The sequence below is a fragment of the Dietzia sp. ANT_WB102 genome (genome assembly GCF_008369165.1).
Taxonomy (GTDB): domain Bacteria; phylum Actinomycetota; class Actinomycetes; order Mycobacteriales; family Mycobacteriaceae; genus Dietzia.
The window spans coordinates 1,368,854-1,597,745 of record NZ_VOBA01000001.1 but is presented as its reverse complement, the minus strand read 5'-3'; the positions used below and the strand labels follow the sequence as shown (position 1 = coordinate 1,597,745).

The 228,892-nt window shown below is 67.9% G+C and carries 217 protein-coding genes, 5 tRNA genes, 6 pseudogenes and 2 riboswitches (1 of these 230 only partly in view); of the genes and pseudogenes, 91 read left to right on the top strand and 137 right to left on the bottom strand.

All coding sequences use genetic code 11. The annotated features are described in order from the left end of the window. The 4 genes in view from FQ137_RS07335 to FQ137_RS07320 are tightly spaced (each overlapping or abutting the next) and all read right to left on the bottom strand, a layout consistent with a single transcriptional unit that may run on beyond the window. A protein-coding gene (locus tag FQ137_RS07335; RefSeq protein ID WP_149291810.1) for an acyl-CoA carboxylase subunit beta crosses the window boundary here: on the bottom strand, positions 1–869 show its 5' portion. The gene continues 730 nt to the left of window position 1, outside the view; the window shows 869 of its 1,599 coding nt (coding positions 1–869); it begins with the start codon at positions 867–869; its stop codon lies off the left edge, out of view. Next, the gene (locus FQ137_RS07330; protein WP_188064826.1) at positions 866–2,068 is read right to left on the bottom strand and encodes an acyl-CoA dehydrogenase family protein; all 1,203 of its coding nucleotides are present in this window, start codon (positions 2,066–2,068) and stop codon (positions 866–868) included. Before FQ137_RS07330 ends, FQ137_RS07335 begins: the two co-directional genes overlap by 4 nt. Beyond that, on the bottom strand, positions 2,065–3,855 hold the full coding sequence (locus FQ137_RS07325) for an acyclic terpene utilization AtuA family protein (RefSeq protein WP_149291809.1): 1,791 nt from the start codon (positions 3,853–3,855) through the stop codon (positions 2,065–2,067). The genes FQ137_RS07330 and FQ137_RS07325 overlap by 4 nt, the downstream gene beginning before the upstream one ends. After that, the gene (locus FQ137_RS07320) at positions 3,852–4,670 is read right to left on the bottom strand and encodes a TIGR03084 family metal-binding protein (protein ID WP_149291808.1); all 819 of its coding nucleotides are present in this window, start codon (positions 4,668–4,670) and stop codon (positions 3,852–3,854) included. Before FQ137_RS07320 ends, FQ137_RS07325 begins: the two co-directional genes overlap by 4 nt. A gap of 133 nt (positions 4,671–4,803) precedes the next feature. Here FQ137_RS07320 and FQ137_RS07315 point away from each other — a divergent pair, with 133 nt between their 5' ends. After that, positions 4,804–6,411, top strand: coding sequence for a class I adenylate-forming enzyme family protein (locus FQ137_RS07315; protein ID WP_149291807.1), 1,608 nt, complete (start codon positions 4,804–4,806; stop codon positions 6,409–6,411). Between the two features lie 12 nt (positions 6,412–6,423). Here the strand turns inward: FQ137_RS07315 and FQ137_RS07310 are convergent, their stop codons facing one another. Beyond that, positions 6,424–7,833 carry an acyclic terpene utilization AtuA family protein gene (locus FQ137_RS07310; RefSeq protein ID WP_149291806.1) on the bottom strand — a complete coding sequence of 470 codons (1,410 nt, stop codon included), beginning with the start codon at positions 7,831–7,833 and terminating at the stop codon, positions 6,424–6,426. Between the two features lie 36 nt (positions 7,834–7,869). Next, the gene (locus FQ137_RS07305) at positions 7,870–9,420 is read right to left on the bottom strand and encodes a succinate CoA transferase (protein WP_149291805.1); all 1,551 of its coding nucleotides are present in this window, start codon (positions 9,418–9,420) and stop codon (positions 7,870–7,872) included. A 160-nt stretch (positions 9,421–9,580) separates the two neighbouring features. Here FQ137_RS07305 and FQ137_RS07300 point away from each other — a divergent pair, with 160 nt between their 5' ends. Beyond that, entirely contained in the window at positions 9,581–10,087 is a 507-nt protein-coding gene (locus FQ137_RS07300; protein WP_149291804.1) for a MarR family winged helix-turn-helix transcriptional regulator, read from the top strand. A 165-nt stretch (positions 10,088–10,252) separates the two neighbouring features. Here FQ137_RS07300 and FQ137_RS07295 read toward each other — a convergent pair whose 3' ends face one another. The 5 genes from FQ137_RS07295 to FQ137_RS07275 all read right to left on the bottom strand — a co-directional run bounded on the left by FQ137_RS07295 (position 10,253) and on the right by FQ137_RS07275 (position 16,442). Then, positions 10,253–11,689, bottom strand: coding sequence for an MFS transporter (locus FQ137_RS07295; RefSeq protein WP_149291803.1), 1,437 nt, complete (start codon positions 11,687–11,689; stop codon positions 10,253–10,255). 248 nt (positions 11,690–11,937) lie between these two features. Continuing rightward, entirely contained in the window at positions 11,938–12,801 is an 864-nt protein-coding gene (locus FQ137_RS07290; RefSeq protein ID WP_149291802.1) for a LuxR C-terminal-related transcriptional regulator, read from the bottom strand. A 25-nt stretch (positions 12,802–12,826) separates the two neighbouring features. Continuing rightward, positions 12,827–13,711 carry a 3-hydroxyisobutyrate dehydrogenase gene (gene mmsB / locus FQ137_RS07285; protein ID WP_149292704.1) on the bottom strand — a complete coding sequence of 295 codons (885 nt, stop codon included), beginning with the start codon at positions 13,709–13,711 and terminating at the stop codon, positions 12,827–12,829. Between the two features lie 14 nt (positions 13,712–13,725). Beyond that, positions 13,726–14,889: an acyl-CoA dehydrogenase family protein gene (locus tag FQ137_RS07280; protein WP_149291801.1), complete on the bottom strand. Its 1,164-nt coding sequence runs from the start codon at positions 14,887–14,889 to the stop codon at positions 13,726–13,728. Between the two features lie 26 nt (positions 14,890–14,915). After that, a complete protein-coding gene (locus FQ137_RS07275; RefSeq protein ID WP_149291800.1) occupies positions 14,916–16,442 on the bottom strand; it encodes a CoA-acylating methylmalonate-semialdehyde dehydrogenase in 1,527 nt (508 codons plus the stop codon). A gap of 206 nt (positions 16,443–16,648) precedes the next feature. On the opposite strand from FQ137_RS07275, the gene FQ137_RS07270 reads away from it, so the two are divergent. Further along, positions 16,649–18,370, top strand: coding sequence for an AMP-binding protein (locus tag FQ137_RS07270; RefSeq protein WP_149291799.1), 1,722 nt, complete (start codon positions 16,649–16,651; stop codon positions 18,368–18,370). Between the two features lie 151 nt (positions 18,371–18,521). Here the strand turns inward: FQ137_RS07270 and FQ137_RS07265 are convergent, their stop codons facing one another. The 9 genes from FQ137_RS07265 to FQ137_RS07225 all read right to left on the bottom strand — a co-directional run bounded on the left by FQ137_RS07265 (position 18,522) and on the right by FQ137_RS07225 (position 27,167). Next, a complete protein-coding gene (locus FQ137_RS07265; RefSeq protein WP_149291798.1) occupies positions 18,522–19,397 on the bottom strand; it encodes an SDR family NAD(P)-dependent oxidoreductase in 876 nt (291 codons plus the stop codon). After that, a complete protein-coding gene (locus tag FQ137_RS07260; RefSeq protein ID WP_149291797.1) occupies positions 19,394–21,034 on the bottom strand; it encodes an AMP-binding protein in 1,641 nt (546 codons plus the stop codon). Before FQ137_RS07260 ends, FQ137_RS07265 begins: the two co-directional genes overlap by 4 nt. 58 nt (positions 21,035–21,092) lie before the next feature. Beyond that, positions 21,093–22,367 (bottom strand): hypothetical protein, encoded by a 1,275-nt coding sequence (locus FQ137_RS07255; protein ID WP_149291796.1) that lies wholly within the window; start codon positions 22,365–22,367, stop codon positions 21,093–21,095. Positions 22,368–22,372: 5 nt separating this feature from the next. Continuing rightward, complete coding sequence (locus tag FQ137_RS07250; protein WP_149291795.1) at positions 22,373–22,948, bottom strand: nuclear transport factor 2 family protein; 576 nt, start codon at positions 22,946–22,948, stop codon at positions 22,373–22,375. Positions 22,949–22,953: 5 nt separating this feature from the next. Next, on the bottom strand, positions 22,954–23,187 hold the full coding sequence (locus FQ137_RS07245; RefSeq protein ID WP_255583783.1) for a ferredoxin: 234 nt from the start codon (positions 23,185–23,187) through the stop codon (positions 22,954–22,956). Further along, on the bottom strand, positions 23,187–24,485 hold the full coding sequence (locus tag FQ137_RS07240; RefSeq protein WP_149292702.1) for a cytochrome P450: 1,299 nt from the start codon (positions 24,483–24,485) through the stop codon (positions 23,187–23,189). The genes FQ137_RS07245 and FQ137_RS07240 overlap by 1 nt, the downstream gene beginning before the upstream one ends. A gap of 92 nt (positions 24,486–24,577) precedes the next feature. Continuing rightward, entirely contained in the window at positions 24,578–25,372 is a 795-nt protein-coding gene (locus tag FQ137_RS07235; RefSeq protein WP_149291794.1) for an SDR family oxidoreductase, read from the bottom strand. Then, positions 25,372–26,586 carry a cytochrome P450 gene (locus FQ137_RS07230; protein WP_149291793.1) on the bottom strand — a complete coding sequence of 405 codons (1,215 nt, stop codon included), beginning with the start codon at positions 26,584–26,586 and terminating at the stop codon, positions 25,372–25,374. Before FQ137_RS07230 ends, FQ137_RS07235 begins: the two co-directional genes overlap by 1 nt. Positions 26,587–26,594: 8 nt before the next feature. Continuing rightward, positions 26,595–27,167 (bottom strand): TetR/AcrR family transcriptional regulator, encoded by a 573-nt coding sequence (locus FQ137_RS07225; RefSeq protein WP_149291792.1) that lies wholly within the window; start codon positions 27,165–27,167, stop codon positions 26,595–26,597. 73 nt (positions 27,168–27,240) lie between these two features. Here FQ137_RS07225 and FQ137_RS07220 point away from each other — a divergent pair, with 73 nt between their 5' ends. The 5 genes from FQ137_RS07220 (at position 27,241) to FQ137_RS07200 (ending at position 31,611) form a co-directional block, all read left to right on the top strand. After that, on the top strand, positions 27,241–28,716 hold the full coding sequence (locus FQ137_RS07220) for an aldehyde dehydrogenase (protein WP_255583782.1): 1,476 nt from the start codon (positions 27,241–27,243) through the stop codon (positions 28,714–28,716). A gap of 77 nt (positions 28,717–28,793) precedes the next feature. Then, entirely contained in the window at positions 28,794–29,546 is a 753-nt protein-coding gene (locus FQ137_RS07215) for an SDR family oxidoreductase (protein WP_149291790.1), read from the top strand. Beyond that, complete coding sequence (locus FQ137_RS07210; RefSeq protein WP_149291789.1) at positions 29,543–30,532, top strand: NAD(P)-dependent oxidoreductase; 990 nt, start codon at positions 29,543–29,545, stop codon at positions 30,530–30,532. The genes FQ137_RS07215 and FQ137_RS07210 overlap by 4 nt, the downstream gene beginning before the upstream one ends. Next, complete coding sequence (locus FQ137_RS07205; RefSeq protein ID WP_149291788.1) at positions 30,529–30,927, top strand: carboxymuconolactone decarboxylase family protein; 399 nt, start codon at positions 30,529–30,531, stop codon at positions 30,925–30,927. The genes FQ137_RS07210 and FQ137_RS07205 overlap by 4 nt, the downstream gene beginning before the upstream one ends. 24 nt (positions 30,928–30,951) lie before the next feature. Continuing rightward, positions 30,952–31,611: a class I SAM-dependent methyltransferase gene (locus FQ137_RS07200; protein ID WP_149291787.1), complete on the top strand. Its 660-nt coding sequence runs from the start codon at positions 30,952–30,954 to the stop codon at positions 31,609–31,611. Between the two features lie 19 nt (positions 31,612–31,630). Here FQ137_RS07200 and FQ137_RS07195 read toward each other — a convergent pair whose 3' ends face one another. The 24 genes from FQ137_RS07195 to rplJ all read right to left on the bottom strand — a co-directional run bounded on the left by FQ137_RS07195 (position 31,631) and on the right by rplJ (position 62,784). Beyond that, positions 31,631–33,649 carry a VWA domain-containing protein gene (locus FQ137_RS07195; protein ID WP_149291786.1) on the bottom strand — a complete coding sequence of 673 codons (2,019 nt, stop codon included), beginning with the start codon at positions 33,647–33,649 and terminating at the stop codon, positions 31,631–31,633. A 43-nt stretch (positions 33,650–33,692) separates the two neighbouring features. Then, the gene (locus FQ137_RS07190; RefSeq protein ID WP_223146493.1) at positions 33,693–35,099 is read right to left on the bottom strand and encodes a sigma 54-interacting transcriptional regulator; all 1,407 of its coding nucleotides are present in this window, start codon (positions 35,097–35,099) and stop codon (positions 33,693–33,695) included. A gap of 71 nt (positions 35,100–35,170) precedes the next feature. Then, positions 35,171–35,626 carry a carboxymuconolactone decarboxylase family protein gene (locus FQ137_RS07185; protein ID WP_149291784.1) on the bottom strand — a complete coding sequence of 152 codons (456 nt, stop codon included), beginning with the start codon at positions 35,624–35,626 and terminating at the stop codon, positions 35,171–35,173. 110 nt (positions 35,627–35,736) lie between these two features. After that, the gene (locus FQ137_RS07180) at positions 35,737–36,783 is read right to left on the bottom strand and encodes a pirin family protein (RefSeq protein ID WP_149291783.1); all 1,047 of its coding nucleotides are present in this window, start codon (positions 36,781–36,783) and stop codon (positions 35,737–35,739) included. Continuing rightward, positions 36,780–37,673: an SDR family NAD(P)-dependent oxidoreductase gene (locus tag FQ137_RS07175; protein WP_149291782.1), complete on the bottom strand. Its 894-nt coding sequence runs from the start codon at positions 37,671–37,673 to the stop codon at positions 36,780–36,782. The genes FQ137_RS07180 and FQ137_RS07175 overlap by 4 nt, the downstream gene beginning before the upstream one ends. A 58-nt stretch (positions 37,674–37,731) precedes the next feature. Further along, a complete protein-coding gene (locus tag FQ137_RS07170; protein ID WP_149291781.1) occupies positions 37,732–38,589 on the bottom strand; it encodes an LLM class F420-dependent oxidoreductase in 858 nt (285 codons plus the stop codon). 75 nt (positions 38,590–38,664) lie between these two features. After that, positions 38,665–39,795, bottom strand: coding sequence for a prenyltransferase (locus FQ137_RS07165; protein WP_149291780.1), 1,131 nt, complete (start codon positions 39,793–39,795; stop codon positions 38,665–38,667). Between the two features lie 6 nt (positions 39,796–39,801). Next, entirely contained in the window at positions 39,802–40,521 is a 720-nt protein-coding gene (locus FQ137_RS07160; RefSeq protein ID WP_149291779.1) for a class I SAM-dependent methyltransferase, read from the bottom strand. After that, entirely contained in the window at positions 40,515–41,885 is a 1,371-nt protein-coding gene (locus FQ137_RS07155; RefSeq protein ID WP_149291778.1) for a glycosyltransferase family 4 protein, read from the bottom strand. The genes FQ137_RS07160 and FQ137_RS07155 overlap by 7 nt, the downstream gene beginning before the upstream one ends. Before the next feature lie 199 nt (positions 41,886–42,084). Next, positions 42,085–46,044, bottom strand: a complete 3,960-nt coding sequence (locus FQ137_RS07150) for a DNA-directed RNA polymerase subunit beta' (protein ID WP_149291777.1) — start codon at positions 46,042–46,044, stop codon at positions 42,085–42,087. 126 nt (positions 46,045–46,170) lie between these two features. After that, positions 46,171–49,677: a DNA-directed RNA polymerase subunit beta gene (locus FQ137_RS07145; protein ID WP_149291776.1), complete on the bottom strand. Its 3,507-nt coding sequence runs from the start codon at positions 49,675–49,677 to the stop codon at positions 46,171–46,173. A 420-nt stretch (positions 49,678–50,097) separates the two neighbouring features. Further along, positions 50,098–50,769 carry a hypothetical protein gene (locus tag FQ137_RS07140; protein WP_149291775.1) on the bottom strand — a complete coding sequence of 224 codons (672 nt, stop codon included), beginning with the start codon at positions 50,767–50,769 and terminating at the stop codon, positions 50,098–50,100. A 19-nt stretch (positions 50,770–50,788) separates the two neighbouring features. Beyond that, a complete protein-coding gene (locus tag FQ137_RS07135; protein ID WP_149291774.1) occupies positions 50,789–51,454 on the bottom strand; it encodes a hypothetical protein in 666 nt (221 codons plus the stop codon). Between the two features lie 53 nt (positions 51,455–51,507). Then, positions 51,508–52,752, bottom strand: coding sequence for an MCE family protein (locus FQ137_RS07130; protein WP_149291773.1), 1,245 nt, complete (start codon positions 52,750–52,752; stop codon positions 51,508–51,510). Further along, complete coding sequence (locus FQ137_RS07125) at positions 52,749–54,002, bottom strand: MCE family protein (RefSeq protein ID WP_149291772.1); 1,254 nt, start codon at positions 54,000–54,002, stop codon at positions 52,749–52,751. Before FQ137_RS07125 ends, FQ137_RS07130 begins: the two co-directional genes overlap by 4 nt. Continuing rightward, entirely contained in the window at positions 53,999–55,228 is a 1,230-nt protein-coding gene (locus FQ137_RS07120) for an MCE family protein (protein ID WP_149292701.1), read from the bottom strand. The genes FQ137_RS07125 and FQ137_RS07120 overlap by 4 nt, the downstream gene beginning before the upstream one ends. Next, a complete protein-coding gene (locus FQ137_RS07115) occupies positions 55,228–56,250 on the bottom strand; it encodes an MCE family protein (RefSeq protein WP_149291771.1) in 1,023 nt (340 codons plus the stop codon). The genes FQ137_RS07120 and FQ137_RS07115 overlap by 1 nt, the downstream gene beginning before the upstream one ends. Then, positions 56,247–57,338, bottom strand: a complete 1,092-nt coding sequence (locus FQ137_RS07110; protein WP_149291770.1) for an MCE family protein — start codon at positions 57,336–57,338, stop codon at positions 56,247–56,249. Before FQ137_RS07110 ends, FQ137_RS07115 begins: the two co-directional genes overlap by 4 nt. Continuing rightward, on the bottom strand, positions 57,335–58,771 hold the full coding sequence (locus FQ137_RS07105) for an MCE family protein (protein WP_149291769.1): 1,437 nt from the start codon (positions 58,769–58,771) through the stop codon (positions 57,335–57,337). The genes FQ137_RS07110 and FQ137_RS07105 overlap by 4 nt, the downstream gene beginning before the upstream one ends. Further along, a complete protein-coding gene (locus FQ137_RS07100) occupies positions 58,768–59,577 on the bottom strand; it encodes an ABC transporter permease (RefSeq protein ID WP_188064974.1) in 810 nt (269 codons plus the stop codon). Before FQ137_RS07100 ends, FQ137_RS07105 begins: the two co-directional genes overlap by 4 nt. Positions 59,578–59,625: 48 nt before the next feature. Further along, positions 59,626–60,456: an ABC transporter permease gene (locus FQ137_RS07095; protein ID WP_149291767.1), complete on the bottom strand. Its 831-nt coding sequence runs from the start codon at positions 60,454–60,456 to the stop codon at positions 59,626–59,628. A gap of 28 nt (positions 60,457–60,484) precedes the next feature. Continuing rightward, positions 60,485–61,621: an ABC transporter ATP-binding protein gene (locus tag FQ137_RS07090; protein ID WP_149291766.1), complete on the bottom strand. Its 1,137-nt coding sequence runs from the start codon at positions 61,619–61,621 to the stop codon at positions 60,485–60,487. 203 nt (positions 61,622–61,824) lie between these two features. After that, positions 61,825–62,211 carry a 50S ribosomal protein L7/L12 gene (gene rplL / locus FQ137_RS07085; protein WP_149291765.1) on the bottom strand — a complete coding sequence of 129 codons (387 nt, stop codon included), beginning with the start codon at positions 62,209–62,211 and terminating at the stop codon, positions 61,825–61,827. Positions 62,212–62,271: 60 nt separating this feature from the next. Then, a complete protein-coding gene (gene rplJ, locus FQ137_RS07080; RefSeq protein WP_149291764.1) occupies positions 62,272–62,784 on the bottom strand; it encodes a 50S ribosomal protein L10 in 513 nt (170 codons plus the stop codon). A 342-nt stretch (positions 62,785–63,126) separates the two neighbouring features. Here rplJ and FQ137_RS07075 point away from each other — a divergent pair, with 342 nt between their 5' ends. Together FQ137_RS07075 and FQ137_RS07070 are read left to right on the top strand one after the other, a co-directional pair. Then, a complete protein-coding gene (locus tag FQ137_RS07075) occupies positions 63,127–64,110 on the top strand; it encodes a diacylglycerol kinase family protein (RefSeq protein WP_149291763.1) in 984 nt (327 codons plus the stop codon). Between the two features lie 193 nt (positions 64,111–64,303). Beyond that, positions 64,304–65,482 carry a CaiB/BaiF CoA-transferase family protein gene (locus FQ137_RS07070; RefSeq protein WP_149292700.1) on the top strand — a complete coding sequence of 393 codons (1,179 nt, stop codon included), beginning with the start codon at positions 64,304–64,306 and terminating at the stop codon, positions 65,480–65,482. 70 nt (positions 65,483–65,552) lie between these two features. Here FQ137_RS07070 and FQ137_RS07065 read toward each other — a convergent pair whose 3' ends face one another. The 10 genes from FQ137_RS07065 to FQ137_RS07020 all read right to left on the bottom strand — a co-directional run bounded on the left by FQ137_RS07065 (position 65,553) and on the right by FQ137_RS07020 (position 70,827). Then, entirely contained in the window at positions 65,553–66,488 is a 936-nt protein-coding gene (locus FQ137_RS07065; protein ID WP_149291762.1) for a hydroxymethylglutaryl-CoA lyase, read from the bottom strand. Between the two features lie 114 nt (positions 66,489–66,602). Further along, positions 66,603–67,322, bottom strand: a complete 720-nt coding sequence (rplA, locus tag FQ137_RS07060) for a 50S ribosomal protein L1 (RefSeq protein WP_149291761.1) — start codon at positions 67,320–67,322, stop codon at positions 66,603–66,605. 91 nt (positions 67,323–67,413) lie between these two features. Next, on the bottom strand, positions 67,414–67,848 hold the full coding sequence (gene rplK, locus FQ137_RS07055; RefSeq protein WP_149291760.1) for a 50S ribosomal protein L11: 435 nt from the start codon (positions 67,846–67,848) through the stop codon (positions 67,414–67,416). A gap of 240 nt (positions 67,849–68,088) precedes the next feature. Further along, positions 68,089–68,988 carry a transcription termination/antitermination protein NusG gene (nusG, locus tag FQ137_RS07050; RefSeq protein WP_149291759.1) on the bottom strand — a complete coding sequence of 300 codons (900 nt, stop codon included), beginning with the start codon at positions 68,986–68,988 and terminating at the stop codon, positions 68,089–68,091. A 63-nt stretch (positions 68,989–69,051) separates the two neighbouring features. After that, positions 69,052–69,393, bottom strand: a complete 342-nt coding sequence (secE, locus tag FQ137_RS07045; protein ID WP_149291758.1) for a preprotein translocase subunit SecE — start codon at positions 69,391–69,393, stop codon at positions 69,052–69,054. A 36-nt stretch (positions 69,394–69,429) separates the two neighbouring features. Next, positions 69,430–69,502: transfer RNA gene (locus FQ137_RS07040), tRNA-Trp, on the bottom strand. Positions 69,503–69,665: 163 nt separating this feature from the next. After that, the gene (locus tag FQ137_RS07035) at positions 69,666–70,106 is read right to left on the bottom strand and encodes a MaoC/PaaZ C-terminal domain-containing protein (protein ID WP_255583766.1); all 441 of its coding nucleotides are present in this window, start codon (positions 70,104–70,106) and stop codon (positions 69,666–69,668) included. After that, positions 70,103–70,498: a (3R)-hydroxyacyl-ACP dehydratase subunit HadA gene (gene hadA, locus FQ137_RS07030; protein WP_188064822.1), complete on the bottom strand. Its 396-nt coding sequence runs from the start codon at positions 70,496–70,498 to the stop codon at positions 70,103–70,105. The genes FQ137_RS07035 and hadA overlap by 4 nt, the downstream gene beginning before the upstream one ends. Positions 70,499–70,638: 140 nt before the next feature. Then, positions 70,639–70,712, bottom strand: a tRNA-Met gene (locus FQ137_RS07025). Between the two features lie 42 nt (positions 70,713–70,754). Next, positions 70,755–70,827: transfer RNA gene (locus FQ137_RS07020), tRNA-Thr, on the bottom strand. Between the two features lie 128 nt (positions 70,828–70,955). Between FQ137_RS07020 and FQ137_RS07015 the strand changes: the two genes are divergently transcribed. Then, a complete protein-coding gene (locus FQ137_RS07015; protein ID WP_149291756.1) occupies positions 70,956–71,678 on the top strand; it encodes a glycosyltransferase family 2 protein in 723 nt (240 codons plus the stop codon). Between the two features lie 210 nt (positions 71,679–71,888). Here the strand turns inward: FQ137_RS07015 and FQ137_RS07010 are convergent, their stop codons facing one another. The 6 genes from FQ137_RS07010 to FQ137_RS06985 form a co-directional block, all read right to left on the bottom strand. Further along, complete coding sequence (locus FQ137_RS07010; protein ID WP_223146492.1) at positions 71,889–73,169, bottom strand: prenyltransferase; 1,281 nt, start codon at positions 73,167–73,169, stop codon at positions 71,889–71,891. Further along, on the bottom strand, positions 73,166–73,519 hold the full coding sequence (locus tag FQ137_RS07005) for a lycopene cyclase domain-containing protein (protein ID WP_149291755.1): 354 nt from the start codon (positions 73,517–73,519) through the stop codon (positions 73,166–73,168). The genes FQ137_RS07010 and FQ137_RS07005 overlap by 4 nt, the downstream gene beginning before the upstream one ends. Then, positions 73,516–75,201: a phytoene desaturase family protein gene (gene crtI / locus FQ137_RS07000; protein WP_149291754.1), complete on the bottom strand. Its 1,686-nt coding sequence runs from the start codon at positions 75,199–75,201 to the stop codon at positions 73,516–73,518. Before crtI ends, FQ137_RS07005 begins: the two co-directional genes overlap by 4 nt. Continuing rightward, positions 75,198–76,106 (bottom strand): squalene/phytoene synthase family protein, encoded by a 909-nt coding sequence (locus FQ137_RS06995; protein ID WP_149291753.1) that lies wholly within the window; start codon positions 76,104–76,106, stop codon positions 75,198–75,200. The genes crtI and FQ137_RS06995 overlap by 4 nt, the downstream gene beginning before the upstream one ends. After that, complete coding sequence (locus FQ137_RS06990; protein ID WP_255583760.1) at positions 76,103–77,092, bottom strand: polyprenyl synthetase family protein; 990 nt, start codon at positions 77,090–77,092, stop codon at positions 76,103–76,105. Before FQ137_RS06990 ends, FQ137_RS06995 begins: the two co-directional genes overlap by 4 nt. Before the next feature lie 197 nt (positions 77,093–77,289). Next, a tRNA-Tyr gene (locus tag FQ137_RS06985) sits at positions 77,290–77,371 on the bottom strand. 149 nt (positions 77,372–77,520) lie between these two features. Between FQ137_RS06985 and FQ137_RS06980 the strand changes: the two genes are divergently transcribed. The 4 genes from FQ137_RS06980 to FQ137_RS06965 are packed head-to-tail and all read left to right on the top strand — an operon-like array spanning position 77,521 to position 80,782. Further along, positions 77,521–78,015, top strand: a complete 495-nt coding sequence (locus tag FQ137_RS06980) for a YajQ family cyclic di-GMP-binding protein (RefSeq protein WP_149291751.1) — start codon at positions 77,521–77,523, stop codon at positions 78,013–78,015. Between the two features lie 10 nt (positions 78,016–78,025). Further along, positions 78,026–78,832: a molybdate ABC transporter substrate-binding protein gene (gene modA / locus FQ137_RS06975; protein ID WP_149291750.1), complete on the top strand. Its 807-nt coding sequence runs from the start codon at positions 78,026–78,028 to the stop codon at positions 78,830–78,832. Next, positions 78,829–79,623, top strand: coding sequence for an ABC transporter permease (locus FQ137_RS06970; protein WP_255583757.1), 795 nt, complete (start codon positions 78,829–78,831; stop codon positions 79,621–79,623). Before modA ends, FQ137_RS06970 begins: the two co-directional genes overlap by 4 nt. Next, positions 79,616–80,782, top strand: coding sequence for a sulfate/molybdate ABC transporter ATP-binding protein (locus FQ137_RS06965; protein WP_149291749.1), 1,167 nt, complete (start codon positions 79,616–79,618; stop codon positions 80,780–80,782). The genes FQ137_RS06970 and FQ137_RS06965 overlap by 8 nt, the downstream gene beginning before the upstream one ends. Positions 80,783–80,843: 61 nt before the next feature. Here the strand turns inward: FQ137_RS06965 and FQ137_RS06960 are convergent, their stop codons facing one another. After that, positions 80,844–81,890, bottom strand: coding sequence for a polyprenyl synthetase family protein (locus FQ137_RS06960; RefSeq protein ID WP_149291748.1), 1,047 nt, complete (start codon positions 81,888–81,890; stop codon positions 80,844–80,846). A gap of 136 nt (positions 81,891–82,026) precedes the next feature. Here FQ137_RS06960 and FQ137_RS06955 point away from each other — a divergent pair, with 136 nt between their 5' ends. Further along, on the top strand, positions 82,027–83,280 hold the full coding sequence (locus FQ137_RS06955) for a geranylgeranyl reductase family protein (protein ID WP_149291747.1): 1,254 nt from the start codon (positions 82,027–82,029) through the stop codon (positions 83,278–83,280). Positions 83,281–83,415: 135 nt separating this feature from the next. On the opposite strand, the gene FQ137_RS06950 is transcribed toward FQ137_RS06955, so the two are convergent. The 4 genes from FQ137_RS06950 to FQ137_RS06935 form a co-directional block, all read right to left on the bottom strand. Further along, entirely contained in the window at positions 83,416–84,105 is a 690-nt protein-coding gene (locus tag FQ137_RS06950) for a demethylmenaquinone methyltransferase (protein ID WP_149291746.1), read from the bottom strand. 70 nt (positions 84,106–84,175) lie between these two features. After that, a complete protein-coding gene (locus FQ137_RS06945) occupies positions 84,176–84,658 on the bottom strand; it encodes a DUF3592 domain-containing protein (protein ID WP_149291745.1) in 483 nt (160 codons plus the stop codon). Then, positions 84,655–86,403 carry a 2-succinyl-5-enolpyruvyl-6-hydroxy-3-cyclohexene-1-carboxylic-acid synthase gene (gene menD, locus FQ137_RS06940; protein WP_149291744.1) on the bottom strand — a complete coding sequence of 583 codons (1,749 nt, stop codon included), beginning with the start codon at positions 86,401–86,403 and terminating at the stop codon, positions 84,655–84,657. Before menD ends, FQ137_RS06945 begins: the two co-directional genes overlap by 4 nt. A 10-nt stretch (positions 86,404–86,413) precedes the next feature. Beyond that, the gene (locus FQ137_RS06935; RefSeq protein ID WP_370452384.1) at positions 86,414–87,412 is read right to left on the bottom strand and encodes a helix-turn-helix transcriptional regulator; all 999 of its coding nucleotides are present in this window, start codon (positions 87,410–87,412) and stop codon (positions 86,414–86,416) included. Between the two features lie 99 nt (positions 87,413–87,511). Here FQ137_RS06935 and FQ137_RS06930 point away from each other — a divergent pair, with 99 nt between their 5' ends. Then, positions 87,512–87,745 carry a hypothetical protein gene (locus FQ137_RS06930; protein ID WP_370452331.1) on the top strand — a complete coding sequence of 78 codons (234 nt, stop codon included), beginning with the start codon at positions 87,512–87,514 and terminating at the stop codon, positions 87,743–87,745. Between the two features lie 30 nt (positions 87,746–87,775). Further along, on the top strand, positions 87,776–88,393 hold the full coding sequence (locus FQ137_RS06925; protein ID WP_149291742.1) for a DUF664 domain-containing protein: 618 nt from the start codon (positions 87,776–87,778) through the stop codon (positions 88,391–88,393). Positions 88,394–88,475: 82 nt separating this feature from the next. On the opposite strand, the gene FQ137_RS06920 is transcribed toward FQ137_RS06925, so the two are convergent. Then, entirely contained in the window at positions 88,476–89,975 is a 1,500-nt protein-coding gene (locus FQ137_RS06920; protein WP_149291741.1) for a WS/DGAT domain-containing protein, read from the bottom strand. Between the two features lie 268 nt (positions 89,976–90,243). Then, positions 90,244–91,347, bottom strand: coding sequence for an o-succinylbenzoate synthase (locus tag FQ137_RS06915; RefSeq protein WP_149291740.1), 1,104 nt, complete (start codon positions 91,345–91,347; stop codon positions 90,244–90,246). 23 nt (positions 91,348–91,370) lie between these two features. On the opposite strand from FQ137_RS06915, the gene FQ137_RS06910 reads away from it, so the two are divergent. From FQ137_RS06910 to FQ137_RS06900, 3 genes are read left to right on the top strand one after another with little or no spacing between them, the layout of a single operon-like run. After that, complete coding sequence (locus tag FQ137_RS06910) at positions 91,371–92,357, top strand: 1,4-dihydroxy-2-naphthoyl-CoA synthase (protein ID WP_149291739.1); 987 nt, start codon at positions 91,371–91,373, stop codon at positions 92,355–92,357. Positions 92,358–92,377: 20 nt separating this feature from the next. Further along, the gene (gene menE, locus FQ137_RS06905; RefSeq protein ID WP_149291738.1) at positions 92,378–93,565 is read left to right on the top strand and encodes an o-succinylbenzoate--CoA ligase; all 1,188 of its coding nucleotides are present in this window, start codon (positions 92,378–92,380) and stop codon (positions 93,563–93,565) included. Continuing rightward, positions 93,562–94,500 carry a 1,4-dihydroxy-2-naphthoate polyprenyltransferase gene (locus tag FQ137_RS06900; RefSeq protein WP_149291737.1) on the top strand — a complete coding sequence of 313 codons (939 nt, stop codon included), beginning with the start codon at positions 93,562–93,564 and terminating at the stop codon, positions 94,498–94,500. Before menE ends, FQ137_RS06900 begins: the two co-directional genes overlap by 4 nt. A gap of 72 nt (positions 94,501–94,572) precedes the next feature. Here FQ137_RS06900 and FQ137_RS15365 read toward each other — a convergent pair whose 3' ends face one another. The 4 genes from FQ137_RS15365 to FQ137_RS06885 form a co-directional block, all read right to left on the bottom strand. Further along, positions 94,573–95,178 (bottom strand): hypothetical protein, encoded by a 606-nt coding sequence (locus tag FQ137_RS15365; RefSeq protein ID WP_188064993.1) that lies wholly within the window; start codon positions 95,176–95,178, stop codon positions 94,573–94,575. A 150-nt stretch (positions 95,179–95,328) separates the two neighbouring features. Beyond that, the gene (locus FQ137_RS06895; RefSeq protein WP_149291736.1) at positions 95,329–96,654 is read right to left on the bottom strand and encodes a hypothetical protein; all 1,326 of its coding nucleotides are present in this window, start codon (positions 96,652–96,654) and stop codon (positions 95,329–95,331) included. Positions 96,655–96,953: 299 nt separating this feature from the next. Next, positions 96,954–97,652, bottom strand: coding sequence for a hypothetical protein (locus FQ137_RS06890; protein ID WP_149291735.1), 699 nt, complete (start codon positions 97,650–97,652; stop codon positions 96,954–96,956). Between the two features lie 132 nt (positions 97,653–97,784). Next, positions 97,785–98,834, bottom strand: a complete 1,050-nt coding sequence (locus FQ137_RS06885; RefSeq protein ID WP_149291734.1) for a hypothetical protein — start codon at positions 98,832–98,834, stop codon at positions 97,785–97,787. 158 nt (positions 98,835–98,992) lie between these two features. Between FQ137_RS06885 and FQ137_RS06880 the strand changes: the two genes are divergently transcribed. From FQ137_RS06880 to FQ137_RS06870, 3 genes are all read left to right on the top strand, one after another. Beyond that, positions 98,993–99,748: an ABC transporter ATP-binding protein gene (locus FQ137_RS06880; RefSeq protein ID WP_149291733.1), complete on the top strand. Its 756-nt coding sequence runs from the start codon at positions 98,993–98,995 to the stop codon at positions 99,746–99,748. Beyond that, positions 99,745–102,348 (top strand): ABC transporter permease, encoded by a 2,604-nt coding sequence (locus FQ137_RS06875; protein ID WP_149291732.1) that lies wholly within the window; start codon positions 99,745–99,747, stop codon positions 102,346–102,348. Before FQ137_RS06880 ends, FQ137_RS06875 begins: the two co-directional genes overlap by 4 nt. 94 nt (positions 102,349–102,442) lie before the next feature. After that, positions 102,443–103,312: a hypothetical protein gene (locus FQ137_RS06870; RefSeq protein ID WP_149291731.1), complete on the top strand. Its 870-nt coding sequence runs from the start codon at positions 102,443–102,445 to the stop codon at positions 103,310–103,312. Positions 103,313–103,333: 21 nt separating this feature from the next. Here FQ137_RS06870 and FQ137_RS06865 read toward each other — a convergent pair whose 3' ends face one another. After that, complete coding sequence (locus tag FQ137_RS06865) at positions 103,334–103,696, bottom strand: DUF4229 domain-containing protein (protein WP_188064820.1); 363 nt, start codon at positions 103,694–103,696, stop codon at positions 103,334–103,336. Positions 103,697–103,735: 39 nt separating this feature from the next. Here FQ137_RS06865 and FQ137_RS15360 point away from each other — a divergent pair, with 39 nt between their 5' ends. Then, entirely contained in the window at positions 103,736–103,897 is a 162-nt protein-coding gene (locus FQ137_RS15360; protein WP_165001057.1) for a hypothetical protein, read from the top strand. Between the two features lie 61 nt (positions 103,898–103,958). On the opposite strand, the gene FQ137_RS06860 is transcribed toward FQ137_RS15360, so the two are convergent. The 6 genes from FQ137_RS06860 to FQ137_RS06840 form a co-directional block, all read right to left on the bottom strand. Beyond that, entirely contained in the window at positions 103,959–104,483 is a 525-nt protein-coding gene (locus FQ137_RS06860) for a protein-tyrosine-phosphatase (RefSeq protein ID WP_149291730.1), read from the bottom strand. Positions 104,484–104,547: 64 nt separating this feature from the next. Next, entirely contained in the window at positions 104,548–105,324 is a 777-nt protein-coding gene (locus tag FQ137_RS06855; protein WP_149291729.1) for an enoyl-CoA hydratase, read from the bottom strand. Between the two features lie 142 nt (positions 105,325–105,466). Further along, positions 105,467–105,634: a hypothetical protein gene (locus FQ137_RS15355; RefSeq protein ID WP_188064990.1), complete on the bottom strand. Its 168-nt coding sequence runs from the start codon at positions 105,632–105,634 to the stop codon at positions 105,467–105,469. A 22-nt stretch (positions 105,635–105,656) separates the two neighbouring features. Further along, a complete protein-coding gene (gene rfbC, locus FQ137_RS06850) occupies positions 105,657–106,316 on the bottom strand; it encodes a dTDP-4-dehydrorhamnose 3,5-epimerase (protein ID WP_149291728.1) in 660 nt (219 codons plus the stop codon). 71 nt (positions 106,317–106,387) lie between these two features. Then, entirely contained in the window at positions 106,388–106,939 is a 552-nt protein-coding gene (locus FQ137_RS06845; RefSeq protein WP_149291727.1) for an LpqN/LpqT family lipoprotein, read from the bottom strand. A gap of 14 nt (positions 106,940–106,953) precedes the next feature. Beyond that, a complete protein-coding gene (locus FQ137_RS06840; RefSeq protein WP_149291726.1) occupies positions 106,954–107,760 on the bottom strand; it encodes an SDR family oxidoreductase in 807 nt (268 codons plus the stop codon). A gap of 211 nt (positions 107,761–107,971) precedes the next feature. On the opposite strand from FQ137_RS06840, the gene FQ137_RS06835 reads away from it, so the two are divergent. Further along, positions 107,972–108,838, top strand: a complete 867-nt coding sequence (locus FQ137_RS06835; RefSeq protein ID WP_149291725.1) for an oxygenase MpaB family protein — start codon at positions 107,972–107,974, stop codon at positions 108,836–108,838. A 34-nt stretch (positions 108,839–108,872) separates the two neighbouring features. On the opposite strand, the gene FQ137_RS06830 is transcribed toward FQ137_RS06835, so the two are convergent. The 6 genes from FQ137_RS06830 to FQ137_RS06805 are packed head-to-tail and all read right to left on the bottom strand — an operon-like array spanning position 108,873 to position 114,539. Then, complete coding sequence (locus FQ137_RS06830) at positions 108,873–109,430, bottom strand: YdcF family protein (protein ID WP_149291724.1); 558 nt, start codon at positions 109,428–109,430, stop codon at positions 108,873–108,875. Beyond that, complete coding sequence (gene rfbD / locus FQ137_RS06825; protein WP_370452383.1) at positions 109,427–110,344, bottom strand: dTDP-4-dehydrorhamnose reductase; 918 nt, start codon at positions 110,342–110,344, stop codon at positions 109,427–109,429. The genes FQ137_RS06830 and rfbD overlap by 4 nt, the downstream gene beginning before the upstream one ends. Positions 110,345–110,367: 23 nt before the next feature. Further along, positions 110,368–111,249 carry a glucose-1-phosphate thymidylyltransferase RfbA gene (rfbA, locus tag FQ137_RS06820; protein ID WP_149291723.1) on the bottom strand — a complete coding sequence of 294 codons (882 nt, stop codon included), beginning with the start codon at positions 111,247–111,249 and terminating at the stop codon, positions 110,368–110,370. After that, positions 111,246–112,256: a dTDP-glucose 4,6-dehydratase gene (gene rfbB, locus FQ137_RS06815; protein ID WP_149291722.1), complete on the bottom strand. Its 1,011-nt coding sequence runs from the start codon at positions 112,254–112,256 to the stop codon at positions 111,246–111,248. Before rfbB ends, rfbA begins: the two co-directional genes overlap by 4 nt. A gap of 10 nt (positions 112,257–112,266) precedes the next feature. Further along, complete coding sequence (locus tag FQ137_RS06810) at positions 112,267–113,418, bottom strand: YihY/virulence factor BrkB family protein (RefSeq protein WP_149291721.1); 1,152 nt, start codon at positions 113,416–113,418, stop codon at positions 112,267–112,269. A 47-nt stretch (positions 113,419–113,465) separates the two neighbouring features. Further along, a complete protein-coding gene (locus FQ137_RS06805) occupies positions 113,466–114,539 on the bottom strand; it encodes a YihY/virulence factor BrkB family protein (protein WP_149291720.1) in 1,074 nt (357 codons plus the stop codon). A 164-nt stretch (positions 114,540–114,703) separates the two neighbouring features. Here FQ137_RS06805 and FQ137_RS06800 point away from each other — a divergent pair, with 164 nt between their 5' ends. Beyond that, positions 114,704–115,099: a hypothetical protein gene (locus tag FQ137_RS06800; RefSeq protein ID WP_149291719.1), complete on the top strand. Its 396-nt coding sequence runs from the start codon at positions 114,704–114,706 to the stop codon at positions 115,097–115,099. Positions 115,100–115,149: 50 nt separating this feature from the next. Here the strand turns inward: FQ137_RS06800 and FQ137_RS06795 are convergent, their stop codons facing one another. From FQ137_RS06795 to cysD, 5 genes are all read right to left on the bottom strand, one after another. Next, positions 115,150–115,998: a 3'(2'),5'-bisphosphate nucleotidase CysQ gene (locus FQ137_RS06795; RefSeq protein WP_149291718.1), complete on the bottom strand. Its 849-nt coding sequence runs from the start codon at positions 115,996–115,998 to the stop codon at positions 115,150–115,152. Between the two features lie 422 nt (positions 115,999–116,420). Beyond that, complete coding sequence (locus tag FQ137_RS06790) at positions 116,421–117,677, bottom strand: sodium:proton antiporter (RefSeq protein ID WP_149291717.1); 1,257 nt, start codon at positions 117,675–117,677, stop codon at positions 116,421–116,423. Positions 117,678–117,773: 96 nt separating this feature from the next. Continuing rightward, the gene (locus FQ137_RS06785) at positions 117,774–118,685 is read right to left on the bottom strand and encodes a sulfite exporter TauE/SafE family protein (RefSeq protein ID WP_149291716.1); all 912 of its coding nucleotides are present in this window, start codon (positions 118,683–118,685) and stop codon (positions 117,774–117,776) included. A 4-nt stretch (positions 118,686–118,689) separates the two neighbouring features. After that, entirely contained in the window at positions 118,690–120,621 is a 1,932-nt protein-coding gene (gene cysN / locus FQ137_RS06780; RefSeq protein ID WP_149291715.1) for a sulfate adenylyltransferase subunit CysN, read from the bottom strand. Then, positions 120,621–121,538 (bottom strand): sulfate adenylyltransferase subunit CysD, encoded by a 918-nt coding sequence (gene cysD / locus FQ137_RS06775; RefSeq protein ID WP_149291714.1) that lies wholly within the window; start codon positions 121,536–121,538, stop codon positions 120,621–120,623. The genes cysN and cysD overlap by 1 nt, the downstream gene beginning before the upstream one ends. 164 nt (positions 121,539–121,702) lie before the next feature. Between cysD and FQ137_RS06770 the strand changes: the two genes are divergently transcribed. The 6 genes from FQ137_RS06770 (at position 121,703) to FQ137_RS06745 (ending at position 128,538) form a co-directional block, all read left to right on the top strand. After that, positions 121,703–122,650, top strand: coding sequence for a helix-turn-helix domain-containing protein (locus FQ137_RS06770; protein ID WP_149291713.1), 948 nt, complete (start codon positions 121,703–121,705; stop codon positions 122,648–122,650). Between the two features lie 74 nt (positions 122,651–122,724). After that, positions 122,725–124,431 carry a helix-turn-helix domain-containing protein gene (locus tag FQ137_RS06765; protein WP_149291712.1) on the top strand — a complete coding sequence of 569 codons (1,707 nt, stop codon included), beginning with the start codon at positions 122,725–122,727 and terminating at the stop codon, positions 124,429–124,431. 109 nt (positions 124,432–124,540) lie between these two features. Further along, a complete protein-coding gene (locus FQ137_RS06760; protein WP_149291711.1) occupies positions 124,541–126,070 on the top strand; it encodes an aldehyde dehydrogenase family protein in 1,530 nt (509 codons plus the stop codon). A gap of 152 nt (positions 126,071–126,222) precedes the next feature. Then, positions 126,223–127,335 carry an NDMA-dependent alcohol dehydrogenase gene (locus FQ137_RS06755; protein WP_149291710.1) on the top strand — a complete coding sequence of 371 codons (1,113 nt, stop codon included), beginning with the start codon at positions 126,223–126,225 and terminating at the stop codon, positions 127,333–127,335. Positions 127,336–127,599: 264 nt separating this feature from the next. After that, on the top strand, positions 127,600–128,259 hold the full coding sequence (locus FQ137_RS06750; RefSeq protein WP_149291709.1) for a type IV toxin-antitoxin system AbiEi family antitoxin domain-containing protein: 660 nt from the start codon (positions 127,600–127,602) through the stop codon (positions 128,257–128,259). 66 nt (positions 128,260–128,325) lie between these two features. Beyond that, complete coding sequence (locus FQ137_RS06745; protein ID WP_149291708.1) at positions 128,326–128,538, top strand: hypothetical protein; 213 nt, start codon at positions 128,326–128,328, stop codon at positions 128,536–128,538. Between the two features lie 252 nt (positions 128,539–128,790). Here the strand turns inward: FQ137_RS06745 and FQ137_RS06735 are convergent, their stop codons facing one another. Next, positions 128,791–129,714, bottom strand: coding sequence for an SDR family oxidoreductase (locus FQ137_RS06735; RefSeq protein WP_149291707.1), 924 nt, complete (start codon positions 129,712–129,714; stop codon positions 128,791–128,793). Positions 129,715–129,846: 132 nt separating this feature from the next. Between FQ137_RS06735 and FQ137_RS06730 the strand changes: the two genes are divergently transcribed. Continuing rightward, a complete protein-coding gene (locus FQ137_RS06730; RefSeq protein WP_149291706.1) occupies positions 129,847–130,071 on the top strand; it encodes a hypothetical protein in 225 nt (74 codons plus the stop codon). Between the two features lie 120 nt (positions 130,072–130,191). Here the strand turns inward: FQ137_RS06730 and FQ137_RS06725 are convergent, their stop codons facing one another. The 5 genes from FQ137_RS06725 to FQ137_RS06705 form a co-directional block, all read right to left on the bottom strand. Further along, positions 130,192–130,683 carry a hypothetical protein gene (locus tag FQ137_RS06725; RefSeq protein ID WP_149291705.1) on the bottom strand — a complete coding sequence of 164 codons (492 nt, stop codon included), beginning with the start codon at positions 130,681–130,683 and terminating at the stop codon, positions 130,192–130,194. An 84-nt stretch (positions 130,684–130,767) separates the two neighbouring features. Further along, a complete protein-coding gene (locus FQ137_RS06720; protein WP_149291704.1) occupies positions 130,768–131,133 on the bottom strand; it encodes a hypothetical protein in 366 nt (121 codons plus the stop codon). Between the two features lie 132 nt (positions 131,134–131,265). Continuing rightward, positions 131,266–131,742 (bottom strand): SRPBCC family protein, encoded by a 477-nt coding sequence (locus tag FQ137_RS06715; RefSeq protein WP_149291703.1) that lies wholly within the window; start codon positions 131,740–131,742, stop codon positions 131,266–131,268. Between the two features lie 196 nt (positions 131,743–131,938). Continuing rightward, entirely contained in the window at positions 131,939–132,592 is a 654-nt protein-coding gene (locus tag FQ137_RS06710) for a TetR/AcrR family transcriptional regulator (protein ID WP_149291702.1), read from the bottom strand. Positions 132,593–132,727: 135 nt separating this feature from the next. Beyond that, positions 132,728–134,566, bottom strand: a complete 1,839-nt coding sequence (locus FQ137_RS06705; protein WP_149291701.1) for an NAD(P)/FAD-dependent oxidoreductase — start codon at positions 134,564–134,566, stop codon at positions 132,728–132,730. Between the two features lie 212 nt (positions 134,567–134,778). Here FQ137_RS06705 and FQ137_RS06700 point away from each other — a divergent pair, with 212 nt between their 5' ends. From FQ137_RS06700 to FQ137_RS06690, 3 genes are all read left to right on the top strand, one after another. Continuing rightward, on the top strand, positions 134,779–135,612 hold the full coding sequence (locus tag FQ137_RS06700; RefSeq protein WP_255583732.1) for an aspartate dehydrogenase domain-containing protein: 834 nt from the start codon (positions 134,779–134,781) through the stop codon (positions 135,610–135,612). 156 nt (positions 135,613–135,768) lie between these two features. Beyond that, positions 135,769–135,930 (top strand): hypothetical protein, encoded by a 162-nt coding sequence (locus FQ137_RS15560; RefSeq protein ID WP_255583730.1) that lies wholly within the window; start codon positions 135,769–135,771, stop codon positions 135,928–135,930. Positions 135,931–135,934: 4 nt separating this feature from the next. Next, positions 135,935–137,119 (top strand): FAD-dependent oxidoreductase, encoded by a 1,185-nt coding sequence (locus FQ137_RS06690; protein ID WP_149291699.1) that lies wholly within the window; start codon positions 135,935–135,937, stop codon positions 137,117–137,119. A 51-nt stretch (positions 137,120–137,170) separates the two neighbouring features. Here the strand turns inward: FQ137_RS06690 and FQ137_RS06685 are convergent, their stop codons facing one another. The 3 genes from FQ137_RS06685 to FQ137_RS06675 are packed head-to-tail and all read right to left on the bottom strand — an operon-like array spanning position 137,171 to position 139,959. Next, positions 137,171–137,932 carry a TetR/AcrR family transcriptional regulator gene (locus FQ137_RS06685; protein ID WP_255583728.1) on the bottom strand — a complete coding sequence of 254 codons (762 nt, stop codon included), beginning with the start codon at positions 137,930–137,932 and terminating at the stop codon, positions 137,171–137,173. Next, positions 137,916–138,848 carry an ABC transporter permease gene (locus tag FQ137_RS06680; protein WP_255583726.1) on the bottom strand — a complete coding sequence of 311 codons (933 nt, stop codon included), beginning with the start codon at positions 138,846–138,848 and terminating at the stop codon, positions 137,916–137,918. Before FQ137_RS06680 ends, FQ137_RS06685 begins: the two co-directional genes overlap by 17 nt. Further along, positions 138,841–139,959 carry an ABC transporter permease gene (locus FQ137_RS06675; protein WP_149291698.1) on the bottom strand — a complete coding sequence of 373 codons (1,119 nt, stop codon included), beginning with the start codon at positions 139,957–139,959 and terminating at the stop codon, positions 138,841–138,843. Before FQ137_RS06675 ends, FQ137_RS06680 begins: the two co-directional genes overlap by 8 nt. A 225-nt stretch (positions 139,960–140,184) precedes the next feature. On the opposite strand from FQ137_RS06675, the gene FQ137_RS06670 reads away from it, so the two are divergent. From FQ137_RS06670 to FQ137_RS06655, 4 genes are all read left to right on the top strand, one after another. Then, positions 140,185–141,165, top strand: a complete 981-nt coding sequence (locus FQ137_RS06670) for an ABC transporter ATP-binding protein (protein WP_149291697.1) — start codon at positions 140,185–140,187, stop codon at positions 141,163–141,165. After that, positions 141,162–142,199 (top strand): ABC transporter ATP-binding protein, encoded by a 1,038-nt coding sequence (locus FQ137_RS06665; protein WP_149291696.1) that lies wholly within the window; start codon positions 141,162–141,164, stop codon positions 142,197–142,199. The genes FQ137_RS06670 and FQ137_RS06665 overlap by 4 nt, the downstream gene beginning before the upstream one ends. Next, on the top strand, positions 142,196–143,800 hold the full coding sequence (locus tag FQ137_RS06660; RefSeq protein WP_149291695.1) for an ABC transporter substrate-binding protein: 1,605 nt from the start codon (positions 142,196–142,198) through the stop codon (positions 143,798–143,800). Before FQ137_RS06665 ends, FQ137_RS06660 begins: the two co-directional genes overlap by 4 nt. 171 nt (positions 143,801–143,971) lie before the next feature. Next, a complete protein-coding gene (locus tag FQ137_RS06655) occupies positions 143,972–145,570 on the top strand; it encodes an ABC transporter substrate-binding protein (RefSeq protein WP_149291694.1) in 1,599 nt (532 codons plus the stop codon). 73 nt (positions 145,571–145,643) lie between these two features. Here FQ137_RS06655 and FQ137_RS06650 read toward each other — a convergent pair whose 3' ends face one another. The 5 genes from FQ137_RS06650 to FQ137_RS06630 form a co-directional block, all read right to left on the bottom strand. After that, positions 145,644–147,008, bottom strand: a complete 1,365-nt coding sequence (locus FQ137_RS06650; protein WP_149291693.1) for an NAD-dependent succinate-semialdehyde dehydrogenase — start codon at positions 147,006–147,008, stop codon at positions 145,644–145,646. Between the two features lie 167 nt (positions 147,009–147,175). Continuing rightward, complete coding sequence (locus tag FQ137_RS06645) at positions 147,176–148,612, bottom strand: amidase (protein ID WP_149291692.1); 1,437 nt, start codon at positions 148,610–148,612, stop codon at positions 147,176–147,178. Between the two features lie 52 nt (positions 148,613–148,664). Next, on the bottom strand, positions 148,665–149,468 hold the full coding sequence (locus FQ137_RS06640; RefSeq protein ID WP_149291691.1) for an SDR family NAD(P)-dependent oxidoreductase: 804 nt from the start codon (positions 149,466–149,468) through the stop codon (positions 148,665–148,667). Between the two features lie 79 nt (positions 149,469–149,547). Beyond that, positions 149,548–150,276 carry a sulfite exporter TauE/SafE family protein gene (locus FQ137_RS06635; protein ID WP_149291690.1) on the bottom strand — a complete coding sequence of 243 codons (729 nt, stop codon included), beginning with the start codon at positions 150,274–150,276 and terminating at the stop codon, positions 149,548–149,550. An 82-nt stretch (positions 150,277–150,358) separates the two neighbouring features. Continuing rightward, positions 150,359–150,835: a nuclear transport factor 2 family protein gene (locus FQ137_RS06630; RefSeq protein ID WP_149291689.1), complete on the bottom strand. Its 477-nt coding sequence runs from the start codon at positions 150,833–150,835 to the stop codon at positions 150,359–150,361. 78 nt (positions 150,836–150,913) lie between these two features. Here FQ137_RS06630 and FQ137_RS06625 point away from each other — a divergent pair, with 78 nt between their 5' ends. From FQ137_RS06625 to arfB, 3 genes are all read left to right on the top strand, one after another. Further along, complete coding sequence (locus FQ137_RS06625; protein WP_255583722.1) at positions 150,914–151,561, top strand: TetR/AcrR family transcriptional regulator; 648 nt, start codon at positions 150,914–150,916, stop codon at positions 151,559–151,561. A 69-nt stretch (positions 151,562–151,630) separates the two neighbouring features. Next, entirely contained in the window at positions 151,631–152,245 is a 615-nt protein-coding gene (locus FQ137_RS06620) for a 1-acyl-sn-glycerol-3-phosphate acyltransferase (protein WP_149291688.1), read from the top strand. Positions 152,246–152,283: 38 nt separating this feature from the next. Beyond that, the gene (gene arfB / locus FQ137_RS06615) at positions 152,284–152,724 is read left to right on the top strand and encodes an alternative ribosome rescue aminoacyl-tRNA hydrolase ArfB (RefSeq protein ID WP_149291687.1); all 441 of its coding nucleotides are present in this window, start codon (positions 152,284–152,286) and stop codon (positions 152,722–152,724) included. A gap of 30 nt (positions 152,725–152,754) precedes the next feature. On the opposite strand, the gene FQ137_RS06610 is transcribed toward arfB, so the two are convergent. Further along, positions 152,755–153,999, bottom strand: a complete 1,245-nt coding sequence (locus FQ137_RS06610) for a cytochrome P450 (RefSeq protein WP_149291686.1) — start codon at positions 153,997–153,999, stop codon at positions 152,755–152,757. Positions 154,000–154,055: 56 nt separating this feature from the next. Between FQ137_RS06610 and FQ137_RS06605 the strand changes: the two genes are divergently transcribed. Next, positions 154,056–154,703 carry a TetR/AcrR family transcriptional regulator gene (locus FQ137_RS06605; protein ID WP_149291685.1) on the top strand — a complete coding sequence of 216 codons (648 nt, stop codon included), beginning with the start codon at positions 154,056–154,058 and terminating at the stop codon, positions 154,701–154,703. Between the two features lie 222 nt (positions 154,704–154,925). Further along, the gene (locus tag FQ137_RS06600) at positions 154,926–155,555 is read left to right on the top strand and encodes a hypothetical protein (protein WP_149291684.1); all 630 of its coding nucleotides are present in this window, start codon (positions 154,926–154,928) and stop codon (positions 155,553–155,555) included. Between the two features lie 7 nt (positions 155,556–155,562). Here the strand turns inward: FQ137_RS06600 and FQ137_RS06595 are convergent, their stop codons facing one another. After that, positions 155,563–155,751 carry a DUF6440 family protein gene (locus FQ137_RS06595; RefSeq protein WP_149291683.1) on the bottom strand — a complete coding sequence of 63 codons (189 nt, stop codon included), beginning with the start codon at positions 155,749–155,751 and terminating at the stop codon, positions 155,563–155,565. Positions 155,752–155,827: 76 nt separating this feature from the next. Next, a complete protein-coding gene (locus FQ137_RS06590; protein ID WP_149291682.1) occupies positions 155,828–156,220 on the bottom strand; it encodes a hypothetical protein in 393 nt (130 codons plus the stop codon). A 207-nt stretch (positions 156,221–156,427) separates the two neighbouring features. On the opposite strand from FQ137_RS06590, the gene FQ137_RS15440 reads away from it, so the two are divergent. The 4 genes from FQ137_RS15440 to FQ137_RS06570 all read left to right on the top strand — a co-directional run bounded on the left by FQ137_RS15440 (position 156,428) and on the right by FQ137_RS06570 (position 161,289). Next, positions 156,428–156,892, top strand: a complete 465-nt coding sequence (locus tag FQ137_RS15440; RefSeq protein ID WP_223146491.1) for a hypothetical protein — start codon at positions 156,428–156,430, stop codon at positions 156,890–156,892. A gap of 119 nt (positions 156,893–157,011) precedes the next feature. Beyond that, positions 157,012–157,206 (top strand): hypothetical protein, encoded by a 195-nt coding sequence (locus FQ137_RS06580; RefSeq protein WP_255583716.1) that lies wholly within the window; start codon positions 157,012–157,014, stop codon positions 157,204–157,206. A 202-nt stretch (positions 157,207–157,408) separates the two neighbouring features. Continuing rightward, complete coding sequence (locus FQ137_RS06575) at positions 157,409–160,216, top strand: aconitate hydratase (protein WP_149291681.1); 2,808 nt, start codon at positions 157,409–157,411, stop codon at positions 160,214–160,216. A 206-nt stretch (positions 160,217–160,422) separates the two neighbouring features. After that, a complete protein-coding gene (locus tag FQ137_RS06570) occupies positions 160,423–161,289 on the top strand; it encodes an enoyl-CoA hydratase-related protein (RefSeq protein WP_149291680.1) in 867 nt (288 codons plus the stop codon). Positions 161,290–161,310: 21 nt separating this feature from the next. On the opposite strand, the gene FQ137_RS06565 is transcribed toward FQ137_RS06570, so the two are convergent. The 5 genes from FQ137_RS06565 to FQ137_RS06545 form a co-directional block, all read right to left on the bottom strand. After that, positions 161,311–161,832 carry a cupin domain-containing protein gene (locus FQ137_RS06565; protein WP_188064818.1) on the bottom strand — a complete coding sequence of 174 codons (522 nt, stop codon included), beginning with the start codon at positions 161,830–161,832 and terminating at the stop codon, positions 161,311–161,313. Positions 161,833–162,009: 177 nt separating this feature from the next. Continuing rightward, positions 162,010–162,435, bottom strand: coding sequence for an organic hydroperoxide resistance protein (locus FQ137_RS06560; RefSeq protein ID WP_149291678.1), 426 nt, complete (start codon positions 162,433–162,435; stop codon positions 162,010–162,012). A gap of 84 nt (positions 162,436–162,519) precedes the next feature. Beyond that, positions 162,520–163,125: a hypothetical protein gene (locus FQ137_RS06555; RefSeq protein ID WP_149291677.1), complete on the bottom strand. Its 606-nt coding sequence runs from the start codon at positions 163,123–163,125 to the stop codon at positions 162,520–162,522. A gap of 118 nt (positions 163,126–163,243) precedes the next feature. Beyond that, positions 163,244–164,431 carry an RNA polymerase sigma factor gene (locus tag FQ137_RS06550; protein WP_149291676.1) on the bottom strand — a complete coding sequence of 396 codons (1,188 nt, stop codon included), beginning with the start codon at positions 164,429–164,431 and terminating at the stop codon, positions 163,244–163,246. A gap of 37 nt (positions 164,432–164,468) precedes the next feature. Further along, positions 164,469–164,876, bottom strand: coding sequence for a YciI family protein (locus FQ137_RS06545; RefSeq protein ID WP_149291675.1), 408 nt, complete (start codon positions 164,874–164,876; stop codon positions 164,469–164,471). Positions 164,877–165,048: 172 nt separating this feature from the next. Here FQ137_RS06545 and FQ137_RS06540 point away from each other — a divergent pair. The 4 genes and pseudogenes from FQ137_RS06540 to FQ137_RS06525 all read left to right on the top strand — a co-directional run. Then, positions 165,049–165,315 (top strand): annotated as a pseudogene (locus FQ137_RS06540) (SDR family NAD(P)-dependent oxidoreductase); the annotation flags it as partial. A 47-nt stretch (positions 165,316–165,362) separates the two neighbouring features. Continuing rightward, positions 165,363–165,435, top strand: a tRNA-Gly gene (locus FQ137_RS06535). Between the two features lie 191 nt (positions 165,436–165,626). Further along, positions 165,627–166,241 (top strand): dihydrofolate reductase family protein, encoded by a 615-nt coding sequence (locus FQ137_RS06530; RefSeq protein WP_149291674.1) that lies wholly within the window; start codon positions 165,627–165,629, stop codon positions 166,239–166,241. Next, a complete protein-coding gene (locus FQ137_RS06525; protein WP_149291673.1) occupies positions 166,238–166,903 on the top strand; it encodes a LysE family translocator in 666 nt (221 codons plus the stop codon). Before FQ137_RS06530 ends, FQ137_RS06525 begins: the two co-directional genes overlap by 4 nt. Positions 166,904–166,933: 30 nt before the next feature. Here the strand turns inward: FQ137_RS06525 and FQ137_RS06520 are convergent, their stop codons facing one another. Then, positions 166,934–167,620 (bottom strand): hypothetical protein, encoded by a 687-nt coding sequence (locus FQ137_RS06520; RefSeq protein WP_255583711.1) that lies wholly within the window; start codon positions 167,618–167,620, stop codon positions 166,934–166,936. A 125-nt stretch (positions 167,621–167,745) separates the two neighbouring features. Beyond that, on the bottom strand, positions 167,746–168,516 hold the full coding sequence (locus FQ137_RS06515) for an alpha/beta fold hydrolase (protein WP_149291671.1): 771 nt from the start codon (positions 168,514–168,516) through the stop codon (positions 167,746–167,748). 298 nt (positions 168,517–168,814) lie between these two features. On the opposite strand from FQ137_RS06515, the gene FQ137_RS06510 reads away from it, so the two are divergent. From FQ137_RS06510 to FQ137_RS06450, 14 genes and pseudogenes are all read left to right on the top strand, one after another. Beyond that, positions 168,815–169,708 carry a DUF1295 domain-containing protein gene (locus FQ137_RS06510; RefSeq protein WP_149291670.1) on the top strand — a complete coding sequence of 298 codons (894 nt, stop codon included), beginning with the start codon at positions 168,815–168,817 and terminating at the stop codon, positions 169,706–169,708. Continuing rightward, positions 169,705–170,823 carry an FAD-dependent oxidoreductase gene (locus FQ137_RS06505; protein WP_149291669.1) on the top strand — a complete coding sequence of 373 codons (1,119 nt, stop codon included), beginning with the start codon at positions 169,705–169,707 and terminating at the stop codon, positions 170,821–170,823. Before FQ137_RS06510 ends, FQ137_RS06505 begins: the two co-directional genes overlap by 4 nt. Before the next feature lie 211 nt (positions 170,824–171,034). After that, positions 171,035–172,285, top strand: coding sequence for an EAL domain-containing protein (locus FQ137_RS06500; protein WP_255583708.1), 1,251 nt, complete (start codon positions 171,035–171,037; stop codon positions 172,283–172,285). A 309-nt stretch (positions 172,286–172,594) separates the two neighbouring features. Then, a complete protein-coding gene (locus FQ137_RS06495) occupies positions 172,595–173,959 on the top strand; it encodes a sugar transferase (RefSeq protein ID WP_149291667.1) in 1,365 nt (454 codons plus the stop codon). After that, positions 173,956–175,134 (top strand): diguanylate cyclase, encoded by a 1,179-nt coding sequence (locus tag FQ137_RS06490; RefSeq protein WP_255583706.1) that lies wholly within the window; start codon positions 173,956–173,958, stop codon positions 175,132–175,134. Before FQ137_RS06495 ends, FQ137_RS06490 begins: the two co-directional genes overlap by 4 nt. 47 nt (positions 175,135–175,181) lie before the next feature. Further along, positions 175,182–175,413: riboswitch (cobalamin riboswitch) on the top strand. Positions 175,414–175,447: 34 nt separating this feature from the next. After that, positions 175,448–176,218: an energy-coupling factor ABC transporter permease gene (locus FQ137_RS06485; protein WP_255583704.1), complete on the top strand. Its 771-nt coding sequence runs from the start codon at positions 175,448–175,450 to the stop codon at positions 176,216–176,218. Further along, positions 176,215–176,577: an energy-coupling factor ABC transporter substrate-binding protein gene (locus tag FQ137_RS06480; protein ID WP_149291666.1), complete on the top strand. Its 363-nt coding sequence runs from the start codon at positions 176,215–176,217 to the stop codon at positions 176,575–176,577. Before FQ137_RS06485 ends, FQ137_RS06480 begins: the two co-directional genes overlap by 4 nt. Continuing rightward, positions 176,578–177,306 (top strand): energy-coupling factor transporter transmembrane protein EcfT, encoded by a 729-nt coding sequence (locus tag FQ137_RS06475; RefSeq protein WP_149291665.1) that lies wholly within the window; start codon positions 176,578–176,580, stop codon positions 177,304–177,306. Further along, a complete protein-coding gene (locus tag FQ137_RS06470) occupies positions 177,303–178,103 on the top strand; it encodes an energy-coupling factor ABC transporter ATP-binding protein (protein WP_149291664.1) in 801 nt (266 codons plus the stop codon). Before FQ137_RS06475 ends, FQ137_RS06470 begins: the two co-directional genes overlap by 4 nt. A 283-nt stretch (positions 178,104–178,386) precedes the next feature. Beyond that, positions 178,387–180,021, top strand: a complete 1,635-nt coding sequence (locus FQ137_RS06465) for a GMC oxidoreductase (RefSeq protein ID WP_149291663.1) — start codon at positions 178,387–178,389, stop codon at positions 180,019–180,021. Positions 180,022–180,259: 238 nt separating this feature from the next. Beyond that, positions 180,260–180,796 (top strand): annotated as a pseudogene (locus tag FQ137_RS15700) (alpha/beta fold hydrolase); the annotation flags it as partial. Then, the gene (locus FQ137_RS15550; protein ID WP_255583703.1) at positions 180,793–181,128 is read left to right on the top strand and encodes an alpha/beta fold hydrolase; all 336 of its coding nucleotides are present in this window, start codon (positions 180,793–180,795) and stop codon (positions 181,126–181,128) included. The pseudogene FQ137_RS15700 and the gene FQ137_RS15550, both read left to right, overlap by 4 nt. Positions 181,129–181,253: 125 nt before the next feature. Continuing rightward, positions 181,254–182,099 carry an SDR family oxidoreductase gene (locus FQ137_RS06455; RefSeq protein WP_149291662.1) on the top strand — a complete coding sequence of 282 codons (846 nt, stop codon included), beginning with the start codon at positions 181,254–181,256 and terminating at the stop codon, positions 182,097–182,099. A 168-nt stretch (positions 182,100–182,267) separates the two neighbouring features. Then, entirely contained in the window at positions 182,268–183,194 is a 927-nt protein-coding gene (locus tag FQ137_RS06450; RefSeq protein WP_149291661.1) for an MOSC domain-containing protein, read from the top strand. Positions 183,195–183,242: 48 nt separating this feature from the next. On the opposite strand, the gene FQ137_RS06445 is transcribed toward FQ137_RS06450, so the two are convergent. From FQ137_RS06445 to fdxA, 4 genes are all read right to left on the bottom strand, one after another. Then, positions 183,243–184,274: an MsnO8 family LLM class oxidoreductase gene (locus FQ137_RS06445; RefSeq protein ID WP_149291660.1), complete on the bottom strand. Its 1,032-nt coding sequence runs from the start codon at positions 184,272–184,274 to the stop codon at positions 183,243–183,245. A 93-nt stretch (positions 184,275–184,367) separates the two neighbouring features. Then, a complete protein-coding gene (locus FQ137_RS06440; protein ID WP_149291659.1) occupies positions 184,368–185,294 on the bottom strand; it encodes an NAD(P)-dependent oxidoreductase in 927 nt (308 codons plus the stop codon). A 145-nt stretch (positions 185,295–185,439) separates the two neighbouring features. Next, a complete protein-coding gene (locus FQ137_RS06435; protein ID WP_188064816.1) occupies positions 185,440–186,096 on the bottom strand; it encodes a metalloregulator ArsR/SmtB family transcription factor in 657 nt (218 codons plus the stop codon). Positions 186,097–186,146: 50 nt separating this feature from the next. After that, the gene (gene fdxA, locus FQ137_RS06430) at positions 186,147–186,488 is read right to left on the bottom strand and encodes a ferredoxin (RefSeq protein WP_149291657.1); all 342 of its coding nucleotides are present in this window, start codon (positions 186,486–186,488) and stop codon (positions 186,147–186,149) included. 129 nt (positions 186,489–186,617) lie between these two features. On the opposite strand from fdxA, the gene FQ137_RS06425 reads away from it, so the two are divergent. Continuing rightward, entirely contained in the window at positions 186,618–186,812 is a 195-nt protein-coding gene (locus tag FQ137_RS06425) for a ferredoxin (RefSeq protein ID WP_149291656.1), read from the top strand. Between the two features lie 168 nt (positions 186,813–186,980). On the opposite strand, the gene FQ137_RS06420 is transcribed toward FQ137_RS06425, so the two are convergent. From FQ137_RS06420 to FQ137_RS06400, 5 genes are all read right to left on the bottom strand, one after another. Continuing rightward, on the bottom strand, positions 186,981–187,178 hold the full coding sequence (locus FQ137_RS06420) for a hypothetical protein (RefSeq protein ID WP_149291655.1): 198 nt from the start codon (positions 187,176–187,178) through the stop codon (positions 186,981–186,983). A 73-nt stretch (positions 187,179–187,251) separates the two neighbouring features. Then, on the bottom strand, positions 187,252–187,689 hold the full coding sequence (locus FQ137_RS06415) for a hypothetical protein (protein ID WP_188064814.1): 438 nt from the start codon (positions 187,687–187,689) through the stop codon (positions 187,252–187,254). A 64-nt stretch (positions 187,690–187,753) separates the two neighbouring features. Further along, on the bottom strand, positions 187,754–189,184 hold the full coding sequence (locus FQ137_RS06410; RefSeq protein ID WP_149291654.1) for an aldehyde dehydrogenase family protein: 1,431 nt from the start codon (positions 189,182–189,184) through the stop codon (positions 187,754–187,756). Between the two features lie 15 nt (positions 189,185–189,199). Further along, the gene (locus tag FQ137_RS06405) at positions 189,200–190,132 is read right to left on the bottom strand and encodes an ABC transporter ATP-binding protein (RefSeq protein WP_149291653.1); all 933 of its coding nucleotides are present in this window, start codon (positions 190,130–190,132) and stop codon (positions 189,200–189,202) included. Further along, entirely contained in the window at positions 190,132–191,067 is a 936-nt protein-coding gene (locus tag FQ137_RS06400) for an ABC transporter substrate-binding protein (RefSeq protein WP_188064812.1), read from the bottom strand. The genes FQ137_RS06405 and FQ137_RS06400 overlap by 1 nt, the downstream gene beginning before the upstream one ends. A 63-nt stretch (positions 191,068–191,130) precedes the next feature. Here FQ137_RS06400 and FQ137_RS06395 point away from each other — a divergent pair, with 63 nt between their 5' ends. The 6 genes and pseudogenes from FQ137_RS06395 to FQ137_RS06370 form a co-directional block, all read left to right on the top strand. Next, entirely contained in the window at positions 191,131–192,222 is a 1,092-nt protein-coding gene (locus FQ137_RS06395) for an iron ABC transporter permease (protein WP_255583702.1), read from the top strand. Beyond that, positions 192,219–193,277 (top strand): iron chelate uptake ABC transporter family permease subunit, encoded by a 1,059-nt coding sequence (locus FQ137_RS06390; RefSeq protein WP_149291652.1) that lies wholly within the window; start codon positions 192,219–192,221, stop codon positions 193,275–193,277. Before FQ137_RS06395 ends, FQ137_RS06390 begins: the two co-directional genes overlap by 4 nt. Next, positions 193,270–194,145 carry a siderophore-interacting protein gene (locus FQ137_RS06385; protein WP_149291651.1) on the top strand — a complete coding sequence of 292 codons (876 nt, stop codon included), beginning with the start codon at positions 193,270–193,272 and terminating at the stop codon, positions 194,143–194,145. Before FQ137_RS06390 ends, FQ137_RS06385 begins: the two co-directional genes overlap by 8 nt. 539 nt (positions 194,146–194,684) lie before the next feature. Next, entirely contained in the window at positions 194,685–195,446 is a 762-nt protein-coding gene (locus FQ137_RS06380) for an alpha/beta fold hydrolase (protein ID WP_149291650.1), read from the top strand. Between the two features lie 7 nt (positions 195,447–195,453). Then, positions 195,454–196,233, top strand: a complete 780-nt coding sequence (locus FQ137_RS06375; RefSeq protein WP_149291649.1) for an acetoacetate decarboxylase family protein — start codon at positions 195,454–195,456, stop codon at positions 196,231–196,233. A gap of 137 nt (positions 196,234–196,370) precedes the next feature. Continuing rightward, a pseudogene (locus FQ137_RS06370) lies at positions 196,371–196,565 on the top strand (IS110 family transposase); the annotation flags it as partial. 147 nt (positions 196,566–196,712) lie between these two features. On the opposite strand, the gene FQ137_RS06365 reads toward FQ137_RS06370, so the two are convergent. Both FQ137_RS06365 and FQ137_RS06360 read right to left on the bottom strand, forming a co-directional pair. Continuing rightward, positions 196,713–196,937 (bottom strand): hypothetical protein, encoded by a 225-nt coding sequence (locus FQ137_RS06365; RefSeq protein WP_149291648.1) that lies wholly within the window; start codon positions 196,935–196,937, stop codon positions 196,713–196,715. A gap of 127 nt (positions 196,938–197,064) precedes the next feature. Next, on the bottom strand, positions 197,065–197,412 hold the full coding sequence (locus FQ137_RS06360) for a heme-binding protein (RefSeq protein ID WP_255584113.1): 348 nt from the start codon (positions 197,410–197,412) through the stop codon (positions 197,065–197,067). 478 nt (positions 197,413–197,890) lie between these two features. On the opposite strand from FQ137_RS06360, the gene FQ137_RS06355 reads away from it, so the two are divergent. Further along, complete coding sequence (locus tag FQ137_RS06355) at positions 197,891–198,934, top strand: alcohol dehydrogenase catalytic domain-containing protein (protein ID WP_149291646.1); 1,044 nt, start codon at positions 197,891–197,893, stop codon at positions 198,932–198,934. Between the two features lie 105 nt (positions 198,935–199,039). On the opposite strand, the gene FQ137_RS06350 is transcribed toward FQ137_RS06355, so the two are convergent. From FQ137_RS06350 to FQ137_RS06330, 5 genes and pseudogenes are all read right to left on the bottom strand, one after another. Further along, complete coding sequence (locus FQ137_RS06350; RefSeq protein WP_149291645.1) at positions 199,040–199,543, bottom strand: OsmC family protein; 504 nt, start codon at positions 199,541–199,543, stop codon at positions 199,040–199,042. 337 nt (positions 199,544–199,880) lie between these two features. After that, positions 199,881–199,975: riboswitch (SAM riboswitch) on the bottom strand. 73 nt (positions 199,976–200,048) lie between these two features. Then, a complete protein-coding gene (locus FQ137_RS06345; RefSeq protein ID WP_149291644.1) occupies positions 200,049–201,053 on the bottom strand; it encodes a hypothetical protein in 1,005 nt (334 codons plus the stop codon). Between the two features lie 144 nt (positions 201,054–201,197). Continuing rightward, positions 201,198–201,782: a hypothetical protein gene (locus tag FQ137_RS06340; RefSeq protein WP_149291643.1), complete on the bottom strand. Its 585-nt coding sequence runs from the start codon at positions 201,780–201,782 to the stop codon at positions 201,198–201,200. Between the two features lie 397 nt (positions 201,783–202,179). Beyond that, positions 202,180–202,245 (bottom strand): annotated as a pseudogene (locus FQ137_RS15695) (excalibur calcium-binding domain-containing protein); the annotation flags it as partial. Beyond that, positions 202,246–203,814 carry a DUF4389 domain-containing protein gene (locus tag FQ137_RS06330; protein WP_149291642.1) on the bottom strand — a complete coding sequence of 523 codons (1,569 nt, stop codon included), beginning with the start codon at positions 203,812–203,814 and terminating at the stop codon, positions 202,246–202,248. A gap of 275 nt (positions 203,815–204,089) precedes the next feature. On the opposite strand from FQ137_RS06330, the gene FQ137_RS06325 reads away from it, so the two are divergent. Then, complete coding sequence (locus FQ137_RS06325) at positions 204,090–204,287, top strand: helix-turn-helix domain-containing protein (protein ID WP_149291641.1); 198 nt, start codon at positions 204,090–204,092, stop codon at positions 204,285–204,287. A 451-nt stretch (positions 204,288–204,738) separates the two neighbouring features. Continuing rightward, positions 204,739–205,119, top strand: a complete 381-nt coding sequence (locus FQ137_RS06320; RefSeq protein ID WP_149291640.1) for a hypothetical protein — start codon at positions 204,739–204,741, stop codon at positions 205,117–205,119. Between the two features lie 6 nt (positions 205,120–205,125). Here the strand turns inward: FQ137_RS06320 and FQ137_RS15350 are convergent, their stop codons facing one another. From FQ137_RS15350 to FQ137_RS06305, 3 genes are all read right to left on the bottom strand, one after another. Next, positions 205,126–205,293: a hypothetical protein gene (locus FQ137_RS15350; RefSeq protein WP_188064808.1), complete on the bottom strand. Its 168-nt coding sequence runs from the start codon at positions 205,291–205,293 to the stop codon at positions 205,126–205,128. Positions 205,294–205,862: 569 nt separating this feature from the next. Continuing rightward, positions 205,863–206,435, bottom strand: coding sequence for a heme-binding protein (locus tag FQ137_RS06315; protein WP_149291639.1), 573 nt, complete (start codon positions 206,433–206,435; stop codon positions 205,863–205,865). Positions 206,436–206,942: 507 nt separating this feature from the next. Further along, a complete protein-coding gene (locus FQ137_RS06305; RefSeq protein ID WP_149291638.1) occupies positions 206,943–207,503 on the bottom strand; it encodes a hypothetical protein in 561 nt (186 codons plus the stop codon). A gap of 372 nt (positions 207,504–207,875) precedes the next feature. Here FQ137_RS06305 and FQ137_RS15690 point away from each other — a divergent pair, with 372 nt between their 5' ends. The 4 genes from FQ137_RS15690 to FQ137_RS06285 all read left to right on the top strand — a co-directional run bounded on the left by FQ137_RS15690 (position 207,876) and on the right by FQ137_RS06285 (position 211,725). Next, positions 207,876–208,079: a transposase gene (locus FQ137_RS15690; RefSeq protein WP_149291637.1), complete on the top strand. Its 204-nt coding sequence runs from the start codon at positions 207,876–207,878 to the stop codon at positions 208,077–208,079. A gap of 135 nt (positions 208,080–208,214) precedes the next feature. Next, positions 208,215–209,816 carry an IS21 family transposase gene (istA, locus tag FQ137_RS06295; protein WP_149291636.1) on the top strand — a complete coding sequence of 534 codons (1,602 nt, stop codon included), beginning with the start codon at positions 208,215–208,217 and terminating at the stop codon, positions 209,814–209,816. After that, a complete protein-coding gene (locus FQ137_RS06290; protein ID WP_149291635.1) occupies positions 209,816–210,583 on the top strand; it encodes an ATP-binding protein in 768 nt (255 codons plus the stop codon). Before istA (FQ137_RS06295) ends, FQ137_RS06290 begins: the two co-directional genes overlap by 1 nt. Before the next feature lie 173 nt (positions 210,584–210,756). Next, a complete protein-coding gene (locus tag FQ137_RS06285; RefSeq protein ID WP_149291634.1) occupies positions 210,757–211,725 on the top strand; it encodes an IS3 family transposase in 969 nt (322 codons plus the stop codon). A gap of 295 nt (positions 211,726–212,020) precedes the next feature. Here FQ137_RS06285 and FQ137_RS15685 read toward each other — a convergent pair whose 3' ends face one another. Genes FQ137_RS15685 through FQ137_RS15680 form a run of 3 tightly spaced genes read right to left on the bottom strand, consistent with a single transcriptional unit; the run spans position 212,021 to position 215,153 of the window. After that, a complete protein-coding gene (locus FQ137_RS15685) occupies positions 212,021–212,941 on the bottom strand; it encodes an NAD(P)-dependent oxidoreductase (protein ID WP_149291633.1) in 921 nt (306 codons plus the stop codon). Next, positions 212,938–214,188, bottom strand: a complete 1,251-nt coding sequence (locus FQ137_RS06275; protein WP_149291632.1) for a glycosyltransferase family 4 protein — start codon at positions 214,186–214,188, stop codon at positions 212,938–212,940. The genes FQ137_RS15685 and FQ137_RS06275 overlap by 4 nt, the downstream gene beginning before the upstream one ends. Continuing rightward, on the bottom strand, positions 214,185–215,153 hold the full coding sequence (locus FQ137_RS15680) for a glycosyltransferase family 4 protein (protein ID WP_370452382.1): 969 nt from the start codon (positions 215,151–215,153) through the stop codon (positions 214,185–214,187). The genes FQ137_RS06275 and FQ137_RS15680 overlap by 4 nt, the downstream gene beginning before the upstream one ends. Positions 215,154–215,369: 216 nt before the next feature. Here FQ137_RS15680 and FQ137_RS06265 point away from each other — a divergent pair, with 216 nt between their 5' ends. Genes FQ137_RS06265 through FQ137_RS06250 form a run of 4 tightly spaced genes read left to right on the top strand, consistent with a single transcriptional unit; the run spans position 215,370 to position 219,533 of the window. Next, a complete protein-coding gene (locus tag FQ137_RS06265) occupies positions 215,370–216,389 on the top strand; it encodes a polysaccharide biosynthesis protein (RefSeq protein ID WP_255583689.1) in 1,020 nt (339 codons plus the stop codon). Continuing rightward, on the top strand, positions 216,386–217,504 hold the full coding sequence (locus FQ137_RS06260; RefSeq protein WP_149291630.1) for an NAD-dependent epimerase/dehydratase family protein: 1,119 nt from the start codon (positions 216,386–216,388) through the stop codon (positions 217,502–217,504). Before FQ137_RS06265 ends, FQ137_RS06260 begins: the two co-directional genes overlap by 4 nt. Before the next feature lie 5 nt (positions 217,505–217,509). Beyond that, positions 217,510–218,634 carry a non-hydrolyzing UDP-N-acetylglucosamine 2-epimerase gene (gene wecB, locus FQ137_RS06255; RefSeq protein ID WP_255584110.1) on the top strand — a complete coding sequence of 375 codons (1,125 nt, stop codon included), beginning with the start codon at positions 217,510–217,512 and terminating at the stop codon, positions 218,632–218,634. After that, positions 218,631–219,533: a glycosyltransferase gene (locus FQ137_RS06250; RefSeq protein WP_188064805.1), complete on the top strand. Its 903-nt coding sequence runs from the start codon at positions 218,631–218,633 to the stop codon at positions 219,531–219,533. The genes wecB and FQ137_RS06250 overlap by 4 nt, the downstream gene beginning before the upstream one ends. Before the next feature lie 84 nt (positions 219,534–219,617). Here FQ137_RS06250 and FQ137_RS06245 read toward each other — a convergent pair whose 3' ends face one another. Beyond that, entirely contained in the window at positions 219,618–220,199 is a 582-nt protein-coding gene (locus tag FQ137_RS06245) for an acyltransferase (protein WP_149291627.1), read from the bottom strand. Positions 220,200–220,535: 336 nt separating this feature from the next. Here FQ137_RS06245 and FQ137_RS06240 point away from each other — a divergent pair, with 336 nt between their 5' ends. From FQ137_RS06240 to FQ137_RS06220, 5 genes and pseudogenes are all read left to right on the top strand, one after another. Next, the gene (locus tag FQ137_RS06240) at positions 220,536–221,888 is read left to right on the top strand and encodes an O-antigen polymerase (RefSeq protein ID WP_149291626.1); all 1,353 of its coding nucleotides are present in this window, start codon (positions 220,536–220,538) and stop codon (positions 221,886–221,888) included. 265 nt (positions 221,889–222,153) lie between these two features. Then, positions 222,154–222,339 (top strand): annotated as a pseudogene (locus tag FQ137_RS15540) (transposase); the annotation flags it as partial. Between the two features lie 171 nt (positions 222,340–222,510). After that, positions 222,511–224,085: pseudogene (gene istA / locus FQ137_RS06230) on the top strand (IS21 family transposase). Then, positions 224,082–224,825, top strand: a complete 744-nt coding sequence (locus tag FQ137_RS06225; protein ID WP_149291625.1) for an ATP-binding protein — start codon at positions 224,082–224,084, stop codon at positions 224,823–224,825. The pseudogene istA (FQ137_RS06230) and the gene FQ137_RS06225 overlap by 4 nt, the downstream one beginning before the upstream one ends. Before the next feature lie 72 nt (positions 224,826–224,897). Next, entirely contained in the window at positions 224,898–225,776 is an 879-nt protein-coding gene (locus tag FQ137_RS06220) for an IS1380 family transposase (protein ID WP_370452327.1), read from the top strand. Positions 225,777–228,068: 2,292 nt separating this feature from the next. Here the strand turns inward: FQ137_RS06220 and FQ137_RS06215 are convergent. After that, complete coding sequence (locus FQ137_RS06215; protein ID WP_149291623.1) at positions 228,069–228,830, bottom strand: hypothetical protein; 762 nt, start codon at positions 228,828–228,830, stop codon at positions 228,069–228,071. Positions 228,831–228,892 lie beyond the last annotated feature (62 nt).

The following is a 228,892-nucleotide window of genomic DNA, read 5'->3' as shown; positions in this document are numbered from 1 at the left end:
TCCGGGACGATGCCGAGCAGCTCCTCGTCGTCGTAGAGCGGTTCGAGGACCTCGGCGCGGGGGGCACGCCCCTTCTTGGACCAGTTGAGTCGGCGCACGATGCCGCGCGCGACGCGGGCGGCATCGGCCTCGTCAACTGCGAGGTAGTCGGCGAGCCCGGAGACCCGGGCGTGCATGTCGGCACCGCCGAGAGTCTCCTCGTCGGCGATCTCTCCGGTGGCCGCCTTGACCAGCGGCGGGCCGGCGAGGAACACCTTGGAGCGCTCCTCGATCATCACCACGTGGTCGCTCATGCCCGGTACGTAGGCGCCGCCGGCGGTGGAGTTTCCGTAGACCACGGCGATGGTGGGGATGCCGGCCTTGGACAGTCGGGTGAGGTCGCGGAAGAGCGCGCCACCGGGGACGAACACCTCCTTCTGCGTGGGCAGATCTGCGCCACCGGACTCGACGAGGCTGATGACCGGGAGCCGGTTCTTCATGGCGACGTCGTTGAGCCGGAGGATCTTGCGCAGGGTCCACGGGTTGGACGTGCCGCCCTTGACCGTGGGGTCGTTGGCGATGAGCAGGCACTCGACGCCCTCGACGACGCCGATCCCGGCCACCACGGAGGCGCCGGTCTGGAAGTCTGACCCCCAGGCGGCGAGTGCGCATAGCTCGAGGAACGGGGACTCGCGATCGAGGATCATGTCGATCCGCATCCGGGCGGTGAACTTGCCGCGGTCGCGGTGGCGGGCGACTTTGCGCTCGCCGCCGCCGGCCAGCGCCGGTTCGAGGTCCGCGGCGAGTTGGTCGAGCTTGCCCTCCATCGCCTCTCTCGCGGCGCTGAACTCTGGGCTGGTGGTGTCGAGCGTGGAACGCAGGATGGTCATGCGGTGTACCCCAAACGTCGTCCGGCGAGGGTGGTCAGGATTTCGGTGGTGCCTCCGCCGATGCCCAGGAGTCTGACATCGCGGTACTGGCGGCTCACTTCCGATTCGGCCATGAAGCCGAGCCCGCCGAAGAGCTGAACCGCCTGGTTGGCAACCCATTCAGCGCATTCGACGGCCGTGTTCTTGGCAAAGCAGACCTCGGCGATCGCGTCGTGCCCCGACACTGCCAGGTTCACGCAATGGTGCGTGTAGGTACGGGCGAGGTCGATTCGACGGGCCATCTCGGTGACCGTGTTCTGCACCGCCTGCCGCGACAGCAGTGGTTGGCCGAAGGTCTCACGCTCGCGCACCCAGTCCAGGGTGATGTCGAGGCAGCGCTGAGCGTGGGAGTACCCCTGGCAGGCCAGCGCCGCACGTTCGCTGACGAAGCCGATCGCGATCTGGGCGAATCCGTCGTTCTCCGCGCCGACGATGTTCTCCACCGGCACGCGACAGTCGGTGAACGTGAGTTCAGCGGTGTCCGATGCGCGCCAGCCGAGCTTGTCCAGCGGGGCCGAGACGTGGAAGCCGGGGGTGTCGGTCGGGATCACCAGGAGGCTGACCCCGGCGGCGCCCTTGAGGTCGTCTCCACCGGTGCGGACCGCGGTGACGACGAAGTCGGCGCGGGTCGCGGAGGTGATGTACGTTTTGGCGCCGTTGACCACGAAGTGGTCCCCGTCGCGCCGAGCGGTGGTGATCAGGTGCCCGACGTCCGATCCCCCACCGGGCTCGGTGATGGCCAGGGAGCCGATCATCTCACCGGCGAGGGTGGGCCTGACCCAGCGGTCGATCTGCTCCCGCGTACCCGACTGCGCCAGGTGCGGAACGGCGATGCCGCAGGTGAACAGCGATGCAAACACGCCGCCGGACACCCCGGCCTCGTGCAGGGCCTCGCACACCACCAGTGAGTCGATCGCGTTGCCGCCACCACCGCCGACCTCTTCGGAGAACGGGACCCCGAGCAGGCCCAGCTCGCCGGCCTTGCGGTGCAGTTCGCGCGGAATCGCGCCCGCGGCCTCCCACTCGTCCAGGTAGGGCAGGATGTCGCGCTCGGCGAAGCGGGTGGCGGTCTCACGCAGCGCGAGACGCTCTTCGGAGTACCAAGGATCGCCCGGTACGTGCGGGGGGATGGCGGGGGCCGTACTGCGAGGGATGGTCACAGGTCCTCCTTCGCCCGGTCCGGTGCTGGCGGGACGGGGGCCGTGATGCGGTCGGGGATGTCGACGACGCGGGAGCGGAGCCACTCCGCCAGCCCCTTGGCTTGCGGGTCCCAGCGATACCCGTGGGCCACACCCTTGCCCAGCAGTCCGTCGATCACGAAGTTGACCGCGCCCAGTTTGGGAAGTTCATAGCGCTCGATAGGCAGATCCGCCGTCTCGGGCAGGAGGCGGCGGAGTTCGTCGACGGTGAGGGTGTCGCGCATCCAGGAGTAGGCCTCGGCGTCGCCGGCCCACAACCCGATGTTGGCGGTGTCTCCCTTGTCTCCGGAGCGCGCCCCGAGGACGTCACCCAGGGGGCGACGAGTGGCAGGTCCGGTCACCGGGGTGAACTCCGGCAACGCTTCGCCCTCTGCGTCGAGACCGTCGGAGGCGTGCCCGTCGCCCATCTCCGCCATCGCCACCGGGGGGTCGATGTCCACCCGGGTGCCGTCGGGCAGCACGGCGATGTGCGGCACGGTCTCCTGTGAGAGGTAGGCGGGGATGTAGACGCCGTAGGGCGCGCCGCGTCCGGGCGGGCCGCTGGGGGTGGCGCCCGGGTAGCTGGAGAGGGTCATGGCGACGGCTGCATCCGAGAACGCGCGGCCCACGATGTCCTTGTCCGTGTCCCAGCCGACGATGGTGAGCATCGCGGTGGCGGCGGCCTGGGTGTCAGCGTCGGGGTGGTCGGTTCGCTGGAGACGGAACTGCAGCTCGGCTGGTTCGCGTTCCAGACCGGCGCGGAACTGGCGCTCGACCAACGCGGCCTTGTCCTCGATGTCCAGACCCGTGAGCAGGAAGGTGATCTCGTTGCGATGGCCACCGAGGCACGTGACGGACACCTTGGTGGTGGGCGGTGCGGTCTCGCCGCGGACGCCGGAGACCCGGACCCGGTCCGGCCCCTCCTGCTCGACGCGGGCGGTGTCAAGGCGGGTGACGACATCGGGTCCGCCATAGCGGGCGCCGGTGACTTCATAGAGCAACTGAGAGGTGACAGTGCCTACCGTGACGGCGCCGCCGGTCCCGGGGTGTTTGGTGATGACCGAGGTGCCGTCGGCGGAGATTTCCGCGATCGGGAAACCCGGGGTGACGGGGTCGGCGATCTCGCCACGGTTGAAGAACGCGTAGTTGCCGCCTGTGGCCTGTGTTCCACACTCGATGATGTGCCCGGCAGCGGTGGCGCCGGCGAGTGCGTCGAGGTCGTCGCGCCCCCAGCCGAAGTGGCTGATGGCGGGCCCGACGATCACCGAGGCGTCGGTGACCCGCCCGGTGACGACGATGTCGGCGCCCGCGTCCAGGCAGCGGGCGATGCCGAACGCACCGAGGTAGGCGTTGGCGGTCACGGGGAGACCGGCATCGGCCGGAATGTCGAGTTCGTCGACCCTGTCGATCAGGTCGTCCCCCTCGACGTGCGCGACCTTCGGCTCCAGCCCGTGCCTCGCGCCGAGTTCGCGGATCGCGTCGGCCAGTCCGGCAGGGTTGAGGCCGCCGGCGTTGGCGACGATCTTGACCTTCTTCTCGAGCGCCAGCCCGAGACAGTCCTCGAGCTGGCGGAGAAACGTCTTGGCGTAGCCGAGTTCGGGGCTCTTCATCCGGTCGCGACCGAGGATCAGCATGGTCAGCTCTGCCAGGTAGTCCCCGGTGAGCACATCCAACTCGCCACCCTCAAGCATCTCGCGCATGGCGGAGATGCGGTCGCCGTAGAAGCCGGACATATTTCCGACCCGCAGTGGGGTGCTGTTCACGGTCATGCTCGTGTTCCCTTCTCGCGGCCGTCTCCGGCGACCCCGGCGAAGGCCTGGGCGATGTCGAGCCAGTGGGATGCGTCCTCGCCCTGCGCCTCGAGAGCGGTGTCGTCGCGGTGGATGCGCTGGGTGACCAGGAGGCAGAAGTCGAGAAGCGGGCCGGTGACCCGCTGCTGGGCGTCTGCGGGCCCGAATTCGATGACGGTGCCGTCATCTCGGGTGAGGGCGACGTGGATCTCGGACGTGGGGGCCTCGAGCCCGTTCATGGCGTACGAGAAGGCACGGGTCTTGAACCCGAGCTTGGCCACGTGGGGCAGAGCTCCGACGAAGGCCGGGTCAGAGCTCACGGAGACGCCGAGTCCGTCCGCCACGTCGAATCCATGGGCCCAGGTCTCCATGATTCGTGCGGCGGCCATCGATCCGGGGCGCATGGGCGGACCGAACCATGGGATCTTCTCCCCCGGGTCGGCCGCCTTGAGCGCATCGCCGAGTTCACCGCGGGCCAGGCGCCAGCGGGCCAGGACCTCCTCGCGACCGGTGGCTGCGATCTCAGCGGCACCCACGTCGACGAAGCCGGTGGGGTCCTCCATGGCCTTCTCGACAACAGCCTGGAATGCTCCGGCGTCGCGGATGGCGGTGAGGGACACCTCGTCCGTCCAGGCCAGGTGGGCGATCTGCATGGCGACGTCCCAGCCCTCGGCCGGGGTACCAGTGTTCCAACGATCGGCACCCGCGGTCTCGACGAGTTCGTCCACTCGGGCATTCAGCGCCACGAGGGCCGCATGAGGGTCCTCCGTCGCGGAGGGCTGGGAGTTGGTCATGACGAGAACAATCCCACCCCTGCCGAAATAAAGCAAGCATGAATGCTTGCTTTATTGGGTGGCCCCTGGCAGTGTGAATGTTGGTGATCCCCGTCACTCCCGGCGTGGGACACCCGACGCTTCTGGAGACACCGTGCGACTAGATCTGACCGGGATCGATCCCGTCGACCACGCCCTGGCCCGCCGCTGCTCGGTGGGCGACATCCCCACACGCGCGGCAGCAACCTTCTCGGGCCGGACCGCCGTCAGCGATGACACTGGATCGTGGACATACGCCGAACTCGAGGCGATCGCCAACCGGTTCGCCCACGGGCTGGTCGCGCACGGGATCGAGGAGGAGGAGCCGGTCGCGATCCTGTCGACGAACTGTCGTGAGTTCGTCGCCACCTACTTCGGGACGGCCAAGGCAGGGATGGTCTCACTGCCCATCAATCTCTTGTCCGGGCTGGACAACATCACGCATGCCCTCACCGACTCCGGAACCCGCATCCTCGTGGTTCACGGCTCACTCGCGGAATTGGTGATGGGGGCGGTGGCCGCCATTCCCGCGATCCGCACCGTCGTCGTCATCGGGGGCGTCCCCGATAGCCTGGAGGCACCCGCCGGCGGTCCCGCCGTGCTCGGCTGGGACGACCTGCTCGCCGGGGACGACTCCAACCCGGACACGGTGATCGCCGACCGCCAGATCGTTCAGTGCCTGTACTCCTCCGGCACCACGTCACGCCCCAAGGGCGTGCTCACTTCGCACCTCGCGGTGACGATGGCCGGCCTGTCCAACGGCGCGGTCTTCGGCCTGGCGTGGGGGGCGCAGGCCTCGATCACAGTGCTCCCCCTCCCCCTGTTCCACACCGCCGCGCTCAACGGCGTATTGGTCCCCGGGATCACCATGGGCGCCACGGTGCACCTGCTCCCCGGATTCGAGCCGGTGACGTACGTCGACACCGTGGCGCGGGTCCGCGCCACCCACCTGGTCGCGCTGCCCCTCATGCTCGAGGCCCTCGCCGAGGGGGCCGACCGGGGCCTCGATCTGTCGTCGGTCGAGGTGGCCCTCTACGCGATGGCGCAGATGCCGGAGCAGGTGCGCCGCCGACTCGAGACCGCGATGCCCGACGCGAAGATCGTCCTGGGCTCCGGGATGAGCGAATGCACCCCGGCGACCGTCATGCAATGGCCGGAACTGGGCTCCACTAAACCCGACTCATGGGGTTACCCCACCCCCGTCGCCGAGAACCGCATCTGCGAACCCGGCGGGGACGAACTGCTGCCGCCCGACACCGACGGCGAGATCGCCTACCGCGGCCCGACCGTGATGGAGGGCTACTGGAACAACCCGGAGGCCAACGCCGGGGTTTTCGCGGGCGGGCACCTGCACTCCGGGGACCTGGGCCGGATTGATCCGGAAGGGGTGGTGTGGTTCGCGGACCGGGTAAAGGACATCGTGAAGTCCGGCGGCGAGAACGTTTCCTCACTGCACGTGGAGCAGGTGCTGCTCGATCACCCACACGTCGCGGAGGTCGCGTGCGTAGGGCGCCCCGATCCCAAGTGGGGCGAACTCGTGATCGCGGTGGTGGTGCCCGCCGAGGGAGCGCCAGCAGAGGAACACCTCAAGGCCTCCGTGATGGAGTTCGGCGCCGAACGGCTCTCGCACTCGCACCGGCCGCGAGACGTCGTGGTGGTCGACGCCATCCCCCGCACCGCCACGGGCAAGATCCGCAAGGTCGAGCTACGCGCGATGCACTGACCGGGGTCGGAACTAGGGACCGACCTCGAGCAGCTCGCCGGGGATTTCCAGGTGGGCGGCGGCGAGGTCGGCCCCGAGCCCAGGGCGCAACACCTCGCCCCGCGGCGGCCGGGCGACGAGGTTGACCGCTCGGAGATTGGGCAACAGGTACCGACGGACGTCCATGCCGTCCAGCGCCGGGATCAACTCACGGAACCGCTCAACGGTGAGCTCCCCGACCAGCCAGGCGAATGCCGAGTCGTCCCACGTCCACACCGCGATGTTGACCCCGCGGCCGATGACCCCGCGGCGCACGCTCGCCACCGAACCCAGCACCGCGGTCACGGGCTCCCCGCCCGGAACCGAGCCAGGGGCCCACGGGGAGGGCAACTGTCCCGACCCGATGGGAGCGGTCTCCGCGGGGACTGGGACCGCGACGCGTGTGCCGTCGGGCAAAACGACCGAGTGGCCCGCGTCCTCCTGGGCCAGGGGCCGGGCGACCCGGGCGGGGCTCCCCTCGTCCGGCGTCCCCCGGGTCATGGCGACCACCGCGACGACGGGGGGCGCCGCCTCACCGCGTGCGCCGCTGATGCGGACCCGGTCCGTGCCCTCCTGCGCCAACCGGAGTGAGTCGAGCCGGAGGACCACGTCCGGGGCCGCGTACCGCACCCCGGCGACACCATCGAGGAGCTGATCGGTGACGGTCCCGACCGTGACCGATCCGAAGGCCGACGGATGCCGTGTGATGACCGCGCACCCGTCGTCGGAGATCTCGGCGATGGGGTACCCGCCGGTGACCGGATCGGTGGTGCGGGTGACGTCGGTAGTGGAGTCCACGACGCCGGTCGCGCCGGGGCCACCGGAGATCACGTGCCCCACTGCGACAGATCCGGCCAGGGCGTCTAGTGCGGACGGCGTCCAGCCGTGGTGGGCTGCTGCGGCGCCGACGACGAGCGCCTCGCGACTAACACGCCCGGTGACGACGACGACGGCGCCGGCCGCCAGCGCCCTTGAGATGCCGAATGCACCGTGACGCACCGTCGCGACGTCGGCCTCCCCGAGCCCCAGTTCGACTGCCCGGTCCGTGACGTCGCCGGAGTCAACGCAGGCCACGGCGAGATCCATGCCCGCCGCCCTGGCCGATTCACGCAGTTCCGCAGCAAGCCCCTCGGGGTCGAGGGCGCCGGCGTTGGTGACGATCCGCACTCCCCCGGCTCCGAGCGTGTCGAGGCACTCACCGATCTGGACCAGCGCCGCACCCTCGTAGCCAGGTCCGCCGGCCGCACGCTGCTCGGCGAGCTCGAGCATCGCCTCGTCAGACAGCATGTCGAGCGCGAGGACGTCCAGAGCCGCCGCAGCGAGGAACTCGGCCGTCGCCGTGGCGCGGTCGGCCCGCGATGCCGAGACGTTGCCGATACGCAGGGGACTCTGTGTGCTCGTCATCAGTCCTCGGACTCCTTGTCGATCAGGGGTGGGCGCCTACCCCAGCATGCTCCCCGTCGCGGCGAGACGCGTGTGGAAGGAGAAGGCGTCCTCGAGGATATGCGGAGTGTTGCCTGCGTCGGGACGTGCCTCGGCCCGGTCGAGGTAGTCGTGCAAGAGGGGCCGATAGGCGGGATCGGCGCAGTGACCGACGATGAGACGCGCCCGCTTGCGCGGGCTGAGGCCGCGCAAGTCGGCGAGTCCGTGCTCGGTGACGATCACCTGGACGTCGTGCTCGGTGTGGTCGACGTGCGGGACCATCGGCACGATCGCCGACACCGAACCGTTCTTCGCGGTGGACGGGCTGAGGAACATCGACACGTACCCGTTGCGGGTGAAGTCGCCTGATCCTCCGATGCCGTTCATGATCCGAGTCCCTCCCACGTGGGTGGAATTGACGTTTCCGTACACGTCGGCCTCGAGCATGCCGTTCATCCCGATGATTCCGAGCCGCCGCACGATTTCGGGGTGGTTGCTGATCTCCTGCGGACGCAGCGTGATGTGCTCCCGGTACAGATCGAAGTTGTCGACCAACTCCTCAAGCCCCGCCCGTGACAGGGCGAGCGCGGTCGCCGAGGCGTGCGAGACCTTACCCTCGCGGATAAGCCCGAGCATGGAGTCCTGGATGACCTCCGAGTAGCAGGTGAGGTCCGAGAAAGGCCCTGCCGCGAGACCGGCGAGCACCGCGTTGGCGACGTTCCCGATCCCCGCCTGCAGCGGGAGGAGGCTACCCGCGGGCATCCGGCCGCGCGCGACCTCGTGCTCGAAAAATTCAACCACGTGACCAGCGATGGCCTCGCTGACAATATCCGGTGCAGTGAGTGCACTCTCGGAGTCTTTCGCGGAGGTCGGGACCACGGCGATGACCTTGGCCGGGTCCACCTCCAGGTGGAACTGTCCGATCCGGTCATCCGGACGGGTGAGCATGATCGGACGTCGATCAGGAGGCAGCGCGGTGCCGTAATAGACGTCGTGCATACCCTCCACACCGAGCGGGACCCATGAGTTCACCTCGAGGATCACCTTGTCAGCGACCTCGAGCCACGTCTTGTTGTTGCCCACGGACATCGACGGCACCAGCTTGCCGTCGTCGGTTATGGCCGCCACCTCGACCACGGCGACGTCCACGTTCCCGTAGTACCCCTCCCACACCTGCTGGGCGACGTGCGACAGGTGGATATCGACGTAATCCATACGGCCAGCGTTGATCGCGCGACGTGCCGTGGGCTCGCTCTGGTACGGCATACGAAGCGCGATGCCGTCGACCTCGGCGAGGGCCGCTTCGGTCTCGTTGGCCACGGACGCCCCGGTGAGAAGGTTGACGCTGAAGTTGCCGCCGCGCGCTCGCACCGTGCGGATCCGCTCCGCGAGCGCCGCGGCGAACGCCTTTGGGGTGCCGGCGCTGGCGAACCCGCTGATCGCCACGGTGTCTCCGTTGGCAATCCGGGAGACCGCGGACGTCGCGTCGGTGACCAGGCCCTGGAAATGCGGGTGGCGGATTCGTGACGGGTCGTACGCGGTTCCCGAATGGTGGACGGCGTTGCTCATGATCCGGAGCTTATCGTCAGGACCCACGTAACCACGCCTCGCGAACACGCGGGTACCCCTCATGTGGTGAGCCCGGCGATCCCGCAGGTCTAGCGGGTGAGTGCGGGGCGGGCGGATAGACTCACCGCACCGTCCCCGTCCTGCCATCCAGGAGTGAGCCTTGCCCCCCAGGACCGCCCCGATCCCAGATCGCATCGACCAGGCGCGCGCCAACTGGGAGCGCGAGGGCTGGATCGACGCCGCCCAGGGGATGACGGTGGTGACCTCCGTGATGCGGGCCCACCAGATCCTTCTGGCCAGGGTCGAGGAGACCCTGCGCCCGTGGAACCTGTCCTTTCCCCGCTACGAGCTGCTGCGACTGTTGGCTTTCTCGCGCTCTGGCGCATTGCCGATCACCAAGGCCTCCGAGCGTCTCCAGGTGCACGTCACCAGCGTCACCAGCGCCATGAAGCGCCTGCTGGACGCGGGCCTCGTGGAGCGCCGGCCGCACCCGACTGACGGTCGAACGACGCTGGTGGAGATCACCGCCGAGGGCCGCCGAGTGGTTGCCGAGGCGACCACCGCGCTCAACACCGGCGTGTTCGCCGATCCGGGGATGGAACAGGACGAGCAGGTGGCGCTCATCGAGGCCATCGCGTCGCTGCGCCGGTCCGCTGGAGATTTCTGACGGGGCGCCCCTCCAGCGCCGCAGGTCAGCGACGCGGCGGCGTCGTGGATGCTCGCGTGACTCGACACAGCACCGCGCCCGGCCCCCTCTCGGGTGGGGCCGGGCGCGGCTGCTCTGAGGGCGGATCCCGTCAGGACCTCGGTCCGCGGTGGCCGCAGGTGCGGGTCACGGCACCTCGGTGGCGAGGGCGCGGTCCTGGGTGATCTCCGCATCGGCGTGCATCACGTTCTTGCTCGACTCGGTCATGGCCACCACACACAGCATGGACATGGCGGACAGTATCGAGAGCATGATCCCGACCCCGAGCGTGTTGCCCGCGGCGACCATCGCGGCGGCGGCGAGAGGCGGAAGTGCGCCACCGAGGATGCCGGCGAGGTTGTAGCCGAGGCCGGCACCGGTGTAGCGGTACCGGGCCTGGAACAGCTCGGGAAGCAGGGCACCGGCCGGACCGTAGGCGATGCCGAAGATGATCAGGGTGACCAGGAGGACCACCGCGAAGGCTATCGGCGACCCGGTATCCAGGATCGGGAACACGAACAGGGCCCAGACCATGGCCAGCGCGACCGAGGTGCCGATGACCTTCTTCCGACCGATCCGGTCCGAGTACATGGCCGAGACGGCGATTGCACAGCCGAAGACCAGGGCGGCGACCATGCCCATGCCGAGGACGAACGGGCGTGAATGGTCGAGGTTCTTGGTGGCGTAGTTCGTCAGGAACGAGGTGCCCATGTAGAACAGGGAGAACAACGAGGTGAGGGCGCCTCCGGCGATGAGGATCTCCCTCCATTGGTGCCGAACGGCATCAGCGAAGGGCAGGGTTCTCTTGACCACGGCCCCGGTCTCCGTGCGAGCCTGGTCCTGCTTGAAGACGGGAGTCTCCTCGATGGAGATACGGATCCACAGTCCGACCAGGACGAGCACGGCGGAAAGCAGGAACGGGATACGCCAGCCGTACTGCATGAACGGGCTGTTGACGTCCGCACCGTCACCGGCGATCAACGAGAACAGCAGGAAGGTTCCGGAGGAGAGGAAGAACGCGAAGGCGACTCCGAGCTGCGGCCACATTCCCATCATCCCGCGCTTGCCCACGGGCGCGTACTCGGCGGTGAGCAGAGTCGCGCCCGCCCACTCACCACCCACGGCGAAGCCCTGGAAGAAGCGGCACGCGACGAGCAGGATCGGCGCCATGATGCCGATGCCGTTCTCGAATGCCCCGAACGCGCCGGTTTCGTAGCCCGGGAGGAGTCCGATGAACACCGTGGCGACGCCCATGATCATCAGCGTCCAGACCAGCGCGCGCTTACGGCCGATCCGGTCACCGAAGTGTCCGAACACGCCCGCGCCGACCGGACGGGCGAAGAACGCCACGGCGAAGGTCGCGAACGACGACAGCGTCGCCGCGGCCGGATCCTGACCCGGGAAGAACAGGGTCGGGAAAACCAGTGCGGCCGCGGTGCCGTAGATGAAGAAGTCGTACCACTCGATGGTCGTGCCGATCGAGGACGCGGCGGCGACCTTCGCGAGTGAGGTCTTCTGCGGGACCGGGGGGAGGTTCGGCGACAGTGGTGCCGAATCACCCGCCGGGAGGTTTGTGGCTGTCAAGACAACTCCAGTGTTATGAAGGGGCGCCGAGCAGGTGTTCGCCGGCGTGGTCGTTATCTCCCGACGCAGGTACGTCGATCAGTCATGAAGGTATGTGATTGTCGCCACACCCGATACACCCGAAAGTGGATGGAAGGTGATCCGTGCCACATCCAGGTCCCGTTTACCCGCAAAAGAGACGGGCGCCCCAGCTCCCGCCACTGGGGCGGAGCACGGGGCGCCCGTTTCGGTTTCCTACGCGGGTCGGCTCAGGGCAGGACTCCGAGGAGCCGGGCGTGAGCGACCGATTCCATCCGCGAATGGGTCCCGAGCTTGGTGCCGATATTGCGTAGGTACGCCTTGATCGTCTCGGGAGAGAGCGACAATCGCGCCCCCACCTCGGCGTTGGAGCAGCCAAGAGCAACCTGCGCCAGTACGTCGATCTCCCGAGGAGAGAGCACCGACTTGGCTGACGCCGGGAGATCGCCGACGTCGGGGGCCCGCCCGACGCCCGCCAGCTGCGAGCCTGCCGCCAGCAGTCGCTCCCTCAGTGCGGGATCGCCCATTTCGGCGGCGATGGCCCGCAGCTCGCCGTGCAGGACCCGGAGCTGCTCCCGGTCCGCCACCTCGAAGCCGACCGAGTGCTCGGCGGCGGCGAGGTCTGCCATCCGCAGCCGGCGGTCGACCTCATCCCTGATGTGGAACTCGGAAGCCAGATCCGAGGCGACCGAGCCGAAAGTCCTGGCGACATGGTCGCCGAACTGCGTAGCCACCCGCGCCGACCCGTACAGAACCGTCCGGGCGACACCTGAGACCATCACCGGCACCGAGATGATGGCCCGCAGGCCCTCCTGACCCACAGCGTCGGCGTAGTCACGCGTGATGTTCGAGCAGTCCTCGTAGTCGCGGACCGTGGCGGGGCGTCCGGAGGCCATGACGTGTCCCCCGAGCCCACGCCCCTTGGCCACAGCCAGGCCCTGCATGGAGGTTGTGCGGACACCGATGAAGCGGGTGAGCTTCGCGGTCTCCCCGTCCACCTGCCCCGCGAACACGATCGGCAGACCGGACTCCTGTCGCGCGCGGCGCAGGGCGCCGAGGACGGCGTCCGAATCACTGGGTCGAAGGATGGGCATGGTCGACTCCCGAGAGTGGCGGCGGTCAGCCCCGCGCGGAGTCGCGGATGCTGGTGATGATCGCACTGAAGTCCTTGGCGCCGTTCTCCTGTGCGAACTCGTCGTACAGGGCGGCCGCCGCCGCACCCAGTGGCGCGACCGTGCCCGTGCTCTCCAGGGCCGCCAGGGCGAGCCCGAGGTCCTTGTTCATGAGAGCCGTCGCGAAGCCGGGAGCGAAGTCGTTGTTCGCCGGCGACGTGGGCACCGGGCCGGGCACGGGACAATTGGTATGCAGCGCCCAGCTGTTTCCGGTCGCGCCGGTGACGACGTCATACAGCGCCTGGTGTTCCAGCCCCAATCGCTCGGCCAGGACGAAGGCCTCGCCGATCGCGATCTGGTGGACGGCGAGCACCATGTTGTTGCAGACCTTGGCGGCCTGGCCAGCGCCCGCCGCACCGCAGTGGATGACCTTGCCGGCCATCGGCTCGAGGACCGGCTGCGCGGCGGCGAACGCCTCGTCCTCGCCGCCGACCATGAACGCGAGTGTGCCGGCGGTCGCGCCCTTGACGCCTCCGGAGACCGGTGCGTCCACCTGCACCATCCCCGCCTCCACAGCCTTTGCGTGTACCGCGCGGGCGTCGTCGACGGAGATGGTGGACGAGTCGATGAACAGTGTGCCCGTTCCGGCCTCACCCAGGACGTCGTCATAGGTCGAATGCACCAGGGCCCCGTTGGGCAGCATCGTGATGACAACCGAGGCCCCGTGGACCGCCTCGGCCGGCGTGTCACACACGCTGACACCCGCCGCGCGCGCGGACTCCTGCGCGGCCGGCACGGGATCGAACCCGCGGACCTCGTGCCCGGCGCCGACCAGGTTGGCGGCCATGGGCCCGCCCATGTTGCCGAGACCGAGAAAAGCGACAGTAAGCACTTCGTTCGACACCTCTACGCTCCCAGTCCGCGCGCGGCGACGGCCCTGCCGACGACAACGCGCATAATCTCGTTCGTACCCTCAAGGATGCGGTGCACCCTCAGATCCCGCACGATCTTCTCGATTCCGTATTCGGATAGATACCCATAGCCGCCGAACAGCTGCAGCGCCCGGTCGGCGATGTCGAAGCACCGGTCGGTGACAAAGAGCTTGGCCATGGCGCACAGTTCGACGTGGTCCGGCTCCTTGGCGTCCAACGCCGCGGCCGCCCTCCACAACAGGAGCCGACTGGCCTCCAGCTCCGTGGCCATCTCTGCCAGAGTGAACCGGATTGTCGGCTCGTCGATGAGCGCACCGCCGAATGCCTCGCGGTCCCGCACGTGCGCCACCGCCCGCGAATACGCTTCCTGTGCCCCGCCCAGCGAGCACGCGGCGATGTTGATGCGCCCGCCGTTGAGCCCCCGCATCGCGATGGTGAAGCCCAGGCCCTCCCCGCCGGTGTCCGCTCCGCCGATGAGGTTGGCGGCCGGCACCCGGACGCCCTCCATGATCACCTGCGCCGTGGGCTGGGCGTTCCATCCCATCTTCCGTTCGTCCGGGCCGAAACTCAGCCCGTCGGAGTCCGCAGGGACCAGGAACGCCGAGATCCCCTTGGGTCCGGCGTCCCCGGTCCGGGCCATCACCAGATAGACGTCTGACTGGCCGCCCCCGGAGATGAACTGCTTGGTGCCGGTGAGCACGTAATGGTCGCCGTCGCGGACAGCCTTGGTGCGCAGCGCCGCGGCGTCCGACCCGGCGCCCGGCTCGGTGAGGCAGTAGCTCGCGAACTTGTCGAGCGAGGCCAACTCGGGGATCCACTGCTGGCGCTGCTCGTCGGTGCCGAACTCGTCGATCATCCACACGCACATGTTGTGGATCGACAGGTAGGCCGCCACCGACGGGCACCCGCGGGCGAGCTGCTCAAAGATCCGCACACCGTCCAGGCGACGCATCCCGCTGCCCCCGACGTCCTCGGAGACATAGATCGCGCCCATGCCCATCCCGGCGGCCTCGCGGAGGACGTCCTTGGGGAAGTGGTGGGTCTCGTCCCACTCCTGCGCCATGGGACCGATCCGCTTATCCGAGAAGTCGCGTGCGGCGTCGACGATGACCTTGTCGTCGTCATCAAGGGTGAACATGGGTTCCTCTCCTGGGGGCGAGCCGGTCAGTCCATCGTGGGGATGACGAACTCGGCGCCATCCTTGATGCCCGACGGCCAGCGCTGTGTGACGGTCTTGACCTTGGAGTAGAACTTGATCGACTCCGGGCCGTGCTGGTTGAGATCTCCGAATCCGGACTTCTTCCAGCCACCGAAGGTGTGGTACGCGATCGGGACCGGGATCGGCACGTTGACGCCGACCATGCCGACCTCGACGCGGGAGACGAACTCGCGGGCGGCGTCGCCGTCGCGCGTGAAGATGGCCACGCCGTTGCCGTACTCGTGGTCGTTCGGCAAGCTGAGGGCCTCCTCGAAGTCCTTGGCGTGGACAACCACGAGGACGGGGCCGAAGATCTCGTCGGTGTAGACGCTCATGTCCGGGGTGACCTTGTCCATGAGCGTCGGCCCGACGTAGTAGCCCCCGGAGATGTCCTCCCCGTTGAACTCGCCGGTGTAGGCACCCACGCCGCGACCGTCGACGAGGAGTTCCGCACCGGCCTTCTCACCCTGCTCGATGTAGTCGAGGACCCGGGCCTTGGACTCGGGGGTTACCAGCGGGCCGTAGTCGGACTGCGGATCGTGGCTGTGGCCGACCTTGAGCGCCTTGACCTTGGGCAGCAGCTTCTCGAGGAGCGCCTCGGCCGTGCCCTCGCCGACCGGGACGGCTACCGAGATGGCCATGCAGCGCTCGCCGGCGGAGCCGAAACCGGCTCCGACCAGGGCGTCCGCGACCTGGTCCATGTCGGCGTCCGGCATAATGATCGCGTGGTTCTTGGCGCCGCCGAAGCACTGGGCGCGCTTGCCCGTGCGGGCGGCGTTCTCGTAGATGTACTGCGCGATCGGGGTGGAACCGACAAAGCCGACGGCCTGGATCGTGTCGTTGTTCAGTATCGCGTCCACTGCCTCCTTGTCGCCGTGCACGACCTGGAAGATGCCGTCCGGCAGGCCCGCCTCGGTGAACAACTCGGCCAGGCGCACGGGCACGGAGGGGTCCCGCTCGGAGGGCTTGAGAACGAAGGCGTTACCGCAGGCGATGGCCGGTCCGGCCTTCCACAGCGGGATCATCGCGGGGAAGTTGAACGGGGTGATCCCGGCGACCACGCCGAGCGGCTGCCGCATGGAGTAGACGTCCACGCCCGTGCCGGCATTCTCGGTGAACTCGCCCTTGAGCAGGTGCGGGATACCGATCGCGAATTCCACTACCTCGAGGCCGCGCTGGATGTCACCCTTGGCGTCCGGGGTGGTCTTGCCGTGCTCGATCGCCAGCAGCTCGGCCAGCTCGTCCATGTTCTGGTTGACCAGATCCACGAAACGCATGAGCACGCGAGCACGCTTCTGCGGGTTCTGCGCAGCCCACGCCTTCTGCGCGGCGGCAGCCTTGGCGATGACGTCATCGACCTCGGCCGTAGTGGCCAGCGGTACGACCGCCTGTGGCTTGCCGGTGCTGGGGTTGAGCACCTCCTGGGTGCGCCCCCCGGTGGCCGCGACCCGCGCGCCGTTGATGTAGTGCTCGACCTGCCTGAGATCCGACATGGACGTCCCTTCCTCAGTGGGGCGGCGGGCACTGCGGCCCGCACACCCCTGTCCCGTGATGCTCATCACCCTATACTTGCAACTCCTAGTAATCCAGGGGCGCGCCCCGACCAGCCCGTGACCCTCCCCTTTCGGGTGTACCGCCACCTCCGAAGCGGGCCATACTGTGAGCTGACTCACCCCCAGGCTCGTCGAACGGAGCTTTCATGTCCCCGCTGCCCACCGAGGCCACCGCCCGGTTCCGCGCCTCCCGCGACTTCCTCCAAGCGCACGCGCAGGACTACGACGCCGCGCGGAACGGCTTCGCGTGGCCCGAACTCGACGAGTGGAACTGGGCGCTGAACTGGTTCGACGTGCAGGCAGAGGGGAACGACGACCCCGCATTGTGGATCGTCGAGGAGCACGACGGCGGCGGCGCCCCGACCGAGGCGAAATACTCGTTCGATGAGATGCGGATCCGCTCGGACCGCACCGCGAACTGGCTGCGCGAGCGAGGTGTCGAACCCGGCGACCGAATCCTGCTCATGCTCGCCAACCAGGTCGAACTGTGGGACGTGATGCTGGCGGCGATCAAACTCGGCGCGGTGGTCATTCCCGCCACCACCCTGCTGGCAGAGGGCGATCTGCGGGATCGCATCGCGCGCGGCGGGATCAAGCATGTCATCGCCCGCGACGAGCTCGCCGAGCGGTTCACTGACATTTCCGGGGATTACCAGCGCATCTCGGCGGGTGGCGCACCCGAGGGGTGGACCGACCTCGCGGCCGCGATGGACGCATCAGCTGACTTCGAACCCAGCCACACCACCCACGCCGACGACACCCTGCTGCTGTACTTCACCTCCGGCACCACCAGCAAGCCCAAGCTCGTCGAGCACACCCACGCCTCCTACCCTGCCGGTCACCTGTCGACCATGTACTGGATCGGCCTGCAGCCCGGTGACGTCCACCTCAACGTCTCCTCCCCCGGCTGGGCCAAGCACGCCTGGTCGAATGTCTTCACGCCGTGGATCGCCGGCTCGTGCGTGTTCATCTACAACTACTCACGCTTCGACGCGACGGCGATGATGCGCGAAATGGACCGGTGCGGCGTGACGAGCCTGTGCTGCCCGCCGACGGTCTGGCGGATGCTCATCCAGGCCGACCTCACCCAGCTTCGAGTCCCGCCCCGGCTTGCCGTGGGCGCCGGGGAACCGCTCAACCCCGAGGTCATCGGCCGGGTTCGTGACGCGTGGGGCGTGACGATCCGCGACGGCTTCGGTCAGACCGAGACCACCGTGCAGATCGCCAACACCCCGGGCCAGCCCATCAAGGACGGCTCAATGGGGCGCCCCTGCCCGGGCTTCGACGTGGCCCTGGTCGACCCGGCCACCGGGGAGGAGGTCGCCGGCGACGGTGCGGAGGGCGAGATCTGCCTGCGACTGGATCCCCGACCGCTCGGCCTGATGGTCGGATACCACGGTGACCCCGAGCGCACGGCCGCCGCCTACGAAGACGGCTTCTATCACACCGGTGATGTGGGTTCGCGGGACGCGGACGGCTACATCACCTACGTCGGCCGCACCGACGATGTGTTCAAGTCCTCCGACTACCGGATCTCGCCGTTCGAGTTGGAGTCGGTTCTCCTCGAGCATCCGGCGGTCGCCGAGGCCGCGGTCGTTCCCTCACCCGATCCGGTGCGGTTGAGCGTGCCCAAGGCGTTCGTCGTCCTCGCGGGAGGCTGGGAGCCCAACGAGGAAACGGCGCGCGAGATCTTTGAGTATTCGCGCACACACCTGGCTGGATACAAGCGGGTCCGGCGTCTGCAGTTCACCGATCTACCCAAGACGATCTCGGGCAAGATCCGACGGGTCGAACTCCGCAGAGGTGAGGTACACAACGGTCCGGCGGTGGATTTTCCCGGCGAGTTCCGCGAGGAAGCTCTGCGCTGAACACGCGGCGGCGGCTCGGCACCGCAGGCCCCCCGGTTCGGCGAGTGGTCGCAAACGTGCCCATCGAGCGAGTCCCAACTGGGACTTCGTGAACGGGATCGACCACTCGGCGACGCAGGCGGCTTCGGTGCGGCCGAGGTCACGACTCGGGTCACGTCCGGACGATGCCGTCGATCTCCTCGGGCGTCCACGGCGGATGCGAGTGGAAGTCGCGGTACGCCAGGATCTGCGCCTCCGGCGTGGGGAATTGGCCGACGAAGCCTCCCGATCCGGCGAAGACGCCGCCGGTGATCCCCTCGGAGAGGTCGGAGGCTAGATAGGTGTAGAGGGGCGCGACGTACTCTGGCCCCGCCGGATCCAGTGCTCCGGCCACGCTCAGCTCGTCGAGCATGCCCCGCCGGCCCAGGTCCCGGATCTGCTCCTCGTAGGCCTCGCCACTGGACAGACGGGTGCGCGCGCCGGGGCACACGACGTTCGCCCGGACCCCGTGTTCGGCCAGTTCCGCGGCGATCGCCATCGTCAGTGACGTCACGGCGCCCTTGCCTGCCGGGTAGCCGGTCCCGCCGTAGTCGCCCTTCCAGGCGAACGACGATGTCGTGACGATCGCACCCGATCCCGTCTCCACCAGGTGCGGCGCAAAGACCCGACAGGGGGCGAACACCGAGCCCAGGTGGGCGTCGATGAGGTCGGCGAAGTCGGCGTGGGACACCGTGAGGATCGACGACCCCGCCGGTTCGGGCACCCCGGCGCAGGTGATGAGCCCGCCTACGATCGAGTTCCCCTCCCTCGCCCGGGCGAGCAGTTCTTCGGCCACGGCGGGCTCGTGCGCCGATCCGATGACGCCGCGGATCCGGCCCGTCGACCGTGCCGCGAGATCGTCGACGTGCTCGGCCAACGCCCGTGGATCCCGGCCGTTGAGTACGACGTCGGCGCCCCGGGCCGCCAGGTCCTCGGCCACCGCGGCCCCGATCCCGCGGGAGGACCCCGTGACGACGTAGGCGCGCCCGCCCAGGTGGAGCGCGGTCACTGCCGGCGGTCGTGGTCGGGCTCGCGGTCGGCGAGGGTCCGCTTGGCCCACCCGTAGTCCGTCTTGCTGCTGGGGTGCCGCTCCACCTTGTCGACGACCCAGAACGCGACCGGGATCTTGAACCCCGCCAGGGTCGTGCGCAGCGCCTCCTCCAGGGCAGCGAAGTCGCCGGTGTGGCCGTCATCCCACTGGAGAACGGCCCCGACCCGGTGGACGAATCGCTCGTCCGGCACGCCCAGCGCCACGGCGTCCTGCACGCCCTCGGCGGCCTTGAGCGCCGACTCGACCTCCTCGGCGAATATCTTCTCGCCACCGGAGTTGATCACCTGGCTTCCCCGGCCGAGCATGATGATCGTGTCTGGGCCGTCGTACCTTCCACGGTCACCGGTGAAGACCCGCCGGGTCCCGGCGATCTCGCGGAACGTCTCGGCCGACTTGGCGGCGTCCTTGTAGTAGCCACTGGGCTGGTAGCCGGCCTTGACGATCCATCCGATCTCGGTGGAGTCGTCGGGTAGCGGTTCGTCGAAGTCGTCCACCAGCTGCAGGCCGCTGCCCCGGGGGATGCGGGGGCCGTGGTCGGCGAACAGCGATCCGTCGTCGACGTTGGCCCTGGTCACCACTCCCAACCCGCCGAAGCCGCTCTCGGAGGACCCGAACGCGTCCATGATCATGAGATCGGGGCGCAGCTCGAGGAGTTCGGCCTTGACCGACGGCGAGAACAGGGCCGCGCCGGAGCTGACCATGAACACGGTCGAGGTGTCGGTACCGGTGCCGCGCATCCGTTCGAGCATCGGCCGCACCATGGCGTCGCCGGCGAGGACGACGATCTGGATCTTCTCGCTCTCGATCTCCTCCAGCACGTCGTCCGCCCGGAAGTGCGGCAGGTAGTGGCACGTGCCCCCGGAGAACAGCGCGGTGAACGAGGGCATGAGCCCGGAAGTGTGGATGAGCGGGAGCAGCACGAGGTAGCGCGCGGGTTCCCCGCCCAGGCCGGCACGGGACTGGTGGTACTCGTCGGGGACCGGCTCCCCGGTGTAGTAGTCGCTGCCACCACCCAGGCTGCGCCACAGGTCTTCCTGGCGCCACATCACGCCCTTCGGCTTGCCGGTGGTACCGCCCGTGAAGACGAGGAAAAGGTCGTCGGCGCTGCGTTCCACCGGCGCACGGTCCGGCGAGGCGGCGGCGAGCAGCTCCCGGGCGTCGAGCGTGCCGGGAGGCAGCTCCCCCGCCTCGGACCCGTCCTCGACCACGATGCGGTGACGCAGCCGCTCCGGGTCCCCGACCGCCCCCGCCACCGCCGGGGTGAACTCGCGGTGGAAGACCAGGGCGCACGAGTCGGAGTAGTCGTACAAGTACCTCAGCTCGGATCCCGTGTAGCGGTAGTTGATGCTGATGGCCACGGCGCGGAGCTTGAGGATGCCGAAGAACAGCGCGATGCAGTCCACCCCGTTGCGCAGGTGGACCGCCACGTGATCGCCGGGCCCCACCCCCCGGGAGGCCAGCGCGTCTGCCCAACGGTTGGCCTCCGCCTCCAGGTCCGCGTAGGTGAGCCGGCGCTCGTCCTCCACCACGGCGAGCCGGTCGCTTCCGTACGCGTCGACCGCGTGCTCGAGGAGGTCTGCCAGGTTGTGTGCCACTACGGGGTCCTCCGGGGCGGGTTACTCGAATGGAGCGGGGTCTTCGGGTTGGGTCGGCTCAGACGGGCGTGATGGGGAGCGGAGTGCGGGTGGGTCCGAAGGTGAACGCCGCGCCGGTGCTGAGCCGGGTGACGGCGACCTCCTCGCTCTCCTCGACGGGCCGGCCCCCCAGTTTCAGGACCGCCGCCACGTGCGAGCCGTCCGAGGGGAGTCGCTCCACGATCCAGTGCGGGTCGACGGCCTGGGCGGCGGCGGCGAGAGGACGGAGGTCGTCCCGCGCGAGCAGGGGTAGCCAGGTGTCGTCGGCGAACCCGTCGGCCGTGGTGTCCCAGCGGACCATCACCTCGGCACCGTCCGCGGACACCCCCGACGAGAAGCCGGTGTAGGCGGTCGGACCGGCCAACGGGTGCAGGTCGAGCACGGCGGCCAACCCACGGGCGTCCGCTGCGGCCCCCAGGACGTCGCGGATCCGGCCCGCTGCGACACCGGCGATGCCGGTGGCCTGATAGGCCAGGAGCCGGTCGGCGGTCTCGGTATCCGACCGACGCCGCACCGACTGGTGGAAACCCACGGCGAGCAGGTGCATCTGCAGGTAGACCTCGCGGATGACCCGGATGAGCGCGGCGGAGGTGAACTCCGTGAAGACCAGGTCGGTCAGCAATGGCCCCGCATAGTCGTCGCGCGGCCCCTCGTCGGAGGAGTCCCGGGGCGCCGGGGGGTCGAACCGGAAATTGATGATCCGGCTGGACGCCGACTCCAAAGCTGGTTCCGGCACCGGGAACGGTTCGCCATCCGGGTCGATCCGCACCCGCCAGTGGCAGTGCGGGGTGCGCCCCGCAGGGGCGCGGGGCGGGCGGTGGATGGGTTCGACGACCGCGAGTGGGTTAGTGGCCAGCGCGGTGGCGGGGAAGGTGGGGTCCTCGATGTCGTGGCACATGGTCGTGACCAACCGGTCCCCCATCGGTTCGACGTCCATGAGGGCGCCGCAATGATCCAGCCAGAACTCACCGTTGTCGTGGTCGGTCACGGAGTACCGGAAGTCCATGAACTCCGGCGGAGCGCCCACGTCCAGTTGGAATCCCTTGAAGATCTCGGCGACCCCGTCGCCGGTGATCGACAGCGCGTCTTTCATCCGGCGGGCGTAGTGGGGACTGGCTGCCTGCCATTCCTCGATCGCCACGTCCCTCATGCCATTGACGCCGAACTCGCCGAGCAGGGCGGGCATGCCGGCCCGATCGATGAGCTGGCCGATGAGCAGCAGGTCGGGCAGGAGCCGGGCGAGCGTGGCGTGGTCCAGCGCCTCGAGGGGATCGGGCGGCGAGGACGGGCGCACGGGACTCAGACCTCGTCTGGGGAGGAGACCGGCCACAGCGGGGCCGGGCTCTCCTCGATGCGGTACCAGCCCGCCGGCTTGTCCCCGGCCGCCTCGAACCGCTGCTTCATGGAATCGCTGAGTGCGTCGGCCTCGTGCATGCGCATGAACAGGTCGACGACGTTGCCGAAGTCGAAGAAGTCGCGGTGCCACGCCCACTGCTGGTTCCCGTTGTAGAGGAACCACGACCCGCCCAACCCGTGGACCTCGTACGGCTCGCCCGTCTTCGGGTCCACCGTGTCGCGCGCGATCTGCTTCCACAGGCACAACACGTCCCCGGTCTCCGAGTCGATGATCGTGCGGATGTACGGGTATTCCCAGCCTTCGAGTCCGGCCATTTCCTGCCCGAGCGCGATGTCGCGGATCTCGTCCCGGCCGACCGCCATGAAGTCGTCCTTGGTGCCGTAGTTCCACCCATAGGTGGCGTCCTCGGCGTAGAAGTCGGCCAGCGGCGTCCAGTCCTTGTTCCGCTCGCACTCCGCGTTGGCCTCGAGCCAGCGCTGCACGAACTGGGCGATTTCGGCACGGTCGTATCGGGTCACGATTCTCACTCCTGGGGCTCTGGGTAGTCGACCAGGCGCAGTGCCTGTGTCGGGCAGTACTTGACGGCGGCCTTGACGGCCTCGAGTTGACTGTCGGGGATTCGGCCCCGTTTGGCCCGCACCTTCGCCTCGGGCCCCTTGGGCACGGTGAACCACTCGGGCGCCTCGGCTTGACACTCCGCGTGGGCCTGGCACAGGTCGAAGTCGACCTCGACCTGCATCGGCGACTCCCCGCCCATCAGCGCTGCCTCCTTCGGTAGCGGACGGTGCACGGCTGGGCCAGCTGGACGACCATCTTCGAGTGGTCGTTGTGGTAACTCCCCGCCGGCTGGGCGAGCTCGAACTCGAATTCCCGCAACAGGACGGAGAAGATGGCCTTGATCTGCAGCTGGGCGAACGCCGCCCCCACGCAGCGGTGCCGACCGGCACCGAAGGGGATCCAGGTCCAGCGGTTGACGATGTCCTCCTGCCGCGGTTCCGCGTAGCGGTCCGGGTCGAACGCATCCGCATCGGGGAAGTCCTCCGGCAGCCGGTTCGACACCGCCGGCGAGGCAGCGACGGTCTGGCCGGCGTGGACGACGAAGTCCCCGATCCGCACATCCTCCTGGGCGACGCGCATGAGGATGATGAGCGGCGGATGCAGCCGCAGCGTCTCCTTGAGGGCGTTTTCCACCTTGGGCATCTGCCGCAGTGCGCCGAAGCTGTACTCGGCTCCGTCCGCGTAGACCTCGTCGAGTTCCGCCACGACCTGCGAGAGGTACTCGGGATGCTTGAGCAGCTCGATCAGCATCCAGGCGCTCGTCCCCGAGGTCGTGTGGTGCCCGGCGAACATCATCGAGATGAAGATGCCGGTGACCTCGTCCGGGGTGAACCGGTGCGTGCCGTCGTCGTCCTTCACCGAGACCAGCACGTCGAGTAGGTCCCGGTCCTCCTTGTCCGTGGGCGGGTTGGCGACGCGATCGTCCATGATTGCCGAGACGAGCTCGACCAGCCCGGCGCGAGCCGCGTCGCGCTTGCGGAACGCAGGGATGTCGGCGTAGGCGTCGATGTAGGCGTGGGGGTCGGTCCCCTGCTCCAGGTCGTGGTACAGGTGCGCGAACCGGGAATCGAGCTGCTCGCGAAACTTGGGACCGATGAGGCACGCCGACGAGGTGTAGATCGTGAGCTCGGAGAACCACTCGAGCAGGTCGATTTCGCCCTCGTCGCCCCACTCGGCCACCATGCGCTGGACCTCGTGCGGGATGGTGACGGCGTGTTGGCGCATGTGGTCACCGCGCAGGGCGGTGTTGTGCAGCATCTCCGAGCGGCGCTCGGGGCTGGCGTCGAAGACCACGCCCTCACCGAACACCGGGGTCATGAACGGGTAGGCGGCCGCCTGGTCCAGCGCCTCGTCGGGCGCCCGGAAGAACGCCTCGTTCGCGGCCGCGCCGGAGGCCAGACAGATGTCGCGGTCGGCGATCCGGAACACACCCAGGTCGCCGCATTCCTCCCGGACCCGCCAGAACAGGCTGATCGGGTCGGTACGCAGCTCGTCCATGTGGCCGAGCTCGCCCTCGCCGCCGGACACGCGCTGCGGCTCGGCCAGTCCCGAGAAGTCGGTGGACTCGCCAGTGGAACTGTCGATGCTGCTCACGAGTAGTCCTCCTCGATGGGGGCCTCCGGCTGGATCTCCAGCTCGGTGATCTGGGCGCCGCGGGGCATAGACACCATGGCGGTGACCCCCCTGGCGAGGTCGGCGGGTTTGCACATCCGGGGATGACGACCGAATCCGTGCCTGACCCATTCGTTGATGATGGCCTCGGCGGTGTCCTGGTCGAAGTCCGTGCCCATCTCGGTCATCACCGGACCGGGCCGGACCACGCCGAGCCGGACCCCTGTGCCCTCGAGCTCCCGGCGGGCCTGTGTGGCCATGGTCTCGAGTCCGGCCTTGGCCGCCACGTACGCGCCGGAGCGCGGCCGGGCCGTGTAGGACACGTCGGAGCCGATGAGCACCACGTCCCCGCGGCGGCGGTCGATCATCCCGGGCAAGACCGCGTGCAGCAGGCGGTGAACGGCGAGCAGGTGGATGTCGAGCTGGGCGGCGAAGTCGTCCGGGTCCATCTCCCAGACCCGCGCCATCTTCAGGCTCCCCGCACTGGAGACCAGCACCTCCGCGGGGCCGTACGCATCCGCGGCCGCGGAGACGAACGCTGCGACGGAGTCGGCGTTGGTGACGTCGACTGCCCGGGCCGTGGCCTCGCCACCGGCGTCGCGGATGGTGCGCACCAGGTCGTCGAGCCGATCCTCGCGGCGTGCGCCCACCACGACCGGGTGACCGAGTGCCGCGAGCGACTCGGCACTCGCCCGGCCGATGCCCGAGGAGGCCCCGGTGACCAGGGCGGGACGCTCGGAAGCGTCCGGGTGGGAAGGGAACCGTAGGCTCATCAGCGCGCCACCTCGACTCGCATGGGCAGATGGGCGAAGCCGCGGACGTTGGAGGAGTGGACACGCTCCGCGCCGGGCACCAGTTCGTAGCCGGTGATCGTGCGGGCGATCATGTCGAGCGCGATGCGGCCCTCGAGCCGGGCGAGATGCGCCCCCAGGCAAAAGTGGGGCCCCTGGCCGAAGCTCAGGCTCGCCGTGGTATCCCGCCCCAGGTCAAACGTGTCACCGTGGCCGAAGACCTCCTCGTCGCGATTGGCGGACCCGATGAGCAGCAGAACCTTCTGATCGGCGGGGATGGTGACGCCCCGGGTCGTCACCTCCTGCGTGGTGGTGCGCAGGAGCATCTGGCTCGAGGTGTCGAAGCGCAGGGTTTCCTCCACCCACGCCGGTACCAGGGCGGGATCGTCGAGCACGGCCTGCGACTGCTCGGGATTCTCGTGGCCCCAGTACAGCGCGTTGGCCAGCAACTTGGTCGTCGTCTCGTTACCCGCCACCACCATGAGGAAGAGGAACGACAGGATCTCGTCCTCGTCGAGCTTCTCGCCGTCGATCTCGGCGTCGAGCAGCGCGGAGGTGAGATCCTCGGTCCGTGCCCGCCGGCGGTCGGCGACCATGCCCTGGTAGTAGGTGATGAGGTCGAGCGCGGCCACCATGGAATCATGTGGGACGTCCTGCACGCCCTCCTCGCGGTGCATGACGAGGTCGGCCAACCGGCGCAGCTCTTCCCGGTCCGAGTCCGGCACCCCCATGAGGTCGGAGATGACGTCCATCGGCAACTTGCCTGCGTAGTCGTCGACGAAGTCGATGGTCTCCCCGTCCCGGGACCGTGCCAGGCACTCGTCCCAGTACTGTCGCGAGATCCTCGCGATCCCCTCGGACAGGGCATCTACGCGCCTGGAGGTGAACCCCTTGCTCACCAGCCTCCGCAGGCGGGCGTGGCGGGGATCGTCCATCGCGAGGAAGGACATCGTCTTGTAGGCGTGCGGCCCGTACGCGGCGGGGTCCAGCGAGACCCCCATGGCGTTGGAGAACACGTCTGGTGCGCGGAACGCCTCGCGGACGTCCGCGTGCCTGCTCAGCGCCCAGAAGTCGAGGTCCGGGTTGTGGTAGACCGGCGCCTCCGCGCGGAGACGGGCGTAGAGCGGGTAGGGATCCTCGTGTACCGCGTAGTCGTAAGGGCTGAACACGAGCGGACCGGGCGTCGCAGTGGTCATGGTGCGTGTCACCTCAAGATGAGTAGTGCAGCGGATTCGATGGCGTCTGCCATGTCCGAGTAGGAGCCGTAGCCCATCCCTGCTCGGACGAGGGCGCCGGCATAGACCATCTCCAGCGCGTTGACCACGTCGTCGTCGCTCTCCTCCCCCAGCGCCGCCACGAGGCGACGTCGGATGTCGGTGCCGATCCGGACCCGCAGGTGGGAGACCTCGGGGTCGTCGCCCAGCAGGGCAGCGGTGACTGCCGAGGACAGTTCCGGCTCGTCGGCGACCAGGAGTGCGACGTCGCGGAGAACCGCGACCGCCCGGTCAGCGGTCGAGCCGCCGTCGGGCATCTCGGTGACGTGGTCGTCCAGGCGTCGCCAGAACACCTCCGCGATGAGGTGCCCCTTGGAGGAGAAGTACGTGTAGGCGGTCGCTGGTGCGACGCCGGCCCTGGCTGCCACGGCGCGGACGGCGAGGCCCCCGGGCCCCTTCTCCCGCAGCACCTCGACCGCGGCGCTGGTGAGACGGTCGACGGTCTCGGCCTGCTGGCCGTTGAGCCTGCGCCGCGTCGATTCAAACCGGAGATCACTGGACATGTGTCTGGACAGTACACCACCCGTCGGACTACCGTCTAGACAGTTGTCCACCCATCCCGACGGAAGGCTCCCCGTGACGACGAGCATCAACTACACCGCCCCCCTGCTGATCGGCGGCGACCTGCGTCCAGCGGCAGGACGCGCCACGTTCGACGTCCTCAACCCCGCCACCGAGGAGATCATCGGCCAGGCTGCCGACGCCGGGCGCGAGGACATGGACGCGGCCATCGCCGCCGCTCGCGACGCGTTCGACACCACCGACTGGTCCACAGACCACGCCTTCCGCGCGCGGTGCCTGCGGCAATTGCGCGATGCGCTGCAATCCCACATCGAGGAACTGCGCGCACTGACCATCGCCGAGGTCGGGGCGCCGTACCTGTTCACCACCGGACCCCAGCTGGAGGGCCCCGTGGCGGACCTGGGCTGGCTCGCCGACCTGGCCGAGACCTACAACTGGGTCACCGAGCTCGGCGAGTCCGAGGTCATGGGCGTGCGCTCAACACGCACCACTCGTCGAGAGGCGATCGGCGTTGTCGGCGCCATCACCCCGTGGAACTTCCCCAACCAGATCAACTTCGCCAAGATCGGCCCCGCGCTGGCCGCCGGCTGCACCGTGGTCCTCAAGCCCGCCCCCGACACCCCGCTCATCGCCGCCGCGGTGGCCCGTATCGCCGCCGAGGAAACCGACATCCCCGCCGGTGTGCTCAATGTGGTCTCCTCGTCCGACCACGGGCTCGGCGAGCAGCTGACCACCGATCCACGCGTCGACCTCGTCTCGTTCACGGGGTCCACCGCGACCGGCAAGAAGATCATGGCCGCCGCCGCCGAGACGCTGAAGAAGGTCTTCCTCGAACTCGGCGGCAAATCCGCCGCGGTGGTGCTCGACGACGCCGACCTGAACTCTGCTTGCTTCATGACCGCCCTCAACGCGTGCACGCACGCGGGCCAGGGATGTGCGCTGACCACCCGGCTGGTCGTGCCGCGGGAGAGGTACGACGAGGCCGTCGAGGCGGCCAAGGGCGCCATGGCCTCGTTCGCGCCAACGGATCCACGCGACCCCGGCGCCTTCTGCGGGCCGGTGATCTCCGCCGTCCAGCGCGAGCGGATCGAGAGCTACATCGCGCTGGCCGTCGCCGAGGGCGGGACCATCGAGATCGGGGGCGTTCGCCCCACCGGCGAGGGCAAGGAGCGCGGGTTCTGGGTGGAGCCGACCCTCATCTCCGGCCTGGACAACTCCGCGCGCGTGGCGCAGGAGGAGATCTTCGGGCCCGTCCTCGTCGTCATCCCCCACGACGGGGACGAGGACGCCATCCGGATCGCCAACGACTCCCCCTACGGCCTGTCCGGCGCGGTGTGGGGCACCGACCCCGAGCGGATCGAGAGGGTCGTGTCCGGTATCCGGACCGGGACCCTCGGCGTCAACGGCGGCGTCTGGTACGGCGCAGACGTTCCCTTTGGTGGCTACAAGCAGTCCGGGATCGGCCGTGAGATGGGCCGCGAGGGCTTCGAGGAGTACCTCGAGATCAAGTCCGTGGCCACCCCGGCCTGAGGCCGCAGCACCCGCGCGACCACCCACTCGCGCGACCACCTCACACCATCCCACCGACAGGAAGAGATACACACGACATGGGACGCTTCGACGGCAAGACCGCCATCGTGACCGGAGCCGCCGGCGGCATCGGCGAGGAGTATGCCAAGGCGCTGGCCACCGAGGGGGCGAACGTCGTTGTCGCCGACGTCTCGGCCGAGGGCGGCGAACGCGTCGCCTCCGAGATCGTCGCTGCCGGCGGGCAGGCGTTCTTCCAGCACACGGACGTCTCCGACCCGGACTCGGCGAATGCCTGCGCCGAGGCGGCGGTGGAGAAGTTCGGGCGGCTGGACATCCTCGTCAACAACGCCGCGATCTTCGGCGGCATGAAGCTCGACTTCCTCATCACCGTCCCGTGGGAGTACTACGAGAAGTTCATGTCGGTGAACCTGAACGGCCAACTGCTCATGGTTCGGGCCTGCTGGGAGAAGATGGCCGCCGGCGGCGGGGGTGCGATCGTCAACCAGTCCTCCACCGCGGCGTGGCTCTACTCGGGCTTCTATGGCCTGGCCAAGGTAGGCGTCAACGGCCTCACCCAGCAGTTGGCCACCGAGCTGGGCGGCTCGAACATCCGCATCAACGCGATCGCTCCCGGCCCTATCGACACCGAGGCCAATCGCACCACCACCCCCCAATCCATCGTCAAGGACATGGTCGACAAGCTGCCACTGAAACGGATGGGCCAGCCAGAGGACCTGGTGGGCATGCTGCTCTTCCTGCTGTCGGACGAGGCATCGTGGATCACCGGCCAGATCTTCAACGTCGACGGCGGACAGGTCATCCGATCATGAGCGATCCGGTCCCGGGGGGACAGATCCCCACGGCGGGCATCGGCCCCGGCGGGCCTGAAGACTCCCCCGCCCCGGTGGGGTTCATCGGTCTCGGCAACATGGGGGCACCCATCGCGAAACGCCTCCTGGCCTGGCCGGGCGGACTCGTGGTGTGCGACGTGCGTCCCGAGGCCACGGAGCCGTTCGTGGCCGAGGGTGCCACTGCCGCCGCGACCGGTGCCGACGTCGCCCGCACGGCACGACTGATCTCGGTAACGGTGCTCGACGACTCGCAGGTGCGCGAGGTCGTCGACGGTCCGGACGGGATTCTGCGAACCGCTGTTCCGGGGACCATCATCGCCGTGCACTCCACCATCTCCGACTCCACGGCCGTAGAGCTGGCAGAGGTGTGTGCGGCCTCCGGTGTCCACCTCGTGGACGCACCAGTCTCCGGCGGCGCGCAGGGCGCGAAGTCGGGTCAGCTCGCCGTGATGGTCGGAGGTTCGCGCGAGGTCTACGAGGCATGCACGCCGGTCTTCGGACTGTGGGCGGGCATGCCGGTCCACGCCGGTGACGTGGGCGCAGGGACCCGGATGAAGCTGGCCCGTAACCTCCTGCACTTCATCTCCTTCACCGCGACCACGGAGGCCTCCCGACTGGCCGAGGCCGCGGGCATCAACATTGCCGAGTTGGGCCGCGTGGTCCGCCACACCGACACGATCACCGGGGGCGCCGGAGCCGTGATGCTCCGCGACACCACCGCACCCATCCCCCGCGACGACTTCTGGCACGGCGTGTTCACCCACGTCCGCGGGCTGGGCGAGAAGGACCTGTCCCTTGCGCTGGGCCTCGCCGCTCGGCTGGGCGTGGATCTGCCCCTGGGGACGATCGCCCTGCGCGACCTGGGCGCCGGGTTCGGCGTGGGACCGGGTGAACTCGCGCGCGCAGCAGACGTCGACGACGCCGGCGGGAACAGACACGACCACGACGACGAGGAGAACCGATGAGCGACACTGCGGACGCCGGGATGAGCCCGGAGCGCGAGCACGGACTGGCCATGATGACCGAGGTGTACGGCTTCGAGATGTCCGACGGGCCCGGTGATTACTTCGCCGAGACGGCGGACCACCTGTTCGGCAGGATCTGGTCCCGCCCGGGCCTGAGCCACCGCGATCGCCGCCTCCTGCTCCTGGGGGCGCTGACCGCCCAGGGCAACACCGACATCGCGGACATCCAGGTGGGCGCGGCGCTGGGCAATGGCGAATTGACGCCGGAGGAACTGGAAGAGATCGTGCTGTTCCTCTGCTACTACGTGGGGTGGCCCAACGGGACCTCACTCGGCAACGTCGTGGGCCCGCACGTGGCGCGGGCCCGCAAGTCCGCCCACCGCGCCGAGAGCTGAGAGACGGACGCTAGGTTGAAACCCATGACCGCACCCGAGATCGAGCCTTCGCTGCTCGCCGTAGCGCTCGCCGCCCCCGGCTTCATGCCGCTGGAGGAGGGCACCACCCTGTACGACATCGCCTGCGAGTTCCTGGGCGACGGCGTGGGTGTGGAGATCGGCACCTACTGTGGCCGCTCCACGGTGTTCCTCGGTGCCGCCGCCCGCGTGACCGGCGGCAGCATCGTCACCGTGGACCACCACCGGGGGTCCGAGGAACATCAGCCAGGCTGGGACTACCACGACACGACGCTCGTGGACCCGCACACCGGCCGCCTCGAGACCCTCGGTGCGTTCCGACACACCATGTGGGATGCGGGGCTCGACGAGGTGGTAACCGCCGCCGTGGGCACTTCCCAGCAGGTGGCCCGCGTCTGGGGCACGCCCGCGTCGTTCGTCTTCATCGACGGAGGCCACTCCTCCGAGGCCGCTCAGGCCGACTACGAGGGCTGGGCCCCGTGGGTGAAGATCGGCGGGGCGCTGCTCATCCATGACGTGTTCCCGAATCCGGAGGACGGCGGCCGTCCCCCGTACGAGATCTACTGCCGCGCCCTGGAATCTGGCCAGTTCACCGAGGTCCGCTCCGTCGACTCGCTGCGCGTGCTGCGCCGGGATTCGGGCGAGGTCGGCGCGCCCATGCCCTGAGCCCGGTGAGCGGCCGCTCTCACATGGCCCAGCGACCTCCGGCGCTCCACGGGTCGCCGGGCGAGGAGCGGCCGCGCCGCGAGTGCAGGAACCGGCCCACCACCGCCGCTCCGAGGTCGTCGACGTCCGGCGCGACCACCGTGCCATCGACTCGCCGGGCCAGCGCGTCGAGGAACCGGGACAGCCCCGGGTCGTCGCCGAGCCGGAAGAAGGTCGTCGTGGCTCCGAAGCGTGCGACGCGGTCCAACTCGTCCACCGTGGTGCGGATGGTCTCCGGGTCCGGCGGGTAGGCGAACCACGGCTCGCCCCCACTGAGCAGGTGGGCGGTGGGTTCACCGTCGGTGACGATGAGCAGCACAGGCTGCATCGTCGGGTGCTCGCGGAAGTACCGCCCGGCGAGCAGCAGCGCGTGGTGCAGGTTCGTGCCGGCCTCGTACTGGGCGTCCAGGGCCAGCAGGTCTTCCACCGTCCGGGTCTGGGCGAAGCGACCGAACGAGATGAGTTGCAGCCGGTCCTGCCGGAAGCGGGTACTCACCAGGTGGTGCAACGCCAGGGCCGTGCGCTTCATCGGCACCCATCGGCCCTCCATCGCCATGGAGAACGACGTGTCCACCAGCAGGGCCACCGCGGCCTGGGTGCGCGCCTCGGTCTCGCGGACCTCGATATCTTCGGGGAGCAACCGGATCCCGGCGCCCGGCTCTCCCCCTTCGGCGGCGATGCGAGAGATCGCGTTGCCGACGGTCCTCGGCACGTCCCAGGACTCGACGTCGCCGAACTCCCAGGCCCGACTCGACCCCGTCTGCTCCCCCGCAGCCCCCGACAGTCTGGTCTCACGCGCGCCGGTCCGGCCGGACAGCCGCTGGGCCGCGTCGTGGAGCAGTGACCGTCCGAGTTTGCGCAACGCGGCCGGGGAGAGCCTGAGGTCACCGTTCTGCCGGCGGGTGAGGTATCCCGAATCGCGCATCTGCTGTTCGAGTCGCGCGAGGGTCTGCACGGACACCGCGGCCTCGCGCCCGAGGTGCCGGGACACCGCCTCCAGGTCGAGTTCGGACAGCGGGGACCTGTCGCTTCGGGACAGCTGCTCGGCAAGCCGGTCTAGGTCTCCGAGCTCGGCCATCGCCGCGGTCCCCTCGGACATCCCCAGCCCCTCGGAGCCCTCGAAGTCCTCGGAGCCATCCCAGTCCTCGCCCGGCCGCAAGGACTGCAACAACCCGTCGAGTCGGCCGAGCTGCTCCATGAGCTCAGGCGAGCCGAACGCCTGCTGCGACAGGGCCATGAGCTCCTCCCGCTGCTCCGGGGTCATCGAGCGCATCATCCGTTGCGCGGCGGCCGCGCGCTTCGCGAGCGTGTCGATCAGCTCGTCGACGTCTCGCGGCTGCTCCGGGAACGCGTCGGAGTGCTTGTCCATGAAGTCGCGGAAGTCTTCCGGGGTGTCCTCCCCTCGAGCGTGCTTGTCGAGCAAGTCGGTGAGATCGGAGAGCATCTCGGATACCGCGGCGCGGTCGGCGTCGGTCGCGTTCTCCAGCGCCTGCTTCATCCCGGCGAAGCGGGCATCGAGCGCCTCGGCTCCCATGAGGTCCTGGATCCGGCGGTAGGCCTCGCGTGCGTCTGTCGAGGCCCAGTCGTAGTCCTTGAGCTCCCCGACCGCGGCGGCCGGGGAGTCCGGCAGGTTCTCGATGGTCATCTCCCGCAGGGTGCGGTCCATCGGGTCCATGCCGGTGTCGCGTGCGAGCTGTCCACGCTCGGCGAGGAGCGCCTCATCGAGCAGTGCCGAGATCTCTTCGAGCGTGCCGCCCAGGCGGTGCCGTTGCAGTAGTTCGCGTCGGCGACGCTGGACCCGTCCGGCCATCTCGTCGAGGCCCGGCTGGTCGCGCCCGCCGGTGCGCAGGAACTCGCGCAGCGATTGCTCCGGGGAGTACCCGGCCATGACGCCCTCGGAGACCGCGTCGAGCGCCTCGGACAGGTCGAGCGGGGGCGCGAGCGGGTCCGGCCCGCCCACATAGCGCCCGTAGCGGGCGCGGGGCTCTGGTCGCGACATCGCGCACCTCCTGTTCCAGGCGGCCAGCGGCCACCAGGCGTTGTCAGCCGTAGACGGCGGCGCCGTCCCCGGTCTCCTTGGACAGGCGCCGCGAGAGGTAGAGCCCCTCCAGCGCCAGCTCGATGCCGCCGGCCCGCTGGCCGGCGTTGGTCGCCCCCACCCGCTCGGCGATCTCGTCGTAGAGCCCTGGTTCGGACAACTCCGGCAGTGCGTCGAGGAACTCCGCGGCGGTGACGCTCGCGCCGGTCGTCAAGGTCACCGACCCGTCGAATGCCTCGACGAGCGGGGCCATGTCGACCCCACGGAACAGCTCGCGCACCACGTCGACCGTGGCGGTGCGCAGCAGGTACCGCAGGATCTCGGTCTCTCGCCCCTCCTCGCCGGGTTCGAACTCGATCTTGCCGCGCAGGACCTCCACCGCAGCATCCACATCGACGAGCCGCGCCACGGCCTCGCCGGGGTCGTCGACACCCCGCACGGCCGCTCGCCGCCGCGCCGCCGCCGCGACCGTCTCGGCTCCGGCGATCGCGAACCGCGCGGAGACGCCGGAGGCCTGGTTGATCGAGTCGGAGGTCCGTAGCTCGCGGGTGAACCGAGCGAGCAACTCCAGCAGGGGATCCGGTACCTCGGCGGTGAGTTCGGCTTCCTGCCGCACTACCCGGATCTCGTCGGCCAGGTCCAGTGGGTAGTGGGTGCGGATCTCGGCGCCGAACCGGTCTTTGAGCGGAGTGATGATCCGACCGCGGTTGGTGTAATCCTCCGGGTTGGCCGATGCCACCACCAGGACGTCCAGTGGCAGGCGAAGAACGTAGCCGCGGATCTGGACGTCCCGTTCCTCCATGACGTTGAGCAACGCCACCTGGATCCGCTCGGCCAGGTCGGGAAGTTCGTTGAGGGCCACGATCCCGCGGTTCGCGCGCGGCACCAGCCCGTAATGGATGGTCTCCGGGTCGCCCAGTCGCCGGCCCTCGGCGACCCGCATGGGGTCGACGTCGCCGATCATGTCGGCTACGGAGGTGTCCGGGGTGGACAGCTTCTCCACGTAGCGCTCGGTGCGGTGCCGCCACTCGACGGGCAGCGCGTCCCCCTCGCGGGCGATCCGCTCGCGGGTGGGCTCGGTGATCGGCATCAGCGGGTCTTCACCCAGTTCGGACCCGGCCACGACGGGTGACCACTCGTCAAGCAATCCGACGAGTGTGCGCAGCAGGCGGGTCTTGCCCTGTCCGCGCTCACCGAGCAGCACGATGTCGTGTCCGGCGATGATCGCGCGCTCGACCTGAGGGATCACCGTCGTGTCAAAGCCGTGCATGCCCGGCCACGGGTTGCGCCCGGCGGCCAACGCCGCAAGCAGATTCCCGCGTAGCTCCTCACGGAGGGTGCGGCTGATGTATCCGGCGGCGCGTAGCTCGCCGAGGGTCCTGACGTCCGGCTTATCGCTCACACCGCCCACCGTAGCCCTGGGACGCCGCTTGCGCTTCCGGCCGCGAGGAGGCCCGTGCGTGCGCGTTGGTCAGCGGCTACTCAGTCGTCGATTCGGGGCTGGTGGTGACTGGCGATCGACACCCTGTTGAACGCGTTGATCAGCACGATCGTCCACTGCAGCGCCGAGAGTTGCTCATCCGAGAAATACTCGGCCGCGTCCGCTGTCGCCTCAGCGCGCTCATCGACGTCGTCCAGGTTGGTGAGTGTCTCGGCCAGGCGTAGCGCGGCCTGCTCGGGTCCGCCGAACTCGTCGAGCTCCCGCCAGGCCGGGAGAAGGTCGAGCCTTCTCTCCGAGACGCCCGCCTTCCGCGCTGCCGGCACGTGGGTGGCCAGGCAGGCGGCGCACCCGTTGAGCTGCGATACGCGCACGTTGACCAGCTCGAGCAGCGCCTCGTCGAGCCCGGCGTCCATGGCTGACTCCCGCGAGGCGACTGCGGTGCGCACGAGCTGCTTGTAGACCTCTCGCTGTACCCGGTCCAGTTGCGGAACACCCACGTCAGGCCTCCCCGCTGCGCAGCCGCTCGCTGCCGTGGTCGGGGAAGTGGACACGCCCGTCTGTGGACTCGGTCATCTCTACTCTCCTCTGCGTTGTGGCCGGCTCGTTCCTAATCAGCTTCCTGGTGGTACGGCTGGGTCTGCGCGCGCGGATGCGGGTTGACACGCGGTCTGAGGGTGGTGTTTGGCAGTGTCGGGGCGGGCAGCCGGGTCAGGCCTTGCGGGTCGTGGCCGATGTACCCGTCCACACGACCGAACCGTTCTGATTCGGCCTCCCACTGCTCACGGTAGTGCGCTATCTCGTCATGGGTCCGGCCGATGAAGTTCCACCACATGATGATCTCCTCCTCGAACGGCGTCCCGCCGATGAGGACCGCGCGACCGGTCGTTGTTCCGCTGTTGCGGATGGTCAGCGTGGTCTCGCCGACGCCGGTGTACGCGAGATGGGCCGGAGCCACGGTCACGCCCTCGAGGGTGAGGTCGCCGGTGTCGACCAGCAGACCGTGCTCGAACTCCGGGTCCACGTCCAAGCGCAGTTCGGCGCCGGGATCAAGAAGGATCTCGGCGGCCACGAGAGGGCTGAAGGTCGCCACCGACGACGACGAGCCCAGCAGGGATCCCATGAAGACCCGCACGGATCCGCCGTCGACACGGACGGGCTCGGGCACGTAGTGGTCGAACCTGCGGCCACTGCTCTCGCGGTGCTCGTCGGGGAGCACGGCCCACAGCTGCACTCCGTGCAGCACGGTGGTGTCCTGGGTCGACACCTCGGTGTGACAGATGCCCGCGCCCGAGGTCATGAGGTTGAGCTCTCCCGGGCGCACCACGGCGTGGTTGTCACCGGAGTCGTGATGTGTGACATTGCCTTCGAAGAGCCAGCTCACGGTCTGCAGTCCGGTATGTGGGTGCGACGGGATGTCCATGCCGCCGCTGAGCGAGACGTCGTCGGGCCCGTAGTGGTCTACGAAGCAGAAGGCGCCGATGAGCGAGCGCTGGCGTTGCGGCAGGGTCCGCCTGACCGTCATCGCCCGCGGCCCGCCGAGTGGGACGTCGCGGGAGGTGATGATTTCCACGGAGGCCCCACCCCGTTGCGGGCCGTTGGGTGCCCCGCCTGGCTCGCATTCGATCTCGGTCGGGCGGGGGTCCAGGTTGCTCATTCCGCCACCTCAATCGTCTCAGCTCGGGCATCGACCGCCTCGCGGCGCAACTCGAGCTTCTTGGCGTCGATCTTGCCACTCAGCGCAAGGGTGAGCGCCTTGTCCACCACCGACACCGGCAGGTGGTCCAGCAGGCGCCGGCCGATATCCCACCGCACGGCGTAGCGGTGGCGGGGCCGGGCGGTGGTGCCGGCCGTCCACACGGCCTCGGCGAGCACGGAAGGGTCGGTGGCCTTGTCGTCCTCTCCGGCGGCCATCTCGCCCATCACAGCGGCCATCGCGGCGAACGGTGAACCGGGGACGGTGGATTCCTGGAAGCGGCGTCGGATCGAGGCGGTCATTCCGGTACGGAACGGGCCCGGCTGCACTATGACCACCTCCACCCCGAGGAACATCAGCTCGCGACGCAGCGCGTCACCGTAGGCTTCGATCGCATGCTTGCTCATGGCGTAGGCGCCGTTCATCGGCATGCTGTGCTGCGGGCCCGTCTCAGAGCTGATGAGCACCACCCGGCCCCGGGTCTGACGGAGCAGGTCCCAGAGTGCGTGGACGGTGCGCACGGTGCCCATGACGTTGACGTCCAGGACCCGTTGCACTTTTGCAGGATCCGTCTCGGCCACCGGTCCGATCCCCAGGATGCCGGCGAAGGTGATGACCGCGTCGAGGCGACCGTGCTCGGTGCGGACCCGGTCGGCCAGTGCGGTGAGGGACGCGGTGTCGGAGACGTCCGTGGCGACGGGGGTGATGTGGTCCCCGCCGGGCGGCGCCTCGAGATCGGCGGCCACGACGTGCCAACCGCGGGCGGCGTAGAGGGCGGCGGTGGCCGCCCCGAGGCCGCCTCCGGCTCCGGTGATGACGACGACGGGGCCGACGGGGGCGCTGGTATCCATACCCCGACCGTACCGTCGGACCCGGCCTTGATGGGGCGTGCAGGAGAGCCCGGCCGGCTCAGACCGAGGCGCTGAGGCCGAGTTTTCCGGCGAGGCGGTCGATGTACGCCAGCACCTCGTCCTCGGATCGGTCCGGGGTGCCGTAGACGAGTTCGTGGACGCCGAGGTCGCGGTAGCCCTCGATCTTGTCGGGGTCCGGCTTGCCGTCGAGGACCACGATGTACGGTTCGCCGTCGCGGCCCGCCTCCGCCCACAGTTCGCGCAATCGGCGCACGCTGTCGGCGATGTCCCGTGAGATCGGGGTGGTCATCCAGCCGTCGGCGCTGCGGCAGATCCACTTGAAATTCTTCTCGGTGCCCGCCGCACCGACGAGCGTGAGAGGGCCAGGCTTCCGGACAGTCTTGGGCCACGCCCAACTGGGGCCGAAGTCCACGAACTCGCCGTGGTACTCGGCCTCGTCGTGCGTCCACAGCTCACGCATCGCCTCGAGATACTCGCGCAACATGGTGCGACGGCGCCCGGGCGGCACATTGTGGTCGGCCAACTCGTCGAGATTCCAGCCGTATCCCACGCCGAGCACCGTGCGGCCGTCGGAAAGATGGTCAACCGACGCGATGGTTTTGGCCAGCGTGAGGGGATCGCTTTCCACCGGGAGCGCCACAGCCGTCCCGAGCCGGATGGTCGACGTCACGGCCGCGGCGGCACCCAGCGCGACCCACGGGTCCAGGGTGCGGCTGTACCGCTCGTCGGGCAGTTCCGCTCCGCCGGTGCCCGGGTGCGCGGCCTCGCGGCGCACCGGGATGTGGGTGTGCTCAGGAACGTAGAACGCCGAAAACCCGGCCCGCTCGGCAGCCACGGCAGCCGTGGTCGGGCGGATGCCCCGGTCACTGGTGAACAGGGTCAGTCCGAATTCCATGCGATCTCCCTCGTGCACTACCCCCGTCTCCCGACATCTGACCAGACAGGTGTCCAGCGGGGGTTTGGGAGAAGGTTAGCGCACGACGACCTCGGGTGGGCAGACCTCGCCCGGTACGCAATCGGCCGGGTCTCCCGGCTGCGATTGCAGTCGCTGCATGGTGTGATTCGTGACGTAACGGAAGATTTCGTTGCCCGGTGTGGTGCGCGAGAGGGCGTCCGCGGCCAGCAGCATGACCGCCGCGGTCCATGTGCTCAGCTCGACCGGCCACCGCTTGCCGTCGGCAAATACTAGGCCGGTCCAGTAGGAACCGTCGACGTCGCGCAGGTGCTGCATATTGGTGAACTGCTGCAGGGCCTGTTCGTGCCGCCCAGCCGCCTCGAGTGCGAGCACCAACTCGCACGTCTCGGCCCCGGTGACCCAGGGCCGGTGGTCGACGCAGCGGATACCCAGGCCGTCCACCACGAAATCGTCCCACCGGGAGTCGAGGCGCGCCTGGGCCTGCTCCCCCACCATCACGCCCGCCAGGACCGGGTAATACCAGTCCATCGAGAACTCATCCTTCGGCGTGAAGAGTTCCGGGTGTGCGCGCAGAGCGTGGCCCAGCCTGTCGGCGGCGGCGTCCCAGTCCGGGGCACTTCCGCCGAGCTCCTCAGCGATCGCGACCCCACACCGCAGCGCGTGGTGAATACTGGACGAGCCGGTGATCAGGGCTTCGTCGCAGAACCCCTCCGGTCCCGCGCCCCACCACATCTGCCCCTCGGGCCCCTGAAACGTCAGAACCAGGTCGAGCGCCCGGCGCACGGTCGGCCACATAGATTCGAGGAACCCCGGCGTCGCGGCGACCAAATGGTGGTGCCACACGCCCACCGCGACGTACGCGCAGAAGTTGGAGTCGATGTCACCATCGGCGATGTGACCGTCCTGCCACTTCATCGGCCAGGAGCCGTCGGTCCGCTGGGTGTCGCGGAGGAATCCGTACGCCCGCTCGGCGGCCTCCCACTGGCCAGCGACGGACAGTCCCATCGCGGACTCCACGTGATCCCACGGATCGGTGTGCCCACCGGTGAACCACGGGATCTCGCCGCTGGATTTCTGCACAGAGGCGATCCACTCGCCGGTAGCGCGGACCGCGTCGGCGGCGAGGACTCCCGGCACCGCGGGGACCGGACGGTTGTCGGAGACGTCGTTGTTGGGCGTCTGCACGGGCGATCAGGCCTCCACGGGCTTACGCAGATAGAAGACGATGGACTTACCCATCACCGGGTTGAGCATCTTCTCTGCGGTGCGGGTGATCCAGGGACCCTTCATCAGATCCCATACGAGGAGCTTGTGGTAGGCCTTGGGCAGCGGGTGGTCGTCGTTCTCCGTACCCACCGCGCACTTGAGCCACCAGTACGGGGCGTGCAGCGCGTGGGCGAATCCGGTACCCGTGACCTCCAGGCCGGCGGCGCGGAGCTTGTACCCCAGTTCCTCGGCGGTGTAGATCCGGCAGTGCCCGCCCGGGTTGGAATGGTACGCGTCGGACAGCTTCCAGCAGAGTTTCTCGGGCCACTCGCGGGGCACGGTCACCGCGGCGACGCCGCCCGGCTTGAGGATTCGCACCAGCTCGGCGATCGCTGTGGTGTCCTCGGGCACGTGCTCGAGGACTTCGGAGATCAGCACCAGGTCGAAGGTGGCGTCCTCGTACGGCATGTTCAGCGCGTCTCCGGTCACTGCCTCGCCCTTCGAGGTGGGCAGCCCCTCGCCCTCGGCCTCCATGGCGGCGAGCATGTCGGAGACCTGCTGCATCTCGTCGGCGTTCTGGTCGAACGCCGTGACATTTGCGCCACGCCGGTAGAGCTCGAAGGTGTGGCGACCTAGTCCGGCCCCCACGTCGATCGCCCGCATACCTGGGGTGACCCCCAGACGGTCGAAATCAGCGGTCAACATGCGGCGTCCTCCTGCTCACGGATGTCGTACTCTCCGGACTCCGGGAGCACCTCGGACACGTCGGTGACGTGCTCGTCGATCTCTGCCTGATCCGGCCCGAGGACCGGTCCCGCCGTCAGGTCCGGCAGGACCACGCCGCGGACCCGGGCGATCGCCGCCTCGTAAACCTCGACGGTACGACGGGCCACGGCGGCCCAGCTGTAGCGTTCCATGACCCGCGCGCGGCCCCCCTCGGAGAGCCGGGCGCGCTCGGCCGGGTCAGACAGTAGCGCACTGATCTCGCGGGCAAGGGCGTCTACATCGCCCGGTTCGACCAGGCGAGCCGCCGAGTCGTCGGTGCCGACGACCTCCGGCAGCGCGCCGGCACGGGTCGCGACGAGTGCACACCCACTGGACATGGCCTCCACCGCCGGCAGGGAGAATCCCTCGTACATGCTCGGCACGACCGCGATCTCGGCCGATCCGACGAGATCGGCGAGCTCGTCATCGTCGACCCCGGACACCAGGTCCACCGCGTCGCGCAGGTCCAGCTTGTCCAGCAGCCGCGCAGCCTCACCCTTGCGCTTGAGCTTGGACACCAGCGTCAGACGCACACCGGGATGCTCCTCGCGGACCTTGGCCAGCGCGCGAAGCAGGACCGGCACACCCTTGAGTGGTTGGTCGGCACTGGCCACGCACACCAGGCGGCCGGGCTCGCGCACCCGGCGATGGTGGAAGCGGTCGGTGTCCACACCCAGTGGGATGGTCACGATGCGGTCCGGGTCCACACCGAAGTCGGTGGCGATGTCCTCCGCGGAATTGCTGGAGACGGTGATGATCTCCTGCAGTCGGCGCGAGACGCGCTTCTGCATGCCGAGGAACCCGAACCAACGCCACGTGGTGATCTTCTTGCGGAGGGGAGCTTCTTTCATCGCGAGCGCGCGGTCCCGCGTGATGGGGTGGTGCACCGTTGCCACCACGGGGAAGCCCGCCTTCTCGAGGTCCAGCAGGCCGGAGCCCAGGCACTGATTGTCGTGCACCACGTCGAAGTCGTCCAGACGCTCACGGAGCGTGCGCGCCGCCCGCAGGCTGAAGGTCCGCGGCTCCGGGAACCCGGCGGTCCACATGGTGACCACCTCGAGAACGTCGATCATGTCGCGGATCTCCCGCGGATGCGGCGTACGGAACGGGTCGGCGTCGTTGTACAGGTCCAGGCTCGGGACCTCGGTGAGCACGGGGCCCGGGTCGAGTTGCGGGTAGGGCTGCCCCGAGAACACCTCGACCGTGTGTCCGAGTGCTGCCAGCTCACGGCTGAGGTGTCGGACGTAGACGCCCTGGCCTCCGCCGTGGGGCTTGCTCCGGTAAGAGAGCAGCGCGATCCGCACGGTCGATCGCCTCCTTCATGGTCGTCGGCCCACCGTCGGCGATGTCGCGGGCGGCGACGGGCACATCGGGAAAGTCTAGAACACGTTCGCCACAGTGGCGCACACGGCCGGAGAAGCGCACCGGACCCCCGGCGCGCAATGCGCTCGGGGGTCCGGTGGTGGCGGTGACGCGCGACCGTCAGACGGTCACGCGGGCCGATCAGTAACCCAGGTCGTCCAGGCGGACGGCGGCGCCGGTGGCGTCACCGAAGCCGTCCTCCGGGCCGTAGAAGCCGTCGCCGTAGTCCGGGATGGAGTACGCGGCGGCGCGGGCCTCCTCGGTGGGCTCGACCGTCGAGTTGCGGTACCGGTTGATACCGGTACCCGCCGGGATGAGCTTACCGATGATGACGTTCTCCTTGAGGCCCACGAGCTTGTCCGACCGCTTGTTGATGGCGGCGTCGGTGAGCACGCGGGTGGTCTCCTGGAAGGACGCCGCGGAGAGCCACGAGTCCGTGGCCAGCGAGGCCTTGGTGATGCCCATGAGGACCGGCCGCGCCGAGGCCGGCGAACCGCCCTCGGTGAGCACGCGACGGTTCTCCGCCGTGAGCTCGGCACGCTCGACCAGCGCACCGGGCAGGAACTCGGTGCTGTTGGACTCGTTGATTGCGACGCGGCGCATCATCTGTCGGACGATGACCTCGATGTGCTTGTCGTGGATGGACACGCCCTGTGAGCGGTACACCTTCTGAACCTCGTCAACGAGGTGACTCTGCACACCGTTCGGTCCCAGGATGGCCAGCACCTCGTGCGGATCGGCCGGGCCCTCGAGGAGGGCCTGCCCGCGCTCGAGGTGGTCGCCGTCCGCGATCGGGCGGGAAGAGCCGTCCTCCAGCTCGATGTGGGCCAGGCCCTGACGCTTGGAGAGCTTCTCGTAGACGATCTCGTCCGCACCGTTGTCCGGAACGATCGTGATCGTGTAGAAGCGCTCCTCCTCCTCCATGCGGATCCGTCCGGCCTCCTCGGCGATCGGAGCCTTGCCCTTGGGCACGCGGGCCTCGAAGAGCTCCTGGACACGCGGCAGACCACCCGTGATGTCGTCACCGACGCCACCCTGGTGGAACGTACGCATCGTGAGCTGGGTACCCGGCTCACCGATCGACTGGGCGGCGACGATGCCGACCGCCTCGCCGATGTCCACCAGCTGACCCGTGGCCATCGAGCGGCCGTAGCACGTCGCGCACACGCCGGTGCCCGTGGTGCAGGTGAGGACCGAACGGACCTTCACCCTCTCCACGCCGGCGTTGATGAGCGCCTCGATGGTCGGGTCGCCGAGGTCGGTACCGGCGGCGACGATGACCGTGCCGTCGGCGTCGGTCGCGTCCTCCGCCAGCGTCCGGGCGAACGTCGAGGTCTCTACGTGCTCATCGCGCTCGAGGGCACCGGTCGGGTTGCCCTGGACGTCCATGGCCGGACGCGCGATGGTCGTCTCCACGCCCTTCGTGGTGCCACAGTCGGTCTCGCGCACGATGACGTCCTGCGAGACGTCGACGAGACGACGGGTGAGGTAACCCGAGTCGGCGGTACGCAGGGCGGTGTCGGCCAGACCCTTACGTGCGCCGTGCGTGTTCATGAAGTACTCGAGCACGGTCAGGCCCTCACGGAACGAGGACTTGATCGGCTGCGGGATGAACTCGCCGTTCGGCCGCGTGACAAGACCCTTCATACCCGCGAGTGCGCGGATCTGGGTCATGTTGCCCGCCGCACCCGACTTCACGATCGTGGGGATCGGGTTGTCGTCCGGGTAGTTGGCCTCCATGGCCTGGCCGATCTCGTCAGTGGCCTCCTGCCAGAGCTTGACCAGGTCGGACTTGCGTTCCTCGTCGGTGATCTTGCCGAGGTCGTACTGCGACTCCAGGCGCTCGGCCTTGGCGTCGTACGAGGCCAGGATCTCCTTCTTCGCCGGCGGGACCAGCACGTCGGACATGGCGATGGTGACACCCGAGCGGGTGGCCCAGTAGAAGCCCGTGTCCTTGAGCTTGTCCACCGTCTGCGCCACGACGATCATCGGGTAGCGCTCGGCCAGGTCGTTGATGATCACGGCCTGACGCTTCTTGGGCATCTGCTCGTTGACGAACGGGTAGTCCGCCGGGAGCAACTCGTTGAACATGACGCGACCGAGCGTGGTCACGGTCAGCCACTCCTGCCCCGGTGTCCAGCCCTCGGGGAACTGCTCCGCCTCGATCTCGGCGCTGGGGCGCTGGTGCGTCATGCGGACCTGGATCGGGGCGTGGATGTCGAGCACTCCCAGATCGACGGCCATGATGGCCTCGGACGGGGTCGAGTACACGCCGGTGGCCGGCGAGTCCTCGGCGGCCGGGGTGAACGAGCCGGTCGCGCCCTCATCCAGACGGGTCAGGTAGTACAGGCCGGTCACCATGTCCAGACGCGGCATGGCGAGCGGGCGCCCCGACGCCGGCGACAGGATGTTGTTCGAGGCGAGCATGAGGATGCGCGCCTCGGCCTGGGCCTCCGCGGACAGAGGGAGGTGCACGGCCATCTGGTCACCGTCGAAGTCGGCGTTGAACGCCTCACACACGAGCGGGTGCAGCTGGATGGCCTTACCCTCTACGAGCTGTGGCTCGAACGCCTGGATGCCGAGGCGGTGCAGTGTGGGCGCACGGTTGAGCATCACCGGGTGCTCGGCGATGACCTCTTCGAGCACGTCCCACACCTGGTCGCGCTGGCGCTCGACCATGCGCTTGGCGGACTTGATGTTCTGCGCGTGGTTGAGATCCACCAGCCGCTTCATGACGAACGGCTTGAACAGCTCGAGGGCCATGAGCTTGGGCAGACCGCACTGATGCAGCTGCAGCTGCGGGCCGACGACGATGACCGAACGGCCGGAGTAGTCGACGCGCTTGCCGAGCAGGTTCTGGCGGAACCGGCCCTGCTTGCCCTTGAGGAGATCCGACAAGGACTTGAGCGGGCGGTTGCCCGGACCCGTGACGGGACGGCCACGACGGCCGTTGTCGAACAGCGCGTCGACGGACTCCTGGAGCATCCGCTTCTCGTTGTTGACGATGATCTCGGGGGCACCGAGGTCCATCAGTCGCTTGAGGCGGTTGTTGCGGTTGATCACGCGACGGTAGAGGTCGTTGAGGTCCGAGGTGGCGAAGCGGCCACCGTCCAGCTGGACCATCGGACGCAGCTCCGGCGGGATCACCGGGACGGCACCGAGCACCATCGCGGCCGGGTGGTTCCCCGACTGCAGGAACGCGGAGACGACCTTGAGCCGCTTGAGGGCCCGGATCTTCTTCTGCCCCTTGCCGTTGCGGATGATCTCCCGCAGCGACTCGGCCTCGGCCGCGAGGTCGAAGTTCAGCAGCAGCGACTGGATCGCCTCGGCGCCCATGCCACCCTCGAAGTACTCGCCGAAGCGGTCCTCGAGCTCGCGGTAGATGCCCTCGTCGACGATGATCTGGTTGACGTCGAGCTTGGTGAAGGTGGTCCAGATCTCGTCGAGGCGGTCCAGCTCACGCTGGGCCGACTCCCGGATCTTCTTCATCTCCTTCTCGCCGCCGTCCTTGACCTTGCGGCGCTGGTCGGCCTTGGCGCCCTCGGCCTCGAGCTCAGCGAGATCGGCCTCCAGCTTCTTGGCACGAGCCTCGATGTCGGAGTCGCGCTCGTCCTCGATGATCTTGCGCTCCTCGAGGACCTGGGCTTCGAGGGTGCTCAACTCGTTATGACGCAGCTCGGTGTCGACGCTGGTGATGACGTAGGCGGCGAAGTAGATGATCTTGTCGAGATCCTTCGGCGCCAGGTCAAGCAGGTAGCCGAGTCGCGACGGGACACCCTTGAAGTACCAGATGTGGGTGACCGGCGCGGCCAGCTCGATGTGCCCCATGCGCTCGCGACGCACCTTGGCGCGGGTTACCTCGACGCCACAACGCTCACAGATAATGCCCTTGAAGCGCACGCGCTTGTACTTGCCGCAGTAGCACTCCCAGTCCCGGGTGGGACCGAAGATCTTCTCGCAGAACAGGCCCTCCTTCTCCGGCTTGAGGGTGCGGTAGTTGATGGTCTCCGGCTTCTTGACCTCGCCGTAGGACCAGTTACGAATGTCGTCGGCAGTCGCGAGACTGATGACCAATTCGTCGAAGTAGTTGACGTCCTGCACGTAGGCGTCCTTTCCCGGGTGGGATGATGGCGGGCCCCTTCCGGGGTGGGGCCGGTATGGGGCCCGCCGAGGTGGAACTCGAATCTGTCGGGTGCGGGGCTGGGGCGGCGTGGGCCGCCCTCCCGCCTACTGGGCCAGCTCGTCGGCCGCCGAGGACTCATCGCGCGAGAGGTTGATCCCCAGGTTCGCGGCGGTGCGGTCGAGGTCGTCGTCGTCTCCATCACCCAGGGAGACTGCCTGGCCGTCGCTGGAGAGCACCTCGACGTTGAGGCACAGCGACTGCAACTCCTTGAGAAGCACCTTGAAGGACTCGGGAATACCCGGCTCCGGGATGTTCTCGCCCTTGACGATCGCCTCGTAGACCTTCACGCGGCCCACGACGTCGTCGGACTTGATGGTGAGCAGCTCCTGCAGCGTGTACGCGGCGCCGTAGGCCTGCATCGCCCAGCACTCCATCTCACCGAAGCGCTGGCCACCGAACTGGGCCTTACCGCCGAGCGGCTGCTGGGTGATCATCGAGTACGGACCGGTCGAGCGGGCGTGGATCTTGTCATCCACGAGGTGGTGCAGCTTGAGGATGTACATGTAGCCCACGGCCACCGGGTACGGGAAGGGCTCGCCGGAGCGACCGTCGAAGAGGGTCGCCTTGCCGTCGGCCTGGACCATGCGCTCACCGTCACGGTTCGGCAGGGTGCAGCCGAGCAGTCCGGTGATCTCCGTGTCCGCCGCGCCGTCAAAGACGGGGGTGGCCGTATTGGTGCCGGCCTCGACGCTGTGGATCTCCTCCGGCAGCTTGGCCGCCCACTCGGGCAGGGAGCCGTCCGCCTCACGCGGCACCTCCCAGCCGGCCTTGGCCAGCCAACCGAGGTGGGTCTCCATGATCTGACCGATGTTCATACGACGAGGGACACCGTGCGTATTGAGGACGATGTCCACCGGCGTGCCGTCGGGCATGAACGGCATGTCCTCCGCGGGGAGGATCTTGCCGATGACGCCCTTGTTACCGTGGCGGCCGGCGAGCTTGTCGCCGTCCTGGATCTTGCGCTTCTGCGCCACGTACACGCGCACCAGCTCGTTGACGCCGGGGGGCAGATCGTCGTCGTCGTCCCGCGAGAACACGCGGACGCCGATGACCTTGCCGGACTCGCCGTGGGGCACCTTGAGCGAGGTGTCGCGCACCTCGCGCGCCTTCTCACCGAAGATGGCGCGCAGCAGGCGCTCCTCCGGCGTCAGCTCGGTCTCGCCCTTGGGCGTGACCTTGCCGACGAGCACGTCACCGTCACGGACCTCGGCGCCGATGCGCACGATCCCGCGGTCGTCGAGATCCGCCAGGACCTCGTCGGAGACGTTCGGGATATCCCGCGTGATCTCCTCGGCGCCCAGCTTGGTGTCGCGGGCATCGATCTCGTGCTCCTCGATGTGGATGGACGTGAGCACGTCCTCCTCCACCAGGCGCTGCGAGAGGATGATCGCGTCCTCGTAGTTGTGGCCCTCCCACGGCATGATCGCGACGAGCAGGTTCTTGCCCAGCGCCATCTCGCCGTTCTCGGTGCAGGGGCCGTCCGCCAAGACCTGTCCGGCCTCGACCCGGTCACCCTCGTCCACGATCGGCCGCTGGTTGGAACACGTGCCCTGGTTCGAGCGGGCGAACTTGGCCAGGCGGTAGGTCTGGCGACCACCGTCGTCGTCCATCACGGTGATGAAGTCGGCCGAGACCTCCTCCACCATGCCCGGGCTGGTGTTGACGACCACGTCGCCGGCGTCCACGGCCGCACGCAGCTCCATACCGGTACCGACGAGCGGCGCCTCGGAACGCACGAGCGGGACGGACTGCCGCTGCATGTTCGCCCCCATGAGGGCTCGGTTGGCGTCGTCATGCTCGAGGAACGGGATCATCGCGGTGGCCACGGAGACCATCTGGCGCGGCGAAACGTCCATGTAGTTCACATCGCCGGGCTGGACCATCTCGACATCGCCGTGCTTCTTGCGTACGAGGATCCGGTCCTCGACGAAGTTGCCCTCTGCGTCGATCTCAGAGTTGGCCTGCGCGACGACGTAACGGTCCTCCTCGTCCGCAGTCAGGTAGTCCACCTGGTCGGTGACGACCCCGTCGATGACCCGGCGGTACGGGGTCTCGATGAACCCGAACGGGTTGACCCGGGCATAGACCGAGAGTGAACCGATCAGACCGATGTTCGGACCCTCGGGGGTCTCGATCGGACACATGCGGCCGTAGTGCGAGGCGTGGACGTCGCGCACCTCAAGGCCGGCGCGCTCACGCGACAGGCCACCGGGCCCCAGCGCGGAGAGACGACGCTTGTGGGTCAGGCCCGACAGCGGGTTGTTCTGGTCCATGAACTGCGACATCTGGGAGGTTCCGAAGAACTCCTTCAGCGCCGCGGTGATGGGCCTGATGTTGATGAGCGACTGCGGGGTGATCGCCTCGGAGTCCTGCGTGGTCATGCGCTCGCGGACGACACGCTCCATGCGGGACAGGCCCACGCGGACCTGGTTCTGGATGAGCTCACCCACGGTACGCAGGCGACGGTTACCGAAGTGGTCGATATCGTCGACCTCGACCGGCACCTCTCGGCCCCCGGACACCTGCATCGAGTTCTCGCCCGCGTGGAGACGGACCAGGTACTCGATGGTGGCGGCGATGTCCTCACGCGTGAGCGTGGTGGTGGCATCCCCCTCGGGGTCGGGCAGGCCGAGCTTGCGGTTGACCTTGTAGCGGCCGACCCGGGCCAGGTCGTAACGCTTCTCCTTGAAAAACAGGTTCTCCAGGAGCGCCTCGGCGGACTCGCGGGTCGGCGGCTCACCCGGGCGCAGTTTGCGGTAGATCTCGAGCAGGGCCTGGTCGGTGTCCTCGACCGTGTCCTTCTCGAGCGTGGACATCATGATCTCGGAGAAACCGTAGCGCTCCTTGATCTCGGTGGTGGTCCACCCGAGAGCCTTGAGTAGCACGGTGACCGACTGGCGACGCTTACGGTCAATGCGGACGCCGACGGTGTCGCGCTTGTCCACGTCGAACTCGAGCCACGCACCACGTGACGGGATGACCTTGACGGAGTGGACGTCCCTCTCCGTGGACTTGTCGCGCGAGCGGTCGAAGTACACGCCCGGCGACCGGACGAGCTGGGAGACGACGACCCGCTCGGTGCCGTTGATGATGAACGTGCCCTTGTCGGTCATCATGGGGAAATCACCCATGAAGACGGTCTGGGACTTGATCTCGCCGGTCTCAGTGTTCTCGAACTCGGCCGTGACGAACAGCGGGGCCTCGTAGGTCCGGTCCTTCTCACGGCAATCCTCAAGGGATGCCTTGACCTCTTCGAAATAGGGCTCCGAGAACGAGAGCGACATGGATCCGGAGAAGTCCTCGATCGGGGAGATCTCCTTGAGGATGGACTCCAGGCCTCCCTCGAGGTTCGTGGTGCCGCGCGAGGCGGCCCTCTCTTGCCACTCCTCCGAACCGATGAACCACTCGAACGACTCCGTCTGGAGGTCGAGCAGTCCCGGCACCGGCAACGGCTCGGTGAGCTTCGCGAACGAAACTCTCCGGGGCGCACCGGGAACGGTGGAGACTGACGTGGTCTGGCGGGAGACTGCCAAGATGGGTCCTTCCAGCACCTCACGTGATCACCACGGGCGGTGATCACAGATATATCTGCGAGCGGTCCGCCGACGGGTATCCACCCTGGTCCGCCGCGGTACGTACAGGCTCGGAAATCACCCGGTGAAACCGGGAGTGAGCCGTCACGGACGGACGGGAGGGCAAATAGCAGCCAGCGCAACGACCTAATCTATCGGAAGGCGGCGACAAAGTCCAGCCTTCTACGGAGTTGCCCCCGGAGGCTGTTCGCGTGCGTGGCGCGGCGTCCGTCTCTGCGCTGGTTGCCCTCGTGGCTTTCGCCTCATCGGCCCCCGGTCGGGACGTCGCACCCGGACTGTCTGGAACCAGCCCGATGCCCCTAAAGGGTGACGGGTGAAAGCCCGTTCGTCAAGGAACCGGCGCGGTCGGTTGCGGGATCGGCTGCAAGTCGCCCCTCATCAGGAGGGCAGATCCGGAATTCGCGACAGTTTCCACACGCCGTCGACCTTGTCGAGACCGACCAGATACGTGCCGCTGGTGCTCCCTGCGGCTACACCGTCCCGTGACATCGACACGTCCTGGACCAGCAGGACCTCGGCCTTGTCGTCCTGCAGGTAGGACAGTCCGGCCTCACGCACCTCCGCATCCACGGTGGTGGCGGTCTGCTCGTAGCTGTCGCGCAGGGCCGGCCAGTTCTTGTCGAGTTCCTCCACGAGCGCTGGGGTCAGGAACTCGCCGAGGGAGTCGTGGTAGTCGTCGAGTTTCTCGTGGTCGATCGCCACGAGCCGTTGGACGTTGGTCGTCGCGGCGGCGAGAACCTCGTCGGTGGCTGCCCGGTCGACAAATGCCCGGTTCTCGACCGAGACGCCTGGCTCGGTCGCCAGGAACGCCCCCGTGACTCCGGCCACGACCCCCACCGTTAGAGCGGCGTAGGTGAGCGTCCGGGCCTGGGGACGACGACGAACTGCCGCTTCCCTGGATCCGTCGCGTGTCGTGCGCGCGCGCACCTCGTCGTCTCCGGTCTGCCCAACCCGCGGGGTGGTCTCCGGACGGGTCGGTCCGCCGTGGCCAGCCAGTCGTCGCCGGGCCGGCGGGGTGACAGATTTCGGGGTCCTCTTGATGGGTGGCATCAGTTTGTCCCGTTCCTTCTCATCGCCCGGCGGAAGTGGTCGGCGCCGGGGTGGACGACTCCTTCTCCCCGGCCGGGTCCTGTGGTGCGCGGTCGGTCCCGGGCGTCCGCAGTTCCTGCACTGACTGGCTGGACTGTCCGACCGGGACGGTCACACCCACCTGGTTGACCGCGTCGGCCTTCCACTGCCCGTCCTCCAACGTGAGGTCCACACGCATCGCCTGACGGCCGGTGATGTCCTCCTGGCCTTCGCGCTCGGAGTGCGCGGTGAATACAACCAACACCGCCGCGTCCCCGGCTTCGCGGTCGAGCTCCTCGACCGCAGTGTGCGAGACCGTCGCCGTGGTGACCGCCTTCTGCTCCGTGACACGCGTGCGTACGTCCCCGGCCCACTGTTCCTGCTCGGCGAGGAAATCCCCCGTCGACGACGCGGCTAGCTGCTCGAGAGAATCGTCCACGCTGCGGTGATCGAAACTGAAGGCGTTGATGATGACCTGGGCGGCGACATCCGCGACCGCCTCACGCTCCTGCGCGACCTCCTGGTCCGACCTCGCCTGGAGGTACCGGACGCCGAACACCCCCAGCGTGGCCAGGCCGGCGACCAGGACCACGATGGACACGATCGTCAGCCACCTCGGGACACTGCCCCCGGCGTCGGCTCCCGCGCTCGTCTCCTCAGATCTCATGGCGGCGACGGTACCGGAACCCCCTCGTGCCCGATCATCGCCCGGTCGCGGCGTCACCGCGGGATCAACCCCTGGAGGACTGCGAGCTGCTCGGCGGCCACGGACAGGTTCAACCGATCCGGATCGATCTTGGGCTTGGCGTCCCATGGCTGAGTGACGTCCGGGTGGGCGTATTCGACCCGGTCGGCGCCGCGGACCGCGGTGGGACTGCCGAACGGCACCGTGCACCGCGCGTCGTAGTTGGGCGGGAAGCTCTGCTCCTGCGGGTCGAACGCCGGGTCCTGAGCCTTCATCTGCTCGATGATCTCGTACGTTCCCTCGTACCCCTGGGTACAGGGTGTCGGGTTATCCATCTCCAGCACCAGACCGAAGTGGATAGTGCCATCCCCCGGCGCGACGGAGAGGCCACCTCCGGACAGCGCTGGCAGCAATTGCAACAACACCACGAAAGACGGAGCGAGCGGGTCGATCGTCTTCATCGTGGTGGACAGATTGCCCACCGTCCGGGAGAGCGGCTCGCCCGAGTTCTCCACGAGATACCGGGTCTCGTCGGCGAACTCGGGGGCGGTGGTGATGAGCCGTTCGAGGTCGGAGTCAGAATCACGTAGCGCTTCCGTCACGGTCCGGAGGTCGCGCGAGAAGTTGATGATCTCCCCCGACTGGTCTGCCTGGGTGTTCAGGACGGTTGCCCCGTCACGGATCAGCGCCTGCAGCTGGGGCATGGTGCGCACGCCCTCGTCGGAGAGTCGGATCAAGGAGTCGGACAGTCGTTGGAGCTGAGGACCGCGGCCCTCGACCGCCTTGCCGAGTTCGTCGACCACCACCTTGAGGTCGTCCAGCGGCACCGAGCGTGAGAGGTCGTCGACCGAGGCGAGCAGGTCCTCCACCCGGACCGGAAGCGCCTCACGACCGGCGGAGACCACGTCCCCGTCCTGAAGGTATGGCTCCGAGTAGCTGTTGGGCCGCAAGTCGACGTATTGCTCGCCGATCGCCGAACGGTTGGCGACCACGGCTACCGTGTCTGCGGGGATGTCGGGGGCACTGGAGTCCAGGTCCAGTTCGATCCGCACACCGTCGTTGGTCAGCTTCAGCTCCCCCACACGCCCGACGGGCGTACCGCGGTAATTGACGGCCGCGTTAGTGAACACACCGCCGGTGTCGGGCAGGTCGAGGTGGACCGTGTATTGCCCGATGCCCAACAGGGAGGGCAGGCGAACGTATTTGGCGCCGACGTAGGTCACGCCGAGCGCGGCGATAACACAGAAGGCGATGAGCTGGGCTCTCAGTGTCTTGCTCATCGGTATCCGGGCTCCCCTGGCTCGGGCAGGTACGTCTCAGAGAACTCCGAGGTACCCGGTGCGGGTCTGGGCACGACGGCCCGGTCCATGACTGGGGGGACCGGCAGCAGCGGCAGCACGATGGTCGTCCGCCGGTCCGGGCCGTTGGTCCCCTCCCACGGGTTACCGGGGTCCACGTTGTAGGGACCGCGGGTGGTGGTCGGCCGCACGGGCACCGGGTCACCTTGGTTGGCACCGAGATTGCGGAGCGTCTCGGAAATGGTCGCGTCAATGGACAGGAACACGTTGGCGGACCCGCCGACGGTCGAGGGGATCGACGAGTCCGGGAACGGGAAGGTGGGCACAAAGCCAGCGAGCTCGATGAGGTCGGGCGTGGACTCCCCGAGGTACTGCAGTACCGGGCGCAGCGCGCGCAGGTCGGCGATCAGGTCCTCACGGCTGGTCAATAGAATGTTGGACCCCACTTCTCCGAGGGCGTCGATCCGGCGCAACATCTCCACGAACTGGGGGCGTTGCTCCTCCAGGACGGCCACGCCGGCGGGGAGTTCGTCGAGAGCGGCCTGGATCTGCTGGCGTTGGTCGTTGGCCCGCGAGGTCATCAGGTTCACGCCGTCGAGCGCGGCCGTGATGCTGTCGCGCTGACGGTTGAGCCCGGAGATGAGCTCGTCTGCGGAGCGGAGGGTCTCGGTGAGGCCCTCCTCGCGGCCGTCCGTCACCTTCAGCAACTCCGACACGATCGGCTGCAACTGATCGACGCCACCGCCGTTGAGTAGAAGCGACAGGGCGCCGAGGACCTGCTCGATATCGGTCGCCGTGCGGGTGTTGGAGGTGGAGATGACGTCCCCGTCCGTCAGCCGCCCGTGCGGTGCCTCATCCTTCGGCGGCGTGAGCTGAACGAACTTCTCCCCCAGCAGGTTGGTCTGCTGAATTGAGGCCTCGGTGTTGGCCGGCAGCTCGAGACCATTCCGCAGAACGATGTCGACCTGCGCGGTCCACCCGTCTTCAGCGAGCGAGATTCCGGTGACCCGTCCGGCGTCCAGCCCGTTGACCTTCACCGATGACTGCAGCACCAGGTCGAGCACGTCGTCGAACTGGACGGCGACCTCCATGGGATCGTCGCCGACGTCCGCGCCGCCCGGCAGGGTGTAGTCCTCCAGGTTCAGGGAGCATCCGGCTGCTAGCGCCGCGACGAGGGCGGCGGCGCCCAGCGCGCGGCCGGCGCGGACAAACGTGGCCGTGAAGTAGGTCATCCACGTCCCCCTTCAGAGGCGGGGGTCATCGGCCACCCGCGATTGCCCTCGACGGTGCCGGGCACCGGGATGGACTGCTTCATCTCGCCCGCCAGGACTCCGAGCGGCAGGTCCGGGTTGGCGGCCCGCAGCTCCTGGTTGCGCTGCGGGGCCAGCGCCTCACACGCCTGGATGTCGGCGCGCCTCAAGTTGTCGAGTTCCCGGAACATCTCGTTACCTGGATCGAGGCGCCCGAGCTTCATGAGCGAGCAGAGGATGCCGGCCGGATTCTGTGTCTCCGGGATATTGGGCCGCATCGACAGGGTCCCCGACTCTGCGTCGTAGGCGCCGATGAGGTTGGACAGCGCGAGGGGCGCCACCTTGAGGATCTCCTCCAGGTCGCCGCGCTGATCGGCGGTGATCTGGCTGATGGTGACCAGGCGGTCCGCGTTACTGCGGATGATGTCCTGATTGTCCCGTACCAGTCGCGCGACGTCGGCAAGCGCGTAGCTCAGCTCGCCGAGCGCCCCCTGAAGGTCCTCCCGTTGCCCGGCCACGGTCTGGTTGAACGTCGCCATCTGGGAGTTGAACTCGCGAACCTGTGCGTCGTTCTGGGCGAGCATCGTGACGAAGGACTGCAGGTTGACCACGGTCTCACTGATGTCCTGGCTCGAGTCCGCGAGGGTGGTGGCGGCCTTGGACAGTTCATCGATCGAGCGCCCGAGTGCAGCGCCGTTGTCCGCGAGGGTGTCGGCCGACGTGGCGACGAACCGGTCGAGCGCTCCCTCGCGGTTGGCACCGTCCGGGCCGAGGGCCTCCGTGAGGTCCTCGATTGACGCGTAGAGCTTGTCGACCTCAACCGGTGTCGCGGTCCGCTCCAGCGGGATGTGCGCGCCGGACTCCATCGTCGGGCCACCCGCGTAGGCCGGTACCAATTGGACATTGCGGTCTGGGATCACCGACGGGGTCACCTGGACAGCCTTGGCATCCGCCGGGACGTCGATCCCGCGCTTCACGTGGAGGCGAACCTCCACGGTGTCGCCCATCGGCGTCACCTCGTCCACAGACCCGACGGTTACGCCGAGGATCCGGACGTCCGTGCCCTTGGAGATGCCCACCGCCGACGGGAACGTGGCAGTGATGGTGGTCCGACCCAACCGCGTGACGGCAAAATAGGTGACAGCCACGATGGCGACGACGACGACGAGGAGCAGCGCGACCAACCAGTACGGCAGCTTCTTGTGCATCATTTGATCCCACTCTGTCGGGCCGGTGTGCGGGCACCCGGGTAGAAGGGCGGCTCAGGTATCCCGGGCGGGATGAGGTTGGTGACTACGGAGTCGAACCACCGTCCAGTGCCCAGCAGATTGGCGTACAGCCGGTAGAAGGGTGCCAGGTTGTGGATGGACTTCTTGAGGTCCTCCTCGTGGTCGGTGAGGATCTTCAGGGCGGAGTCGAGGCTGTCCAGGGTCGGGCCGAACTTCGCCTCGTTGTCTCCTACGAGCCGCCGGAGCTCAGTCGACAGTCCGCGTGTCGAGGCGAGGACCAGCTTGAGGCTCTCGGACCGTTGGTTGAGTTCACCGAGGAGTTGGCCGGTGCCGATGATGAGGCGTCGGAAGTCGTCGTTGCGTTCGGCCAGGATCCCTGAACTCGTTTTGGTTGCCTCGAGCAGCTGCCGCAGTTCCTCATCGCGGCTGGAGATGGTCTGGGACAGGCGCGCGACCCCGTCGACCGCGCCCCGGAACTCCTCCGGTGAGGCCTGCATGGCATCGGTGAGCGTGTCGAGGCTCTCGGCCAACTTGGCATCGTCGATCTCGTCGAGGGTCTCGGCGGCCGAGGAGAAGGCCGTGACGACGTCGTACGGGGCCACCGTCCGCTCGAGCGGGATCGGCTGGGACCGGTCGAGGTCGCCGGTGCCCGCCGGATTGAGCGCGAGGTACTTCTGCCCCAGCACGGTCTTGATCTGGATGCTCGCCCTGGTGTCGTCTCCCAGCCACGCGTCCTTGGCGCGGAACCCGACGAGGACCTTGTCCCCGTCCAGTTTCACATCGGTCACCACTCCCACCTTGACACCGGCCACGCGTACCTCGTTGCCATCTGTCAGGCCGGCAGCCTCGGAGAAGTACGCCTCGTACTTGGGGCCCGCGCCGACAAAAGGCAGGGAGTCAAGTTGAAACGAGCCGAGGGTGAGCACGAGGATCGCGATCACTCCGATGGCGCCGAAGGTGGCGTTTCCGACCCTGGGCTGGTCCGGCCTGCGTTTGGTCACGAGATGCCCCCTTCATGGCACCGCGGTGCGACGTTGGTGTACAGCGTGTGGTTGAGTGCCGGCCCTCCGGACGGAAGGAGGTTGGGAACGTCGTTTCCGGGCCCGTGGACGATGTCGGCACCACACAGGTAGAACTGGAACCAGGAGCCGAACGACCCCATTCGGATGAGGTTGTCGGTCTTGATCGGCAAGTTGTGCAGGACCTCACCCAGCTTGTCCTCCTTGTCTGCCAGGTTGTCGCTGACGAGCTTGAGATGGTCGAGTGACTCCGTGACGGCAGGCCGCGTAGCGGCGACGACGTTTTCCGCAGACGAGGTCAGGTCCGCCACCGAGTCGAGCGAACTACCGATAGCGTCTCGTTCGTCGGCCAGCCCTTCGACGAGTTGCCGGGTCGTCACGACGAGTTGCTGGAATTGCACGTCCCGCTCGTTGATCGTCTCCAGTACCCGGGTCAGGTTGTCGATCACTTCGCCGATCACGCGGTCGCGGTCGGCCAGGTGGTTGGTGAGCTGCCCGGTTTGTTGCACCAGGCTGGTCACGGTGCCGCCCTCCCCTTGAAGGACCCGGACGAGCGAATCCGCGAGTGCGTTGACATCGTCGGGTTGCAGCGTCGTGAAAAGTGGACGGAATCCGTTGAACAACGCCGTGAGATCAACGGCCGGTGAGGTTTTCTCGATCGGGATGGTGGTGCCCTCGGGCAGGGTCGGCTGGACCGGACCCGGCTCTCGCGCGATGTTCATGTAGCGCTGACCGATCATATTGCGGAACCTGAGCGTCAGGTGGACATTGGCGGGCAGGGTCCGGTCGCCGGCCATCGTGAAGTACACCTTGGCCTTGTCGCGGTCATGAACCTCGAAGTCGGTGACGTGCCCCACCACCACGCCGGCGATGCGCACGTCGTCGCCCTTCTCGACCATCGTGACATCCGAGAAGATCGCCGAATACTCGATGCCGTCTTCGCGTGTGCCACCTCGGATCGTGTTGGCGAGAACCATGCTTAACAAGCCGGTCACCACGATAAACACCAGCAGCTTGATGAAGGACGACAGGAGCCCGCCGCGGAACAGCGCCTTGAGTTTGGTGGTCACCGGAAGGCCACCTCCGTCCCTCGCAGCGCCGGGGCACCGATCACACCGATCCAGTCGGGGATCTCGGCGGCGTCACGGGACGTCGCGACGCCGTACACCGTACGGACCGTGTCGGTCTCCACCGGCGACCCCGCGTACGCCATGGCCATCACCTCGGGGTCCCGCCCAGCCGTCACCGTAGACGGGAACGGGAGGTTTGGCTGTTCCGGCACGGCCCGACCGGGCGCGGCGGGGACCGTGCCGCGACTACGCATGGCGGGAACGGGACCGTCCAGATCGAGCGGGTTGGGCAGGGTAGGAATGTACTGCGGGCCGGGGTTGCGCGACGGCGGCTGGAACGAGCCGTCGGCGATCGCCCCGCCCGGCGCCGCGGGGAAGTTCTCGGGCTCCCGGACCGGTTCGTAGCAGCGCGGTCCCCGGGTGTCGAAGAATCGGGGCTCGTCCTGGTTCGGTACATACCGACCCTTGGGGTTGACCACCTCGATCGTCACCCGGATTCCCGGGTGCGGGTCCCCGACCCCGAGGATCGCATCGGATCGGTCCAACGCGACCATGAAGTTCTCGACAGTGCAGGGCAGGGCCGGGGCGTACTCGGCCAGGTACTCCAGTGAGGTACGGGAGTCCGCCGCCAATGCGATGAGGTCCGAGCGGTTGTCCGCAAGGAATCCGGTGAGGGTTTCCGCCGACCGGGTAATGCGACCGAGACCGTCGGCGATGTCGGTGCGTCGCTGAACCACGGTGTCCCCTGTGGTGCGAAGCGCATCGAGGGCGTGGATGAGGTCCGGGAGCGCCTCGGAGTAGGTCTGCGAGAAGGTTGCCAGGTCGGCGAGGCCGGATTCCAGGGCGGGCATCTCCTGGGTGATGCCCTGGAAGACCTGGCCGATCTCCACCAGGCTCGCGCCGATCTCGTCACCGCGACCGGCCAGGGCCTGGTTGAGCGCGCCGAGGGTCCCGGCTAGTTTCTGCGGCGGGACCGCCTCGAGCACCGGGAGCAGTCCGTCCAGGACGCGGCCCAATTCAATCGCGTTTCCGCGAGTGTCCTGCTCGATGGTGCTGCCGGGTTCGATCGTGCCGACGGGCTGTTCGGGAAAACCCAGGTCCACGTACCGCTCGCCGAACAGGGTCTTGGGTAGTAACCGACCGCTGATATTGGCCGGGAGCTGGTCCATGAAGGCGGGGTCGAACTCCATGTCGACGCGGACGCGGTCACCGTCGGGTTGTACGCCCGCGACGCGGCCGACGAGGACCCCGCGGGCCTTGACGTCGGCGTCATTGGGCAGCGAGTAGGCCATGTCGTCTGTGATCATCGCGACGCTGTCGGAGGAGGTGAACGAGCGATTGTAGATTGCGATGGTCGTTCCGACGAACGCCACCGCCAGCACGATGAACAGCGCGGCCAGAAGCCGGGTGCGGGCCGGGGACAGCTGGTTCATCCGGCCACCCGAACGGTCGTGGTGGTACCCCAGAGGGCGAGTCCGACGAAGAAGTTGAGTATGGCGACGACGACGATCGTCGTCCGGACCGCGCGGCCCACTGCGACGCCGACACCGGCGGGTCCGCCGGTCGCGGTGAAGCCGTAGTAGCAGTGGATCATCACCAGCACGAACGCGAAAATGATCACCTTGACGAAGGAGTAGATCACGTCTTCCGGTGGCAGGAAGAGGTGGAAATAGTGGTCGAACGAGCCCGTCGACTGCCCCTGGATAATCGTGTTGACGCCTCGGGTGGCGAGGTAGGACGACAGCAGGCCCACCACGTAGAGCGGAATGACGGCGACGAACCCGGCGATGATCCTCGTGGTGACCAGGTACGGCACGCTCGGGATCGCCATTACCTCTAGCGCATCGATCTCCTCGGAGATGCGCATGGCGCCGAGTTGGGCGGTGAAGCCGCACCCGACGGTGGCGGAGAGCGCCAACGACGCCACGAGCGGAGCGACCTCACGGGTGTTGACGTACGCGGACAGGAACCCGGTGAGCACCGAGCTGCCGATCTGGTCGAGGGCTGCGTAACCCTGTAGACCCACGACCACACCAGTGAATCCACTCATCATCACGATGACGCCGATCGTCCCGCCGAGGACGGCGAGCACGCCCACGCCGAACGTCACCTCCGCGATGAGCCGCAGCACCTCCTTGCGGTAATGGATGATCGTCTGCGGGATCCACCGGATTGCACGCAGGTGGAAGGCGAGCTGGTCGCCGAGGGAGTCGAATGAAGCTACTGGGCCGCGGACCATGGCGCGGAGCCGGGCCCGGGTGGGTCCGACATCTGTGTGGATCGCCATCTATGACCCCTTCGGCGGAACGATCTGCAGATACATCGCCGTGAGGATGAGATTGGCGAAGAACAGCAGGAGGAAGGTGAGGACGACACCCAGGTTGACGGCGTCGCCGACCCCCTTGGGCCCACCCTTGGGGTTCATGCCGCAGTACGAGGACACGACTCCCGCGATGAGTCCGAAAACCAGGGCCTTGATCGAGGACATGATGAAGTCCGGTAGTTGGGCGAGCGCACCGAAAGACATGAGGTAGGCACCGGGGGTGCCACCCTGCAGGAGGATGTTGAACACGTACCCGCCGGCGATACCGACGATCGAGACTAACCCGTTGAGCAGCACCGCGACCAGCATCATCCCCAACACCCGGGGCACGACGAGGCGTTGGACCGGGTCGATGCCCAGGACCCGCATGGCGTCAAGCTCCTCGCGGATGCTGCGGGCGCCCAGATCGGCCGCCACCGCGGACCCGGCCGCCCCGGCGATGAGCAGAGAGGTCACCAGCGGCGCACCCTGCTGGACGACCGCGAGGACGCCGGTCGCACCGGTATACGCCTCCGCCCCGAGCTGCTGGACCAGAGAACCTGTTTGCATCGCGACCACCGCGCCGAAGGGGATCGCCACCAGTGCCGACGGCAGAATCGTCACCGACGCAATGAACCACGACTGCCCGATGAACTCACGGAACTGGAACGGCCTCCTGAATATGCCCCGCAGCACCTCGAGGAACAGCCGGAACACCTTGCCGGCTTCGCCGACGGCCTTACGGACTCCGTTGCCGACGTCCGCAGGTGCCACCCCGGTCGTACCTTCAGGCTGCTGAGCTGCGCCCTCCGCCATCTGTCTCCCCCCGCCGGATTCCGCCGCCTTAGTTCTCTGCGGAACCGTAGTGGTCGTCGACTCCCGCACTTGGTGCCGCGACTCCGGCGGGCGCCGCTGACGTTGCCGGAGCCGCGGACTCGCTGGAGGGTTTGGACGACGCTTGGGGTGCCTCGGCCGAGGCCTTACTGTTGCCGTGGCCCCGGGCGGTCCACTCTGCCCGGATGGCGTCCTGCGCCTCGGGCGGCAGCGTGTCCATCATCTCGGCCACGCGCTTCTCGCGTCGCGTCTCACCCTTGCGCTCGGGGCTACCCGGGGTGGGCTGCATCTGCGGCGGGACACCCTTGACCTCGTCTTCGCCCGGCGACCCGTCGTTGTGACCGGCATCGGCCTCCGCCTGCTCCGCACGCATCTGTGCGTCGTCCTTTTCCTCGGACATCCCGATCGGGCCGAGCTTGGACCCACGCAGGAACTGGCGCACCGATGGTTCCTCGCTCGTGAGCAGGACCTCTCGCGGACCGAACATGACGAGGTTCTTGCGGTAGAGCATGCCCAGGTTGTCCGGGACCGTGCGGGCGAGGTTGATGTTATGGGTCACGATGAGGATCGTGGCGTCGATCTGGGCGTTGATGTCGATCAACAGTTGCGCCAGGTAGGTCGTACGCACGGGGTCGAGACCAGAGTCCGGCTCATCGACCAGGATGATCTCCGGGTCCAACACCAGCGCACGCGCAAGGCCGGCCCGCTTGCGCATACCGCCCGAGATCTCGCCGGGCAGCTTTCCCTCGGCGCCGGTCAGACCGGTCAGTTCGAGCTTCTCCATGACGATGTCACGGATTTCGGACTCCGACTTGCGGGTGTGCTCTCGCAGCGGGAACGCCACGTTGTCGTAGAGGTCCATCGACCCGAACAGCGCACCGTCCTGGAACAGGACCCCGAACAGCTTCCGGATCTCGTAGAGCTCTTTGGCGGTGCACTGCAGGATATCCGTGCCGTCGATGATGATCTTGCCGCGCTCCGGGCGCAGGAGCCCGATGAGCGACTTGAGGAACACCGACTTGCCGGTGCCCGACGGACCGAGCAGAGCGCTGACCTCACCCTCGGGAAGCGTGAACGTGACGTCCTCCCAGATCTTCTGTGAACCGAAGGACTTGGTCAGACCCTCAACGGAAACCTCGACACCCACGTCAACCACTCCTCACTGCAGCCCTGATCTGTGGCCACGGTCACTGTAAACTACCGCTCCGACGCCGTGCTTTGTTACATGCCCCCGATAAGTGTCCCGTTATCGACGGCTGCTGTCTGGCGAGCGCACGGACACCAGACAGATGCCAGGGGCGGCCCGACGTTGTCGCCGGGCCGCCCCTGGTGAAGCAGTGGTACGTCAGATCACTTGAGGGTGACCGTCGCGCCAGCCTCTTCGAGCTTGGTCTTGGCGGCCTCGGCGGCCTCCTTGTCGGCCTTCTCGATGATCGCCTTGGGGGCGGACTCGACGAGATCCTTGGCCTCCTTGAGGCCCAGGCCGGACACGAGCTCGCGCACGACCTTGATCACGCCGATCTTCTTGTCGCCGGCCGACTCGAGGACGACGTCGAACTCGTCCTGCTCGGCGGCGGCCTCGCCACCGGCAGCCGGGGCACCGGCGGCCGCGACGGCGACCGGAGCGGCTGCGGTGACCTCGAAGGTGTCCTCGAACAGCTTCACGAACTCGGAGAGCTCGAGAAGAGTCATCTCCTTGAAGGCCTCGAGCAGCTCGTCGTTGCTGAGCTTCGCCATGGTGGCGTCCTTTCTGTTGGTCCCGGTGCCGTCAGACGGCCCGGAAACATGTGGGGTGTGTCAGTTCTTCTTGTCCTGGAGCGCCGCGAACAGACGTGCCAGCTGCGAAGCAGGCGCGTTGAACAGGCCGGCGGCCTTGGTCTGGTTACCCTTGAGGGCACCAGCCATCTTCGCGAGCAGGACCTCACGGGACTCGAGCTCGGCGATCTTGTCGAGTTCGGTGGCGGACAGCGGGGAGCCGTCCATGACACCGCCCTTGATGACGAGCGCCTTGTTGTCCTTGGCGAAGTTCTTGAGCGCCTTGGCGGCGTCCACGACCTCACCGGTGACGAACGCGATGGCGGTGGGGCCGGACAGGAGGTCGTCGAGACCCTCGACTCCGGCTTCCTCAGCCGCACGCTTGACCAGGGTGTTCTTCGCCACGGTGTACGTGGCCCCGTCACCCAGTATCTTGCGCAGTTCGGTGACCTGCGGAACGGAGAGTCCGCGGTACTCGGTGACCACGGCGGTCGAGGAGTTCTGGAAGTGCTGCTTGATCTCCTCGACGGCCTGGACCTTTGCGGGCTTTGCCATGTTTCGCCTCCTTTCTGCATCATCTCGCCCGAGAAAACACGAACGCCCCGTGCGCAGGCGGCACGGGGCGTGGAGGGGATGGCGCGGGCCCGGGGACCCACGGCACTTCCGACGCTGACCGGTGTTCTCCTGCGCGGGCCGTCCGGGCGCTCCCGGACCCTTCGACCACCCCCGGCGGGAGCGGCGACCTGCGGTCTTCGGTGAAACTTGATCAGGTGCCCGAGAGCAGGACCCTCGGGCGTTCAAACTTCGGATTCAGACTATAGGTGGCCCACCGCGCGGACCAAATCGTCCCGGTAGCTGCGAATGGCGGCCCGTTCGGCTTTCTGACACATTGGTGCAGTGTCCCGAACCCCGTCCCGCCTCGCCGTCGTCTATAACCCCACTAAAGTCGGCTTCGACGAGGTGCGCCGCCGCGCCGAGGCGAGGGCGTCCAAGCACGGCTGGACGGACCCCGTCTTCTACGCGACCACCGAGGAGGACCCCGGCACCGGCCAAGCGGCACGAGCGGCCGCCGACGGTGTCGGGCTGGTGATCGCATGCGGCGGCGACGGCACCGTCCGGTCGGTGGCCCAGGGCCTGCTCGGCACCTCGGTACCCATGGGCTTGGTCCCACTCGGCACCGGCAACCTGCTCGCCCGCAACCTCGACATTCCGCTGGACGATATCGACCGCGCGCTGCACGTCGCCATGAGCGGCCGGAGCCGGGCGATCGATCTCGGCGAGGTCCGGTACACCGATGGGGACGGTGAGTCCCACGACGACGTGTTCCTAGTGATGCTCGGAGCAGGGATGGACGCCGACATGATCGCGGGCACCGACGCCGATCTCAAGGCTAGGGTGGGCTGGCTGGCATACGTCGGGTCATTCGCGAACACACTGGTGCGCGGACACCGAATCAAACTGGAGTATTCGCTGGATGACGGACCTCCCGTCCAGACCCGTGCGCGGATGTTGCTCGTCGCGAATTGCGGGATGCTGCAGGGCGGGATGGTCCTGCTCCCTGCCGCCGTGATCGACGACGGACTGCTCGACGTCATGGCGCTGCGCGCAAAGGGCGTTATCGAATGGGCGCAGGCCGGCACCGTCCTGGCCCAGCACACCGTCCGTCACCGCCTCACCGCGCTACGGCGGAAGGCACCGCCCGCTGGCGAGCAGGACGAGCGCCGGACTCTCCCCGTGGATTTCCGCCAGGGCGTCGAGGTGACCGCCCGGGTTCTGGAGAAACCGGGGGCGTTCCAGATCGACGGCGAGGACTGCGGCACAGTGACCGAATTCTCGGCGCGGATCAAGCGCAGGGCGCTCACGGTCCGGGTGGCCGTCTGACCCGCACCGAGGAGAAGACTGTGCACCTATGGTTCTGCCAGGCGTGGGTCTTGACGTCATCGATCCCGCGCGATGAGGAGGCACCGGCATGACAGAGGGTGAATCGACGCACGTGGGAGTGTCACGGGGACGCGCAGGTCAGGACGTCTTACGGCAGGATCTCGCGCAGGATCGCAGCGGCCCCTTGGCCGGGATGCTCGTATTGGAACTCGGCACCCTCATCGCCGGGCCGTTCGCCGGCCGTCTCCTCGGCGACATGGGTGCCCGGGTAATCAAGATCGAGGACCCTGGTCGCCCGGACCCACTGCGCACATGGGGCCAGGGCGAGCGCGACGGACGTCGCCATTTCTGGACAGTGCACGCGCGCAACAAGGAGTCCATCACCCTCGACCTCCGCTCGGACGACGGCGCTGCGATCTTTCTCGACCTGGTCGCCCGCGCCGACGTCGTGGTGGAGAACTTCCGCCCCGGCACCCTGGAGAAATGGGGGCTCGGGCCCGAACGACTCCACGAGATCAATCCGGGCCTGGTACTCGGTCGAGTGTCGGGTTACGGCCAGACCGGCCCGCAGGCCGCCCGCGCCGGCTACGCCTCGGTCGCCGAGGGGGTGTCGGGCCTGCGACACCTCAATGGTTTCCCGGGCATGCCACCGCCGCGCATGGCCTTGTCAATCGGAGACACCCTCGGCGGGATGTTCGCCGTGCAGGGGATCCTCGCGGCGCTCTTGGCCCGCACCACCACCGGCCGGGGCCAGGTGGTGGACGTCGCGCTCACAGAGTCGTGCCTGGCGGTGCAGGAGTCTGTCATCCCGGACTACGACGCGGCCGGGGTCGTGCGCGGCCCCTCCGGCACCCGACTCGAGGGCATCGCCCCGTCGAACCTGTACCGGTCCGCAGACGGATTGTGGGTGATTATTGCCGCAAACCAGGACACCGTCTTCCGCCGGTTGTGCGGGGCGATGGCGCGTCCAGAACTGGCCGAGGATCCGCGGTTCGTGGACCACTCTGCGCGAGGGATGCACCAGGACGAGATCGACGCGATCATCGCCGACTGGGCGGCCGAACGGACCGCCGAGCAGATCCGTGAGATTCTCGAGTCCGCCGGAGTGGTGGTGGGTCCGGTCAACACCGTCGCGGACGTTGTTCGCGACGAGCAGTTCCTCGCCCGCGACATGATCATCCCGCACACCGTGCCGGGCGTGGAGGACACCGTGCTCGGCCCCGGCATCGTGCCCGTCCTCGGCGGCACACCCGGGACGGTATGGCGCGGTGGTGCGCCGGAGCCGGGCTTCGACAACGAGGCCGTCTATCGCGATCTGCTCGGCTTCGACGAACCGCGCCTGTCCGATCTGACCGCCCGCGGGGTCATCTGACCCGCCGCGCGGCGACCGGATGGCCTGGTGCCGGCCGGGACCGGTCTTTGTCATGCGGCCGGTACCAGCGTCAGCCCACGGGCAGGGTCCACTCGAACAGTCGGCCGTTACCGTGAGCTCCGGACGATGTCCGAGACCGTGACCCCTCACCGAGCTCGGCGAGCATTCGACCGGAGGCTGCCACGATTTCGTGGAATCGACCGGGGTCGAGCCAGTCGGGCCGGAGCGCGAACAGCACGTCCTCGGTCGCCGTATTCCCGGACGCGCCCGGGGCGAACGGGCAGCCCCCGAGTCCACCGAGCGCGGCGTCCACCATCCGCGCCCCCGCGCCCACCGCCGCGAGCGTGTTTGCGACGCCCATCCCCCACGTGTCGTGACCGTGGAAGACGATCCGGCGCTCCCCGGCTGGCCCGACTGCGGCGGCAACGAGGTCGCCCACCTGCTGCGGATGCGCCTGGCCGAGCGTGTCGGCCAACACCACATCGACGGTGCCCTCCCCACGCGGGTCGGCGACCAGCTCCAGAACCCGCTCTGGATCGACCGGCCCGCTGATCGGACAGGTGAAGGAGGTCGCCAGACAGAGTTGGACGGCGCCACCGGCCGCCGCCGCAGTCTCGATGGCCTCGGGCAGCGCGTCCATGCTGGTAGCAGTGTCGCGGCCGATGTTGGCCATATTGTGCTCGTCAGTCACCGACAAGCAGTACTGGAAGCGGCGGACCCCCGCGTCCGCCGCGCGGCGCACGTGCCCCGGCGTCGCGACCCACACCCAACAGCGGTCGCGCTCGGCCTCATCGAGGGCTGCGACCACCTCGAGTGTGTCCGCCAGCGCAGGCACGAGGTCCGGACGCGCCATGGACCCCACCTCGAGCTCCGGGATCCCGATTGCGAGCAGAGTCCGGACCAGAGCGATCTTGGACTCCGTGGACAGCCTGCCATCGGTGAGCTGGAGCCCGTCGCGCAGTGCGACGTCGCGGATGGTGACGGAACTCGTCGAGCGGGTGGTCATGGGGTCATCCTCCCGTATCCGGGTGCTCCCGCGGGGGCGCCGGCCCCGAAATGCGGGAAGGCCCCGCGGCCGGTTGTCCGGTCGCGGGGCCTTCAGCCGAGCTGGTCAGCTCACTTATGCGTCGCTGTCCGCCTCGAGAAGCTTGGAGATCGCCGACGAGTCGACCGGGATGCCGGGTCCGGTCGTCGTGGAGATGGTGACCTTCTGGAGGTAGCGGCCCTTCGAGGAGGACGGCTTAAGGCGCATGATCTCGTCTATCGCGGCCTGGTAGTTCTCCGTGAGCTGTTCGGCGGTGAAGGACGCCTTGCCCACGATGAAGTGCAGGTTGTTGGCCTTGTCGGTGCGGAAGGTGATCTTGCCGCCCTTGATGTCGTTGACGGCCTTGGTGACGTCCATCGTGACGGTGCCCGTCTTGGGGTTGGGCATGAGGCCACGCGGGCCGAGCACGCGGGCCACACGGCCGACCTTGGCCATCTGATCCGGGGTGGCGATCGCGGCGTCGAAGTCGAGCCAGCCGCCCTGGATGCGCTCGATGAGCTCCTCGGAGCCCACGACGTCTGCGCCGGCCGCCTCTGCTTCGGTGGCCTTCTCGCCGGCCGCGAAGACGATGACGCGGGCGGTCTTACCGGTACCGTGCGGAAGGTTCACGGTGCCGCGGACCATCTGGTCCGCCTTGCGGGAGTCGACGCCAAGTCGCATGGCGACCTCGACGGTGGAGTCCATCTTCGTCGAGCCGGTCTCCTTGGCCAGTGCCAGGGCGTCCAGAGGCGAGTACAGCTTGGTGCGGTCGACCTTGTCAGCTGCGGCCTTGAAGGCCTTGCTGTTCTTGCTCATGTGAATTCCATTCCTGCCGCGTCGATCACGCGACGGTCGGGTGTGGTGCGGGCCTGAGCTGCCCTCCCACAGTTGTTTTCGGTGGTGGAGATCAGCCCTCGACCGTGATGCCCATCGAGCGGGCGGTGCCGGCGACGATCTTCGCGGCCTGGTCGACGTCGTTGGCGTTGAGGTCCTCCAGCTTGGTCTGGGCGATCTCACGGACCTGGTCCATGGAGACCTTGCCGACCTTGGCGGAGTGCGGGGTGCCGGAGCCCTTCTGCAGGCCAGCGGCCTTGAGCAGGAGCTTGGCGGCCGGCGGCGTCTTCAGCTTGAAGTCGAAAGAACGGTCCTCGTAGACCGTGATCTCGACCGGCACGACGTTTCCGCGCTGGTTTTCGGTGGCTGCGTTGTAGGCCTTGCAGAACTCCATGATGTTGACACCATGGGCACCCAGAGCCGGACCGACCGGCGGAGCCGGATTGGCGGCACCGGCGTTGATCTGGAGCTTGATGAGCCCTGAGACCTTCTTCTTCTTCGGAGGCATCGTCTTCCTGATTCTTCGACTGGATCTCGGCTCCGCGCTGTACACGCGGGAGGCCGACTGTCGTGTGCACCACGCCCCCACACGGCCCCCCTCGGAGGGCACGCGGGAAGACAGGCGCAACCTTGGAGAGTGTACGCGCGCCGCGTGTCGGAACCCTAATCGCCGGGGCGGGCCATGCTCACAGACGAGCGACCCGCCCCACGCCGGGCGCGGGACGGGTCGTCGTGGGAGTTCTGAATGTCAGTCGATCTTCTCGACCTGCGTGAAGCCGAGCTCGACCGGGGTCTCGCGCCCGAAGATCGACACGAGGACCTTGAGCTTCTGGGCGGCCGGGTCCACCTCGGAGATGGAGGCGGGGAGAGTAGCGAACGGACCGTCCATGACGGTGACCGACTCGCCGACCGTGAACTCCACCTCAACGTTCTGCGGGGCGAAGCCCGAGTCGTCGGCGGTGCCAGCAGCGACCGACTTCTTCTCGGGCTTGGGCGCCAGGAACTTGGCCACGTCGCTCAAGGAGAGCGGAGTGGGGCTGCCGGAAGCGCCGCCCGTCGCACTGACGAACCCGGTGACGCCGGGGGTGTTGCGCACGACGCCCCACGACTCGTCGTCGAGCTCCATGCGCACGAGCACGTAGCCCGGCAGGACCTTGCGGTTGGCGACCTTCTTCTGGCCGTTCTTGACCTCGGTGAACTCCTCGACCGGGACCTCGACCTGGAAGATCTTGTCCTCTGCGCCCAGGGTCACGGCGCGGGTCTCGAGGTTGGCCTTCACCTTGTTCTCGTACCCGGCGTACGAATGGATGACGAACCAGTCACCGGGAAGTTTGCGCAGCTGACGCTTGAACGCGATGACCGGATCGATCGTGGGAGCAGCCTCCACAGCGGGGGCCTCGTCCGTCGATTCGTCGGGGGTCTCGAGGGCCGACTCGGCCAGCTCCTTCTCCGCCTCGGTCTCGTCCCCCTCGGGGATGGTCTCGCCCTCGACGTCCTCGTCGAGGGCCGTCTCGAGATCGTCTGTGGCGCCAGGGGCGCCGGCGTCGGACTCGGTGGGATCCGCGGCCGTGTCACCGAGCACCGCGTCCGCCTCGGTCGCGGCCTGCTCGGCGCCCTCGGCCTCGGGGCTCTGATCGATGTCGCTCACGGAAATGCGGTCCTCTCGAAGTTCGGCGGTCCGGATCTCGCCCCGGACCCCAGCGGCAGGTCTCTAGCGGTCGAAGACGAGCTCGACGAGCTTGCCCGCGCCGAAGTCGACGCCCGAGACCAGCGCGGTCATGAAGATGAGGAAGAGGAACACCACGATGGTGTAGGTGACCATCTGGTTTCGCGTAGGCCAGATGACCTTGCGGAGCTCCTCGACCACCTGCTTGATGTACTGGATGGGATTCGTGCGGGCGGTCCGCGTGTCCTCCGGCTTGTCCGCGTCCGTACGGACCCGGCCCGCCACAGCAGTGTCGCCGCGGCCCGCCTTGCCGGTCGGGACGGCAGCGGCGGCGTCGGAATCGCGGGCGCCGCTGATGTCGACGTCGTCGTCGCGATCCTGGCTCACGCGGCTACCTCCGGGTCGTCTGGCTTGCGGGAAGTGCAGGGGCGACAGGACTTGAACCTGCAACCTGCGGTTTTGGAGACCGCTGCTCTGCCAATTGAGCTACGCCCCTTCGGCCGGTCACCCGGCCACCCGTGCCATCCCGCGCTGCGGGCCGCACGAACGCCTCGACTCTACAGTGTCGGCGACTGCCTCGGGCAGCGCGGTCCGCGACCGCGTTCGGTCGGGCGTCCCAGTGTACGACAGCGCAGCCGGTGGCCCGAAATCGTCGCGGGTCACCCCTCGAGCGAGACCGTGACGATCGCCTTTCCGAACACCTTCGCCCCACCGCAGGTCACCGCGAGCGCAACGTCGGCGGTTGAGGAGTCCTCGGCTACCTTGCGCACCGCCCCCGTCACCTCCAGCCGGGCCGGGACGTCGGCGGGGACCACCACGGGCCCGGCGAAGCGGAACGCGGTCGCCACCACACGATCCGCTCCCCCTGCCCACTCGGCCACGACCCCGATAGCTAGGGCCGAGGTCAGCATCCCGTGGGCCACCACACCGGGCAGACCGAGCGCGCGGGCCGCTTCGTCGTCGAGGTGGATGGGATTGTGATCCCCTGACGCCTCGGCGTATCGGCGCAGGTCATCCCGCGTGAGCGGCAGAATCCGCGACGGCAGGACGTCCCCGGCGGCGGGAGTCCCCGTCGTCGTCGTTCTCATCCGGTCGGTCATGCCTGCACCTCCGCGGTGAGCAGTGCGCTACTCAGGGTCTGGACGGGGTCGCCGGCGGCGTCGCGCAACACCGTGTCGAACCCGATCATCCGTCCACCGCGCGCCGAGCGGACGCCGGTGACGGTGGCAGTGGCGGTGAGGACGTCACCCACGCGGATCGGACGGTGGTGCTCGCTGGACTGTGCGGTGTGGAGGGTGCGGGCCAGGTCGATGCGCAGCGCCGAGTGCTCCATCACCGCGCGTTGGACCGGTGCCGTCAGCGAGGCCGCGAGGGTGACCGGGACCTGCCCGGCAGGTGCGCCCACAGCCTCGGCGAAGCGTGCCACCACCTCGTCGGTGACGGTGACCGGATCTCCGACGACGACGAGGTCATCAGCGTTGTCTGTGCTCACAGGCGCCGACGTTACCGGAGGGCGTAGGCGGGTGAGCGCGGGTGCACCGCGGCCGCGGACGCCGAACGGAGCCGGCGAGGACACCCCGAGAAAAACGAAGGCCGCCCGCGCATACGCGGGCGACCTTCGTGGTGTTGTCGTACCGGTGGGGGGACTCGATCCCCCGACCTCACGATTATGAGTCGTGCGCTCTAACCAGCTGAGCTACACCGGCATGCCCTGCCAGTCGGACGATCGAGCCGCCCCGCACAGTGCGAGCCCCCTGTCGGAATCGAACCGACGACCTTTTCCTTACCATGGAAACGCTCTGCCGACTGAGCTAAGGGGGCGGGCCGCGCTTCACCATTGGAGTCCCAACCGCTCGGCGCGTAAGCCTCTAGCAGATTACACACACGGTCGAACGCGACACAAATCGCCTTGTCGGGCGCGGTTCACGGGCCCCTGGCAGGATGGTCCGGTGCGCATCTCCGTGGTGATCCCCGTCCTAGACGACGCCCGCGAACTCGAGGGGTGTCTGGCCGCTCTCGCCGAACAGACGCGCCTGCCCGACGAGGTGGTCGTGGTGGACAACGGGTGCTCGGACGACAGTGTCGCGGTGGCTCTCGGCGCAGCCGCCCGGGTTGTCGCCGAACCACGTCGCGGCATCCCCGCTGCGGCCGCGACCGGCTACGACTCGGCGACCGGCGACATCATCGCCAGGCTCGATGCCGACTCCCGGCCCGGACCGGAGTGGCTTGCGCGGGTCGAGGCGGCGTTCGCGGCCGATTCCCAGCTCGACGCGGTCTCCGGCCCGGGTGAGTTCATCGGGCTGACGGGCTGGCGGGCCCGCGCCGCGAAGCTTCTCTACATGGATGCGTTCTTCGTCTCCGTTGGCGCAGCCATGGCCCACCCGGTCCTTTTCGGCTCCAACCTGGCGATGCGCCGGAGCGCGTGGGAGCGGGTGCGTGGCGGGGTCAACAGGATTGACCCGGAGCTGCACGACGACATCGACCTGTCGTTCCAGTTCGGCGCCGACGACCGACTACTGGTGGACCGATCTCTGACCGTGGGGATCTCGGCGCGGCCCTTCGACGACCCGGCGGCCATGCGGCGACGCTTCTCCCGGGCGTTCCGGACGATCTTCCGCAACTGGCGCACGAGCCCGCCGTCGCAGCGCTGGAGAGAGCGCGTCCAGCGCTGAGCTCGGCAGCCTGCGGGTCTCGCGCTGTGACCTGCGATGCCGGAATGTACGCGCACCTCCGGGGTGCGCTCGCCGAATGGACCACAAACAGCGCGTATGCCGAAGTGCCAGCGGACCGTCGGCAGGTGCGCTGCTTGTCTGCCCGCCCCGACCCCGGCCCCTGCCGCGGCCCGCGCCCCGGCCCCCTGCCCCGCCGTCCCTCCACCGGGCTCAGGCCCAGACGAGCACCGCCCACAGGATGAGTTGCGTGACGCAGAACCCGGCCAGCATGTTGAGCACGAGAAAGCGCTTCCAGCCCTCGTTGGTCGCCTCGGCGGTAGCGTCGGTGACCCGACCGTAGGCGGCCACCGTGGCCAGGTACGGCAGGATGGCGAACGCCGCGCCCGATGCAGGCCACGGCGCCGCGATGAGCAACACCAGCACCGCGGCGGCGTAACAAGCCAGCGCGAACCACACCGCGGCCCGCGCACCGAGGACGGTCGCGACAGAGGAGAGGCCGGCCTCGCGGTCGAAGCGCACATCCTGCACGGCGCCGAACGCCTGTGATGCCGCGCCCCACAGCATGAACGCCACCAGGCACGCCCACACTCCGCCGCTGAGGTCCGCCCCGGCGATGGTCCATCCGACGATCGCCGGCGAGACGAAGTGGAACGCGGAGGTGACCGAGTCCAGGAACGCGATCTCCTTGAACCGCAGCCCCCTGGCGCTGTAGGCAATCACCGCGAACGCGCTCGCCGCCAACCACAGGGACGACTCCAGCGTGCCGACCACCACGAGGTACACGAGGAACGGCACGGTCGTCACGGCCGAGGCCACGAGCGTCGCCGTGTGCCGGGACCGCTCCAGCACCGCCCCCTCCACCCCGCCCTTGCGCGGGTTGCGCAGGTCCGACTCGTAGTCGAAGACATCGTTGATCCCGTACATCGCGAGGTTGTACGGCACCAGGAAGAAGATCGTGCCGATCACCCCGACAAGGTCGAACCCACCCGTGGCCAAGAAGTACGCCAGCGCAAACGGGGCGGCGGTGTTCACCCACGACACCGGGCGGGACGACCAGAACAGTGTCGTGAGCAGCCCCGGTGTGGCAGGGCGCTCGGGGGTGCGGATCAGGACGTCGTCGACGCTCCCCGCCGCGTGGCCAGCTTCTTCGTTGTCGGCCCCTGTGCCTCGGTCGCCGGTGCGCGGCCCCGCGGTGAGCACGAACCACACCGACGGCACGAACACGGCTACCGCGACGGCGTAGGCGAAGTCCTCTATCGGGGCCACGCCCAGGCGAACGCCGCTGGTCACCGCGTCGTCGTAGGCCACGAGCCCGGCCGAAATCATGATGTTGTCGAAGATCGCGGTGAGGATCAACAGCACCACGAGTGAGCCGCCGACCCCGACCAGCCAGCGGCGACGCTCGGCCCCACGCAGGCGCCACAACGCGATGAGTGCGGCGACCACGACGGGGATGGTCATGGTGAAGTTGATGGTCGAGTAGATACTCACGAACGCTCCCCCGCGTTGCCGGGCCGTCGCGACGAGGCGTGCTCGACTGCCCGGACCACGCCCGTCGCGCACACCAGCGCGAGATGAGACAGGAACGCTAGGAACACGACCTCCTCGAGCGGGATCTCGGGCGCCACCAGTAGCCCGGTCATGAAGTCGGTCTGCCCGCGGAAGAACACCCCGCTGCGCACCCCGAGGACGTCCCATGTGAGCAGCAGTGCCACCGACGCGGTCACGGCGAGCGCGGTCGCGGCCGGCGCGCGGAACGCCGCGAGCTTCCATCGGTGGTCGATGACGAGGATGCCGGTGATCGAGATGACCTGGACCGCCAGGTAGGCCAGCCCGATCACCTCGCCGACACCGGGCCCCCGCCTTCGGCGGGCCGTTCGAAGGCGGGCCGATCGAAAACAGTGCCCCCGCCCGGCTCGGCCACGGGCGCGGTACTCGTGTCACCGCGCACGTGCTTGAGCACCAACTCGGCGCTGATCAAACACATTGGTAGCCCGATCCCGGGGATCGTCGAGGCGCCTGCGTAGTACAGCCCGTCGACGTACTTGCTGACGTTGCGGGTGCGGAAGAACGCGCTCTGCGCCAACGTATGCGCGGGGCCGAGGGCGGTGCCGCGCCATGCGCCGAGGTCGGCCTCGAGGTCGGCGGGCGCGATGGTGCGGCGCACGACGATTCGCTCGGCCAGGTCTGGGATGCCGGTCCAGTCGGCGATCTGGGCGATGGCCTGGTCGGCCGCCGCCTCGATCGTCGCGTCGCCCGCGCCGTCCACACCGCCGTGGCCCAGCGACGGATCCGCGGGGATGGGGACCAGGACGAAAAGGTTTTCGTGCCCCTCCGGTGCGATGCCGGCGTCCTGGTCCGTATCGGTGGCGCTGGGTCGACACACGTAGAGCGACGCCGGGTCGGGGATATGGGGCGAGTCGCCGAAGATGGCGTCGAAGCCCTCCTCCCAGCGGTCGGTGAACAACAACGTGTGGTGCGCGAGTTCCGGCAAGTCTCCGCGCACGCCGAGCAGCATCAGCAGCGCGCCGGGCCCGGGGGTCTTGGAGTCCCAGTACGACTGCGGGTAGGTGCGGAGGTTCTCTGGGAGCCACCGGGTCTCGAGGTGGTGGAGGTCCGCGGCGCCGACGACGAGGGCGGCCGGCTGCGTCCGCTCCCGCCCCTCGCGGTCGCGCACCCGGACTCCCCTCACCCGGGCCCTGTTCCGACCGGACCAGCGACCGCCCGGGGCGTCGGAGGTGGTGACCAGTTCGATCGCCTCGGTGCCCGTGTGGATGTGCACGCCCTGCTGCTCGGCCACCCGCCGAACCGCGGTGATCACCTCGGTGAACCCTCCACGCGGATAGAGGACTCCGTCGGTGAGGTCGAGGTGGCTCATGAGGTGGTAGATCGACGGCGCCAGATACGGCGAGGACCCGAGGAACACCGCCGGGTAGCCGAGAATCTGCTGGATACGTCGGTCGGAGAACCGGCGGGCGACGAACGAGTGCAGTGGCTGCACCAGGCGGGCCACCAGCGCACCCGCGCGAGCCAGGACATCGGGACGCACCAGCGCCGGATACGAGGTGAAGTTGGTGTAGAGGAACCTCTTCAGCGCGAGGTCGTAGGTGGCCCGCGCCGAGTCGAGGTACCTGCCCAGGACGCGTCCGGCGCCCGGCTCGAGAGACTCGAACAGCGCGGTCGAGGCGGCCCGGTCGGAACGGATGTCGACCGACTCTGGGCGGTTCTCGAAGTACACGCGGTACCCGGGGTCCAGGCGCACCAGGTCCAACTGCTCGTCGGCGGAGGTACCGCAGAGGCGGAAGAAGTGATCGAAGACCTCCGGCATGAGATACCAGGAGGGGCCGGTGTCGAAGCGGAACCCGGCGGAAGACCAACTCCCCGCGCGCCCGCCGACCTCGTCGGACGCCTCGACCAGCGTGACGTGGCGTCCTTCGCGGGCCAGCAGCGCGGCGGTCGCCAGACCGGCGATGCCGCCGCCCACCACTACGACGGGCCCGTCCGGGGCGGGCCGGGGGCTCATTTTGTCACCGTCCTGCCGCGGGCACGCCCGCCGCGCTCGGCGCCGGGACGCGCACCGGACCGGCCACGCCCGGCGGCAGCCCGGCCGATCACCGCGAGTTTGACGGGATCGGGAACCCGCACCCGGCCCGCGCTCACCCCGGCCGCGCCGGCCGCCCGCAGGCGGTCATTGAGTTCGGCGAACAGGTCGTGGGCGGCGGCCACCGCCAGGCGGTCGCGACCCGGGATCCGATTGATCGCCGCACGGGCGACGAGCAGATCCGCGTCCACATCGTCGGCCAATTCGAGCACGTCCTTCTCTGTCAGTGCCCGCGGGTCACGGCCCGGCAGGTAGTTGCGACCGAGGTCCATGAAATCTTCCCGGATGTCCCGGAGGAAGTTCACTTTCTGGAACGCCGCACCTAGTGCACGCGCTCCGGCGGCCATCTCGTCGTCGTCACCCAGTCCCCCACCGGCGAACGTGCGCAGACACATCTCGCCGATAACCTCTGCGGAACCGTGGATGTACCGGCGGAGCGACTCCTCGGTGTGCTCCGTGACGTCGATGTCCACCTCCATCGAGTCATAGAACGGGTCCACCAGGCGCGCGTCGATGCCGAACCGACGCGCGGTGTCGGCGAACGCGTGCGTCACCGGATCCGGGTCCAGTCCGCGTTCGATCGCACGGTGGGTGCGGCGGCGCGCCTCGGCGATGAGCTCGCGCGCGGCAACCGGGTCCTCCATCGCGCCGTCGACGACCTCGTCCCCGACCCGCGCCCACGCGTAGATCGCGGCGACGTGCGGTCGGGTGGCGGGCGCGAGCAGCCGACAGGCCAGCGCGAACGACGTCGAGTACCGACGCAGGATCACCTCACTGCACCGGCGGGCGGCGTCGGTGAATTCCGCGTGGGGGCTCTGCTGGGTCATCGGGTCCTCTCCAGGGCGGCGGCCAGGTGGGGGCCGAGGGCGGCTCGGACATCGTGGGGCACTGCCGGCGAATCCAACGTGGCGCGGGCGGCGGTGACCAGATCCTCGGCGATGCCCACCGCGTGCTCACGGGCACCAATCTCACGCAGCAACTCGCGGGCGGTCCCGGGGTCCGGTTCGGCGGCGATACGAGGCCACGCCCCCGTGGTGGCCGCGTAGGCGAGCAGAACCGTCGGCGCGCGTCGGATCAGGTCTCCCTCGTTGGACTTGCCGGTCACCGCCGGGTCACCGAACACGCCCAGTACATCATCGATCACCTGGTACGCGGTCCCCAGGTGGTGGCCGGCCTCACGAAGCGTGGAGATGACCTCGTCGGACGCGCCGGCGAGCACCGCACCCGCCACCAGGGGCAGGCAGACGGAGTAGGCGGCGGTCTTTGCGCCACCTATCGCCAGTGCCCGTTCACGGTCGGGGGGCACGCGCTCGACTGTGCCGTGGACGTCGGCGTACTCCCCCGCGATCGACGCCACGACCGCGCTCTGCACCTCGTCCAGAACGCGGTGCAGCACGGGGGTCGGCACAGGAATGCGGGCGAACTCGGCCATCGCCGACACGAGCAGTAGGTCGCCGCCGAGCAGTCCGGCGACCTGACCGAGGTGTCCGGCTGGCCCGACCCCGATCCCGTGGGCGATGGCCCGCGCGGTGGTGCGCCCCTGCAGGTTGGGCTCGCCGCGGCGCTCGCTGTCCCCGTCCGCCAGGTCGTCGTGGACGAGGAACGCCTCGTGCAGGAGCTCCAACGCCCGGCACGCGACAGCGCGCACCGTCTCGTCGTCACCCCCGGCGGCTGTGTACACGGCATCGAAGAGCGCGGAGCGCATCCCCTTGCCGGAGCGGGTGGTCAGCTCCAGGTCACCGGCCCACTCATCTACTGCGGGACCCAGTCCGGTCGGTAGGTCCCGAGTGGTCATCCGATGGGCAGCATTCATCGAAAGGAGTGTCATGTCCTGTTGTTCGGAGCCGGGGCCATCGTGGATACGTCTCACCTCGATTCTCGTCGACGAGATGCGGCGGGCAGGTCGTGTGAACGTGACGCGGGCGCCCGCGCCTATCCACATTTTCACGGATCACCGGCATCGATGCCCGAAATGCACGAAGACCCCCGCTTGTGGCGGGGGTCTCCGAGTGCCAGATGATGGATTCGAACCAACGAAGGCTAAGCCGACGGATTTACAATCCGCTCCCTTTGGCCGCTCGGGCAATCTGGCGTGCACCCTTGTGGGCGCTACGACACGATACAACGGCGGTGCCCGCTGGTACCAAATCGGGGTGCCCAGGGGTGGTGCTCCGCCTGCCTCCGGCCCGGCCCGGGGCGGGTAGCCTGGCCGGGACATCCCCCAATGACAGGAGTGCGTCCATGGCTTCGGAGTCCTCGTTCGACATCGTTTCGGAGTTCGACCGCCAGGAGGTGGACAACGCCCTCAACCAGGCGGCCAAAGAGCTGAGCACCCGCTACGACTTCCGCGGGACCGATGCGAGCATCGAATGGAAGGGCGAGGACGCGGTGGAGATCGTTGCGAACTCCGAGGACCGGGTGCTGGCCGCGAAGGACGTCTTCGTGGAGAAGTTGGTGCGCCGCGGGCTGAGCATGAAGGCACTCGAGGTGGGCGACCCCATGCCGTCCGGCAAGACCTTCCGCCTGGTCGGCTCACTCAAGCAGGGCATCGACAAGGACAACGCCAAGAAGATCACCAAGCTGCTGCGGGATGAAGGCCCCAAGGGGGTCAAGGCGCAGATCCAGGGCGAGGAGATCCGCGTGTCCTCCAAGAAGCGCGACGACCTGCAGGAGTGCATCGCGTTGCTCAAGGGCGCGGACTTCGAGGTGGCGCTGCAGTTCACCAACTACCGTTAGCCCGCCAGTGATGCCGTTCCGCATCGGCGGGGGTGGGCGCGGACCGGGTGGTCTGGCGGGACGACACCTCCGCACCACCGCACTGGTCGCCGCCGTCGGGCTGTCCGCGCTCGCGGGGTGCGCGACCGGTGACGACGACGCGGACCGCCGACAGTTGACCGTCTTCGCCGCCGCGTCGCTGACTGACGCCTTCACCGACCTGGCGGAGGAGTTCGAGCGGACCAACCCGGGCGTGGACGTTCGACTCTCCTTCGACGGCTCCTCCGGTCTGGTCGACCAGATCGCCGGTGGCGCGCCGGCGGACGTGTTCGCCTCCGCCGACACTCGCACCATGGAGCGCGCCGTCGCCGACGGGCTGGTCGCGGGCGAACCGACGCCCCTGGCCACCAACGTGCTCACGCTCATCACCCCGCCGGGCAATCCCGCGGGGATCACCGGGCTCGACGAGTCGCTGGATGGCGCTCGGCTCGTCGTGTGCGCGGCCGTCGTGCCCTGCGGGAACGCGACCCGAGAACTGGCTGCTCGGGCCGGGATCACCCTTCGCCCGGTAAGCGAGGAGTCGAAGGTCACGGACGTCCGTGGCAAGGTCGAGTCAGGTGAGGCCGATGCAGGGATCGTCTACGTCACCGACGCCCGCGCCGTCGCGGACCGGGTCGAGCAGGTCCCGATCGTCGGCGCAGATGGTCTGCCGAACGTCTACCCGGTGGCCGCGCTCGATCGCGCCACGGACCCCGGACTGGCCCGTCGGTTCGTCGACGCCGTCACCGGCCCGGAAGGTCGCGCGGTCCTCGCCGAGCACGGTTTCGGACCGCCGTGACCCGTCCGCCGCTCCCCCGGTGGTTGCTCATGGTCGCAGCCCTCACCGTCCTACTCGCGGCGCTGCCCCTGGCCGGCATGGCGATCCGTGTGCCCTGGGCGCGGATTCCCGAACTCCTGTCCTCAGAGGCCGCCCGCGACGCAGTGTGGTTGAGCGTGCGCACGTGCGCGGTCTCCACCGTGCTATGCGTCCTGCTCGGGGCCCCGCTCGCGGTGCTGCTCTCGCGCAGTCGCGGTCCGCTGGCGGCGCTCGCCCGCGCGATCACCGCGCTGCCGATGGTCCTGCCCCCGGTCGTGGCCGGCCTGGCGCTGCTCATCACGTTCGGCCGCACCGGCGTCGTGGGCCGGCACCTGTCCGTGTGGGGGATAGAAATCGGGTTCACCACCGCAGCCGTGGTGATCGCTCAGACATTCGTGGCGATGCCGTTCCTGGTGCTGGCGCTCGAGGGCGCGCTCCGCTCGGTGGACTCCGGCCTCGAGCGAACCGCCGCGTCGCTCGGCGCCTCCCCCTCCCGCGTCCTGACGACCGTGACGCTGCCACTGGTCCTGCCCGCCCTCGTCGCGGGCGCCACCATGTCATTCGCCCGCGCACTCGGGGAATTCGGTGCCACCCTCACCTTCGCCGGCTCCCTCCAGGGCACCACGCGCACACTGCCGCTGGAGATCTATCTCAGCCGCGAGGCCGACACCGAGACCGCCCTCGCTCTGGCAGTGGTGCTCATCGCGGTGGCGGCCGTGCTCATGACTGTCTCTGCACTCGTCGCCCGCCGGGCAGTGATGGACCGTGGCTGACCGCCCCGCGGCCGAGCTGGCCTGCCGGGTCGCCGACCGCGACGTCGACCTCCACCTCACCCTCCCCGCGGGCCGCCGGCTGGCACTCGTCGGCCCCAACGGTGCGGGCAAGTCCACAGCCCTGTCACTGCTCGCGGGGCACCTGCGACCCGACTCCGGCGAGGTCCGGCTCGATGGTCGCCTCGCCAGCTCCCCCGGCACACATTTGCCCGCGCACCGCCGCCGCGTGGTCGCGCTCGAGCAGCGGCCCGGGCTGCTTCCCCACCTGACCGCCCTGGACAACGTCGCCTACGGCCCGCGTGCTCGTGGGCTCCGGGGGCGGGCGGCGCTCGACCGCGCCCGCGCCGAGCTCGACGCCGTGGGGTGCGCTGATCTCGCCGACCGCCGGCCGCATGAACTGTCCGGAGGGCAGGCTCAACGCGTCGCCCTTGCGCGGGCCCTCGCAGTGGATCCTGCACTCGTCCTGCTCGACGAGCCACTGGCCGCCCTCGACGTGGAGGTCGCCCCCGCGATCCGGAGCCTTCTGGCCGATCGGCTCACCGGACGGGCCGTGGTCCTGGTGACCCATGATCCACTGGACCTGTGGTCGCTGGCCGACGATGTCGTCGTCATCATCTCCGGCCGCGTCACCCAATCCGGCACAGTCGAGGAGGTCCTCGCGCGACCAGCGTCCGATTTCGCCGCGCGCCTCGCCGGGGTCTCGCTGGTAGAGGGTGCGGTCGAGAACGACGGGCTGCGCACGCCCGGCGGCGACGTCATCTCGGGAGTCCGCACGACTACGGGAGAGGAGTGGCGCCCGGGCGTGCGGGCGGTGGCTACGGTCGATCCGCGGGCAGTGGCGGTCTACGTCGACCCCGGCCTTACCGCGTCCTCGGCACTCGGTGGCGACCACCCTGTGCCGGCTGGTTCGCACGTCGCGTCCACGGCCCGACCGCCGGCCGCGAGCCCGCGGAACTCCTGGCCCGCTCGAGTGGTCTCCCTCTCCCCCGCCGGTGCGCTGACGCGGGTGACCGCCGAACTCCGGGACGGCCAGCGGGTCGACGCCGAGATCACCAGCCGATCGGCCGCCGAACTCACGCTTGCGCCTGGGGTGCCCGTGACGCTGGTGGTCAAGGCGGCCCAGGTCGCTCTCTACCCGCGCCGCACACGCATTACCTGACGTCCACACTCCCGATAGTGACACTCACATCGATCGAGCTGACCGGAATAGCCCCGGCAGGTCAGCCGACGCGGTCCACGGTGAAGCGCACCAGCCGGCGCAACGCCTCGTTGGCGGGGCCACCCGGAAGTGCGTCGAGCTCGGTCATGGCGTCATCCACGTACTTCTCCAGCGTCGCGCGTGCACGCCGCATGCCATCGGACGCGCGCAGCAACTCGAGCGCCTCCGCGACCTCGGCGTCGTCGGTCAGCGGCTCGGCGAGCAATTCGCGCAACCGTGCGCTGTCCGCGGAGCCGGCCTCCATCGCGTAGATCATCGGCAGGGTGTGCACACCCTCCCGCAGGTCCGTGCCCGGGGTCTTCCCCGACTCGCTGGTCGGCGAAACGATGTCAATGATGTCGTCGGCGATCTGGAACGCGATCCCCACGGCGTCGCCGAGGCGGCGCAGCCGCTGGATCTGCTCGGCGGTCGCCCCCGAGTACTCCCCGCCGAACTGGGCGGCCGCGGCGATGAGCGAGCCGGTCTTCTCCCAGATCACGCGCAGGTAGTGGCCGGCGGCGTCGTCGTCGCGGCTCCCGACGCCAGGTCCGACGGTCTCGCGCATCTGCCCGGTCACCAGCTCAGCGAAGGTCTGGGCGATGAGCTGGACGGCCTCGGGGCCGAGATCGGCGAGAAGCATCGAGGAGTGAGCGAAGAGGAAGTCGCCGGCGAGGATCGCGGTGGAATTATCCCAGCGACTGTTGGCCGACTCGACTCCGCGGCGCATGGCTGCCTCGTCCATGACGTCGTCGTGGTAGAGCGTCGCCAGGTGGATCATCTCGCACACGACGGCGGCCTTGACGAGCCGTTCTCGGTCGGGCGTGGGCCCTAGGGCGCCGGCCAGCAGGGTGACTAGGGGCCGGAACCGCTTGCCGCCGGCGGTAACGAGGTGCAGGGCGACTTCGGAGAGGAAGTCCTCGCCGGTCTGGAGCCGACCGACGAGCAGCTTCTCGACCTCGTCGAGCCGCTCACGCAACACGGCCGCGAGGTCGGCATCACCGACGTCCACGCCCGCTACCGTGTGGTCGGTCGCCATCTCCGCAGTGCGGGTCACTGAATCGCTCGACATCCCCACTCGTCCTCGTCGCCGGGTTCGGGTCGGCGTCGACCGCCCCTGCCCGACAGACTACGGTCCCCTCTCGGGGGCTGCGGCACCCCACCCCGCCCGAGGTCCCGGCGACCGCCGCTCCCGCGGACCTGCAACCATGGAGCGCATGGAGTCACGTATGGGTCTTCCCGCGTCGACCGAGGTCCTGGTGGTGGGCTGCGGCCCGGCCGGTTCGGCGACCGCCACGTGGTTGGCGCGTGCCGGGCGCGAGGTCACGGTGCTGGACGCGGCGCAGTTCCCGCGCGACAAGACCTGCGGCGACGGGCTGACGCCGCGGGCGATGTTGGAGGTCGACCGGCTCGGGCTGGGCGGGTGGGCGCGGGATCGGATCACCATCCGCGGTCTCGAACTGCGGGGTTTCGGTCACGAACGTGTGGTGCCGTGGCCGGCTGGTGAGCACGGTGGGACCGGGTCAGCGGTGCGGCGGACGGTGTTCGACGACCGGCTGCGGCAATCGGCCGTCGAGGCGGGCGCCGCGGTGCATGACGGCGTGCGCGTCACGGGTGTGGAGACGGGCGACGACGGCGAGGTGACTGCAGTCCGGACCGAGGGCGGTCGCATCGAGTGCCGAACTCTCGTGGTGGCCGATGGCGTGAGGTCGCCGGTGGGTCGTCTGCTCGGCCGGACCTGGCATCGCGACACCGTGTACGCGGTGGCGGCACGCTCATATGTCCGGTCCGGGCGGCATGATCATCCGTGGATCGGGTCCGATCTCGAGCTGCGCGACGAGGCGGGGGCCATCCAGCCGGGCTACGGCTGGGTGTTCCCACTCGGTGATGGCGAGGTCAACCTCGGTGTGGGCGCGCTGGCGACGTCGGCGCGGCCGGCGAACGTGGCGGTCAAGGACCTACTGCAGCACTACGCCCGCAGCGTCCGCGGCGACTGGGCGCTGGAGGACGAGCCGCGAGCCGTCACGTCCGCGCTGTTGCCGATGGGCGGGGCCGTCTCGAAGGTGGCCGGCCCCAACTGGGCGGCAGTCGGTGACGCTGCGGCGTGCGTGAATCCGCTTAACGGTGAGGGCATCGACTACGCGCTCGAGGGGGGCCGCCTGCTCGCCGAGCTCATCGTCGCTGGCGACGGCAGTCTCACGCGGGCGTGGCCGGAAGTGCTGCGGCAGACGTACGGCGAGTCGTTCGCGATCGCCCGGGATGCCGCCCGCCTTCTCACCTACCCCAAGTTCCTGCCGGTGGCCGGGCCCGTCGGGATGCGCTCGCAGGCGTTGATGACCGCGGCGGTGCGGTGCATGTCCAACACGGTGGCCGATTCGGACCGCGACGTGGTGGCCCGGGGCTGGCGGGCGGCGGGCTCGATCGCCCGGCGGCTGGACCGGCGGCCGCTCTTCGCCGACTGAGATCCCGGCTCCTCTCATCCGGCTTACGCGTCGGGAATGGACCAGACCGGCAGCACATCCGGCCGGAAAGGGTGCACAGCGACAGCGCACCCCGAGAGGGCGGGGAATTGCACAGCGGGTGTCGCAGCGGGCGGGTCAGGCGGGGCGGCGGGCCAGGTGGATCGCTGCGATCCCGCCGGTGAGGTTGGTGACGCTGCACCGCTCCCAGCCACTCGCCTCGACCAACTCGAGCAGTGCCTGCTGGTCCGGCCAGTCCCGGATCGACTCGGCCAGGTATACGTATGCATCCGGGTTGGACGACACGCTCGTGGCGATCTTCGGCAGTGCCCGCATCAGGTAGTTCATGTAGAGCGCGCGGAAGGGCGGGAAGACGGGTGTGGAGAACTCCACCACCGCAAGCCGCCCACCGGGCTTGACCACGCGCGCCATCTCCCGTAGCCCGGCGGCGGTGTCCTGGACGTTCCGCAATCCGAAGCTGATGGTGGCGGCGTCGAACGCGTCGTCGGCGAAGGGCAGCGCCATCGCGTCCCCCGCGACCTTGGGCACATCCCGACCCGAGCCCGCGCGCAGCATCCCGAGTGAGAAGTCTGCGGCCACGCACCAGGCGCCGGACTTGGCGAGCTCGACGGTCGACACGGCGGTGCCGGCGGCCAAGTCGAGGATCCGCTCCCCGGGCCGTGGTGCGAGCAGCGAGCGGGCCCGCCGACGCCACACGTGATCCATACCGCCGGAGAGGATGGTGTTGGTCAGGTCGTAGCGCTTGGCTACACCGTCGAACATCGACGCGACGTCGCTGGGCTGCTTGTCGAGATTGGCGCGGGACACGCCGTCGACGCTACCCGCCCCGGGTGAGCGGGGCGGACCGGGCTGCCCGGCCGAGCCACCGACCGCCAGGTCAGCGCCGGACCATGCGGGGAACTCGAGGAGGCGACGGGTGACCCCGCCGGGACGCGGTGGCGTACATGAGCACCGCCAGAGGGACGACCACCGCGGGAACGGACAGGGCGGGAACCACGGCGACGGTCCAACTGCGGCCGGACACCCGCACGAGGTCCGGGTTGGCACGGCGGAATTCGACCTGCACCTGCTGCCCCTCGATGAGCCCGGTCGGGTAGAACACTCCGGTCACCGGACGCACGGTACGGCCGCCGCCGGTATCGAACTCCACGGCGGCCCGCCGGTCGGTGACCTCGGTGACGGTGGCGGTGGCGCTGCCCATGTCCCGGTCGATGCGCTGGTCGTCGATGAAGCACGCCAGCACAATGAGCACGGCGGTAAGCAGCGAGAACACCCCTGCGATCACCGCGACCACCCGCACACCCCGCCGGGTGCGGACGGCGCGGCGGGCCCGGCCCGTCGAGAACGTCGTCGCGGTCACCCGTCCGCCACGGCTTCCGAGCGTAGGGCGGCGTGGAGGTCGCGCAGGCCCTGCCGGTCGGTCGCCACCCGCACCACGCGCAGGCCCTCGGGGACGATGTCGCGGTGCCCGTGCGGGACGGACGGAAGCGAGAGCAGCGCCTCGAGTCCGGCGGGGTCGGTGTCGGTGAAGGGCACCCCGGCGCCCGCGCACAGTGCCCCCAGGTCCGCGCCGTGCGGGGTGCCGAATACGCGCTCGAAGTCAGCGGCCAGGCGCGGCTCTCCCTGCTCGAGCAGGGAGAAGATGCCGCCGCCGTCGTCGTCGGCCACCACGATCGTCAGGTCGTCGGGGTGCCGCTCTCGCGGGCCGAGCAACAGTCCGGAGACATCGTGTAGGAAGGTCAGGTCGCCCAGCAGCGCGACGGTCCGTCCCGGCGCGGAGAGCGCGACCCCGATGGCGGTGGAGATCGTGCCGTCGATGCCGGATGCCCCCCGGTTGGCGTACACCGACACGTCGGGATCGAGCGGCCCCACGAACGACAAGTCGCGCACGGCGTTGGAGGCGCCCACCACGAGGTTGTCCCCGGCCCGGATCCCGCGGGCCACGGCACGGGCCACGTGCATTCCCGTCGGCGCGCCGGTCTTCAGATGCTGGTCCAGCAGCCGGTCGACGGCGGCGCGGGCATGAGCGTCGGCACGGGCGGTGGTCTCGGTCCACTCGGGATCCACGCCCCACCCGGTGAGGACTGAGTCGGCGAGCTCTGCGGCACTGCCGGTGGGGTTGGGCGAGCGCGGTCCGGCGTCGAGGATCACCAGGTCGACGTCCGGGTCGGCCAGCAACCGGGTGACGGCGCGGTGCAGCGTCGGCCGGCCGGTGACCACCACCTGTTCGGGCCGCAGCGCCGGGATCGCCAAGGGGTGTACCGGGTGCAGCGGGACGGGCGCGCCGGGCTCGGCGACCGTCGGCACGCCCACCAGCCCGGAGACTGGAGCCGCCCCGACCCCCGACACCACCAAGGTGGGCCGTGTGAGATCCACCGCCACAGCCGACGCGGCCGGAGCCGAGTCGACCCCCGCCCCGGCACGCTGCACCCACGGACGTCCGCCCGGACGCCCCTCCGGCAGACGACCGATCTCCGGTCCGGGGCCGACCTCGTCGTCGTGTCCCGGGGTACCGGGCCCGACCGAGAAGCCCTCGTCACCCTCGGCCGGCACGAGTGGTTCGCGGAACGCGATGTCGACCTGCACCGGTCCGGGATCGCCGGCCGCGGTGGCGGTGAGGATGGCCCGGCCGATCGCGGAACGCCAGTGACGGTGCTCGAGCTCGGGATCCCCGGCCGCGCCCAGCTCGACGACCGCGCGGGCGTGCGGCCCGAACAACCCCACCTGGTCGATGGTCTGGTTGGCGCCGGTGCCGCGTAGCTCGGGCGGCCGATTGGCGGTGAGCGCGAGGACCGGTACGCCCGAGTGGGCGGCCTCGACCATCGCCGGGTGAAGGTTGGCCACCGCGGTGCCGGAGGTGACGACGACGGGGACCGGCCGCTTCGAGCCCAGCGCGAGCCCCAGCGCAGTGAACCCGGCCGCACGCTCGTCGATCCGCACGTGCAGGACGAGCCGACCGGCCCGCTCGGCGGCGGCCAGCGCCAGTGCCAGCGGAGCGCTCCGCGAACCCGGGCACAGTACAGCGTCGGTGATCCCGTGGCGGATCAGCTCGTCGACCAGGACACGGGCCTGCGCGGTACTCGGGTTGCTCGCTGTGGGATTCATCGCCCCCAGCCTAGTCGGGGCCGGGCGACGCACCGGCCGCATGTGCGAGCCGCTCGGCCACCTCTGCCAACCGATCACGCAGGCCGTCCGGTGACTCCACAGCGAACGGGCCCGGCAACCGCGCGAGGTACCAGGCCAACACGTCGAGGTCGGCGGCCCCCGTCTCCAGACGGCAGGCCGGGCCGTCCGGGTGGTCGTTGGCGCGCAGTTCGGTGACCGTCCCGTAGGTGGGCGGGAACTGTTCGGCCACCTTGTCCGCAGGCGCGAACACCAGCACCCGGGCCAGGTGCTGGTACGGCGCCGCGGTCACGGCGTGCTGCACATGCGCAGCCGGATCGGGCACGTCGGGGCGCGGCGTGAACCGCCAACGGCTGCGGTGCACGGCCCGGATGCGGTCCAGTCGGAAGGTGCGCCAATCCGCGCGCTCGAGATCGTAGGACAGCAGGTACCAACGCCGGCCCAGCACCACGATCCGGTACGGCTCCACCCGCCGCTCGGTCTCGCGGCCCGCCCGGTCCCGGTACTCCAGTCGCACCTGCTCGGTGCCGCGGACCGCGTGCCCCAGGTCGATGAGCAACTCCGGCTCCACCGGGGCGTCCGACCCCGGCAGTGCGACCATCGATTCGCTGACGGCGGCGACCCGTTCGCGCAGCCGGCTCGGCATCACCTGGTCCAGCTTGGTCAGGGCCCTCAGTGCGTGCTCGCCGACGCCCGCCACCGCCCCACCGGCGGCCAACCGGAGGGCGATCGCCACGGCCACGGCCTCGCGGTCGTCGAGCAACAGCGGCGGAAGCCGCCGACCAGCTCCCAGCCGGTACCCGCCGCCGGCCCCGCGCTCCGACTCCACCGGATAGCCCAGGTCGCGGAGCCGGCCAACGTCCCTGCGGATCGAGCGGGTGGTCACGCCGAGCTCGTCCGCCAGTTCCGCGCCCGTCCACACCGACCGCCGCTGCAGCAGATCGAGCAGGCCCAGCACCCGTTGGGTGGTGGGAGTCCTCGCCTCGCCCATGCGGTCCCCGGTCATGGCAGCAGTGTCCCACCCTCAGCGGACCGGTCCTGTCCGGTTCGCCTGACACGCTGTGCGGACACCGCGACCGAGGAGACCCCCATGACCGCCGCCCGTCCGATCGACTGGACCGCCCAACTCGACCTCACCTACGCCGGCTGGAGCGACGGCGTGAAGGGGCTCGACGACGACGCACTCGCCACCCCGATCGGCCCGGCCGAGGGCCCGTGGGCCGACCACCCCACGGCCGCACTGGTCCTGCACATCGACCGCGAGGTCATCCACCACGGGGCCGAAATGTGCCTGCTGCGCTACCTCTACTCCACCACCCGCTGACCCACACCCACTTTCGACCTAGGAGTCGTCATGCCCCTGTTCCCCGCCACCCACGACACCGAGCGCGACACCCTGCTCGAGTGGACCAACACCGCGCTCATCAACGCCAGGTCGACCGTCCACGGACTCACCGCCGACCAGCTCCGCGCCCGGCCGATCCCCTCCAGCGAACTGACGCTGGGCTGGCTCCTCCTGCACATCGGCGAGGTCGCGGCGACCTGGCTGGGTCGCGCTGCGGCAGCCCCCGACGTACCGGACACCGGGCGGTCAATCACGGAGGCGTTCGCCTGGGCCGAGGCCGTCAACCGGGTCGATCCCGACGCCACCGCCGTGAAGATCCTGGCCGAATACGACCGACGGCACGCCGTCGCGCTCGCGCACTTGCGCACTGCCGACCTGGACGCCGTGGTCCCAATCCCGACCGAGATGCCCTGGTTTCCCCCGGACCTGCCGCCGTTCAACGGACGCTGGGCCGCACTGCACGCGCTCAACGAGATCTCTCGCCATTCCGGGCACGCCGACATTCTCCGCGAAGCCATCGACAGCCGGACGATGTACGAATTGATCGCCGAGGACCAGGCGATCGACATGTCCTATATCGGCGCGTGGTTCGCCGCTCACCCCGAAGTGCCCGCACCTCGGTGGTGACGGGGCCCGCGGCGCCGCCGATTCGCGCCTGATCGATTCAGGTGCGGTCGGTTCAGGCGTGGTCGGTTCAGGCGTGGTCCGCTCAGGTTTGGTCGTCCCAGCCATCGAAGGTGGCGAAATGCGCCTCGATCCGGCGCGCGACCTCGCCGGGGTCGGGAATGAGTTCGGCGTCGGTCGCGATCCCCACAGTGACGACGCCGTCGTAGCTGAATATGCAGATCCCCAGTGCCTGGTTGCCGCTCATCGGCACCCAGCCCAGCATGCCGTCGACCGTGACTCCGCCCAGGGAGACCGGCCCGACGGGCCCCGGGACGGAGGTGAGTTGGCCGACCGTCTTGTTGGCGAACAGGTCGATCGCCGCGTGGGCGATCGGGTCGGGTGCCGCGGCCACCGTGAGGATCGTCGCGAAGGTCACGTGCGGTTCGAGCGAGTACCGTACCCGCGTCATGGACGTGGTGATGGCGTCCAGTAGTTCTTCCGCGTCCTCGATGCCCAGCGGCAGTCGCATGAGCACCAGCGTGATGTGGTTGCCCAGCTCCCCCGATTCCTCCTGCCCGCCTGACCCCACCGAGACCGGCACCATCAGGTTGATGTCCGAGACGCGACGGTCGCCATGGGCGTCGAGATATTCGGTAAGAGCCTTGGACACCGCGGCGATCATCACGGAGGTCACAGTGCTGTCGTGCGCCTGTGCGACCCGCTTCACCGCCGCCAAGTCGAGGCCCGAGACCCACGAGACCTTCTTGCGGCGGCGGGCCTTCCCACTCCACGGCAACGCGGGCGACCGCGGCTCGAACAGCAGGCGGAAAACCGAGCGATACGTGTTCATGGTGACGTTGGTGGGACTGATGCCCTCGGTCAGGGACTCGACGGCCCGGGTCGGCACCCGCGAGAGTTCGCGTCCCGGCGCCAGTACATCCCTGGTCAGCCGACTCAGTGTTCTGGGCAGTCTCAGCGCCGAGCCCGTCAGCCCCCGAGCGATTCCGAACGAGTCCTTGACCACCCCGGCCCCCACCCCGGGGACGGCACCGACCGCGCCGAGGATCCCGCTCGACCCGGCCGACAGGTCGCGACCGACCTTGGGCAGCGGCGCATCGTCCTCGCGATCGCACAGGTCCAGAACGAGTTCGGTGAGCCGGATGCCGTCGACCACCCCGTGTTGGACACAGAACAGGAGCAGCGCGCCCTCCTCCTCCGCCCCGTCACTGTGATAGCCCTCGATGAACTCGACGCGCCACAGCGGACGATCGTCCGGCAGTGACACCCCCATCTGCTCGGCGACGTGCTCCTCCGCCTCGGCACGTCCACCGGGTGCGGGTAGGCGGCGGCGGGCGATGTGGTTCGTAAGGTCGAAGTCGGGGTCGTCGACCCAATACCAGTGTCGACCCCGACGCTTCGGTACCCGGCGGAATACCGGGAAGGGCTGGACCATCCTGGACTCAATCGCCTCGGCAACGGCATCCCAGTCGGGAATACGCGAGAACCACATCAGCGAGTTGATGTACATGAGGTTGTCAGGGCGGTCCATGCGTAGCCACAGCTGATCCCGAAGCGGGATCCTCGCCCCGTCCGTCGCCGCCATCGCCCCACCCCTCGCTCACTGACCACCTGCGCGATCAGGTTAGAACAACGTGGACATCCGGCACGAGGCAATGACCGCAACCGGCTGGACGGACCCGGGTACTTACGAGTTGGCACACGACGGTGTGGTGACCGCGACCGTCCTCAGCGATTTGCCGACCGGCAGACACAACGGGCACATACACGCGTAACCGCTGCAAACGCTGAGATTATTTCGCGCGCGTATGCAGTGATTGCGCGCTGTTGGGGGGCGTGCGGCTGCCGACGGTTCAAAGGAGGTCGTGACAGCGCCGGATCCGGTCCAGCCACCAGTCACGCCGATCGCCGACCGCGCGCAGACTCTCCAACCGCGCCGGGTCCGGGGTCACCGGGCGAACCGGGAGATGGCCGTCCTCCAGAGCGAATGTGCCCGGTTCGACCACGTCCTCGACGAAGAACCCGCCGGTGCCCAGTCCGGCGGCGGGGATCTCGTCGTCGTATCCGTCGCCGGACGCACCGCACCCTCCGGCCCCGACCCCACCGGGGAGAGCCGCAGCAGCGGCGACCCCCGCAGCCACCCCCACCGCCGTGTCGAGCGCGCTGGACACCGTGACCGGCACCCCCAGCTCGGCGGCCACGGCCAGCAGTCGCCGCGGCCCGCCCAGCGGCGCGACTTTGACCACCGCCCGGTCGGCGCCACCCGCCCGCACGACGCGCAGGGGATCCTCCGCGCGGCGGATGGACTCGTCAGCCGCCACGTCCACCACCACGCCGTCGGCGGCCAGGCGGGCCCGCAGCTGCACCAGCTCGTCGACGCTGGCGCAGGGCTGCTCGGCGTATTCCAGCCCCGGCCCGTCCAGTGACACCGGGCCGGTGCCGGGCGCACGACTGGCATCTGCGGCGCGTACCGCCTGGTCCAGTACCCGGATCGCGTGGGCGGCTTCGGCGACCGACCACGCCCCGTTGGCGTCCACCCGCACGCGGGCGCCCGGCCTGGCCTGGAGGACGGCGGCAACGCGGGCGACGTCGTCGACGAGGTGCTGGCCCCTCTCTGCCACCTTGACCTTGACCGTCATACATCCCGGGAACCGATCGAGGACGTCCGCGACCTCACCAGCCGCGACCGCCGGCACCGTGGCGTTGACCGCAACCCGCGTCCGCCGGGGCGCCGGCGGCCCCTGCCACGCCATCTCCAGCGCCGAGGCGAGCCAGGGTGCGGCCTCGGGATCGTCGTATTCGGGGAACGGTCCGAACTCGCCCCACCCCGCCGGGCCCTCGACCAGCGCGACCTCGCGCTCGGTGATGCCGCGAAATCGCACCCGCATCGGCAACGCCACCACACGCACACGGGCGAGCAGATCGTCGATCGACTCGGGGCCCGGTACGGATGTCATAGCACCACGCTAACGTCGAACCCATGACTGAGCAGACCGCCGCAGCACGGGACCAGGCCGCCAACCCCTTCGATCCGTCGCAGTGGCGGGAGGTGGAGGGCTTCCGGAGCGGCGTCGACCTGACGGACCTGACCTACCACCGGCACGTCGGCGAGGGCCGGGTCAACGGGATCGTGCGGATCGCGTTCGACCGACCCGAGGTGCGCAACGCGTTCCGCCCACACACCGTGGACGAGCTGTACCGGGTGTTCGACCACGCGCGCCGCTCCCCGGACGTGGGCACCATCCTGTTCACCGGCAACGGACCCAGCTCCAAGGACGGCGGCTGGGCGTTCTGCTCGGGGGGCGACCAGCGCATCCGCGGCCGGTCCGGGTACCAGTACTCGACCGAGCACGACTCGGACGTCGCCGGCGCCACGGCCGACAAGGTCGATGAGGCGCGGGTAAAGGCCGAGGGCGGTCGGCTGCACATCCTCGAGGTGCAGCGGCTCATCCGCACCATGCCCAAGGTGGTGATTTGCCTGGTGAGCGGGTGGGCCGCCGGCGGAGGACACTCGCTGCACGTGGTGAGCGATCTGACGCTGGCCTCCCGCGAACACGCCCGGTTCAAGCAGACCGACGCCGACGTCGGCTCCTTCGACGCCGGCTACGGCAGCGCCTATCTGGCCAAGCAGGTGGGCCAGAAATTCGCGCGCGAGATCTTTTTCCTGGGCGAGGCGTACACGGCCGAGGAGATGTTCCAGATGGGCGCGGTCAACAGGGTGGTGGACCACGCTGACCTGGAGAACACCGCGATCGAGTGGGCGCGCAAGATCAACGGCAAGTCGCCCACCGCGCAGCGGATGCTCAAGTTCGCGTTCAACCTCACCGACGACGGGCTCATGGGACAGCAGGTCTTCGCCGGCGAGGCCACGCGGCTGGCGTACATGACCGACGAAGCCGTCGAAGGGCGGGACGCTTTCCTGGAGAAGCGCGAGCCCAACTGGGACGACTACCCCTACTACTACTGACGATCAAGGACTGCACGGCGATGGCCGATTCCCGCGAACTGCGCACCTTGACCGTGCCCGGTGGTCCGGCGGTCGCCGAGGTGTTTCCAGCGCTGGAGGAGATGCTCGCCGACCGCGGGCCTGCTCTCCTCCCGGTCCCGGCCGACGATCCGGCGCGCACGCGCGTCCTCACTGACAGCCAGCGCCCCGGTGACCTGATCGACGACCGCGCCGTGTTGGTGGTGAGCACGTCCGGGTCGACCGGGACGCCCAAGGGGGCGATGCTCTCGGCCGCCGCGCTGGCCGCCTCCGCCGCGGCGACCGACACCGTCCTGGGCGGCCCGGGCCGCTGGCTGCTCGCCCTGCCCGCCCACCATATCGCCGGCGTGCAGGTGATCCTTCGATCGTTGCGCGCCGGGAATGAGCCCCTCGTGATGGACGTGACGCGCGGGTTCGACCCCGCCGAGCTGCCCGATGCGGTCGCCGCGTGCCGCACGGGTACGGCGTCCCGCGCGTACACCTCCCTGATCCCGAGCCAGCTCACCAAGGTGCTCGATGAGGGCTCGTCCGATGCGGTCGCGGCGCTCGCTGATCTCGACGCCGTACTGCTCGGCGGGGCCGCGGCCGCACCGCAGCTGCTCGCCCGCGCCGCCGACGCCGGTATCCGCGTGGTCCGGACGTACGGCATGAGCGAGACCGCGGGTGGATGTGTGTACGACGGCCGCCCGCTCCCCGGGGCACGGATCGAGGTCGACGACGACGAGGGCCGCGTCTGGCTGGCCGGCCCGCAGCTCGCACTGGGGTACCGGAATGCACCTGACCATCCCGCGTTCGCCCGGTCGGGATGGTTCCGCACCGACGATGCGGGGCAGCTCGGCCCCGATGGCAGACTGCAGATCCTCGGCAGGCTCGACGAGGCGTTGAGCGTCGGTGGGCTCACGCTTCTCCCGCAAGCCGTGGAGGACGTACTCCGACAGCATTCGGCGGTGGTCGATGTCGTCGTCGTCGGGATCCCGGACGACCGTCTCGGTTCCCGGCCCGTCGCGGCCGTGACACTGCGATCCACCGCGTCTGCGGACGAGCTGCGTGAACATGTGACCGCATCGCTGGGAGGACACTCCGCCCCGGCCGCCATCGCCGTTCTGGAGCGGTTCCCCAAGCTGCCGGGCGGCAAAGTTGACCGACGCGCAGTCGCCTCAAGGTTCGTCGATGGGACAATCGGGCCATGAGCCGCGAGACCGATCCCGCCACTGACTCCTACGGCACCCACACCGCCGAGCCCGGGGGCGCCACTCTCTCCCACTGGCTCGAGGGCGCACGCCCCAGGACCTGGCCCAATGCGTTCGCACCGGTGCTGGTCGGCTCGGCGGCAGCAGCGCTCGGGGGCGGGTTCGTGTGGTGGCAGGCGCTGCTGGCGTTGGTGGTGGCGTGGTCGTTCATCGTGGGCGTCAACTACGCGAACGACTACTCCGACGGCATCCGTGGCACTGACGACGACCGCGTCGGCCCACTGCGGCTGGTGGGTTCCGGGCTGGCTCGGCCTGCGGCGGTGAAGCGGGCGGCGTTCGGGTTCCTCGGCCTCGGTGGGCTCGCCGGGCTGGTGCTTAGTGCGACGTCGGCGCCGTGGCTGATCCTGGTGGGAGTGGCGTGCATCCTCGCCGCCTGGTTCTACACGGGGGGCAGGGCCCCATACGGGTATCGCGGGCTCGGCGAGGTGGCGGTGTTCGTGTTCTTCGGCCTGGTTGCGGTGATCGGCACGCAGTTCACTCAGCTCGGGTCTGTGACCTGGTACGCGGTGGTCGCAGCCGTCGCGGTGGGCAGCTTCTCGTGCGCAGTGAACCTCACCAACAACCTGCGCGACATCCCCTCGGACACGGAGTCGGGCAAGATCACGTTGGCCGTGCGCCTGGGCGACTCCAACACCCGCGGCCTGCATGCGGTACTGGAACTGCTGGTGCCGCTGCTGGCGACGCTGGCGCTGATCCCGGCGACGCCCTGGGCTCTCCTGGGACTGCTGGCGCTGCCAGGGGCGTGGAAGGCGAACGGCCCTGTGCGGGCACGCGCCACCGGCGCTGGGCTCATCCCCGCGCTCGGACTGGCCGGCATGGCGATGCTGGCCTGGAGTGTGCTGGTCAGCGTCGGCTTCGTGATCGCCGCGCTCTAACGTCCGGATAAGAGAAGACGGCGGCCGCCTCCCTCAATGTCAGGAGACGGCCGCCGTCAGACGTCGCACGGACTACTTTCCGAGCGAGCCCTCGGGAACCGCGGTCCAGGCGGACTGGATGCCGTCATTGATGGCCAGCGCCGCACCCTTGAGTGCGTCCTTGACCTCGTTCGGCACGGGCAGGGCGTCGATGTCGGCGATGTTGATCGTGCCCGGCGCCGGCTGCGCCACGGGCGCGGGAGCCGGGGCGGGTGCGGGTGCGGGTGCGGGTGCGGGTGCCGGAGCGGGCGCAGCACCGCCGCCGGTGACGGTGACCGTGGTCGACTCGGTACGGACCGGAACCCCAAAAATGTAGGCGGTCGCGACCGGCTTGTAGACGCCCGCGACTGTGGGCGTGCCCCGGATCGCGGTGGTGGCCGGGTCGTAGGTCAACCCGGGCGGCAAGCCCTGGAATTGGATCGAGGCGCCCGGCGGCGGAGTGACGTAGTCGCTGACCCGCCGCTCCATGTACTCACCGACCCGCAGCGTCAGCGACGGCAGTGCGGCGGGCGCGACGTCTGTCGCCTCGACGACCACGGGCGCGTGGTGGGGCGCCTCAGCCTGTCCTGAGGCGGCCCCGACCGCGGCCATGGCGGCGAGTGCTACAGCGGAAGCGGTGACAGGACGGGAGATACGCATGCAGGCCTTTCGACGGTTACCGCCGCGAGATCGCGACCGTTTCACCGTATCCCACGGATACACCACACCCCGGGGCCGTCTCACCAAGTGAGACGGCCCCGGGGTGGAGGTGGTCACCGGCGACCTGTGCGGCCGCCGGGAGTCTGCAGGTCAGCCGCGTCCGTTGGCCACGGTCGGACCGGGGGCCTGGACCGTGCTCGGGGCGCCGGCGGCCACTGTCGGGGCGACCGACCCGGACGAGCCACCGTTGCCGGTGTCGCTCGACCCGCCGGTGGTGGTGCCACCCGTGGTGGTCGAGCCGGGAAGGGCCGGCAGGATCGCGGTGGAACCCGGCATGGAGGAGCCTCCGTTCAGCGCGAGGCTGAGCCCTGCGATTCCCAGGAGGGCGGCGCCGGTCAGTGCCAGCCCGGGGGCCAGGGCACCGAGGGAGCCGGTGTCCGCAGGGAAGGACGACCCGGGGACGGTGATCTCGCCACCGCCGGTGAGGTCCCCACCAGCGCCGGTTTCGACACCGGTCTGGGTCCCGCCGGTGGTGGTGGAACCGGTGGTCCCGGTGTCGCCGCCGGGGGTCGAGCCGGTCTGGGCCTCTGAATCGATCAGGGAGCCGAGCGGGGCCAGCGGGCCCAGGCTCTGCGTGTCCAGGCCGCCGGTGGCCTCACCGGTCGCCTCGCCGCCGCCGGTGGAGCCGGTGGTCCCGAGGGAGCCGTTGTCCGGGTTGTCGGGGTTACTGGGGTTCTCGGTGTCCAGGACGTCTGGAGTTTCCGGGGCGCCGTTCGACAGGCTGCCGAGGCCGAGCTCACCGTTGGTCACGCTCCCGAGCGGACCGGTCGGAGCTGCCGGGCTGTCCTGGTCCTCGGGGGTGACCCCACCCTGACCTGTCGAGCCGGCGGCGAATTCGGCCGCCGAGCCAGCGTCGCCACCGAGGGCGGTCACGATGCTGGACACGGCGCCGAGGATCGCATCCGTGCCGTCGGAGCCCGTGGTGAGCTGGCCACCGGCCTTGGCCTCGCCACCGGCCCGGGCCTCGCCGTCGACGCCGAGCGTCGCGTCACCCGTGGCCCCGCTCGGGGCGGAGCCGTCAGTGTTGTTGACCGTCAGTGTGACGGGGATAGTGATGACTCCCCCGATGCCCCGCCCGGTCACCTGAATGGTGTACACGCCCGGAGTGGTGACGGTGCCGGAGACGCCGCCATTGCCGTCGTACGTCAGCCCATCCGGGAGCCCGGTGACGTCCTCCACGACGAACCCAGCCGACTGGCTGGACTGGACCAGGGTCCCGGCGTCGAAGGAGAACTCCGCCCCGGCGTTGAAAGACGGCCCAGCCACGGCGACTGTCTGGATCTCACTACGGACGGTCGGCGCGTCGGGAGTGGCGACGACGACGCCACCCACGAGCGCGACAGCGGCAGCGGCTGCGACGGGGGCGACAAGGCGACCCCGGGCGATACGACGAGGACGGGCGAGGCGAGCACGCATCGGCTGGTTCCTTCCGGAGGGGTTCAGATCGCTCACTCCTCGGAACGGGAGCGCAGACCATTACAGAAGTCACTCTAACCACTTGCACATCCACTGTCTACTTCTGTCACATAAGTCACTTCATTCCCGTTAGTCACAGTGGTAACACACCCCTCGGGGTATTTATGTGCACGTAGAGGCTTGCTTAACGAGCGCTCGAACGCAGCCCGGCCACGGGTCGGCGTGCAGAAGTAGACACGGGACACGTGTGCGGCCCGGCCCCTGATGGGGACCGGGCCGCGGGCGAGCGGGAGACGGGGTCAGGCGCCAGGCACCGGGACCGAGGTCGCCAACGGAGGGTCATCGGCACCCACCTCGGTGGCGCCATCCTCGCTATCGATACCGGCCCCTCCCCGGGAGGAACCGTCGGCGGAGGCCTCGGACGACGCGGCGGTCGAACTGTCCGCACTGGAGCTGCCGGTGACCGCGCCGGTGATGGTGGTGACCGGAGTGCCGTCACCGTCGACGATGACCGTGACCGGCGGCACGACCATCTCGCCACCGAAGATCGAGGTGCACAGACCCTCGCTGAGCGAGCCGGCCGCTCCGATGAGGGCCGATCCACGCCCCCCTCCCGTGACGACGTCGAGCAGGTTCGGGAAGGAATCCAGCGCCGAGGTGATGAGATCGAACACGCCGGTGGGCACGCCGTCTACCCCGAACAGCGGGTAGAACTTGGCGACCGAGCCGCCGAGCGCGGGCAGCTCGCACACCTCGTCGGTCTCGGGGGCCAGGTCGCCGAGGCTCGTGTCGTCTGCCCTGGTGGAATCGAGACCGCCGAGCGAGCCGTCGTCGACGGAGCCCGACAGACTGCCGAGCGCAGGACTGTCCGCCCCGGAAGTGGAAGCGGCGGCGGTGGTGGCGACTCCCTCGTCCTGAGCACTGACGACCGGGACGGACAGGGCGACCAGCGCTAGTGCGGCGGCGGCGGAGGAGGTGACGACTTTACGGGTGAGCATGTGTGGTTAACCCTCTTCGACGGCGACGGACGTGATCGAGCCACCCGCCCCATCGGGCCGCCTGACGTCGACAGGGGGACTCTATCGCGGCGACCCGCGCCCGGGGCCGTCTTGCCCCGGACACCGCGGAGGCTACTGACCGAGGCTGCCTGCACCCGTCGTGAGCAGTCCCAGGAGGGCGGCGGGACCGCCGTCGAGAGCAGCTGCACCCGTGGTCGCCCCGCCGGGGGCAGTCGCGTTCCCACCCGGGGCCGCGGGCGTGGTGCCCTTGTCCGTGGTCGCGGCGCCGCCGGCGGTGCCGCCTCCGGCCGGGCCACCGAGCAGCGACGGGGAGATCGTGCACAGGAGCTTGCCGGCCGAACCGAGGTCCTCGACCGATCCCCCCTCCCCGAGCACGGAGGGGAGCAGGTTGACGACCGTGTTGATGAGGACCATCGCGAGGCCCGACGACTCGGACTCGTCACCGCCGACCAGCATCGGCAACAACTGCGCCAGGGAGGCGCCGTCCATCTGCCCGTCCCCGAGGGCCGCACACAGGTCCGGGGTTGCGCCGACCTCGGCGCCGTCTTCGGTCGCGCCTCCGCCCTCGGTTCCGACACCCTCGCCGGCTCCGAGGGTGTCAGCCTCGGTCGTCATGGTGCCGGGCCTCGCAGACAGCGTGGGCTCGGACTGTGCCGTCGTGGCGGTAGTGGGGTTCGTCGTGGTGGTAGAGGGGCTCGCGGTAGTGGCGGAGGGGTTCGTCGTCGCTTCCTCCGGTTCGACCGCGCCGTCGGTGACGGTGATGGCGACCTTCTCCGACCGCGAGACCCCCGAGTTGGAGACGGTGACGAGTACCTCGTACTCGCCGGCCCGGGTGGGTGTGCCGGAGATGATCCACCCGTCCTGGGTGAGGCCGTCGGGCAGCCCGGTCACCTGCACCGTCGTGCCGGCCGGGATGGTGCCGCCAGCGGCCTGGGCGACGACGGGTTCGAGGTCGAGGTTGATGGCGGTGCCCAGCGGGAGCTCCTGCGGGCCGGCCTGATCGGCAGCGTTCTGGGCCAGGCGGATATCGCCGGCGTCGAGTGCGGAGGGCGCGTTGACGGCCGCAACGGTGCCGCCGACGACGGCGAGTGCGGCCAGGGCTCCCCCCACGGCGAGCGAGCGGGAACGGGGGGCGGTGCGGTGCGAGCGTCGCTGGATCATGAAGTCACCTTGTCGTCCGAGATCTGGGCACGACCGGGTCCATCCCAGTCACACATGCACCATACGTCACTCCAGTCGCACCAGTCACAGATCTGTGCCGTGTCGGATGAGGAACCTACACTCACCTCCGGACTCCACGCCGCGACGGAAGGACCCCCGTGACCCCACCCCCCGAGATTGCGATCCGGGCCCACGACCTACGCAAGACCTACTCGCACGGACGCGTGCAGGTGCGCGCGCTAGATGGCGTGGACGTGGCGATCGACAAAGGGCGCTGGACCGCGGTAATGGGTCCGTCCGGCAGCGGCAAATCCACCCTCATGCACTGCCTGGCCGGACTGGACACCCCCGACCACGGCACGGTGACGATCGGCTCGACCGAGATCACCCGCCTGGGCGACGCCGGGCGGACCCGGCTTCGACGCACCCGCGTGGGTTTCGTGTTCCAGTCCTTCAATCTCGTCCCGGCGCTCTCGGTCCGCGAGAACATCGTGCTGCCGGTACGGATGGCGTTCCGCCGCCCGAATCGGGCGCGCCTCGACTCCCTGGTCGGCGAGCTTGGGATCGGGGACCTGCTCAAGCGACGCCCCCACGAACTGTCCGGTGGCCAGCAGCAGCGCGTGGCCATCGCCCGAGCCCTGTTGCCGCGGCCGGACGTGGTGTTCGCCGACGAGCCGACCGGCAACCTCGACTCCGAGTCCGGCGAGACCGTACTGGGACTGCTCGGAGCGTGCGTCCGCGAGGCCGGCCAGACGGTCGTCATGATCACCCACGACGCCCACGCCGCCGCGCATACCGACACGGTGTTGGTGCTGGCGGACGGACGGATCGCCGACGAGGTCACCTCCCCCACGCCCGAGGCCGTCCACGCCGCCATGCGCTCGCTCACCGGCCGCCGGCCGGCCACCACGTGAGCCCCCACCTGGTGCTGGGCCAGCTGCGCGCGCACGCCGGTCGCTACCTGGGCACCGTCCTGGCGATCGCCGTGGCGGTCGGTTTCGTCCTGGCCTCGGTGGGCGTCCTGCGCACCATGACGGCCAGCGCTGACGCGACCTTCGGTATGCGGTACGCCGACACCGACGTGCTCGTACAGAACCTCGGCGACCGCACCTCCGCCGGCAGCGACGCCGCGCGCGAGGAGGCCGCCGAGGCCCAGCGGCTCGGCCTCGAGACCATCGCCGCCACCCCGGGCGTGCGGGCCGCGACCGTGGACGCGCAGACCTACGTGCGGGTCCGCGTGGAGGGACGCGCGCAACAGGTGACGACGTCGACGACGCTCGCCTCCGACGAGGGCCTGCGCTGGCAGCCGTTGTCCGAGGGGCGGGTCCCCGCGACTCCCGGAGAGGTGGCGATCCGAAGTGACGCCGATCTTCCGTTGGGCGCGACGTTCGAGGTGCAGCCGACCGGCGAGGGCGATCCCGCCGTGGTCACGGTGGTGGGACTGTTCGACCTCTCGGGGCAGCCGGACATGAAGTCGTCGTTCCCGCTCTACACCGTCGACGAGCAGGTCCAGCAGTGGGCGCCGAACGGGGCGGCCGGGGACATCAGGGTGGCCGGGGACGGCACCGTGCCGGACGAGGCGTTGGCGGCGGAGATCGAGCAACGCCTGGGCGGAATCCCCGGCACGTCCGCAGTCGAGGTTTCCACGGGTGCGGCGGAGGCTGACGCGCTCGCGGAGGCGTTCATCGGCAGCCGCGACGTCTACAGCCGGGCGCTGCTGGCGTTCACGATATTGGCAGTGGCGGTGGCCGCCCTGGTGATTGGTACGACCTTCGCGGTGGTGTTCGCCGCTCGCGTACGGGAGACCGCACTGCTGCGCTGCCTGGGCGCCTCACGGCTGCAGCTGCGACTATCCGGAATGGCCGAGGCCCTGCTCGTGGGCACACTGGCCACCGCGGTCGGTTTGATACTGGGCCGCGCTGCAGTCTCGCTGGCGGCCCAGGAGGCACCCAGACTCGGTGTGACGATCCCCCTGCAGGAGGTGAGCGTCCCCGGCTCCGCCTTCCTCCTCGCCGCCGCGGTGGGTGTCGGAGTCACTCTCGCCACCGCCATTCCCTCGCTGTGGCGGGCCACCTCCGGCAGTCCACTGGCGGCGTTGCGCCCGGCGGATGTGCGGCCCGACCCGTGGTGGCTGCGACTCGCGATGGTCGCGGTGGGCGGCGCGGTGGCGATGTTCGGCTGGCATTCCATGTCCGCGGCGGTGGCTGCGCGTGACGTCGTCGAGGCCGGAGCGTGGGGCGTCCTCGCCTTCTTGGGGGTGCTGGCCGTGGCTGCTGGGGCCCTGCCGACCCTGCTCGGGGCGCTCGGCAGTGTCGTGGGAGTGTTGCTCGGTCCGGTCGGTCTGATCGGCGCGCGGAACACGGCGCGTAGCCCGCGGCGCACCGCCGCCACCTCGGCGGCCGTGGTGGTGGGCGTGACGCTGACCTCGACGATGGTGACCGGGATCGCCCTGCTGGGACCGGCGATCCAGGCGCGGCTCGTCGACAGGGTCCCGCTGGACATCGCTGTCACCGCCCCCGGCGGCGACCTTCTGCCCGAGAACCTACCGAGGACGTTGGCGGAGCTGCCAGGCGTAATTGAGTCATCGGTCGTGACGGACATGTATGCCGAAGATCCGCAGGGCAAACGAACGGTCCTGCGGGTGGCCGAGCCGGAGCGGATCGGCAACGTGATGCGCCGCGAGGTCGTCCTGCCAGGCCCCGGGGAGATAGTGCTCCCCGAGTCCTCCCCTGTCGCCGCCCGAGCCCGCGACGGCGACACCGTCCGGTTCACTTTCTTCTCCGACGACGACGCCCGCGACTTGGTAGTGCGTCGGACCAGCGACCAGTGGGCGCTGGCCGCACCCGGAAGCGTGCCCGCTTGGCCCGTGGCACAGTTGCCGGACGGTTCGCCGTGGCCAGATGAGGTAGAGTTGCCTGCCCGGTTCGTACCCCGCACCGAGATGTGGCTGCGCATGGACGATTCCCTGGACCACGAGCAACTCGAGGCGGCGCTGCAGGGCGTGCGCTCCGCCGTGGTCGAGGCCGCCCCCGACCTGGCGGTGACTGAGAGCTTCGCCTCCCGCGAACAGATCGCCACCTCGGTCCGGACCGTGCTCACCTCCAGCTCACTCCTACTCGCGGTGGCGGTCGCGCTCGCGCTGGTGGGGGTCGCCAACACACTCACTCTGGCGGTTCGCGAACGGACTCGGGAGATTGCACTGCTCCGCGGAGTGGGCGTCACTCGTACTGGTGTGTGGCTCATGCTCGTCCTTGAGACCTTGCTGGTGGCGGCCTGCGCCGCGGCCCTCGGCGTGGCCTTGGGGGCGGCCTTCGGTACGGCCGGAGCGACCGCCCTGGCCGGGGCCGGAACAGGGCTGGGCAGCGGTGTGTTCAGCGGCCTCACCGGGATCGGTAACGAGGGCGTGCCAGTCGTCGATCTGGTGAAGGTGGGGGTCGGAGGTGTTCTCGCGGCGGTCGTCGCCGCTGCGGTCGCCGCTCTCGGCGCAGTCCGATCCCGTGTCGGCACGGGGTGACACAGTCCGCCCTCGAGCCGTCGTCCGCTCGTGAGAATGCTTAAACTCCGCCCGACCGGTAGCCATCCTTTGACAGAACTGAGACACTATCGTTATGCGAAATCGGGTTCTCTTTGCCGTCAGCGCAACAGCGCTGGTGGCCGCGTCGTGCGCGCAGCCGGACCCACAGGTGCTCTCCGAGGCGCCGCTCTCTGTTACGGCGTCGGAGATTGCGTCACCGGCCGCCACCACGGAACGTGACGAGCAACCCGGGCGGTTCATCGCACGTTGTGCAACCGAGGCCGACGGGGGGACCCCGGGCCTGACCATCTTCACCGATGGGTCGCGGAACGTCACCGATCACTGCCTGAGCAGGTACTACATCGGCGTCCAACCGGCCCCCGGGGCGCTGTACGTGCCCGACGAGGAGGCCGGAACCTACGCGCCGCCCAGCACCGTCACGCCCGGCGGAACCACGAGCGAGAAGTGGACGCCGGCCCAGCCGCGGACCGACATCGGGTTCGACGATGACCGCGACATGCTCGACGAGGGAGAATCGACCGCGCAGCCGGACGATCCAGAGACCTCTGCCCCTGGCACGGAGAACCCGGTCACCCCGGTGACCTCGCCGGATGAGGCCTCACCCACCACGCCGCCGGTCACGAGCCCCGGCGGAACCGAGCCGACCACCCCCGGCACGACTACCCCCGGAGCCACCACCCCGGGGACGACGACCCCCGGCGCCACGGCGCCCGGCGACGACGGCCCCGCGGGGCCCGAATCGTCCGAACCAACCGCGGTACCTACGGTCACCGAGGCGCCGCAGGTCCAGCAGCCGGGTCCGCTGACATCAGTGCTGTCCACCAGTCCGTCCGCCGGGTTGGGAACTGCAGGACCGGAGGCCCCTATCGGGGGCGAGGCCTCCGTCAGGTTCCCCGCGTTCCGCTGGCCGGGGTCGTTCTGGCCGGGCGGCCCGCAGAACTGACCGCCCGGGCGGTCGGTCGTCTCAGGCCTCGTTCATCCGCCGACGGAGATCGTCGCGCTTCTCGCGGCGCCCGGCGTCGACTGCAGCAATATCAGAGTTGATCTCTGCTCGCATCCGGCTGAACAGCACCATCGACAGTGGCAGCGCGATCAGCACGGCGATAATCGCAGCGACCAGCACGGGCACCTGCACCCCCGCTAGATTGCCGACCCCGATGATGAGCAGGGTCAACGCAACCACTAGCAGGAGGCGGACAATCGTGTAGAAGACCATGTTGCGGGCCAGTCGCGCGCCAGGCGAGGACACCTCCGGGGTGCTTGCCGGGGTGGCCACCGGGTCGGCTGCCCCGTCGGCGGGGTGTGTTGACTCGTCTCGCTCGCTCATGGTCCCCAGGATACGTATCGTGGTGGGAAGGAGGTTCGAGTGATCTGGCTCTTTGCACTCATCGGAGTGGTGACCGTGGCGATCCTGCTGTGGCGGGCCTTCGGGCCCGGCTCACGACCGGCTCCCCCGCGCGTGATCGCCCCCGACGACGATCCGGAATTCCTACGGGATCTGGATCGCCGTAAACCGCTGGACCCCTGACGCCTCTGGTGCACGGGTCCCGGCAGAGCCCTGGCCGCTCGGCCACGCCGTGACTACCTGCTCAACCGCGGCCCAACAGGCGGACGATGGAGTCCACCGCATCGCTGATCTGCGCTCCGGTCCGGTCGAACACCTCGGGGTCCCGACCGATCGGATCCTCCACGTCGAGCGCGGGATCGTCAGTGGTGATGCTCAACCTCGCCCGAGCCAGACCCTCCACCGTGACGGTCTCGTCGGCATCTGCGAGGCGGGCTGCCTCGAGGATCGTGTAGGTCTTCTTCCAGAGCATCGGCGCCAGTTCCTGCACGGCGTCGCGATGTGCGCGCGTCGCGGTGAGCACGAGGTCGCGTCCGCTCAGCAGCCGGGCGGTGAGCAGTCGCGAGGCGAAGCCGCCCCCGTCCCCCCCGTAGCCCCGTAGCACCCGCCGGGTCTCGCGGTGGATCTCCATGCCATTGGCCGCCCGCGTCCCGGCAGAGTCGACCACCACGTCCAGCCCGACCGCCGCGGCGCGTATGGCGAGGAGACGTTCGGCCAACGGCGAGCGGCACATGTTGCCCGTACATACCGTCATCACCGAGATCGTCATGTCGCCGATCCTAGTGGGCGCTATCCGCCGCCTGCACCCACGCGTCTGCCCCAGCCCGGGCGGGTCACTCCCCGCGCCACTTCGGGGTGCGCTTCTCCAGGAACGCGGACATGCCCTCCTGCGCGTCGCAGGTGACGGCGTTGGTGGCCATTGTCTCGGCCATCTCGCGGTACGCCTCGTCTTGTGGCAGGTCGATCTGCCGATAGAAGGCCTGCTTGCCGATCGCCACCGTCAGCGGACTGGCGTCGGCGATCTGCAGTGCCAGCTCGTCGACCCGGGCCCGCAGCCGGTCGGCGGGCACCGCCTCGTTGATCAGGCCCCAGTCCACGGCGACGGCGGCGTCGATCGTCTCGCCGGTCAGCAACATCTGCATGGCGCGCTTGCGACCGATAGTGCGGGAGACCGCCACCATGGGGGTCGAACAGAACAGTCCGATCTTCACGCCCGGGGTCCCGAAGCGCGCGGTGTCGACCGCCACGGCCAGGTCGCAGGTGGCGACGAGCTGGCACCCGGCCGCTATCGCGTGACCCTGCACCTCGGCGATGACCGGCTGCCTGATCGCCTGGATGCTCTCCATGAGGTCGACGCAGGTGGTGAACACTTCGCGCTCCTGCTCGAGCGTGCGGTCGACCATCTCCCCGATCTCGTGGCCGGCCGATAGTGCGGGACCGGAGCCGGTGAGGACCACGACGCTGCAGTCGGGGTCATTGCCGAGATCGCGGATCGCCGCGGTGGCCTCGCGCATCATCTGCAGCGAAAGCGGGTTACGGCGCTCGGGTCGGTCGAGGGTGACGCGAGCGATCGGGCTGCTGCGCTCGACGAGGACATACGGCGTGCTCATGGGGCCTCCGGAGGGGATGAGGGATTAGCCTTCCCCCGGTTCTACCCCGTGTGCCACGCCGTCGGGCCCGGACCGGCGCTGGTCGCCCCCGCCGGGCTACAGGCGAACCACTGATGTCGCCGGGTCGCGTCCCGTCCAGGAGTCAGTTCGCGGCTGCCTCGTGCTGTCCGTCGCACCACTGCTCGGCGGGCACGGTGGCCTTGACCTGGTCGACGTGCTCACCACAGCCGTCCCAGGTGGTCTTGCCGCAGACGGGGCAGGTGACCGGGTAACACATGATGATCTCCTCACAATAGACTCGATACCCCATGGGGTATACAAAAGAGGGTAGATCAGCTCCCGCCTGGGCGCCACTCCGCATCGACTCTGGACGACACAGTCCGCAGTCGCTCGACGTGCGTCCGGCAGGCCTCCCACTGTGGCAGACGGCCGTCGGCAGCGACGTCGAGCAGGCTCGGGGCATCGCGGTCGCGCTCGCTCATCACGTGCTCGATGGCCGTACCGTCGAGGGCCGTTCGGGGCCAGTCGATCGCGATCTTGGGATCGAATGCGTCGATCACATGCTCGGCTCCGGGCCGCCACCCCTCAGAGCAGAAGTACATCACGGTGGACTGCGGCTCGAGCGCCAGGAACCCGTGCGCGACGCCCTCGGGGATGTAGATCGCCCGCTGTTCGACGGAATCCAGGATGACCCCGGCCCACTCGCCGAAGGTCGGCGAGCCCACGCGGACGTCCACGATCACGTCGAACACGGTGCCGGACGGGCACAGCACGTACTTGGCCTGACCGGGCGGGACGTCGGCGAAGTGCAGACCTCGCAGCACCCCCTCCCCGGAGACCGACACGTTGACCTGAGCGAGGTCGAAGCGGTGACCGGTCATACGACGGAAGGCCTCGTCGGTGAACGCCTCGTGGAACATCCCCCGATCGTCGGAGATCTGCCTGGGGGTGATCTCCCACGCCCCCGACACGCTGAGCTCACGTAGCTGCACGTCGGTCCCGCCTTCCCACCGTCTGCCGGTTCTCGTCTCCTGTGGCGCCCCGCTGACGGGCGTCGCCCACCTTAGCCGCGCATGGCGTCCACGATCTGCGCAGCCGTCCACTCCCCGATCAGCAAGCAGCCCATGGCGTCGTCGTGGACGGAAACGTCCTCGCGCCACCCGGTGACGACGAACTGAAACACATATGTGGCCTCGTCGTCGCTCCATCCCACGATCAGACTCGAGGTGGCCATCTGGCCCGGTTCGGCCGAGTACGTGCCTCGCAGGTAGCGATAGGCGCTCCGCACGGCACCGGCGGACACGTCTCCCTCGCCCGCCACCTGGTCGAGCAGCACCCAGTCGGTCAACGAGTCGGCGGTGGCGACGATCATGTCGACCGCCTGCTCAGTGCCCATCGCGGGGGTGACGCGGGCACAGGTGGCCACCGCGTTGGGTGAGAACCCGTCGCGGTGGGCCGCCGGGTCCACGTAGATCACCGCGGACGGCTCGGGAGAGTCGATCCGCTGCCACGGCGGGTTGTCCACCCAGGTCAGCGGCTGCGCGGCGACGGCCATGGGCGGGCTCGCCTCGAGGCTTCGACCAGTCGAGGCGCAGTATTCCTGGATCGAGGTCACAGCTGTCGCCCCCGTCAGCCCTGCAGGCCCGCGCCGACGATGTGCGCGCCACCGTCGACGACCAGGGTCTGGCCGGTCATCCAGTGGGCGTCGTCGGACAACAGGAACGCAACGGGTCCGGCGATGTCGTCGGGTACCCCCAACCGGCCGGCCGGCAGCGCCGCACTCATGGCCTCCTCGCGGCCTTCGTACAGCGCCTCGGCGAATCTGGTCTTGACCACACCCGGGGCCACCGCGTTGACGCGCACTGCCGGCCCGACCTCCACCGCGAGCTCCTGCGTCAGCCGCATCACCAGCGCCTTGGTGGCGCCGTACCAGCCGATCCCGGGAGACGGGGCCAGGCCGGCGATCGAGGCGATATTGACGACCGCGCCGCCACGCTCGCCAAGGCCCGAATGGTAGACCTTCTGCGTCCAGGACAGGGTGCCGAGCGCGTTGACCTCGGTGATCTTGCGGGCGGCCGCGAGATCGAGGTCCACCGTCCGTCCGTACACCGGATTGATACCGGTGTTGTTGACCAGCAGGTCGATGGGCCCGAATGCCTCCTCGGCGCGGGCGACGACCTCACTCTGGTGGCCCTCGTCGTCGCTCTTGCCGGCCACGGCCAGCACCCGCTGCGGCGCGCCGAGGTCCGCGACGGCCTGGTCGAGCCCCTCCTGACCGCGCGCGGTGATGACCACCGACGCCCCCTCGGCGAGCAGGCGGCGGGCGATCCCCAAGCCGATCCCGCGGCTCGCGCCGGTGACGAGCGCGGTGCGGCCGGCGAAGCGGTCCGGGACGACGGGGCCGGTGCGGGGGTCGGGAAGAGGGGTAGCGGTCACGGCCGTCTCCTTGCGGGTTCTGAAACGCGTCTGGCATGCACCGTCCACCCTAGAGCCCCCACGCCTTCGGCCCCGCCATGCCGGGGTCTCTCGTGATTTCCTCAGCGACCACAGCCGGATTCCTTCACTAGCGCGCAGCCGGACGATAGAGTCTGTGACAGGTCCTATCCGGCCGCCCGCTCAGGCGGCGCCACAACCCCGGGGTGTGTGCATGTCAGCACTAGTTCCACGCGCTGCCGCGGGCGCACCGGCGTGCTCGATTCTCGACATCCCCGGACCCCGCTGGTTCCATCAGGGTGAGCCCATCTGGCGTATCCACGGCGACGCGTCCACCCCGATCGGCATCACGACCGGCCTACTCATGCTGATCTCCGACCCCACTTACGCCGCCGTGCTGGCGACCTGCGGAGCCGACGAGAACCCGTGGACGGTGGACGACTACTTGCACGATCTCGTGGAGATCTCGACGTTCGGCACCGTGGACGACGCCATGGTGACCATCGAGCACGCCCACCGCGACCACAGCTCGTTCTCCGGCACCACCGAACACGGCGACTACTTCTACGGCTCGGATCCGGGGCTCGTCGAGTGGGCGCAGGCCGCCATGGCATGGGCCCTGCTCGCCGCCTTCCAACGCTTCTCGGGTCAGCCGCTCTCCCCAGCCGACTCCGACAAGTACGTGCACCAGTGGTCGGGTCTGGCACACCTCCAGGGCGCCCGGGGCTTCCCGTCAACCGTCCGCGAACTCGAGCAGCTCCTGCGCCGCTCCCGCGCTCGAGCCCGGACCACCGTTGCCGGACGCCGCGCCGCCAGGCGACTGCGTGAGGCCGCCCGCGCCTGTCCCGGAGTCACTGAGAACTCAGCGATCGCCCACCGATCGTGCACCACGGTCGTGGACGCCGCCACGAGTCTGGTGCCGTCGGAGGTGCGTCGCGCATTGGATCTCCCGCACCGGCCGATGGACCGCGCCGCGGTGTTCGGGCGGATCACCAAGGCGCACGAGGGACTGCCCTCACCGCGGGTCACGACCCGCGCGCCGATCGCGGCCCCGTCCGCGATGCGGGCTGGGACCGCCTGAGCTCACAGGTGTCTGAGCTCACAGGGTCCTGAGCTCACCAATAGCCGTTGATGCGGCCCTTGACCCAGCCGGCGATCTCCCAGACCAGGTGAACCGGCAACATCGTGCGGTCGACGCGCTCGATGGGCGTCATCCGCACATCCAGCCCCGTGGCGTTCCGCATCCACGTGCCCGCCCTCAGCGTGTGGGGTCGATTGGTCACCACCAGGATTCGTTCCCAGCCGCGCGTCCTCGCGATCGCCGCGATCGTCTGAGCCTCGCCCCACGTGGTGCGCGGGTCGGGCGAGAAGCAGACGACCTCCGCATCGGCCGGGCGGGAGACACCGGTGCACAGTCGCCGTGCCACCGTCTCGGAATTGCCCCCGGGGTTGCTCACCAGCAACGTCTCGGCATACCCCGCCTCCACCAGGTCGCGGGCGTAGAGGTGCCGGCCATCATCGGCGCCGGCGAGCATCACCACGGCGTCTGCACGCACCGGCTCATCCGCGCGAGGTTGCAGCAGGAACGCACCCCAGGCCGTGAGCGTGAGCGCGCCCGCGATCAGCACCGCGGTGGCGGACAGGACGGTGCGGTGCAGGGGCGTGTGAGTCACCGACCGCCCCGGGCCTGCCACGCGTCCTCGGCGATCGCGGAGGTGAGGTCGGCCCGCCAGTCCGGCAGCGGCGAGAGACCGGCATCGCGCCACGCGGCGTCAGAGAGCACGGAGAACGCTGGGCGCGGGGCGGGCCTGGGGAATTCCTCCGTGGTGCACGGTCGCACCCGCTCGGGGTCGGCACCGTAGGCCTCGAACACCGCGCGGGCGAGATCGCACCAGGTGGCGCGACCACCGCCCGTGGCGTGCAGGGTGAGGCCCCGGGTGTCGTGGGTTCCGGCATTCTCGACTGCCAGCATCTCGAGTAGGAGATTTGCGAGCGCCTGGGCGTAGGTCGGCGAGCCCCACTGGTCGTCGACCACGGTGATCTCTTCGCGTTCGCGCTCCAACCGGACCATCGTCGCAACGAAGTCGCCCCCGGGGATCCCTCGCCGCTCGCGCGCGGGCCCGGTATACAGCCAGGCGGTGCGGATGATCGTCGTCTCCGGGTACACGGCCAGCGCGGCCCGTTCCCCCGCGAGTTTGGTGCGGCCGTACGCAGTCGCCGGCGCAGTGGGGTCGTACGGCTCCAGGGCAGGTGCCGTGGCGGGATCGCCACCACCGGGGACCTCGCCCGAGAAGACGTAGTCGGTGCTGATGTGGATGAGCCTCGTCCCCCTGTCCCGGCACGCGACCGCCAACGACTCCACGCCATCCGAGTTGATTGCTCGCGCGGTGGCCTCGTCGGATTCCGCGCCGTCGACATCGGTGTATGCGGCCGCGTTGATCACCACCTCCGGGGCGTGCCGGTCCAGCGCCGCCGCGATGGAGTCCGGCCGGGTGAGGTCGAGTTCGTCGCGGCCAGGGGTGTCGGCCACGCCGGACAGTGCGCTGCCGAGCTGGCCGCGACCGCCGGTCACGAGGATCCGGGGCAGGCCGGTCGGTCGGAATGGCTCCGTCACCTCAGGGCCCCCTTCTCGCGGCGCAGGACGTCGAGGAGGTACGCGCCGTAACCCGACTTGTGCAGGTCCCGCGCGCGGTCAACGAGCTCGTCGTCGTCGAGATACCCCATCCGCCACGCCACCTCCTCCGGGCAACCGATCTTCAGGCCCTGGCGATCCTCTATCGTGCGGATGTAGTTGCCGGCGTCGAGCAGCGAATCGTGTGTGCCGGTGTCGAGCCACGCCGTACCGCGCGGGAGGACCTCGACCTGCAGTCGGCCGGCCTCGAGGTAGTGGCGGTTGATGTCGGTGATCTCGTATTCGCCGCGGGGCGACTTCTCCAGTCGGCGGGCCACGTCCACGACATCGGCACTATAGAAGTAGAGACCCGGGACGGCGAAGTCGGAGACCGGGTCCTTCGGCTTCTCCTCGAGGCTGATCGCGCGGCCGTTGGCGTCGAAGTCGATCACCCCGTACTCGCCCGGGTTGGAGACGCGGTAGGCGAAGACCGCACCGCCGTCGGGGTCGGCGAACCTGCGCAGCTGTGTGCCCATCCCGGGGCCGTAGAAGATGTTGTCGCCCAGAATCAGCGCCACCGGCTCGTCGCCGATGTGGTTCGCACCCAGCACCAACGCCTGCGCCAGGCCCTCCGGAGCCGCTTGCTCGATGTAGGTGAGCGTGATGCCGAACTGGCCGCCGTCGCCGAGGAGCCGGCGGAACTGCGGGGCGTCCTGCGGCGTGGTGATGAGCAGGATGTCACGGATGCCCGCCAACATGAGCGTGGTCAGCGGGTAGTAGATCATCGGCTTGTCGTACACCGGCATGAGCTGCTTGCTCGTGGCCAACGTGAGTGGCTGCAACCGGGTTCCGCTGCCGCCGGCCAGGACGATGCCCTTCACAGGACCCGCTCCGTTCGCGCGTACTGTGCCTCGACGCGCTCCTTGACCGGCTCCCACCAGGCGCGGTTCTCGCGGTACCAGTCGATGGTCTGCCGCAGGCCCTCGCGCAGGTCCGTGTGCTGCGGCCGCCAGCCCAACTCGTCGCGGGTGGCCGTGGCGTCGATGGCGTAGCGCAGGTCGTGGCCGGGTCGGTCGGTGACGTGGTCAAACCCGTCGTGATCCATCAGTTCGCACAGCAGCTGCATCACGTCCAGGTTCGAACGCTCCCCGTCCGCCCCGATGAGGTAGGTGCGCCCCGGTTCGCCGCGGTCGAGGATCGCCAGGACCGCCGCGTTGTGATCGTCCACATGGATCCAGTCGCGCACATTGGCGCCACTGCCGTAGAGGCGGGGCCGACCGCCGGTGAGGATGGTGGTGATCTGCCGGGGGATGAACTTCTCCACGTGTTGGCGTGGACCGTAATTGTTCGAACAATTGCTCAGGGTGGCGCGCACGCCGAAGCTGCGCACCCATGCCCGCACCAGCATGTCGGCGCCCGCCTTGGTGGCCGAGTAGGGGCTCGACGGGTTGTACGCGGTGGCCGGGGTGAACTTGGCCGGGTCGTCGAGTTGAAGGTCGCCGTACACCTCGTCGGTCGAGACGTGGTGCAGCCGCACATCGTGGCGGCGGCAGGCCTCAAGCACGGCGTAGGTGCCGATGATGTTGGAGTGCACGAAGGGCCAGGGGGTGGCCAGCGAGTTGTCGTTGTGGCTCTCGGCCGCGAAGTGCACTACGGCGTCCCGCGGCCCGGTCAGCTCGCCTACCAGCCGGCCGGTGCTCTCCGGATTCGCGCAGTCCGCCTCGACCAGGTCCACCCGGTCTGCGGGCAGGCCGTCCAGGCTGGCGCGGTTGGCGGCGTAAGTCATCGAATCCAGCACCGTGACGTGGGCGTCCGGGTGCTCGCGGATCACGGTGTGGACGAAGTTGGCGCCGATGAACCCGGCTCCCCCGGTGACGACGAGGCGCATGCGCCCAACCCTACCGCCAGGCTCGGTCATCGCCCGAGGGCTCGTCGCGCGCCGGTTCTTCGCCCGCCCGATCCTCGCCCTGACGCGACTTCCCGGCTGCGGACACGCTGTCGGCGGCGGCTGGGGCGTCGGCGGCGGCCAGGGCGTCCGCACGGTCGGCGGCGGGCGGGTCACGGCGCAGTTCACGGTAGGCCGCGATCATCTTGGCGCGATGCCGGTGCTGCCAGTCCGAGGCCCGGGTGTCTCTGGGTGTCACCAGGAGCTCCTCCTCGGCGGGGATGCCCGCCCGCAACTGCCGGACGCGCAGGACCTCCGCGTCCAGATGCGCGCCAAACACCACGGCCATGTTGACCAGCCACAACCAGAAGAGAAAGACGATGACACCCGCCAGCGAACCGTAGACGCGGTTGAAGCTCCCGACGTTGGAGACGAAGAACCCGAACCCCACCGTCGCGGCTCCGATGATCACCAATGCCGCCGCGGCCCCGAGCGACACCCAGCTGATCCGACGACCGGAGACATTGGGGGCGAAGCGATACAGGACAGCCAGGGCGATGACGGCCGACACCAGAGCGGCGGGCCACTTGGCGGCGGACCACACGGCCAGTGCGGTGCCGCCGAGACCGATCCATCCGCCGACGGTCTCAGCGACCGGGCCGGAGAACACCAGCGCCAGCCCACCGATCGTCACCAGCCCGATGAGGAGCGCCGTCAGTAGCAGCCCCGCCGGCAGTAACCGCCACACGGGCCGCCCCTCTTCGATCCCGAGCACAGCGTTCATCGCCCGCCCCAGGGCCCACACGTATCTCGAGGCCGACCACAGTGCCACCACGGTGCCGATGATCAACGCCGTCCCGGCCGCCGGCGTGGTCACCAGGGCCTCGATCGGCCCGCGGATCGGGTCCAGGAGCTCGGGCTGGGCCACATCGGAGAGCATGTCCATCACTGCGTCCACAGTCCTCGAACCCTGGCCGAACACACCGAGCAGCGAGATCACCACGAGGAGCGCCGGGAACAGTGACAAGACCCCGTAGAAAGTCAGGGAACCCGCGAGATCGGGCCCGCGGTCACGGAGGAACTCCGACACCGAACGCGTGAGCACCAACCGGACGGTGTGCAGCCCTCGCCGGGCCCGCGCCGGAGCCGTCTGGGATCTGGTCATGAGCTGATTGTGTCCGCTGCCGTCGGGGGGCGCCTCAGCCGCGCCGGTCAGGTCCGGTCGCGGGCCTGCTCCACCTGGGCCTCGCGGCGGACATCGGCGGCATCATCGATCGCCTGCTGGCGCTTCTCCGCGGCCTTGTCACTGGCTGTGGTGTCACGGGGCGGGAGCTGGATGTTCTCCTCCGCATGCATTCCGGCTTGGAGCTGGCGGGCACGCTCCATCTCCGCGTCGACCTCGGCGCCGAACAGGAAGGCGTTGTTCGTGATCCAGAGCCACAGCAGGAAGACGATCACGCCGGCCAACGAGCCGTAGGTGGCGTTGTAGCTACTGAAGTTCGAGACGTAGAAGAAGAAGCCGACGGTGGCGACGCCCCAGACGATCAGAGCGACCACCGCCCCGAGTGAGATCCACCGGAACTTCGGCTGCTTGACGTTGGGCGCGAACCCGTACAGGACCGCCAGGATGATGACGACGACGAGGACCAGCACCGGCCACTTCGCGATGCCCCACACGGTGACGGCGGTCGAGCCGAGCCCGATGAGGTCACCGACCCATTGGGCGATGGGCCCGCTGACGACCAGCATGAGCCCGGCCAGCGCCACCAGGAGCAGCAGGACGGCGGTGAGCAGGACCATCATGGGCTTGAGCTTCCAGAAGGGCCGCCCTTCCTCGACCTCGTAGATGCGGTTCATGGCCCGACCGAAACCGCCCACGTATCCGGAGGCCGTCCAGAGTGCGCCGACGACACCGGTGACCAGGGCGAACCCGGCCGCCGGCGTGTTGATCAGCCCCTCGATCGGCCCGCGCAGCGCTGCGAGGGTCTCCTCGGGGACCGACCCATCGAGGATGTCCATCACGGCATCGACTGTGGCTTGGCCTTGGCCGAACACGCCGAGCAGAGAGACCACGGCGAGCAGCGCCGGGAAGAGCGAGAGGACCGCGAAGTAGGTCAGCGAGGCGGCGAGGTCGGTGCAGTTGTCCTTGCTGAACTCCACCGCCGCGCGTTTGAGTCCGAGCTTCCAGGTGCCTCTTTTCAAGGAGGTGGGCGAGTCCGGCTTCCCGGCGTCCGGGTCTGCGTCAGGGTGCGGTTTGTCGGTGATGTCGGGGCTAAGTGAACTCATGCCTAGGACTTTCCCATCACTGCGCCTCGACCGCACCCGACCCCGCCGTCTCGCGCGGGATTACAACCGGGGCCGGATGCGTTACCCTGATTGATGCCACGTCACCAAAGTGTCGTATCAGCTAGTTGCCACCCACTACACCGTTACCGAACAAGGGGAACGCCGTGAGCCTGTCCAACGCCATCCTCCGCGGAGTCACCGGAGCCTTCATTCTCAACTCCGGCCTCGGCAAGCGCGGAATGCCGACCGAAGCCGCCCAGGGACTGCAGGGCTTCGCCGCGACCGGAGTGCCCGCCGTGAACAAGATGGACCCGGATTCGTTCGGCAAGTTCGTCGCCTACTCCGAGATCGGGATCGGCGCCGCCCTGCTCACCCCGATCGTGCCCCGCAAGATCGCCGGCGCCGCCCTCGGCGCGTTCTCCGCCGGCCTGCTCGCGATGTACTTCCGCAACCCCACCATGACCGAGGCCGACGGCATTCGCCCCAGCCAGGAGGGCATCCCCCTGTCCAAGGACGCGTTCATGGCCGCCATCGCCGGCGCGCTGATCACCGCCAAGTAAACGATCCGCCGGCGGGACGCCAACCCGACGGCACCCGGCAACAGCCGGAACTAACGGCCCGGTCCCGCTCTATGCGGGGCCGGGCCGTCGTGGTCCGCGATCGCGCCCAGGATCGCGTCGGCAAGGTCGGACCGGCAGACGAGCAGGTCCGGAAGGTAAGTGTCCGCCACGTTGTACTCCAGCGGCGAGCCGTCGATTCGCACTGCGACGAACCCGCGGGCCAACGCCACCCCGGCCGGCGCCGCCGAGTCCCACTGATACTGCCCGCCGGCGTGAATATAGGCGTCCGCCTCACCGCGGACGACAGCTGCCGCTTTGGCGCCGGCCGACCCCAGCGGCACGAGCTCGCCACCTACCGCCTCCGCCACCGCGTCCGCGAATCGCGGCGGCCGGGAGGCCGAGAGGACGATCCGCGGACGGGAGCCCGATCGCGGAGGAAGAAGGCCGCCCCCGTGAACCCCGCCGTTGCCTACGGGTGCGGCGTAGATCTCGTCGTCGTCAACCCCCGCCACCACGCCGAGGGCCGGCAGACCGACTGCTGCGGCGGTGAGCCGTGACAACGCCGGGTCTCCGTCGCGTTCCCATAGGGCCACGTGAACGGCCCAGTCCGGTCGGTCGCCGAGTCCGTACTCGCGCGTGCCGTCCACGGGGTCGATGATCCACACTCGATCGGAGTCCACTCGCGCGAGGTCGTCGGCGGACTCCTCGGACAGGACCGCGTCATCGGGGCGATCGGCGGCGAGCCGCTCGAGCAGCACGGTGTTGGCGCGCCGGTCGCCGAGGTCACCGAGCTCTCGCCCGGACGGACCGGAGGACCGCAGGTCCACCAGCAGGCGCCCCGCCTCCATTGCGAGGTCGACGGCGAGCTGTTGATCCGGGGTACGCGTGGCGGCGGTCATGACCACCAGCCTAGAAGGCACGCCAGCAACACGGACACGGGATGCCTAACGCCAGCGTGAGCGCAAGCCCCGGCGCCGACCATGCCCGTATTCGCGCACGACGCGGGCGGGCTCGTCCGGGCAGCGGTGCGCGTCGGCCGCCACGCGGGCTGCCCCGCGCGATGGCAGGACACCACTACGCGAGTCGCAGCGACGACACCCCCAGACCGCGCCGTCAGCCGTCTCCTCGACGTAACAGTGACGCTCTCCGCCCTCGTTCATCGTTCCCCTCGGGGCAATGGCGTCCGCCCATAGCCGACGCACAGAAGGGAAGCATGTCATAAATTTTTACTGCATGACAGTGTTGCCATCGACACCCGCCGGACGCCGTCACAATTGCCGATCCACCAGCCGGCCCACCCCCCGGCTGATCCCGGCTGGCCTCAGGTGGACCGCCCGCGGAGACGGTCGAGCGCCTTCACGGCTGGCGACGACGCCGCCCCGTGCAGGACGATGGAAGAGACGATCACCAGCGACACCGCTGGCCAGAGTGACCAACCGTCATCCTTCGAGAAGTACCCCATCGCGTAGCAGAGGTAGAACAGCGAGCCGACGCCCCTGACCCCGAACGCCGAGACGAACACACGTTCCACGGGCTGGAGCCGGCCGTCGCCGAGCAGTGCGATCCACGCGGACAGCGGCCTGATGACAAACAGCACCCCGGCCGCTACCAGGACGTGCGACCATTCCAGCCGGGAGACGGCGTCCGAGATGAACGATGCCCCGATCACCAGCAGGACGAGCAGGGTGAGCAGATGCTCGGTGTATTCGATGAACTCGTGGGCCCGGGCGTGCTTCTCGTCGTGACGCTCGGCCGCCCGGACGCCGAGGGCCGCGCAGAACACGGAGAGGAACCCCCATCCGCCCACCAGCTCGCCGACGCCGTACGCCAGCGTCAGGGTGGCCACCGCGGCGGCGGGGTCGGCATACCCGATCAGGCGGTGGTCGCCGATGCGGACGCGGTAGAGGGCCGCGCCCACGAGCCGACCGATCAGCCAGCCGGCCACGGCCCCGATGACGGTCTTGCCGATGAGGTCCCATGCCAGCCAGGACCACACCCACTCCGTCGGCACGCCCTTGGTCGCCAAGTAGATCGCCAGGTACACGAACGGGAACGCGAGAGCGTCGTTGAGACCCGCCTCGGAGGTGAGGGCGAACCGCGCCTCGTCTGCCTCGTCGGTCACCCCCTCCGCCGTGCCCGGCCCCTCGACCTGCACATCGGAGGCGAGGACCGGGTCGGTCGGGGCGAGCACCGCGCCGAGCAGCACCGCGACCGCCGGGGTGACGCCCAGGGCCCACCACCCGAGGAACGCGACACCTGCGATGGACAGCGGCATCCCGATTGCGAGCAGGCGCCAGGTGGTGCTCCAACCCCGGAAGGACAGGGGACGGTCGAGTGCGAGTCCAACGCCGAACAGCGCGACGATCACGGTGATCTCGGCCATCCGCTCGGCGAGCTCCGCGTGCTCGATGACGTCGACGAGCTGTGACTCGGTGGGCATGAGCCATCCGATGAGCATGCCCACGCCCACGACGACGATCGGCGCGGACAGGACCCGGTCGCGCAGCAGTCGCGGCAGGAGCGACCCGACGAGCAGCGCCGCTCCGATGACCGCGTACATGAGGTCGGTGTTCACCACTGCTGGAGTGTGGGCGCCCCAGGGCCCACTGCGCCACCGGTGACGCCCGGGCGGCGTCGCCGGCGGCGGGAACCGGGCCCCGCGACCTCAGCCGGATCAGACGACTACGGCCCCCGCCGGCTCCTCTGTGTGCACCGAGTACCGGCGCACCAGCCGTCGCCACACCAGCGGGCCGACGGTCACGAGCACCAGCGCGATCAGCCCGATGAACAGTGGCGACGCGCCCAGCATCGCCGAGGCGGTCACCGCCAGCACGATCGTGATCCCCCGCCGGATCAGCCCCCCCGGGACGCGACTCGCGAACTTCGAACCAAAGTACGTCCCGATCGCACCACCGATCAGCAGCGGGACCAACAGGTTCCAGTCGACGCCGGTGACCATCACGTGCCCGACCGCTGCCGCGATGACCAGCGGGACCGCCTGCACCAGGTCGGTGCCGACGAGACGTAACGCTGCCAAGGTCGGGTACAGCAGCATGATGCACATCATGATGACGGTGCCAGATCCCACCGAGGTGATGCCGACCATGAGTCCGCCGATCACGCCGACCAGCAGTGTCAGGACCGGCTTGACCGGGGGGTTCGGATCATTTCCGGTGCTGATCCTGCCGGACATCTCGAAGAACGCCCGCAGGAAGTAGGCGGTGGACGCCACGATCAGCGTCGCGCCGATGGCTTTCTTGAGCAGCCCCTGCACGTCGTCCGCGCCGATCGCGTGGACCAGCCACGCCCCGAAGTATGCCGTCGGCACGGAGCCCAGGATCAGCCAGAACGCGATTGCGAGGTTGGGTTTGCCGTGCCGCCAGTGCACGCCGGCGCCGACGACCTTGTTGACCGCGTTGACCACCAGGTCGTTGGCGACCGCCGCCGTCGGCGGGATGCCCACGAGGATGAGCGCCGGCGTCATCAGTGCGCCGCCGCCCATCCCCGTCAGACCGATCACCACGCCGATGACGGCGCTGACGACCAGGAGGCCGAGCGACTCGTAGGTCCAGAGGGCCTCGGGCACCGGCTCAGATTCCCAGGACCGAGCTGAGGATCCGCTGTGCGACCTCTTCCGCCGTCCCGTCCTCGGGGCGCACGTGCAGGTCGGGGGTCAGCGGCGGCTCGTACGGTGCGGAGACTCCGGTGAACTCGGGGATCTCACCGGCGCGGGCCTTGGCGTACAGGCCCTTCGGATCGCGGGCCTCGCACTCGGCCAGCGGGGTGTCCACGAACACCTCGGTGAACGGCAGGTCCGCCGCGGTGTGGACCGCCCGCGCCGCGTCGCGGTCGGCGCGCATGGGCGAGATGAGAGAACAGATGACGACGACGCCGGCGTCCGCGAACAGTGCCGCCACCTCCGCGGTGCGGCGGATGTTCTCCGCACGGTCGTCGGCCGAGAACCCGAGGTCGGCGTTGAGTCCGTGCCGCAGATTGTCTCCGTCGAGGATGTAGGCGGGATGCCCGGCCTCGACGAGCAGTCGCTCGATCTCCGAGGCGACGGTGGACTTGCCCGAGCCCGAGAGCCCGGTGAGCCACAGCGTGCGGCCCTGCCCCCGGTCCCCACGCTGGACGGCACCGGCGTGCCAGACCACGTTGGAGCCCGTCGCTGCCGGCCCGATGATCATGCCCGCGCCCACGGTGTTGCCGGTGATCTCGTCGACCAGGATGAACGCACCCGTGTCGCGGTTGCGCCGGTAAGGGTCGTACATCAGCGGGGTCTGCGTGCGCAGGCCGATGCGGCCGATCTCGTTGAGCTCGAGCTCGGTCGAGTCCGGATCCCGGTGCAGGGTGTTGATGTCGAGTCGGTACTCCATCCCGGTGACGATCGCCTTGGTCTCGCGGGTGGTGTGCTTGACGACGTAGCGCTTGTTGGTCTGCAGGGTGGTGTCGTCGGCGAACCAGCAGACCATCGCCTCGAGTTCGGTGCCCTGGTGCGGGCGGTTGCCGGGACGCGCGATCATCTCCCCGCGGACGATGTCGATCTCGTCGTTCAGGGCGATCGTCACCGCGGCGGGCGCCGCGGCCTCGTCCAGCTCCGCCCCGCCCGGACCCCAGATCGCCTTGACCGTGGACTGCCGACCGGACGGCATGACCACCACATCGTCGCCCGTCTTGATGATGCCGCCGGCGACGGTGCCGGCGAACGAGCGGTGATCCAGCCCGTCGGCACGCTGGGGGCGGATCACGTACTGCACCGGGAACCGGACGTCGGTGAGGTTGCGGTCCGAGGCGATGTGCACGTTCTCGAGGTGGTCCAGCAGTGCCGGGCCGGTATACCAGGGCATGGCCTCGGAGCGGTCTACCACGTTGTCGCCCTTGAGCGCGGACAGCGGGACGAAGGTGACGTCGTGGACCTCGAGCTTGGCGGCGAAGTCGGTGAACTCGGAGCGGATCGCCTCGAAGGTGGCCTCGTCGTAGTCGATGAGGTCCATCTTGTTCACCGCGACCACCAGACGCGGGATGCCCAGCAGCGCCGACAGGAAGGCGTGGCGGCGGGTCTGCTCGAGGACTCCCTTGCGGGCGTCGACGAGGATGATCGCCACGTCGGCCGTGGAGGCGCCGGTGACCATGTTGCGCGTGTACTGCACGTGGCCCGGGGTATCGGCGATGATGAACTTGCGCCGCGGGGTCGAGAAGTAGCGGTAGGCCACGTCGATCGTGATGCCCTGCTCGCGCTCGGACCGCAGCCCGTCGGTGAGCAGTGCGAGGTCGGTGTACTCGTCGCCGCGCTTGGCCGAGGTGGCTTCGATCGAGGCGAGCTGGTCCTCGAAGATGCCCTTGGAGTCGAACAGCAGGCGCCCGATGAGGGTGGACTTGCCGTCGTCGACCGACCCGGCGGTGGCGATGCGCAGCAGCTGGGCCTGGTCGGACATGGTCTGCAGCTGCTCGGCAGAGCCCTGGCCGGCGGACGGCACGGACACGGTCGCCGACGCCGTGGTTGCGGTGGTCGGGGTGCTCATCAGAAGTAGCCCTCCTTCTTGCGGTCTTCCATGCCTGCCTCGGAAATCCGGTCGTCGGCGCGGGTGGCGCCGCGCTCGGTGACGCGGGTGCCCGCGACCTCGGCGACGACGGCGGCGTTGTCGGCGGCATCGGACTCCACGCAGCCGGTGCAGGTCGCGTCGCCGACGGTGCGGAAGCGGACCAGCTCTGTGCGGGACTCCTCGCCGGGCAGCGTCTCGAGGAACCGGGTCTTGGCCAGGAGCATGCCGTCGCGCTCGATGACCTCGCGCTCGTGGGCGTAGTAGATCGGGGGCAGGTCGATGTCCTCGCGCTCGATGTACTGCCAGATGTCCAGCTCGGTCCAGTTGGACAGCGGGAACACGCGGATGTGCTCACCCTTGCGGTGCTTACCGTTGTAGAGCTTCCACAGCTCTGGGCGCTGCGCGCGGGGATCCCAGGCGCCGAACGCGTCGCGGAACGAGAAAACACGTTCCTTGGCGCGGGCCTTTTCCTCGTCGCGCCGGGCGCCACCGAAGACCGCGTCGAAGCGGTTCTCCTGGATGCCGCGCAGGAGTGCGGTGGTCTGGAGCCGGTTGCGGCTCGAGCCGGGACCGGTCTCCTCGACCACGCGGCCGGCATCGATGTCGTCCTGCACGTGGGAGACGAGAAGTTGGACGCCGGTCTCGGCCACGATCCGATCGCGGTAGGAGATGACCTCATCGAAGTTGTGCCCCGTGTCCACGTGCATGAGCGGGAACGGCATCGGCGCGGGCCAGAAGGCCTTGCGGGCGAGGTGGAACATCACCACCGAGTCCTTGCCGCCGGAGAAGAGCATCCCCGGGCGTTCGAACTGCGCGGCTACCTCGCGGAAGATGTGGACGGACTCCGCCTCGAGCGCGTCGAGATGCGAGAGCGTCACCGCCGACCTTGTCGTCATGCGACCTCCAGTGTCGTGGGCCGTCCAGGTCTCCGGACGGCAGGTGGCAGACAGGTCTGTCTGCCCCGGGCATCTGGACCATCGTGCGCCCGCCCGACGGTTTTTCCCTCTCCCCCGACGCAAATGCCGGCTGGTTGACGATTAGTCGACATAGGATGACGACTATGCGACACGAACCGACCCATCGGGTGCTCGCGGTGGTCGAGGCACTGTCGGTCGACGGCCCTCCCCTCCCGCTGGCCGAGATCGCCCGCCTCACCGGTGCCAGCCGGACCACGCTCCACGCGGTACTCGCCGAGATGGACTCTCAGGGCTGGGCCGAGAAGGCCGCCGGGGGGTGGCGAGCGGGGCCGAGGCTGCACGAGGTGGGCATGGCACTGGCCGCGGAGGTCGATCTGGTCCGGGCGGCCCGGGAGCCCCTCGAGGCACTGGTCGATGCCACCGGGATCGCGGCGGTCGTATTCGAGGTCCGGGACGGGATGGCCGAGGTCGTCGACTCGGTCGGGGCCGGGCCGCGGACCGCGGCGCGGGACATCATTCCCGTCGGACACGTGATCCCGGTGCGCGCTCCCTTCGCCCGCGAACTGGCAGCCCGCCTCCCGGTGGTCGACCAGCGCCACTGGCTCGCCGACTCCGCGCGACTCACCTCGACTGCCCGGGACCGGCTCGACATCGTCCTGCCACAGATCGCACGTCGCGGCTGGTCGATCGAGCGGCTCACCCCCTCCCGCCGCGAACTGCTGCGAATGGCCGACTCCCTGGAGGCCTCCGGCATCGGCGCGCTGGTCCGCGACCGCGTGTCGGAGTTGTTCGTGGAACTGTCCGAGATCGACGTGACCGATGCCGAGCTGAGCGCAGCCTCCGACCTCGCGGTGGCGTCAGTGGCTGCCCCCGTCGTGCGCGGGGACGGCCGGGCGATCGGCTCAGTGGCCGTGGCTCCAGGCCGCCGCATGACCGGCCGCGCAGTCGCCCGGGCCGTCGAGGCGGTGACCGAGTGCGCGGACGCCGTCTCCGCCCGCGTCGCCTCGCGGTCGCGCAGCCGACGCCCGGCTGGCCTGCCTCCGCACCCCGTACACCCTGCGCACGCGTCCCGCCACGCACCAGCGACCTGACCGCTCCGTTCTCGACCCCGCCCCCGCTGCGCGTATGGTGTAGATCACACCCCTCGCCCGCCCGGAGGTGCCCGTTGCCCCAGACCGTCCGCACACCCATTGAGCTCAGCCCAGACCAGCTGGGTCAGGCGTGGCGCCGGTCTGAACTGAGCGGACTCACCCCGCAGAGCGCTCGCCCCGGTGCCCCGGACCCGGGCGGGTCACGTTCGCATCGCCTCGCCGAGGCCGCGCGCCCCGTGATGGACGGCCTCGACGCCGTCCTCCGTGACACCGGTGCGACCTTCCTGCTGGCCGACCGTGAGGGCCGGGTCATCCGCACCGTTCGCGACAACGCGCGGATTTCCCGCATGCTCCTCCGGCGAGGGGTCGACGACGGCGCGACGCTCACAGAAGAGGCGGTGGGCAATAACGGCATCGGCACGGCGTTGGAGACGCGGGCCGGGGTGTTCATCCACGGCGAGCAACACTTCGCCGAGGTCCTGCGCGACTTCGTCTGCTACGGCCACCCCATCGTCGACCCGCTCACCCACCGACTCGTGGGCGCCGTCGACCTGACGGGGATGGACGCCGACGCCTCCCGCATGTTCGCCCCGTTCGTCCGGAAGATCGTGGCGGACATCGAAGCCCGCTACATCGACACCGCCCGCGCCGACGACCGTGAGTTGTGGCGTCGCTTCGTCGAGCGCACCCGCTCCTCGGACACGGCCACCTGCGCGTTCGGGGACGAGGTGGTGCTGGCATCGCACTCCAGCCTCGAACGTCTCGACTCCAGTGACCTCGCCACGCTCCGGCGCCTGGTCGAACGTGACGAGATCGGCGAGGCCGTGGAGCTCTCTGTGGGCACCGTGGGCGTGCTCGCGAGCCGGGTAGGTCGCCGCGCACACCTGCTGGACCTGACGTTCCCGGACCCGGGCCCCCCGATCGCCCCCGGCGTCCACGTGGTCGCCCGCGGACCCTGGCGCACAGTCGAGCCGAGCGGAGCCTCCGCGGCAGCGGGAGCGGCCCCGGGCGGTGGCGACATGCCCCCCGTGGTGGGCGCCCCGACCGTGGTGCGGAGCCACGCCGTCCAGGGCCCCTCCGGGTCAGGGAGGACGACGACGGCGAGAACGATCGCCGGCCCGGAGGCGAGCCATGTCCGGCTGGCCGAAGCCGATCACGCCGCCGCCGCGTGGCGGGAACTGGCCGCTCCCGCCCTGCGCGAACGGGGCGGGTCGCTGATCCTCGACGACATCGACTTACTGGACGACGCGGACCTGCGCCGGTTGGCGGCACGCCTGGAGTCCGCCGTGGCCGAGCTCGTCGTCGTCACCAGTCGCGACGACCCGCGCCCCGCGGTTGCGGCCGTCCTCGACTCGTGTGACCGACGGACGACGGTCCGACCCCTGCACGAGCGCGGCGCCGAGGGCGAGGAGATCGTCCGCCGGATGGTTGCCGACCTGGCCGCGCGGCGCGGGGCGCGACCCCCCACGGTGACGCCACGGTTCGTCGACGCGGCCTGCACCCTCGATCTACCCAACGGCCTCGCGACCCTGCGCTCGGTACTCGCCGAATGCCTGGAGACGCTGTCACAGAAAGGCTCGGGGACACTCGACGTCGACGCCCTGCCCTCCCGCTCCCGGTCGGCCCGACCACCCAGGCCCGGCGAATTGGCCCGCGGGGAGTACGACGCGATCGTCGCCGCGCTGTCCGAGTGTGGCGGGGTGCGCTCCCGGGCGGCCCGTCGCCTGGGCATCAGCAGGACCACCCTGTACGCGCGGATGCGGGAGTTCGGACTGTCCTGACCGTGTCCATCACGGTGTCCAGAAATTGGACACTTCGCTCTGTCGACCCGACCCCATGATGGGTTGTGACCGGCCTCACACCGAGGCGGTCGGTTCTTCGGAGGTATTCATGACCGGCACACTCTCCCGCGACACCGGCGCCACCAGCCGGGTCGACGAGCGGCTCAGCAGCGAGGCCCGCGAGTTCCTCGCGCGACCGCACCAGTTGTTCATCGACGGCCAGTGGGTCGACGCCGCCGACGGCCGCACCTTCGGCACCTTCGACCCCGCCACCGGCGCTGAGATCACACAGGTCGCCCACGGTGGGCCCGAGGATGTCGACCGCGCCGTCGCCGCCGCCCGTCGCGCATTCGACGACGGCGCGTGGGCAAACATGAAGCCCAACAAGCGCGAGCAGATCCTGTGGCGGATCGGCGACCTGCTCGATGCCAAGGCCGAGATGCTCGGACAAATCGAGGCACTCGACAACGGCAAATCCGTGGCCATCGCCACCGCGGTGGACGTGGCCTGGGCCGCCGACGTGTTCCGCTACTACGCGGGCTGGGCCACCAAGATCGAGGGCTCCACCGTCAACGTGTCCATGCCCTTCGCCGGCGACAAGCAGTTCCACGCCTACACCCAGCGCGTCCCCGTAGGCGTGTGCGGCCAGATCATCCCGTGGAACTTCCCGCTCCTCATGGCCTCGTGGAAGCTCGCACCCGCACTGGCCACCGGCAACACGCTCGTCCTCAAGCCCGCCGAGCAGACCCCCCTCACCGCGCTCCTCCTGGGCGAGATCATCGCCGAGGCCGGGGTCCCGGACGGCGTGGTCAACATCATCACCGGTTTCGGCGACGCCGGCGCCGCCATCTCCGCCCACGACGACGTCGACAAGGTGGCTTTCACCGGGTCCACCGAGGTGGGCAAGCTCATCGTGGACGCGGCCAAGGGCAACCTCAAGAAGGTCTCCCTCGAACTGGGTGGCAAGAGCGCCAACATCGTCTTTGCCGACTGCGACATGGAGGCCGCCGTCGCCGGGTCCGTGGCCGCGTGGATGTTCAACCACGGCCAGGCCTGCACCGCGGGCACCCGCCTCTACGTGGAGGACTCCATCTACGAAGAGTTCACGCAGGCCGTGGCCGACGCCGCAGCCAAGGCCACCATCGGCCACGGGCTCGACCCGGCGACCGAACTCGGCCCGCTGGTCGACCAGGACCAGTTCGACAAGGTGTCCTACTACCTACGCGCCGGGATCGAGGACGGCGGCCGCGCCCTGACCGGCGGCAACCGCCACGGTGACACCGGCTTCTTCGTCGAACCCACCGTGTTCGTCGACGTGGAGCCGGACCACCGGGTGGTCAAGGAGGAGATCTTCGGCCCCGTCGTGGCGGCCCTGCGATTCACCGACATCGACGACGCAGTCCGCCAGGCCAACGACTCGATGTACGGCCTGGCCGCCGGCGTGTGGACCCAGGACATCTCCAAGGCCCACAAGGTCGCCAGTCGCCTGCACGCCGGCTCGGTGTGGGTCAACCAGTACAACGGCTTCGACACCGCGATGCCCTTCGGCGGTTTCAAGCAGTCCGGATGGGGCCGCGAGCTAGGCCAGGGTGCGCTCGACCTCTACACCCAGACCCGCTCGGTCAACATCCAGCTCTAAGACCGGGACCCGGCGTCCCCGTGCCCCCCCTCCGGGGACGTCGGCGACTCCCTATGACACGAGCCTGTCCCCGCTTCCCCTCCGCTCTCCGCTCGCTTCCCTCAACCCTCCGCTCGCTTCTGCGCTGTGAGCTCTCCCCGAAAGGACCACCTGTGAAGACCAAGGCAGCAGTACTGTTCGACCTCCACAAGCCGTTCGAGATCATCGAGCTCGACCTGGACGATCCCGGCCCCGGCGAGGTCCTCATCAAGTACACGGCCGCGGGCCTGTGCCACTCCGACCTCCACCTGTCCGACGGTTCACTCCCACCCCGCTTCCCGATCGTCGGTGGCCACGAGGGAGCGGGCGTGATCGAGGCAGTCGGAGTCGGCGTCACCAAGGTCAAGCCCGGCGACCACGTCGTGTGCTCGTTCATCCCCAACTGCGGCACATGCCGGTACTGCTCCACCGGCCGCCAGAACCTATGTGACATGGGCGCGACGATCCTCGAGGGCCACATGCCCGACGGCACGTTCCGCTTCCACTCGGGAGGCAAGGACTTCGGCGCCATGTGCATGCTCGGCACCTTCTCCGAGCGTTCGGTCATCTCCCAGCACTCGGTGGTCAAGGTCGACGACTGGCTGCCGCTGGACAAGGCCGTGCTCGTGGGCTGCGGTGTCCCGTCGGGTTGGGGCACCGCCACCTACGCCGGCAACGTCCGCCAGGGCGACACCGTGGTCATCTACGGCATCGGCGGGCTCGGCATCAACGCCGTCCAAGGCGCCGTCCACTCGGGTGCCCGGCACGTCGTCGTGGTCGATCCCGTGCAGTTCAAGCGGGACGAGGCGCTGAAATTCGGCGCCACCCACGCATTCGCCGACGCGGCCGAGGCCCACGCCGAGGTCGAGAAGCTCACCTGGGGTCAGATGGCCGACCAGGCCCTCATCCTGGTGGGCACGGTCGAGGAGGAGGTCGTCTCGAGCGCGTTCGACGTGATCGGCAAGGGCGGCACGGTGGTCATCACCGGCCTGGGGAACATGACCGACAAGACCGTGCAGGTCAGTGGCACGATGATGGCCCTGTTCGGCAAGACCATCAAGGGCTCGCTGTTCGGTTCGGCCAACCCGCAGTACGACATCGTCAAGCTGCTGCGCCTGTACGACGAGGGCAAGCTCAAGCTCGACGAACTCATCACCACGACGTACACGCTCGACGAGGTCAACCAGGGCTACCAGGACCTGAAGGACGGGAAGATCATGCGTGGAGTGATCATTCACGACTCCTGACGCTCCGCCCTGCGCGGCACACCCGCGGCCCCTCCCGCATCCGCCCCTCCCGCATCCCGCATCCGCCCCTCCCGCATCCCGCATCCGCGCGCAAGTACTGCAGCCGCTCACGAAATTTCTTCAGCGGCTGCAGTACTTGCGCGCGTTTGCGATGGGAAGGCTGGACCTGGACGAAATTTCACAGGCTGGCCCCCTCCACAGCATGTGCCAGCGAGCCCGTTCTAGGACCGGATCAAGCTCGGCGGCCCTGGCACCGTGGCCGGCATGACGCCACAGATCCCGTTCATCCCGGGCCAGCCGTTCACCACCGCAGAGGCCATCAGGGCGGGACTGTCGCACCGCACTCTCGCCGCGGCGACTGCCGCCGGACAGCTGGTTAAGAGCAGGCACGGATGGTTCCACTTGCCCGCACCTGGCGAGAGCGGAATACAAGCCGCCGTGCGGGCATCGAAGATCGCGCTCGCGGAGGGGCCGGCCGATGCAGTGATCAGCCACCACACTGCGGCAGAGCTGCACGGCCTACCTCTGGTACGAGCCAGAGCTAACCGGGCTCACCTCACTGTCGACCGACCTACCGGTGGGCGTAACGCTGCCCACGTTCAGATCCATACCTCCCCCGCGAACTCCTTGTCCATTACCGAAGTCGAGGGCATTCCCGTCACCAGTATCGACAGAACGATTGTCGACCTAGCCCGCTCGGCGGGTTTCGATGCAGGCGTATGCGCAGCGGACCACGCGCTGAGAAGTGAGCTGGCAACCCGCCGGTCTCTCATGGACGAACTCGAATTACACCGCGGCCGCACAGGGGTCGCGATCGCGCGGGATGCCATAAACTTCGCCGACCCGCTAGCGGAGAGTCCAGGCGAGTCGCTCTCTCGTTGCGTCATGAGATCCCTGGGCACAATCCCGATTCCTCGGCTGTAACACCAGTACCTGTCCGCTGAAGGTCACGCTGTCGCGCGCACGGACTTTTCCTGGGGCGACGGCGCGTTGGCCGGAGAGTTCGATGGCCGGATCAAGTACTCAGGGCGTGCGGTCGACGGTGCAGACCCCGGTGAGGTCGTGTGGCGGGAGAAGTTACGCGAGGACCGACTGCGGGATCTCGGCGTGGTGGTGATCCGTTGGGTCTGGAACGACCTGTTCATGCCGAAGAGATTCGAGCAGCTATTGCTCGGTGGGCTCCGGCGAGCGCAGCTCCGCTGACCATGCCTAACCGACCCATCGCCATGCGCGCGTAATTACTGCAGCCGCTCACGGAATTTCACGAGCGGCTGCAGTAATTGCGCGCGGCTGCGGCGAGGGCGGAAGCGGCGAAGGCAGCGGAAGCGGCGAAGGCAGCGGGAGCGGCGGGGACTGGCGGGGGCGGTCGCGGCTGCGGGGGGCGGGTTTCAGCGAAAGGCCCGCGGGAGCGTCCGACCCGAAAGCAGACATCCTGCCGGCGATGCGCGACTCGTCTCAGGGAGTAGGTGCGCCGCCCGTCACCGACAGCGTGTTGCCGGTGGTGTACGACGACTCCTCGGAGCCGAGGTACACGTACGCACCGGCCATCTCCACCGGCTGGCCGGGCCGGCCAAGCGGATTCTTCTGCCCAAAGTACGGAAGCTTCTCCGGCTTCTGTCCACCGGTGACCTGCAGCGCGGTCCAGAACGGTCCCGGAGCCACGGCGTTGACGCGGATCCCCCGCGGCGCGAGCTGCTGCGCCAGCGCCTTGGACATCGTGTTGACCGCCGCGCGCGAGGTCGCGTAGTCAACGAGCCCCGGCGACGGCGTGTAGGCCTGCACCGACGAGGTGAATATGACGCTCGCCCCGGGCTGCAGGTGACCCAGTGCTTCCTGCATCATCCAGAACGGGGCCGAGATGTTGACGTTCATCGTCTCGGCCCATTGTTCGGAGGTCAGGTCCTCGAGGTTCTCCACGTACGTCTGCCGGGCCGCGTTGAGCACCAGCACGTCGATCCCGCCAAGCCCGGCGACTGCATCGCGGACGATCCCCCGCGCCACCTCCTCGTCACCCACATCGCCGGGCAGCAGCACACACGTCCGTCCGGCCTCGCGGACCAACCCCGCGACCTCGTCGGCGTCCGACTGCTCTGACGGCAGGTAGCCGATAGCGATGTCGGCGCCTTCTCGGGCGTACGCGATCGCGACGGCCCGTCCGATTCCCGAATCGCCGCCGGTGATGAGTGCTCGTCGGCCGGTGAGCCGGCCGTGGCCGACGTAGGACGTCTCCCCGTGATCGGCAGGCGGCACGAGCTCTGACGCGAGCCCGGGAACGGGCTGCGCTTGCATCGGGATCTCCACCTCGTACTTGGAGGTGGGGTCGACGAGCATCGCGTCGTCGGGCTGGCCGGAGGGCGAGGCGGTCGGATCGGTGCTCATTGGTGGCCTCCTGGGTCGAGTTTCCGGGTCGACGGTACGCGTTTCTGCCGGGCGCCCGTCCGGATGCACGTTCGCGCCGAATCCCCCACACTTCGGAAGACGACAGACTTCCCCCGAGACGAAGGAGCGAGCATGCCCCGCTACCGCGTGATTGACCCCGAGCAGAACGTGATCGAGGAGAAGGAGTTTGCTGACGACACCAAGGCCTACGACTGGTTCAAGACGGTCGAGGTCCCGGACGATGCGCTCGGCTACGCCATGGAGGTCGACATGGACGGGAAGTGGACGCGCTTCGAGATCAACGACGGTGGCACCAATACCTCGCCTGCGGCCGATGAGGGCACCGGGATTGCCTGAGCCCGGCCAGCCGACAGCGCTGTTGCCTCTTCTGCGCCGCCAACCCCTGTAGTGGGGCGAGGCGGCGTAGCGACTTTGTCTGGAACCTCCGGCACGCCCACCGCCTCTGAGCGCACTGGTTTACCCGTCCCCGGGCCCTGTCTCCGGCGAGCGCCCGGCGTGGTGGATGCGGGCGCGGAGGGCGAGCATCAGTGAGTCCATGCGCGCGGTCTCCGCGAGCAGTTCTGCGACGGTCGCTGGCGGGTTCGCACGGTTGGCGAGGCTCGCGGAGTTCGCCCTCTCGACGAGCTCGACGAACCCGGGGTCGGCATCGGTGCGGTCCCTCAGATCGGGGTAAGTGCGCTCGAGCGGAGTGCCGATGCCCAAGGTGGGCCGGAGCGCGTACCAGCCGTCGAGGGTCTCGGTCAGCGATTCCAGCGCCATGAGGTACGAGCGCCTCGCCGCATCCACTGCCCGCTCGGCGGTGAGCTGGACCGGGTCGGCCCCTCTCCGGAGCCGGCGTCGTCGGGACAAGTCCTCCAGCCCGGAGCGCACCAGCCACCCGGTCAGCGCGACCCAGGCCACAACCCCGGCGATGATCGTGAGCAGCAGCAACGCGAGGATCAGGGGCACGACGTCACCACCGCGGGACCTCGCCGCCGCTGGTCACAACACAGCAGCCCGCGTCGCCATCTCCGACGTGAAGCGGCGGGGCGGTCATGATCCTCCCAGCGCGTGCAGGACGAGCGTCAGCGGAACCGACAGCAGAACTACTGCCGATATGCCGGCGCCGACCAGTTTCCCCAGTCCCGCCCATCGGAGCTCCGAACACTCCGCCTCGAGAGCAGTGGGCGACAGCGGAGCCGCGAGACGACCGGCCGCGGACGCCCGCGCCTCGGCAACGGACGGCCAGGTTGCGGGTACATGCCGGCGGGGGTCGCCCCCGAGTTCGTCTGCGACAATGAGCGCTCGCTGCTCGTCCCATTCGGCCAGGCGTTGATCAAGCTCGTACACAGCAGCCTCTGCCTCCGCGATTCGCCGACCCATGGCAGTTCGCGGGGAGGTGGCCGGGGGGAGCTGCATGCCACCAGCCTCCCCCACCTGGGCAGCGCCGGGCAAGGGTCGCAAGCGCCGGTGATCCGCGGTTCGGACCCGACTTCGGCCGCGGCGTGTCGCTGCGCGCGGCTGCACTCCCCCGGGACTGCGTGAGTGGGCCTAACCCGCAGTCTCGTACTTGGCGGCCAACTGCGAGAGCGTCTTGGTGATCCCGGCGGCGTTCTGGTTCGCCATACCGACGATCTCGAAGAGCTTCCCGAGCTTCGAGCGTCGGTTGTCGAAACTCTCGGTGACCTCGGTTCGCCCTTCCGCGGTCGGAGTGAACTCCCAGCGCCAGCGGTGCCCGGCGGGGTGCGCCCACTCGATCACCTTGTGTTCTGGAGTATCTATGTGCTCGGTGACTGTGCAGGTGATGCGGTAAGGGACCCCGTACATGCGCATCGCGGTGGTGAACTTTGCGCCCTCGGACAACGCCGACGGCCCCTTGACGTTGTCGTGGACGGTCCCCGAACCGTCAACGAGGCCGTGCTTGCGCGGGTCGTTGACGAGCGCGAAAAGCTCCTCCGCGGGGGCGTTGACGGCGACCCTGCGGGCGACGACCCGGGGGCCGCGATCGACGGTGGTGATTGTGGTCATCGTGAGATCTCCTCGAAATGGGCGGTGGCGGGAAGCCGGCTTCAGCGTTGGACTCGGTTCACCCCACGGTACGACCACCCGCTGGAGCAGCACAGTGACGACCGACATCGGCTCGGTGAGTGTGGCCATCACATGGAACACGGTGATCTAGGCACCGATGCTGATCCACACCGCTTGTGCCGCGCCCTCGGCCGAACTACTGGGTCACTCCCCACGCCCCCAGCGAGATCGCCTTGAGCGCTGCCAGCATCCGAGCCGACTCGGCCTCGGCCGGCTTGAGCGAGCGGTCCTGGTAGAAGGCCATGACGATCATGTCCGTGAGTCTCTCGACGATCGCCGTGTAGTCGTCGGACACTGGGTTGATCAGTCCGGCCTCCGCGTCGCGCCCCATCTGCTCCGAGAGGTGACTGTTCAACCCGTCCACCAGTTCGGTCCAGCGTGACCTCACCTTGTCGTCGTACCCTGTTGCCTGGACACCCGCGACCATCACCTGGTCGTGTTCCACCCACGCGGTGTAAGACTGGCCGAACAGCCGGTCGAAATAGCCGGAGTGCGATTCGCCGGCCCTCCGGTGATAGCTCCCGATGGTCTCGGCCCAGTCGTCCCACGCCCCGCCGACCAACTCGCCCAGGACATCGCTTTTGGATTCGAAGTAGAAGTAGAAATTGGGTCGCTTGATCCCTGCGGCGTCGGTGATGTCCTTGACCGAGATGTCCGCCACCGGCATCCGGCCGAGAAGGCTCTCGAAGCCGTCGAGGATGACCTGGCGCTGGACCTCACCTCGCGGGATACGTCTCCGACGGCCACCAATCGCGTCGGAGGCTTCTGTTGCTGACGGGCCGGGAACCATGGGCGGAATTGTAGTGCCGTGTGTCGCAGGGGTCACTTGTTCACCGACATGCGGACCAGCGTCGTATCTCGCGATCTGAATGTGGCCGTCGCCCGACCACAGGGTCAGGCGACGGCCAGTTCCGGGGAGGTTCGCTCACGAGTGAGCGACGGCGGTGCGGGAGGGCTCGAAGGCCAGTCCCTCGAAGCGACCCGAGTTCCACCATTCCTCGATCATGTTCCAGAAGTCGATCTCTGACGAGTTGTACACGTCGCGGAACACTGCCTTCGACACCTCGCCCTGGCCGTTGTAGTACCCCGGGGTGCACGCACCCCAGTAGGCCTCACGCGGCTCGTTGGACCGGCGCACCTCCGCGACCCAGTCGGCCTCGGCCTCGGCCGTCGGCTCGAAGGTTGCCAGGTCGTTATCCAGCATGTGGCGAACGAGTCGCGCGGCGTGGCGGGCCTTGCGGTCGAGCATGTAGACGAAGTTGACGTAGTAGGCGGTCTGCGACATCCCCAGCTCGACGAAATTCGGGAAACCGTGGGTAAAGAAGCCGTGGAAGGTCCGCGCCCCCTCGGAGAAATACTCCTGCATCGAATGACCGCCGCGCCCGATCACGTCGTAGCCGTAGATGCCAGCCGGCCCGGAACCGGTCTCGAAGCCGGTAGCAAAGACAATGCAGTCGACCTCGTAGTGGGTGCCCGCCACGACGATCCCCGTGGAAGTGATGCCGTCGATCCCGGTCGGTGACGCGGCGAGGGTGACGTTGGGACGGTTGAATGTCTGCAGGTACTCGTCGTTGAAGCACGGCCGCTTGCACATGTAGCCGAACCACGGCTTGAGCTTGTCGGCGGTCGCGGGATCCGTCACGATCGAGTCGACCCGCTGATGGGCGCCCATGAGCAGCTTCATGTCCGCGAGCTCGGCGACCAGTGCCTGGTCCGCCTCCGGGAGCTCACCGACGGGCGTGTCCACCAGGGGCTGGCCGGTCAACTGCGGGAACAGGTGGGTCCAGCCGTCGTCGACCAGGTTCCCGTCCACCTCGTGCCCGGAGATGATCCCGTTGAAGTTGTCGTGCCGCTCGTACTGCCAACCGGGCCGGAGCGACTCGGCCCACTGCGGGTCGGTCTTGCGGTTGTTGCGCGGTTGCACGACACTCGGCGTGCGCTGCACCACGACCAACTCCTTGGCGTCCCGCCCCAGGTACGGCACGACCTGCACGCCGGTGGCACCCGTGCCCACCACGGCGACACGCTTGTCGCGGAGATTCTCTAGGTCACCGGCCGCGGAGCCCCCCGTGTAGTCGTAGTCCCAACGGCTGGTGTGGAAGATTTTGCCGTCGAAGTCCCCGATTCCGGGCACCTTCGGCAGTTGCGGCTTGGTCAGTGCGCCGTTTGATCGCATGAGGACCCGCGCGAGGAACCGATCGCCGCGATCCGTGGTGACCTCCCAGCGCTGGGACTGCTCGTCCCACCTCGCGTGGGTGGCGCGGGTCTGGAAATACGTCTTGCCGTAGAGGTCGTAATGCCGCCCGATGCGCTGTGCGTGCTCGAAGATCTCGGAGCCGTCCGCGTAACGCTGGCTGGGGACGTACCCGGTCTCCTCGAGCAGTGGCATGTAGATGTGGGACTCGATGTCGCACTGCACACCCGGGTAGCGGTTCCAGTACCAGGTCCCTCCGAAGTCCCCGCCGTATTCAACGATCCGGAAGTTCTCGACGCCGTTCTGCGTGAGGTACGCACCGGCGGTCAAACCACCGAACCCGCCACCCAGGACCAGCGTGTCGAGCTCCTCGGTGACCGGCTCGCGGGTGATCGGCTCGGAGAACGGGTCGTGGTCATCGACCTCGAGCACATCCTCCAACCCTTGGAACTGGGCGAGTTGGTCTGTGCGGAGCCGAGCCTGCTTGTCCGCCTCGAAACGCTGGCGAAGGTGGTCGGGGTCGAAGTCGATGTCGAGGGCGAGCTTCGACTCGGGGAGGGTGAAGGCCATGCTGGTGTGTCCTTTGGTGAAGGGGCGTCCGCGGAAAGGGGGCCACGGACGAGCCGTTGAATAAACTTGACGCTCCGTCAAGTTGTGATGGAGATTACACGCTACGTGTGACGCGGGCAACACTTTTGAGCGGCGGTGACGAGGAACCGCTCCCGCGGGGGTTTTCGTGCTCACGAGTCAGGGCTGCTCACTGTGGGTACGGTGGCCTCATCATGACCCCTGCCCAGTCTTCTTCACCCGAACCGGCGACCGACCAGCCCGCGCGTACCCGACCCCTGGTCGTGGCCATGATCGGCGCCGGCGCGATCGGTGGCGCTGTGATCGAGGCGCTCGAGCAGGGCGCGGTCCCCGGCGTCCGGCTCGGCGCGGTGCTCCGCTCCCGCAGTACGGACGAGGAGATCACCGACGCCATCGGAGCGGCCGACGTCGTGGTCGAAGCCAGCAGCGTCGAGGCTGCCGAGGAGTACATCCCGCGCGTCACGGCGGCCGGCAAGGACATGATCGTGTGCTCGTGCGGCGTGTTTGCCCGTCATAAGGACCCCCGCGAACTCCTCGCGCGCGGGCCAAGCGCCGGCCGCGTGCTCGTGCCCGCCGGGGCGATCGGGGGGCTCGACGTGCTCTCGGCGGCAGCGCGCGCGGGCACCGACGACGCTCACCTCCGCCACTACACCATCAAGAGCCCGGCCGCCTTGAACGTCGAAGAGCACCTCACCCAGCGTCGCGAGGTCTTTCGCGGCTCGGCCCGCCAGGCGGCGCTCGAGTTTCCGCTCACGTCCAACGCTTCGGTCGCACTCGCGCTGGCCACCCTCGGATTGGACCGGACCGAGGTGATAGTGGTCGCCGACCCGGAGGTGCAGCGCACCCGCCACGTGGTGGAGTGGGAATCACCGGTGGGCGACTACGAGCTGCAGTTCGAGAACTCCGTCGATCCCGACTCCGGCGGCCGCACCTCGGCGATCACCGCGTGGTCGGTCGCGGAGGTCCTCGTCTCGCTCGCGGCGGGCGCAGGGCCGGGCGTCGTCGTGCTCGGCGCCGACCGGTGGTAGACCGGACGACGACGTTCTAACGTATGGGTCCACTCGATCACGAGGTGCAATATGACCAACGCTCGACCGTCAGACCCAGATCCCGGCCAGAGTCCGGACGTCGACAGCACGGGCTCCGCACCTGCAGGTGTGATCCCTGACTTCGACTCGACATCCATGACGTCAGACAGCGCCAGCCGCGCACTGGCGCCCACCGAACGACAGAGCCCGCCCCCCACGAACTCCCGAAAGGGTGCTTATGTGTGGATCGGCGTCATCGCCGTCGTCGTCCTCATCCTGGTGATCGGGCTCGTGGGCTACGCGATCGAAGCGTTCTAGCGCCATGCCCGCCGCGTTCGACACCGTGATCATCGGGGGCGGCAATGCCGGGGTTTCCTTGGCTGCCCGCCTCAAGCGTGACGGCGTGCGCAGCGTCGCGCTCGTCGATCCCAGTCCGCTGCACCGGTACCGACCGATGCTCAACTATGCCGCGGCCGGGCACGCGCGAATGTCCCGCTACGAGCGCCCCATGGCGACCGTTGTCCCGGACGGGGTCGAACTCGTGCCGCACGCGGCCACCCGCATCGACCCCGACGCCCAGACCGTCACCCTCGACAACGGCCCCTCCGTCAGCTACCGCGACCTCGTGCTGTGCCCGGGACTGACCCCCCACTGGGAGGAGACCCCGGGGCTGCACGACGCCTACATCGACGGTTGGGCAGTGTCCGCCCATGTGCCTGAATACGCCGGTCGCGCATGCGCCGCCCTGGTCCGGGAACGCGAGGGGACCGTGGTGTTCTCGATACCGCCCGAGCCCGCGTCCTGCGGCGGAACCGTCCTCAAGGCGATGTTCCTGGCGTGCGACCGATGGCAGCGCGAGGATGTGCTCGGCCGGATCGACGTGCACCTGGTGACCCCGTTCCGTGGTCTGCTCGGCCTGGAGCCTGTGGACTCGCGACTGCGGCCGTTCATAGGCGAGTACGGCATCACCGTGCACGATCAGACTCGAGTCGACGCCGTCGACCACCACGCGCGCAGCATCTCCCTCGACGGCCAGGGTCCCGCGACCATCGAGCAGGTCAACCTGGCCTACGTGACCCCGCACAGCCGCGCCCCGCGGTTCGTTGCCGACTCGGGTTTGGGGGACGGCGGCGACGCTGGGCTCGCTGCGGTGGACCCCCGCACCCTGCGGCACGTAGACGCGGCCTCGGTGTGGGGCCTGGGAGACGCGGCCACGGTCGGCACCCGCCCCTCCGGCGGGGCCCTCCGCGCCCAGGTGTCCGTGGTGGCCGACAATATGCGCGCCGACCAGCACGGAGGGAGAGAGGCTCACTACGACGGCTATACCGTCATCCCCGTAGCGGTGAGCCGCGACCGGCTGGTATTGGCGGAGGTCGACCGGGACGGTCGACCCGCACCGTCGATCAGCGCCGTCGACCTGACCAAGCCCCGACGGCTGACGTACGCCTTTGACCGCTATGTCCAGCCGGTCGTCTATTTCCGCAAATTGCTCCGCGGGCGGGTGTGACCCGCCCGCGGAGCACGACCGCCGGTTGGTCGGACAACGACCTCTACGGACTCAGCGAACGTCGGCGCGGGTTTCCGCGTCGCCATCGACCTCGGACGACGGCGACGCTGACTCTGAGGGCGAACTGATCCCGGCACGCAGAGCAGCCTCAACCATGTCGTACAGGTGCGCTACGACTTTCTCGAAGTCGGCGTTGACCACGGTATTGCGGACGTCGCGCCGGTCCTCGAATACGGCCAACGCCCCGGTGAACATCTGGGTGGCCAGGTCGATCCGTTCGAATGCCACCCGACGGGGCAGGTGGGACATCGCATCGATCAGCCGCACCACGGCGTCGTCGGTGGCCGTGCGCAGATCTGTCTCCGGCACGCCGGGAGCCATCACCGGCCCGACCCGCTGGAGAAAGCGTGCGTAGTGGGTCGCTTCTGGTCGCCGACGGACGAGGTCGACGATCGGCCCCAGGAGCACGTGGACGAGCGACGGCAGGTCAGTGCCCAGGCCCGCCTCGTCGATCTCCGCGAGCCGCTGTTGCCGGTCGATGACGATCTCCGAGAGCCTGCGACGCAGGACTTCGATGATCAGCCCGTCGCGGCTACCGAAGTGGTACTGCACCGCCGAGTTGTTCCGCTGACCGGCGAGCGAGGCCACGTCGCGCATGGACACGTTGTCCAGGCCCCGCTCGCCGATGAGCTTCTCGGCGATTTCTATCATCGCCGACTTGGCGTCCGGGCTCTGCGAGTCGACGTCGCCACTTCCCTGAAGACGGGCCGGGCTCACCGGGATGCCGTGGCCCGCATCAGATCTTCGCCGCACCGGGGCTCCACTTCCGACCGGCTGCCTCGCCCAACTGATTGAAGCTCAGGACCGTAAGGAACAGCACCGTGGCCGGGACTCCGACGAGGTAGGGGTACTTCTGGAAGTCGGACTGGCCAGCGCTGATCATGTTGCCCCAGGTCGGCTCGGGGCGCGGGATGCTCAGGCCCAGGTAGCTCAACGACGCCTCGGCGACGATGAGAACGGCGATCAGCATGAAGCTGTACGAGAACACCGGCGCGACGATATTCGGCGCTACTTCGCGCAACATGATGCGGATCTCTCCGGCTCCCAGCGATCTCGCGGCGGTGACGAATTCCCGTCCCGCGTAGCTCATGGCGTTGGCCCGGACGAGTCGGGCGAACGCCGGGATCACCATGATCCCGAGGGCGAGCGTGACGTTGGGCAGCGTCGGGTCGAGCACCGTGATGATCGCGATGAGCAGGATGAGGGACGGGAACGCCAACAGCGTGTCGATGAGGATGGAGACGACTCTGTCGGTCCAGCCGCCTCGATAGCCGGCGAGAAGTCCGAGGGCGCCGCCGATCAGCGCGCCGATGAGCACGCCTCCGATCCCCACGACGAGTGAGACGCGAGCGCCGTAGAGCAGGCCGCCGAGGATGTCCAGGCCCTGACTGTCGGTGCCGAGCGGGTGTGCGGTGAACAGGTCGGGTGCGAGGTTCGACCCCGTCGTCAGCGCCTTTGACGGGTCGCGGGACTCCGCGACCGGTAGGAAGTCCACGACCAGCGCGCCGAGCACGATCAGGGTTGTCCAGACCAGGGCGAACCCCGTGCTGAAACCGGACATCTTCGGCAACCGGGGTCGACGGCGGGCCGGGGCTGCCGGGGCCGGCGGGGCTGTCGAAGTCGCCGGGGCCATGGAGACGTCGGTTCGGACAGGAGCGATATCAGCCACGGCGGATCCTCGGGTCGATAAGTGCGTAGGTGACGTCGACGGCCATGTTGACCAGGACGTAGAAGACGGCGATCACGATCACGCCGCCGAGGACGACGGGGAGGTTGTCGTTCTGGACGGCGTCGACGATCATCGAGCCCATCCCGGGGAGGTTGAACAGTCGCTCGACGACGACCGTTCCCCCGATGAGCCTGCCGAGGCTGATGCCGGCGAGCGTGATCACCGAGACGGTCGACGGGCGCAGTGCCTCGGCGACCAGGACATGCCCGGTCGGCATGCCTTTGGCGCGCGATGAGAGTACGAAGTCCTGCTGCAGCGTGGAGATCATGTCGGTGCGGAGGACTCGCGTGAAGATCGCGACCTCCATCAGGGCCAGGGTGATGGCCGGCAAGGCGATGCTGCGCAGGTTCTCCCCCAGCCCGTCAGCCAATGGGGCGTACCCCTGACGCGGGAATTCCGGCAGGAACAGCGCGACGAGCGCCAACACACCACCCACCACGAGACCGCCGAGCATCGCGCGGCCCCACATCACGCCCGGCTCCCGGCGGCCGCCGCGGCGACCGATCGGGGACAGCGCCACGAGGAGGCCGATGATGACGGCCGCCCCCAGGATGAGCTGTTGTGCCAACGAATGGTTGAAGACGAACAGGTAGATGAGCAGCAGGCCGCCCACGAAGCTGGGCACGGAGATGAACGCGAATGCGACCACGGAGGAGACCTGGTCGAACACGCTGCCACGCCGGTAGGCCGACCACACCGCAACCGGGACAGCGGTCGCCAGCGAGAGGACGATCGCCAGGAAGGCGAGCTGCATGGTGACGGGCAGCGCATTGCCGATCATCTCGACGACCGGCTGGTTGGGCGGGATGAGCGAATTGCCCAGGTCACCGCGGACGATCCCGCCGGCCCATTCGGAGAACCGGACCATGACGGGGTCGTCGAGACCGAGCTCTTCTCGAGCTTGCTGATATTGCTCGGCGGTAGCGCCTGAGCCGACGGCGGAACCGGCGGCATCGCCTGGCACCGCCTCCATGAGGAAGAACGCGCCGACCGCCGCGAGGACGACGACGATGACCGCGTGGAGAGCGCGTTCACCAATGAACCTGAGCACGTAGGGGACCCTTCGATTGAGGCACCGCATGAAGCGGTTTCTTAATTGCCTTGACGTAGACACACTATGCCGTGATACTCGTCACATCAAGACGGATTAAGTAGTTGACTTAAACCGGGTCCAACACACAAGGAGGCAGTCATCGCCGCCGTACCACCCCGCGGGTCGGGTTCCCCTTCCGACCCCGACGACCTACTCCTCGAGGTCCGGGGTCTCCGCACCCACATCGACACTCCTTCCGGACGGATCACTCCGGTCGACGGGGTCGACATCTCGCTGCGTCGTGGCGAGACGATCGGCATCGTGGGCGAGTCCGGCTCGGGCAAATCGATGCTCGTCCGGTCGATCATGGGCATCGCCCCCAGCGCCGCGACAGTCGACCCGACGTCGACGGTCCGCTTCGACGGTCGCGACGTTCTGAGCCTGTCGCAGCGGCAGGCCCAGAAATTCTGGGGGCGTGAGATCGCCATGGTCTTCCAGGACCCGCTCACCTCACTCAACCCCATTCGCACGATCGGTCGACAGATCACCGACCCGCTGCGGCACCACCTCAAGCTGAGCCGGCGAGAGGCCGAAGACCGTGCGGTCGAGCTCCTGGAGCGGGTTCGTATTCCCTCGGCCCGCTCGCGCCTCTCCGAATACCCCCACCAGCTCTCCGGCGGCATGCGCCAGCGGGTCGGCATCGCGATCGCGCTGTCCTGCTCACCCAAACTGCTCATCGCCGACGAGCCCACCACCGCGCTCGACGTGACGGTCCAGCACGAGATCCTGGACCTCCTGCACGGCCTACAAGCCGATAGCGACATGGCGATGATCCTCGTCAGCCACGACCTCGCGGTGGTCTCCCAGCACACCGACCGGATTGGTGTGATGTACGCAGGTCGATTCCTCGAGGTGGGCGACACCCGCGTGCTGCTGGATGAGCCCGCGCACCCGTACACGGGGGCGTTGCTCAGTTCGATCCCCCGGCCTGACCTGCCTCCCCACACTGTGTTGACGGTGATCGAGGGTCGTCCGCCGAATCTGCGGGAGATGCCGACGGGGTGCCGGTTCGCCCCGCGGTGCCCGCGCGTGCAGGACGACTGTCTGGCGGTCGATCCCCCGCTCGAGGACCTCCCCACCGCGACGGGCGCCGTCCACCGCGTCGGCTGCCTGCACCCGCTCATCCCCGCTTACTCCGCCGGCACCAGCAGCGAGGCATCATGACCAGCTCTCCCTTGAACACCGCCGATGTGCCCGATACGCAGGAGTCAGGTGGGTCGCCCGAGGCCAAACTGGTCATCGACGCCGTTACCGTCGAGTACGCCACCCGCAAGGGAACGGTCCACGCCGTCACGGATGTCTCGCTGGAGGTCGCCCGCGGCACCACCCTCGCGCTCGTCGGCGAGTCCGGCTGCGGCAAGTCGAGTCTCGGCCGCGCACTGCTTCAGCTGCCCCGGCCCACGGCCGGCCGCGTGAGCGTTGACGACACCGACCTGTGCTCACTTTCCGGCGCCTCTCTCAAGCGGGCCCGGAAGATGATCCAGATGGTCTTCCAGGACCCCGTGTCCTCGCTCAACCCGCGCCGCAAGGTGCGTGACATCGTGGCCGAGGGTCTGGAGATCCAGGGCACCGATGGAGGCCGGGAGGAGGTCCGGCGCCGGGTCGATGCCGCGATGGAGGCGGTGGGGCTGGACCCCGAGCACGCGGGCGACAGACGCCCGTCGGAGTTCTCCGGCGGGCAGTGCCAGCGCATCGCTCTGGCCCGCGCGCTCGTGCTCGAGCCCGAGGTGCTGGTGTGCGACGAGCCGGTCTCGGCGCTCGATGTCTCCGTGCAGGCCCAGATCCTCAACCTGCTCGAGGAGATGAAGGAGCGCTACCACCTGACGATGGTGTTCATCTCGCATGACCTGTCGGTCGTGCACAACATCGCCGACCAGGTCGCCGTGATGTATCTGGGCCAGGTGTGCGAGGTCGCTGACACCTCTGCCCTCTACCGTGCGCCCGCGCATCCGTACACGATGCTGCTCATCTCCTCGGCCCCCACTCTCGGCGGAACCCTTGCCGACTCCCTGGGCGAGGCGCCCATCGAAGCCACGAGCTCCGAGCTTCCCTCGCCCCTCAACCCACCGTCCGGATGCAGATTCCGAACCCGGTGCCCCCGGGCAACCGAGATCTGCGCCACCGAACGACCACAGCTGACCGACATCGCACCCGGCCATAAGGTCGCGTGCCACCACCCCCTTACGGAGTCCCGATGAAACGCACCACCACCGCCGCCGCGATCTTTGCGGCCGCCGCCCTCACTCTCACCGCCTGCGGCGGGGGCGGGGAGTCCTCAAACGACGCTGCCGGTGATCCCGGCAACACCCCGGCCGAGTCCGGCCGCTGCACCGAGGACAAGGTCGGGGGCACCATCACGATGGGTGAGTACTCCATGCTGCCGACCTTCGCCCCGGGCCAGGGACAGTACGGCGTCCGCGGAGCCGCGGAGTCCGCTGCGGTCTTCGACCGCCTTATGCGCTGGAACAACGCAACCGAGGAGTTCGAGCCGAAGCTCGCCGAGTCGTTGGAGTCCAATGACGACAACTCGGTGTGGACCCTCAAGCTCCGCGATGGCGTGAAGTTCTCCAACGGCGATCCCCTCACCGCCGAGGACGTAGCCTTCACGATCGACCAGCACAAGGACCCGGCGACCCGCGCGGTCACCCTGACCGACGCCATCCAGGTCAAGGACACCCGCGTGGTCGATCCTCTGACCGTCGAGTTCACGCTGACCGAGCCGTGGACGGGCTTCCCCATCCTCCTGGCCGGTGCGGCCGGAGAGGTCCTCCCGCAGAAGGCGTACACGGAGGCCGGGCCGGAGAAGTGGGCGCAGAACCCGATCGGGGCGGGTGCCTACCTCGTTGACACCTACACCCCCAACCAGGAGGTCGTGCTCAAGCCCAACCCGGACTACTACGGTGGACCGGTCTGCCCCACGCTCCGGTTCATCCGGATCCCGGGCGGGCAGGGCACCCTCGAGTCGTTCCAGAACGGTGAGATCCAGGCCGGGTTCCTCCGCGGTGCGAAGTTCGTCTCGGCCGCCCGTGACGCCGATGAGCAGGGGTTCTACGAGATCACCAGCTCCGGTTCGGTGGTCAACATGAACTCCGGCGCCGCCGGGTACGACGGGGTGCTCACGGACGCCCGGGCTCGTCAGGCTGTGGGCTTCGCGCTGGATCGCGATCTCATGAACCAGCGACTGACCGGCGGCAAGGGCCAGGCCACCTCGGCTCTGCTGGCCGAGTCCTCGCGCTTCTTCGACGGCGAGCAGGGGCCGCAGTATGACGTGGAGAAGGCCAAGCAGCTGGTGGAGGAGCTCAAGGCCGAAAGGCCCGACTGGAACGGCAAGCTGACGCTGCTCGCGGCGGACTCCCCCGAGAGCGTCGAGTCGGGCGTGGTGCTCAAGGCCCTCCTTGACGCCGCCGGTTTTGATGTCACCATCGAGAACGCGCCGGTCTCCCAGGTGACGGCGCGTCAGTTCACCGGTGACTACGAAATCGTCATCGGCGGTCTGGCCACGTCGGAGGCCGACCCGTCCTCGGCGTTCGCCAGCAACCTGCTGCCCGAGGGCATGAGCAACATCACTGGGATCAACGATCCGCGGTTCGTCAAGGCGATCTCCGACATCAAGGCCTCCCAGTCGATCGATGACCAGAAGGCCGCGTACAAGAAGTTCCAGGAGATCCACAATGAGATCCTGCCGTTCACGGTGATCGCGAACGCGGAGGAGTACGTGGTGATCGACGAGTCGCTCAAGGGCGTCGTCCCGTCGCTGTCGTCCACCATGCTCTTCGACGGCGCGTACCTGGAGAAGTGACCCCACCCGGGTTCTGACCTGCTCAGGTCGCCCACTCTGTGCCTCCGGGCCCCGGATTGCCTCGCCCTCACCTGCGAGGCGATCCGGGGCCCGACCCCTGTCGACACCTCCCGTCGCTCCCCTGTTCCCCGGCCGCCCGGCCGGTACCGCCCCCATCCCTCAGGAGAACCGATGTCCCGCGCTACCCGCGCCCTGACCGTCCTGGCCACCGCCACCCTCACCCTCACCGCATGCGGTGGAGGCCAGGATTCCGACCGTTCCGCCTCCGGGGCCTCGGCACCCGACCAGTCCGAACGCTGCACTGCCGAGCGGGCAGGCGGCACCATCACCGCCGGTGAATACGCGATGCTTCCGTCCTTCGCCCCCGGGCAGAGCATGTATGGGGTGCGGGGCGGTGCCGAGGCAGCGGCCGTCTACGACCGGCTCATGCGCTGGAACCCGGAGACCACCGCGTTCGAACCCAAGCTCGCCAAATCCCTCGAAGCCAACGATGACAACACGGTCTGGACTCTGACGCTCCGCGACGGCGTCACCTTCTCCAACGGCGACCCCCTCACCGCCGAGGATGTCGCCTTCACGATCGGCCTACACAAGGACCCCGCCACGCGCTCGAGCGCCATGACGGATGCCATGCAGGTCACCGATGCCAAGGTCCTCGACCCCACCACCGTGGAGTTCACCCTCACCGAACCCTGGGCCGGCTTTCCGATCCTGCTCGCGGGCACTGTCGGTGAGGTCATCCCCGAGAAGGCCTACACGGCTTCCACCCCGCAGGACTGGGCACGCAACCCCATCGGCGCCGGTGCCTTCACCCTCTCCAAGTACACCCCTGACCAGGAAGTCGTTCTCGAACCCAACCCGAATTACTACGGCGGCCCCGTCTGCCCCACCCTGCGCTTCATCCGCATTCCGGGCTCCCAGGGCACGTACGAAGCGTTCCAGACCGGTGAACTGCAGACCGGCTTCCTCCGGGGCGCCAAGACGGTGACTGCGGCCCAGGACGCGGGCGAGCGGGGCTTCGAGGTGGTCACCAGTTCGGGGTCGATCGTCAATCTCAACTCCGGAGCCGCCGGGTACAGCGGCGTACTCACCGACGAGCGGGTCCGGCTGGCCATCGCCCATGCGCTTGACCGTGACCTCATCGACCAGCGACTCACCGGCGGGGTCGGCTTGCCGACGTCTGCCCTGATCGCCGAGTCGTCGCGCTTCTACGACGGGCAGGAGGGACCGGCCTTCGATCCAGAACGGGCCAAGGCGCTCGTCGAGGAGGTGAAGGCGGACCAGCCCGGGTGGAACGGCGCCTTGAGCCTCCTCGTGGCCGACAGCGCCGAGAACATGGAGACCGGCGTGGCCCTGTCTGCCCTTCTCGATGCGGTGGGCTTCGATGTAACTATCGAGAACGCGCCGGTCACCCAGGTGGTGGCCCGCCAGTTCAACGGTGATTTCGAAGCCGTGGTCGGTGGCTTGTCGCCGTCCGATGCGGATCTCGCCTCCACGTTCGCCAGCGCGATGGCACCCGGCGGTTCACTGAACCTGACCGGTATCAACGATCCCGAACTCACCGCGGCCGTCACCGCCTTCAAGGCCGCTGCCGACCTGGATGCCCAGAAGGAGGCGGCCAGCACCCTCCAGGAGGTCTACAACCGTGTGGTGCCGTTCGCGGTGATCGCGAACTCGGAGGAGTACGTGGTGGTCGACGATTCCGTTAAGGGCGTGTCCCCGACCCTGTTCTCCACGATGATGTACGACGGCGCCTACGTGGAGAAGTGACGCACCACCGGCGCTGACGAGCGCACGGGCGGCGGCCCCGGACCCTTGATGAGAGGATCCGGGGCCGCAGGCCTCAGTGCACCCGGCGCAGTTTGGTGTTGACGAACTCGCTCATGCCCCAGCGGCCCAGCTCGCGGCCGTACCCGGACGCCTTGACCCCACCGAAGGGGAGACCGGCCCGAGTGGTGCCGTGCTCGTTGACGTAGACCATGCCGGCCTCGATCCGGTCGGCCACACGGGCCGCCTCGTCGACGTCGGTGCCCCAGACGGATCCGGAGAGTCCGAAGCGCGTGTCGTTGGCGATCCGCAGCGCCTCGTCGAGGTCCGAGTACCGGTACACCATCGCGACCGGACCGAAGACCTCTTGGTGGTAGACGTCCATGTCCGGGGTGATGTCGGTGAGGACGGTCGGTTCCATGTAGGCACCGGGCCGGTCGATCGGGTCGCCGCCCACCCGGAGTTTGGCGCCCTGTTCGACGGCCGTGCGGACCTGCTCGACGACGCCGTCGCGCGCGTCCTCACTCGACAGCGGGCCCATTTCGGTGGTGTCCTCGTCGGCGGGGCCGACGGTGATCCGCGAGTACAGGTCGGTGAGCCCGGCCACGAAGTCCTCGTACAGTTTCTCCGGGACGAACATCCGCTTGGGCGAGTTACAGGCCTGACCCGAGTTGGACAGCCGAGCCCTGCCCACGGTCTCGACGAGCTCGTCGAGGTTCTCGGCATCCAGGATGATGAGCGGATCGGAGCCGCCCAGCTCGAGGACGCTCTTCTTGAGGTGCTTGGCGGCCACCTCGGCAACCGCCGCTCCGGCGCCTTCGCTACCGGTGAGCGAGACGCCGTGGATGCGGGGGTCGGCGATCATCTCGGCCACCTGGTCGGACGAGGCGTAGACGTTGACATACGCGTCTTCCGGGAGGCCGGCCTCGCGCTGGATCAACTCAACCAGTGCGGAACTCTTGGCGCAGATCGACGCGTGCTTGAGCACGATGGTGTTACCGGCCATGAGGTTGGGTGCGGCGAACCGGGCCACCTGGTAGTAGGGGAAGTTCCACGGCATCACGCCCACCAGCGGGCCGACCGGTTCGACGGTGACCGTGTTCTCCCGTGCCCCTGCCACGTCCAGCGATTCCGGCTTGAGCAGTGCGGGTCCGTGTTCGGAGTACCAGCGGTAGATGGAGGCTGCCAGCGCTACCTCGCCCGCGGCTTCAGCGAGGGGTTTGCCCATCTCTTCGGAGATGGCTGCGGCCAGCTCGTCACTACGCGCCTCCATGCCGCCGGCGATCGCGGCCAAGATGGCCGATCGCTCGCCCACGGGGGTGGCGCGCCAGTGGTCGAATCCACGGGTGACTTGGGTGAGAACGGAGTCGACGTCGGTCAGGCCGTCGTACTTGGCAACGGTCTGTCCGGTCGAGGGGTTGTGGGTCCGGTACGTGCTCATGACCTGATCACATCCTTGCGAATTGAAGGCGTCTGATCCCGACCGTACGCCCGATCACCGGACGCCGCAGGGATGCCGACGTCCGCACCGCGTTGAGCTCCGACGTCTTCGATACCAGCGAGGACGGGCCCGAAGGCCCGTCCCTCACTCCCCCTCGGCGCCCGATGTCACCACCCGTCGTACCCCGGGGCCACGGTTGCCCACGGCGCGGCCGCCTCGAGTTGTCCCGACAACCGCAGCAGTACGTCCTCCTGCGCGTAGTCGGCGACCAGTTGCACCCCCACGGGCAGGCCTCCGTCGTCGGTGCCCAGCGGTAGGGAGATGGCCGGCTGTCCGGAGAGGTTGAACATGCTGGCGCACGCCGAGAACGACGACGACCGGGTCCACATGGACTCGGGGTCGGTCACGTCGAGGTAGCCCAGCTCCGGGGTGGTGGAGGGCAGTGTCGGCATCAGCAGGACGTCCACGCCGCCGGGCTCGAACAGTTCGGCCACGCTCCAGCCGGTCCGGGTGGCGGTCTGTAGGGCTCTGGACACGTCGGGCGCGGAGTGGGTCATGGCGTTGTCGAGGATCACCCGGGTCCAGGGCTCGATGTCGTCGTCGTGGAGCTCCCGTCCCAGCGCGGTGAGGCGCGCGTCGATGGTGGCGCGCAGCTGCGCGCCCATGATGGTGCCGACGGCCGACATCACCTCCATCACGTCGACATCCAGCTCCACCTCCCGCACCTCGTGCCCCAGCTCGGTCAGTAGGGCGGCGGTGTGGTCGACGACGGCGGTGCAGGCGGCGTCGGTGGGGAACGGTCCGGGAGCAACGCGCAGCATCCCCACGCGCAGGTGGCCGGGGTCGGCACCGACCTCGGCGAGGAAGGGCCGCGGCGGGGTGGGGGCGCCGTACGAGTCGCCCGGACGGTGCCCGGCTACGGCGTCGAGCAACGCTGCGCTGTCGCGGACGGTGGTTGTCAGAGCGTGGTGATAGGACAGGGGCGAGGAGAGGGCGTCGGGGTGCGGCCACATCGGCACGCGTCCGCGGCTGGGTTTGAGACCCACCAGACCGCACATCGCGGCCGGGATGCGGATGGAGCCGCCCCCGTCGGTGCCGTGCGCGACCGGCACCATTCCCGAGGCGACCGCCGCCGCCGACCCGCCACTCGATCCGCCACACGAGTGGCCGGTGTCCCACGGGTTTCGGCACGGGCCGTGGAGCAGCGATTCGGTGGTCGTGGTTTTGCCCATCTCCGGCACGTTGCTCGTACCCAGGACGACCATCCCGGCCGCCTTGTACCGCTGGACGATGGTGCCGTCCACGGTCGCCACCACGTCGCGGAACAACCGGGAGCCGTCGGCAGCGGGCAACCCTGCCACGTCGGTGCCGAGCGCCTTGATGAGGATCGGCACCCCCCGCAGCGGGCCGTCGGGTAGCCCGGCCTCGACCTCGGCGCGCGCCGCGTCGAAGCGCGTGGAGACTACGGCGTTCAGTTGCGGGTCGAGTTGCTCGATACGGGCGATCGCCTCCTCCAGCACGGCCTCGGCGCTGGTGGCGCCGGTGCGGATGTCGGAGGCCAGCGCGAGCGCGTCACGACTGTTCGGGGTGGGGGTGTCGGTCACGGAGGGCCTTCCGAAAGGGGGCGTGGGGCGGGGTACGACGGTGACGACGAGGTCAGCCCCAGCGGGACTGTCCGCCGTCCAACGGGATGGTCGCGCCTGAAAGGTAGGAGGCCTCGGCCGAGCACAGCCAGGCGACGGGACGGCCGATGTCGGCGACGGGGTCGCCCACCCGGCCGGCGGGGATGCTGGCGACGAACTCGGCGGCCTCTTCCGGGTTCTTGTCCATCCACCAGTCCAGCCCGGGGCTGTGGGCGTGCGGGGCCACGTTGAGCGCGCGGATGCCGTCGGCGGCCCACTCGTAGGCGGCGGCGCGGGTCAGGGCGCGGACGCCTTCCTTGATCGCGGCGTAGACGCCGTAGTTCGAGGCATCCCAGCGCACGGCCGCGGAGGTCGCGAGGTTGATGATGGTGCCGCCGCCGCGCTTGGCCATCTCGGGCCGGGCGAGTTTCATCAGGCTCAGCGTCACGCGGGGCCCGCCTTCGAATGCTTTGCGGAAGTCATCGTCGGGGTAGTCGGACAGCGGCAGGGGCATTGCCATGTTGGCGTTGTTGACGAGGATGTCCACACCTCCGAGCCGCTCTACCGCTGTGGAGATGATGAGTTCGGGCGAGCCGTCCTCGACGATGTCGCCGGCCAGGCATTCCGCGGTGCCGCCGGCGGCACGGATCTCCTCGGCCACGCTCTCGAGTTTGCGCATCGTGCGGCCGACGAGCAGCACGGAGGCGCCCGATTCGGCCAGGCCGAGCGAGATGCCGCGGCCCACGCCCTGGCCGCCTCCGGTGACGATCGCGACCTTGCCCGCCAGTCGGGTGGCGGTCGTGTTCTGCCCGGTCGTGTTCTGGGTGTTCTCGGTCATGGAATCCTCCGTGGTGGATGTTGGTAGGTGTGTGGAAGTGGATGTGTGTAGCTGTGGGCGCGCGGCCGGAGGACGGCCGTCACGCGGTGACGATGGTGAGGAGGCCGGCGACCACCACGAGAGCGATCACGGCCGAACGGAACACGTGCGTGGGGAGGCGCTTGGCGATGGCGATGCCGGCCTGGTTGGCCGCCACTCCGGTGACGGTGCACGCCGCGAGTAGCGGCGCAAGGCCGGGCAGGTCGATGCCCGTGCCCGACCACAGCAGTGCCAGCGAGACGACGCTGGTGACGACGAAGTAGCCGGCGAGGTCGCCGATGAACCCCAGTGGTGGCAGCCGTGCCCGGCCGAGCAGCAGCACGACGGGCGGCCCGTTGAGCGAGGTGGTGGTGGACAGGTAGCCGCCGATCGCTCCGGCGGTGGCCGTGGCGAGTGCCGAGGGCTGGCGGGCGTGGTGTGTGGTGGGCAGGGCCATCGCCAGACCGCACAGGACGGTGATCGCGCCGGCGGCCGGCTGCAGGTGCTGTTCCGGTAGTAAGGACAGCGTCTGCACGCCCAGCCAGGCACCCGGCACGCTCGCGGCGCCGAGGAGTGCAACGCGCTGCCAGGTGATGTGCCTGCGCAGTTGCACGGTGACGCCGACCCGGGTGATCAGCGCGACCACCAGGTTGACCGCGACGGTCTCCGCCAGCCCGATTCCCGCCATGAGCATGAGCGGCGTGGCGATGAGCGCGGTCCCGAACCCGGTAGCCCCGCCGATCACCGAGGCGGCCGCGACGCACAGCGCCGCGACAGCGATCAGACCCACGCGTCACCGTCGCACCCGCCGCTGCGACCGCCGCTGTGCCGACTCTGGCGTCTACTCGGTGCCGTGCCACTCGCCCGTGCCGTCACTTCTCTTCGGCGGGCGCGAGGTGGTTGTCGTTGAGCTGGAAGCTGGGCACGTCCTTCAGGTTGATCATGGCCTCGTAGGTGCGCTTGTAGCCGGTCCGCGTGATCATCCAGCGGCCGTCGATGCGCGCGTAGGTGTCCTCGTAGAAGGCGCTGCCGAAGATCATCGTGTCAAACTCGGGGACGATCACCCGGTCCTGCAGGTACCAGCGGCCGGTGGCGGTATCGCCGTCGACCTCGATCTCCGGGTGGTGGGCCTGGTGCTCAGTGATCACGCCGTCGGTCATCTGCCCCTGCAGTCCGGAGACCACCTCGTCGCGGCCGGTGTAGGACAGCCGCTTGCCGTAGGACGCGGTGACGTCGGGCGCCAGCGTCTCGGCGAGCTCGTCCCACAGTCGCAGGTCGACGCAGCGCAGGTAGCGGTACTTGAGTGACTTGATGGCGTCGATATCGTCGCGGCGGTCGGGAGTGCTCATCGCGTGGCCTTTCGCAGAGGGTCGGGGGCGCCTGTCGGGCGCACACAGCGACTGTAGTCAAGTGTGTACAGTTCGGGAATGGAAACCGGTAAGAATGCCGCCGGACGCGCCGGACACGCCGGACGCGCCGAAGGTAACGACGACGAGGGCATCCCGACCCCCTCCCGCCCAACCGGTCGTGACGAGGTCCGTTCGGCGGTCATGCGGGAAGCCCGCAGGCTCCTGTCGGAGCGTGGTCCGAGTGTCCCGCTTCGAGATATCGCCGACGCAGCACAGGTCAACCTCGGACTGATCCACCGTCACATCGGACGCAAGGACGCACTGCTCACCGCGGTGATGCAGGACGCCGTACGACATGGCGCTTCCCGACTGGAACAACAGGACGACGCCGGCGAGGCCGTTCGAGGAATGCTGCTCGGCGCCTCGTCACACCCGGAGATCAGTCGGCTGCTGGCGTGGCTGGCCCTGGACCGCGAGGCGGCCTTTCCGCCGATGGTCGATCCGTCGCAGCGGCCGGCTGCCGCGCTGCGCCGGATGACCTCTCCCCCGCCGGTCGGCGACGTGGAACTACTGCTGGTCTTTACCGCCGTGTACGCCTGGCCTGTGCTGCGGGGCGCACTGCTGGACGCCCTCGACATACCCGAGACCGACCGCGTCGACATCGACGAGCGTCTCGCCGACCTGCTGGCCCGCGTCGTCACCGGCGCGGCGGCCCCCGGCAGGTAGCGCGACCCCTGCCGTCCCCCAGGGACTCTTCGCGACCCCGTCACACCGCCGCTGTTCTAAGGTGACGGGGTGCTCCGACGTCTCATCTCCCGCATCTTCTGGTTCTTCAGCCGCTGGGAGCTGGCGACCCGACCGGCCCCGGACCGGCCGACGGTGCTCCTGGGTGCCCCGCACACGTCCAACTGGGATTTCGTGCTGATGCTCGGCATCGCCTGGCGACTGGGTATCGATATGCACTGGCTCGGCAAGGCCAGCCTGTTCTCCGGGTGGCGCGGGCCGGTGATGCGCGCACTCGGTGGGGTTCCCGTGGACCGGGCGAATCCTGCTCGGGTCGTCGAGGACATGGTCCGGAAGGTGCATGCCGGGGAGACGTTTGGGTTGGTCGTCACCCCGGATGGCACCCGATCAGGACACACCCACTGGAAGTCGGGTTTCTACCGCATCGCCCGGGAGACCGGGTTGCCGGTGACGCTGGGGTACGTCGATCGCACCACGATGACGACCGGGCTGGGACCGACCATCGATCTGACCGGTGATGTGGCGGAGGACATGGACCGAATCCGGGCCTTCTACGCGGACAAGTCCGGATTCCATCCGGAGCAGCGGGTCGAGCCGCGCCTGGTGGATGAGAGCCGGACGGCGGACTCCGGCGACGAGCGGGAACTCGGCCAGCTCGACTCCTGAATTCCCACCTGCGATCCCCGGTGCGCGACACTGGTGCAGTGGACGGCGTGCGCGTGACCCCGGGGCCCGGCGCGCCCCGCGGCCTGACAGTGCCGGAGGCAGAGCTGGTTGAGCGGTTCTCGCGGTCGTCCGGCCCCGGCGGCCAACACGTCAATACGTCAGATTCCCGAGTGCAGCTCAGTATCGACCTGGGCACCACGACGGCCCTGGACGAGGTCCAGCGCGACCGCGTTCTTCGCACTCTCGCATCCACGCTGTCAGGCACGGTGCTCACCGTCAGCGCCGAGGAACACCGGTCACAGCGGCGCAACCGGGCCGCGGCACGCCAGCGCCTCGCTGATCTCCTGCGCGAGGCAGTGGCCCCTCCCGTCACCAGGAGACCCACCCGACCCACGCGCGGTTCACGCCGCCGTCGCGTCCAGGACGAACGCCGCCGCGCCGAAATCAAGCGCAACCGCAAACGCCCGGACCTCGACTGACACCCTTCCCGTGCCAGGACCGCAGGCCGGTCAGGGCAGCGGCGTGGCCAGACCCGTCGCGGGCAGTGAGTCGAACCCGCGGGTGAACGGCGAGAGAGCCCGGACGGCCGCGCCCATATCGACCCCGATCGTCGGGTGCGCGGCGTAGAGCTCCTCCACGGCGATCCGTGCCTGGAGGCGGGCGAAGTGCGAGCCGATGCAGAAGTGCGGACCGCGGGCGAATCCCAGGTGTCCGGTGATCTCGCGACGGATGTCGAGCTGCTCGGAGGTGGGACCGAACTCGCGCTCGTCGCGGTTGGCCGAGCCGTAGAGCATCATCACCTTCTCCCCTGCCGGGATCGTCACCCCGCCCACCGCGACCTCGCGCGTGGTCGTGCGCGCCAGACCCTGGACGCTGGACTCGAATCGCAGGCACTCAGAGAGCGCACCGGGGATCAACCCGGGGTCGGACACGAGCAGCTCCCGCTGCCGCGGATGCTGGTCGAGCAGGGCAACCGTGTGCGAGATGAGATTGCCGGTGGTGTCGTTTCCCCCGGCGACGATGACAAAACAGAATCCCAGGATGTCCCAGTCGTCCAGTCGCTCGCCGCCGATCTCGGCCTGCGTGAGTGCGGAGATCAGGTCCTCACCGGGTCGAGCCCGGCGCTCGGTGATGAGCTCGCCGAAGTAGCCGAACATTTCGGCCACCGCGGCGACCGCCCCACCTTCGAGGCCCGCCGGGCGGAACCCCTCCTCCTGCAGGGTCGTGAGCGCGCTGACCCACGGGCCAAACCGCGGCCGGTCCGCGGGGGGCAGGCCGAACAGGTGGGCCAGCACGAACGTCGGGATTTGGGAACTGAAGTCGCGGTGGAGATCGACGACCTCGCCGTCGTCGTATCTCTGGGCCATCTCCGCCAGTCGTCTACGGACGAAGTCGCGAATCTGCGGCTCGGTTGCCGCGACCCGTTTCGGGGAGAAGGCCTTAGCCAACAGTCGCCGTTTTCCGGAGTGCTCCGGCGGGTCCATCATGACGATGGTCGGGGCGAGCCCGAGCTTCTCGATCTCGTCGCGGTAGAAGGTCAGCCCGCTGGCGGAGGAGAAGGTACCGGGGTCGCACACGGCGGCGTCGACGTCGGCGTAGCGCGACAGCGCCCAAAAATCGGGATGGGCAGCGGTCCCGTCGCCGCGGTGGAAGTGCACGGGGTCGGCCTTGCGCAGGTGCCGGTAACCGGGGTAAGGGTCCGCGAGGTGCGCCGGGTCGAACGGATCGAACGCGGGCGCCGGTACGTGGGTCATGGGCCCATTTAACACGGACTGTTAATCGTTGGGAAGGGCGCTCTAGACTCGAGCTCGTGCCCCGCCCCGCCGCCGCACCCCGACCCGCCATCACGCCCCGCTCGGCCGCTACCCGCGAGGCGCTCTACCTCGCCGGCCTGCGTCGATTCGCTGCGGACGGTTGGCGGACGGCGCGGGTCCGCGACATCATCGCCGATGCCGGACAGGGCAACGACTCGGCGATCAACTACCACTTCGGAGGACGAGCGGGACTTCTCGAGGAGGTAGTGCGCCGCGGAGTCGCCCGGATGGAGGACGAGCGTCGCGCCGATCTGCGGCAATGGAACTCCGCGCCCCCCGGCCTCGCCGAGATCGTGCGGGCGGTAGTGTCGCCGCTGGCCGATCTTCTCGACGACGACGAGGGCCGCTGGACACTCCGGGTGATCGCGCAACTGGGTTCGCTCGCGGAGGTGGGCCGGACGGTCACTACCGGGCCAGTCGCGGACACCGCACTGCAGGATCAGCTGGAGATGCTGGTGTCGGCCGTGACTGCCCGGTGCGGGTCGGACCTCGCGACGCACCGGGTCCGGCAGTTGATCGTGATGCTCACCGCCGAGCTCGCGGCGCGCGCCTGCGATCCCCCGGAGTCAAGCCTCCGGCACGGTACGTACGTGATCGACCTGATCGACTGGTTCGCGACGGGACTCGCCCGACCCGCACCGTAGGGGCTCTCCATTGATCGGCCTCGCCGTCTCACACAAGCACCCAATTGTGAGCGGGTTCACGTGCGCTTTCGTTCGTTGCCCCAGCTCACCGAGCGCGGTACAGTCACGATGAAGTAACGTTCACCAAGATGTGTGCGCTGCTTCTGCGAGGAGAAGAGGCGGTGAGAGTCTCCCGAGACGCACTCGTCCGATCGACGGCGGTGACTTGACGAAGGAGCAACGATGACCGGCTTGAGGCGATCCAAGCCTGCAGATCGTTCGGCACCTCGGCCTGACGCCCCCGCCACGAACGCCGTTACCCCGAACCACGGAACCGCGAGGGATAGATCGCCCATCGGGTTCGGCTGGACAGCGCTGTGTGTTGCTCTCGTCCCCGGGCTGGTTCTCTTTGTCCCGTTCGGCCTGGAGAGGGCCCCGACGGTCATCCCGGCCAATTCGGCCGACTACGACACGCAATCGCCGGCCCCGGAGACCTGGGTGCTCTCGTCGACCGTTGCCAAAGCCAGCCCCAACGCCGACGACGCCGAACCAGAACCCGACCACGACAATGCCCGAGACCCCTCCGGTGGTTCGGAGCCCCTGATCATCCGGGTCCCGGTGGGCAGTCCAAACATCCAACCCGGGCGCGGACCCCGGCCCACGACCCAGCAGACCGCCACCTCGGGCACCGCCCGGCTGCCCTCCCCCACCTCTCCGGGGAAGGGTTGGCCGTGCCCGGAGGCCAGTCCGACGGGTGTTGGGCCGCTGATCTCCGAGAAGGCGGGCGGTGATCTCGGTTCGGCATCAGGCACGAGCGACGACACCGACGAAGCGGGCGACACAATCGGCGCAGGAGCGTCATGCCCGCGCTAAGCGGTGCCTAGATCGCGAAGTCGATCAGCGGCTTGCCCTGGGCGTCCACGAGCACAGTGAGCCCGCCACCGCCCCCTCCGGGCGAGCGCCACAGGTAACAGACGCCGGTGCGGGTGTCGCGCAGGATCTCCACGACGCCGCCGAACCCGATCGACTCGGAGTGGATCTTCTCGAACCGCTTGTCCTTTTTGGCCATGCGCCAATCGTCGCATGGGCGGAATGTCCAGGACCACGGTATGACGACGACGAGGTCCCCCACCTCCGGGGCAGGTTCACGAGTCGATGCTGCGGAACAGGCCCCGGCTGGCTTCGGCAAGCGCCCTGTCAGGAGCCCGGAGTTCGAACGGGATGACGCTGATGGGTTGGGCGTTAGGGGTGCCCGTCGGGGCCTCGGTGACCTGCGGGGTGCGCCGGGCGCCGATCAGGTGCACCGTGATCACCATCCCCGCGAAGACAGTCACGGTGAACAGAGCGGGCAATATCCAGGTGGTTCGGGTCATCAGTGCGGCGCCGGCCGCAAATTCGGCGGAGGCGATCGCGGTGGTCAACGACGGCCCGATCGTCAGCAGGCGCGTGCCCAGCGCCAGGGCGGCTGCGACAATGCCGAGGGCGATGACGACTGTCGTGTTCACCGTGCGGCGAGGACGTGCGGGGGCGCTGCTCATTGCGGGTCTCCAGTCTTGGCGTCTACGCAGGGTTCGGAGACTGCGCGCGACCGGATGGGTATTCACAGTCGAGGTTTCCGGCGCGAACCGTGCCGCACTTTGGGGGCCCGAATTCGATCACGGGATCCGGCCTTGCTGGTGTGAACATGGTGCCGCGCGGCTATGTTGGAGTCTCTGTCCCGCCAGCGACCCTGGAATCGAGTCAGCATGAACGAGCAGCACGCGCGGCCGCGGGAAGGGCCGTGGTCCGAGGACCGGTACGCTCGGCCCGCGACGCCGGACCGGCTGAACCCGACCCAGCAGTTCCCCTCCGCACAGCCGTTCCCATCGGCCCAGCCGTTCGCGAGCCCGACCGAGCCGTTGGCCCACGAGGGCGGCTTCCCGTATGGCATGCCGCCAGCCGCCCCCTACCGTTCCGGGGCACCTCATGGCCCCACCGCGCCCTCCGGTTACGCAGATCCGTATATCCCGCAGCATCTCTATGTGCCGCCGCAGCCGTTTCCTCAAGGCCCTTACCCGCCTCAGTTCGGTTATCCGCCGATGCAGCAGACGGTGTTCGTCCACGGCGGTCAGACCAAACGGGTTAACCACGGGTTGCACCTGGTCCTTTCAATCCTGACGGCCGGCCTGTGGCTGCCGGTCTGGATCATCTTGGCGTTCGCGAACTCCTGACTCGCGTGGACGCGGTCAACTCGACCGGAGGATTCGCTGTTCGTACTCACACTGGCGCCGCCCGCCGGGGGCTGCTAAAGGTGGGGGTAGACGCGCCCCTGCGCCAGGAGGAGGACGAGATGATCGCCGAGGACCGCATCGACCCGGACGAGTACACCCCGGGCCCGGATTCAATCACCGCCGCGGAAGAGTATGTGCCTGAGGTGACCGTCGACGACCCCTTCCGCGAGGCCAATCCCGCTGACGTCGCCGAGCAGGCCATCGAACTGCCCGTTGACGACGGCGAGCCGGAAGGTGACGACGAGGTCGCCTGACTCGGGATTCCGTGAAGGGCGGGGCCGGTTCCGATGGAGTCGGTCCCGCCCTTCATCCACCCTGCTCGTAGTCTTCTCGGTCGCTCGCCCGGGTTTGCATGACTGCTTATATGTTCTGAAGGACGCGAGTATGGTCGGGCTCAACGCCGGTGACCGTCGTCACTAGCACGGCTCGATCGGCGCCACTACGGAAGGGCCGATCATGAGTGTCAACAGCTTCAATTCCAGGGATTCGCTGACAGTCGGGGGCGTGGACTACGAGGTCTACAGACTCGACCGGGTGTCAACCGCGGTCACACTCCCCTACAGCCTCAAAATCCTGCTGGAGAACCTTCTCCGCAACGAAGACGGACGCGTAGTGACGGCCGAGCAGGTCGACGCGCTGCGCGAGTGGACGCCTCAGACCGTTCCGGAGCGGGAGATCCAATACACGCCCGCGCGGGTACTGATGCAGGACTTCACCGGGGTGCCGTGCGTGGTGGATCTGGTGGCGATGCGCGACGCGATCACTGATCTCGGCGGCGACCCCAAGAAGATCAATCCACTGATCCCCGGCGAGTTGGTGATCGACCACTCGATCATCGCGGATGTCTTCGGTCGCCCGGATGCGTTCCAGGTCAACGCGGAGCTGGAGTTCGGGCGCAACCAGGAGCGTTATCAGCTGCTCCGGTGGGCGCAGGAGTCGTTCAACGACTTCGTGGTGGTCCCGCCGAACACCGGCATCTGCCACCAGGTCAACCTCGAGTACCTGTCTCGGGTGGTCTTCACCCGCGAAGGTGCGGACGGCATGCAGCAGGCCTACCCGGACACCCTCGTAGGGACCGACTCGCACACGCCGATGGTCAACGGCCTCGGTGTCCTCGGCTGGGGAGTGGGCGGCATCGAGGCCGAGGCGGCGTTGCTCGGGCAGCCGATGAGCATGCTGATCCCGCAGGTCATCGGGCTGAAGCTGACCGGTGAGCTGCCTGAGGGAACAACGGCCACCGACCTGGTCTTGACCGTGGCAGAGCTACTGCGTCAGACCGGGGTGGTGGGCAAGTTCGTGGAGTTCTTCGGCCCCGGCGTCTCCGCAGTCCCACTGGCCAACCGGGCCACGCTGGGGAACATGAGCCCGGAGTACGGAGCGACGTGCGCGATCTTCCCGGTCGACGCCGAGACGTTGGACTACCTCCGGCTGACCGGCCGGTCGGAGCAGCAGATCGAGCTGGTCGAGGTATACGCCAGAGAGCAGGGTCTGTGGCACGACCCGGACAATCCCGCCGAATACAGCCAGGTCGTCGAACTGGATCTCGCCACCGTGGTTCCGTCCATCGCCGGCCCGAGACGGCCGCAGGACCGCATCGAGTTGGGTGACGCGCCCGCGGTGATCCTCGGAAAGCTGGCCGAGGAGAAGACCAGGTCGCGACCGCGTGACGGCGGTGTCGACGACTCCTCGGCTGACTCCTTCCCTGCCAGCGACCCGTTCGTTGTCGCCCCCGGTTCGCCGAGGGACGAGCCTCCCCGCCGGTATTCGGAGGAGCAGCTGACCGCCAATGCCAAGCTTGGGTGGCCTAGCGATCCGGCGGAGGTCCTCCTGGGCGGGGACTCGCCGGTGATCGTGGACCACGCGGACGTCGTCATCGCGGCAATCACCTCGTGCACCAACACATCCAACCCCTCGGTGATGATCGGGGCGGCACTGCTGGCCAAGAAGGCGGTAGAGCGGGGGCTGCGGCCCAAACCGTGGGTCAAGACGACGTTGGCGCCCGGGTCCCGGGTCGTGACCGACTACTACGACCGGGCGGGCCTCACCCCGTACCTGGAGGAGCTCGGGTTCGATCTGGTCGGGTACGGCTGCACGACGTGTATCGGAAACTCCGGACCGCTGACCCCCGCCGTGAGTAAGGCGGTCAACGACAACGACCTCAACGTCGCTGCCGTCCTGTCGGGCAACCGCAACTTCGAGGGGCGCATCCACCCGGAGGTCAAGATGAACTTCCTGGCATCCCCACCGCTTGTCATCGCGTACGCCTTGGCCGGCACCATGCGCAAGAACCTGCTCGAAGATCCGTTGGGAACGGACTCCGATGGTGAGCCTGTCTACCTCCGCGACGTCTGGCCCACGTCGGCCGAGATCAAGGAGGTCGTGGACGCCAACCTCGAAGCCGAGATGTTCACCAAGGGTTACGCCGACGTCTTTCACGGGGACGAGAACTGGCGTGGGATGAGCGTGCCGGAGGGCGACAAGTTCGATTGGGTCGAGGACTCCACCTATATCCGCCGGCCACCGTACTTCGACGGCATGGCGGTTGAGCCGGAGCCGATGCGGGACATCACCGATGCGCGTGTCCTGGCACTCCTCGGGGATTCGGTGACCACGGACCACATTTCGCCAGCCGGGGCCATCAAGCCCAGTTCGCCCGCTGGCGAGTATCTGCAGGAGCAGGGGGTCGAGCCGGCGAACTTCAACTCGTACGGGTCGCGGCGCGGCAACCACGAGGTGATGATCCGGGGCACCTTCGCCAATGTGCGGCTGCGTAATCAGTTGGCGCCTGGGACCGAGGGCGGCGTCACCACCCACTTCCCGAGCGGTGAGCAGTCCAGCATCTATGACGCGTCGGTTCGCTACATCGAGGAGGGCGTACCGCTGCTGGTGATCGCCGGCGCCGAGTACGGGTCCGGCTCGTCGCGCGACTGGGCGGCCAAGGGCACGTCGCTACTCGGGGTCCGGGCGGTGATCGCGGAGTCGTACGAGCGGATCCACCGGTCGAACCTGATCGGGATGGGCGTCCTACCCCTACAGTTCCCCGAGGGCGAGTCCGCCGAGAGTCTCGGACTGAAGGGCGACGAACTCTTCTCGGTGACCGGCCTCGACGGCCGGGACAGCGTTCCCGAGGAGGTCACGGTCCGGGCCGGGGAGGGCGACTCGGCGATCGAGTTCATGGCCAAGGTCCGCATCGACACCCCGGCGGAGGAGGCGTACTACGAGCACGGTGGCATCCTCCCGTACATGCTCCGCCAGATGCTCTGACCTCACGCCGCACAACCGCGTTCCGTTGACAGCGAGGAGGGTGTCGCGCGCATAGTGCGAGAGACACATGCGGGACACCCTCTTCGCGGTGACAGTTACGGTGGCTTGCGGCGTCGTGGCGACGACGTGGTGTGGCGCTTCGTCTCTGGGGAGCTGCCAGTGGATCCCTGCAATCTCGCTCGCTGATCGGGGTAACGTCGCCCACCATGCAGCCCTCGCCCGACGCGGCGTCCGAAACCTCACCCGACCAGCCTGAAGTCATCCTCGAGCGCCGCGACGAGATCGCGGTGCTCCGGCTCAGTCGGCCCGACAGGCTCAACGCAGTGACCGCGCAGAACCTCGACGACGTCATCACGGCTCTCGACGCGTGCGACGCCGACGACGACATTCGCGCCGTGGTCCTCACCGGCACCGGCCGGGCGTTCTGTGCCGGGGCCGATATCTCGGGCGGGGGCGACACGTCCGCGATGGATCCCGACCTGGACACCGTCGACGCCCCGCCGGATAAGGGCGGTCAGGTCGCGCTGCGGATCTTCCGCATGACCAAACCGATCATCTCGGCGATTAACGGCTCGGCTGCCGGGGTGGGAGTGACCATGACCCTCCCGACGGACGTCCGCATCGCGGCGGACAACGCCAAGTTCGGATTCGTGTTCACGCGCCGCGGGCTCGTGCCGGAGGCCTGCTCGTCGTGGTTCCTTCCCCGGGTGGTGGGCATCTCGGCGGCGGTCGAATGGACTGTAGGTGGCAAGACGATCCTCGCTGCCGAGGCCTTGGAGCGCGGGCTGGTTCGGGAAGTGCTCCCGGCCGACGAAGTCCTCCCGCGTGCCCTCGAGATCGCCCGCGAGATGACGCGTGGCACCGCGCCGGTGTCAGCGGCGCTGACCCGCCAACTCATGTGGCGCATGCTCGGCGCGACTGACCCCGAGGTGGCTCACCGCGCCGAGTCGATCGGCATCTATACCCGAGGCAAGTCCGCTGATGTCCGCGCCGGTGTCACCGCGTTCTTCTCCAGGGAGGAACCAGCCTTCCCGGACCGTGTCTCCGACGGGCTACCCGACCTCTTCTCCTGATCGGCCCCTCGGTTTGACCGCTCAGCGCGACGAGCACTTTGTCAGGTCCGTCTCGGAGAGAGGCATCCCCACCGGGGTCACGTAGGTCACGAGCAGAATCACGTCCTCCATGCCGTTATTCCGACCCTCGTACAGGGAGCCGGCGGCCTCGATGATGGCGTCACCGGCCCGGTAGATGTGGACGCCGTCGGGGTAGGCGTCCGCGTGGTGGTTGAGTGCGCCCTGCTTCACAACGGCAATGAGCTGTCCGTGGTGACAGTGCTCGCCGGTGCTGGACCCGGGTTCGATGGTGATCTCGCGGAACGTCACAGAGACGCCCTCGTCGCCACCATCAACCTGTACGTCGACGGCCTGGTCTCGCGTGCCTTGCACGATGTCGACGGCGAGGACGGGCGGCGTTCCCGCGATCGTGGAGGCGGGCGAAAGTGAATCATTCCCGTTCGCTGTCATGCCCCTGTCCGTCTGGCCCGCCGTGTCGGGGGTGCACGCGGCTGCGGCGAGGACGCAGACCCCTGCAAGTAGGGCGATGGTGGATCTGGTCACTCTGTGGCGCATGGCGTTGCCGTCCCTGGAGCTGCTCGGACCGTACGGGGAAGTTCGGTCGGCTAATCGAACGCTATCGCAGCGGACGGGCGTTAACAATCCACTTCGGCATTCCCGTTCTGATGTGTTTCGGGAAGCCTGAGCCACCGCACCGTCCAGCCAGCCGAGGCCCGGGTGTCAGTCTTGGCCGACCGACACGCTGACCTCGATGTTGCCCTGGGTGGCGCGGGAGTACGGGCACATCTGGTGAGCCAGCTGGGCGAGCTCGTCGGCCTGCTCGGACTCCACGCCGGGAATGATCACCTCGAGATCCACGGCCAGGTCGATGTTCTCCTCGCCCGAGCGCACCAGCGAGACCCGGGCTCCCACGGACGATCCGTCGATATTCACCTTCTTGGTCCGCGCCGCACTGAGCAGGGCGGAGTGGAAGCAGGCGGCGTACCCGGCGGCGAACAACTGCTCGGGGTTGTGGCCTTCACCCGAGCCGCCCAGCTCCTTGGGCGGGGCCATGGTCAGGTCGACGGCCTTGTCGGCGGTGGCGACGTGCCCGTCGCGGCCGCTGCCGGTGGACAGGGCTTCGACGGAGTAGAGCGCATCTGACATGTGAGGTCTCCTTCGGGTGCGCGTGCAGGTTGAGCCCAACGTACGCTGCGACCGGCTCGCAGTTGAGGAGGTGCCCGGAACCGGTCAGAGGTCGGCCGCGGCCGCGTACGCCGTCGCGAGCTGTCTCAGGGTGGCGTGGTCCGCTCCGAGCAGTTCCATGGGTGCGCGGCGCTCGGGTAGCGAGTCGGCCGGTGAGGCCCACCACGCGGTCGCGGCTTCGGGGAAGTGGCCGGCGTCGAGCATCCGGTTGATGACGGCGACGATGCTGGCCGGGTCGCGCGGGTCAAAGTGGTCGAGTTGGAACCGCGGGTACACCCACCGGCGGTCACCGCGGAGAACGATGAGTCGGCCGTCCCGGGCGAACGTCCGCAGCGCATCCGCGGAGGTCGAGTCGGACACCACGCCCCGCCCGACGAGGATCTCGCACGCCTCTGACGAGCAGACGTGGGGCACCTCCAGGACAGAACTGTGTACCGCGGAGGCGATCATGGCGCGGCGGGCGGCCGCGGCGGGCTCCGCGGACGACCGGAACGGGTCCACTATCGGGACTCTCGCGGTCCGGAGTGTGCTGTCGATCTGCTCGGCCACCCGGGCGAAGGTCTTGCGGCGGCGCATCTCGCGGAGCACCACGTCGGTGAAGTGTCGGTCGTCGAGGTCCCTCAGCGCGCGCTCCGCGCTGTCCTCCGACACGAACTTCCTTGACACCCTGTGGTCCTGAAGAGTCATCGCCAGCACCTCGCCTTCTGGGCGAAAGTCTAGACCTCGTATCGGCCTGCGGCGAGGGACGGCGCCCGACGCAACACACCGCTCACGGGCGCGCCCGCGCCAGCTCAAGAGCCTTGCGCGTCAGGTACCGGCGCTCGGCTATCGACGTCGCCTCGGCGGCCGCGCGGCCGTACAGCTCCGAGGCCGCAGTGGCCTCCCCAGCCAGTTCGTGGAGATACGCCTGCGCGGCGGTGCGCCTGGGCAGGGCCTGCGGGAGGTCGCCCAGCGCGGACATCCCAGCGTGAGGTCCGTCGGCATGCCCCACCGCGACGGCGCGCCCCAGTCGGGCCACGGGATTGTCAGCCAGTGCGAGCAGTTCGTCGTACCACTCGACGATCTGCAGCCAGTCGGTGTCGACAGTCGACGCAGCGTCGGCGTGCAGGGCGGCGATCGCCGCCTGCGCCTGGTACTGCCCCAGCTGGTCGCATGCGAGCGCTGCCTGCAGTATCGCCACGCCTTCCGCGATCGCGCGTGCGTCCCATCGGGTGCGGTTCTGTTCGGCCAGGGGGATCAGCTCGCCGTCGTCGTCGACCCGCGCAGCGCGCCGCGCGTGGTGCAGCACCATCAAGGCGAGAAGGCCCCGCACCTCGGGGTCGTCGATGGACGCGGACAGGTGCCGGGTCAGGCGCAGCGCTTCTGCTGCCAGATCCACCTCACCGGTGTACCCCTCGTTGAACACGAGGTACAACACGTGCAGAACGGTGGACACGTCGCCGGGACGGTCCAATCGCTGGCCGGCGAGGGTGCGTTTGGCGCGACTGATCCGCTGGCCCATCGTGGCCTCGGGCACCAGGAAGGCGCGCGCGATCTGCCGGGTGGTGAGACCGCCCACCGCGCGCAGGGTCAGTGCGATCGCCGACGGTATCGGCAGCGACGGGTGCGCGCACAGGAAGTAGAGCCAGAGGGTGTCGTCGCCGGCACACACCGTCGCCGCCGCCGGGACCCCGATGTCGTGACGCTCCGACGACGGCACGCTCAGCGACTCCTCCTCCGCCACCTGGTGCTCGCGACGCCGGCGGGCGCCATCGGAGCGGATGATGTCGATAAACCTGCGCCAGGCCACGGCGGTCAGCCAGGCGCGGGGGTCTCGTGGAGGATCGTCCGGCCAGACGCGCATCGCCTCGATGAGCGCCTCCTGGACGGCGTCCTCGGCCGTCGCGAAATCGGCACCGCGACGGACGAGGACGCCGATGACCTGAGGGGTCACGGTCCGGAGGTCGGATGTGTTCATGGCGTCGGTCCTCCCGTTGACCGGACCGCTCGGCCTGTCAGTGATCGAACCCGTCGGGTGCCTCGAGGAACGGCCGCACCTCGAGCCATTCGCGGATGGGTTCTCCGCCTGCGCCGGGGGCTGCGGACAGCTCCGCCGCCAGTTCGAGTGCCCGCTCGTAGGTGGCGGCCTCGATGACCATCCAGCCGGCGATAAGGTCCTTGGTCTCGGCGAACGGCCCGTCGGTCAGCGGGGGTTTTCCCTCGCCGTCGTAGCGCACCCACGTGCCGGACTCCGACAGTGCGTGGCCCTCCACGAACTCGCCGGTCCCCTCGAGCCGGGAGGCGAAGTCGTTCATGTACTGGATGTGGGCGGACACTTCCTGCGGCGTCCACTCGCTCATCGGCACCCAATCGGGCGGTTCGGGCGCGCCCCGGTAGTGCTTGAGCAGTAGGTACTTGGCCATGACGGTCCTCCTCGTGCTGTGCGACCCAGTGTGGTCGCTTCACTGGGGGGACGTAACCGGTCCCGGGTTCTCGACATCAGACGTGGGCGGGTGGTCGGGCGCCGGACTAGGGATGCGCTCTCACGCCGGTCGTGGGATCGCCGGGGCGTTGGCCCGAGAAGGTGCCTCGGTGGTGGTGGCCGCGTTCTGGGCGATGCAGGCGGCCCTGCCGGAGTTCGAGAAGCGGGGCACGGGACGCGTGATCAACCTCTGCTCGCTCAATGGCGTCAACGCCCACATGTATTCGGTGCCGTACAACGCGGCCAAAGGCCGGGTCGGCGACCCGTTCGAGGACATCGGTCCGGTGGCCACGTTCCTCGCCTCCGAGGCGAGCCGATACCTGACCGGCAACACGCTGTTCGGGGCACCTCCCCGCACCTGCAGCGGTGGCATGGGCTAAAGTTCTTATCCGCAGCGCAGCGAGCGAGAGCACGCTTGCGGAGCGATGCGGATGTGGCGCAGCTGGTAGCGCATCACCTTGCCAAGGTGAGGGTCGCGGGTTCGAATCCCGTCATCCGCTCAATCGGTCAGTTTTCGCCGACCACCCGAATTCACTGTTCGCTCAGTCGACCACGCATCGCCGCACTACCCTCCTGCCATGGGACGAGGCGCGTCCCTCCTGCGGGTCACCATCGGCTACGTGATCGCCATCGCCGCTGGCCTGGCGTGGCTGGTGTGGGGACTGAACACCGGACAGGGCGAGTGAGTGTCGTGAGAAGACTGGTCGCCGTCGAGTTCCTCACCCTCGATGGTGTGATGCAAGGACTGGGCTCCCCCACCGAAGATCGTTCCGGTGGTTTCGACCATGGCGGCTGGGGGGTTCCGTACGGGGACGTGATGCACGAGGTCATCGATCCGAACGGGCTGGCCGGCACCTCGGCGTACCTGTTCGGGCGGCGCACCTACGAGAAAATGGCCGCGTTCTGGCCGACACAGCCGGACGACAACCCGATGGCTGCCAGCCTGAACTCTGCACCCAAATACGTCGCCACACGATCCACTCCCCCGCTGGAATGGGCAGGGGCAGTCCGACTTCGCGGAGAGTTGACCGCCGGGGTGCAGCAACTGCGCGCCGAGGGCGAGGGAGACGTGGTGATCCTCGGAAGCGGCGACGTAGTGCGTCAGTTGCTGGCAGTCGACCGCATTGATGAACTGCGGTTGTTCATCCATCCCCTCCTGCTCGGTGACGGCAAACGCCTGTTCGGCGGCGTACCCGAGCCCCGGTCGTTCCGGCTGAAGAGCATCAACACGACCAGCAAGGGCACCATTGCGGCGGTCTACACGAAGGACAGTGAGCCCCCGGATCGTCCTACCCTGACCGGGTGACTGTTCTCGAGGCGCTGCTGGCCTTCGCGTTGGTGGCCGGTCTCCTGACCCTGGTGCCAGGCCTGGACACCTCCTTGGTTCTGCGCGCCTCGGTCGCGCGTTCTCGCTCGTACGCGTGGGCCACCGCGTTCGGGATCGCTACCGGAGCGATGATCTGGGGCATCGCCGCAGCTGCGGGAATCTCTGCCCTGCTGACTGCGTCGGAGCTGGCGTACCGGCTACTGACCACCGCGGGCGCCGCATACATGTTGTGGCTCGGGGCCTCGCTGATCTGGAAGGCCACGAGGGGCGGCGGGGCGCCGGGCGGCATCGAGCCGGACGCGACTCAGGCGACATCCCCACTGTGGCGGGGGTATGCGATCGGAGTCGGAACCAACCTGCTCAACCCCAAAGTCGGGGTCTTCTACATCGCCACCATCCCGCAGTTCCTGCCCCCTGGAACCTCGCCACTCCTCATGGGCGCAGCTCTGGCCGCGGTGCACGGGGTACTGACCCTGCTGTGGTTCGGGGTGGTGATCTTCGGCGGCTCCCACGCTCAGCGCGCAATCACCAACCCCAGAACGCTGACAGCGATCGATTCGGTAACAGGGCTGGTCCTGATCGGATTCGGTGCCACCCTGCTGACCGACGCGCTGGGATCCAGCCGCGCCACTACCCCGTAGCGGTCCTTCCGCCGGATCACGGCCGCACCCTCACACCACCCTCGTCACGACATGCGAGTACTTCAGCTCGTACGTCTTTACGATCCAGAACGTCGCGAACGCGTAGAGCGCCGCAGTTTCCACCAGGAACAGCCACATGGTGGAGTCCATCACCCACGCGATGAGCAGCGCGAGGGCCGGGAGGAGCAAGAGCAGTACGACCAGGATCCGATAGCCCAGCAGGTAGCTTCTCTGGAGATCCCTGTTGGGAATGGAGCTGATCGTCTGCTGCCCGTAGAACAGGATTGACAGCGCGGCGAGGACGAAAAACGACACCGCCGCCACCGCGTGGATCACGCTCACGGCGTTCAGTCCGGGCAGGGCCGGGTCCTCGGTCGGGAACAGGGCGACCACCATCGCAAGCATGCCGGCAGCGTTGAGTAGCCGGTTCTCGCCGCGCGTGTAGCCGCGGTACGCCACGAGCGCGACGCCGATCGCCACCAGCGTTCCCACGAACAGGCCGCGCGCCGGCGTGTAGTAGAAGGCGCTGATCGAGTTCACAGCGTCCACGCGTCTGTCGACCACCGCCCAGACCAGTAGCGCAGGCGGCAGGGCGACCGCGCCGCCCGCGATCACCATCCGGAGAACGAAGTACGTCTCCACGATGTAGGCCGCCGGCGCCTCGCAGAAGGTCGTCCGATCACCCTGGGGCTCTCGATCACCCTGTGACTGATGCACGCGCACACCTCGAATCCGCCGCAGCACCAGCGTCGCACCCGAGGGCCGATCATGGTGTCAATCCGAGTGAGGTGGCCCTCGACCGCCCATGCTCGACCCGAAGTCGTCGCCGAGCACGCGCCAGATCAGATGTCGAGGGTGCGGCACCAGTCGCTGATCGCGCCGGCCAGCTGCTGTGGTGCCTCCACCGGCAGCATGTGCCCGGTCTCGGGAATCTCTACGTAGGTCACGCGGGACGCTTCGCCACTGGAGGTCCCGATGCCGGCGGTTTGAGTGCTGGCGGCCCGGGCGCCGTTGTCCTCAGCCCAGCGTCGCTGGCCGGCGGTAGGCACCACCTGGTCGTGCGACGCCCCCACGATCAGCACGGGGCAGGGCGCCTGCACGGGGAACCGGCTGCGGTCCGGGCGGGCGCCCAGGGCCAACGAATGCGCAGCGAACCGCTCCGGTCCGTACGCACGCGCCGCCCGCAGCCGCTCGGCCCGGACCTGTGGGTCGTGGCCACGGTCGCCGTAGTACACCGCCTCCATGCCGTCGAGTGCGATCTCCTCGTACGCCCCGAGGCTCAAGCCTGCTGCGCGGGCAGCGCGCGCCGCGGCCGACTCCGAATCCTCGGCACCCACGGGTGCGGTCACCAGCACGAGACCGGCCATCAGGGCCGGGTGCCGCTCGGCGAGGTGCATGGCCACCACGCCCCCGAGCGAATGCCCGACGACGACTCCGCTGGGTGCGACCTGACTCGCCACCTGCCCCGCCAACTCGTCGACGAGGGCATCGAGGTCGGAGACGGCCGGGAGATCCATGGCCGTGGCGGTCCACTCGCCAGGCAGAGCGCGCAACACCGGACTCCACGTGTGCGCATCGCCGTGGAGTCCGGGGAGAAAGACGAGCTGCGTCATGTCGCGACCCTACGCTCGACCCGCCACTGTTCCGACCGCTGACGACCGCTAGCCGAGACGCCGTGTGGTTCACACTGTGCGCAGCCCATCCGGCGTGCGCGGGTACGTTGACGCCGCCAAGGACAACGACACCTGACGGCCACTTGCAATGTTACGGGTATACACGTCCGCCGGTATGCGGAACCGGCCACGGGGGGGAGGTTCGCGCTGACGACGCCCCGTGAGCATCGAACTCATGGGGCGGACGGTATTCGATGTTCCGTCAACGAGGGCGCGGGCACCGCGTTATTCTCCCGCCATGAGTAGAAGCGCGTCCCTCCTGCGGATCACCATCGCCTACGTGATCGCCATCGCCGCCGGCCTGGCGTGGCTGGTGTGGGGTCCGGATACAGGGCAGTTGTGGCTGGACGGGCTGATCGCCGACCTCGTCGCGACGCTGGTGATCTTCGCGGCCAGCCGCATGCACGGGAATTCGAGCTTCTATGACGCCTACTGGTCCGTCATCCCGCCCCTGCTCGCGTTCTACTGGTGGGTCGCCGCCGACGCCGGCGTGAACGACACCCGCTGGTGGCTCATGATGGCCGTGCTGTTGGCGTGGGCGATCCGCCTTACCGCCAACTGGGTCCGCACTTTCCCCGGCATGCACCACGAGGACTGGCGCTACGCGGTGGTTCGCGGCCGCGCCGGACGGTTCGGAATCGTCGCCGACCTCATGGGCATCCACGTCTTCCCGACCCTGCAGGTCTTCGCCGGACTCGTCCCCGTCTACGTCGTGGCGACCCGCGCCGGCGAGCCGCTCGGCCTCCTGGACATCGTCGCGTTCGTGGTCGGTGTCGCCGCGCTGGCCCTGGAGACGGTCGCCGATCTGCAGATGCACCGCTTCATCGCCACCCGCAGGCCCGGCCAGGTCATGCAGTCCGGTGTGTGGTCGTGGTCGCGCCATCCGAACTACGTCGGCGAATGCGGGATCTGGCTGGCGATGGGATTGTTCGGCCTGGCTGCCTGGCCGGGCGCATGGTGGGTGTTCGTCGGTACCGCCGCCATGCTCGCCATGTTCCTGCTCGTGAGCATCCCCTTGATGGAACAACGCAGCCTAGAGCGCCGCCCCGAGTACCGCGACGTCGTGCAGCGCGTATCCCTGTTCCTCCCCAGGCCGCCCAAAAAGAACGATCCCAGCTTGTCGCGCACATGAGCCGTCCCCGCGTCGTCATCGTCGGCCTCGGCGACACGGGTGTCCTCACCGCCATCACGGTCGGTAAATTCGCCGACGTCGTGGGCATCACCTCCAAGCCGGAGTTCGTCAGCGGCCAGGAACTCGGCCTGCGCCTGGCCCGGCCACAGGCGTGGGAGAAGGACTACCGCATCGCCTACAGCCGGTTCCGCGGCCTCGACCGAACGCGCATCGTGCACGGCAGCGCGACCGGCCTGGACACCGAGGCGCGGCTCGTCCGCGTCACCCGTGCGGACGGCTCGATCATCGAGGAACCGTTCGACCTCGTCGTCGTCGCCACCGGTGTCACCAACGGATTCTGGCGCCACCCCACTCTCCAGGACGCGACAGGCCTCGATACCGACCTGGGCTCGCCCCACCAGCGTATCGCGGCGGCGAGCTCCGTCGCGGTGATCGGTGGCGGCGCGGCAGCACTGAGCGCGGCGGCGCAGATCGCCGAACGGTGGCCGACCACTGAGGTGAACCTCTACTTTCCCGGTGACCGTGCGCTCCCCCATCACCACGACCGGGTCTGGCAGCAGGTCCAGTCCCGCCTCGTGCGCCTCGGTGTGGGCCTGCGCCCCGGTCACCGCGCGGTGCCGCCTCCCGACCACGGCACCCACCAGCTCACCGGCGAGCCCGTCACCTGGTCCACGGGGCAGCCCCCGACCAGTGCCGATGTGGTCCTCTGGGCGATCGGCCGCGTCACGCCCAACACCGGGTGGCTTCCGGATGAGGTACTCGACGACCGCGGCTTCGTCGCCGTGGAGCCGACGCTGCAGGTGACGGGGCACCCCGAGGTGTTCGCGGTGGGTGATGTGGCCGCCACCGATCCGCTGCGCACGTCCGCCCGCAACCGCGGACACGTCCTGCTCGCACGCAACATCCGGGCGCACCTCACCGGGGCGCCGCTACACGACTACCGTCCCCCACCGCGCCGATGGGGCTCGGTGCTCGGTCCGCAGCGTGACGGCCTCATCGTGTTCGCGCCCACCGGCCAGGGCGTCCGCGTCCCCGCGCGGGCGTCCGACGTCGTGCTCCAACGGCTCATCACCCGCCAGGGAATCTACGGCGGGGTGCGGCGCCGGCCGCGGTGACAACAACGACGACGACGACAAGATCAGCCGCTGCCACTCGGGGCACTACGTCGCCACCGGCGGGTGCAGCCGCTCCAGGGAGCACACCCCGCAGCGCCGGGCCGTAGCGCCGGGCCGTAGCGCCGGGCCGCAATGTGTCCCAAATAACACTTCAGTATGGCTGCCTCGGTAGAGTTCCCATGACGGTCGTCCGGTAACGCAGGAGGTAATGATGTTCGAGTCCTGCCCCGATGACGACTACCTGGCCCGACGTCTCGCAGAATGCTGCCCATCCGGTTTCACGTTCGATTCAGCGGCGCCTGGCGTGATCGTCGTGGGACTAGACCTGTCCGGCAGCTTCCTCGCCACCTTCGGCTTCGCCGGCGCTGACCAGATCAGATCCACCGGCCTGTCGATGCTCCGTGCCGCACTGGGAGAACGCGCAGTCGTCCTGCCCGGCCCCGTGGATCGAACACTGATCGCCCTCTTCGACACCGACGCCAACGACGCCAGCGAACTGGCGGCGGTCCTACTGGAGCACCTCGCGCTCCCTCTACTCCTGTGCGGGCAAGAACACTTCGTCCAATCCCGGGTGGGAATGGCGACGGCATCGAAAACCGGAACGACAGACCCGGACCTCCTCCTGCGCGCGGCGTTCGCGGCCGCCCACGAAGCGTTGGAGTCCGGCGTCCACCTCCACGAGGCCACCGGGTCGACACTGCGACAGGTCCGTGAGACCTCGGAGCTGCGTACAGCGATGGCACGAGCGGCCAGAGCCGACTTCGAGATGCACTACCAGCCCATCGTCGACCTCTCCGATGCCCGAACCCTGGGGTACGAGTCCCTATTGCGCTGGCGCCGGAATGACAGGTTGCTCACCCCGCCGGCATTCCTCCCGGCTGCCGAGGAGACCTCCCTGATCATGCCGATCGGACGGGCCGGGACGCGTGCGGCGGTGGGACAGCTCGCCCAGTGGAACAGCCAGCGACCGGCCGACCCGCTGTTCGTGTCCATCAACTATTCCGTCCGACAGCTGGCAGACCCGTCCCTGCTCACACGAATCCAGCGCTCCCTGGATGACCTTGCGGTCGCCCCCTCCTCACTCTGGGTGGAGATCACCGAACGCGACATCATCGATGTCGCCTCCCCTGCCGTCCGGACGATCGAGACACTCGCGGACATGGGGTGCGTGATCTGCATAGACGACCTCGGAACCGGCTTCGCCGCCCTGCGCTACCTGGCGGATCTACCGGTGAGCGTGGCCAAGGTCGACCGGTCGCTGGTCGGCATGGCTTCGGATCCTTCCATCCGAAAGATCGTCAGCGCCGTGTGCGACATATCCCGGTCGCTGGGGATCGACACCGTCGCCGAGGGAGTGGAAGACGAGGATCAGATCCCCGCCCTGCGCGACATGGGATTCACCCATGCCCAGGGGTACCACTTCGGCCGTCCCGTTCCGGCGGACGCGATCACCGCCCACTGAGGGCCGCCCACGTCAAGCCACCGGCTGAAGACCGCACTCCGTACCGGTGCGAGCACCCCTGACGGGCGCGCCACCGGCCCCTCTCACCATCCCCACCAGCGTTTGTAAGAACCTCTTGCACTTGAGATCGATTAGTATATCCTCACTTTACAGCGCGAGGGCGGGCACGAAAAGACCCCGTCCCGCCCAGGGGGGAGTGGGGCACACTCATGAAAGGCCGACTCGTACGACAGCTAGGCACCCGGCGCGTGCCCACCCGGCGAGACCCAGTGGCGAGCTCTCGACCGCCCCGCGTGAGGTACCTCTGACATGGCGATCCGGAGTGCGGCCATCGTTCCGCAGCAACGCAGGCGCCTTCGCCTGGCGCGACACAGGTCGGACCTCGTCCTGGCGGGACTGGACCTCGCGGTCATGACCGTCGTCCTGGCCACGATCGTGGACACGGTGGCGGGGGCGGTGGCAGGAGCCCTGGTCGTGGCCCTGGCGGTGGAACTGTCGGGGAATTACCGGTCGCTCCTCACCCTCTCGGTGCTCAACGACATTCCCCGACTCGGGGCGACCTCGCTGGTCGGCGCCCTGGCCATCGAGTTCGCCCGCGGCGGGGACGACACCATCGGCGAGTTACTTCTCATGGCCACCGGCATATTCGTGGCGCTCTCGTGCACCCGCGCCGTTTACTACGCGACTATTCGTCGTCACCGCCGCCACTCTCCTGAGGCCCGGCGCCGGACCATCATTGTGGGGGGCGGGGAGGTCGCCGCCGAACTCCTGGACAGCATCCGCGAGTTCCCCGAGCTCGGCCTGGAACCGGTGGCGGTGATCGACGCCGACCCGCTGCTTGGCGGCGGCCGGCTGCCCGTCCCCGTCCTCGACCGTCCGCTCAACGAGGTCGTGACGGAGCTGGACGTACACACCGTGATCGTGGCGTTCCGCCACAGTCCGGATTCCTCGCTGGTATCCCCGCTGCGGCAGTGCGACGAGCTGGACTGCGAGATCTTCATCGTCCCGCGGCTCTACGAGTTCGTTCACCTCAGCTCGGACATGGACCGGATCCACACCATTCCGTTGATCAGGGTTCGGCGCCACATCTACCGGACGTGGTATTGGAAAACCAAGCGGCTCTTCGACATCACCGTGGCCGGGGGCGCGCTACTACTGCTCTCGCCTCTGCTCGCGCTGATTGCGGTGTCCGTGGCGGTGTCCGATCCCAAATCGTCGATCCTGTTCCGGCAGGTGCGGGTGGGGCGCGGTGGCCGCGAATTCATGCTGTATAAGTTCCGCTCGATGCGCTCGGTCACCGCCGAGCACTCCGACACCGACTGGCACCCCGAAGACCGCATCGATCCGATCGGGCGATTGCTGCGCATCTCCTCACTCGACGAGCTACCTCAGCTGTGGAACGTCGTGCGAGGGGACATGGCACTGGTCGGGCCGAGACCGGAGCGTCCGCATTTTGTTGAGCAGTTCGCCCGCAGCGTCCCCTCGTATCAGGACCGTCACCGGGTCCCCGTAGGGCTGACCGGGTGGGCGGCGATCCACGGACTACGCGGAGACACGAACATCGGCGACCGCGCCCTCTACGACAACTTCTATATCCAGAACTGGTCTGTGTGGCTCGACGTGAAAATCCTGCTACTCACCGCCAGAGCGGTTCTCAGGGGCACGGGCTCATGATTATGCCCCTGCAGCTCTGGGAGAGGTACGACGCCCGGTCCGCCGCCGTTCTTGTCAGTAGCTGCGGGGGGCTGCTGCTCCCGCTCCTCGCCATCGCCAGTCCGGAGCTGTTCCACGCGGGCGCGATGTCGGCACTGGTCGCGGTCTGGATGTGCGCTGTCGTCCTGTTCGTCTTCACGATCCGGGTCGGCAAGCTGACGGACAGGCAGTTCGGGGTGGTCGGCATCACCGCCATGGTCGGCGTCGCGATCTCCGCGTCCATCGTGACCGACCCGGCCGTCGCCCCGGCGATCGTCGCGCTCCTGTCCGCGATGCCCGCGATCGCCGCGATGTCGTCGACCAGGCGGACCACGATCGGCTTCACCGTCGCAGCGTTGCTTCTCGCCGCCGGCTTCTCCGTTTTCTGGTCGACCTCCCTCACCGCTCGACTCGTGGCGGTCGCCGCCTCCATCCTTACGGTCTCGATACCCGTGGCCCTGGTCGTGGCCCTCCGGAGCTCCCTGGAGTTCGCGATGGAGAAGGTGGCGCGACTCGGAGAGATCGACCCACTCACCCACGCGTTGAACCGCCGCGGTCTCACCAGGCGGCACGCGCGGGTGTTCGAGCACTGCGTTCGCCGGGGCCTGCCGGTGGGCTTCCTCCTCATCGACATCGACCACTTCAAGTCAGTCAATGACAGCCGCGGGCACACTGCCGGCGATCGGGTGCTCGTGAATTCCGTAGCCACCATCGCCGCAGCGGCGCCACCGCACAGTCTGGTGAGCCGCATCGGCGGCGAGGAGTTCGTGGTGATGTCCGCTGCCGAGAACAAGGCGGACGTGAGCGCCGCCGCGGAACGGATCCGGATGGCGGTCGCGGCGGAAGGCGAGGTGACGGTGAGCGTGGGCGCCGTGGTCGCCTCGATCGTCACAGAGTCCGAGGGCTGCCCGAACGCCTCCGCGATCATTGATGAACTCACCCGGCAGGCGGACCTCGGCGCGTACCGGGCCAAGTCTCTCGGCCGGGACCGGGTGGTGATGCGCACCGCGCCCACGATCCACTGGACACCCGGGATCGAGGACGAGGGCACCGACTCGCCGGTCAACCTCAAGAGTGGTCACCCGTTGGGTGCACTGGCCGGGCAGGAACTCAAACGTCGGCGACAGGCTCCCGAGGAGAGTCGGCGGATCGCCTAGGTGCGTTTCCCCCGGCCGGTCGGCCTGTGGCATCGTCATCGCGCTTCCCCTCGGGAGGCGCCCACGGTATACGCTTTGCGCAGCTACGGCGTTCGGGAACCCGGTGTGAGACCGGGGCGGCCCTCGCCACTGTGAGCGGTGATGTCACCGGTCCTTCGTGCCACTGCCCGCACTTGTCGTGCTGGCGGGAAGGCGGACCGGCGGCGGTTCGGCCCGTCTCGATGAGATGGGCCGGGAAAACCGTGAGCCAGGAGACCGGCCGTGGCTGCCACCACGAGTGCCCGCGAGGTGACGGGCAGAAAGGTTCCACCAGATGCATATCGCAGAGGGTTTCCTGCCGTCGGCGCATGCCGTCGCATGGACCGCCGTCGCGGCGCCGTTCGTGATTCACGGCGCGCGGGAGGTCGTCAGGACTGTCCGTCGGACGCCGGAGGCGGGTGTGCTCCTGGGCGTCGCCGGGGCGTTCACGTTTGTCATGTCGGCCATCAAGCTCCCCTCGGTGACGGGGTCGAGCTCGCACCCGACCGGGACGGGCCTGGGGACGATCATCTTCCGACCACCGGTGATGGCGTTTGTCGCCACCGTGGTCTTGTTGTTCCAGGCGTTGCTGCTCGCGCACGGAGGGATCACCACACTGGGCGCGAATGTGTTCTCCATGGGGGTTGCCGGCCCGTGGGCTGCCTACGCGGCGTTCGTCGCGTGTCGGAGGGTCGCGATGCCGCTGCTGGGTGCGGTGTTCGTCGCCGCGTTCCTCGCCGACCTCATGACGTACATCACCACGAGCGCCCAGCTCGCGTTGGCGTTCCCGAGTGCCGAGCACGGTCTGTGGTATTCGATGGGCGAGTTCCTCGCGGTCTTCGCTTTGACGCAGATCCCGCTCGCGATCGTCGAAGCGCTCGTCGTGGTGGTCATCGTGAGTGTTCTGATGCGCATCGCCTCGCGCGAACTCGACCTCCTCGGCTTCTTCCGGCGTGCACGCCTCTCGGACCCCGAAAACGACGACGACGAGGCAGTCGCCACCGGGGCCGACGGTGGCGCCGGCGGCTCCCAGGCTCGGGTCGGGACCACGGAGGTGTCGCGATGACCGGCCGCAAGCACGTCAACGTGTGGGTGCTCGTCGGGCTGATCGCCGCGGCTTGCGCGATCGCGGTGTTCTCCCTGATCTACGGCACCGGGGCGGGCGGCGCCTTCGAGGGGGCCGACGGACAGGCTGAGGGCACGATCGGCGAGGTGTCGCCGCAGTACGAGCCCTGGTTCGAGCCGCTGGTGCCCGAACTGCCGGGAGAAGTCGAATCGGGACTGTTCGCGCTCCAGGCCGGGATCGGCGGCGGGATCGTCGGCTACGGCATCGGCGTCCTGCGGACCCGGTCCAGGCACCGCCGGGACAGCGGGATCGCTGCCGCGGGCACTGCCACTCCCGGCGCGGCCCCCGCCGGGCACTAGATGAATCCGATCGAACTGGCGGCCTCCCACAACCGCTGGTCGGCCCTCCCCACAGCGGAGAAGCTCCTGCTCTTCGGTGGCTTGCTGGTGGCGGCGCTTCTCGTGCCGCCGCCGGTAGGCCACGCGGTGATCCTGGCCATCTGTGCGGCGTGTGCGCTTGTCCTGGCCCGGGTGCCCGCCCGGGTCTATGTGCCGGCGCTACTCGCGCCCGTCGTGTTTCTCCTCCTGGGCACCGGCCCCCTCATCTGGGATCTGGTGGATTGGCGTTTCGTGGTGGACCCGGCCGGGGTGGACACCGCGTGGCGGACGGTGAGTCGCGCGAGCGCGGCCACCGCTACCACCATCACGCTGGCCTGCACGACTCCGGTCGCGGACCTGCTGGCCGCCGGGCGGCGGGCGGGACTTCCCGGCCCCCTCGCGCACGTCGTGGACACCACGTATCGCCTGATCGGCATCCTCATCGGCACCACCCGCACATTGCGCCAGGCCCACGATCTCCGGCTGGGCAACCGGACCGCGCGCGCCGCGATCAGCTCGGTGGGCACCCAGTTCGCTTCGGTCTTCGTGCTGGCCGTGACTCGCGCCCGGGCGATCGACGACGCGATGTCGATGCGGGCCGAACGAGGCGAGACCGCGGTCCTCGCTCCGGCGCGTCCGGTCTCCCCCGCCCGCGTGGCCGTGATCGGGGTGGTCCTCGTGGCCGTCGCCGCCCTGGGGGTCGTGACGTGACGATCCTCGCCCTCCACGGTGGCCGGTTCTCCTACCGGCGGGCCGACACGCCCGGCGGGCGACGGCACATCGTGCTCGACGGCGTCGACCTGGCGGTGTCTGCCGGGGCGCGGATCGCGCTGCTCGGCGGGAACGGCAGCGGCAAGACCACACTGATGCGCCTGCTAGTGGGTCTGGCCCCCCTCGAGGCGGGCGTGATGGAACTCGACGGTGTGCGGCTCCGGGACCGGCGGGCGGACCGGACCCGTCTCCGGGAGTCCGTGCAGATGGTGCTCCAGGAGCCCGACGATCAGATCTTTGCCACTTCCGTGCGCGCCGACGTGTCGTTTGGCCCCGTCAATCTCGGCCTGGGTTCCGACGAGGTGGCGCGACGGGTCGACGAGGCGTTGGAGTCCCTAGCAATCACCGATCTCGCGGACCGCGTCCCCCACCACTTGTCCTTCGGTCAACGCAAGCGGGTGGCACTCGCCGGAGCGTTGGCGATGCGGCCCCGCGTCCTGCTCCTCGATGAGCCGACTGCGGGACTCGACCCGCTGGCGTGCGACGACCTGGTGGCCGCGTTGGATGCGCTCCACGAGACGGGGACGGCGATCGTCATGGCCACCCACGACGTGGACCTCGCGTGGGCCTGGGCGACCGAGGCTGTCGTGCTCTCGGGGGGCCGACTCACCCGCGGGCCAGCCCACGACGTGCTGCGGGACCGCGAGTTGCTCGCCACGGCCAGACTGAACCCGCCGTGGGGCGCGGCGGTCTCGCATCGTCTCGGCCGAACCGTCCTGCACCCGGGCGAGGTGTGACCCGGCCACCGGGGAGACCGCAGCCCCGCCCCCGACCGACACCCGTAATAGATCTATTATCTTGTCCTGGCCGCCATCTGGACGACTTACCATCCTGACGCCGTGGTGAACTCCGCTGCGACATGTTATTTGCCGGGCCTAAGGACCTCAATTTCCGCCCCTGGACGCCACTGAGATCTTTCGTCGATACCCAACGGTAACCTCTTTCTCAGCCTGTAGACATCTGAGAGTGGGCACCTCCCGGTGCCCGCATGACCTGTCAGAGCCGTCTTCCAGGAGTCTCATGCCCCCGCATCTGTCACTGTCCCGTCGTCGATTTCTCATGAGCACAGGGCTGGCCACCGGCGCCGCTGCGGCTGCGACGCTGGCGTCGTCGTCATCATCGTCCGCAGCGCCGCTTCCCCGGCGCGCACTGGCGGAGGGCGACCGCGTCCCCGCCCTGGTGATCGGCAGCGGCTACGGTGGCGCCGTTGCGGCGCTGCGGCTGACCCGGGCGGGGATCGCCACCCACATCGTGGAGATGGGCCGGAGCTGGGACACACCGGGGCCGGACGGCAAGATCTTCTCGGGGATTCTCGACCCGGACAAGCGGTCCACGTGGCTGTCCGACAGCACCGAGCAGCCCGTCAGCAACTTCATGGGCTTCGGGATCAACAAGAAGATCGAGCGCTACGTCGGCATCCTCGATGCGGAGAGGTTCTCGGGCATCAAGGTGTACCAGGGCCGCGGCGTCGGAGGCGGTTCGCTGGTCAACGGCGGCATGGCCGTCACGCCCAAGCGGGACTACTTCGAGCACATCCTGCCGACCGTCGACTCGGCGCAGATGTACGACACCTACTTCCCGCGCGCGAACGCCGCCCTCGGCGTCAACCACATCGACCAGGCCTGGTTCGAATCCACGCCCTGGTACAAGTTCGCCCGCACCGGCCGCAAGACCGCGCACCGTTCCGGATTCGCCACGACGTTCGTGCCCAACGTGTACGACTTCGACTACATGAAGCGCGAGGCCGCGGGAACGGCGTCGGCCTCCGCCCTGGGCGGCGAGGTGATCTACGGCAACAACGCGGGCAAGAAGTCCCTGGATAAGACCTATCTCGCCCAGGCCGCGGCCACCGGCAAACTCACCATCTCCCCGCTGCACAAGGTCACGGCCGTCGCGCCTGCCGCCGGCGGCGGCTACCAGGTGACGATCGAGCAGATCAACGAGCAGGGCGCGGTGATCGCCACCAAGAACGTCACCGCGGACCGGGTTTTCTTCGCCGCCGGAAGCGTCGGGACCAGCAAGCTACTCGTGTCGATGAAGGCGCAGGGCCTCCTACCCAACCTGTCATCCCAGGTGGGTGAGGGGTGGGGCAACAACGGCAACATCATGTTCGGGCGCGCCAACCACATGTGGGACGCCACCGGCCCCAAGCAGTCGACCATCCCCACCATGGGGATCGACAACTGGTCCGACCCCACCGCATCGATCTTCGCCGAGATCGCCCCGCTACCGGCGGGCCTGGAAACCTACGTGAGCCTGTACCTCGCGATCACCAACAACCCGGAACGGGCCCGCTTCCAGTTCAACGCCGCCACCGGCAAGGTCGACCTCACCTGGAAGGTGTCCCAGAACCAGCCGGGCATCGCCATGGCCAAGAAGGTGTTCGACAAGATCAACAAGAAAGAGGGCACCATCTACCGCACCGACCTCTTCGGTGTGTACAAGACCTGGGGCGACGACTTCACCTACCACCCGCTCGGCGGCTGCGTACTGGGCAGGGCGACCGACAACCACGGACGACTCCACGAATACCCCGGCCTCTACGTGGTCGACGGTTCACTGGTCCCGGGCAACGTGGGCGTCAACCCGTTCGTCACCATCACCGCGCTCGCCGAGCGGAACATGGACGTCATCATCGCCACCGACCTGCAGTAGGCCGGGCGGGCGGCCGATGACTGCCAGCTCCGCCGGGTCGCCTCCGGCGAGGTTTCTCCGGGACTTGTGCGCGGTGAATGCACGAATCTACCGACTTACGCTGCGTGTCGGGACCATTCCCCACGCGCAAGCCGTGGCGGCCAGCGCGGACCGAGCAGCTAACCGCTACCCCGCCGGGTAATCCAGGTTCAACGTGACGCGCACCTCGGCGATCCTCGAACCACTTAGGCTGGCGGGCATGACCGAGCACCTCGTGCACGTCGGCGATCGGGCGATCGCCGTTCGGGACTTCGGGGCTGCGGATGGTGAGCCGGTGCTGCACTTCCACGGGACGCCGGGGTCTCGTCTCGAGATGGATTTTGGGTCCGACATCGCGCGACGAAGGGACGTGCGTGTGGTGGCGTTCGACCGCCCCGGATATGGCAGATCCGATCCCGGCCCCATCCGTGCGGTGCAAGTCGCGGGGGACGCGGAAGCGATCCTGGACCGCCTTCGGATCGATCGTGTGGCCCTCTCGGCCTGGTCAGGTGGCGGAGCGTTCGCGCTGGCCACCGCCGCCAGGATGCCCGAGCGAGTCACTCGGGTCGGGGTCGCCGGAGGAGTCGCCCCTATCCTGGAGCTGCCGGACGGAGAGCAGTTCCTGACCCCGAACGATCTCGAGGCTCTCTCCCACCTCCCTGCGGACCCGCCCCGCGCCGCGGAGCTGTTCTTCTCAGGCAACAAGGACACGCTTGACGCGATGGTGTCCGTGATAGATGACGATGCCGCGCCGTGGATCGACTGGATGTGGCAGGACAGCGACCCGCAGGTGCGGAGGCGAGGCGGGCACTGTTCGTCTCTTTCCGCGAGGCACTGCGGCAGGGAGCGCTGGCGATCGCGTGGGACAACGTCGCCTTTGTCGGTCCGTGGGGGTTCCGACTCGACGACGTCACCGTTCCTGTCCACCTCTGGCACGGAAGCGAGGATCAGATGGTGCCCCGTTCCCACGGCGAGTGGTTGGCGGCGCATCTCCCCCACGCGACGCTGAAGATCTACGAGGGAGAGGGCCACCTCCTGCCGCTTCGCCACTGGGACGAGATGCTGCGAACACTGACCTCCGCGGCCTGAACGGCGGGGACCCGAGGGTTCCGATCCACAACCCGAAGGTTACTCGCGGGTAACCTGTCGTTCCAGGGCTGCCATGCGTCGCCCCGTGAACGTAAGCCCCGGTCCGCCGGAGAAGGAGTGCAGACATGAGCGATAATTCGAACAACGTTGTCCGTGGAGCGACGGTCGTCGTCACCGGAGCCGCCCGCGGCATGGGAGAGCTTTACGCGCGTCGCGCGGTGCGTGAGGGGGCCCGTGCCGTGGCCCTGTGGGACGTAGACCTACCCGCGGCCACCACGCTCGCGCAGGAAATAACCACCCCTGCATGCGAGGTCCGTGCGTACGGTGTCGATCTGGCGGATGCCGCGGCGATCGCCTCGACCGCGCAGCGCACCCGCGACGACCTCGGCTCGGTGACCATCCTCATCAACAACGCGGGCATCGTGCGCGGCGGCTACTTCGCCGATCAGGACATCGCCCGCGACATCGAACCGACGATGGCCATCAACGCGCTGGCGCCCATGCTGGTGACGCGGGAGTTCCTGCCGGCGATGATCGCCGACCGGTCCCGCGAGCACCGCATCCTCAACATTTCGTCCGCGGCCGGCACACTCGCCAATCCGGGGATGAGCGTGTACGCCGCCTCCAAGTGGTCGCTTCTCGGGTGGAGCGAGTCGCTCCGACTGGAGATGGAGAGCAGCGGGAACTCTCACGTGGCGGTGACGGCCTTCTGCCCGAGCTTCGTCTCCACCGGCATGTTCGAGGGCGCCCGCGGTCCGCTGATGACGCCGATCATGACCCCCGAGGCTGCCGCGGACGCGGCCTGGCAGGGCATGCTCGACCGTCAGCCGGTGGTGCTCCGCCCGTGGACGGTCAAGGTCTCGATGGCCCTGCGCGGCATCCTGCCGACGCGGGTGTGGGACGTGCTGGCCGACAAGGTCTTCAAGGTCTACTCCTCGATGGACAATTTCAAGGGCCACGGCGGGAACTGACCGGCGCCCGGGCGCCGGGCCGGACGCTATCGGGCGCGGGGCCGGGCGCAATCGGGCGCGGGGCCGGGCGCACCGGACTCGCTGAATAGCGCCGACAGGTGTCAACACATTGCTACGGTGCGACCTGTGCCTGGGCCGACGGGGTCCGGCGGGCGAGGTGACGAAAGCATGCGAGTGGGCCGGGTCGGTGAACTGTGGCGGTATCCCGTCAAGTCGATGCAGGGTGATCGCCTGTCCACGGCGGAGATCACCACCCGCTGGGGTGTGCCCGGCGACCGAGGGTGGGGGCTGCGCGACGAGACCGTCGGGGAGATCCGCGGCGCCAAACGCATCACCTCCCTGTTGCAGTTCCACGCCCGCTACCTCGAGGAGCCGGCCGGGGATTCGACGCCGCCGGTGGAGATCACGTTTCCCGACGGGTCGGTGCGGCGCAGCGACGACGACGACATCCATGCGGCCCTCTCGAAGACGGTCGGCCGCGACGTGACGCTGTGGCCACGCATGCCGCGGGACGACCACGCGCACTACCGCAGGGTGCGAACCAGCAAGAGCGAGATGCTCGCCCAACACGACCTGGGACCGAACGAGGAGTTCCCGGACTTCTCCGCCCTGCCCGAGGACGTGCTGGCCGAGCTGTCCCGGTTCGCGACCCCGCCGGGCACCTATTTCGATGCGATGCCCCTGTCTCTACTCACGACCGCCTCTCTGGCCACCGTCCGTCGGGCGGCGCCGGACTCGGCGATCGACTCCCGACGGTTTCGCAAGAACATCATCCTGGAGACCGATGCCGGAATTGAGACGGCAAGCGGCGGGTGTCCGGAGCTCGACTGGGTGGGCCGCCGGCTCCAGATCGGCGAGGTCGAGTGCGACGTGGTGATGCCTATCGCGCGGTGCATCATGGTGGGCCTGCCGCAGGCAGAGCTCCCGCACGACCGGGCCATCCTGCGGGCCCTGGCAACCAGTACCGGCATGGAACTGGGCGTCTACCTCCGCGTCGTCACCCCGGGCACGATCTGCGAGGGTGACGTGGTCGACCTGCACGAGGCCGGGTCGGCCGCCGAGCGCGCCCCGATCGCCGCCCCAGGGGCGCACTAACTTTCTGCGGCGGTCCCCTCTCAGGACATCGACCGAAAAGGGTATTGCCTACCGCCTCGGCGCCAGCTCGAACATCTCGGCCAGCAGGGTGTGTGAGTGTCGCCGGGCGACCGGGTCGGCGATCATGTCCTGGATCATGAGTTCGTCGGCGCCGGACTCGTCGAGCATCTGCTCCAGCGTCGCCCGCACCTCGTCGGGCCCGCCGGCCACGAAGCGCGGCCACTGCCCGTCCACGATCGACGTGGGCTCGTCCCGCTCAGCATCGGTCATTTCGCGCGCACCCTCGTCCGCCGACGGCACCGTCACCTGGCCCGCCGCGCGTCCGGCCCGGCCGAGACGCGAGTAGAAGCCCTTCGGCGAGTTGGCCAGGTGCAGGCCCTCGGCGGCGGTGTCCCCCACCGTGACGTTGACCGCCAGGATCGCGCGCGGGGTGTCGAGCCCGAAACCCTGCGGCTGGAACGACTCCCGGTAGTGGCGCAGCGCCGGGGCCGCGCCACGCGGGTTGATGAACCCGGCGAACGTGTAGCCGATACCCAAGCCTGCAGCCAGGTTGGAGCCACTGGGACTGGAGCCGAGCAGCCAGGTCTGCGGGATCTCGGGCACGCTCGCCATCAGCTGATGCCCGGCGAACGGGTGGTCTGAGGGGAACGTCCCGTACAGCCACGCCAGCGTTTCCAGCACTTGCTGCTGGTGATCGACCTGCGCGGGGTGCTCACGGTTCTGCTGCAGCGCCAGGTCCAGCACCGGCCCGGCGGTGGCGCGCCCCATCCCCAGATCGATGCGGCCGGGCGCCATCGCCTCGAGCTGCTTGAACATCTCGGCCACCTTGAACGGGCTGTAGTGGTTCATCAGCACCGCCCCCGACCCGAGCCGGATCTCCGAGGTCTGCGTGGCGGCCGCCGCTATCAGCAGCTCCGGATGATGCGAGGCCCCCGACCGACTCAAGTGATGCTCGGCGAACCACACGCGATGAAACCCGGCCGCCTCCGCATGACGGGCGCCCTCCAAAGAATCGGCGAGCGCCTCCTTCTCGGTGATCCCGGGAGCCACGGTCCCGAGGTCAACGATCGATAGCTTCACGTGGACTCTCCTCTGCGGTGGCGGCTGCTCTGCCGCCCACCGTACGGGGGCCCTGGTGGGTTCGGCTCCTGGTCGGGCGCGCGGCCCACGGGGTCACCGTCCGGCGGTGCGTTCGTAGTCGCGGACCGTCGTGACCAGCTGTCCGATCGCTCTGGTGCAGTCACCGCGGCGGTAGTCGAGCACGCGCATCGTCTCGGCGTCCGTCTCATAGGCGATGGTGTTGCCCCGGCCCTGCAGAATCGCGGCGTCGGGCAGCAGCGGATGCGGTTCGTCGCGCTCGACGATCGTGCGACCACCGCCGGCGGCGTCCACCATGCGTTGGAAGAATTCCCGGTAGGTCAGGTTCTCGTCCCCGACGAGGTAGGCGGCCCCGGGCTCACCACGGTGCAGGGCCCCCGCGACGGCCTGGGCGAGCGACCGCGCGGACATGTAGTTGGTGCCGCCGGGTGGAGCGAAGTCCGGGATGTCCGGCTGGTCTCCGGCCGCCCAGGCGACGAACCTGCGATACCTCTCGGCGGAGGCCCCCGGGACGACCCCGAGGATCGAGGGAGGGTTGAGCGTGCACGCCGCGAAGGACGAGTCGGCGAGCGCCCGCGTCCGTTCGTCGGCGTCCCGGCGCGCGGCCACGTACGGGTTGGCGTCTGCGAGCGCCGGATCGTACTGGTGGTAGTAGCTGCCGACCTGTACGAACCGAGTCACGCCTGCCGCTTTGGCCAGGGCCGCGAACCGCGGGACCCCCTCGCTCTGCGTGGTGCGCCAGAACTCCTCGTCGTCGTCGGTACGGGTCTTGTGCCGGATGTCCTGCCCGGCGGCGAAGGCGATGCCCTCGAACCCGGACAGGTCGTCGGCGGTGAGGGTGGGCACCGTGTAGTCGGCGGTAATCAACGGGAAGTCGGCGACCGGCGAGGTGTGTGGCACCGGCCCGCGCGCGGCGACGGTGACGTCGTCGCCCCTCTCGCGCAGCAGGGTGGCCACGTGGGCACCGATCATGCCGGTGCCACCGACGACGAGGACCTTCATGGCAGGACGCCTTTCATACGGTGCGCGAGCCACGACGGGCCGGGCGGGGACGGTCAGGTGCACCCCATTCTGACGGCCCGCGTCACACCATCCCCGGCGGGTACAACAAATGTTGTGCCGCGCTTCCGGGGGATGTCGGTGGCGCTCACCGATCGCTGGCGGCTCTGCGGCAACATATGGTGACCTCGCAGACGGACGGCGTGACGAACGGGCGCAGTTCCACATCCCATGCGGCATGGGTGTCGACTGCCTGCCGCACCCCCTCGAGCATGCCGGCGTGGAGGGCGCACACGCTGGCTTGCTGGGTGTCGGCCAGGTCGGCGAATGCGCAGTTGAGCAGCGAGATCCGCGTACGGCCGCTGCCGTCGTCGTCTGGGCGCGCGGCCCCGGGCGCGAACCCGGTCTGGTCGAGATGCCGCGCGATCGCCTCATGGATGTCGCTCGAGCCGGCGCCGAGGCACCGCTTCTCGCCCCAGCGTCGGCCGGCCTCCCACACCTCCGAGTGGTCACCGTCCGCGGCGCGGCTTTCGGCTCCTTCGACGAGGATCCGGGATAGCAGCACCGGGTCCCGGTGGCCGAGCGAGCCGGGCTGCGCAGTAGCCGTATAGACCGCGCTGGGGCGCCCGCGGCCGCCGTGGTGCTGTTCGGAGCGCTCAACGGTCCCGTCGGATTGCAGCGTCTCTAGGTGGAAGCGGACGGTGTTGGGGTGGAGAGCCAGTTGTTCCGCCAGCTCGTCAACCCTCATCGGCCCTGCCGCCGAGCGCACGGCGGCCAGGACCCGGAGTCGCGTTCGGCCTTCCACGCCCGAGATCCTAGCCGGGATGCGCATCGGGCCGGCCGGCCGAAGCGGGCCTATTCGGCGGGAGGGCGTGATGCCACGAGCGGCGCGTCTGCCGGCACCGGCCCCACCTTTGCCGCCCCGCCCGGGGAGCCCAGTGCGCTGTCCCGGCCAGGCAGTGGTTGTTCAAAGAAATCCGCGTTGTCGGCCGCGTAGTCGCTCCACTCGGCCGGCAGGTCGTCCTCGTAGAAGATCGCCTCGACGGGGCAGACCGGCTCGCAGGCTCCGCAGTCCACGCACTCGTCGGGGTGGATGTACAGGGCGCGGCCGCCTTCGTAGATGCAGTCGACCGGGCATTCCTCGACGCAGCTGCGATCCATGACGTCGACACAGGGTTCGGCGATCACATAGGTCATGTTCCCCTCCTCGAGGCTCTGTGACGGTGATAATATATCCAATACCCATTGGAGTAAATGGTGAACGCGGCTACTCGTTCGAGTCAGAGCCGAGTACGGCGTGCCACACCGGGAGTGAGGGGGATCGACATGAGGGTGATCGTGGACCCGAACCGCTGCGAGGGCCAGGCGGTGTGCGTGGGACTGGTGCCGGCAGTGTTCGAACTGAACGACGACGACGAGATCGTTCGCATTGTCGTAGACGACGTCCCCGCCGAGCACGTTAGGCTCGTCCGCAAGGCGGTAGAGAAGTGCCCGATGGCCGCTCTGCGAATCGAGGAGTGAACTCCTCCGCCTGACCTCGAGGCACCGGACTCAAACGACGCCGACGGCCCCCGCCGGCGCGAGGTGTCCCATCCGGTCTTCCTCGCGCGTCGCGCGGTCGATTCCGTTCACGTTTCCCCTGTTCGCGGTCTGGCGAACCGCACATTTGTGACCACTCGGCGGGGCGGGTTATTGGTCGGCGTAGTCGGCGGCGTCCTGGAGCGCGTCGGCGAGATCGAGGACCAGCTCGGGGGGGATTGTTATTTCAGCCCCATCCTGGCGGACGATCACCGTCGTCTCCCCATGCTCCTGGACCACCTCGACATCGATGCCAAACCGGCCGACCCCTTTCCGGATCGTTTCGACGTGTGCTGCGTTCATGCTCACGGCGTCCTCGCTCCCTCACGTTGCGGTCAGTGTTGCGGCTCAGTCGTACACTCACGCCGCAGCGCGCGACGACTCAGCCCCTGCTCGCCCACCACTCGAGCACCCGCCTGTTCATGTCCCCGGTCGAGCCGTCTCCCCACCGCGGGTAGTCGAACCACATGCGCAATGGCGGGCCGCCAAGCGTCGGCACGTCGACGAAGCCCAGGCTGCGCTGCGGGCTGAACTCTCGCATATCGAGCGACGAGCACGAGATCACCGGGTCGAAGCCCGTCGCGCACGCCACCTCGACTCCCTGGTCGACCGGGGTGAGCACGCGTGTGCCGGTGACCGACGGGTTCCAGAACCCGGGGTCCTGCGGGCCGATCACGTCGGTGACCACCTGTTGCATGCCCCGGGGAATCGGCGGGGCGGCCGGCTGGGCGTGTGCTGGCGCCGCGCCGAGCACGCTCGCCGCGATGCCTGCCGTGATCGCGGCGCCGACAACGGCCGTGGACGTGCGCAGTGCTGTCATGAGTCTCCCGAGGTGGGTGGATGCGGTCCGGCCAGCGTAGGCACCGCGCAGCCGATCGGGGCGGTCAGGGCGTGATCTGCGCGGCCATCATCGCGGTGAAGTGCTCGCCGTAGGGCGGGAGCATGCCCCACTCCCCTCTCGGGTCGGCGTCGGGCGCGTGGAAGACGGTGCGGGCATGGGAGAACTCGAGGAACCCTTCTCGACCGTTGTAGTGGCCCATGCCGGAGTTGCCGAGGCCGCCGAAGGGGGCGTCGTTCATGCCGGGGTGCATCATCACGTTGTTGACCGTGACGCCTCCCGAGCGGGTGCGGGCCAGGACGTCCTCGCGCTCGTCGTCGTCGTGACCGAAGTAGTACAGGGCCAGCGGGGTGGGGCCGGCGGCGATCTCGGCCACCACCTCGTCGATCGTGTCGTAGGGCTGGACGACCATGGCGGCGCCGAAGATCTCCTCAGCGCGGATGGCGGCGTCGGCCGGCGGGTCCACGACGATCCGCAGGGGGCGTCGCCGACCGTCGGTGGACGGGTCCTCGGCCGGCGCGGTCACGACGCGGGCGCCGCGCTCGGCGGCGTCGCGGACGTAACCGTCCACCCGCTTGAGGTGCCGGTCGTTGACGGCCGCAATCACGTCGGCGTTCTCGCCGGCGGCGGGGTACAGCGCACTGAAGGCCTCGGACATGGCGTCGGCGAAGGCGTCGCAGTGTTCGCGCGGCACGTAGACCGTGTCCGGGCTGACGCAGATCTGGCCGCCGTTGGTGCCTTTGGCCACCGCGATCTTGGTGGCGGCGTCGGTGATGTCCGCCGTGCGGCCGAGGATGACGGGCGATTTGCCGCCCAGTTCGAGGGTGACGGGCACGAGGTTGCGGGCGGCGTTGGCCATCACGGCTCGGCCCACGGGGGCGCTACCGGTGACGACGATGTGGTCGAACGGCAGCAGCGTGAGCTCCTCCGCGACCTCGGGACCGCCGGTGACCACGGAGACGACCTCCGGGTCGAGTTCGGCCGCGGCCAGGCGCTGGAGAAGCTCGGCGGTGCGGGAGGTGATCTCCGACGGCTTGAGCACGGCGCGGTTGCCGGCGGCGAGCACCCCGGCCAGCGGTGCGAACAGGGTGAACAGCGGGGCGTTCCAGGTGCCCAGGATCGCCACCGACCCCTTGGGCTCGTAGCGGACCTCGGCGCGGGCGCCCATCTGGTCGTACGGCGCGTAGGCGGGGCGCTCGTCGCGCTGCATCCAGGTCTCGAGGTTGTCGCGGGAGTGCTTGAGGGGACCGAGCGAGCCCAGGATGTCGGTCATGAGCGAGTAGCCGCGGTGGCGGCCGCCGAAGTCTGCGTCGAGAGCGTCCGCGAATTCGTCATGATGGCGGACGAGCAGGTCGATCACGGCCTGGATGCGACTCCGGCGCTCGTCGGCGGAGGGAGGGGCGACGGCGGACTGGGCGGCCTGTTGGCGCTGCAGCAGGTCAGCGGCGGAAGTGTGCACGTCATCAACGAGGGACATTTACGGAGACTAGCATCACATTTTGACGGGTGTCTGGCACTTGTGCGAGCCCGCGATCGGGTCCGCAGTGTAGCCCCGGCCACGCCGATCGAGCGGAACTACGGTGGGCGTGCCCGTGACCGGGTCGGCTGCGATCAGGCACGAGAGGCCGAAGACCTGCTCGACCAGGTCCGCGGTGAGGACGTCGGCCGGGGCGCCGGTGGCCACCACGTGGCCGTCCTTCATCACGACCAGGTGTGTGGCGTAGCGGGCGGCCTGGTTGAGGTCGTGGAGCACGGCGATCACCGCGCGTCCGGTCTCGTGTTGGTCGCGGAGCAGGTCCAGCACGTCGTACTGGTGCGCGATGTCGAGGTAGGTGGTGGGCTCGTCCAGCAGGAGGATAGGCGTCTCCTGGGCGAGGAGCATGGCGATCCACACGCGTTGGCGCTGGCCGCCGGAGAGTTCGTCGACGAACCGGGTGGCCAGGTCGCTCACGCCGGTGGAGTCCATGGCGGCGGTCACGGCGGTGTCGTCGGCGCGGCTCCACTGGCGTAGCGGGCTGTGGTGCGGGTATCGGCCACGGGCCACGAGGTCGTCGACCCGGATCCCCTCCGGGGTGACGGCTCCCTGCGGGAGGAGGCCGATCCGGCGGGCGATCTCCTTGGTTCGGAGTCGATGCAGGTCGCGGCCGTCGAGGAGGATCCGTCCCTCGACGGGGGCGATCACGCGGGCCAGCGCCTTGAGCAGGGTCGACTTGCCGCAGGCGTTGGGGCCGACGATCACCGTGAACGCGTCGGTGGGCAGTTCCAGGTCGAGGTCGGTGGCAACGACGCGACGCTCGTACGCGAGCTGCGCCCCCTCGACCGCGAGACCGCGGCTACGGCCGTGTCCGTGCCCGTGCCCGTGCCCGTGACCGCGCTCGAGCTGGGCGCCGGCGCGGGAATCACGGTCGAGGGAAGTGGGGCGCATCAGCCCAGGATCTCCTGGACGTCGTCGAGGATCTCGCCGGCGCCGAGGACGCCGATGCCGACCATCCAGGTCTCGTCCTCGACCTCGTGGACTTGGTCGGCCTTCACGGCGGGCAGGTCGCCCCATAGTCCGGTCACGGTCGCCATGGTCGTGGCCGTGGGGTCGCCGCCGGGGTTGGTGAAGAACACGATGTCGCCGGTGATCTGCTCGTACAGCTCCGGGGAGAGCTCGGCCATGGAGTACTCGTTCCACTCGCGCTCGCCCAGGTCGAAGCCCATCTGGGACAGGATCGAGCCGGAGAACGTCTCGGGGCCGTAGAGGCGGAAGTTGTCCGGGCGGAACCGGACGATCGACAGGGTGGTGCCCTCGGCGCCCACCTCGGTGCCCACCTCGGCGATGCGGGTGTCGAGATCGGCGATGAGCTGCTCCATCTCGTCGTCTTCGCCGATGGCCGCGGCGGTGATCCGCGCCTGCTCCTGCCAGTCGGTGCCGGAATTCTCGGAGTACACGGTGGGGGCAATGCCGGAGAGCTCGTCGTAGATTGCCTCGTGGCGGACCTTGGCGCCGATGATGAGGTCCGGTGCCAGGGCGGCGATCGCGTCGATGTCGGGTTCGGAGGTCAGGCCCACGATCTCGGCGTCCACGTCCCCGAGATACGGCGGGGCGCCGGATCCGGCTCCGGACTCGGTGATGCCGACGGGTGTGTGGCCCAGGGCGACGAGGGCGTCGAGGTGCGGGGAGTCGAGGACGACGACCCTCTCGGGCGTCCCGTCGATCACGGTCTCGCCCATCGCGTGGGTGACGGTGTAAGCGTCGTCGCCGGTGGCCTCGGCGGTATCGCCGCTGCCGGAGCACGCGGACAGGGCCAGGGCGGAGGCGACGGTCACGGCGATCAGGGTGGGCACCGAGCGGCGCCGTCGGAGGATTCTGGTCATGAATGTAGATACAACCACACAGGCAAGGCTCACCTAACAATGAGTCTCGTCTAGGGTTTCACCGTGGCCCCACGACCTCTCCCCGACTCCGGCGCCGCCGCACGTCCCGCGGCGCCCGGCACAGAGCCTGCGCCCCCGAGCATGCGGCCGCCCCACCGCGGTGCCGGGTTGGTCCCCGGGCTGATCGTGACGGTCCTGGCCCTGGCGGCCGCCGTCGTGTCCAGCCTCGCGATCGGCGCCCGCCCGATCCCGCCCGCCGAGGTGGTGAGTGCGCTGCTCGGCCAGGGCACGCAGAGCGTGGTGGGGATCGTCGGCGAGCTGCGGGCCAACCGGACCGTGCTCGGGCTGGTGTGCGGTGCGGCGCTCGGCGCGTCGGGGGCACTCATGCAGGCCGTGACCCGCAATCCGATCGCCGACCCGGGGATCCTCGGCGTCAATGCCGGCGCAGCGCTCGGCGTGGTCGCCGGAGCGACGCTCACCGGGGGCCTCGGCCTGGCCTCCACGGTGTGGTTCGCGCTGGCTGGCGCGGGTGTGGCGTCCGCGATCATCCTGCTGCTCAGCACCTCGGCGCTGGCGGCGTCCTCCCCCGTTCGGCTTACACTCGCCGGCGTCGCGCTGGCGGCGGTGCTCTCCGGTCTCAGCCAGACGTTCGTCGTGCTGGATGAGACCGTCCTCCAGGCGTACAGCTTCTGGCAGGTCGGCTCGCTCACCGCGCGGTCGATCGACGAGGTCACCGGCGTGATCCCGCTCGTCGTCGTTGGCGCGGTGATCGCCCTGCTCCTCCTGCGCGGCCTGGACGCGCTCGCCCTGGGCGACGACTCGGCGGTGGCGCTGGGCGTGCGGCCCGGGTGGGTACGGGTGTGGTCGCTCGTCGCCGTCGCGCTGCTCGCCGGGACCGCCACAGCGCTGGCCGGGCCCATCAGCTTCGTAGGCCTGGTGGTGCCCCACCTCGTCCGCGGTCTCGTCGGCCCGAGCCTGATCCGGGTGGTGCCGCTGTCCATTGTGGTGGCCCCGGCGTTGTTGCTGGTGGCCGACGTGGTCGGCCGGGTGATCGCGGGCGGGTCGGAGACCCCCGCGGGCGTGGTGATGGCGTTCATCGGTGCGCCGATGCTGGTGGCGTACCTCGCCGCGGGCCGACGGGTGGGTGTCGCATGACGACGACCACACCGCACACCGGGCAGGCCCTGCCGACCGGCGAGCTCCTCCTCACCGCCGGCGGCTTCTCGGTCCGGCTGCACCTGCGAACGGCGTGGGTGACCGCAGCCCTCGCCGTCGTCGTCGTGGTCCTCGTGGCCGCCTCGCTGGTGGTCGGCGAGTTCACCATCCCGATCCCCGACGCGGTCGCGACCCTGCTCGGCGACGCACCCGATCGCACCACCAACTTCTTCATCCATGAACGCCGCCTGCCCCGGGCGCTGGTCGCGGTGGCGGTCGGTGCGGCGCTGGCGACCTCGGGCGCGCTGTTCTGCGCGCTCACCCGCAACCCGCTGGCCAGCCCGGACATCATCGGTATCACCCAGGGCGCCTCGGCGGGCGGGGCGACGGTGATCCTCGTGCTGGGCGGCGGGATCGCACAGGTCGCCACGGGAGCGCTCGTCGGCGCGGCCCTCACCGCCGGGTTCATCCTGGCCCTGACGTGGTGGCGAGGGCTCAGCGGCGCCCGCCTGGTCCTGCTCGGTGTGGCCCTGGGTGCCCTGGCGATGGCGTATGTGGCGCACCTGCTTTCCCGAGGGTTCGTGGCCAGCGCGGTCACCGCGCAGGTCTGGTTGACGGGCTCGCTGCAGGGCTGCGGCTGGTCCGAGCTCTGGCCGCTGGCGTGGGTGCTGCTCGTGGCGTCGGTGGTCATCGCGAGTCGGTCACGTGCCATGCGCGCGCTCGCGCTGGGTGACGACGTCGCGGTGGCTCTGGGCGTGCGACTGCGGAGCACGCGCCTGGTTCTGTTGGCGGCGGCCACGGTGCTTGCCGGGGCGGCGGTGGCGACGGCCGGGCCGATCTCGTTCGTGGCGCTGGTGGCTCCGCACCTGTCACGACTGCTCACCCGCAGCGATCGGGTCCTCCCGGCGACGCTGCTGGGCGGGGTGCTGCTCTTGGCCTCGGATCTGGTGGCCCAGCACGCGTTCGCCCTACCGCTCCCGGTGGGCGTCGTGACGGTAGTGCTCGGCGGGCTGTTCTTCCTGGGTCTGCTGTGGCGGGAGGGCCGTCGTGTCTGACCAGACGGCCCGGCGCCCGCGCAACCCCCACCGGGCGGAGAGCTGGCAGCCGACCGCACTGCGCCGGGTCCGGGTCCGCGCGGTCGAGCCCCTCGCTCCCGAGCTGGTGCGCGTCACGCTCGAGGGCGACGAGCTCGGGGAGTTCGCCGCCACCAGCTCCGCAGACACCACCGCCACCGCAGCGGCCGGCGACCCCGGCCTCGTGCCCGCCGTGCGCAGCCCGGCCTTCGACGACGTCGTGGTCTTCTGCCTGCCTGATCCCGCCACGGGCGAGGTCACGCTCCCCGTTCCCGCGCCGGGCGGCGGGCTGGGTCACCCGCCGGGAGGCGCTGCACTGGTGCGCGAGTACACCGTGCGGTCCCTGCGAGACGGCGCGCTGTGCGTGGATCTGGTCCGCCATGCCTCGGGCGCGGGAGCGCACTGGCTCGAGGCGGTCCGGCCTGGTGATGAACTGACGATCGTCGGCCCGCGCGTGAGCCGCGCCCTTCCCGCGGTGGAGTGCATGCTCGCCGTCGGGGACGCCACTGCCCTGCCCGCGCTGGCCCGGCTGATCGAGGAGCGGCCGCCATCGCTGCCCCTCGACGTGCTGGCCGCGGTGCCCGACCCCTCCGCACTACCCTGCACTGTCCTACCCGCGGTCTCCCCCGCCGACGCCGACCGCGTGCGGGTTCGCGTGGTGGCGGCGGCACCCGGCTCGGCGGACGAGCTCATCGCCGCGCTGGCCGCGGCCGAACTCCCCACCGGGTTTGCGTGGGTGGCCGGCGAGTCCGGGATGGTAGCGGCCGTCCGCCGTCATCTCCTCGCTCGCGGCCAGGAGCCCGATCGCGTCCAGTTCACTGGTTACTGGCGCCTCGGCGGGCCGCTGTAGGTCCTGAACAGCTCGCCCTGTTCACTTCGGGATGGGGCGACGACGACGAGGTGCGCCCAGCCCGCACCGGCCCGCTGCGTCGGGTTCTGCACCGCGCGCTCGGCCTCCCGGGCAATCTGCAATCCAGGATCGACTCATCGGCAAGCAGCGGGTGTGTGAGGTGTTTATGGCAGCTTCGGCACTCGACCGCCGTGGGCGAAGGACTAGAGCCCGCGGCCGACCAACGCCCGTCGTGAGTGGGTCGCAACTAACGGCATGTTCCGCTCGGCGATCGCCTCGGCTCGTGCTGCCAGTGTGGCGAATTGCGACTACGTCGGCCCTTCCGCCGGTGGGGCAGCGCCAAGACGCACGCCAGAGAAAGGGGCTGACCACAGACAGCCTCCGAGGCCAGTCGACGACTTGTCGAGCTGACGGATTCCCAACCTTTCGCGCACGCAAGACTCAAGATTGCCAATTCCGCCAATGTACTGTGATGAAAATCATATAGTCGTGCCACCGCACCGCCCGAGCGATCGCTCGGCCCGACCTAAGGAGAAGGTATGGCGGAAGCACCTGCACTTCGAACGGAAGGCTCCGGCGTAGCACGAGTACTCGTCCTGCATGGGTGGGCGCTGGATAGCTCGGTATGGGCAGCGACCCAGCTCGAGACAAATCTCGATGAGTTCACCTACGCGTACTACGACTTTCCGGGCTATGGGCCGGGCGAGACAACCGGCCGCCACTCTGCTGAGGGTATCGACGGGATGGCCAGAGGCGCGCTCTCTGCGGCCGACGCGCTGGGGTGGGATTCGTTCGCACTTCTTGGTCATTCGATGGGTGGCGGAACCGCTCTTCGCGTTGCGACGATGGAGCCCGACCGCGTCTCAGCTGTCGTGGCGCTGACACCGGTATCCCCCTTCGGAACACCGTTTGACGAGGCCACTTACGCAGGGTTCCAGTCGGCTTATGCTGACCCTGCGCCCACCCTCGGTGGTCTAGCGCCCCACCTGAGCCCGGCTCAGCTCCAGAACATCGCCTCACGGTCCCAACTACTCCTGAACAAAGAGGTCTGGGATGCCTACTTGGCCAACTGGAGCAGCGCCGCTTTCGGCTCCGAGTTGGCGAACTTCCAAGGACCCGTGACCCTCGCATACGGCGACAGCGACTCGTTCGTGACGAAGGACTACCTGGCCGAGACGGCATCCGCATTGCCCAACGCGAACCTGGTGGCTATTCGAGATGCAGGCCACTATCCGATGATCGAGCAACCCATTCAAACTGTGCGCCTTTGGGAAGACGCCCTTTCCAGCAAGGAGAAGTGATAGCGACATGAGCAGAGTTCCGTACCGCGGGATGCCCCCGACCATTTGGGCTCCCGAAACCCCGCAGCTCATCCGTGAGGCCCGCATGGTCATCGTCGGTTACGAGGCCGACCGAGCTGCCCTGGAGGATATTCTGCCGCCGGGCTTGGTCCCCCACGCCAACAACACCGTTCAGATGAACATGTACGAGATCGAACCCGATCAGAGCAGCGGCTTCGGCGCTTTCTCGCTGACCTACTTGACGGTCGAGATAGAGGGGCACGACAGCTTGGCGGCTGACGGGAACATGGCGATTCCGGGGCGCTACTTTGCGTACTACTGGAACAGCTCGCCGCGTGTTATTTCGTACGCTCGGGAAGGCGCCGGGATCCCAGCCATGCCTGGAGTGCGCTCCACGACTAGCGATGGCAACAAGTTGACCTCGACTCTAAGCGTCGACGGCAGCCCGGTAATTGAAGTCCAGGCGGACGTCACAGACACTCACGTGGGCAACCTCGGGGGCCATCTCAACTACTACTCTCACCGCCAGATTCCCGAACCGTTCGGCGGGTATGCGGCCCTGAGTCAACTCATTGAGCTGCCGCTGCCGTTCACTGTCAAACTGTTTGACGCTTCGGTCGATGACATCCGGTTCACGTTCCCCGATGGGCATCCTGCCGCGAGGTTGGCGCCTACGAGTCCCCTGAACGTCACTTCACTCCTATACGGCGATGTGACCTTCACCTACTCTATGGGACGCGTGATACACGACTACTTAGAGGATCCAGAGCCAGGCGAGCGTCTGTAAGTCAGGACGTCCGAGCGCTGCTGGGGGCCACATCGTCGCGATTCCCAGCAGCGTACTTTTCGCGCGCACTTCAAGAAGTACCCATCTGTAGCCCAGATCTCCGCAGTTGAGCGGCCTGCCGTGAGGTGGCGGACCGCAGCGCCTGGATCACCAGTACCTGCCACGAACCATCACGCCGCTACTACCAGCGCAAACGCGACGAGGGAAAGAAGCGCAACTCCGCCGTCATGTGCCTGGCACGACGTCGAAGCAACGTCATCTACGCCACGCCGACCAACCGCAAATTTTACCGCGAGCCCGCGTCACCACAACAGATGCCGGCCGCAGCTTGAGCTAGCGACGAACTGGGGCCAAGCCGTGAACAATCCCCATAGGGACACCCCCGTCCCGGGAACGAGATCTCTGATGCGGCGGTCTCTTTGCCGTACCCGCTGTCCAGGGTCACCTCGGCCGTCCAAGGCCCCTCCGAGTACGCGCCGCTATTGGGCACCTCGATGATCGGCTCGCCACTGGATCCGGGGGGGAATGGTCTTTCCGCCGGATTCCACGGCGGGCACCGAGTGCCCACCGGGCCCCTCGGCGAGATAGAGAGTCCCGGATACTTCGACTGCTCTGGCACCGGTGTTCTCCAGAATCGCTTCTATCGCGGCGGTGCCGTCGTCCAGCCGGATCGTGGACGTGCGACCAAATAGGGCGGTCGTCACACACGCTGGATTGACGGTTGTTTCGCAACTTCTCCGGAGTCAGCCGTCCACGACGGGCACAGGCTCCATCCGCGTGCGAACGGTGGGCGGCATCGCCGAGCGATATATCAGCCCATGCGTGACGCGGTCAGTCGCCGTCGAGCCACACCACGTCCTGCACGCCCTCGTTGCGCCGCAGGAACCACGGAGTGAAGTGCGGTTCGAACCGGGCGTACCTGGGCGGCCCCGTGACGACCAGCCCGGCCCGGTCGATACCGACCTCGAGGTCGGCCAGGTGACCTCGAAAGGCCGACTCGCTCCACCGTCCCGAGTAGCGCACCGCTGCCGCGACACGGTCGGGCACCTGCCTGACCCGCACCCGAGAATCGGCGGGCACCGCCGCGGTCGCGGCGGTCAGGGAGGCGGGCAAGACAAAAGCGACGCCGTGCTCGTCGCCGTCAGCCTCGGTCTGGGCCACCGGTGCGGTCATGGAGATCTTCTCGGAGCCGGGTCCTGACTGGGGCCCCGAACCGCGTGCCTGCGGTTATTGATCGACGACGACGAGGTCGACGCTGCCTGCGGGCCGGCGGTGTCGATGGGGTGCGGAACTGGCGGCCAGCGGCCCTGCGGGGAGGTTGACGGTTCTCAGGGCGTGATCTGCGCGCGGACCAGCAGGTCGATCACAGACTGGATGCGGTTCCGGCGATCTTCTGCGGGTACAGGCGCGGTGGCCGGTATCGCGGCGTGTTGGGTCTCGAGGATGTGGGAGGCGGTCGAGCAACCGGGGCAGCGAGGGGCATGGGGCGGAGACTGACATTACAGTTTTGACATGCGTCGGGTTCGCGCGAATTCGCCCGACGCCGCGCTGATCTGCGCTGACGCCCTGACCTCTGAGGTTTCGGTCGCCTTGACCGCGATGGGACACTTGTGACGGGCGCCACTCCTCCGCGGGCCCGGGATCTAGGAGCGCAGCCATGAGAGCAGTTGTCTTCGAGGGCTACAAGACGTTTCCCGTCCTCACGGACGTGGACAAGCCCAGCCCCGGACCCGGCGAGGTCCTGCTCAAGGTAGCTGGCTCGGGCGCCTGCCATTCCGACGTGGGCCTGTTCCACGACTTCCCCGCCGACCCCACGGGATTCCTCACCCCGCCGTTCACTCTGGGACATGAGGTCTCGGGCTGGATCGAGGAGGTGGGCCCCGGCGTCTCCGGCTTCACGCCGGGCGAGGCGTTTCTGGTCTACGGTCCGATCGGCTGCGGGCGCTGCAAGCCCTGCTCGCGGGGCCAGGACACGTATTGTCAGAACGTGGCCTCGGTCGGCTACATGGCCACCGGGCTGGGCCGGGACGGCGGCATGGCCGAGTACATGACCACCTATGCCCGCAACCTCATTCCCCTGGGTGACGCCGACCCCATCGCCGCCGCCCCGCTCGCCGACGCAGGCCTCACCCCGTATCACGCGATCAAGCGGGCACTGCCCCACCTGACCGCGCCGGGGGCGACAGCCCTGTGTATCGGCCTGGGCGGGCTCGGCCTGGTCGGGGTGCAGATCATCCGCGCCCTGACCGGCGCCACCGTCTACGCGACTGACACCAAACCCGACGCGATCGCCTCCGCCGAGGCCGACGGCGCGATCGGCATTCCCAGCAAGGGCGCCGCCGAGACGATCACCGAACTCACCGGCGGTCAGGGGGTCAACGCGGTGTTCGACTTCGTCGGCGCCGCCACGACCCTCGAACTCGCCGCCGCCAGCGTAGCCCAGCAGGGTTCGCTCACGGTGGTGGGCCTAGCCGGCGGCGACTTTGCCTGGAACGCCTTTAGACTGCCCTATGAGGTCAACTTCTCCTCTACCTATTGGGGCACCATCGAGGACCTGCATGAGGTGGTGGAGCTGTACCGGGCCGGCAAGATCTCCCCCGCTGTCTCCGTCTACCCCCTCGGTCAGGCGCTGGACGTCTACCAGAATCTCGTCGACGGTGCGGTCAGCGGCCGGGCTGTGATCGCCCCCCACGGGACGTGAGTAACGATGCCAACGACGACGAGGGCACGACCCGCCGGGGCTGTCGCGGTGGTGGTGTAACGGACGCCCGAGGTCCGCACCCGCCGTGCCGGCCCGGTCAGCCGGTCAGCTCGCGGCGACGTCCACTGCCACGTGCACGGGCACCCCGGCGACGAGAGTGTCGCCGACCGGGCAGTGCTTCTCGACTGTGGCGATCAGCTCGTCGTAGCGCGACTGCTCTTCCGGGCCGGTGATCCGGATCGTCGCGGTGATCGTCTGGAAGCCTGCGCGCACGCTGGGGTCCAGGCCGAAGAATCCGCGCAGGTCGATGTCCCCGGCCAGGTCGATCTCGACGCTGTCCAGCGCGAGGCCCAACTTCTGGGCCCACACCTGATAGGTGATCACCTGGCACGAGCCGAGCGCCGCGAGCAGGTGTTCTACCGGGTTGGCTCCGGCGTCGTTCCCGCCCAGGTCGGCGGGCTCGTCGATCACGAACTCGTGCTCGCGGGCGTCGATGCGCACCTGGGTCGCGGTGCCCGTCACGAGGGCCGCGCGGGTGTGCACGCGCAGGGCGTGCTGCCCGGCGGCCTGGTCAGCGGCGGTGGTCGTGGTGGTGTCGGTGATGGTCATGATAGAAGCTCTCGTTTCGCTCAGGGAGGGTGCGCGGTCGGCGGGAGCCACCCCGGACGGGAGAAGAACACGACGGCGGATCCGATCCCCGCCCGCACACTGGCGAGTCCGCGCCCGGACATGATCGGTCGCGGTCGAGCGGGTGGGGCGCCTGCGGTACGCAGGCCACAAGGAAGGATCCGGGCGGAACGTGTCGACTACCCGTCCGCGGCGGGCCGGTGGGTCACCGGCCGATGAGCATTCGCCCTCTGGCCGCGGTCACGCGGCACAGGTCGATGTGCACGCGCGTCGTCACCAGCGCGATGCTCGGTTCACCTTGAAGCACGGAACTTTCACTCACCCATCGTTCCTGGCGGGAGCACCCTCACCCGCTCGCGCGGGGGGTTGCTGCAGTGTCGTCGAACCAGGTTTCTCGACTGCTCTGGATAGCTGGTGATGGCCACCCTAGACGACATCGGCCCCCGCGGGGAAGCCGGTCCCGCCGTCGGCGCGGGAGTGCTCCCCTCTAAGCAGCGTCCGCCGCCGATGTGGAGCTCCGCCTCCGCCACAGTGCGAGTAGCGCGACCAGGAGCGCGGCACCGACCCCGAGGGCTATCCATGCCGCTGCCGAGAGCCCACCCTTGACAGGAACCGGCTCCCCCTCCCCCTGGTCCGGGAATGAGATCTCTGCGGCGGCGGTTTCTTTGCCGTACCCGCTGTCCAGCGTCACCGAGGCCGACCAGGGGCCTGCCGGGAACTCGCCGCTGTTGGGGACTTCGATGATCAGCTCCCCTCTGGAGTCGGCGGGAATTGTCTTTCCGCCGGATTCAACGGCGGGCACGGAAAGCCCACCGGGCCCATCGGTGAGATCGAGGGTCCCGGATACCTCGACTGCTCTGGCACCGCTATTCTCCAGAACCGCTTTGACCGCGGCTGTTCCGTCGCCCAGCCGGATCGGCAGTAGAGAGTCGATCGAGAAGCTCGGTCGCGGTCCGTCCCCCGTGCCCACGGACAGGTACATGCGGATGCCAACACGACTGACGGCCTGCACGGCGTCGGGGTTGTTCTCATCCACCTTCGTGGACATCCAGATCAGCGCGTACTGCTCAATCTCGGGCGCGTCGGCGGGGACGTCGACTGAGACTGTCACCACCTCTTCCTGGCCTGGGTCGAGAGTGACCTCTGTCTTGTCGAGTGAAGTCCATGTGGTCAGCGCATTCGTGGCCCCTCGCGGCTCTGCCTGGTATCCCTCGTCATTGACGTGGGCGGCTCCGACATAGAGGTCGAAAGTGGTGCGTTCGGCCATCGTGCTGGAGACGACGATCTGGCGCTCCAAGCGTTTTCCTGGTGGAACATTGTCGATGATGTAAGTCGCGGCCCGGGGATTGTCGGCAAGATTCACCGGCACTTCGCCGATCCGGATGCCGAAACCGCCGGAATCCTCCTGCGCCTGCGCCACCCCGCTGGATACAAGGATGGCTAGTACCACGGCCACCAGTAGTGCCGTGATCGCTGACAGTGCGCGACTCATCTTCAGGTCCCTCGGATTTGGTTGAGCAGGAATAACGTGGCCCGCAGAGTCCTGCGGTGCCGCGTCCTCCGCGTGAAGTGATCGCAGTGGCCGCTCGCGCCCCTGGGAGGGAGCGGCCACTGCGTCCTAATAATTCAGCCGGGTTCAGTACAACGACTGCGTCAGAGTGGCCGAGTACTCCCCGGCCTGAACGTCAACGACGGTCGTGTCCCCCTCGGTCACTGTCGGTAGCGTCACCCGGAGGTTCGGCGTGTAGGTGGTGGAGACGTCAGGGAGGGTGATCCCGGTGCGGTTGAGCAGAACGACCTGCTCGCTCATGTTCGTAGCCTCATCCCAGCTACCCACTGATGTGGTCGTCCCGTTGATGCCGGTAACCGCAGTGAGCCACATCCGGACGTTTTCGTTGCCGATGGTTGCGCCGCCGTCGGTGACGAAGTCGGTGATGTCCGCCCGCAGTGCGTAGGACCTGGGGTTGCCAGCTCGGTCATCTCGAATGCTCGGGGCAAACATCGCGCTGTTCGCCGCGTTGCCACCGAAATCGACGAACAAGCTGGTGGACGCCTCCGGAGCGACCGAAAAACGCAGTGAGCCAGCAGAGTTCGCTCTGACGGTCAGATTGACCGTGGTGTCTGCGGTATCCGCAGCGGGTTGCGCATTGGCGGCTGCCGCTGGCGCAACTAGACCGAACGCCGCCATAATCGCGCACGCGCGGATGATCCTTTTGTTCATTGCACTTCCTCAGGTACTTGCAGAGATGAGACAGGCGTCGCCCCGTGCTGGTACACGGGGAACCGGGGCTCGGCCGATCGGGATGGACACACGACCAGATGAGGCGGTCGTCACAAACTGTAAATGGACGGTTGTTTATCCCGCAACTCGCCTCGCGCCGAACGGACGCAGAACTGCCTGCACCCGGACGCGCGCCGAATGTTGCCGTGGCCACGACTCGCCCGCATTAACTCACTCCACGCTCAGGCAGGGCGGATTCCATGCCGGGTCGAGGCGCACCACGACCCGCCCGACGACGACGAGGCCCGCTCCTGACGCGGATCGACCCGCATCCACCGGGCGGTGCGGAACCGGCCAGGTCAACGAGCCAGCGGCGCGCCGCACCACGAAAGGCGAGTCAGCGGTTGTCGCGTTCGCAGGCGATGCCGTCGCCGTCACCGTCCATGGACTGGTCGTAGCCTGGTTACTCCGGCCCCGGTGCCACAGGCCCCTGATCATCGGGGCGCATATGATCACCATTCTCCGGCGCCCCCACCACCGGTTCCTCCGCCCCCTGGTCCAGCCGGAACGGTGGGTATTGGTCCCGCAGCAGCAGCACGTAGGTCGCGACGCGGTACACCCACCTGTTAAGGCCCAACACCAGGTCGAAGAGCCCGCGCGGGTAGCGGGCGGTGAACAGAAGTGTCACGGCCGCGATGAGCACCAGCAGGCTAACCAACGGTATGCCCCAGTTGGTGTTGTTGGCCATGGTTCCGTTGCCGAACACGCCGACGCTGCCGGTGAGGATCCCGACGATGAACAGGTGCGGGAGAGCCAGCAGCCACCACTTGAACAGCACCAGCAGGCGGGAGAGCCGCTCGGGATAGTCCACCTCGAGGTCGGCCGGGTAGCCGCCGGCGGCGAGGGAGAACGGCGGGTAGCGGTCGGTGCCCAGCGCGGCGTAGGCGTAGAACCCGACCCGCCAGTTCCACCGGAGCACCCCGACGCTGAAGGCGAACAGGGAGCGCGGGTAGCGGCCGGTGACGAGGATGGTCAGGCCCGAAGCGATGGTGGTGACGGTCAGCGCGAACCACAGCAGTCCGATGACGATGTAGTGCGGGATGGCGAGCAGCCATTTGAACAGCCACTGCCAGCGGGACAGTCCGGGATCGAGGTGCCCGGTGATGCTCAGCGGGTCGGTGCAGCAGTCGGCGCGGCGTTGGGCGGACGCGTCGGACGCGGACCCGGCGGGGGGCGTCTCGCCGTCGCGTGGTGTGGGCCCGCGGTCGATGTCGCGGCCCAGTCCGGCGGCGCCGAGCAGCAGGAGTGGCACGCCCAGGATGAGCCCGACGATGCCGGCGATGAGCAGGCCCGGGTTGGCGACGCCGAGGAGCTCGGTGCGGACTCCGGCGTCGACGTCGACCCACACCGGTTCGGAGGCGTCGGCGTTCATCACCACCAGCGACCATTGGCCGTCCTGCAGATCGAAGGTGACGGTCTGTTCGCCCTCGCCGGTGGCGGAGGTCGCCCAGAAGTTCTGGTCGGCTGGGGCCGCGGGCGTCCGGGTGCCGGGGACTTCGCGCAGGTTGCCGTCGGTGTTGGGCGCACCGGCCCACCGGAACGTGTCGTTACCGGTCCAGGGCAGTTCCCTGACGACGGCGTGGGGAACGCCGTCCAGGTAGGCGGACACGTCGGAGTCGTCGGCAATGCCGACGAAGACGGGCTGGCCCGGGACGACGGAGGTGGCGCGGATCTGCACGCTGGCCGGGTCCCCGAGGCCGGGCATTCCGGCCTGTTCGGCGTCGATGAGGATTGAGGTGGTGGTGATCGCGTGCCCGGTGCTCTGGAACCGTTGCGGGGCGGTGGTGAGGTAGTGGCCGTCGCTCTGGGCGGCCTGGGCCGCCATGAGCACCGCTCCCCCGGCGGTGAGGGCGAGCCCGAGCGTGGTGAGGATGACGCCGACGACGAGGAGGACCCAGTTCACCGGCCGGGTACGCGCTCGCTGGTCGGAGTGCTCGGACGGGGTGGTGGGATATACCGCGTTGGCATCCATGGCGCTTCCTTTGCAGGTGCGGTGGCGGTTCACGCGTGGGATGCCTGGTGCTGTGGCGCCCCCGGACGAAGTCCGCCCGGATGCACTACCGCCAGCAGTCACGTGATGATACCGCTGACTTCACGATGTGACCAGCGTTACGTTTACCGCTGCGGCGCCAGCTCGAACATCTCGGCCAGCAGTGTGTGCGGGTGTCGCATGGAAGCGACGACGGGACAGCGAGAGATGGGAAGGCATGGGACTCCTGAGGCTTCTGGGAAGCCACGGGTCGCGCGCTGTGGGAGCACGGCGGCAACGTGGGCGCCGCGGCCAGGGCGCCGACGGTGCACACCAACACCGAGTACTACCGGTTGGACACGATCGGCTCGACGATCGGCGCGGACCTCCGTGACGCCCGCACGCTGCGCGAGCTGGAGCTGGCCGTGATGAGCCGCGATCTGGGCGCCCTCATCATGCCCCGGGACGCGGAGTAGCTCGACCCGTCTCCGGAGGCGAGCCCCTCCCCCGGTGGGCATAATTTGGGGGCGACGACGAGGTGCCCGCCTCCCGACCCGACCCGCAGTCGCGGGGATGGGGTGGGCAGAACCGGTGGGATCGGGGCAGCCGCGCGGTTAAGGGCCTGTGTCGCCTGCCTCCGGAGCTTCGGGCGACGCAGCCGGTTCCACCGGGACTTCGGGAATCTCGGACGGATCGACTCGGTCCTCCAGCTCAGTCGGCTCAGGAGGCTCCGCCGGCGGTGCGGGTTTTCCCGGGATCGTATCTGGGGCCAAGCACTCGGACAGATCTGCGACGTGGTGATCAGTTCGCGGACATACGTATGGGTACAGGGCCAGTTGCTCATTACGCAGAGCTGCACACTGCGGGTGGTCCCCAAATGTGCCGTCACTCATCCGTCCGCTCCCGGTCCACGCACCACCGCCGTAGATGCACTCCACGAGCGTGGGGCCGACAGTCGCCGGTTTGGCCGCCGTCGGGGCGGTACTCACTGCGGACGTCGTGCTCGACATCGTTTTGGTGGTCGAGGGCCTGCTCGTGGAGGTCCGCGTCGACGAACTCGAACTGGTTGCGCTCTCGCCCGACGGCACCTCGCTTGTCGACCCACTGCCACACCCGCTCGCGAGGAGAAGCGCGAACGAAATACAACCGGCGGTCCCCCATGTGGAGAGTGCGGGGAGCCGATGGTGGGTTGGCGCTATCACTACCTGTCCTTCTTCGGTGCCCGGCTGGTCGGAGCGTCTGGTTGGCCGTAAGCAGCCTGCAAACTCCTCGAAGTCCCTCTCGCGGGTCGGGCATCGCCACCGCTGAGCGAAGTCATCGGGTTACGAAGTTCAGGTAGTCGGCGAACCGCCATATCGGGCCCGGGTCCGGTCCCAGCACCTGCCTGTCGCAGTAGACCTCTTGCCCGTTGGACGGGTTGATGGCTCTAGCCCCGATGGTCTCGCACCGCTTGCCGCCGAGAGAGTTCTCCACTCGAGTCATCCGGCTCCGGTCGGTCGCTTCCGGGTGTCGGAACGGGTCTTGACTGGGCGCCCAGTGGAAGGCGTCCGTCTGCAAACGCTGCGCACACCACGCACGGGTCCCATTCTCGGTGTACGCCCACTCCCCTGGAGCCGGGCACGCGGTGTACATGATGATCCAGTTGGAGGCGACGTACTTCGGGACAGGCGGGGGCGGAGGCGCGGGATACGACCACTCAAGCGGGTACGGGAGGGCCGGTAGCGGCGCGGCTTCTGACCCTGCCGGCACAGGCACAGGGACAGGCGCGAGGTCCGGTACCTGGACAGCGAAAGGCCCGATGAATACCTCTGCCGCCGACGCCGCGGGGGTCGCCCCTGCCGTCAACGCGACGATTGCACCGACTCCGGCCAATGCTTTCCTCGTTCGAGATCCCATGATTACGGCCCCCTCGCTCAGATACCTGTAGCCAACCTCTCGCCAAGTATGACTGTTAACTTGCGGTCGTGAACCCCATTCCGCTGCAGCGTGTGCCATCGCGGGCGGCTTGGCACAGGCTCCATCCACGAGCCTGCCCTCAGGCATGACGCGACTCAGTTCTCGCCCGGCCACACCACGTCCTGCACGACCTCGTTGCGCCGCAGGAACCACGGCTTGAAGGGCGGGTCGAACCGGGCGTACCTGGGCGGCCCCGTGGCGACCAGCCCGGCCCGGGCGATACCGGCCTCGAGGTCGGCCAGGTGACGTCGATAGACCGACTCGCTCCACCGTCCTGAGTAGCGCACCGCTGCCGCGACACGGCCCGGCACCTGCCTGACCCGCACCCGAGGATCGGCGGGCACCGGCGCGGTCGCGGCGGACATGGAGGCCGGCAGGACAAAGGCGACGACGTGCTCGCCGCCGTCGGCCTCGGTCTGGACCACCGGTGCGGTCATTGCGACCTTCTCCGAGCCAGGCGACTCCCGGATCACCGGTGCGGTCATGGCGATGGACCCGGCCGACTCGTTGTGACCGGTGATGTACCTGAAGAGCGCCCTGAACGCCTGGTTGCCGGCACTGCCGAAGGACCCGTGAACGGACACCTCCGCCACGGCGTGGGAGGGGTACCGCCGCAGCTCGAACTCCGGGTACCGCTCGACCACCTCATACGGCTGCTGCTCGGTCATGAATCGACGGTACGCGCGTGTTCCACCGGTGGTGGAGCCGCGCGTCGAGTCACCGACAAATGCCAGGTGGGGCACGCCTGTGCGTCGTGGTGTGGGTAGTATCCGCGACGACGACGACGAGGACGACGACGAGGTCCACCTTCACCCGCCCGGCCCGCGGCCGCCGGGAGGCGCGGAACCGGCCGGGTCAGCCCGAGGGTCCGCGGAGCCAGTCGACGATCGCGCTGGCCAGCTCGTCCGGGGCCTCCACGGGCAGCTTGTATCTGGTCTCCGGAATCTCGACGTCGGCCACGGGACCACCTGCGTCACCGTTCGTCCCAGCACCAGCGTCGACACCATCCGACCAGGTCGGTCATGGCCGCGAGGCTGCCCACCCGGAGTGCGCTCCGGGCCGTTCTACGTCACTCCTCGCACAGGGAGATCGGATGCTCCACCGGGTTGAGGTACACGACGAACCGCCCGTCGGGGACGGTCTGGGCTGATGAGCGTGCCGCCGCGCGCCGGCGGCTAGGGGAAGATGATTTGGTCCCCAGGCTCGAATTGGAAGCTCGACATGGCGGTGGTGCGGGCCCCGAGGTCATCGTGGGAAGTGAGTTTGACGAAGGCTGGCCCAACCGAGGTGCGCCGGACGTCGTGGAGGACAATGCGAGCCGGCTTACTGCGGCGGATGCCGTTGTTGCAGGCAGGAACGCACTCCACCCAAACTTTGTCTGCGGTCCCCTCCGCGCGGTCGTCCTGCCACCTAGTCCAGCGGATGTTTTGAAACAGACCGTTGCCATCACCACAGAAGATGATGATCGTGGAAAGCATACGTTCGGGATTGCCGCCACAATCGAGCGCCAGTGTCCGACCGGAGAACGGGTCGAAGGGCGGAGGAGGCGGAGGGGCGGGCCGGTCCCACTCCAGCGGGTACGGAAGCAGCGGCAACGGCGCGGCCTCCGACCCGAAGGGAACCGGCACGGGAATCGGCGCGAAGTCCGGGACCTGCACCGCAAACGGCCCGATCATCACCTCAGCTGCGGTCGCCACGGGTGCCAGCCCCGCCACTAACGCGGCGGCGAGCGCCACTCCTGCCAATGTTCGACCAATCCGACGTCCCACTGCGCTCATCTCCTATATTCAGGCGCCCACTGGTGCCGCATTCGAAATTACAGTGGTTAACTTCAAGAAAGGACCTCTTCGCTACTTGATTCTCCCCGCCCGGCCACCCCGCCACGAGAAGCATCTAGCGAGGGCAAGAGACATGACACGCTCACAGCTCCAGTCCGCCCGAAGAAGACCGAACATTCCGTCGCATTGGGTAATCGTCTCCTGGTTTTCACTGCCGCGCGTTCTTCAACACCGAGTGAGTCGCACTGGGTTGGTTGGAGTCTCTGGTGTGTCCCGGGTTCTACGGAGTCGGAATTTGTGGATTCTGGTGGCGAACACCGGGAGGAACAGATGGGACGACAGAGCTATTCGGCCGAGTTCAGACGCAAGGTTCTCGACTTGCTAGCGTGGGGGCGCAGCGTAGCTGCTGTCGCGCACGACCTTGATCTCAGTGACCAGTCGATCTGCAACTGGCGCCGGCAGGACCGGATCGACCGCGGCGAGGCACCTGGTCTGAGTAGTGCTGAGAACCACTCGCGAAGGCGTGGCAGATAGGGCCAGTGGGTACTCCTAGTCCGGCGATCCGGTACTTCGATTCCGGCGACTCGGTACTCCTCGGGTCGGGTGGGGTGGTCTGCTCGGGGTGAGGCGGCGCGACTGCGCCGCCTTTTCCTATTTGAGTAGGTTCATGTGGCCGACTACAAGGCCATCATGACGTTGGCGCTGGCCGGGCATAGCTACAGCGAGATCGTCGCCGCCGTCGGGTGCTCGCGCCGAGAGATCGCGGCGGTGAAGAAGACGATCACCGCGTACGGCATCACCGCCGGGCAGGCGGCATCGATGAATCCGGCGGAGATCGCCGGGGGGTTTCCCGATGGGCGCAAACGCGTCTCGGAGGACTACACCCAGCCAGACTTTGATCGAGTGCTGGCGTCGATGAAGTTCAACCGGCATTTCACCATCCAGCAGGCCTGGGGCAAGTACCTCGCCGACCCCGCTGGGAGCGGTAAGAAGTACGGGTACTCGCAGTACTGCGCCCTGTTCGCCGAGCACGCCCGCATCAAGGACGTGGTGGCGACCCTGCATCACGAACCATGCCGGACGATGCTGGTCGACTGGGCCGGCGACACCCTAGAAGTCCTCGACGCTGTCACCGGAGAGGTCACCAAGCTGTACCTGTTCGTGGCGGTGCTGCCGTACTCCGGCGTGGTGTTCTGCCGCGGCTTCACCGACATGAAGTCCCCCTCCTGGATCGACGCCCACGTCGCCGCGTTCGCCTTCTTCGGCGGGACACCGCAGATGGTGGTGCCCGACAATCCGACCACTGCCACCCATCGGCAGAAGCAGGGCGAGGCGGCAAGAGCGGTCAACGTCCGCTACCAGCAGTTGGCCGACCACTACAGCACCGCGATCGTGCCCGCCCGGGTCCGAAAACCCCGCGACAAGGCGGCCGTGGAATCGGCGGTGAGCGTGGTCAACAAGCGCGTGATCGGCTACCTCGCCGAGGAGGTCTGGACCACCGTCGAGGCCCTGAACACCGCAATCAACGAACGCGTCGCGGCGATCAACACCGCCATCCGCCGCGCTGACGGTACGACCCGGTGGGAGCGGTTCGAAGCCGACGAAGCGCCACTGCTGGCGGGCCTGCCCGCCGACGGCTTCGCCACAGTGGAGTGGAAACAGCTCAAGGTCGGACGGAACTACCACGTCTCCTGCGATTCGCAGTACTACTCGGTGCCATATACCTTCGCCGGGCATTTGCTGCGAGTCCGGTTGACCGCGCAGTCGGTGACGATCTTCGACGGCGACCAGGTCGTCTGCGAGCACCCCAGGCGCCACGGCCGCAAGGGCCAGTACTCGACCGTGCTCGCCCACGCCCCCAAAGCCCACCAGGGAATCGACGGGCTCTGGTCCCGGCAGTGGTTCACCGACCGTGCCCGGGGTTTCGGCCCCGCCACCGAGCAGGTGATCGCCCAGATTCTGGATCGTCACGTGATCGAGGCCCAGGGCTATCTGGACTGCCAGAACATCCTCGAGACCCTGGGCAAGAGGAGCCGCCAGCGACTCGAGGCAGCCTGCCAGGTGCTGCTCAACCAGAACAGCGCCGGTAGCTACAGCGTGCTCAAACGTGTCATGGCCACCATCGACTCCGAGGACAAGGCGCCCCGGCCCGTGGTCCCGGCGGCGGCCACACGAAAACCGCCGCCACCGGCCGGGGCCAGGGACGATGGCGCGGTGCAGGTTCGTTCGGCCGATCACTACTCTCGCGGCCGCACAGGAGCTGGTGCCTGATGTTCACCGAGATCAATCACCAGAAGTTCCGCAACCTGCGCATCACGCACGTGGCCAACCGCTTCGAGGAATTGATCAGCGACGAGGCCAATGACGAGCTCACCCCGGAGCAGATCTTCCTCACCGCCGTCGACGACGCTCTCGACCAACGCCAGGCCCACCGGATCGACAAACTCATCCGGGCAGCCAAGTTCCCCATCCCGCAGGCCTCGATCGCCGAGATCAACTACCAGGAAGGACGCGGGATCACCCCGGTGCGGATGAAACGCTACGCCGGGCACCACTGGAGGCAAGACCCCACCAACCTGCTCGTGATCTCGCCGACCGGCGGTGGGAAAACCTATCTGGCCTGCGCTATCGGGATCGCTGCCTGCCAGACCGGGCACACCGTCACCTACGCCCGGATGGATGAGCTCGCTCGCCGTCTGGTCATCGCCCGCGGGGACGGCATCCGCCACCAGAAAATGCTCAATGACCTATCCGACGTGGAGCTGCTGATCATCGATGACTTCCTGACCGTGGGCATCGACCCCGAAGCCGCGAACGACCTGTTCGCAGTGCTGGCCAACCGGGAGCACCGCCTGCCGACGATGATCGCCTCCCAGCCCCGGCCGGCCTACTGGCTCGACGCTCTGCCAGACAGGGTGGCCGCCGACTCCATCGTCAACCGCCTAGCCAACAACGCCCGCGAGATCAACATCGGCGAGGTCGACATGCGCCGCCAGCGCGACGACCAAGCCCGCGCCACTCCCGGCCACTGGGAGTAACACAGACGGCCACGGTGCCGGCCCGTCTCACCCACGGGCCGGTTCCAGGTCGCCGGAACAACGGTACCCACTCATCGGACCATCAGTACCGACAAACCCTATCTGCCAAAGGCGAACAAACGGATCCGCGAGCTTGAGACTGAGCTAGCCGTCGCCCACCGAGCCGTCGAGTTATTGAAGGAGGAGACCGCCCCAAAAGTCGGTACGCGGCGGTCGAAGTGATCGCCGCGGAAGGGCGTCCCGTACAGGTCGCCTGCCGGGTCCTGGGTGTATCCGAGGCCTGGTTCTACGAAAACCGAAAGCGGCCACCTTCCGAGCGCGGCGTTCGGCACGCCATGCTCACTAAACTCATCAGCCAGATCCACCTCGAGTCGCGCGGTACCTACGGCGCTCGGCGCGTGCACGCTGAGTTGACCCTTGGCAGAGGCGCCGAGGTTGGCCACAACCAGGTCGAACTGCTGATGCGCCGAGCTGAATTGAAGGGCACCTCGGGGCGCCGCAAGTTCAAGCGCATCAGAGCGAACGACATCTCCACCGACCTAGTCAGGCGAGACTTCGCACGTCAGGGACCGAACCAACTATGGGTCACCGACATTACGGAGCACCCGACTTGCGAAGGCACGGTGTACTGCTGCGTGATCCTGGACGCCTACTCCCGGCGAGTCGTCGGCTGGTCGATCGATTCCTCACCAACGGCGGCGCTGGTGACGAACGCACTCGGGATGGCCATCGATAGCCGGCTTGGCAACGACACCGATTCAGAGACGATCATTCATTCCGACCACGGCGTCCAGTTCGGGGCGTGGGCCTTCACTAAGAGAGCACGTGACTCGGGCCTGCTGCCATCAATGGGAAGTATCGGCGACTGCTACGACAACTCCATGATCGAGTCGTCTTGGTCCCACATGCAGGTCGAACTACTTGGTCGGCAGAAGTGGAACACCTGCATCGAACTGGCCAACGCGATGTTCGACTACCTCGAGATCTGGTACAACCGCAAACGCCGTCATAGTCAGCTCGGATGGCAGCCCGATAGAATTCGAACGCAACCGCATCATCACAGCGGCATGAGAATCCAAGGAATCCGGACCACGCGAAACCCGGGACACACCAGAGCCTCTATCAAACCCAGTGCAACTTAGTCGGCAGCATAGGTAGCGCCACAGCGGCGACAATCAGAACTCCGACAGTCCACGACAAAACTGCCGAGGGTTAGCGCTTGTACGGAGCTTGCTCTGAAGACTCCTTTGCGAGATGAAGACCGCGGAGTGTCCCCCTGTTATTGTGCAGAAGTGAAGTACGGGCCACGACAAACTCGTGCCCCCGATGAGACCCTTTAACCGACTTCCGTGGAAAAGCTCGATCCCTCGGCTTCGTTCGTCTGAGCCGCCCGGTAGATCAAACGCAAAACTCCGACGATGTCGAGAGTCCGATGATTCACCCCCGATGGCTCCTGACGATTTCGCCGAGCTCCCGCCATGCATCGCGCCCGTACGGCGGCGTCCACCCAGCTGACGTCAGCCACGAATCGGCCTGGTTCTGACCGAACCACAACATCTCGACCCGCCTCGCGTTGGCCGCAACCACCGGGATCTTTCTTCCAGCGAGCTCGAGCCCATCACACACACCTCGGGCGACTGCACGGGGAACGATGACTGGCCGCTTGTCTCCAAGCAACTCCAAAACATCAAACGACGTCAATCCTTCCCAAGGATGAATGACGATGGCTGGCGGATTCATATCCGTGGTGGCCAAGAACGCGATCGCTGACGCGACGTTGCCGATGAGTGCTTGTGGGCTGTGCTGACTCCCAGGGGCTGCCACAGTTGCAAAGGGCGAACCGGCAATCTTGGCCGTCATCGCCGTTACTCTGCGACTCACTGCGTGGACGCTAGGAGGTCGATAAATCGTCGCGGTCGGCGATTCTTGCCGGACTAGACGCTCGCCCTCGGCCTTCGAGTACGCATACGCCGAGAACTCGTCAGTGGAGTCCGTCTCGTCGAGCTTTGGGCGTCTCCCTTGAACGACGGCGCTACTCACGTGAACGAGACGACCGACCCCCGCGCACTCTGCCGCCCGAGCCACTACGGCAGGGGAGATTGAATTGGCGGCAATCAGTTCGTCGGCGTTTTGCTCGGATGCATCTGGGTTGCCTGAGCAGTTCACCACCGCATCTAGCCCCTCGAACTTAGCTGTCAGTTCCTCGACAGCCGCACCCTGCGCACCAAGACCGCGGGCCGCGTCTGCGTGCGCCACACGCGGCGCACGTACCTCGGACACATCGTGTCCCTGCTCAGACAGAGCCCTACTGACTGCCGAGCCAACGAATCCCGACGCTCCTGCTACTGCGACCTTCATCGACGCCCTCGCTTTCGTTCGCTGGCAGCCATTTCCAACACCGACACAAGGCGTCCTGCCGACGAGTCTTCGGAGAAGACTCGCTCATAATATTCGCGACCGGCCCGCCCCATTGCCGCCGTCCCTTCCGGATCGTCGGCCATCTGAGCCACAGCTCTAGCGAGATCGTCTGGGTCCTCGGGAGTAGAAGTAAGTCCGGCCCCGGAATCCTCGATGACAGTGGCGGCGTCCCCGCGAACGGTGCCGACCAACGGCCTGCCCGCCGCCAGTGTCGCCTGCAACTTACTCGGCAACGTAATGCGGAACAGCGGCAGATCCTGCAATGATACGAGGTGCAGATCCCCCAGTGCGAGCACCTTCGTCATCGCCGAAAACGGTTGCGATGGGACAAAAACGACGTTGTCGAGCTGCTTCTCGGCGCTGATTCGCTTGAGAGCCTGCTCCATCACTCCGCCTCCCACAAGGGCGAACTGAATGTCCGACCGTGTCCGCAGGCGCTCGGCCGCAGCCAACACAAGGTCAAGTGCCTGAAACTCGCCGAAGTTGCCCGCGTACATCACGACGAAATCTCGGGTGAGGCCGAAGGAGCGCCGAAGTTCGTCGTCCTTCGACTCCGGATAGAAGGTTGTCTCGTCCACCCAGTTGGGCGTGAAAGTAATCTTCTCTGGCGGTATACCTCGCCTTTGAATTGAATCGGACATACCTGGCGAAATGACAGCGATGCGCGCCGCCTGCCGATACACAGTGTCGCAGAACCGATGTAGAGTCCGCTCAACACCAGAGGTGGAACTGTCGGCGAGGAAGCCACTGGAAGTGACGGTGTCTGGCCAGAGATCTTGGATCATGGGAACGAACGGCACCCCATATAGGGCCTTTGCTGCAAGTGCAGGTACGGCGACGGTGGCAGGAGTGGAGTGCACCAGCACGACGTCGGCGTGGCGAAGAACTCGTGCACCCACCGCCGTCGCTCCTGCAGCGAAGCTGGAATAGTTGAGAATTCTCGAAATTGCCCTCGACTCGTGAGTCGGAATGAGGGGCGACCGGTGCACCGTCATACCGTCGCGTTCCTCACGCTGATACGGCACTAACCCGTACCCGTCATACAGACGCCCTTCCGGATAATTCGGGAGGCCAGTCAGAACCTCGACGTCGTGCCCACGAGCATTAAGCGCACGAGCAATGATTCCCGGGGTGGCGGCCGAGCCAGTCTCGGGATCGAACCACTGCGTGACGTATCCGATCTTCATGCGCGACCTCCGACCGACGACTGCGCTGATTCAGGCTCTAAGGATCCGAAACGTTTCAGAAGCCCGGGCGCAGCGAGATAGCCCGCCACGATAGGCGCAATTGCGGCAGCGCTGTAACTTGATCGCCCAGCCATACCACAGGCTACGGAGACGCCAGCCACGAAACCAGAAACCACCCAGTGCGGCCACCCAGTCTCATGCACAAGTTGTTGATAGGCATGCTCACGGTGAGCCTCGGTCACTGACTCGCCCCGAAGCGCTCGACGGAGGATGGTGCTTCCGGTGTCCGCGAGGTACAGAGCGAGAGGAGCAAGCACGCTGAGGGCGCCCCGTGGATCGGGCTTCATCTCCCGGAACGAGCCCCCCACCACCGTCACCGCGATACCAGATCCGAGCAGGTAGCTACCCACATCCCCCAGGAACATGGACGCCTTCGGGACGTTGTACGGAAGAAAACCTAGGCCCATTCCTGCCGAGAGAGCTCCCTGAGCTCGGAGCTGCGGCGATAGCGTCGGGTGAGTGGCGACTGACAACCCCCATGCGGCGGCTGTCCCGCCGGAAATCCCGTTAATGCCGTCCATAAAATTGAACGCATTGATGATTGCTGGAAGCGCAACGATCCCAAACGCTGCTCCTGCCAGACCGCCCGCCCTTGCGCCGACCAACACGCCGGCGACGGCCTGAGCGCCTAACCGAGGCAAAGGCCCCAAGCCCACCATATCGTCTAGCCGCCCCACCGCCCCCAGCGCGGCGCTGGCGCCAATCCATTCTGCAGACGGTCCGTTCCCGAATCGACGCCCTGCCAGCGAGCCTGCGAGCGCACCCGCCGCACACGCCAAACCACCGCCACGCGGCGTTGGGACAGTGTGGGACGACCGGCCATTAGGGTGGTCAAGACTCTGGCGGCGACGAAGCCACGACCTCACCCGGGGCGCCACCACAGCGGTGGATAGCGCGGAGACCATGAGCATGTCGAGACTACGGGTCTTCATGGCAAAAGGTTCTCACAAGTAGCAGTGCGGCAGGCAGCGGCGCCAACTTTATCCGCTTCAAGGGGGTAGTACCCCCACTTGGTTGAGATTCAGACGCGGCCCTCCTCTCGAACCGTCAACACTTTAGACTCATACAAGTCGATCGACAGCCGACCAACCTGCTCAGGAGTCTATTCAGTGTCACCTCGCTTGTCCGGTGCAACCATCGCGATCACCGGAGGTACCGGCTCGTTCGGGTCAACTATGGCCCGGCACCTCCTCGACCAAGGCGTGGCAAGAATCCATGTCTTCAGCCGCGACGAAGCCAAGCAGGACGACATGCGGTCGCGAATGGACGAACCCCGCCTCAAGTTCTTCGTCGGCGACGTTCGTGACAGAGAGAGCGTTGAGAACGCTCTTGTCGGCACTGACTACGTCTTCCACGCCGCCGCACTCAAGCAGGTCCCCTCCTGCGAGTTCTTTCCTGATCAGGCCGTGAAGACCAATGTGGACGGAAGCCGGAATGTCATCGCGGCGGCCCACAAGCTGTGCGTGAAGTCTGTGGTGTGCCTGTCGACGGACAAGGCGGTATACCCGGTCAACGCCATGGGCATGTCGAAAGCACTAATGGAGAAGATGGCCCAAGCGTTCGCGCGAAACAACCCCGACTCTCGAACCACCGTGTCCGTGACTCGCTACGGCAACGTGATGTACTCGCGCGGGTCTGTTATACCGCTCTTCGTTCGGCAGATCCGCGAGGGCAAGCCCCTTACTCTCACCGAGGGATCCATGACCCGCTTCCTCATGAGCTTGCAAGAGTCAGTGGACTTGGTCGAACATGCATTCTTCAACGCTGAGCCTGGCGACCTCTTTGTGAAAAAGGCACCCGCCTGCACTGTCGACACACTCGCCCGAGCCACCGCCAAGGTTATGGGCATCGACAACCCAAATATCGCTCGAATCGGTATCCGACACGGTGAGAAGATGTACGAGACCCTCCTCTCCCGTGAAGAGATGGCAAAGGCCTCTGATCAGGGGGACTACTTCAAGGTGCCGCTCGACGCCCGATCTCTCCAATACTCGGTGTTCGTCGACGAGGGGGATTCTGAAGTCAAGCACGCTGAGGACTTCGACTCCAATAACACCGAACAGATGAGCGTTGACCAGACGGCCCAGCTCATCGCGGAACTACCTGAGATGCAGCGAGCCCTGGCGGAGATTGCCCGATGAAGATCGTCCTCACTGGCGCTCAGGGCTTCCTGGGCTGGCACACTCGACTGCGCCTCGCTGCACTCACTGAGCACGAGGTAATCCCTGTTACTCGAGAAAACTGGACCGAACTCCCACACCTCATCGCCGAGGCTGACTCTCTCATCCACCTTGCTGGAGTAAACCGAGCTGCCACTGATGACGAGGTCGAGAATGGAAATGTCGATCTTGGGACTGATGTGGCGCGCGCCATTTCCGCTGCGAGTCGTCCGCTGCGAGTCGTCATGTCGGGAACCATCCAAGTCGAAAGAGACAACGCATACGGCCGCGGCAAACGCAAAGCTCAACGCGCTATCGCTGCAGCAACCACAACCACTGGCGGGACCTTTGTCGACGTTTGTTTGCCGAACCTCTTCGGTGAACATAGTCTTCCGAGGTACAATTCGTTTGTAGCAACGTTTGTCGAAGCAACTATCGATGGCTACACCCCGGAGATCAACGACAACTCAGTGGAGCTACTGCACGCCCAAGACGCTGCCCAAGTTCTCATCGACGCCCTTGACTCCGATAGAGACCGTCTTCGTCCCACCGGAGTGCAGACTGGCGTGGCAGACGTGTGGCGGCTCATTCAGGAGTTTCACCATTCGTACTACCCGATAGGCGAGATCCCCGATCTCAGTTCCAAGTTTCGGGTTGATCTCTTCAACAGCTATCGAGCAAGTTTGTTTCCTCAGCGCTACCCCATTAACCTCGTGCCTCATTCCGACTCCCGGGGATCGTTCGTCGAGACAGTCCGGTGCCGCGGAGGCGAAGGACAGTCATCCTTCAGTACGACGGTCCCGGGCGTCACTCGCGGCGAGCATTACCACCTGAAGAAGATTGAGCGCTTCGCTGTAATCCAGGGCGACGCCCGAATCAGCCTCCGAAAGATGTTCCACAACGACGTCTTAAATTTCGACGTTAGTGGCGATCGCCCCGTAGCGATCGACATGCCGGTGGGATGGGTTCACAACATCACTAACACCGGACAGGGAGTCCTTCTCACTCAGTTTTGGAGTCACGAGTTGTTCAGACCTGGCGCCCCCGACACGTTTGCCGAGCCAGTCCACCCCGCAGCCGAGGAGTTCTCACAGTGAAGGTCATGACCGTTGTTGGGACCCGACCCGAACTCATCCGTCTAGCTAGGGTTATTCACAGACTCGATGCGACCGCCGGCATCGACCACGTCTTGGTCCACACTGGACAAAACTACGACTACACACTCAATCAAGTCTTCTTTGATGACCTCGGGATTCGTGAACCAGACCACATGCTCGGAGTAGACACCTCGAGCCTTGGTGCAGTCCTGGGCGGAACCCTCATCGCGGTCGAGAAGGCACTCCAGGAAGAACGGCCCGACGCTGTCCTAGTTCTTGGTGACACGAACTCCTGTATCGCGGCCCTCATGGCCCGACGAATGAAGATCCCGACTTATCACATGGAAGCTGGCAACCGCTGCTTCGACCTAAATGTGCCGGAGGAAACCAACCGCCGCATGGTCGACCATGTTTCGGACTTCAACCTAGTTTACACCGAGCACGCGCGCCGCAATCTTCTCGCTGAAGGACTCCATCCGCGTAAGATCATAAAAACCGGATCACCAATGCGAGAGGTCCTCGACGCTTACCGCGAACAGATCGATGCTTCAACCGTCCTTTCTAGTAAGGGACTGAGCGAGAAAGGCTACTTCCTTGTATCAGCTCACCGTGAGGAGAACGTAGACTCCCCCGATCGCCTACGCATGCTCCTCGGCTGCCTCACCGCCGTGCGCACGCACTTCGGGATGCCCGTGTTCGTTTCCACCCACCCTAGAACGCGCAAACGACTGGAAGCACTTCCGAACTGGACACAACCCGAGGGGATAACGTTCTCGGAACCCCTCGGCTTCCACGACTATAACAAGCTTCAACTTTCGTCGGCGTGTTGCTTGTCTGATTCGGGAACTATCGCGGAGGAATCTTTGATACTTGGGTTCCCTGCTATTACTCTGCGAGATTCCATCGAACGTCCAGAAGCGCTGGACACCGGTGGAATCATCATGACTGGACTTAACGCCGCAGATGTAGTGACCGCCATTCAGGTTGCAATGGACACCGTTCGATCCAGGGATGGTGTAGCCCAATCGACTCCCGATGATTACCTTATAAATAACTCTAGCGAACGCGCAGTGAACTTCATTCTTTCGACAGCTAATCGCTACTACCAATGGGAGGGAATCAGAAAGTGAAGGTCTCGATCCTTTCTGCCGTTCACAACGAAGCCCAATACATCCAAGCGATGATCGACAGCGTACTAGCGCAGACGCACCAAGATTGGGAAATACTCTTCGTATCCGACGGCTCGACTGACGAGACAGAAAACCTAATTCTTCAAAACGCAAAAGCCGACAGTCGAATCCAACTAGTCGGCGACGGGAAGAAAATTGGGAAAGTCGCCGCCTTCAACCTCGCGATGCGCTACTCGGCCGGCGACGTAATTATACTCTTGGCTGGAGACGACACTCTGCCGCCGGATTCCCTAGCGATGCGCATACATCCACTTGAGAAATGGTCACTAACCCACCCCGATAAGGCAGCTGCTACATTCTGCAAACTTAAGACCATGTCCGAGGAACCTAAACTCGACGGCCAAATCCTTCCCAGGGGCAAAAGCGCAGCCCACTCAGGTGGCACCATCGCGATGAATCGATACGCGGCGTCTGTGGCATTTCCCATACCTGAGACACTGGTCTCGGAAGACTTGTGGCTGACCCGTGCCGTTGAATCTTTATCTGAGCACATTGCCGATATACCGGTGCCCGGACTCGAATACCGCATACACGAAAATAACTCAAACCCCAGGAGGCAATCCTTCGCAGAGATGAGCGCAGCCATGAGCGCAAGACACCGAGCATGGGAAGAGTTGCTAAATTCCTCCCAAATCACGTTTGACGCGCAGGCACGTAAAGACCTGGTGACACAGCGCGACTTGGAGTTCCTCAGAAGGAGAAGTGCACTTCTCTCAATCCTCTTCTACCCCTCAGCATCAATTGTGGAAAGATTAGCCTACTTGTCAATGGCAAACGCTAGGCTCTATTCAATCCGCTCGAGATACTACACCCTACTCTCCGGATGGCGGGGAAGATAATGCTACAAGACCCTCAGCCGCCTGTTCAAGATCGCTAAGCGAGTCGCCGGACGCGCTCAATATCTAAACCGGTTGCGCAAGTCCTTAGAGCAGCATCTGCCCAACTTCTTTAATCTGGGAATCGCTAGGTAATTCTGACCATTCCTTCGGAAATTTGCGACTTACGTAGTCTCGAGAATCTCCGATTATTTTAGCTGGGTTGCCGATCACGACCGAGAAATCGGGGATGTTCCCGCGCACCACTGCGCCGGCACCCACGATAGCGCCTCTGCCCACCTTCGCACCCGGCATAAGAATTGCGCCCATACCAATGAAAGCATGAGGACCGACCTCCACTGGAAGAAGACGACCCACCGCAGACTTTTCAGAACGCCCTAGGGCGCGAAGGGTACAGTAGGGCGACCAGTCGTGAGTCAATACCCTTACCCCGCTGCTAATATTGCAGCCCTCATGCAAAGTTATGAGTTTGTAGTTTTGGCTCCCATCGAACCATACGTCTGTCGAGACAAAGGTCGGCGTGCCGACAAAGTTCATCCCCGCCATTCGATAGAACCAGATCGCGAGCCGTGTCCCGAGTCGTGGACGCAACTTTCCCACCACGGCTAGGATCGGGAAGAAAACCATCTTCTTAATCTTCATCCATGCTCCGCTCACATAAAGGCTCATATAAAGAAGGGTACAGCGAGATGGTCGTTATTCGCGGAAATTTGGCTATAAAATCCGGGCACACATACAAGCATTCGATTGTACCAATCGTCCATACACGCCAAAGCACCGAGGGCAAAAGGCACTTATGAGTCAAACTTCAGTCGAGGCGCCGCCATCAGGGTCAATGGTTCCGGCTTCACCACTCGAGCAGCTTGCCCAAATTGGTAAAATTATTCCCCCCCGCCGAACAGGCCGTGAAGAGCTCCGAAGGGCGCGCCGGAGTCGCGATAGTCATTATCATACACTATAATAAGACAGCATAGGGCGTCACGGCAACGCAACGGAGGCTGTAAAGTGCTGCTCATCATCACATTTTCGGCAGCTCTGACAATCGCCCATTATGTAATAAACAGCCGCAAACTTGGCATGTGGACGCCGGACAGTATCTTTGTACCACTACAATTGACCATGGTGGTTGGAACTGCACTTCTTGTCAATCCAGATAATCCGACGGAGGTGCAGTACACCTATCTCGTCACCGCCGCTTTTGCTTGCTATGTCACGGCCAGCTTAGCTTTCGGCACCCTCATCCCCAGACGGATTTGGTCACGACCAAAGGTGAACGTCCGGGCCGTCTCCGCTCCGCGGTTGACATTTTACTTTTGGTTCACCCTGTCTGCCCTAGTGTCGGTTGCGTATTTTCAAGCGATCGGGTACAACACCCTACTGGTCAGTTTGGAATCATTTCTCTCCGGCGCAGACGTAGACGTCGCCACGCTCAGGATCGAGTCCTATAGCGGATCGCGATATCTCTTTCCGGGGTACGTTAACCAATTCAAGAATGCTCTTCTGCCAGCGCTAACCATCGTTCTTGTCCATTGGCTCATTCAGAGTAAGTCTCCCCTAAGGTACGTAGCTGGGCCGGTAGCCGCTGCTTTTGCGGCGCTCATGCTCCTCGGAACCGGTCAGCGAGGGGCCTCGATTTTGGCCGCCCTGATGGTAATCGCATACCTCTTCAACTCTTTCGGCCGTCGCGCCCTACGGTACGTCGCTGCATTCTTTACAGCATTCGTTCCGCTTTTGTTCGTCGCAACTTTGGCGAACGGTCGGACAGACATAAGTCAAAACCAGTCCCCCTTGCAAGCTGTTGGCGCTTTGGCAGACCAGTTGCAGCAGCGCGTTCTTGTAGATAATCAGTTCTCTGGAATAAATGCTTTTCATTACACGCACAGCTTCCCCACACAACACGGACTTGAGTGGCTCCAATCCCTGAAAGGCTTACTTCCCGGCGTTGAGGGGTCAAATCTTTCACACGCAGTTTTTGAAATGACCTACGGGAGCGATCGAGGCACGGCTCCACCGTCCCTCTGGGGCTCTGTCCATTACAACTTTGGCGTGATTGGTACTATTTTGGTACCAATCATTTTGGCGGCTATCTTCGTGGCAGCAAGTGCATGGATCCGTTCCCTTTACGAGGTCGACGCGCTCGGCATGATCGGCATTGCAGGCGTTTCGGTCGTCTGTGGAATGTGGAGGGCAGGGGACCCAACCTACCTACTAAACTTTGGGATCGTTCCGTTCATGGTTCTCGCATACATCGGCACGCGTCCCCGCAGAATAGCCCAGGGCACTAGTTCTCAACCGCTATCGACTCGGGCACGCCGTCGGCCGGTAACTGCGATACCTGAAACCAGATCGTTAACGTAGATCACTTACTTATAGCGTGAAAGTTGTCGAACTTGGCTCATAATCTCTAGCCGAGAACGAGGGCACTCTTCCAACCACCCGCTGCGTTATTCCCTTGTGAGTAATTGGCGTCTAGAGGTCCACCGGATTCTGCGTCTGAGAGCTAGCAGTTTTGCTGGGGCCAGCGATCTCGTTAGTCTGGGCCACCGGCCCCTCCGGAGTGATTAAATTCTGGTTAAAGGCAGTATGTTCACGTATATGAGTCGTCCACCAGGCGATACACGACGCGCGGAAACTCGTGTGGGCAACCACCGATGACCGGCCTGCTCTTCGAGCCCCGAGCACAAAAGCCCCGATCATTATCGATATCGACGCCACATTGGTCACCGCGCACTCGGACAAGCAGGACGCCGCGCCCACGTATAAGAAGGGCTACGGACACCATCCTTTGCTGGCGTTCTGCGATCACGGACTCGGTGGCTGAGTATTCGGTCTTCTGAGGGCCAGTCATATTGGGTCTGGGAGCCGGTAGCAGCTTGACGCTTTGGACGTCGTCGGAGCCATCGTTATTCCCGTTCAGAGCCACCTTCTTAGGCTCCTTCCGCTGGGTGTAACGGGCACCTGGCGGAAGGAGCAGTTCCCAATGGTAAGGAAGATCAAGGCGAAACTCGTCTTGCAGTTGCGGGCCGAGGGCCTGTCGGGGCGGGCGATCGCGGCCTCGCAGCAGATCTCGCGCAATAGCGTCGCGGCGGTGCTGGAGGCCGCCGATGCCGCCAAGCTCAGCTGGGACGACGTCGCAGACCTGCCGGACGGCGAGGTGTACTCGCTGTTGTTCCCGGGCCGGGGTGAGCACGAGAGCGTGTTCGCCGAGCCCGACTGGGCCGAGGTGCATCGGGAGATGGCCCGGGTCGGGGTGACGATGAAGCTTCTGCACGGCGAGTACACCGACAGGTGCGCAGTCGCAGGGGCCCCGGCGATGGGCTACGACCGCTTTTGCAAGCAGTACCAGCAGCATGTACTGGTCGCCGGGCTGGCCTCCCGGGTTGGGCACAAGGCCGGGCAGACCGTCGAGGTGGACTGGTCTGGCCCGACGATGCAGCTGACCGACCCCGTCACTGGCGAGGCGAGGCGGGTGTATCTGTTCGTTGGGTGCCTGCCGTTTTCCCGGTAGGCCTTCGTCGAACCGACCCTGGACATGAAGCAGGACACCTGGCTACGGGCCCACGTGGCGATGTTCGAGTTCTTCGGCGGCTCCGTGCCGCGGATCGCCTGTGACAGCCTCAAGACCGGCGTGATCACCCATCCCCGCGAGGGCGAGATCGTCCTCAATGACGCCTACCGGGAGATGGCCGCCCACTATTCGGCCGCAGTCCTGCCCGGCCGGGTGCGCAAGCCCAAAGACAAGGCGAGCGTGGAGAACACCGTGGCGCACGTGGCCACCTGGATCATCGCCGCCCTACGGACGCGGACGTTCGCCACGCTGCCGGAGTTGAAGGCCGCGATCGTCGACCAACTCGACGCCTACAACGCTGAGCCGTTCCAGAAACGGGCCGGCTCACGGGCCAGCATGTTCACCTCGGAGGAGAAGGAGCTGCTGCGGCCACTGCCGGCCACCGGGTACGAGATCAGCCGCTGGGTCTACGGCCGAAAGGTCGGGCGCAACGGTCACGTGTCCTTCGCCCGCAACTACTACTCCGTGCCGTACCCGCACGTGGGCGCCAAGGTCGACCTGAGGATCACCGCATCGACGCTGGAGGTGCACCGCGGCCACCAACGACTGGCCAGCCACGTGCTGCTGCCCGAGACCGTGGTCAACGAATACCGCACGAACGATGCAGATCTGCCGGCCGGGCCGAAGTACCGGCAGTGGGACCAGAGCAGAGTCAGGGAATGGGCCGAGCGAGTCGGCCCCTCGGCCCTGGTCGTGACCGATCGGATCTTCGAATCGGTGCCCGTCGCCGAGCAGGGCATCAACCCGGAGCTGGCGGTGCTGCGGTTGACCCGCCGCTATTCGGCCGAGCGGGTCGAGGCCGCGTGCCGGATCGCGTTGGCTGGGCCGATCCGATCTCCGCGGTACGCCCACCTGCGCCCGATTCTGGAAACCGGGCAGGACAGACCCGCACCACCGACCGGCAGGGCCGGCCAGGACCGGCCCGCCCAGGACGCCGGCGGGTACGTGCGTGGGGCCGACTACTACGCCACCGGAGGTGCCCGATGACCCGGCTCGACCCCGAGACCCGTCGCAAGCTACGCGAGATGGGTGCCACCGCTCTGCTGGAGGCGTTCGAGGCTCGCGATGAGACCCTCGTGCTGGGCATGGGCTTCGAGGACCAGGTCAAGATCGTCGTGGACGAGGCCCACTCGTCGTACACACACGCCAAGGTCGAGGGACTGATCCGGCGAGCTGGCCTGCGCTACCCGAACGCCGATCTGCGCCGGCTGGACATGCTCCACGAGCGCGGCCTGGACCAGGGCGTGATCGCTCAGCTCGGCGCCTGCTCGTTCATCGACCGGCACCAGAACGTCGTCTTCCAGGGCTTCACCGGCTCCGGCAAGTCCTATCTCGGGTGCGCTCTGGCCAAGCAGGCCTGCACCCATCGGATCCGGGCGCACTACATTCGGATGCCGGATCTGGCCGAGGCGTGGGCATTGGCGCAAGACAAGCCGAACGGCAAGACGACGTTCTTGAAGAAGTACGCCGCCTTCACGCTGCTCGTGCTCGACGAATGGCTCCTCAACCCGCCGGACGAAGGCATGCGCAGCATGCTGCTCGAACTCCTCGAGCGCCGGTACGGACACGCCTCGACGGTGTTCTGCACCCAATACGCCCAGAAGGACTGGCACCAGCGCCTCGGCTCCGCCGTACACGCCGACGCCATCATGGACCGCATCGTGCACAACACCCTCTGGATCGAGACCGGCACCTTCAACATGCGCGAACACACCGCCGTGAACTAACCCCCCCGGGACCAGCGCACGAGAGCCGGTGGCTCCCACGCCATCGGCCACCGGCTCTCAACGCCAATAACGGTGGCTCCGAACCTCAATATCCGGTGGCTCCCAAACCCTCAAATACTCAGTGGCGGTGGCGAACCTCTTGCTGCGTTGCTGCGACCAGGAAACGCGGGCGCCAATACCGCCACTGATCACAAGAACGTGCTGGCCGCCGCGCTTAAATCGATCCCGGGCATTGATGTCTCGCGGCCGGGGAGGTGTGTGTTGGTACGAACCGACGGCGCCGGCGCCAGCCACGATTTCCTCGAGCATCTGCACCGCAATCGTGTTCAGTACTCCGTCGGATTCGCCCTCACCCCGGCCCTGGCCGCATGGGTCAACCAGATGCCCGCCGCAGCATGGCAATCCGCCCTGACCTCAGGCGGCGGCATCCGAGATGGCGCCGAGGTCGTCGAGCTGACTGGCGTGGCCGATCTGGGCCGCTGGCCAGCAGGAATGCGCCTAATCGTTCGAGCAGAGCGTCCGCACCCAGGTGCTCAACTCCGGTTCACCGGCGCCGACGGGCGGCGCCTAACCGCCTTTGTCACCAACACATGTCGCGGCCAGATCCAAGACTTGGAAGTGCGTCACCGCCAACGTGCCCGATGCGAGGATCGCATCCGCGCCGCCAAGGACACGGGGCTGGCCAACCTGCCCCTGCAGTCCACCGCCGGAAATCGGATCTGGATCTTGATCTCCCAGCTCGCGCAACTACTGATCGCGTGGTCGCAGATCACCGCTCTCGCGGGCACTCCGGCCGAGGGTTGGGAACCCAAACGGTTGCGACTGCGACTGCTCTCACTTGCAGCCAAACTTACTCGGCATGCACGAAGAATCATCCTTCACCTGGACAGATCCGCCGCATGGGCTCACCTGATCACTGCCGGACTGACCCGTTTAGCCGCACCCGGATAGTCCACCAGCATCAACCAATTGCCAGCTCTCAACAGAAGTAGTACCTGCGGGAGATGTGGAACCCCGCCGCCCAGCCGGGCGACACCGGACGAATCACCACGCCTACACACCGAAAATCCGGAAGAATCACATCTTGAAAACCGGCTCACACCGCTCGCCCGACCGATGAACATCGAGGCTAGGCTACGAAACAGGCCGACCAGACCCTGGTCGGAATCCAATAGGCCGAGCCTCCATCAGACCCTGTGCGATTCGAACTGTATCTTCAAACGCCCCAGGACCTACATCCTGTGCCTCACCGCACCACCGGAGAACCCCAGATACGCACTCCGAAACCAAAAGGGCCACTAACCATGTGCAGCTCAAGCCAGCGACAATGAGCCGAAGGAAATAAGCATGACGCCGCCTTGATGCGACCGGTACGACGCCAAACAATCAACTATGCACCGATGACCAACGGCGAGTCCTACTGCTAATCCGAATCAGCGCCGGCGGTACCTACCGCAGCTTGACTCGAAATCCTACAGCGCAACCCCATCGCTACCCTCGATTTCGCATACTGGCCTGCGAAACGGATTGTAGTCACCTCTCGCAGAGATTGCTTTGAAGAGGGCCCTTGTGTATCTTTTAGTCAACTATTTCCGTATTGACTAAGTCAAGACCGTTCACTTATCCGATGAGCTATCCCAAAGTCCGCCAAACATACTAGTTGCGGTCGACACCAGTTCATCGACAGCGGAGGTTGACACTGACTTAAGCGAGAACGGCTTCAAGAAACCCGTTACCTCGTACCCTCCTTCGGCGAACCAGGATCGCAATGGGAGGTAACCAAAGGTAGCGTCGGCACAGCCTGCCAATAGAAGAAGGTCGTCGTGTGAGCCGTTCCGCAGTATGATCGCAAGTTCGGCTGGCACTTCAGCAGGGAATGCTAGTAGCCCTACCGACTTCTGGGACGAGAAAAACCGGACATACTTTACAGCAAGAGGCCCGCGCGGTTCGGCCGCCTCCGCTACGCGCGAAAACGGAATTTCTACAGCGCGTAATGAGGCCGTCTCAAGGCGTGCTTTAGGCATCGAAATGCTTCGCAAGATAACCCGATTGATCGCTCTATTCAGTGACCGAGTCCAAAAACTATAGCCAAAGCGGCTCATTGTATAGAATCGCGGCCCCTTAATCAGCCTAGCGGCGAGCCCCCTAAGTGACTGGGGGTAACGGGTAATCATGGGCCTAGTATTCGCAGAAAATCCCTGAGCGTATACCACTGGAAGCTCGGGACGATTAACTAGCTGCCTAGCACTATCCCTGACGATCCCCGGGAAGTGCGCAGAAACTGAAGAGTGGTGTGGATAGGCGACCGGATGGCACGCGTAGTTCCATATCGCAGCGACGGGAGGCCCGCCTACTTCACGAATGAGCGCGAAGGTGACAGTCTCATCGCGGGCGCCCGCGGCGTTCGGAGCCAGCCGCACATTCTTCCTAAAAATGCGCCGCCGATTTATGGAGTGATTACACTGACCGGAAGCTGACGTTATTTCCACCGCGGAGGTTGGGCGACCAAGTAGCGCGGTTATCTCGCGGCTAATAATGTCAACTACTCTAATGAAATGTGCCTGATCTATTCTTCCGAGGCGCGGCTTCGTCTCGTCGAGAACGGGTGCTTGATGCGTATGCGAGGCGAGAAAAACTAGTTTGTTTCGCGGGTAGTCAGTTCGTTCAACGATTGCGTCAATGAACCGCGGCCCCACATATAACACATCAATCGAAATTAAAAATACAATCTCCTCCCGCTCGCTGGCTACGCGAATAAGGTTTGCTTCAAGGCGGGAATGGATTTCAGTGAAGTTCCTCTCGGGATAGCGGGACGCCCCCAAAGGGCACGGCTGTAACGGAGTAATATCTACTGATGACCCACACATTCTTATGCTCAAGGTTAGGGCTCCTTCGGCTCGGCGGACCCTCACATACAACGGCCCAAATAATTATGAGTGCGGCGGCCTCCTCCCGTCCGCAAGATCTTCGCGCGCGATGATGCCGGCACATGTGTGCCGGGCGACCTGGCTCTTGCGCGGCACCTGACCATAAACTTACGGCGATTCCGTATACGCCTAGCCTTCGATCTGATCCATCCTAGCCGATGCTAAGCGAGCTAGGTGGCGGACTATGGACTTGTTCGTGCGCCAGCCACGGGGATCTTGAAGCTCATGGCTAGTAATTAATTCGATAGCGTTCGCACGTTTCGCGGTAACAAAGATGAAACTAAGTCAGCTCGACGCAGGCAGCGCTTTGATCCCACTAAAATTTGCAATCGTTGTCATACGGCGTAACACGTCGCCACACTTGTCCCAGCTTGGCTACGCCTATCCGGACTACGCCGCCAAGGCCGATCGCCAAAGCCGTCGCATAGATGAACACCCTCGGCCGCGCACCTATCCCGCTAAACATAAGTGCGAAAATAGCGGCAATGTTAACTCGATGCAGAAATAGTCCAGGCCTATCGAACGGGCGCGCAGTTAGCGGCGGGAGCCCGAAACAGGTTTGCAGCAAATCCGGTGAGGCTAACCAAGAATATTCGCTCGAAGCCCACAGTTTTCCATTAATCTCCATAAGCACATAATCGTCATCCTTAGCGGATCGTTTAAATTCCGCGAGGCCCCAGCCGGAATACGATATTTTACTCAACAGCTTTGCTGTCAGTTCCTCTAAGCGCGGATCAGAGAATCGTTCTAAAACAACCGCAGAACCCCCCGTGTTGGGAGAACTCAATCTCTCGAAGTGCGCAACAGACGAGCAGATCACCCCATCCCGGGCAAAGAAACCGAGACCGTAGGTCCCCTGTGTCTCAATAAACTCTTCGATCAGTAGGTCATCGCCGTTCGTCGGAATGTCGGCGACCTTGCGGGCAACCCCCCTCCGACCGCCCCCTTGCTCGTGCTGCTCTTTGTAAAACACCGGGAACGCAACGAGACCGGACGAAAGTTCATCGCGAGTATACTGGGCTGGAACCGGCACGCCGACACTTTCGGCCAACGCCAATATTTCGCGCTTATCGCCCACCTCCAACATGGTCCGAGACAACCCCAGGCGAGCGCAGTGCGACTCATACATAGTTAGCGCCA

Bases quoted from the DNA above. Each gene is read 5' to 3' on its own strand.
- FQ137_RS07325 (WP_149291809.1), bottom strand. From the start codon at position 3,855: ATGACCGTGAACAGCACCCCACTGCGGGTCGGAAATATGTCCGGCTTC.
- FQ137_RS07320 (WP_149291808.1), bottom strand. From the start codon at position 4,670: ATGACCAACTCCCAGCCCTCCGCGACGGAGGACCCTCATGCGGCCCTC.
- FQ137_RS07310 (WP_149291806.1), bottom strand. From the start codon at position 7,833: ATGACGAGCACACAGAGTCCCCTGCGTATCGGCAACGTCTCGGCATCG.
- FQ137_RS07305 (WP_149291805.1), bottom strand. From the start codon at position 9,420: ATGAGCAACGCCGTCCACCATTCGGGAACCGCGTACGACCCGTCACGA.
- FQ137_RS07290 (WP_149291802.1), bottom strand. From the start codon at position 12,801: ATGCCCATCCTTCGACCCAGTGATTCGGACGCCGTCCTCGGCGCCCTG.
- FQ137_RS07280 (WP_149291801.1), bottom strand. From the start codon at position 14,889: ATGTTCACCCTTGATGACGACGACAAGGTCATCGTCGACGCCGCACGC.
- FQ137_RS07275 (WP_149291800.1), bottom strand. From the start codon at position 16,442: ATGTCGGATCTCAGGCAGGTCGAGCACTACATCAACGGCGCGCGGGTC.
- FQ137_RS07270 (WP_149291799.1), top strand. From the start codon at position 16,649: ATGTCCCCGCTGCCCACCGAGGCCACCGCCCGGTTCCGCGCCTCCCGC.
- FQ137_RS07245 (WP_255583783.1), bottom strand. From the start codon at position 23,187: ATGGGCGGGGAGTCGCCGATGCAGGTCGAGGTCGACTTCGACCTGTGC.
- FQ137_RS07240 (WP_149292702.1), bottom strand. From the start codon at position 24,485: ATGGACGAGCTGCGTACCGACCCGATCAGCCTGTTCTGGCGGGTCCGG.
- FQ137_RS07235 (WP_149291794.1), bottom strand. From the start codon at position 25,372: ATGAGCCTACGGTTCCCTTCCCACCCGGACGCTTCCGAGCGTCCCGCC.
- FQ137_RS07230 (WP_149291793.1), bottom strand. From the start codon at position 26,586: ATGACCACTGCGACGCCCGGTCCGCTCGTGTTCAGCCCTTACGACTAC.
- FQ137_RS07225 (WP_149291792.1), bottom strand. From the start codon at position 27,167: ATGTCCAGTGATCTCCGGTTTGAATCGACGCGGCGCAGGCTCAACGGC.
- FQ137_RS07215 (WP_149291790.1), top strand. From the start codon at position 28,794: ATGGGACGCTTCGACGGCAAGACCGCCATCGTGACCGGAGCCGCCGGC.
- FQ137_RS07210 (WP_149291789.1), top strand. From the start codon at position 29,543: ATGAGCGATCCGGTCCCGGGGGGACAGATCCCCACGGCGGGCATCGGC.
- FQ137_RS07205 (WP_149291788.1), top strand. From the start codon at position 30,529: ATGAGCGACACTGCGGACGCCGGGATGAGCCCGGAGCGCGAGCACGGA.
- FQ137_RS07200 (WP_149291787.1), top strand. From the start codon at position 30,952: ATGACCGCACCCGAGATCGAGCCTTCGCTGCTCGCCGTAGCGCTCGCC.
- FQ137_RS07195 (WP_149291786.1), bottom strand. From the start codon at position 33,649: ATGTCGCGACCAGAGCCCCGCGCCCGCTACGGGCGCTATGTGGGCGGG.
- FQ137_RS07180 (WP_149291783.1), bottom strand. From the start codon at position 36,783: ATGAGCAACCTGGACCCCCGCCCGACCGAGATCGAATGCGAGCCAGGC.
- FQ137_RS07175 (WP_149291782.1), bottom strand. From the start codon at position 37,673: ATGGATACCAGCGCCCCCGTCGGCCCCGTCGTCGTCATCACCGGAGCC.
- FQ137_RS07170 (WP_149291781.1), bottom strand. From the start codon at position 38,589: ATGGAATTCGGACTGACCCTGTTCACCAGTGACCGGGGCATCCGCCCG.
- FQ137_RS07160 (WP_149291779.1), bottom strand. From the start codon at position 40,521: ATGTTGACCGCTGATTTCGACCGTCTGGGGGTCACCCCAGGTATGCGG.
- FQ137_RS07140 (WP_149291775.1), bottom strand. From the start codon at position 50,769: ATGCCACCCATCAAGAGGACCCCGAAATCTGTCACCCCGCCGGCCCGG.
- FQ137_RS07135 (WP_149291774.1), bottom strand. From the start codon at position 51,454: ATGAGATCTGAGGAGACGAGCGCGGGAGCCGACGCCGGGGGCAGTGTC.
- FQ137_RS07130 (WP_149291773.1), bottom strand. From the start codon at position 52,752: ATGAGCAAGACACTGAGAGCCCAGCTCATCGCCTTCTGTGTTATCGCC.
- FQ137_RS07125 (WP_149291772.1), bottom strand. From the start codon at position 54,002: ATGACCTACTTCACGGCCACGTTTGTCCGCGCCGGCCGCGCGCTGGGC.
- FQ137_RS07120 (WP_149292701.1), bottom strand. From the start codon at position 55,228: ATGCACAAGAAGCTGCCGTACTGGTTGGTCGCGCTGCTCCTCGTCGTC.
- FQ137_RS07105 (WP_149291769.1), bottom strand. From the start codon at position 58,771: ATGAACCAGCTGTCCCCGGCCCGCACCCGGCTTCTGGCCGCGCTGTTC.
- FQ137_RS07100 (WP_188064974.1), bottom strand. From the start codon at position 59,577: ATGGTCCGCGGCCCAGTAGCTTCATTCGACTCCCTCGGCGACCAGCTC.
- FQ137_RS07095 (WP_149291767.1), bottom strand. From the start codon at position 60,456: ATGGCGGAGGGCGCAGCTCAGCAGCCTGAAGGTACGACCGGGGTGGCA.
- rplL (WP_149291765.1), bottom strand. From the start codon at position 62,211: ATGGCGAAGCTCAGCAACGACGAGCTGCTCGAGGCCTTCAAGGAGATG.
- rplJ (WP_149291764.1), bottom strand. From the start codon at position 62,784: ATGGCAAAGCCCGCAAAGGTCCAGGCCGTCGAGGAGATCAAGCAGCAC.
- FQ137_RS07070 (WP_149292700.1), top strand. From the start codon at position 64,304: ATGCTCGTATTGGAACTCGGCACCCTCATCGCCGGGCCGTTCGCCGGC.
- FQ137_RS07065 (WP_149291762.1), bottom strand. From the start codon at position 66,488: ATGACCACCCGCTCGACGAGTTCCGTCACCATCCGCGACGTCGCACTG.
- rplA (WP_149291761.1), bottom strand. From the start codon at position 67,322: ATGAGCAAGAACAGCAAGGCCTTCAAGGCCGCAGCTGACAAGGTCGAC.
- rplK (WP_149291760.1), bottom strand. From the start codon at position 67,848: ATGCCTCCGAAGAAGAAGAAGGTCTCAGGGCTCATCAAGCTCCAGATC.
- FQ137_RS07035 (WP_255583766.1), bottom strand. From the start codon at position 70,106: ATGACCGACCGGATGAGAACGACGACGACGGGGACTCCCGCCGCCGGG.
- crtI (WP_149291754.1), bottom strand. From the start codon at position 75,201: ATGAGCCCCCGGCCCGCCCCGGACGGGCCCGTCGTAGTGGTGGGCGGC.
- FQ137_RS06995 (WP_149291753.1), bottom strand. From the start codon at position 76,106: ATGACCCAGCAGAGCCCCCACGCGGAATTCACCGACGCCGCCCGCCGG.
- FQ137_RS06990 (WP_255583760.1), bottom strand. From the start codon at position 77,092: ATGAATGCTGCCCATCGGATGACCACTCGGGACCTACCGACCGGACTG.
- FQ137_RS06980 (WP_149291751.1), top strand. From the start codon at position 77,521: ATGGCTTCGGAGTCCTCGTTCGACATCGTTTCGGAGTTCGACCGCCAG.
- modA (WP_149291750.1), top strand. From the start codon at position 78,026: ATGCCGTTCCGCATCGGCGGGGGTGGGCGCGGACCGGGTGGTCTGGCG.
- FQ137_RS06960 (WP_149291748.1), bottom strand. From the start codon at position 81,890: ATGTCGAGCGATTCAGTGACCCGCACTGCGGAGATGGCGACCGACCAC.
- FQ137_RS06955 (WP_149291747.1), top strand. From the start codon at position 82,027: ATGGAGCGCATGGAGTCACGTATGGGTCTTCCCGCGTCGACCGAGGTC.
- menD (WP_149291744.1), bottom strand. From the start codon at position 86,403: ATGAATCCCACAGCGAGCAACCCGAGTACCGCGCAGGCCCGTGTCCTG.
- FQ137_RS06935 (WP_370452384.1), bottom strand. From the start codon at position 87,412: ATGGGCGAGGCGAGGACTCCCACCACCCAACGGGTGCTGGGCCTGCTC.
- FQ137_RS06930 (WP_370452331.1), top strand. From the start codon at position 87,512: ATGACCGCCGCCCGTCCGATCGACTGGACCGCCCAACTCGACCTCACC.
- FQ137_RS06925 (WP_149291742.1), top strand. From the start codon at position 87,776: ATGCCCCTGTTCCCCGCCACCCACGACACCGAGCGCGACACCCTGCTC.
- FQ137_RS06920 (WP_149291741.1), bottom strand. From the start codon at position 89,975: ATGGCGGCGACGGACGGGGCGAGGATCCCGCTTCGGGATCAGCTGTGG.
- FQ137_RS06915 (WP_149291740.1), bottom strand. From the start codon at position 91,347: ATGACATCCGTACCGGGCCCCGAGTCGATCGACGATCTGCTCGCCCGT.
- FQ137_RS06910 (WP_149291739.1), top strand. From the start codon at position 91,371: ATGACTGAGCAGACCGCCGCAGCACGGGACCAGGCCGCCAACCCCTTC.
- menE (WP_149291738.1), top strand. From the start codon at position 92,378: ATGGCCGATTCCCGCGAACTGCGCACCTTGACCGTGCCCGGTGGTCCG.
- FQ137_RS06900 (WP_149291737.1), top strand. From the start codon at position 93,562: ATGAGCCGCGAGACCGATCCCGCCACTGACTCCTACGGCACCCACACC.
- FQ137_RS15365 (WP_188064993.1), bottom strand. From the start codon at position 95,178: ATGCGTATCTCCCGTCCTGTCACCGCTTCCGCTGTAGCACTCGCCGCC.
- FQ137_RS06895 (WP_149291736.1), bottom strand. From the start codon at position 96,654: ATGCGTGCTCGCCTCGCCCGTCCTCGTCGTATCGCCCGGGGTCGCCTT.
- FQ137_RS06890 (WP_149291735.1), bottom strand. From the start codon at position 97,652: ATGCTCACCCGTAAAGTCGTCACCTCCTCCGCCGCCGCCGCACTAGCG.
- FQ137_RS06885 (WP_149291734.1), bottom strand. From the start codon at position 98,834: ATGATCCAGCGACGCTCGCACCGCACCGCCCCCCGTTCCCGCTCGCTC.
- FQ137_RS06870 (WP_149291731.1), top strand. From the start codon at position 102,443: ATGCGAAATCGGGTTCTCTTTGCCGTCAGCGCAACAGCGCTGGTGGCC.
- FQ137_RS06865 (WP_188064820.1), bottom strand. From the start codon at position 103,696: ATGAGCGAGCGAGACGAGTCAACACACCCCGCCGACGGGGCAGCCGAC.
- FQ137_RS06860 (WP_149291730.1), bottom strand. From the start codon at position 104,483: ATGACGATCTCGGTGATGACGGTATGTACGGGCAACATGTGCCGCTCG.
- FQ137_RS06855 (WP_149291729.1), bottom strand. From the start codon at position 105,324: ATGAGCACGCCGTATGTCCTCGTCGAGCGCAGCAGCCCGATCGCTCGC.
- FQ137_RS15355 (WP_188064990.1), bottom strand. From the start codon at position 105,634: ATGGGGTATCGAGTCTATTGTGAGGAGATCATCATGTGTTACCCGGTC.
- FQ137_RS06835 (WP_149291725.1), top strand. From the start codon at position 107,972: ATGTCAGCACTAGTTCCACGCGCTGCCGCGGGCGCACCGGCGTGCTCG.
- rfbB (WP_149291722.1), bottom strand. From the start codon at position 112,256: ATGCGCCTCGTCGTCACCGGGGGAGCCGGGTTCATCGGCGCCAACTTC.
- FQ137_RS06810 (WP_149291721.1), bottom strand. From the start codon at position 113,418: ATGACCAGATCCCAGACGGCTCCGGCGCGGGCCCGGCGAGGGCTGCAC.
- FQ137_RS06805 (WP_149291720.1), bottom strand. From the start codon at position 114,539: ATGAGTTCACTTAGCCCCGACATCACCGACAAACCGCACCCTGACGCA.
- FQ137_RS06795 (WP_149291718.1), bottom strand. From the start codon at position 115,998: ATGACCGCCGCCACGCGTACCCCGGATCAACAGCTCGCCGTCGACCTC.
- cysN (WP_149291715.1), bottom strand. From the start codon at position 120,621: ATGAGCACCCCGACCACCGCAACCACGGCGTCGGCGACCGTGTCCGTG.
- cysD (WP_149291714.1), bottom strand. From the start codon at position 121,538: ATGACGACAAGGTCGGCGGTGACGCTCTCGCATCTCGACGCGCTCGAG.
- FQ137_RS06770 (WP_149291713.1), top strand. From the start codon at position 121,703: ATGCGACACGAACCGACCCATCGGGTGCTCGCGGTGGTCGAGGCACTG.
- FQ137_RS06760 (WP_149291711.1), top strand. From the start codon at position 124,541: ATGACCGGCACACTCTCCCGCGACACCGGCGCCACCAGCCGGGTCGAC.
- FQ137_RS06750 (WP_149291709.1), top strand. From the start codon at position 127,600: ATGACGCCACAGATCCCGTTCATCCCGGGCCAGCCGTTCACCACCGCA.
- FQ137_RS06735 (WP_149291707.1), bottom strand. From the start codon at position 129,714: ATGAGCACCGATCCGACCGCCTCGCCCTCCGGCCAGCCCGACGACGCG.
- FQ137_RS06730 (WP_149291706.1), top strand. From the start codon at position 129,847: ATGCCCCGCTACCGCGTGATTGACCCCGAGCAGAACGTGATCGAGGAG.
- FQ137_RS06720 (WP_149291704.1), bottom strand. From the start codon at position 131,133: ATGCAGCTCCCCCCGGCCACCTCCCCGCGAACTGCCATGGGTCGGCGA.
- FQ137_RS06715 (WP_149291703.1), bottom strand. From the start codon at position 131,742: ATGACCACAATCACCACCGTCGATCGCGGCCCCCGGGTCGTCGCCCGC.
- FQ137_RS06710 (WP_149291702.1), bottom strand. From the start codon at position 132,592: ATGGTTCCCGGCCCGTCAGCAACAGAAGCCTCCGACGCGATTGGTGGC.
- FQ137_RS06705 (WP_149291701.1), bottom strand. From the start codon at position 134,566: ATGGCCTTCACCCTCCCCGAGTCGAAGCTCGCCCTCGACATCGACTTC.
- FQ137_RS06700 (WP_255583732.1), top strand. From the start codon at position 134,779: ATGACCCCTGCCCAGTCTTCTTCACCCGAACCGGCGACCGACCAGCCC.
- FQ137_RS15560 (WP_255583730.1), top strand. From the start codon at position 135,769: ATGACGTCAGACAGCGCCAGCCGCGCACTGGCGCCCACCGAACGACAG.
- FQ137_RS06690 (WP_149291699.1), top strand. From the start codon at position 135,935: ATGCCCGCCGCGTTCGACACCGTGATCATCGGGGGCGGCAATGCCGGG.
- FQ137_RS06665 (WP_149291696.1), top strand. From the start codon at position 141,162: ATGACCAGCTCTCCCTTGAACACCGCCGATGTGCCCGATACGCAGGAG.
- FQ137_RS06660 (WP_149291695.1), top strand. From the start codon at position 142,196: ATGAAACGCACCACCACCGCCGCCGCGATCTTTGCGGCCGCCGCCCTC.
- FQ137_RS06655 (WP_149291694.1), top strand. From the start codon at position 143,972: ATGTCCCGCGCTACCCGCGCCCTGACCGTCCTGGCCACCGCCACCCTC.
- FQ137_RS06650 (WP_149291693.1), bottom strand. From the start codon at position 147,008: ATGAGCACGTACCGGACCCACAACCCCTCGACCGGACAGACCGTTGCC.
- FQ137_RS06640 (WP_149291691.1), bottom strand. From the start codon at position 149,468: ATGACCGAGAACACCCAGAACACGACCGGGCAGAACACGACCGCCACC.
- FQ137_RS06630 (WP_149291689.1), bottom strand. From the start codon at position 150,835: ATGAGCACTCCCGACCGCCGCGACGATATCGACGCCATCAAGTCACTC.
- FQ137_RS06625 (WP_255583722.1), top strand. From the start codon at position 150,914: ATGGAAACCGGTAAGAATGCCGCCGGACGCGCCGGACACGCCGGACGC.
- FQ137_RS06610 (WP_149291686.1), bottom strand. From the start codon at position 153,999: ATGACCCACGTACCGGCGCCCGCGTTCGATCCGTTCGACCCGGCGCAC.
- FQ137_RS06600 (WP_149291684.1), top strand. From the start codon at position 154,926: ATGACCGGCTTGAGGCGATCCAAGCCTGCAGATCGTTCGGCACCTCGG.
- FQ137_RS06595 (WP_149291683.1), bottom strand. From the start codon at position 155,751: ATGGCCAAAAAGGACAAGCGGTTCGAGAAGATCCACTCCGAGTCGATC.
- FQ137_RS06590 (WP_149291682.1), bottom strand. From the start codon at position 156,220: ATGAGCAGCGCCCCCGCACGTCCTCGCCGCACGGTGAACACGACAGTC.
- FQ137_RS15440 (WP_223146491.1), top strand. From the start codon at position 156,428: ATGAACGAGCAGCACGCGCGGCCGCGGGAAGGGCCGTGGTCCGAGGAC.
- FQ137_RS06580 (WP_255583716.1), top strand. From the start codon at position 157,012: ATGATCGCCGAGGACCGCATCGACCCGGACGAGTACACCCCGGGCCCG.
- FQ137_RS06575 (WP_149291681.1), top strand. From the start codon at position 157,409: ATGAGTGTCAACAGCTTCAATTCCAGGGATTCGCTGACAGTCGGGGGC.
- FQ137_RS06570 (WP_149291680.1), top strand. From the start codon at position 160,423: ATGCAGCCCTCGCCCGACGCGGCGTCCGAAACCTCACCCGACCAGCCT.
- FQ137_RS06560 (WP_149291678.1), bottom strand. From the start codon at position 162,435: ATGTCAGATGCGCTCTACTCCGTCGAAGCCCTGTCCACCGGCAGCGGC.
- FQ137_RS06550 (WP_149291676.1), bottom strand. From the start codon at position 164,431: ATGAACACATCCGACCTCCGGACCGTGACCCCTCAGGTCATCGGCGTC.
- FQ137_RS06545 (WP_149291675.1), bottom strand. From the start codon at position 164,876: ATGGCCAAGTACCTACTGCTCAAGCACTACCGGGGCGCGCCCGAACCG.
- FQ137_RS06515 (WP_149291671.1), bottom strand. From the start codon at position 168,516: ATGACGCAGCTCGTCTTTCTCCCCGGACTCCACGGCGATGCGCACACG.
- FQ137_RS06510 (WP_149291670.1), top strand. From the start codon at position 168,815: ATGAGTAGAAGCGCGTCCCTCCTGCGGATCACCATCGCCTACGTGATC.
- FQ137_RS06505 (WP_149291669.1), top strand. From the start codon at position 169,705: ATGAGCCGTCCCCGCGTCGTCATCGTCGGCCTCGGCGACACGGGTGTC.
- FQ137_RS06500 (WP_255583708.1), top strand. From the start codon at position 171,035: ATGTTCGAGTCCTGCCCCGATGACGACTACCTGGCCCGACGTCTCGCA.
- FQ137_RS06495 (WP_149291667.1), top strand. From the start codon at position 172,595: ATGGCGATCCGGAGTGCGGCCATCGTTCCGCAGCAACGCAGGCGCCTT.
- FQ137_RS06490 (WP_255583706.1), top strand. From the start codon at position 173,956: ATGATTATGCCCCTGCAGCTCTGGGAGAGGTACGACGCCCGGTCCGCC.
- FQ137_RS06485 (WP_255583704.1), top strand. From the start codon at position 175,448: ATGCATATCGCAGAGGGTTTCCTGCCGTCGGCGCATGCCGTCGCATGG.
- FQ137_RS06480 (WP_149291666.1), top strand. From the start codon at position 176,215: ATGACCGGCCGCAAGCACGTCAACGTGTGGGTGCTCGTCGGGCTGATC.
- FQ137_RS06475 (WP_149291665.1), top strand. From the start codon at position 176,578: ATGAATCCGATCGAACTGGCGGCCTCCCACAACCGCTGGTCGGCCCTC.
- FQ137_RS06465 (WP_149291663.1), top strand. From the start codon at position 178,387: ATGCCCCCGCATCTGTCACTGTCCCGTCGTCGATTTCTCATGAGCACA.
- FQ137_RS06455 (WP_149291662.1), top strand. From the start codon at position 181,254: ATGAGCGATAATTCGAACAACGTTGTCCGTGGAGCGACGGTCGTCGTC.
- FQ137_RS06450 (WP_149291661.1), top strand. From the start codon at position 182,268: ATGCGAGTGGGCCGGGTCGGTGAACTGTGGCGGTATCCCGTCAAGTCG.
- FQ137_RS06440 (WP_149291659.1), bottom strand. From the start codon at position 185,294: ATGAAGGTCCTCGTCGTCGGTGGCACCGGCATGATCGGTGCCCACGTG.
- fdxA (WP_149291657.1), bottom strand. From the start codon at position 186,488: ATGACCTATGTGATCGCCGAACCCTGTGTCGACGTCATGGATCGCAGC.
- FQ137_RS06425 (WP_149291656.1), top strand. From the start codon at position 186,618: ATGAGGGTGATCGTGGACCCGAACCGCTGCGAGGGCCAGGCGGTGTGC.
- FQ137_RS06415 (WP_188064814.1), bottom strand. From the start codon at position 187,689: ATGACAGCACTGCGCACGTCCACGGCCGTTGTCGGCGCCGCGATCACG.
- FQ137_RS06410 (WP_149291654.1), bottom strand. From the start codon at position 189,184: ATGTCCCTCGTTGATGACGTGCACACTTCCGCCGCTGACCTGCTGCAG.
- FQ137_RS06405 (WP_149291653.1), bottom strand. From the start codon at position 190,132: ATGCGCCCCACTTCCCTCGACCGTGATTCCCGCGCCGGCGCCCAGCTC.
- FQ137_RS06400 (WP_188064812.1), bottom strand. From the start codon at position 191,067: ATGACCAGAATCCTCCGACGGCGCCGCTCGGTGCCCACCCTGATCGCC.
- FQ137_RS06390 (WP_149291652.1), top strand. From the start codon at position 192,219: ATGACGACGACCACACCGCACACCGGGCAGGCCCTGCCGACCGGCGAG.
- FQ137_RS06380 (WP_149291650.1), top strand. From the start codon at position 194,685: ATGGCGGAAGCACCTGCACTTCGAACGGAAGGCTCCGGCGTAGCACGA.
- FQ137_RS06375 (WP_149291649.1), top strand. From the start codon at position 195,454: ATGAGCAGAGTTCCGTACCGCGGGATGCCCCCGACCATTTGGGCTCCC.
- FQ137_RS06355 (WP_149291646.1), top strand. From the start codon at position 197,891: ATGAGAGCAGTTGTCTTCGAGGGCTACAAGACGTTTCCCGTCCTCACG.
- FQ137_RS06350 (WP_149291645.1), bottom strand. From the start codon at position 199,543: ATGACCATCACCGACACCACCACGACCACCGCCGCTGACCAGGCCGCC.
- FQ137_RS06345 (WP_149291644.1), bottom strand. From the start codon at position 201,053: ATGAGTCGCGCACTGTCAGCGATCACGGCACTACTGGTGGCCGTGGTA.
- FQ137_RS06340 (WP_149291643.1), bottom strand. From the start codon at position 201,782: ATGAACAAAAGGATCATCCGCGCGTGCGCGATTATGGCGGCGTTCGGT.
- FQ137_RS06330 (WP_149291642.1), bottom strand. From the start codon at position 203,814: ATGGATGCCAACGCGGTATATCCCACCACCCCGTCCGAGCACTCCGAC.
- FQ137_RS06320 (WP_149291640.1), top strand. From the start codon at position 204,739: ATGCACTCCACGAGCGTGGGGCCGACAGTCGCCGGTTTGGCCGCCGTC.
- FQ137_RS15350 (WP_188064808.1), bottom strand. From the start codon at position 205,293: ATGACTCGAGTGGAGAACTCTCTCGGCGGCAAGCGGTGCGAGACCATC.
- FQ137_RS06315 (WP_149291639.1), bottom strand. From the start codon at position 206,435: ATGACCGAGCAGCAGCCGTATGAGGTGGTCGAGCGGTACCCGGAGTTC.
- FQ137_RS15690 (WP_149291637.1), top strand. From the start codon at position 207,876: ATGGGACGACAGAGCTATTCGGCCGAGTTCAGACGCAAGGTTCTCGAC.
- FQ137_RS06290 (WP_149291635.1), top strand. From the start codon at position 209,816: ATGTTCACCGAGATCAATCACCAGAAGTTCCGCAACCTGCGCATCACG.
- FQ137_RS15685 (WP_149291633.1), bottom strand. From the start codon at position 212,941: ATGAAGGTCGCAGTAGCAGGAGCGTCGGGATTCGTTGGCTCGGCAGTC.
- FQ137_RS06275 (WP_149291632.1), bottom strand. From the start codon at position 214,188: ATGAAGATCGGATACGTCACGCAGTGGTTCGATCCCGAGACTGGCTCG.
- FQ137_RS15680 (WP_370452382.1), bottom strand. From the start codon at position 215,153: ATGGTCTCCGCGCTATCCACCGCTGTGGTGGCGCCCCGGGTGAGGTCG.
- FQ137_RS06260 (WP_149291630.1), top strand. From the start codon at position 216,386: ATGAAGATCGTCCTCACTGGCGCTCAGGGCTTCCTGGGCTGGCACACT.
- wecB (WP_255584110.1), top strand. From the start codon at position 217,510: ATGACCGTTGTTGGGACCCGACCCGAACTCATCCGTCTAGCTAGGGTT.
- FQ137_RS06245 (WP_149291627.1), bottom strand. From the start codon at position 220,199: ATGAGCCTTTATGTGAGCGGAGCATGGATGAAGATTAAGAAGATGGTT.
- FQ137_RS06225 (WP_149291625.1), top strand. From the start codon at position 224,082: ATGACCCGGCTCGACCCCGAGACCCGTCGCAAGCTACGCGAGATGGGT.